This is a genomic window from Hyphomicrobium denitrificans 1NES1 (assembly GCF_000230975.2).
Classification (GTDB): Bacteria; Pseudomonadota; Alphaproteobacteria; order Rhizobiales; family Hyphomicrobiaceae; genus Hyphomicrobium_B; species Hyphomicrobium_B denitrificans_A.
Map to the genome: position 1 here is coordinate 575,248 of NC_021172.1, position 230,686 is coordinate 805,933.

A 230,686-nucleotide genomic window follows, 5' to 3' on the forward strand; every position below is an offset into this window, starting at 1 on the left:
GGCAGACGACTGGCGCCTACCGCAAGACATGGAGATAGCGCCGTGCCGCCAATTGCGTTGACTCTCGGGCCGGTGTTTTTCCATTGGCCGGCCGAACGGCTCAAGGATTTTTACTTCCGTATCGCTGACGAGGCTCCAGTCGACCGGGTCCATCTCGGCGAGGTCGTTTGCGGCAAGCGCATGCCGTTCTCGGACCCGGTCTGGCCGGACCTGATCGAACGGCTGGAGCGGGCGGGAAAGGAAGTCGTTCTCTCGACGCTTGCCACGCCAATGACGGCGCGGGAGCGGCGATCGATCGAAGATCTATGTGGCGATAGCCGCCTGGTAGAGATCAACGATGTTACCGCGTTGCCGTCGCGAACGGGTAAGCCGTTCGTGTCCGGTCCGTTCGTCAACGTCTATAACGGTGCAACGGCGCAGTTCCTCATTCGGCGCGGTGCGCAGACAATCTGTCCGCCTGTCGAACTCTCGCTGGCTCACATCGCCGCCATCGCGCGGACCTGCCCCGACACGGAATTCGAGATCTTTGCCTTCGGCCGGCTCCCCTTAGCGCTTTCGGGTCGTTGCTATCATGCGCGGCTGCACGGATTGCATAAGGACTCTTGCCAGTTCACCTGCGAGCAGGATCCGGATGGTCTTGTCGTCGATACGCTTGACGACCAATCCTTTCTGGCCATGAACGGCGTGCAGACGATGTCCGCGCAGGTTCAGGCCGTTATGCTGCCACCGGCGGAGTTTGCCGCTCAGAGTGTACGCCGGCTCCGGCTTTCTCCGCATACCTGCGACATGGTCCAAGTGGCACGGATCTACAGGTCGCTTCTAGAGGGGAATGAGGAGCCGGAACGTGCTCGCGTCCTGCTGTCGAACCTCGACCTGCCGGGCGCTCTGGTGGACGGCTATGCGCGCGGGCGTGCGGGAGCAGAACCGGTCGCATCGCCATGAATGCTCAGATCGTTAGAATGGCGTGGCAAGATTTTCGCCTGCGCGCGGCCGCAAGAATATGGCCGATCAGAATAGAGAATAGTGTGGGCGTGGCGACGGCATCACCGATGCTTTTCCAACCGCCTTTTGGCTATGCGAGGCCTATGAATTCGAAATCACGTATTTCACGCTCGCCGTATCATCGGGATGTTTTCAGGAGATTGCGATGAAGGCGGACTCGAACAAACGAGAGCAGGACTGGAACCCGCGATCCGATCTGGTTCTTTCCAACCAGATCAAGGCTTATGACACGATGCGCCGCCGCTGCCCGGTCGCATACAGCGACTATCTGGGTTGGTCGTTGTTCCGGCATGAGGACGTGGTGCGGGTCTTGAACGACCATCATACGTTCAGCAACGTTGTCTCCAGACATCTGTCGGTGCCAAGCGGCATGGACCCGCCTCAGCATACCGCATACAGACGATTGATCGAGCGTCATTTCGAGCCCATGCGAGTCCAAGCCTTCGAACCGCGGTGCCGTGCGATCTCAGCGGATCTCGTGTCCCGCTTGGAACGGGATGCTGAGATTGATCTGGTGACGCAGCTTGCCCGGCTTTTCGCCGTGCGAATTCAGTGTGCATTCCTTGGCTGGCCGGAGGAGTTGCACGATCCGTTGCTTCGGTGGGTGCGCAAGAACCACGAGGCTACACTTGCCAGAAACGTCGAGGCCATGGCGGCGGTCGCGCTCGAGTTCGATGGTTACATCAGCGAATTGCTCGATGCGCGGCGGCGAGCCGGCGCGGCTGCGCCGGACGACATCACTACGGATCTGCTCCGGGAAAAGATCGATGGGAGGCCATTGAGCCATGAGGAGATCGTGAGCATCCTGCGCAACTGGACTGTCGGTGAACTGGGCACCATCACCGCATGCGTCGGTATCTTGGCTCACTATCTAGCGGAACGCCCGCAGATCCAGCAGCAGCTGCGGCTGAATTTGCATCAGCTTCCGGCCGCCATCGATGAGATATTACGAATACATGCTCCACTCATCTCCAACCGGCGGGTAGCGATCAGCCCCATCGAAATAGGCGGACGCAAGATTGCGGCCGGCGAGCGCATTACGCTGATGTGGGCATCGGCAAATCGCGACGAAGCCGTCTTCGGCGATCCCGACGAATTTCGCCTCGATCGCGATCCTGCGCAAAATCTCCTTTATGGCCGTGGCATCCATGTCTGTCCGGGCGCGCTTCTCGCCCGGCTGGAATTGCGCGTCATCATGGAGGAGTTGCTGAAACAGACCCGGCAGATCGCGTTCGTGGCCGACCGGCCACCGACACTAGCAGTTTATCCAGCGGGCGGCTTTGCGACGCTGCCAATGCGAATATCGTAGTTTCGAGCCGAGATCGGACTTCCGATGCATCGTCATGGTCATAACTTTTATTTTGGAGCCGAACCCTTAGGCCAAGCCGACCGTGTCGTTGCCACCATCGTTTTACGTCTCGGTCCACTATGAAGAACTCGGATTAGGTCGATAGACATGGAACACAACGATTGGCGGACTATTCGCTCGACGCCTTTATTCAGTTCTCTGTCGCAGGACGTGACTGAGAGCATCGTCAGTAGCCAGGGCGTGCGCACGTACGAGAAGGGCACGTTGCTCTTTCAGCAGGACTCGCCCTCGGACTCATTCTTCGTAATTCTTGACGGCTGGGTGAAACTGTTCCGGATCACGCCGAATGGAACGGAAGCCATTGTCGGGGTGCTCCGGCGGGGAGAATCATTCGGTGAGGCAGCAATTTTTATGGGTCGTCAGTATCCCGTTGCCGCAGAAATCGTGACGACGTCGCGACTTCTCAAGGTTGATGGCGAAAGTTTCCGGCGCCGTATCTGTGTTGAACCGGAGTTGGCGTTGGCGATCCTTGCGTCACTCTCGCAGCATTTGAAATTCTTGGTTGGGCATATTGAACAGATCAAGGTTCTCGATGCCTCTCAGCGGGTCGCGGACTTTCTCATCGGGCTCTGCAACCAGGCGCAAGGGTCGTCGGTGATAATCCTGCCGTACGAGAAAGCGCTGATTGCGAAGCGGCTTGGTATGACACCTGAAAGCCTATCCCGCGCATTGGCCAAACTTCGGCCGCTCGGTATCTCGGTGCACCAGGAAAATGTGACGATTGCGGATGTAGCAGTTCTTCGCAAGCATGTGGCGATGGGACGTAATAGTGCTGCGCACACTTAACGATCATTCTTGAAAGGTCAGGCGGATGCCCATCGATACACCCGTGCTTGCGGCCATCAGAGCAACCGCCGGTATACCCGTTGATACGGTCCTTGCTGAGACTGCCGCGGCCCTTCGCTCCTTGGGCATGAATGTTCGCGGAATTCTGCAGGAAGAGTACGGCGGCTCTGATGATATGAAGCCCGTCACGCGGTTGCGCGACGTTGCCGACGGCACACTGATCCAGATCTCGCAGGATCTGGGTCGCAACGCCCGTGGCTGCCGCCTCGATCCTGGGGCGCTGGCGGAGGCGGCGCGTCGACTCGAGAATATCGTCGCGGGTGGTGCGGACCTTCTCATCCTCAACCGCTTCGGTAGATCAGAGGCAGAAGGGACAGGTCTGCGCCCCATCATCGAAGGAGCGATTCTTGCCGGCATACCGGTTCTCATCGCTGTCCGCGACGAATATGCCGCCGCGTGGGACGCCTTTCATGCAGGAATGGCGGTATGGCTCCCGGCCGATACGAAGATGGTCCTTGACTGGTGTTGCACAAGCTTAGCGCAGCCACCTGCCGACTCCTCTCCGGTGGAGTCCGGACTGGCCATTCGGTGATCGGTCTCGGGGGTCAGCCTGATTTACTGTTCACCGCCTGAGTAGTGAGAGTCTCTATCTCCCGGAGTACATCAGCGGCCTGGTCGGCCTGGTCGGCAATTTCATCGAACAACAATGCCATCTCCTTAAAGACGGAGAGATCGCTCTCGTTTTCGGTGATTTCATCGATATCGGCGAGATACGAAAGCTGATCTGCGATGAGGTTTCTTCTATGCCGCGCCTCTCTCAATCCATTCCGTAACTGCCGCCGGTTCTCGAGAGCCGAGAATCTGTCGAGCGCTTGGTCCAGTTTTGTCCGGCACTCGCAGTCCAGTTCAGCGGACGACAGCACGCGATGCAGCCGTAACGAGAGATCGACATGGCGGGGAGATTTGACGGTCTTGGTCAATTTGCCATTCTCCTTCATGGAAGTCGCATCCGCCGGCGTACGTGAAGCCGGAAGGCCATGAACGCGTGTTGAAAATAACATAAAACAAAGAAATCGGATTGTTTCAGCGCAAGCTCGATCGACCTTCTTCGGTAAGAGGACCGAGCTTGGCTACAATGTTTCGCCGGCGTTACCAAATCCAGAAGAGCAGCACCCAACCGGCATTGGCGGGTATCATCGCTGTGCAAAATGCCACCAAGGAAAGAGCCCTACGCCCCGTGATTTCCGTGTAGAGGCGCGTGATTTTCCAGCAAAGCGTCGCGGCCCACAACGTCGCCAGTGCCAGCACGGCGACCCGCGCTTGGCCGACGAAGGGCAGCGTGATGCCATCGGAACGGAGTTGGCTCACGGTCAGAGCCGACAGGCCGAGGAAGACGCCGGCGCCGGCAAGGGGAATTAGCGCCTGGGCCATGTGGTGAAACCTAGCCAGACTCCAGCTACCCAAGCAACGTGTGGCTAGGCCCAGCATCAGCGTTATGATTACGCCGCAGACGACCGCAGCCGCGAGCATATACGCAACCAGCAACATTCCGTCGAGCAATGTCAGCACGTCGTTCTTCAACGGGTAGTTAGTCAGCACCCACCAAGGCGCCGTCGTCTCCAACGGCCATGACATGCCCGTCGCAATTAAGTTTTGCGCCGCCCATTGCTTGGCGGCGATGAGCAACGGGCTGGACGACCATTGGAATGCACCGATGACCAGACCGAGCAGGCCGAAGACGATAAGTACCGTCTCCCACGGCTTCGCCGTCTGCCCCGCGACATGCACGATCTCATAGTTCGGCGAGCGGCGCGCCAGGCGGATGGCGCCACGAAAGCCGCTGCACCGGCCGCACATATGGCAGGCAGATGCGCCACGCATAGTCTTGAGCGGCACGAGCGGAGCGCAATTCACCGGACCGGGTTTGGCGCCGGTCAATTGGGAATTTCTCCACTCTTCCGGATCGACGCGGAAGTGCAGGGGCGCGAGCTTCGCCAGTAGCGCGAATACGCCGCTGACCGGACACAAATAGCGGCACCATACGCGCTTGTTGCGGCCGTACAGATAGCCGACGACCGCGGCGGCAACTGTCGATCCGCCGAGAATCAGAAGGGTCGGGCGCGGATATTGATAGACACTCACCATTTGTCCGTAAGCCGTGGTGCTGGCAAAAGCGATTGTGGGCCAACCCGCCCATGTCATCCAGCGCGGCGTCGCCCTGCCTCTGCCGATCGTGCTGGCGAATTCGGTAATGGTGCCCTCGGGACAGAGCAGGCCGCACCACATGCGCCCGACCAGCGCGGTGCCCAAAATCACGAACGGCCACCAGATGCCCCAGAAAATAAATTGAGCGAGGCGTGTAAAATCGGTCCATAGGTAGGCCGTATTGTCCGGCAATGGCAGCAGCACGGGAACGATCAGGAGCACAGCGTAAACTGCGACTACCGTCCATTGAATTGCCCGGATTGTTCGCTGGTGGCGCTGGAGCCAATCTCCGATCCTGGCCCAGATATCGAACCGCTCCTCGACCAGAATTGACGGGTGCTTCCTATCCGGCAGGGTGCAGATCGTCATTGTGTGTCCTCAGCTGCGCGCGTGCGCGCCAGAGGATGTTGTGCGCTCGCCGTGCCCGTTGTCGGCTTGCGGGGAGCGCAGCGATTAGTGCCCAAGCGCGGCATCACTGGTTGGATGGTTCCCGAGCGATGAGTGTGGCGGGCGGAGTGTCCGGATGGAAATCGTCGAAAAAGCGATATTCGCCAGGATCAAGCCGACGAATGACGATGAACGATGTCGTGCCGGCCCCCAGAACTTTCTCTCTGCGCAACTCCGTGCTCTCGAATTCTACCGGGCTCGTGCCCTCATTGTGCAGAATTAGTTTAAAGCGGCGGTTAGCCGGCACCTCCACGCTTGGCGGTTCGATTTTGCCATCCGCAAACTTGATGACGAAGACCGGGTCGTCGTCTGCGAACGACGACACGGCCGAAAAGAGTACGACAAACAGAAAAGATGTCAGCCGGACCGGAAACGACATGCTGCTACAGGCCTCATATACTGATCGCTCATCGCGTCGTCGAACCTCAGTTCCGGACGCAGTAGACGGGATCGCCAGTCTGGCTGACGTTCTACTTAATAAGCTCCCTTTTTGCCGGTTCCGGCGTATGTGAACTCGTAGTCGACACTGAAGGGCGCCGCCCATGGACCGACCCCGGTTTCCTTATCGACATGGCGCCCGAAATGATCGGCGCTTGCGGAACCTAGCGACGTTATCTTGAAGGTCAGTTTGTATTTGCCTACGCCCATCATCTTGACGTTGTCGCCGTAATGCGGGCCGTCGCTCGCCACCATCGGCATGAAGACCCCGGCAGTGCGCTCGCCGCCATCGAGTTTCACGAGCGTATATTCGATCTTGAGATTCGGTATCCAATCCCCTTCAGCGAAGCCGTTTGCGTTGTTCGCGATAGCATGAATATCCGCTTCCAGGTGAATGTCGGAGTCGGCGGCTGGGCGCATAATGTGCTCCGGCTCCATCTCGATCGGCTGAAGATAGACGGCGGCGACCTCCATACCGTTCAACTTATGGGGAGCACCTATCGGGTATTCCGCGGCAAATGCTGAGGTGCTCAAACCCAGCAACGCGATTGTGAGGGTGAGGATCGAACGTCGTGCCATTTTGGCTCCAATCTTGTCTGCGGTCACACTGAATAGGGTGCCAATCCTCGACCTGTGGCTAGGGGATGGTCCGGTATTCATTACTAATCTAGTAAAGTTATTTTTCATCCTCCTTGACATAAAGCAAGTGCCACCGGTTTCTGCCTTCTGCAGGCGCGCCGCTTTAAGACGTTGTTTTTCGATGCGACATTGCCTCTACAGACAGCGAAGCGTCCGTTATCGTCAGACGGCTTTGCTGTGCGTTCGCGGCGAACGTTCAAGGTATGAGTCGAAGGCCGCGGCTACCACACGGACGAGAAAGCGATGCTTGCTCTGGACCCGGAGGATGTTGCCGTCCATCTCCGCCAAGCCCTCGTCGAACGCCCGCGACAGCCTCTCGTTTCCATCGGTCAACTCGGCATGGTCGAGGCCGTATCGTGCGCAGATCTCGGTGAGATTCGCCTCAAAGTCGCACATCAGCCGTTCAATAATCGCCGCGCGGCCGCGGTCTTCGGTCGTCAGGCGATAACCTCGAGCTGTGGCGAGTCGGCCGGCTGAGATGCGTGTAGAATAGTTTCCAATCACAGCTTCGTTCTGTACATATCCGCTTTTCGTCTTTCCGATTGCCGAAGCGCCGAAGCCGATGAGCGCCTCACAATTATCCGACGTATAGCCCTGGAAATTTCGTCGCAATCGGCGGGCTGCCTGGGCCACTCCAAGCTCGTCGTTGGGTAGGGCGAAGCAGTCGAGGCCGATCTGCCTATATCCGGCTGCGACCAACGCATCGGCGATTGCAACAGTCTGCTCAACCCTTGTTGCGCTGTCAGGAAGAACCTTCGCGTCGATCAGACGTTGATGTTTCTTGACGTCCGGCACGTGCGCGTAACCGAATACCGCCAGACGATCCGGCTTCATGGTGAGCGCTGTGGTGACCGTCTCGACGCAGGACTGTACGGTCTGGTTGGGTAATCCGTATATCAAATCGAAGTTGATGCGTTTTATACCAACGCGGCGTAGCGCAGCCACGGTCTCGGCCGTACATTCGAGGCTCTGAATGCGATTGATGCTTTGCTGCACCTTCCAATCGAAGGTCTGGACGCCGAGGCTGGCGCGATTGATCCCGCTTCCGCGCATAGCTGCCAGCATTTCGCGCGTGATCGTACGCGGATCGATTTCGATCGCCAGCTCCGCATCGTCCACAATGTCAAACCGGTCGCGCAGCAGATGCACGAGCGCGATGAACTGCGCGGGCTTCATGATCGTTGGTGTGCCGCCGCCGAAATGTACGTGCTTGACCGGCTGGCGACGCCCTATCCGGGACGCGACCATTTCGATCTCCCGGCGCAATACATCGAGATAGCTCGCGATCGGCTCGTCCCTGGCGCTGATCGTGGTGTTACAGCCGCAATACCAGCACATCGAGCGGCAGAAGGGGACGTGAAGATAGAGCGAGACCGGCTCGCCGGGAGAAAGCGTCGAAAGCCAGCCTGCATAGACATTCTCATCGACGGCCGCGGAGAAGAGCGGGGCAGTCGGATAGCTGGTGTAGCGAGGCAGGCGGGCTTCGCCGTAGGCACTAAGGAGTGTCGATTGCAAAACCCTTCTCCTGAATTTGACGAAACCGGACGAATTCTACCCCGATCTCTCCGGGCCTCTTTGCGGTAGGCCAATGGCTGGAGACGCCCAGGGACGTTTGTCGTTTGCCCGGGGGAGACGCAGTCTCAAGGTCTTGGTCTGCAGAGGGCGATTACTCGATGGTGACGTCGACCAGCGCCTCCAAGCGGGAAACGGGAAAGGCTATCTATTTATCGATTTCAGATATTCGTTCAGGGAGATACAGGCCATTAAGATTCCGCCGCACATAAATGAAATAATTGCGCTTCCCGCAAGGAATAGAAGCAAGAATGCGCCCAAAAAAGAAAGTAGGATTTCCATTTGATCTCTCTCTTCAATAGGAAGCTCGATTGGCTTCCATTTAGCCATGGTATTTATTCCATGCTGCGACAATATTACCTGCGCCATTATGGCGTCATTTCGCCGAAGCATCAAACAATCGCTTGCGCACCATCTTGAATGCTTCAAAGAGTCCCCATTATGCGACAATTCGCGCGATAGCTGGCGAAACTCCTGTCATGCGGCATTTTGCGGTCGCCGGGTTAGATCTGGCCGACGAACATGGCCGTTGCAATGACGATCGACAGCAGAGCCGCAACCACGGCGCCCGATTTCGTCATTGCGCCTTGCCGATACATGAAGATGATGAAGACCAGGAGCACGGGCGTGAGGGTGACAAGCCCAACCTGAGCCTCGTTCATGGCAAAGATCCCGATGCAGTAAGCGCATGCGATGCCAGCACAGATCCGGCTGTGTAGATCGCGAAGATCGCGCCACAGAGCACGACAAGATAGAGCAAGAACAGGACGCGCCAGCCGCTCGGTGCAAATCGTAATCCGAGAAAATGCCGCAGGATGGTCGAGGCTTTTACGCCCGCAACCACCAACACGATCGCGACCTGCGCTATGACCGGTATGGCGCTGTCCTGCACTGCGCCAGCCCACATCGCAATCAGGGTGAGTGCCGCGAGAGCGATCCACACTTTTATCAAAGTTGCCATGATCAGTGCACCAGATAGATGATCGGGTAGATCATGACCCAGACCATGTCGAGCATGTGCCAGAAAGCAGCACCGGTCTCCAGGTTCTCAATGCTGTCGGCAAAAGACACGATGCCAAAAATCGTCAGCCCAAGCACGATGTGGACTGCGTGAAATCCGGTAATCAGAAAGTACAGCTGGAAGAATGTGTTTGTCTCGATGTCGAACCCGGCTGCAAAGAGCTGACCGTACTCGACGCCCTTGATTGCCAGAAATACAGCGCCAAGCAACATCCCTAAGGCCAGCAGAAGCCGCGCGTCGTGCCCCTCTCGTCTGCGCCAGATTGCCGCCGCCACCAGAAAGCCGCTGGTGACAAGCACGAGCGTATTCAATCCGCCGAGCAGACGATGCAGATGAATCTGTGATGCGGCAAAAGTTGCCGGGTCCAGCACGCGCGCCACGGAAAACCCGAGCAACAGTGCACCAAACACAGCTAGCTCGCCCAGAATCAAAATCCAGATCATCGGATTTCCGGGCAGGCCCGAGAGCGGTCCCCAATCCGCCGTCTGAGTTTGCGAAACTCGCTTCTCCGATTCTCGATATGTATGCGCCAATGTCATTGCAATCCTATTCGGCTGTCTCGGGGAGATAATATGAATATAAAATATTCCTTTTGTTGTCCGAGCGCAAAGAGTGGATCGGCCTGCCTTTGGTAATAGCCCCGCGAATGACCCGCCATGTGAGGTCGCGGGCGCGGCGATATGGAAAGGTTGGAGGCGAAGGGCAATGAGTGAGAGATTCACTAAGGCGGCCGCCCGTAATATCTTTTACGGGGGGTCTATTTTTTTCTTCGTCATTTTTGTCGGGCTGACGGCGCAAACGGATCATTACATCCGTACGACAAGCGCAAGCGACAGCGGGCTAACCGATAGCGTCCGGCGCGGGAAGCATGTGTGGGAAAAGAACTCCTGCATCAATTGTCACACCCTGCTCGGCGAAGGCGCCTATTTCGCTCCCGAGCTCGGCAACGTCTGGGTCCGCTATGGCGGCCTTGAGGATCCGAAGAGCGCTCGCGAAGGCCTCACTGCCTGGCTGCACTCGCAACCAAGCGGCGTCGAAGGCCGCCGGCAGATGCCGGATTTTCACCTGAGCGATCAGGAGACCAATGACTTGATCGATTTTCTGGAATTCACCAGCCACGTGAAAACGCAGGGCTGGCCGCCAAAGGCTTCCGGCTGAGGAGACACGAACAATGAAATATCCAACCCAACGGGTCGCTTTGGCCTACTTCACTTGCGCTATGATACTGTTCGGCGTGCAGATCATCGTCGGAACGCTGGCCGGCACCGTCTACGTGTTCCCGAATTTCCTGTCCGAGACGCTGCCCTTCAACGTCCTGCGCATGATCCACACCAACGCGCTGATCGTGTGGCTCCTGATGGGCTTTTTCGGCTGCGGCTATTATCTCGTGCCGGAAGAAGCCGAACGGGACATCGAAAGTCCATTTCTCGCCTACGTACAGCTTGGTCTTCTGATGTTCGGCGCACTGGCGGCAGTCATAGGGTACGTCTTCGGCATTCATGGGGGCCGCGAGTTCCTTGAGCAGCCGCTCTGGATCAAGGCCGCGATCGTCGTGGTTGCGTTGATCTATCTCTACAATATCTCAATGACGATCCTGAAAGGCCGAAAGACCGCTATCGGCAACGTGCTGTTGCTCGGCATGTGGGGCATTGCGGTGTTCTGGCTGTTCGCTTTCTACAATCCGGGCAACATCGCGCTGGATAAGGTCTACTGGTGGTACGTCGTCCATCTCTGGGTCGAGGGCGTATGGGAGCTGGTGATGGCATCCGTGCTCGCCTTCCTCATGATCAAGATGACCGGCGTCGACCGCGAGGTGATCGAAAAATGGCTCTATGCCATCGTCGGCCTCGCGCTGTTCTCGGGTGTGCTTGGCACCGGACACCATTATTACTGGATCGGCGCGCCGGGATATTGGCAGTGGATCGGCAGCATCTTCTCGACCTTTGAGGTCGCGCCGTTCTTCGCCATGGTGATCTTCGCCTTTACCACGGTGTGGAAGGGTCGTCGCGACCATCCCAACAAGGCGGCGATGCTGTGGTCGCTCGGTTGCACAGTGGGTGCGTTCTTCGGAGCCGGTGTGTGGGGCTTCATGCACACACTGTCCTTTGTCAACTATTACAGCCACGGAACTCAGGTCACGGCAGCGCACGGCCATCTCGCCTTCTTCGGCGCTTACGTGATGTTGAACTTGGCGATGATCACATACGCCATGCCCTATCTGCGCAAGCGGAAGCCTTACAACCAGGTGCTCAATATGTGGAGCTTCTGGATCATGACTTCCGCCATGGCGTTCATGACCTTCACGCTGACCTTTGCGGGTGTCGTGCAGGTTCATCTGCAGCGTGTATTGGGCATGAGCTACATGGAAGTTCAAGATCAGCTTGCGCTGTTTTACTGGATGCGCCTCGGCTCCGGCGTATTCGTCCTGATCTCATGCCTGCTGTTCCTTTACTCGATCTTCGGACCGGTAAAGGAAGAACAGCTTGCTCACATCGACATGTCGCTGCAGCCGGCAAACTAGCGGCATAGGCGACTGCTACGAAGGATGATCGCATGTTGAAGAGCGTCAGTATCGCCGCGAAACAACCGGATTTGCCCTTCTACGCACCGGTTGGCTCGGAATGCGAGATCTTCGAGCACGCGTATCGCAACCGCCTGCCGGTCCTGCTGAAGGGACCGACAGGCTGCGGCAAGACCCGCTTCGTCTCCTATATGGCGGCGCAGCTTGGCCGGCCGCTCTACACGGTCTCGTGCCACGATGATCTTACTGCCGCGGATCTCACCGGTCGCTATCTGCTTAAAGGCGGCGACACGGTTTGGGTGGACGGCCCGCTGACAAGGGCCGTCCGCGAAGGAGCGATCTGCTATCTCGACGAGGTGGTGGAGGCGCGTAAGGACGTGACCGTGGTCCTGCATCCGGTCACCGACGACCGGCGCACACTGCCGCTCGAGCGCACTGGCGAATTGCTGCAAGCGCCGCCGGAGTTCATGCTGGTCGCGTCCTACAATCCGGGCTACCAGAACGTGCTCAAGACGCTGAAGCCGAGCACGCGGCAACGGTTCCTCGCCATGGAGTTCGGCTTTCCGACCCTCAACACAGAAGCCAGCATCGTCGCCCATGAAAGCGGCCTGCCGCATGAGCGCTGCCTGCCGCTCGTTCGCGTCGCGCAGGCTCTGCGCGGGTTGAAGGGGCAGGATATCGAGGAAGGCGCGTCGACCCGCCTCGTCGTCTACTGTGCGACACTGATCCGTGACGGCGTCGACTACGACACCGCACTGCGAGTGGCCCTGATCGAGCCGTTGTCCGACGATCCGGAGATCGTCAATGGATTGAAGCGCGTCGCCCAGATCGCGCTTGGATAATTGCCATGCCGCTGTTTGAGCCGGAAGAAGCGTTTGGGCAATACTGGCATCGCCTTGTCGGTTCGTCGCGCTCCTATCGGGGCCATCCCGATGCCGCCGTCGCGCTCGATCCTCTTCGCGTCCGGCTCGGGCTGCTGTTCCGGGCAAGCGGCGGCGACGGCGCTATTCGCATTGTTGGCAGCGCGGCGACGGCGTCGGGTCATCGGCTCAATCTGAAGCAGGCGCTCGGTCTTGGTACCGAGATGCTGGAGCAGCCGACCCTCGATGCCGGCGCGCTGCGTCTGCCGGGCAGCGTCGACCTCTTTGCCGACGTGAAGGACAATGAGGCGCTTTACGAGTGGCTGGCCATCTGGTTAGCTCATGCAATTCCGCCAGAACATGACGCCGATCCGCTGCGGAATGATCTCCATTGCCTGCGCGCCGCCGCGCGGACGACGCAAGTTACACTCGCCGCCTGGCCCGGTCTCAGGCCGGTCTATGACCGCCTCCGCCGCGCCACCTTGAGCGAACGGCCCCGTCGCAACCTGCCGGGCTTCGAAAGGCAAATCGAGACAGCCATCGCTCATTTGTTGAACGAGACCGTGCCGGCATCCGATCCGATCTTCGATGCGATCGTCGGTCATGGCGAACTCGATCGGAATCTCACTGCACCGCGTGGCTATCACACTTTCTTGCCCGTGCCACTCTGGGGCGACATCAAGGTGGATGCGGCAAGCGCAAGCGGCGAGGATGTGGACGAGCCCGGCGGCGATTCGATCGCCGTCGATGCGAAGCGGCGCACCGGCGTGCGCAAATCCACCGACCGCAGCGACCGCGGCGATCCCTTGATGCTGCATCGTTTCGAGACGATCTTCAGCATTGCCGAGATGATCAACGTCAACCGCGACGTTGACGACGATGATGACGAAGGCGCGCGGCAGGCGCTTGAGGATACGCCGGAACTGACCATCGGATCGAATAAGAAACGGCCGTCGGCGAGACTCGGGATCGACCTCGACCTAGCTCCGCGTGAGGCGGACGCCACATCTCTTGTCGCCGACCATACCTATCCGGAATGGGACTGGAAACGGCAGGCTTATCGGCCCGATTACTGCCGCGTGATTGCCGGACGCGCGTCGGAGGATGGTGAAGAGTGGTTGGCGGATTTGGTGACGCAGCGGAACATCCGCCATGTCCGCCGTCAGTTCGAAGCCTTGCGGCCGCGCCGCCAGACCTTGCATGCTGAACCCGATGGCGACGAACTCGATCTGTCGATGCTGATCCGCTCGATTGCGGATCGCCAGGCTGGGGAATCCGGCAGCGACCGCATCTTTACCGATGTACGACCCGCAGCGCGCGATCTGTCGGTTGCGGTGCTGATGGACGTGTCGCTGTCGACCGATGCGTGGCTGCAGGAGCGGCGGGTGCTGGATGTCGAGAAAGGTGCTCTGCTCGCCTTCACGCATGGTCTCACGGCCTGCGGCGACGAGCATGCCATCTACACTTTCACCTCTCGTCGGCGCAGCAACGTCACCGTGACTACCCTCAAAGGATACGACGAAACCCTCGATCAGCGCGTTGCGCGCAGGATCGCTGCGCTCAAACCGGGGCAGTACACCCGGATTGGTGCCGCTGTCCGCCATGTCGCAAGCGAACTCGTCAAGCGCCCACAGCGGCATCGTCTTCTGCTGCTTCTCACCGACGGCAAGCCGAACGATGTCGATCATTACGAAGGACGTTACGGCATCGAGGATACGCGGATGGCAATCCGCGAGGCACGCAAGACGGGGCTGCGCGTCTTCGGCATTACGATTGATGAGAATGCGAGGGACTATTTCCCACATATTTTCGGGCGCGGCGCCTTCGCCATCGTGCGCGATATCGCTCGCCTACCCGCGGCGCTGCCTGCGATCTATCGCCAGCTCACGACATAATCGCGATCGGCTCGGTTCCATCGCGTTTCACAGATCGCTTTGTCGCCCATGCATGATTTTGGTCAACGTGGCGGTTTTTTCGCAGCAGTAGCTTTGAGATCGAATTTGAACTGCTTCGGAAAGCTGGGGGGAATATGCGCTTTTCGTGGTTTGTCGTTGCCGTATGCGCAGCCGCTGCAATGTTGTTTGCGGGTTCGGTCTCCGCGCAACGCCGATCTCACGCCAGGGGGGACTCGCGCGAGGCGCTAACGCTCAGCCCCGCTGAGGCGGCGGAAATGCTCTCTGGCATGAGGACGTACCTCGAAACGGTCCAAGGTATTGTCTCGGCGTTGGCGGAGAACAAGGTCGCACGCGTGCCAGAGATCGCCGCCAGGTCGGGTGCCAAGCTGCTCGGTAGCATGAACCCGATCACGGGGCTCAAAGCGCCGATTGGCTTCACGATGATGAGCCTCGATACGCACGACAAGTTCGACAAGCTTGCCGAGAAAGCGCGCCGCGGCACGTCGCGTACCGAGGTTCTGACTGATTTGCAGGATATCCTGGGCAATTGCACCGGCTGCCACGCGGCCTACAGGCTGGCGCGTTGAGTGGCGGACACGCATGACCGAGATTTATCTTTTTCGTTCCGAAAAAAGGCGCAGCGCCGTCTGCCGATTTCCTGCCATGCGCGTGCAACGGCGCTGCTGCAGGTGTCAATCACGAAATCTCTCGAGTTCGTGAATTTTCGCGTTGGCTCCGTAATGATCTCGAATGGTTTGCCGCACGGGGAATGGAATCTCCCGATGGCTAACGATTCCTACTGTGTTGATGTCCTCATGCTTCGAGCGGGGCCGCGGTAGGGGTATTTCCGTATGCCTGCCTCGGGGAAGCGCGCGCCTCTTTCATCAACTTGGAAGTCGGGGTGCCGTCTTCTCGCTGCCATGGCACTTTCTCCATAATGAAACGTTAGGTTAGGAACAACTTGGCAGGCGCATGGCGCTGCGCCGGTCATTTGCTTTGCGGGGCCTGTAGGCTTCCTCATGCCGGTCTTGCTAACTTGCTAAATACGTCGTTGGCGCAATTGCCCAGTCGCCGCTGGAGTCAGAGGTAAAACAGGTGAAGCCGGTTCAATGCCCTGAAACATTATTGATGTGCACTCAGTTTCGATAGAATTTTTCAATGGACATTGATGTTGTTGGATAGCGCTAATTCGGTTAGCCTTCGGCTTGGCCGGTTGGAGGCATTCAAATGCAGATCAGTCGCCGCGGCTTTGTTAAGCTGACTGCCGCAACCCTCGCGGCATCGACCGTGGATGCCTTGGGCTTTTTTGCTTCGGGAGAAGCTCTGGCGGCATCCGTCCGTCCGTTCAAATTGGCTGCTGCAACAGAGACGAGGAATACCTGCACCTACTGCTCGGTTGCCTGTGGCATCCTCATTTACAGCATGGGCGATCGCGCCAAGAACGCGCGCTCCAACATCATCCACATCGAGGGCGATCCCGATCATCCCGTCAATCGCGGCACGCTCTGTCCGAAAGGCTCGGCGCTCCTCGATGTCGTGCACGCTCCGACGCGCCTGCAAGTTCCGAAGTATCGCGCGCCGGGGGGCACCGAATTCAAGGAAGTCACCTGGGATTGGGCGCTCGATCGGATCGCGCGCTTGATGAAAGACGACCGCGACAAGAATTTCATCGCGAAAAATGCTCAAGGCACGACGGTCAACCGATGGATTACGACCGGTATGCTGGCGGCCTCCGCCTCGTCGAGCGAAACGTCGTACCTGACATGGAAGGTGGCCCGTTCATTCGGGATGCTGGTCTTCGATAACCAAGCACGTGTCTGACACGGACCGACGGTGGCCAGTCTGGCTCCAACATTCGGTCGCGGTGCAATGACCAACACTTGGCAGGATATCAAGAATGCCAATCTGGTCATCGTCATGGGCGGAAACGCCGCTGAAGCGCATCCGTGCGGCTTCAAGTGGGTCGTCGAAGCGAAGATCGAAAACGGCGCCAAGCTCGTCGTCGTCGATCCGCGCTTTACACGCACGGCGTCCGTTGCCGACTATTACGCGCCGATCCGGCCGGGCACCGACATCGCCTTCCTCTTGGGCGTCATTCGATATCTGCTCGAAAAGGACAAGATCCAGCACGAGTACGTGCGCGCCTATTCGAACGCCGGCTTGATCGTCAAAGACGGTTTCGGCTTCGAGGACGGCCTTTTCAGCGGCTACGATCACGAGAAAGGCGACTACGACAAATCGAGCTGGGACTACGAGCTCGACGAGCAGGGCTTCGCCAAGGTCGACGATACGTGGCAACACCCGCGTTGCGTCATGAGTCTTCTGCGCGCCCACGTTGCGCGTTACACGCCCGAGATGGTGTCGCGCATCTGCGGCACGCCGCAGGATAAGTATCTGAACATCTGCGAGATGATTGCGGACACGTCGGCGCCCGACAAGGCGATGACGAGCCTGTTTGCGCTGGGCTGGACGCAGCATTCGGTCGGCTCGCAGAATATCCGCGCGATGGCGATGGTGCAGCTTCTGCTCGGCAATATCGGCGTTGCCGGCGGAGGCATGAACGCGCTGCGCGGACATTCGAACATTCAAGGCCTGACCGACGTCGGACTGCTGTCCAATCTCATGCCCGGCTACATGACGCTGCCGGCAGACCACGAGGTCACATTCGACGACTATATGAAAACGCGGCAGTTCAAGCCGCTGCGTCCGGGCCAGACGAGCTATTGGCAGAACTACCGCAAGTTTTTCGTCAGCTTCCAGAAGTCGATGTTCGGTGATGCCGCAAAGGCGGAAAACAACTGGGCTTACGATTGGCTGCCGAAGCTCGATATTCCGCTCTACGACATCATCAAAGCTTTCGAGATGATGAACCAAGGCGAGATGAACGGCTACATCTGCCAAGGGTTCAATCCGCAGCAGGCATTCCCCGACCGCGGCAAGATCCGCCGCGGTCTCTCGAAGCTCAAGTTCCTCGTCACGATGGATCCGCTCGATACGGAAACGTCGCGCTTCTGGGAAAATTTCGGGCCGCAAAACCCTGCCGATTCAGCGACCATCCAGACGGAAGTCTTGCAGCTGCCGACGACCTGCTTCGCAGAAGAAGACGGCTCTCTCGTCAACTCGGCGCGCTGGCTGCAATGGCATTGGAAGGCAGCCGAGCCGCCGGGCCAGGCCAAGTCCGATATCTGGATCATGTCGCAGCTCTTCCATCGGATACGAGAACTCTATCGCAAGGAAGGCGGCGCATTCCCGGATCCGATCCTCAATCTAACGTGGAACTACACGGACCCGACGGAGCCGGCGTCCGCCGAACTTGCGAAAGACATGAACGGCCGCGCGCGCGTCGATATCAAGGACGCATCCGGCGCCGTTGTGCTGAAGGCCGGCCAGTTGCTCGATACTTTCGCGCAGCTTCGCGACGACGGCACGACGGACTCGGGCTGCTGGATCTTTACCGGGTGTTACACCGAGAAGGGCAACCAGATGGCGCGGCGCGACGCGTCCGATCCGCGCGAGCAGGGCATTGCGCCGAACTGGGCATGGGCGTGGCCGGCGAACCGGCGCATTCTCTACAACCGCGCCAGCGCCGACCTCGCCGGCAATCCCTGGAACCCGCAGAAACCGGTCATTCAGTGGGATAGCACCAAGTGGGTCGGCATCGACGTTCCCGACTACGGACCGACCGTCAAGCCGTCCGAGTCCGTCGGCCCCTTCATCATGAACGCCGAGGGTACGGCTCGATTGTTCGCACGCGATCAAATGGTCGAAGGGCCGTTCCCCGAGCACTATGAACCGCTCGAGTCTCCGGTGTCGAACATCTTGCATCCAAAGGTCAGCGCGAATCCTGCTGCACGCGTATTCGCCGACGATCGCAAGGCGTTTGGATCTCCATCCGAGTTCCCCTACGTCGCGACCACGTATCGACTGACGGAACACTTCCACTTCTGGACGAAGCACGCCTTGATCAATGCAATCCTGCAGCCGGAGGAGTTCATCGAGATCGGCGAAGTGCTGGCGCAGGAAAAAGGCATTGCGCAGGGAAGCTGGGTTCGCGTCGCTTCAAAACGCGGCCATGTTGTCTGCAAGGCCTACGTCACAAAGCGGATCAAGCCGCTCAGCGTCGACGGCAAATCGACTCATGTGATCGGCGTGCCGCTACATTGGGGCTTCACCGGACAGGCCAGGAAAGGCTACGGCGCCAACACGCTGACGCCATCCGTCGGTGATGCGAATTCGCAAACGCCGGAATTCAAGGCGTTCCTCGTGAACGTCGAGAGCGTCAATGGGCCCGAGGTTTGACGGAGCCGCCGATGGCAGACCTTCAGTCACAAAACTACATTCGGCGATCGGCTTCGACGCTCACGCCTCCGTCCGTCCGCAACCATGAAGACGAGGTCGCAAAGCTGATCGACGTCACACGCTGCATCGGCTGCAAAGCGTGCCAAGCAGCGTGCATGGAGTGGAATGACCTTAGAGCACCTGTTGGAACCTTCGAGGGGACCTACGACAACCCGCTGGATCTGGACCCGCACACGTGGACGCTCATGCGTTTCACGGAATACGAGAACGAGCAGGGCAACCTCGAGTGGCTGATCCGCAAGGACGGCTGCATGCACTGCGAGGATCCAGGTTGCCTGAAGGCCTGTCCGGCGCCGGGCGCGATCGTCCAATATGCCAATGGCATCGTCGACTTCATCAGCGAGAACTGCATCGGTTGCGGTTATTGCGTGAAGGGGTGCCCGTTCGATATTCCGCGCATCAGCCCCGTCGATCACAAAGCATACAAATGCACGCTCTGCTCGGACCGTGTCGCCGTTGGGCTGGAGCCCGCATGCGTGAAAGCATGCCCTACCGGCGCAATCCTGTTCGGCTCCAAGAAGGACATGACCGATTGGGCGGGCGAACGCATCGTCGATCTCAAATCGCGCGGCTTCGAGAACGCTGGCCTCTACGATCCGCCCGGCGTTGACGGCACGCACGTCATGTACGTGCTTCATCACGCCGACAAGCCTTCGATCTATGCAGGGCTGCCGGAAAACCCGAAGATCAGCGCAACTGTCGAATTCTGGAAGGGCCTCATTAAGCCTGTAGCGCTCGCGGGAATTGCCGCATCGGCTGTTGTCGGCTTCCTCCATTGGGTCATCACAGGGCCGAATGAGGTTCAGCCCGAGGACGAGAAGGAAGCCGAGCGTGTTCTTGCTGCCGAGCGTGAAAAGCGCGGGAGCGAAAACCCCTATATTGGCGGAGGACCGGCATGACGCGACCGAAAGGCACGCTCATACGAAACCCGACGCTGATCCGGATCAACCACTGGATCACGGCCGCCTGCTTCGTATTACTGATGCTGTCCGGCTTATCGATGTTCGACCCGCTACTCTTCTGGCTGTCGAACCTGTTCGGCGGCGGACAGTGGACACGTGCAGTTCACCCCTGGATTGGCATCGTACTCGTCGTGAGCTACGCGGGGATGGTCGTCCAATTCTGGCGCGACAATCTTTGGACGAAGGATGATAGCGCGTGGATACGTGCGATCGATCGTGTCCTTGCCAACAAGGAAGAGGAGGCGGTCCCGGAAGTCGCGCGCTTCAACGCCGGCCAGAAGTTCGTCTTCTGGTCAATGGCTCTGCTGATCCCGATTCTGCTCTTCACGGGTCTCCTGGCATGGGAAGTTTACTTTGGAACTGCCAGCTCCATTGAAACGCAACGCGCGGCGCTCTTGATCCATTCGCTTGCAGCCATCGCGGCGATTATCATCTGGATTATCCATGTGTATGCGGCAATCTGGGTTCGCGGTTCGATGCGCGCGATGACCCAAGGATACGTCACGCCGGGTTGGGCATGGCGGCACCATCGCAAGTGGTTCCGGTCGCTTGCCGCCACCGGTTCGTCCGGTCCGCGACCACACGTTGACAGTAGCGAAACACGCAAATGAGAGCACGCCGGTGAGACAGGGCGGATCACCGCCAACAGGCAAGTGGGTGGGCAGCCCGCTCGGTGGCGTCCAGGCGCCCGAACCGATTTGCCTGCCCGATCCCAAAACCAGGTTTATTGCCACCGCATCTCGATTGGACGCCCTCTCCGAGGGACATCAGATGGCGGAGTGGCTAAAGTTCATGGCAGCTCTGGCGCGGGCTCAACACGCCGCTGCGCTGTCTGTTGCCCTTTCCCATCCGTTAGACGAGCAGCAGCTCGAGGAATCTGTCGCCTCCCGGCAGCCGCCGCTCGCGCCTGAGCTTCATGAGAGAGATCCGTCATGGCGACAAGGTTTGATGGTTCTGCTCGACGGCTTGGATCATAGTCCGATGCCGGAGGGCTCAGCGGCCTCCATCGACGAGTTGCGCTTAAGCAGTGCGGACGCGATCGAGGGCCTTGCACACGATTTCCTATGCGGCAGCATAGACTCCAATGACGCCGTTAGGGCTCTTTACGTCGCGGCTGCGCTGCAGGTTTATTTCACGCTTGCGGCAGCGTCGTTGCGCGCGCCGCTATTAAGATTGTTGCCAGACCGCGGGACGTGCCCGTGCTGCGGTTCTACTCCAGTCTCGGGCCTCATTACGGCGTCGGGTCGAACACCGGGCACGCGGTATCTCTACTGCTCGCTTTGCTCGACAGCGTGGAATCATGTCCGCGCTGTATGCATCACGTGCGAAGGCACCGGAGCACTCTCGTTGAGGAGCATCGAAGGCGATTCTGGCGCGATCAAAGCGGAAGTGTGCGACGATTGTCACACCTATGCGAAGATGCTGTACCAGGCCAAAGACATGTGCATCGATCCGTTTGCGGACGATCTTGCGACGCTCGGCCTCGACATGATGGTCGCGGAAGCGGGCTGGTCGCGCCATGCCCCCAATCCGCTGTTGCTTGTCGATAACCTCAGAAGTTGAGCGCAGCCGCTAACAGCCCGCAGACAATTCCAATCGCGACGACGGCGGCAACGACGAACAGCAGGACCTGCGGCCGAAACGACCGTGCAACCATCGCAAGCGACGGGAGGCTGACGGGCGGCAGCGTCATCAGCAACGCTCCCGCAGGGCCAGCACCGATGCCGAGTAAAAGCATGGCTTGAATGATCGGCACTTCACCAGTAGTCGGAATGACGAAGAGCGTGCCCGCGACGGCAAAGGCCACGATCCACCAAATTTCGTTACCGATATCGGCGCCGATCGTTGGAAAAAGCCATGCTCTCGCTGCGCCGAGTAGGAGCACGATAACGATATATTCCGGGATCAGGCGGATGGACATCCGAACGAAGATCTCAATCCAGCGCAGAAACGGGTTCGATGCGGAGTCCGAGACTCCTGAATTTGTAACGAACTTCGAAAGCTCCGCATTGGCCTCGGCGGCCTCCTTGGGCGTGACCATCAGGTTCACCAGATAGCCGAGGCCGAATACCATCAAGACGCCAAGCACGATACGCAGCGTCGCCCAATTCCATCCGAGAACGAAACCCATGAACACGAGTGTTGCGGGATTAAGGATCGTATTGCCAAGCCAGAATGCGATTGCGGCGCCGGGAGAAGCCTGCCGCGCTCTCAATCCGACGACTACAGGCGCTGCGCAGCAGGTGCACATCATGCTCGGGATCGACAACGCACCGGCCGCCACCACACTTCCAAAGCCCGTCTTGCCGAGCACGCGCGCCACCCAATCGGCGGGAAGCAGAGCCTGAATCGCGGACCCCAAAAGGAGGCCGAGAACCATCGCCTGCCAGATCGCTTTTCCATAAGCCAGCGCGTAGCCGAGCGCGGCATCCCATGACGGCGCGGGCGGTGACGCGGCCGTTCCCATCAGGATAGAATTGCCGATGGAGTGTTCGGCCGCCGCGACGAACGCCCGATTGTAATAGGGGAGCCATTTCACGTAGAACAAGCCGGCAGTTGCCAACACGAGGAAAACGGCCACCTTGAGTGCAGTGTTGTCAGCTTGTTGGCGTATGGCATTCATCGTTTTCTTCGAGCCTTGTGCTGCCGGAACATCGGTAGCTTAATACCAATAATGTTGAGTTGTCTCGGATTCCGAGGCTCGCCATTCGTTACGAAAAAGGCGCCCCATGTCTGCACCAATTGTCCGCTTAACCGATCTGGCCCACGGTGGGGGATGCGGATGCAAACTTGCGCCGTCTGTACTGCAGGAGCTTCTTTCAGGGCAATCGTCTGCATGGCTCTATAGTCAACTGCTCGTTGGCGTCGAGACGGGAGACGACGCGGCCGTCTGGCAGATCGACGACGAGCATTGCATCATCGCGACAACGGATTTTTTTATGCCGATGGTCGATGATCCGCGCGACTTCGGCAGGATTGCCGCTGCCAACGCGATTTCGGACGTCTATGCGATGGGTGGAAAGCCGCTGCTGGCGCTTGCCATCCTCGGCATGCCGCTCGACAAGCTGCCCGTCGAGGCGGTGCGAGAGATTCTGCAAGGCGGGTCATCGATTTGTGCAGAGGCAGGGATTCCTATTGCAGGCGGCCACTCGATCGATACGCCCGAACCGATCTACGGTCTGGCGGTCATTGGACTGACGAAACCCGGTAATGTCCGTAGGAATTCAGGCGCGCGGCCTGGAGACACACTCATCCTTACCAAGGGGATCGGCATTGGTATCTATTCCGCGGCGTTCAAGAAACGCGCGCTGCCGGGTGATGCCTACGCAGAGATGATGGCGTCGACGACTCTTCTAAATCGCATCGGCCAAAAGCTGGCCGAAAATGAAGACGTCCATGCGATGACGGATGTCACAGGCTTTGGGTTGCTCGGCCATGCGCTCGAAATGGCACGGGCGAGCCGTCTGACGCTCGATATCGCCTATGCTCGCGTCCCGTTTCTGACGAAAGCCGAAAGTCTGGTTAATGCCGGCTATAAGACGGGGGCCTCGGCACGCAACTGGGCGAGCTACGGCGGCGAGGTGACATTGCCGCCGGATATTCCGGATTGGAAAAAATCACTGCTCACGGATCCGCAAACCTCAGGCGGTCTGCTCATCGCCTGTGCTTCCGAACGAGCCGAAACGCTCCGTACTCAAATTGAATCGGATGGGTATCCGAGCGCTCGCATCATCGGGTCGGCATCCGAGGGGTCGCCACAGGTTCAGATATCGTGACGGCCATCATCGCTTTCTTGAAATGACTGGCGGAGGAGAATGGGAGTCGAACCCACCTAGGGCAGGCTCGCTGCCCCACTCGGATTTGAAGTCCGAACGCCCCACCGGGGACGATTCACCTCCTGACGTCTGCGCCGACGAATGCACGAGGGCGCCGAACAAGTCCAGACGATGCTTATTTAGCGTGCGCATGTCTCCTTTGCGAAGCGTGACGCCGTGCCGGTCGAAGAATTCCAGAATCTGGATCGCGACCTTACGTCCATTGGAGAGACGATCGCGTAGGTCGGCGGCGGTGAAGAAACCCGCCTCTGATTTGCGACTGATGTCGATGGCCGTCGCCAGCATTTCCTGAACCGTCCCGCGCAAAAAGAAATGATCGTGCGCAATTTCATCCACCCAGCCGGCGCGTCCTGCGAGCTTGAACAGCCGCCGGACGTCGTGTTCGCTGTGATCAATTACCTCGGCAATATCGCGGACGCGAGGCGGCCGGAAGCGCTCGTCACCTCCGAGCAGCGGCGCAATCGACTGCCATGTCGCTTCGTCCGCTGTGCTGAGCCTAGCCTGATGCGACGACAGCCTGACGAATGCACCATCGAGGGCAATGTCGCCGCTTTCAGCGGCTTTCTGGAGGGCGACAGCAAAACTCGGTTTCGAGAGCCGAGGCTGCAGCATTAAACGAAGCTGCTCGCGCCCGATGCCTTGCCGGTCTGGATTGTCGGCGTGAAACGCGCCGAGCGCGTTTTTCAGATCCGTTGCAAAGGTCTGCCAAGTCTTGAGCGACACCGCAATCGCGGACTCATCCGTCCCGAACGTTACGATCGCGAGCTCATCCTTGATCTGCTCAACGCTTTTCTCGGACAGCGCCCGATCTCGCGCGAAGCTTGAGACATCGACTGCAAAAGGCGGCGCGGCCAGTAGTGCCGAAAAGGCTTTTGTCGCGTCATCGAGCGTCATTGCAGCACGTTGGGCTTGCCGTTCCGGCGTTCGCCTTTTTCGCGCTGGAGGACGAAGATCTATGAACTTGCCGCCGCCGATCGTCCGCCGACCCGACACGTCGCGAATAACAAAGCGATCAGGTACGGCGGCAGCAATCGGCTCGTCGAGCACAAGCTGGACATCCGTCGTGGCGCCCGGCGGAATGGGCTTGTCGCCGAGCAACGCGATATGCGCACCGATCTCCGCCGCTCCGTGATGGAGGCGGATAGGAAACCACTGACTGATCGGCTTCTCCTCTCGCTGCAGAATGCGCAGCACTGCATCGATGCGATCGGTCGGCGCATGCAGCTCGGGATCGAGCACGACATCGCCGCGGTGGATCGCGTCTTTCGAGATTTCGGGGCCGGTAAGATTCAGCGCACACCTGTCGCCAGCTTTCCCAAACTCTGCCGGTTGGTTCTGTGCGTGTATGGAGCGCACACGCGCGATCAATCCCGATGGGCTCAGGCGGACATGATTACCGACCTCGATCCTGCCCGAAAGCACGGTGCCCGTGACGACAACGCCGATGCCTTGGAGCGTGAAGGCCCGGTCGACAGCAAGCCGAAAGCGTCCGTCGGCCGGGTGCTGTCCGATCTTGGCAGCAGCGTCGACGAGGCGTTCGCGAAGCGCATCGATTCCGTCGCCCGTTATGGCTGAAACGGCCACCACATCTGCTGTCTCGAGAGTGGTCCCAACGGTCAGCGCTTTGATGTCGGCCGCGACCTTCGAAAGGCAATCGGCTGTCGTCAGGTCTTTTTTGGTAATGACAACGATACCGCGGGCGATCCCGAGGAGATCGATGATCGAAAGATGCTCGAGCGTCTGAGGCTTGATGCCGTCGTCGGCTGCGACCGTCAACATTGCGAAGTCGATGCCGCTGGCCCCAGCCACCATCGTGTGAACGAAACGCTCATGGCCCGGAACATCGATGAAGCCGAGCGTTAGTCCCTGCGACGTCGGCAGGTAGGCAAAGCCCAGATCGATCGTAATTCCGCGCGCCTTCTCTTCCTTGAGGCGGTCGCCTTCGACTCCCGTCAGGGCTTTGACGAGTGCCGTCTTTCCATGGTCGATATGTCCGGCGGTGCCGATGATCATGATGGGCTAGGCTCTGCCCCAAAATGTTCTTTCGTTCAGGCTAATGCGCTACGATCGAGCAAAGACAAAGCTGAAAGAAATCCGGCTTCATCGGTCAAACACCTGAAATCCAGGATGAGGCTATTATCTTCTATTCTGCCGACGATTGGCCGATCGAGGGCGCGCATTGCCGCCGCAAGCTTTTCAAGCGCTTGCCCACCGCCGTGCTTCACATGAATGCGAATGCCGGCACTCGGTAGCGTCGCGAGAGGCAACGCGCCCGATCCGATCTGACTCTGACAGTCGCAAATCTCGACGGCAAAGGCTGCGCCGACACAGTCCGTTGTCCTGGCCAGAATGCGCTCAACCTGATCGCGGATATCCGCCTGCGTTCGCGCCAGCAGCTTGAGCGTTGGAAGCCGCTCGGCGAGGCGCTCTGGGTTTCGATACAACTTCAGAGTGGCCTCGATTGCCGCCAGCCGAATCTTGTCGACGCGGAGCGCGCGCTTCATCGGATTGCGGTTGATCGCTTGGATCAAGCTGCGCTTGCCGACGATGAACCCCGCCTGAGGTCCACCGAGCAGCTTGTCTCCGGAGAAAGTTACAAGGCCCGCGTGTGCAACCGCGTCTCGAACCGTAGGTTCCTTTTCGAGCCCAAAGCGTGTCAGGTCCAGAAGTGTGCCCGATCCGAGATCGTGCATCAGCGGGACGTTCGCATCCGCCGCGATCGCTGCAAGATCTCCCGCGCTCACTTCGGCGGTAAATCCCATGATGCAGTAGTTGGACGTATGGACCTTCAGAATGACGCCTGTTTCGGGCTTCAGTGCTCTCTCATAGTCGCTGGCGTGGGTACGATTGGTCGTCCCGACCTCGACCAGCCGTGCTCCGGCGCGCATCATGATGTCGGGCATTCGGAAGGCGCCGCCGATCTCGATCAATTCGCCTCGGGATACGATCGCATCGCGCCCTCCGGCGAGCGTATTGAGCGCCAAAAGAACCGCGGCTGCGTTGTTGTTGACGACGGTCGCGTCCTCCGCTCCGGTGAGGTCGCACAGAATCGACCTCACGTGATCGTCGCGTTCGCCGCGTTTGCCGCTCGTTAAATCGAACTCAAGCGCGACGGCGTTGCGCATGGCCTCCGTTGCGGCGGTGATAGCTTCCTCTGCAAGCAAGGCCCGACCGAGATTGGTGTGCAGGACGGTTCCCGTTAAGTTGAAAAGCGTCCGGAGGCTCGATCGGTCTTCCTCGCTGAGCTTGGCGAGGGCTTGCTGCGCGAGATGCTCCGTTGTGTGTGCGGATAAGATGCCCGATTTCAACGCGATGCGCGCGTCCTTGAGCGCCGTCCGTATGGCGCTCACCGCCGCGTTGCGGCCGAATCGCTCTACAAGCATTGCGGCCGTATTCGTCTTGAGGACCGCGTCGACCGACGGCAAATTGCGGAGCCCGGGTTCTATTCGGCGTTCCAAAACGGCCTCGAAACAAAATCGCCGGGCGGCGCACCGCCTTTGCGTCCCGGCCGGCAGAACTGCCACAAGAATACACCCCGCCTGGAATGCGACAAGGCCGGCCCTTAGTCAGGGCTTGTGGCCATTCCCCGGGGCTGGACGGCCGCGTGAAGATGGCCCCGAACCGGCGTTTTCTTCCGTTTCTTTTGCACTGGAGCCGAATGTACACCGGGTGAAACATTATTTTGGGCGTTTACCGCGACGTAGCCTACCAGACGGCGGCCGAATCTTGGCTGTCGGAATGAGGTCTCAGTGCGTTTGACTTCGGTTAAGTGGGGCCGCTTCAAAAACAGCTAAATATACAAAAGTATGCGATCGCTTCGCTCAAGCGTCGGGGGCTGCTGGTTTTCTGCGCTGAGTTTCCGCAGAATACCTGCCAGCTAGTTTCGGCCAGTGGATCGCTTTGGCGAGGGCAAGCGGATTGCGGCGCGGCTTTGATTCCGAGGGCGCCGGGTGATGGCCTCGCAGGCTTGTCAGTTGATTTCAACCGATCAGTTCGGTTGCGTGAGAAGCAGCCAGTCTAATCCTCGACATGTGGGGGGGACATATGACCGATCAAGAGCGCGCCGAGCAGATCGTGCGGGAGGTATTTCTCCACGACCTCAAGGGAGAAATCGGTACGCTGGCGCGCATTGGCGTGCCGCTCGCTGATCGGCAGGATATCATCAGGCGACTTGCGCAAGAGTTCGGACTTATACGCAAAGATGAGCGATCTAAGTCCGCGGTTTAAGTGCCTATTCGATGTCTTGACCGGTGCAGCAGCGATATCTGGTGCATCGATAGAGTTTACCGCTAGGATGTCGTCTCTTTTCGGCGCTCGGATCGTGCCATGCGCCGAGAGCACAGGAGGCGTACTCGCGTCGCTAAACCTGTCTGCCCGGGGAGGTCGTCGATCGTGACGCTGGATCTATGACTGCCGCTGCGATCTGTACCAATAATCGGGTGAAAGAAGCGACGTTCTCTCATTCGAACTGGTTTCATGAAAGAGGGCGTAGATGACGGCCGAAGTTCGTAACCTCATTCCTACCCGAGCGGTGTCCGGACTCGCGGATTTGTCTCCCGCATACTTCGGCTTGGTGATGGCCACAGGCATCGTGTCTTTGGCCGGCTTCATGATGGGATATGCGCGTCTCGCATACGGATTGTTTTATTTAAACCTAGCGCAGTACGTTGTGTTGAGTGTCCTCTTTGGTGCGCGCGCGCTCGTATATCCTCGTCGGTTTTTCGGCGATATGATCGGGCACTTGACCGGACCGGGATATTTCACCGCGGTAGCCGGTACCGGGATTCTCGCCAGCCAATTCATACTGCTTCGCGAAGATGCGTCTGTCGGCGGTGCGCTATGGCTATTAGCCGTCGTTCTCTGGATCGGTCTGACATACACAATCTTCACGGCCTTCACGGTGAAGGTTGAGAAACCCACGCTCGATAAGGGCATTAGTGGCGGCTGGCTGCTCGCTGTCGTCGCGACGCAGGCTCTCTCGGTCTCAAGTGCGCTGCTTGCGTCGCGGATCGGTCAGCCTTATCGCCTAGAGCTTAATCTCATGGCGCTCTCCATGTGGCTCTGGGGCGGCATGCTGTACATCTGGATGATATCGCTGATTTTCTATCGCTACACGTTCTTTCGTTTTTCGCCTGACGATCTCGCGCCGCCGTACTGGATCAACATGGGAGCAATGGCGATTTCCACGCTGGCCGGGTCATTGCTCATTCTCAATGCGCCGCATGCGCCATATCTGATGTCGTTGCTGCCGTTTCTAAAAGGCTTCACGGTGTTCTACTGGGCCACTGGGACGTGGTGGATTCCCATGCTCATATTGCTGGGCATCTGGCGCTACGTCTACAAACGGTTTCCGTTTGAATACGATCCATTATATTGGGGCGTCGTGTTTCCGCTCGGCATGTACGCCGCGTGCACCTGGCAGATGGATCGGGCGATGGAATTTGGCTTTCTTGCCGCGCTTCCCCGCAGCTTCTTTTACGTCTCCCTCGCTGCCTGGGTGATCACTTTCGTCGGAATGCTACGCAGTCTGTGGCGGGTTCTCATTTCCCCGCCGGCGTAGAAGCAAACGTGGTCGTCGGCTTGCCTGCCATCAGGTTGGCGGTGTTTGGTCTGCCGCAAAGATGCTCCCTTGATCCGGCCTAGAATGCGCCGCTCCTCGGCTCGGAAGAAAACGGATTTTGCAATCATCGCTTCTTCACGCGTACGGCGAAGCCGCCATAGGTCGAGCATGACATGTCGTACCTGCCCAGCGGCGCCATCATGTGCCAAGGAGCCTGTGGCGCATGCCTTTCGCGTCTTCTTTCTGTTCGCCGCCGTCGATGCGATCATAGCGGTCGGGCTCTGGTTACCTAAGCTTCTCGATATCGCTACGGGGGACGTCGCCGGAGTACCCTTGGCGGTTTGGCATCGCGACGAGCTACTCTTTGGCATGATGCCGGCGGTTCTTGCCGGTTTCGTGCTGACCGCTTTGCCACGCTGGACGCGGCGGCCTCCGGTAACCCCGACTACGCTAATGGCGCTTGCTGTTCTTTGGGTCGCCGGGCGCGTGGCGCACGCCCTGCCAGGAGAGAGCTTGCACGCGCAAGCGTGGGCTCCAGGAGTCGCGGCGGTGTTCGTAATGACCCTGGCGCTCGTGACTGCGCGCCAAGTGTTAGCGAGCCGCGCTTGGCGAGAATCGAAGATCGTGCTGCTCCTCGCTGGCTTTGCCGTAGCGGCCGGTTTCGCCTCACTGCATCCGGGGGGCGCCACGAAGGAGACGGCAATGCGCCTTGGCCTTGCGTCTGTCCTCGGTCTCGTTGTCGTGCTCGGCGGGCGCATCGCACCGGCGCTGACGGCCGCTTGGCTGAAGGCGCGGGGCGAATCGCCACCAGATCCGCGCCGGAGATGGATCGAGACGACTGCCGCTCTAGCTGTCGCGGCTGCTCTCTGTGCCTGGGTGATTGCACCCAAGGCCGGTGTCACGGCCGTGGCCTCAGCGTGCGCTTTCATCGTTCAAACGGAACGTCTGGCTCGTTGGCAGGGATGGCGGGTCTCGGACTCAGCATCCATACTCGCTCTGCATGCTGCGTACGGCTGGATTCCCGTCGGCTTCGCGCTCCATGCCGCTGCCATCGTCTGGCCGTCGTTCGTAAGCGAGGCTGCAGCGGTTCATGCTTGGGCGCTCGGCGCTATCGGACTCATGAGCATTGCTGTCATGGCAAGCATGATCAGACGGCATTCCCACACACCGTTCGTGTTCTCCGCATTGACGTCGGCATCGCTTTTTTGTGCGGCTATTGCCGTGCCCGCGCGCACCGTAGCGGAGGTGGCCTCGAATGGGCGCACGTTCTGGCTGCTTCTTTCAGCGACAAGCTGGATCGCTGCCTTTCTCCTATTCCTTCTTGCCTTCAGAGACCCGTTACTGCGACGCGCGACTTGGCGTGAGGTGTGATCTACTTGAATGTAATCAGGAGCATGGTCACCGCCACGGTATCCCAAGGCTGGATGTGATATGTTGGCTCGTTAGCCGGATCGAGGCGCAACCGGCTCCAAGTTCTTTGTTCAGTGCCGTGCTGGAGAAGCGCGTCTGGGTTGCTTCGCTCACACCATGAAGAACGGTGTGATGCGGCTCCTAGCGCCGATACCGTCCTATGTTCTTGGAAGCCGCTGTATTGAATGCGGAGACCTCGAGGGTACGTTGAGGTCTCCGCGACACACTCCTACATTACTGTTTAGGAGGTCCCTCGTGCATAATCGCGTCATTCTTCGGGCCATCTACATTGAGAAACCCGACGAGCCCGTGATCCAAGCGTGAGAGAGCATGATCGACCAGGACATAGCGACCTCCTCTGTCGAGCTTGAAGTCAACGATCGTAGCGCCGCCCGGCGGGACCGAGACGGTCTGCACGCCTGTCAGCGGCGGCGACGTGACACTGCCGAGCGCATAGACGTGATCGAATATCTCACCGATGACGTGGAAGGATGACGTGAAATTGGGTCCGCCTACGCCAAAGAAAATGCGTACCGTCTCGCCAACGTTGGCATAGAGGGGGTGCGTTCGGGTGAGAGCTCCGACAGAACCGTTGAAGAGAAAATATTCCGGTTTCTCGCTAATAAGCTTCTCATAGTCCATTTCCTGCTCGCCGGACGTGCCAAACGGTTTGACCGTGTAGATCTCGCCCTGCATGACGTAGAACTCGCGGTCCACCTGTGGCAGACCGCCTTCCGGCTCAACCAGCAGAAGTCCATACATGCCATTGGTGATGTGGTTGGGCACACTGGGCGTGGCGCAGTGATAGACGAAAATGCCAGGTACAAGGGCCTTGAAGGTGACGACGGTCTCGGCTCCGGGGTCGGTCTGCGTGTACGCGGCGGCGCCACCGGGCCCGGTCGCGCCGTGAAAATCCACGGAGTGGATCATCAGGCTATCCTTTGCATTTTTCAGATGCAGTTCGACAGTGTCGCCGACGCGCACACGCAGGAAGGGACCAGGCACCTTGCCGTTGAAGGTCCAGTAAGTATACGTCGTCTTGTCATCCAGTTGCCCTTTGAGTTCGACGGTTTCGAGGTCGATGCGCACTGTTTTCGCCTGACGCGCTCCGATGGGCCCTGGCAGATCCGCGGGGTCTCGCGTGATGTCGGCCGCCGTAGACGGCATCTCGGCACGGTTGCCCGGCACGACCTGCAACACGCCCTGCATGCCCGCCTGGCGGTGTCCGGGGAGCGAGCAGTAGTAGTCGAACTGGCCAACCTTGCTTGCGATGAATGAGAAAGTGGAGCTGGCGTTCTTTCCACTGACGATGGCCGAACGTGCGGCATACTGGTCGATAACAGCGTCGTGCTGGGCGCCCTCGCCGTTAATGAGGTTGATCTGAACTGTTTCACCCTCGTGCACCACCAGCTTCGGGTTGACCTGGCGATCGATGTCGCCGCCGACGCCGATATAAACCATGCGGCCTTCAGCGATGCCGGTGCGCAAGGTAAATACGACCGGAGCGTGCGAACTCATCGACGATTCCGATTTGTCGCTTTCGGAGGGTTTTGACTGTTGGCTTGCAGCCGGCGCATCGGCAGCTGCCGCGGTCGGCGGCGTCGCGTGCTGATGCTGTTGCGCATGTGCGGCGGGCACCCAGATTAGCCCGCTTACCATGAAGGCAATAGCCGCCCCATAGCGGTGGAACACCATGATCTCCTCCTTATGTTCGCACGTTCAAATCGACCGCGAACTCTGCTGTTGATGTCATCGCAGTGCGCACGGCATGTAGCCCAACAGGATGATCGATCTGCTTGCGGATCTTTTCGCTCCGGGCTCTCTCTGGTCCCAAAGCACGCTCTCCGGGGGGAGATCTTTGTCCTTAGACAAAAGAGACAAATCGCCCGGCAAAATCTTCAGGATGCAATGTCGCGCCCCCGTAGATCTTGACCTTCGACGGATTCCCAGAATTCCAAACATGCCGGCCAGATGTGGCCAAGGCCATTTTTTGGGACTCTTCATCGCGTGAATTTAGACGGGCGCCGTTAAGACTGATGGTTTGGCGGAAGCGGATCTTCGTCGCTATCGCCTTTCCCGACTCCCAGACCCACGCCGCCACCCAATGTCATTGCGCTTCCGAGCCCCATGCCCGCGTCTCTTTGGTTGCCACCCTTTTGAGGGTCTTCTTTTCCGCGCTCGCCCTTGCCAACGCCGGCAGGACGCGACGGCCGCGTTGGTCCTTGCATCGGGATTTCTAGATCAGGTGGAAGCGGAGCGAGAAGGGTGTCTCCGCGGTCGGCCTGAAACGTGACACCAGAATGGTATCGTCTGGGCTGGCCTTGGAAACGCGTCAACTTGCGAGGTTCAACCGCCTGGGCCGGTGCTATCTGATGCCGGCGATCCACGCACCCGAACTCTGCGGCGCCTATCGTTTTGAGGGCAAATTAGGTTGCTTCAATTGGCATTTGCGAGCGCATGTCGGTCAACGATCTTTCTGATTTCCGGCCGGCATGATCCGCAATTGGTTCCCGCCTGCGTAGCCTCGCCGACGGTCGCGACCGTGCAGCAGCCGCGCGCGACGGCGGCAGCAATTTCGTTGACGCCAATGCCAAAACAGGCGCAGACGATCGCGCCCCTGTCGGCAGCGCCTGGGCCCGGGCGGCCTGCGAGGACGGCATTGCGCTTGCCGGTAGCGATTGTGGTTGTGGCGAGTTGGGAGATCGCCCATTCGCGCGACACGGCGACAGGCTCGGGCGCCAGGAACAGAATTCCGCAGAGCCGTCCGTTATCGTAGCACGCGAATCGCATGCGTCCGGTCTGCAGATCTCGGTAGAAGATGAAATCTCTCGCCTTGCCGAGCAGGCCGCTTGCGAATGCGCTGCAATCGGCAGGCTCAGCGGCAAGCGCTATTTCCAAACGCCAGCCGCCGTCGCATTTCGCGATGGCCCAATACTCGGCGGCAATGTGCTTGGGTCTTTCGCGCAGAACGGCAAACCCGTATGTCGCGGCATGAAATCTCTCGATGCGGGCGGGCACGTTCTTCGATGCGGGTTGTCCGGATATGGGGTCGGTCATGCCGGGGACGAGACGGTCGACACGCGCGCAAGATGCAAACTGGTCGTTCCAATGCATCGGAACGAAGATCGATCCCGGCTGCTGGCGGGGGGTGACGAGGGCGCGCACCAGGATGGCATCGAGGCCGGTGGAGATGCGGACGAGATCGGCGTCGGTGATGCGAAAGCGCTTGGCGTCTTCGAGGTGTATTTCGACGAACGGCTCAGCGTAGTGCTGTGACAAACGCTGGCTTTTTCCGGTACGCGTCATGGTATGCCAGTGGTCGCGCACGCGGCCGGTGTTGAGCGTGAGCGGGAAGTCGGACGTTGTTCTTTCTTCGGCGGTAAGCCTGACGGGCACGAAGCGCGCCCTGCGGTCCTGGGTGTAGAAGCCGCCCTCGGCGAACATGCGCGCCGTTCCAGGCGAGTTTACCCGGCACGGCCATTGAAATGGTTCAAGCTCCTCATAGGCACGGGAATCGAGATTCGCGTAGGCGCCGATGTCGAAACTGCGAGTGCCGATATTCTCGAACGCCGATAGTGCCGCATGTTCCGCGAAGATGTCCGCTGGCGCGCTGTATGCGAACGCTTCAGCGTGTCCCATACGCTTGGCGACTTCCGTGACGATCCACCAATCGGGCCGAGCGCTACCCGGCGCGCGCAAGAAACTGCGCTGGCGCGAGATTCGCCGTTCCGAGTTCGTAACCGTTCCACTCTTCTCCCCCCAGGCGAGAGCCGGCAGGAGCACATGTGCAAGCTTGGCGGTGTCGGTGTCGGCCGTCACGTCCGACACGACGACGAACGGACACGAGGCGATGGCTTGCCTGACGTTTTCCGCCTCTGGCATCGAAACGACCGGGTTGGTCGCCATGATCCACAGCGCCTTGATGCGCCCATCGCCCACGGCGCGGAACATGTCGACGGCTTTCAAGCCGGGCTTCGTCGCAATGGTGGGTGCGCGCCAGAAGCGATGTACGCAGTCGCGATCGTTGGCGTCCTCGATCGTCATGTGAGCCGCGAGCATGTTCGCGAGGCCGCCGACTTCGCGTCCGCCCATCGCGTTCGGCTGCCCCGTGACCGAGAACGGACCCATGCCGGGCTTGCCTACGCGTCCCGTTGCCAGGTGGCAGTTGATGATGGCGTTGACCTTGTCGGTGCCGGAGGACGACTGATTGACGCCCTGGCTGTAGACGGTCACGGTTCGCTCCGTGACCGCGAACAGGTCATAAAACTCTTCGAGTTGGCTATGCGGAACCCCGATGCGTCGTATCAGGGCATCCCGGTCGAGGGCTTGCGCTGCGGCGAGTGCCTGCTCAAACCCGGTCGCGTAACGCGCAATATAGTCCGCATCAATGGTGCTGTTGCTTGCAAGATGGCGCAACAGGCCGAGAAAAAGTGCAACGTCTCCATCGGGTCGAATCGAAAGATGTATGTCTGCAATGTCGGCGCTGGTCGTGCGGCGCGGATCGATCAAGGCGACTTTCAGCTCCGGACGCTTTTCCTTGGCGACCACAATGCGCTGGTAGAGAACCGGGTGGCACCAGGCGAGATTTGAGCCAACGAGAACGACGAGATCGGCGAGTTCGAGGTCCTCATAACAGCCGGGTACAGTGTCGGAGCCAAAGGCGCGGCGATGCCCGGCGACGGACGAGGCCATACACAGACGGGAATTGGTGTCGATGTTGGCCGAACCGATGAAGCCCTTCATCAGCTTATTGGCGACATAATAATCCTCGGTCAGAAGCTGGCCCGATACATAGAACGCGACCGCGTCCGGTCCGTACCGGCGGATGGTTTCGCTGAAGCGTGCGGCCACGAGATCGAGGGCCGTTTCCCAATCGGCGCGCGCACCGCCGACCTCCGGATAGAGTAATCGGCCATCGAGGCCGATGGTTTCGGCAAGGGCGGAGCCCTTTGAGCAGAGCCGCCCATAGTTGGCGGGATGCTCGGTGTCGCCGTTGATGCTCACGCCGCCGTCGCTCGCGACATCGGCAACGATGCCACAGCCGACGCCGCAGTACGGGCAGGTCGTCTTGACCGAGCGCGGCACGATCATGGTCAAGCGGCTTCGACGGCGATATTCGACGCGATGAACACGATGCCGTTTTCTGATTTGACGGGTACGGTGCGGACGCAACCTTCGTCCGCGCCTTGAGCTTTGCCGCTCTCCAGGGAGATCACCCAGTTATGGAGCGGGCAAGTGACCGAAGCGCCGTGCACGATGCCCTGGCTCAAGGGACCGCCCTTATGCGGACAGCGATCGTCGATGGCGAACAGGCGACCGTCCCCCGTACGAAAGACAGCGACGCGCCCCGCTGCGGTCTCGACACATCGCGCGCCGCGCAGAGGGATATCAGTGATGTGTCCGATGGCAATCCACTGCATGGTTTTACTCCGCAGCCTGGGGAAGACCGACCGTGGCGAGGGGACGAAACTCGTGTTTGTGTAATCCAGAGACGCGTTCGGACCACGGATCGACTTGCGCGAACTTCTGCGAGTAGACGAAGCGGTCGAAGAAGGCGCGGCGGCGCTCCTCATCGGCAAGTATTTGCTTTCGGATCTCGTCGGTCCCGACGCGCTTGGCCCATTTGTAGATGCGCTCGAGGTATCGCGCCTGCTCGCGGTACATCTGTGTCAGCGCGACGATGACTTCGAGTGCCTCGTCCTCGGTCTTCACCAGACCCAAGACTTCGGTGCCCCGGATGTCGAGGCCGGCAGCCCCCGCGAAATGGATTTCAAATCCGCTGTCGACGCACACGACACCGACGTCCTTGCAGGTTGCCTCGGCGCAATTACGCGGACATCCCGACACGGCCATCTTCACCTTGGCTGGCGTCCAAGAGCCCCACATGAATTTTTCGATGCGGATGCCGAGCGCGGTCGAATCCTGCGTTCCGAAGCGACACCATTCGCTTCCGACACAGGTTTTGACGGTACGCAGACCCTTGGCATAGGCATGGCCGGAGACGAACCCCGCTTTGCCGAGATCTGCCCACACCGCAGGCAGATCTTCCTTGCGCACGCCCAGCATGTCGATCCGTTGGCCACCTGTGACTTTGACGGTCGGGATCTGGAATTTGTCCACCACATCGGCGATGGCCCGCAGCTCTTTCGCGCTCGTCACTCCTCCCCACATGCGCGGCACCACGGAGTAGGTGCCATCCTTCTGAATGTTGGCGTGCACACGCTCGTTGATGAAGCGAGACTGGTAATCATCGGTGTATTCGCCCGGCCAGTCGCAGACCAGATAGTAGTTGAGAGCAGGGCGGCACTTGGCGCAGCCGCACGAGGTCTTCCATTCGAGCTCTTGCATGACAGCGTAAACGCTCTTGAGGCCCTTGGCTTTGATCAGCCGGCGCACGTCGTCATGGCCGAGGGAAGTGCAAGAGCACATCGGCTGCACGGCGGCTGGGGCGTAGGAATCGCCGAGCGTCAGCTTCAGCACCTGTTCGACAAGGCCGGTGCACGAGCCGCACGATGCGGACGCCTTGGTGTGGGCGCGCACATCATCGAGCGAGGTCAGTTTCTTGCTTTGAATGGCGGCGACGATCTTGCCCTTGCACACGCCGTTGCAGCCGCAGATCTCTGCGTCATCGGGCAATGCTGCAACGGCCGCCATAGGGTCCAACGGGGAACCGCCTTGGTAGGCCTGTCCGAAAATGAGCGTGTCGCGCATATCGGAGATGTCGATCGCTTTCTTCTTCAGTTCATTGAACCACGCGCCATCCGCGGTCTCGCCGTAGAGCACCGTGCCGACAATGCGGTTTTCCTTAAGAACAAGGCGCTTGTAGACGCCTGCCGCGGCGTCGCGCAGTACGATTTCCTGCCGATCCTCGCCGTCCGCGAAATCGCCGAGCGAGAATACATCAATCCCGGTGACCTTGAGCTTGGTCGGGGTGTCGTTGTGGACGAATCCCGGCCCGTCTTCGCCGGCAAGCCTGGCGGCGGCGATGCGCGCCATTTCGTAAAGGGGTGCCACGAGGCCGTAGACATGTCCGCCGACTTCCGCGCATTCACCGAGCGCCAAGATGTCCGGGTCGGATGTCTGCATCCGATCGTCAACGAGGATGCCTCGGTTGGTGGCAAGCCCCGCCTCAGCTGCGAGCCAAGCATTGGGTTTGATCCCGGCGGCCATCACCACGAGCGTTGCCGGGATCACGCGACCGTCTGCGAGAGCTACTCCTTCGACTTTACGGTCTCCTAGAATGGCCTTGGTCGAAGCTTTCGTGATGACCTTGATGCCGCGCTGCTCCAATTCCTGCTGCAGCATATAGCCGGCGGCTGGATCGAGCTGGCGTTCCATCAGCGTCGGCATGAGGTGCAGCACGGTCACATCCATGCCGCGCTCTTTAAGGCCTGCGGCCGCTTCCAGCCCCAGGAGACCGCCGCCGATCACCACTGCCGTGGATCGAGATTGGGCGGCGAGTAGCATGGCGTTGACGTCGTCGAGATCACGATACGAGAGGACGCCTGCGAGGTTGTTGCCGGGGACCGGCAGGATAAACGGCACCGATCCGGTTGCGATGACGAGTTTGTCGTAGTCCGCCATCACGCCTTTGTCCGATGTCACGGTTTTGGCGACGCGGTCTATGCCGACGATCTTGTGCCCCTTGTACAGGGTGATCCCGTTCTTGATGTACCAGCCGTCGCCGTGAATGATGATCTGCTCATAGTCTTTCTCGCCGGACAGCACCGGAGACAACATGATGCGATCGTAGTTGACGCGCGGCTCGGCGTTGAAAATCGTGACCTCGTAGCGGTCCGGAGCATTTTCGAGCAGATGCTCGAGCATGCGCCCTGGCGCCATGCCGTTACCGATGATGACGAGTTTCTCGGTCATTTGCTTGACCCCTTCCAGTTATTCGGCGGCGATGACTGATGTGTTGGCGCGATCCTTCGAGACTGACGCTGGCGCGCCGCGCATGCGGCGGACAGCAACGTCCATCCAGAACAACAGGCCGACAGAGATTGCGAACAGCAGCATGAAGCAGCTTGACCAAAGTCCCGTGAGGTCGTTCAGCGCGCCGAAGGCGATGGGAAGAGCGAATCCACCGAGGCCGCCGATCATTCCGACCACGCCGCCGACGGCGCCGACGCTGCCGGGATAGTAGGAGGCGATGTGCTTGAAGACGGCAGCCTTGCCGAGGCTCATGAAAAAGCCGAGTACAAAGGCGGCGACGACGAAGGTTCCGATACCGATCTCGAAGTGAGAGGAAATATCTCCGTTGATACCGCGCATGACGTAGCTGGTCGGCGGCAGCGACAGGATGAGTGTAGCAACCGCCGAGACGCCGAGGCTCCAATACATCACCGTGCGGGCACCGATGCGATCTGAGAGCATGCCGCCGTAGGCGCGGAAAATGCTGGCCGGGATCGAATAAAGGGCGCCGACAAGGCCTGCAGTTTCAATGTTGAAGCCGTAGACGCCGATGAGGTAGCGCGGCAGCCAGAGTGCGAGGGCGACAAACGCACCAAATACGAAGAAGTAGTAGGATGCGAAGCGCCAAACCCGCGCGTCGCGCAAGGGAGAAAGTTCCAGCATGAACGATTTGGCCGCAATGCCCGTCCTGCGACGCTCGATAATGACCGGATCGTCAACGGTCGAGATGTAAAAGATCGTCGCCATCAGGATCAGGGCTGCGGCCCAAACGAGCGCCACCGCCTGCCAGCCCCAGGCAAGCAGTACAAAGGGCGCGGCGAATTTCGTCACCGCCGCCCCGACGTTGCCGACGCCGAAAATGCCGAGCGCCGTGCCCTGACGGCCCTGAGGAAAGAAGCGAGAGACATAGGCGACGCCGACTGCGAAGGACCCGCCCGCCAGACCGACACCAAGCGCCGCAAGAAGGATTTGCGGATACGTGTGGGCAAATGCGAGCAGGATGGTCGCGAGGCTCGTCGCGAGCATCATGATGGTGAAGACGAGGCGGCCGCCGAAGCGATCGGTCCAGATGCCGAGGAAGATGCGCGAGAGCGATCCGGTCAGGATGGGCGTGCCGACAAGCAGCCCAAACTCGGTTTCGGACAATGCCAGCTCTTGCTTGATCCGCACGCCGACTATCGAAAAAATCGTCCACACCGCGAAGCATACGGTGAAGGCGAGCGTCGACGCCCAGAGTGCGCGGCTTTCGGCGCTCGCCAATCCAAGATCCGCGTGATCGTCACCCGTCATCGATCCATCTCCCGCTCCGCGTGCAGAAACAAAAAAAGCCGCCAGTCAAACCTCTGCACGGATGCGCAGAGGCTTGAACGGCGGCTTTGCCTGATGAGCGCCCGTCGTTGGGCGCCGACTAGTCCCGAGCTTCGTGCTGCCTGCTTCGGCGCTGCAGCATTGCTTAGGTCAAACCTGTCATGAGAATGGATACCCGTGTCGTCCGGGCCTCAGCAAGGCCAAAGAATGGACAATCTGCGCACCCGACGGCACAAAGTTTGTGCACTGCAACCGGCTGACGATTATCGTTTTTGCGCCTCGATGTAGGCGTCGAGACGGTCGGGATCGAACAGCGCGCCGTCGAAGAAGCCGTCAGGCCCGAGGGTCAGACTCGCGCCCATCGAACCTACGGGAGTTGGCGTTGTCAGCGCGCCTTCCACCTTGGCATTCGCGGATGGGAACGCGACGCCGAGGGCCATCAGGGCACTCCGATAGATGTCGGGCCGATAGGTCTCGCGGGCAATCGCTGCATTTTCGGGTGTGTGCTCGACCTGCCCCCACCGCACCATTTGCGAATAGAACCACAGCGCGTGGCTCTTCCAGGGGAACATGGCGGCTTGCGCGAACGGAACAAAAAAATCTTCAACGCGTCTGATTTCGCCACCGCCGACATCAAGCATGCCGGAGAGGCCGTGCATTATCCAGTCGGCCGAACGATCGACGAAAGCTCGCGCGCTCAACATATCTGCAAGCTCGCGATGGTTCTGCGGCGAGGCACACCACTGCGCCGAGCGGCACAAGGAACGCAGCAGTGCGGCCAGCGCATCCGGATCTCGCTCGGCCCACTGCGCCGCTACACCCAGGACCTTTTCAGGGCTCGCTCTCCATAGTGCCGCCTTAACCGTCACGATATGGCCGAGTGCCGCCTTTGCTGCCGCGGTGTTCCACGGCTCGCCCACGCAATAGCCGTCGATCGTGCCGGCTGCAAGCGCATCCGCCATGAGCGGGGGCGGGACAAAAACGATTTCGATGTCGTTCTCGAGGTCTATACCGCAGGCGGCGAGCCAATAGCGCAGTTCATAGTTGTGGCTGGAGAACGGGTGAACGACAGCGAAACGAATCGCTCCATCGCCTGCCTTGCGTTCGGCAATCGTTGCGCGCAGCGCCTTGCCCGCAGTTGCGGGGTTGAGATCCGACTTCGCGTCGTGGGCAAGCATTCGCTCCCACAATGCAACTGAAACCGTGATGGCGTTTCCGCCGAGGCCGAGCGCGATGGGTGCGATCGTCTTGGCCGCGAACGGGGTGAGGCCGAGATTGGCCGCGATCGGCATGGGCGCCAGCATGTGCGCCACCTGGAAATGGCCGACGGCCATGCGGTCGCGGATGTTGGCCCAGGAAGTCTCACGCACGAGGGTCAGATCGACGCCTTCGCCGGCCGCGAAGCCTTTCTCTTTGGCGGCAACGAGGACGGCGCTGTCGAGCAGGGGCATGAAACCAGCGACAATCTCGAATGGTCTGCGGTCTGTCATTTGTCCTCCGGCGGAGCCAGCAGACCGGCGGCCATGATCAGGCCTTCGGCTATCTCGGAAATCTTGCGGTTCTGGTTCATGGCCGTCTTGCGCAACAAGGCGTAGGCTTCTGCCTCCGTCAGGCCGCGCGTTTTCATGATGATGCCCTTGGCACGATCGACCAGTTTCCTGCTCTCGAGCTGGGAGCGCGCCTCTTCCAATTCGTGGGCCATGCGTGCGAATGCGTTGAAGCGGCTGATCGCCATATCGAGAATCGGCTTTACGCGCTCGCGTTTCAAGCCGTCGACGACATATGCGGAAACGCCGGCCTCGACCGCGGCTTCGATCGCGGAATGATCTGAGCGATCGACGAACATGGCGATTGGCCGGTTCACGGCGCGCGAGAGCTGAAACATGCTCTCGAGCACGTCGCGGTTAGGGTTCTCGAGGTCGATGACGATGACATCGGGCGAGACGTCGGCGATACGGCGCGCAATTCCAACCACGTCGTGAACGATCGTGAGGTTGGTATAGCCGGCGTCGCGCAACCCATCCTCGATGACCACGGCTCTAAGCCGGTTCTCATCGATAATCAGGATTGAAAGTGTTGGCTCAGGTCCGGGCATGCCCCCTCGCTCTCTCTGAGGCGGCGGAGCCATTAACACAAAAGATCACGATCTAACAAATGTCGATCTCACGAGCTGGGATCGGCATGCTCTGCCAATTGCCGTTAACCCGCACATCTAGCTCAGCGAAATTGCTGTCGGCTTCATGCCGAGAGGGATGGCGCCGCCATTATCGGCCGGGGCCCCCACCTATCCGTGCGCGTCATGCCTCGGCGCGAGCGCCGGCCGAAGGATTTTTCTCATCGGGCGAGTAGACCGTTATGCCGGACATTGGGTCGACCCAGGCGAGATGGCTTCGCACTTCCTTCACGCCGGCGATATTCTCGGCGGCGACGACGGCAGCCTCGTCCTGACGGAACGCCGTAAACGATCCCCAGAGGTCGACCACGCCGTCCTTTACTGTGACATCGACGAGCTCGTTTGCAGCCCAGGGCAGCTTGCCGAACTCCGCGAGAATATTATTGCGGATTTCGATATCGGTTTCGCTCACTCTCGCGTCGCGCAGCAGGCCCGCCAATGCCCGAATGACATTCGCGCGGCTGACGATCCCGACTACTGCATCGCCTCTCATGACGGGAAGTCGCTTGATCCTGCTCTTCTCCATCAGGTGGATGATCTCGGAAACGTCAGTGTCTTCGGTGATCGTAATAGGATCTGCCGTCATCACCTCGGAGACCTTGCGGCCATGAGCACGAATATATTCTTGTGCGAGCTTTTCCGGACCTGTGAAGAGCTGTCGCCATAACGGCCGTTTAATCTCCGTGCCCGTTTCTACGCGGCGCAGACAATCGCCTTCGGTGATCACGCCCACCAGCTTGCCGCTTGCGTTGACGACAGGCAGGCCGCTGATATGGCGTTCGAGCATTACCTGCAGCACTTCAGAAAGCGGGCACTCGGGTGTTGTCGAGACCACGCCGGTCGTCATGATATCGCTGGCTCTCATAGCAGGTCTCCAGAGAATTCAATTTGTCTTGGACGCACTGTTGCCATTGCCAGCCGCATCGAGAAACGCTCTCGCGGCTTTCCAGCCGGTGCTTGCAATGCTCGAAAATTCGGCAGCGTAGTCGCCCGCCATCTGCTGCCAGAACTTCGCGTAAAGATCGCAGATGTCGCTTGGGTTACGGCATGCTGCGAATTGTTGCGGGAAAGTACTGTCTTTGGCGAGACGCTCGCCAACGAATTTCACCCAACTTTTGGCGACTTCGTCTCCAGCTTGGCAGACTGCAGCGTTCCACGCTTCGGCGCAGGTCGCTGCGGGCGACCAGATGCTTGTCAACGAGGCGACGCCTGGATCCGGCACCCGCGAGTTGCAATGGCTTCCATTTCTGCTTGGATAATCGAGCATCGTTCGAACTCCTGAAAGACTTTTAAAATTCTCCCTCCGCGAAATGCACGCGCCTTGATGAGGATCAATCTGCAATATGACGAGTGTTCAGCGTTGAAAAACATACGTTCCCGGTGCCTCTGCAAGCGCCGCCGGCATATCTTCCGGCGTGCCCATTGGGGGCGGGTCAACCCACTCCGACGATTTCTCAGCAAGCCATTCCGACCATGCGGTCCACCAAGAGCCCTCGAACTTGGACGCTGTTTTCTGCCATTCATCAGGGTCGACGAAGGGACCGTCGGCGGCCTTTGTCGCCATGCGATAGCTGCGGCCGGGGAGTCCCGGCGGCGAGACGATGCCGGCGTTATGGCCGCCGCTCGTTAGCACGAAAGTTACGGCCGTATCGGTCAGAATATTGAATTTATAAACTGAGCGCCAGGGCGCGACGTGATCCGTCTCCGTTCCGACCGCAAAAATCGGAACCCGCATATCAGTCAACGTCACCGTTCTTCCGTCGACCTTGAAACGACCTTCCGCGAGATCGTTGTTCAGAAACAGAGATCGCAGATATTCGGAATGCATACGATAGGGCATGCGCGTTGCGTCGGCATTCCACGCTAGGAGATCGTAAACAGGTTTGCGCTTGCCAAGCAGATAGTCGTTGATGACGTGGGACCAGATCAGATCGTTGGACCGAAGAAGCTGGAATGCACCCGCCATCTGTACGCTGTCGAGAAAGCCTTGCTCGGCCATCATGTCTTCGAGAAGTGCGACCTGGCTTTCGTCGATGAAGAGGGTTAGTTCGCCGGCCTCCCTGAAATCTGCCTGAGCCGCGAGGAACGTCAGAGTCTGGATACGATCATCGTCGGCGAGGGCCATGGCGCTTGCTGCGGTCGCCAGCAGCGTCCCGCCAAGACAATAGCCAGTTGCGTGAATTTTTTTGCCACCCGTAATTTTTCCGACGGCGTCGATCGCTGCCATTACGCCAAGGCGGCGGTAATCGTCGAAGCTCGTCTCGCGGTCACTGGCGTCAGGATTGTGCCAGGAGATGATGAATACGGTGAACCCTTGCTCGGTCAGATACTTGACCAGTGAGTTCTGGGGTCTGAGATCGAGAATATAGTACTTCATGATCCAGGCAGGAACGATGAGAACGGGCTCGCTGTGAACCTTTGCGGTGCGCGGCTCGTATTGAATGAGCTCGATGAGATGGTTGCGGAAGACGACCTTTCCCGGCGTCACCGCCACAGTCTCTCCGACCGTGAATTGTTCGGCGCCTTCCGGAGCGTCCCCCTCCTGGAACCGTGTCAAATCGTCGATGAAATTCCAAAAACCATGTATGAGATTGAACCCAAACTCTGCAGTCGTTTGCGCCAGCACGTCGGGGTTCGTCATCACGAAGTTTGTCGGCGCGAAGACATCGAGAGCCTGCCGGATCATGAAATCGACGCGCCGTGCATTTTGTCGGTCGACGCCGCGCACTGCTGTTGCCGCTTGGTGCCACCATTTCTCTGTCAGCAGGAAGGCTTGTGCGAAAATATTGAAAGGATAATCCTTCCACCGTTCCGATGCGAACCTCCTATCGTGTGATTGGGGATCTACAGCGGGCGCGGTTCTGGCGTTGTCGAAGGTTGCCGCTTGTGCGAAATGCCAAAGGTGTAGCCAATTGTGGAATGCCTTCGCGAGCAGCTCAAGCTGCAGGCCGGGCGAGCCGGCCAGGTGAATTCCCCAATCGAAGAAAGCGTTGGCGCAGGCGGCGGGTGAAAGCCCTGTGGTCGTACGAGCGACAAGATAGTTGAGGCGCCGGTCGAGATCCGAAAGTCTCGACGATTCCAAATCGGACAATGCTAACGGAACAGCATTAAGTGTCGGCGTCGGGGCGCCGCGCCCTTTTTCGACGAGACCCAGAAGCAGCGGCGGGGGATCTGGATATATTGGCTCATCCAACACGTGGCCTCCAATTTCCTTGCCGGGATAAAGGCGACCATTTCATTTTCCGCTAACCCGCCATTGATGCAACTCAACGCAGTATGCGGCTTTTTAGCTTGACCGGGATCAGTTTGTCGTCGGTCTGAAAAGATGATGAAATAATTTGGAAAAAGGCGTTGCGAGGATGCCTAATGACCGTTCGTAATTTGAATTATCTGACGGCGCCGCGCTCGGTTGCGCTCATAGGCGCGAGTGCGCGTCCGGGCTCAGTCGGCTCGACCGTCATGCACAACTTGCTGACGGGTGGGTTTGCCGGAACCGTCCAACTCGTCAACCCGAAGTATCGAGAGATCGACGGCCGACCTTGTGCCGCCTCCGTCGCCGAGCTTCAGGAAACGCCGGAGATGGCGGTGATCGCAACACCATCACAGACGGTTCCTGGCTTGATCGGAGAACTGGGTCGTAAGGGCACGCGAGCGGCCATTGTGCTGACGGCAGGTCTCGGCCCTCTCACGAAGGAGATGCTTGGCGCCTCGCAGCCGTATTGCCTGCGTATCCTCGGGCCGAACTGCATCGGCTTCATGGCACCGCCGATCGGCCTCAATGCCAGCTTCGCATCTCGCGCGCCGCTTTCAGGCGATCTAGCATTCGTATCGCAATCCGGCGCGCTCATTACCGCAGTCGTCGATTGGGCGGCCGGACGCGGCATCGGATTTTCGCAGGTCGTATCACTTGGAGAAATGGCCGACGTCGATCTCGGCGATATGCTTGATCATCTCGCTACCGACAGATCAACGCGTGCCATTCTGCTCTATGTCGAGGCCGTTACGCACGCCCGCAAGTTTTTGTCGGCCGCTCGCAGGGCTGCGCGGTTGAAGCCCGTCATCGTCGTCAAAAGCGGGCGCCATGCTGGAGGCGCGCATGCTGCGCTATCTCATACCGGAGCACTGGCGGGATCGGACGCAGCCTATAATGCCGCTTTCCGGCGCTCCGGCCTGTTGCGAGTGAAGACGCTCGACGATCTCTTCGCGGCCGCGGAGACTCTTGCACGCGTCCCGCGGCTCGGCGGCGAAAGGCTCGCCATCCTGACGAACGGCGGCGGCGCGGGCGTTCTCGCATCCGATGAGTTGCAGGACTTCGACGGAAAGCTGGCTGTCTTCGAATCCGGAACGCTTGGCTCGCTCGACCGGGTGCTGCCCTCGACTTGGTCTCGCGGAAATCCGGTCGACATCATTGGTGACGCCGATACAGCGCGTTATGCGAACGCGCTGCACGTTCTGCTCGGCGATGAGCAGTCCGATGCCGTGCTTGTGCTCCACTGTCCGACCGCGACGGTCTCTGCGACGGACGCGGCGAAAGCCGTCGTCGATACAATTGCGAAGACGAGTGACGGAGTGAGGAGCAATCCGGTGCTCACCTGCTGGCTGGGCGGCGCGGCGGTCAAGGATGCGCGGGAGATTTTTGCGCAAAACAAAATTCCGACATTCGAGACGACCTCGGAGGCTGTTACCGGCTTCATGCAACTTGTCGGGTATGCGCGCGCGCAGGCCGAGTTGATGGAGGTGCCACCCAGCGTCGCCACCGAGCGAATCTATGACGCCGCATCCGTAGCACGCGATATCGAGAAAATTCTCGCATCCGGCCGCAGCGTGGCGTCGGCGCCCGAAACCAAATCCATCCTTGCGGCTTACGGTATTCTGGTCAACCGCGCCGTCTTCGCCCGCGACGCGGCAGACGTCCGGACGATCGCCAGCAATATCTTAAGCAGCTCGGGAGCGTGCGCCGTCAAGATCGCGTCTCCGGACATTTCACACAAGTCGGATGTCGGCGGTGTACGGCTGGGCTTGGAAAGCCCGGAGTCCGCCGCTCGCGCAGCCGATGAAATGATAAACCGTATCCAGAGCATGCATCCAGATGCGCGGATCGACGGTTTTACCGTAGAGCCGATGATCGGCAGGCCGCATGCGGTTGAAATCATAGTCGGGATGAACGTCGATCAGACGTTCGGGCCGATGATGCTTTTCGGAGCCGGTGGCGTGGCAGTCGAGATCATGCGCGATACTGCGTTGGCGTTGCCGCCGCTCGACACGCTTCTTGCACGCCAGATGATCGCCGAAACACGCGTCGCGCGGCTTCTCGGCGGATACCGCGATCGCCCAGCTGCGAAACTCGACGATCTCGTCGAAGTCCTCGTGCGCGCCAGCGACCTCGTCATCGCTCATCCCGAAATTCGTGAATTGGATATCAATCCTCTGCTCGTCGACGAAAATGGTGTTATCGCCATCGACGCCCGCATGAAGCTCGCGAGTGAGGCGGCGAGTCCAAGAATGCCTCTCGCTATCCGGCCGTATCCTTCCCATCTTCAGCAGATCGCACAGATCGCGGGCGGCGGCGAGATGACGGTGCGGCCGGTCCGTCCGGACGACGAGCCAAAGTATGTGCGCTTCTTCGCCGCCATTTCTCCCCGAGACATCCGTTTGCGCTTCTTTGCCGGTCGCTGTTCGTTTCCTCATACGTTCATCGCCCACCTGACACAGATCGACTACGCCAGGGAAATGGCCTTTGTTGCAATCGATAACCCAACGGGAGAGCTGCTCGGCGTGTCTCGCCTCGTCTTGGATCCCGATCTCACGCACGGCGAATTTGGCATTCTTGTGCGCTCGGATATGCAGGGCCGGGGCATCGGCTGGCAGCTCATGGAGGTTCTTCTTAAATATGCGCAAAGCGAAGGCGTGGAGGAGGTCGAGGGTATCGTTCACGCCGAAAATAAAAACATGCTCGATATGGCGCGCCAACTCGGTTTTGCTTCCAGGGACGTGGAAGGCGATGCCGCTCTTCGGGAGGTCGTATGGCGCCCGGCCAATATGGCAAGAAAGCCGACTGTGGATGGCGTGGACGTCGGTTCTACGTCGCGGGGTATTTGACGGGCTCGGCGCTGGTCTCTCGAAGGGAGTTGGCCGGGCATCACGTTCATCGCATCGCCAAAGGTTTCAACGCTTCGGCGGCTGCAAGGTAGATTACGGTAATACCCGCGATTGCCGCCAGAATCGGCATCGGCGGTGGGACAAATCCGGCAAATCGGCCGATCGGCGTTAACGCCACCAATAAAGCGACCGCTAATGCACCCAATGACGTCCACACGAGAATCCGGTTCGGACGGCCGGTCCATGCCCGCTGCGCTGTTCTGATAACAAAAATTACCAGAACCTGCGTCGCGATCGACTCGATAAACCACGCGGTGCGAAATACGTCGATATCCGCTTTGAAGCCGAGCTCCAGAAGGGCGAACGTCGCGAGATCGAACAGCGACGATAGCGGTCCCATGACGAGCGTGAATCCCAGTACCGAGTTGATATTCCATGCCTGTGGGCGGGCGAGCGCGGCTTCGTCCGCGGAGTCGAATGGAATACCGATTTCCGAAAAATCATAGAGAAGATTGTTGAGAAGAATCTGTAGGGGCGTCAGCGGCAAAAAAGGTAGAGCGAGAGAAGCGAGCGCCATCGACAGCATATTGCCGAAGTTCGAGCTTGTGCCCATGCGAACGTATTTCATGATGTTTGCGTAGGTCCGCCGGCCTTCGAAGACTCCATCGGCGAGCACGCCGAGATCGGGCGCGAGGAGAATGATGTCGGCTGCTTCGCGCGCAACGTCGGTTCCCCCCTCGACGGATAATCCGACGTCGGCAGCATGAATGGCCGTGGCATCGTTGATTCCATCACCGAGGAAGCCGACAGTATTGCCGCTCAAGCGCAACGCCCGCACTATCCGCCCCTTCTGTTCGGGCGAGATGCGGACGAAGAGATCGGTCGCCGCCGCCCGATCCGCCAAAGCCCTATCGGTCAGACTATCGATCTCGCTGCCTGTGAGAATGCCGTGTGCCGGGATGCCCAGCATCTCGACCAGATGCGAGACGACGGGCGCGGCATCGCCGGAAATGATTTTCACGCTTATGCCGGCGTTGACGAGACGCGCCACAGCATTGCGTGCGCTTGCCTTCGGAGGATCGAGGAAAGCCGCGCATCCTATGAACGTCAGAGCCGCCTCGTCCTCGGGTCCTATTCTCGAGCAATCGGTGCGCATTGCGCGCTGGGCGACTCCAAGCAGCCGCAAGCCCTCGCGGTTTTTGTCTTCGAAAAGCTTGAGAATGTTTTGGCGCATTACATTGTCAAGCGGGACGATGCTTCCGTCGGACCGTTCCACATCCGTGCAGAGACTCAGAAGCGCTTCCGGCGCACCTTTCGTGATCATCTGGCGTGCGTCGCCTCGTGCGACCAAGACTGACGCACGGCGGCGCTCGAAGTCGAAGGGCGCATCGTCGACGCGGTTCCAACCACCGATCGATGTGGGCGCAACTGTAAGGATCGCATCGTCAAGGTTGCTGCGCATTCCGCTCGCGAAGCGGCTGTTGAGCCGAACGAGTTCCGCAGCGCGTTCGCTTTCGCGGCCGTCTGCATCGAAATTGCCGACGTGTGCGATCTTTGCTTCAGTCAGCGTTCCTGTCTTGTCGGTGCACAAGACGTTCATGGCGCCGAGATCGTGGATGGCAGAGAGGCGCTTGACGATGACCCGGCGTTCCGACATCCGGACGGCGCCGCGTGCGAGCGTCACCGTCATGATCATCGGCAGCAATTCCGGTGTCAGGCCTACCGCTAGCGCGACGGCAAACATGAAACTTTCAAGCGAAAGCCCATGCCTTACGAGCTGTGTTAGAAGAACGAAGAGTACCAAAAAGGCCGTCAGTCGAAGAATCAGGACGCCGAGCCGGTGCAAACCGCGCTCGAAGCTCGTCGGCATTTCTCTCGTCTGAACGGAGGCTGCAATTGCACCGAAGCTCGTCTTCCCGCCGACGCGATCGACCATCATCACGGCTTCTCCGCCGACGATCGTGGTACCGGCAAACAGCGCATTGCTAGCGTCCGCAATCGACGGCGATTTTGACATCTCCGGCGACTTTTCTACCGGGTAAGGCTCGCCCGTCAGGATTGCTTCGTTGGCGAGCGCGCCACGGCTTGCGAGCACGATGCCATCAGCTGGAACAAGATCGCCGCCGCGTAATTCAACAACGTCGCCACGCACGACGTCCCTGACGGGTAATTCGACAGGAACCCCGTTGCGGCGCACAGTTGCGGTGATCGCGATCGAACGCTGTAGCGCGGCAATTGCGGATTCGGCTTTGTGTTCTTGGGAGACATCGAGCACGATCGACAGCGCAACGATCAGGGCAATGACGACGAAGCTTTGCCAATCTCCCGTCGCGCCGGAAATTGCGGCAGAAATTAGTAGAATGGCGACCAATGGCTCGGCGACGCGACGCGCTATCTTTGCTATGAGACTTTGATGGCGGCGCGTATCGATGATGTTCGGACCATCGCGCGCGAGCCGCTCTGCCGCCTCAGCCGACGTCAATCCCTCGCGGCGGCTTGCCAGCGCGCGCGTCGCTTCGTCGATTGAGACAAGCCAGAACGGCTGCGGTCCCTCAGATCGTGCGCTCCGAAGCGAGGAGCCGGCGTGGGGCGTCATATACTCAACCATGCATGAAGCATCTCAGCCATGGGTCTGCTAAAGTGCGTGTATCGTGTTAGTTGCCCAACCAAATACGTCAAACGAACGAAAAAGGGCCGGACTATGCTGCAGACGATCCTCGAATCCGCAGTCGCGGCAATACTGGCCATCGATGATAGCGGCCGAATAAAGATCGCAAATCCTGCTGCCGAACGCATGTTCGGCTACACATCAGACGAAATGCTCGGCCGCAATGTCAGCATGTTGATGCCGGAACCGTATCGCACGCAGCATGACCGATATATGGAACGCTATCTACGTACGGGGGAGAAGCGGATCATAGGTATCGGCCGGGAGGCTGAAGGCCAGCGCAAGGATGGAACTATTTTTCCAATTCACCTTGCCGTCGGTGAGTTTGAGATGTCTGATGAACGGTTCTTTTCGGGGATTATCACAGACCTTAGCGCGCATGCCCGTCTGCAGGCGGAGATTGACCGCCAGTCGCTGTTGTTTCAGGCCGTCTTTGATTATGTACCCGAAACGCTCGTCATCTCAGCACCCGAGGGCCAGATCGTTCTGATCAATCCGGCTGCTACGCGCATGTTCGGCTATAGCGCAAGCGAAGCTACCGGACTTGACTGGACAGCGCTTTTCGACGTCCCGCCCGACAAGAAGCAACTGGAAAAAGACTTGGCTGGGCAACAGGCAGGCGATGGCGGGAGCGTTGCAATCTCCACGGTTCTGCGCCGCAAGGATGGGCGCAAGTTTCCCGCACAGGGGCATATTGCGGTCATTACCGGTGCTGACCAGACGCAGATGGCAGTCGTCAGTCTTTTCCGAGATATGACCGAGGAGTTGAAGCGGAGAGAAAGTTCTCTGAGGCTTCAAAAACTCGAGGCTGTTGGGCAACTAACAGGCGGCATAGCCCATGACTTCAATAATCTGTTGACGATCATTTCCGGAAATCTCGAGCTTCTAGAAGGATCGATCTCGAATGCCGAGGACCGTGAGCTTCTTTCTCGCGCAACGAGGGCCGCTGATTCCGGCGCGCGGCTTACCCGGAGACTGCTGACGTTCGCGCGGCGCAGGCAATTGGCTCCGGAGGTGATCAATCTGAACGAGCAGGTCCGAAGCATGACCGAGCTTCTTCACCGTACGCTTGGGGATACGATCGACCTGCAAACGAGTTTCGCTCGGGATCTTTGGCTGACACGCGCGGATGCGGGCGAAGTCGAAGCCGCGGTCATCAATCTGGCGATCAACGCGCGTGATGCGATGCCAAATGGCGGTAAGCTCTCTATCCGAACCAACAATGCAATGCTGGAAAGCGATGAGGTGGGGTTTGAAGGGCCGCTCGTAGCGGGCGATTACGTGCAGATATCGGTTTCCGACAATGGCATCGGAATGAATAGAGCAGTGCTTACCCGCGTCTTCGAGCCATTCTTCACGACTAAGCCGCCCGGACGCGGAACAGGATTGGGGCTCAGCACTATCTATGGTTTCATCAAGCAATCTGGCGGGAACATCACGATTTACAGTGAACCGGGCGTTGGTACGACGGTAAACCTCTATTTCCCGCGCTGCCCCGATTATTCCGGCGCGGCGGCTTCGGTGGCGGACGCGTCGAAGGAGGAAAGAGGGAGTGGTGAGCGTATCCTAGTCGTCGAAGACAATGGCGACGTGCGCGCATTGACGGTGCAGCGCCTGCACCGCCTCGGCTATGAGGTTGTCGAGTTTGCCACGGGCGCGGCGGCGCGAGATGCGCTCAAGGGTGGGCTGGAGGTCGATCTGGTATTTAGCGATATTATGATGCCTGGGGGATTGACGGGGGTCGATCTTGGAAAATGGATCGGTGAATGCCGTTCGGCGCTGCCGGTGATTCTGACGACTGGATTTGCGGACGAGGCAACCGACATTGCGGCCGTCGCCGACGTATGGCCCATCTTACGCAAGCCCTATACGCAGCGGGATCTTGCGGAAGTCGTGCGCAAAACACTTGAAAAGCGCAAGGTTTGACCTTCGCTCGCGGTCAAGCAATGTCCGGCCCGGCTTTCGGGTCGCGATGGCGGCGCCGCTATTGATACGCATCAAGGTCGCCCCATTTTCAGGGAGTATCCGATGTCTGCACAGTGGCGGATATCCCTGTGTCTGTTCAAAGTAAGCGAATGGAGGCTGTGATGTCAGTTCGAAACACGTTGCCCCGGCTTTGGCGAGACGACCGCCATCCTCTGAGTTCATTGCGCGATGAAATGGACGAGCTCTTCGAAAGCTGGACTAAGGATTTCGGCTTTCCGCAGATGCCGTGGGCGCAGGAGGCCCAGTGGGTGACAGAGATAAGCCCGCGTATGAACGTCTCTGAAACCGATAAGGAATTGCAGATCACGGCCGAATTGCCGGGCGTTGATCAGAAGGATATCGAGATCACGCTCACCGGCGGCGATCTCCTTATCAAGGGCGAGAAAAAGTCCGAGACCGACGAGAAGAAGGACGAGCGCAGCCGCTCCTATCACCGCGTCGAGCGATCCTTCGGCTCGTTCCAAAGACGGCTTTCGCTGCCCTATGACGTTGATCCCGACAAGGTTCAGGCGTCGTTCAAGGATGGCATCCTCACCCTGACGCTACCGAAGCCACCCGAGGTGCAGAAGGCCGCCAAGAAAATTGAGATCAAGGGCGAGAAGCAGATCGAGGCAAAAAAAGCTGCGTGAGCGCATCGCTCCTGCGTGCCGATAGGGGACGCCGAGCCGCCTTTGGCGTCCTCAATCGCGGCTCAGCTTAGCCTTTCTTGCGCCTCACATCGCATGCGAAAATATAACCGATACTGCGGATAGACTTAATTTTTGCCGATGCGCCTGGACCCGAGTCAATTTTACGGCGGAGTCTACTCACCAAGGCGTCAATCGAGCGGTCAAGCGGCGAGTAGTCGTGGCCCTTTAACAGGTCCATGATCTCATCGCGTGTGAGCGCGCGATGCGGGCGCCGAACAAATATCTCTAGAAGGTTAAACTCCGCCGTCGTCAGCTCGCGCAGGGCGCCTTTTTCATCCTTCATCTCTCGGCTTGTCAAATCCATTGTCCAGCCTGCGAACTCGTAAACTTCGTGCGCTGGGGAAGGAGTGGCCAAGGCCGCCCTGTTGCTTCCTTCGTGTCGTCTCAAGACGGAGCGAACGCGGGCAAGAACCTCCCGCAAGTTAAAGGGCTTCGAGATGTAATCGTCGGCTCCGATCTCAAGACCGACGATACGGTCGACGGTATCGCCCTTGCCTGAGACCATGACGATGGGAACATCGTGCCGCGCACGTATTTCGCGTGCGAGACAGAGTCCATCTTCCTGGCCAAGAGATAGGTCGAGCGTGACGAGGCTCACCGTATCGTGCTCGAGAGCGGCACGCGTCGCCGCTCCATCCGCGGCTTCTGCGACGGTATACCCTTCTCGTTCGAAGCACGTCCTCAACAGACGCCGGATTTCGGGTTCGTCGTCAACGACAAGTATTTTCGTTGTCACGTCAGCTCTCCGAGGCCTGGCGCGGTGGAGTTTCGAATTACAAATTGTTACAATTATTCACTGTTCGCGCATACCCGCGCGATCCTTGGCCGCTTCTATGCCGACCGATCGATGAAGCCTTTCGGCAGAGCCAAGGAGAGCGGATATGTTGGGCGCAACGGGTGTTCATGATGTTGTTCCGTACAATCCTTATGCGGGGCTGTCGAGCGAGGAGAGACCTTGCGCCCGGCAGCGCGATGGGTTTGAGAATGCCACATTCCGGAAGATCGGAGCCAAAGAATACGTTTTCTGTGACGGCGACCCGAGGACGCACATTTTCTACGTTGAGCAAGGGGTCATTGCGCTGTCGAAAATTCTGGGGGATGGCCGCCGGCAAGTCATCGACTTCGCATACCCGGGGGATTACATCGGCCTTGGCCTCCTCAAAGAGTACATTTTCGATGCTCAAGCGACCTGCCTCGCTAAGGTTAAGTGCATCCCGGCGTCGGCACTGGAACAGGCGGCTGCGTCCGATCCAGACCTCGCATTGAAGCTTTACAAGGCGGTATCGGCGGAGCTTACAACCGCTCGAAATCTCCTTGTCTGTGTCGGCCAAGGCACCGCAATGGAGCGGATCGCCATGTTTCTGGTCAGGCTGCGCAATCGCGCAGCGATCTCCGGCGCCAACGACGGCGTTTTCAGTCTGCTGATGCGCCGCTCCGACATCGCAGATCTTCTGGGTCTGACGATCGAGACGGTCAGCCGAACGCTGACGAAGTTGCGCGGTATGCATGTCATCGACATCGTCAATGCGACTGAGATCCATGTTCTTGACGAGGACAAGCTGGAGCAGCTGGCCGCTTGAGCGTTAAGGATCGTGAACGATCTTTTACTTAATGCTTATCGCAGGTGCCTTTTCCGACGCCGACCAACGACAGCGTTTCCACGCGGGGGCAGTATTGCTCCCGCCCGGGATCGCTGAAGTTACATGCCATCGAAGCGTTTCCATTCCGGAGCCCGGCGCACGTGTTTCGCAAGCTTTCAAGAATTTTTGCCGATACGCACTCGATACGAGGCCTTACGATACATGAGGAACCTTGCTTCACTTCCATATCTTTATTTTCTGGGACGCGTGCTTCGGCTTATTCGATTTCCAGTCTGTTGATCTGCCGCAAGTGCAAGTGTGCCGTCCTATAATTAGTTGAGTATCTCAAATCGCGAGACGAGCGCGATGGTGCGAGCATGAAGCACGACACCGATTACCAAGAAGCCGAACGAAGACAGTTTGTCGGAAAACAGATCGAGGCGCGCGGCGTGCGCGACCAGCTCGTGCTCTATGCCATGCGGAAGGTTCGGCGCGAACTGTTCGTGCCGAAGGAACTCCGAGCCGAAGCTTATGAGGATAGCCCTCTTCCCATCGGATCGGGCCAGACGATTTCACAACCCTATATCGTAGCGTTCATGATCGAGGCCCTGGCGCTCCAGGGTGGAGAGAAGGTACTGGAGATCGGTGCCGGCTCAGGATACGCGGCGGCCGTTCTTTCACAGATCGCAGGCGATGTTTTCACCGTCGAGCGCGTTGGCGAGCTTGCGCGACGAGCGGCTGCGAACCTGAAAAAGGCAGGTTGCGAGAGGGTCCACGTTCGTCACGCGGATGGTACCGAGGGTTGGGCGGAAGAAGCGCCGTTCGATGCGATACTCGTATCGGCTGGCGCCCCTGACGTGCCAACGTCGCTGATGCGCCAATTGAGGGTAGGCGGGCGCATGGTCATTCCGATTGGAAGGAACCCGCGCGCACAAGAGCTCATTCGCATCACGCGTGCTGCAGAGGACGACTTCCAGCGCGAGGATATTGCAGATGTCCGTTTCGTGCCGTTGATCGGCAAGGAGGGCTGGGAAAGCGAAGACGACGGATGGCAGGCACACCCTCCGCGCGTCATTCAGACGAGACCAGCGATGAGTGTCTCACTGCCGGGGCTCATCGCAAAAAAAGCGCATGTGTTCCCGGATTTGAAGAATGTCGATCTCGAATCGCTGGAACGGCGGATCGGAGCGGCGCGCGTTGTGCTCATCGGCGAGGCGACCCACGGCACGTCAGAATTCTACAGAATGCGAGCGCGTATTACACGGCGACTGATCGAGTCCAAGGGTTTCAATATCGTTGCCGCGGAGGCGGACTGGCCCGATGCTGCGCGCATCGATCACTATATCCGTCATCGCGATGTGCCGCGATCCGAATGGACGGCATTTGCGCGCTTCCCGACCTGGATGTGGCGAAATCAGGAAACCCGGACGTTCGTCGACTGGCTGCATAAACGCAATGCGACGTTGGAATATGAAAAGCGCACCGCGTTCTACGGATTGGATCTTTACAGTCTTTACAACTCTGTGCGTGTCGTCATCAGCTACCTGGAATCGGTCGACCCGGACCTCGCTGAAGTGGCACGTCAGCGTTACGGATGTCTGATGCCGTGGGAAGCGGATCCGGCAGCCTACGGTCACGCGGCTTTGACAGGCGCTTATCGTAAATGCGAGCAGGATGTCGCGCATTTGCTGGTCGAACTTCTGCAAAAGCAGCAAGCGTATTTAACTGGCGACGGTGATCGTTTTTTCGATGCTGCGCAGAATGCGCGTCTCGTCGCGAATGCCGAGCGTTACTATCGCGTGATGTATTACGGATCCCGCGCGTCCTGGAATTTGCGCGACAGCCACATGTTCGAGACTCTAAAACATGTGCTCCATTTCCATGGGCCCGACGCGAAGGTGATCGTCTGGGCACACAACTCCCATGTCGGAGATGCATCCGCGACGGAAATGAGTCGGCGCGGCGAATACAACATCGGGCAGCTTTGCCGGCAATATTTCGATCCCGAATGCTATTCCATTGGCTTCGGAACAAACGACGGGACCGTTGCGGCCGCCTCGGCATGGGATGGTCCGATGCAGGTCATGAACATCCGCCCCGCACATCCACAGAGCTACGAACGACTTTTTCACCTCACGAACGCACCGGCATTGATGCTGCCACTCAAAGGAAGGACTCAGGAGGATCTCGTCGGAAGATTGATGAAGCCGCTGCTCGAACGCGCGATCGGCGTGATCTACCGCCCCGAGAGCGAGCTTGCCAGTCATTACTTCGAAGCGAAGCTGCCGCTGCAATTCGATGAATACATCTGGATCGACCGGACCTCGGCCATACATCCGCTGGAAGTTCTGGAGGTCGAGGGAATGCCCGAAACATATCCGTTCGGAGTCTAAGATGCAGTATCAGACAATATTGTTGAGCCTCAATGACGAGCCGCGCGTGCCGAATCTCGTCAGTGCGGCGCTGTCACTCATGGGCGATAACGCGCACATCATCGGTCTTTACGCAATGCCGGCAGTGGTCCCTCCGCAGGAGATCATTGGCGCGGGAGACAGGTCGTGGCTGGATGAGCAACTGCGCGCGTTCGAGGAGCAGGCAGGGCGTGTAAAGAATAAATTTGAAGGTTTGTTCAAAGACCGTCCGGCAACCCATGAATGGCGCTTCGATAACTCGAGCTTCGATGCAACCGTTGCGGATTCGGTCATTGAGCACGGCCGTGCGGCAGATCTGATTGTTACGAGCCGGGCATCGAGAAACGGATGGATCGATGATGTTGCCGAACGGGCTGCCATCGAGAGCGGGCGTCCGGTTATCGTTCTACCGGAAGAAGGCGACTTGCTATCGATTGGCACGGAAATCACCATCGCCTGGAAAAGTTCGAAAGAGGCGGCACGCGCTGTTTTCGATGCTTTGCCATTGCTGCGCAAAGCGCGACACGTGCGCCTTCTGACCGTTGTCGAAGATGGCATCGATGCTGATCGTGCTTCCAGAGCCCAGCTCGTGGCCTCGCTCTCGAGGCACGGCGTCGAGGCCGAGATCGAATCCATCCCGAAGATCGGGTTGTCCCCCGGAGATGCCCTTCTGGATTACGCTAAGCGCCGAAATCAGAACCTGCTTGTCATGGGGCTCTACGGGCATTCCCGATTCCGGGAATTCTTTTTAGGCGGGGCATCGCGCGACGTGCTTAGCGACGTGTCCGTTCCAGTATTGCTATCGCACTAGGAGCTGGACACCGCAGACGGAGGTGACATTGAAACACTATCGAAACAGGCGGGTGTGCTATGGAGTCGCGATGGCCACCGGGTTTATGCTATCGCTTTCAGCTTACGCGCAGGAGCCAGGCGATGCGCAGACAGGTTACGCCTTCGCACAGCGAAATTGCGCAGAGTGTCATGCTGTCAGGCGCGGTCAAACAGAATCTCCAAATCAGGATGCGCCGAGCTTCGAGAGCGTCGCCAAGACGCGTGGTATGACGGGACGGGCACTCGTTGTCTGGTTACAGACCTCGCATCCCACGATGCCGAATTTTCTCATTCCAGAAAAGGATCGTGACGACGTCGTCGCATATATCCTGAGTCTGAAGCCCGTGCCGGCGCAATGAGGGAGTGGTATACGAGATATCCGGGCTCTCCTGCATTCAACCGGACTCACGGTTTGTTTGGTGTGGCCTGTTTGAGACTGTCGAGATAGGCCAGAATCGCGCCGATCTCGTCGGGCTGGAACACAAATTCCGGCATGTCCGGATGCCCGGAAACGATGCCCTCGCCTAACGCTTCGGCGAGATCTTCCACGGGATACCGCTTGACGATATCACGAAATGGCGGCGCTTGCGGGTGATGGCTCTTATCGGTCATTTCAATTGCATGGCATCGCATGCACTTTTTCTGAAGGATTGCTTTGCCGCGATCGATATCGCTGGACTGGGCGCAAAGGCCGGTGGCTGAGAGGCTTAGTGCGGAGAAGATGCACGCAGTCAATAGCGGCGGCCAGGCAAAAGAAGGCATTCCGCTGCTTCCTCGCATAAGCTTGCTAACTCCGGAGCGGGCAATAAAGGCTCTGGCCGATATGTAGTCGTTGACAGGTATCAACGCCCAGGAAAAACATTACCGCATAATCTCAGCAATCATCTCGATCAACGTCGTAACTATGGATTGAGCCGTTCGGATCGGATGATAAAAGTGGCCTGTCAAAGATCTGGAAGCCTTGGAGGCTGCTTTGAAAAGTGAGCTGCTGCAGCCCGTTGACGAAGGCGGCGGATTGAAGCTCAAGGCAAGAGGGGCCTGGACAGCGGATCACGCATCTGAACTCGACGATATCGTGCAAGGATTCGTGGGCACGCGATCTTTCAGGATAGATGCGACGGGTATCGAAGCGCTCGATACATTCGGTGCTCGGACGCTCGATCGGCTGGTACGCAGCTCTGCAATAGAGGCCCATGACGTTTCTCTACTCGGCCTGCCGCAGCGCTATGGCGATTTATTCGATCGCGTAAGGCAAGCTGCCGACAAACCATATGAGGCCGCTGGAGCTGGTTGGCGGCTAAGTGCTGGCATAAGCGTCATCTGGCAAAACATTGTCCGCATGGGCGTTGGCTTTTTAGACTTCCTGGCGATGCTGGGAGAGATAGGCAACGCCGCATTCCGCGTGTCTCTCAATCCGCGGAGCTTCCGCTTTACGTCGGCCGTCAACCAGCTTGATCGTGTTGGTTGGCAGGCCGTTCCGATCATTCTTCTGATCACATTTCTGATCGGCTGCATTATCGCGCAGCAGGGCTTCTTCCATTTCCGCAAGTTCGGTGCGGATGAATATGTCGTCGACATGGTCGGCATACTCATCCTGCGCGAGATTGGCGTCCTGATCGTGGCGATCATGGTCGCCGGCCGATCCGGAAGCGCCTACACCGCCGAGCTTGGGTCGATGAAGATGCGCGAGGAAATTGACGCATTGCGAACCATGGGCCTCGATCCTGTCGAAATCCTCGTGCTTCCCCGCGTCGTGGCATTGATCGTTGCTCTGCCGATACTCGATTTTCTAGGCTCCATGGCCGCGCTCTACGGCAGCGGACTTACCGCTTGGCTTTACGGGCATATGAGCCCCGAGATATTCATCGCCCGCCTGAAAGACGCGATCTCGATTACCCATTTCAAGGTCGGCATCATCAAGGCGCCGTTCATGGCGCTGGCGATCGGAGCGGTGGCGTGCGCCGAAGGCTTTGCCGTCAAGGGCAGCGCGGAATCTCTCGGACGCCAAACTACGTCGTCCGTCGTCAAATCGATATTTCTTGTGATCGTGTTGGACGGATTGTTCGCCATTTTCTTTGCGTCGATCGGGATGTGAGGTCATGGGGGAGTTCGGCAATCCAATCATTCGCGTGCGAGACCTTGTCGTCGGCTTTAATGAAGTCACCGTCCTCAATCACGTTTCCCTGGATCTCTTTCGCGGAGAGATCCTGGGGCTTGTCGGGGGTTCAGGAAGCGGCAAGTCGGTACTACTGCGGACGATCATCGGCCTGCTGCAGAAGAGGCAGGGTTCGATCGAGATCCTCGGCAACGACATCGACGGCATGAGCTACGAAGAAAGGCGCGGAATCGAGCGACGCTGCGGCGTTCTCTTCCAGCACGGAGCGCTATTCTCCTCCCTTACGGTTTTAGAGAATGTCCAGTTTCCGATGCGCGAATACTTGAGCATCTCGCAGAAATTCATGGACGACGTCGCTCTTGCGAAGCTCGATATGGTTGGCCTCAATGCCGGGGACGCGGAGAAGTATCCTTCAGAACTTTCCGGAGGCATGACCAAGCGCGCGGCTCTTGCCCGCGCACTGGCGCTCGATCCGGAGATTGTTTTTCTCGACGAACCAACGTCCGGCCTCGATCCCATTTCCGCAAGTGAGTTTGACGCATTGATCCGCACGCTACAACAAACCCTCGGCCTGACGGTCTTCATGGTGACGCACGATCTGGCAAGCCTGGCCAATATCTGTGATCGCATTGCCGCGCTCGTAAACGGCAGAATTGTCGCCACGGGGCCGCTTGAAGCGATGAAGTCATCGACAGATCCTTGGGTGCGAACGTACTTCAGCGGAAGAAGAGCGCAGCGTGTTTCTGCAGGCGACGCGAGTCAGCACGGGTGAGCATGGCTATGGAAAATAGAGCTCGTTATATTCTCGTTGGTCTCTTTACGCTCGCCGTTATCGCCGCTGGCTTCGCTTTCACCTATTGGCTCAATACTGCGGGCGCTCTTCAGCAACGATCGTACTATCGAATTCGCTACCAGAATTCCGTGGCGGGGCTGCTCGTTGGCTCTGCTGTGCAGTTCAACGGCGTCCGCGTCGGGGAGGTAACGGCTCTCGACCTCAGTCCGGATAATCCTAAGGACGTTGTCGTCACGGTGGCGATCACGCCGTCGACACCGGTGCGTGCCGATACCAAAGCCGGAATTGCCTTTCAGGGCTTGATGGGTGCGCCTGCGGTTGCGCTTGCTGGTGGATCGGGTGCGCCGCTGTCCTCAGAAACGTCCTCTGCGGATATGCCTGTTCTGGTGGCAGAACCGAATGCTGGAGAAACGATGACGGAGGCCGCGCTCGCCGCGCTGCACCGGGTCGATGCCGTTGTCTCGGAAAACGCCGCGCCGCTGAAGAGCACGATGGCCAATCTCAGCAAGTTCACAGATGCGCTGGCGCGCAATTCCGATCGCGTTGATGGTATTCTCGCAGGCATCGAGCGTATGACCGGCGGCGCGTCGAAGGCGCAGAATGCCGCCTTTGATCTGGCGGCTGCGCGCACGTTCCCGAAATTCGAGAAGCCTGCCGTGGGGCTACTGATCGTACAATATCCGATAGCTGCCGCAATGCTCGGGCAGGATAAGATCCTGATCCGGGATGCGGGCGGGCTCAAGCCCTTTATTCCAGAGGCGAAGTGGAGCGACATGCTGCTGGAGGAGGTGCAATCGAGCTTTGTACGGAGTTTCGAGAACGCTGGCTTTCTGGGGCAGGTCTCACGGCCGGTCGAAGGTGCGACGCCAGATTTTCAGCTCGTAACGGATATTCGCAATTTTCAAATTCTTGCAGGGACGCCGGCAACTGCGGATGTCGAGTTCTCGACCAAGGTTCTTAATAGCGAAGGCCATGTCGCCGGCGCACGTCTTTTCCACGCCAATAGCCCGCTACATTCCGAGGATGCTGTGGGCGCAGCCAGCGCGCTCAATGCGGCGTTTGGGTCGATGCTGCCCGATCTTGTGGTCTGGACATCGACAACCATTGGCAACGTCGCTTCAACGCCGCACTAACCGATCAAAGCAGAACCGCCTAACCATGCGGGTTCGCTAGTCCTCAGAGACCGGCCGGGAGCTTGGCGGCCATCATCTTTCGGCGATCATACTTGCGTCCGTCGGCGATGAACGTGCCGTCGCCGACTGCATGCAGCATGCGCTTCTCCTTCCGCATGGCATCGATGTGAGCGGCGATGCCCTCAAGCACTACAATGTCGTGCCGGGGAATGAGATCAATGACCTTGCACTCGATGTTGGCGAGGCATTCTGCAAGCAAAGGCGCGTTGACGGCCTTCCCAGCGACGGCCGTGAATCCAAATTTCGCGAACTTGTCGGTATCGGCTCCCGAGCACGTTCCGATACCGACCACCCGATCGAGCATGTCAACGGTGGGAATGGCAATCACGCACTCCTTGGTCCTTCGCAGAGCGGCGAAGGAATAGTTCCAACTGCCAGTAGTAAGCGCGAATATCGGGGTAAAACCCAGCACCATTGTCCACGAGATGGTCATGATGTTGCTCTTGCCTGCGTCGCAGGTGGTTACAAGAACCACCGGCCCTGGTTCAATCAGGGTGAAGGCGCGGCTTAATTTCATCTCTCGCATGCAAGCACTTCTCCAGACTGCGCTTAAAGCTCGTCTCCAAGTAAGGTCTTGGCGCTGCTGTGTGGGTAATTCGCGCGCTGTATGAGCCGATCAAGCCTCAATGATAACCTTTAAGGCCTGCGTCTCGGACGCTCGGCTGAACGTGTCGTAGGCATCGAGAATTCTATCGAGCTTGAACCGGTGCGTGATGAGCTTTGTCGGATCGATTTTGTGTGCCGCTACCGTCTTCAGCAGCATCGGTGTAGTGACGGTGTCGACGAGGCGCGTCGTTATGGTGATGTTCTGACTCCAGAGGCGCTCGAGGTGCAGATCGACTTTGGTCCCGTGGACGCCGACATTCGCAATCGTTCCTCCCGGTGCAATTATATCCTCGCAGACCAGAAACGAAGCAGGTACGCCGACGGCCTCTACGGCCGTATCAACGCCGCGTCCGCCGGTCAATTTCATCACGGCTTCCACAGCCTTGCTTCCCGCGCCATTGATCGTCTTTGTGGCGCCGAAGCGTTTTGCGGCTTCAAGCCGGTTATCGTCGAGATCAATCATGATAATTTCGGCCGGCGAATAGAATTGCGCCGTCAGCAGTGCTGCAAGGCCGATCGGCCCGGCGCCGACAATTGCGATCGTACTGCCCGGCACAACCTTACCGTTGAGAACTCCGCACTCGAAGCCGGTTGGAAGGATATCGCTGAGCATCACGAGGGCTTCCTCGTCCACCTCTTCCGGTATGCGATAGAGGCTCGTATCGGCATGTGGAATGCGAACGTATTCGGCTTGTGTCCCGTCGATCTGGTTGCCAAGAATCCAGCCGCCCGTTGAGCAGTGCGAGTACATGCCCCGCCGACAATATTCGCAGCGGCCACACGCGGAGATGCAAGAGATAAGAACGTGGTCGCCGGTTCGAAACGCCGCAACACCTGCTCCGACTTTCTCGACAACGCCAGTTCCCTCATGGCCCAGGATTCGTCCGGGACTGCACGTTGGAACATCGCCCTTCAAGATGTGCAGATCGGTACCGCATATCGTCGTCTTGGAAATTTTCACGATAGCATCGCCTGGATCCTTCACGTCCGGTACGGGTCGGTCTTCGACGGCTTTCTCGCCAGGGCCTTTGTAGACAAGTGCTTTCATTGTGCGTCTCGCTTCGATGCCAAGGGGAAAATGCTTTACCGCTTACGATTTACAATCGCGGGCCTCCGCACCCTTGACCTGGATCAGTCATTTAGGCGGGGCTAAATGTGGAAACCGCAGACCAGCTTTGCGCAAGCAGGAGGCGATTTATAAGTAGTGAACTATCGTCGGTCCGGCGCGTCTGATATGCCGGCAGCGATACGCGTCGGCCCTATAATCACTTCGGCCGTCGCGAGACGACGATAGAGATCACGGCGTCGTTTCAGAGGCCACCAGTCGTAGAGAAACGTTTCGATCGGCTTCCAGTTCGCAACCCAGCCGACAAGAAGCAAGCTTTCTGCAATCGTGCTGGCAAGTGGACCGGCGCCGAGTCGCGAACGCACAATCTGGCTCGACATGAAGCAGGCAATGAGGATCGGCAGGCCAATTGCGGCGTAACGGCGCCCTATCCTGAAAAGCTCGTTAAGTTCGTGCTGTTGGGCCTCGGCGCGTTGCTGAAAATAATTGAGAAGCGCCGTTCTTAGGTCGCGCTCCTCTGCCTTCCTGGTTTCAGGTTCGGGAAGATGAATGGCTATTGCAAGCTTCTCATGTATTGGGAGTTCGCGCGCCCACCCCACGATATACTCCGCAGCATCGTCATCCAGATCCCTTTCCGGAAATGGCGAAGGATCGAGAGAATTGAAGAGTTGGGAAAGCTCCTTCACGCGCACTTCGATGATCGGGCGAGGTGAGGAGTTGGGAGGCATATCGACCGTTGACCGTTGCCCGCGTTAGCTGTGCCCCGGATCAGCTTCATTTATCTTAGGGCGCCTCTGTCGCTTGCGGACGAGGTCCTGCAATTGGCGGCGGGCGGCGGCAAATGCGTCGGAGATTGCGACGTGGAGATCCTCATGCCGGCCGGTTTCGGCCGGGTCGCGCGTGATTGCGATGTCCTCGGCGCCTGGGATCGAGAGAACGAGCCGGACACTGTAGCTGTCGCCTTTGTTATGGCGATGCTGTTCCTTGCCGATGACGACGCGAGCCGCAGTCAGACGCCCACAGAACTGTTCAAGCTTATCGAGTTCCTCGCGGACACGATACTCAATAGCGCCGCTATGCTCGATGTGCTCGAAGCTAATTTGGATTGGTGTCTGCATGTCTTACTAACCTTACTTCTTCTGAATGGACTGAAGATAGGTCTTGAGTTCAATGACGGCGCGCCGGGAATAGGCGGCACCGCTCTTGCCGCCGTGAGCCTCGTTGCTGAAGATCAAGCTCCAAATCGGCATGGCACGCGTTCCGTGTTCGGAAATGTCGCCACCAAATCGGATAATGTCGGCAACACGTGCGGCGTCGAACTTGCCATTCGCCCTCTTGCTGAGGGTCGTCAGATCTGCGGGTTTCACCTTGAGCGTGCTGGCCTTGGGTCCATTGCCGGTGCCATCGTTGCCGTGGCATTGGGCGCAATGCTCAATGAACAAGTCTTTGCCTGACGGCACATCGGCAGCACCGAGCGGCTTGGCATTTGCCGATGTCGGAGAGATCGGTACGACGGTGAGCGTGCAAACAACAAGCGCAAAAGCGGCGCAGCAGCTTTGCACGGAACGCGATCGGTTTATGACTACCATCTGAGCAACCGGCGGCTATGTTGGCTAGTAGAAATTGAAGAGCAACTAACGACGCGAGCATTGACAAGCATCAATAAAAATGGGGCGCGCGGCCGGTCGCTTTGCGTTCGATGATATTGCACGGCTTCCGAACTTGTTCCAGGTCAACGCACGCGCTCGTTCCATCCTTAACGCTAACTCAGACTGAGGTGGGCTGCTGCTTTCTATTCTCGTTTGGGGCTGGGCGCTTGCATAGTTTCCCGGTGCTGCGAGAGCAGCAAGAGATGTCTCTTGAACCTATTAGGCAGAGTAGGCGATGTGCCATGCAGCCTGAGCAAAATACAGAAAAAGAGATCGTCGCCACCGAGCGGCTGCCGTCTCAACAACAGCAACTCGTGCCTAGGGTCGAGAAGCTGCCGAAGTCGACTTCGGTTCGCCGCTTCCTTCGTTGGCGTCCGGTTCTTGTAGCGCTTGTGGGTATCGCCGCTTCTGTCGGAGCTGCGTACTGGTGGACGCACCGGACGCCGCCACTTCCTGCCGCAATCGTAATGGGCAACGGGCGGATCGAAGCCGACCCGATCGACATAGCGACGAAATTGCCGGGACGGGTTCTTGAGCTACGCGTTGACGAAGGCGCCAGGGTGACGGCCGGTCAGGTCCTAGCTGTCATGGATACGCGCGACCTTGAGGCTTCATTGAAGAAGGCGGAGGCACAGGCAGAGCAGGCAAATAAGGTCATCAACGAGGCAAACGCTCTTTTGAATCAGCAGCATTCGCAGCTCGTGCTCGCGCAGCAGCAAATGGATCGGGCCAGCTCATTGTTCAAAAGCGGATGGATCACGAAAGAGGTCTTTGATCAGCGGCAGCAAGCTCTCAATGCGGCGCAGGCCGGCGAGATAGCGGCTCGGGCGCGCGTAACAGAAGCGGTGCACGCTCTGGACGCGGCCAATCACGATTCGGAACTTCTCCGGGTCAACATCGCTGATAACACCCTGGTTGCGCCCCGTAATGGCCGGATCGCCTATCGGATTGCCAATACGGGTGAGGTTCTGGCTGCAGGCGGCAAGGTCTTCACCATGCTCGATTTCGGTTACGTCTACATGGACATTTATCTTCCGACGCTCGACGCAGGCCGGGTCAGAATTGGAGATGACGCCCGCATCGTGCTCGACGCCTATCCAGATCATCCCATTCCCGCGAACGTGACCTTCATTGCCGATCAGGCCCAGTTTACGCCGAAGATGGTTGAGACGCAGACCGAACGCGATAAGCTGATGTTTCGTGTGCGTGTGCGGATCGATCCGGCCCGCTCGATGGCACACGCCGACTACGTCCGAAGTGGATTGCCGGGCGCGGCGTATGTCCTGACAGATGTCAACATAAAGTGGCCGGAGCGTCTGCAGGCGAGGTCGTGACGATGGCGGGCGAAGCACTTGTCGCTCGTCTCGAAAACGTTACTCATACCTATGCGAGCGTTTTTGCGCTCGATGACCTGACTGTCGATATTCCGAGTGGAAGGATGGTCGGCCTTATCGGGCCCGACGGTGTCGGCAAGTCGACGCTCCTCGCCTTAGTCTCGGGTGCGCGCCAAATTCAATCAGGCCGCGTAACCGTTCTAGGTGCGGATATGTCCAAGGCCGTGGATCGAGTGGCGGTCTGTCCGCGCATTGCATACATGCCGCAGGGCTTGGGCAAAAATCTTTATCCCGATCTCAGCGTGCGCGAAAACATCGAGTTTTTCGGCCGATTGTTCGGCCAAAATCGGATAAAGCGCGATGCGCGCATCTCTCACTTACTAGAGAGTACAGAGCTTTTATCGTTCGCTGATCGACCGGCACAAAAGCTTTCGGGCGGCATGCGTCAGAAGCTGGGTCTTTGCTGCTCGCTCATCCACGATCCGGATCTCTTGATCCTCGATGAACCCACGACGGGCGTCGATCCGCTTTCGCGGCGGCAGTTTTGGAGGCTCATCCAGCGTATGCGCAGCCGACGCGTGGGCATGAGTGTCATCGTTGCAACCGCATACATGGAAGAGGCGGAACAGTTCGACTGGCTCATCGCAATGAACGCCGGGAAGATTCTCGCCATGGGAACGCCCGCCGATATCAAGAACGAGACGGGCGCAGAGACGATCGAAAACGCCTTCATTCGTCTTCTTCCTCCAGGGCTGAGAGCTGGGCACCGCACGCTCAAGATTCCGCCGCTCATCGAATCGGTCGATGGCCCAGTGATCGTTGCACGCGGTCTTACACGAAGGTTTGGCGACTTCACCGCCGTCGATCACGTAAGCTTCGACATCCGGCGCGGAGAGATTTTTGGGTTTGTCGGCTCGAATGGATGCGGCAAATCTACGACGATGAAGATGCTGACCGGCCTCTTGCCCTCGACGGAGGGCTCCGCGACGCTATTCGGCCACCCGATAAACGCGGGCGATATGAGCTTGCGCGCGCGTGTCGGTTATATGTCGCAATCGTTCTCGCTCTATAGCGAATTGACTGTGCGGCAGAACCTCGACCTGCACGCGCGGTTGTTCCATTTGCCTCCTAACTCCATGAAGAGCCGTATCGACTATCTCGTTTGGCGGTTCGGCCTTTCGGACTATATCGACAAGCTTGCTGAAGATATTCCGCTCGGCATCCGACAGCGACTGTCGCTGGCCGTTGCGGTCGTGCACGAGCCCGAGCTTCTGATTCTCGATGAACCCACGTCTGGGGTCGATCCGATCGCACGCGACGGCTTTTGGGAATTGCTCATCGAGCTCTCTCGCAAGAACGGTGTGACGATCTTCGTCTCCACGCATTTTATGAGCGAAGCGGCGCGCTGTGATCGTATATCCCTCATGGATGCTGGCCGCGTTTTGGCGACAGATACCCCGGATAACCTGATCAGGGCGCGCGATGCGACCAGTCTCGAAGAGGCGTTTATATCGTATACTGAGGAGGCGGTCGGCTCTCGGTCACGGCCGCCCGGTGACGAGACGCCATTCGACACAGCATACGAGACGGCGCGTTCGACAGAGACGGCGAACGCATCTTCGATTCTTTCTCTGCGTCGCATGCTCGCCTACACGATCCGGGAATCGCTCGAGCTGTCGCGTGATCCGATCCGCCTGAGCTTCGCACTGCTCGGGACTGCATTTTTAATGCTCATTTTCGGCTTCGGCATAACGACGGATGTCAACTCGCTATCCTTCGCGGCGCTCGACCGCGACAACAGCTTCGAAAGTCGCGCCTATCTGAGCGAGCTTCAAGGTTCCCCCTATTTCATCGAGCAGCCTCCGCTCGCAAATACTTCCGAACTGCAGAGTCGGCTGAAGAGTGGCAAGGTTTCGGCAACGATAGAAATTCCTCCCGGCTTCGGCCGCGACATCCGACGCGGGCGGCCAACGGAGGTTGGGGTTTGGATCGATGGCGCGATGCCCTTCAGGGCCGAAACCATTCACGGTTACTTACAGGGCGCGCACCGGCAGTTTCTATCCGATCCCGCCATTCGTGGCCATGTGGGCCTGTCAGGCACGACCACGGCTGCGAATATCGAGATTCGCTTTCGCTACAATCAGGACTTTGACAGCATCTACGCAATGGTACCCTCGACAATGGCCATGCAGCTCGCGCTGATTCCCGCAATTTTAATGGCACTCGCCATCGTGCGCGAGAAGGAGCTTGGCTCGATCACCAACCTCTATGTGACACCCGTGACGCGGCTTGAATTTCTACTCGGCAAGCAGGCTCCCTACATCGTCGTGGCGATGCTCAATTTTGTTATGCTGTTCCTGATGGCCACTTTCATTTTCAAGGTACCGCTCAAGGGAAGCTTTCTCACCCTGTTGGTCGGATCGCTCGTCTACGTCACGGCAACGACCGGCTATGGAATGATGATTTCCTCGTTCACGCGAACGCAGATCGCGGCGTTATTCGGCACGGCCATTCTGACGGTTCTGCCTGCGACGATGTTTTCCGGCATGATGACGCCCGTTTCATCGATCACAGGTTTCGGAGCGATCATGGGCCGAATGTTTCCGATGACCTACTTCGTTCCGATCAGCGTAGGGACCTTTACGAAGGGACTCGGATTCGCCGATCTCACGAGATACATCGGAGCGCTCGCGCTTTTCGTCCCGACCCTCACGGCTATCAGCCTGCTCCTTCTCCGCAAACAAGAGAAGTGACCGAACGTGCGCAAGCTCTCAAACATATTTTGGCTTGGTACAAAGGAGTTGCGCAGCTTCTTCCGCGATTGGGTCCTGCTCGGGCTCGTTATTTACTCCTTCTCGATTGCGGTTATAGCACAGGCGCAGAGTAACTCGCAGGAGCTGCACAATGCTTCGATCGCGATCGTCGATGAGGATCATTCGGAGCTCTCGCGACGTATCACAGGCGCTTTCCTGCCGCCTTATTTCAGATCACCACAGCACGTCGAGGAGCGGGACGTCGACCGGTTGATGAATACCGGTCAATATACGTTCGTCGTGGACATTCCTCCGCGTTTCGAAGCCGATGTTCTTGGCCGTCGCAATCCCGCGCTGCAAGCCAACGTGGATGCGACAGCCATGGTACAGGCCGGGATCGGCTCGAGCTACGCCGAGCAGATTATCGCGTCCGAGATCAATAAGTTTGTTTCCCGCACCGAGAACCTCCCGCCATCGCCGGTGACGCTCTCCGTTCGGATTGCTTTCAATCCCAACATCACGACTGCTTGGTTCACGTCCGTAATGGGCATCATCAATTCCGTCACCATGCTCGCCATCATTCTAGCTGGTGCGGCTGTCGTACGCGAGCGTGAGCACGGTACGATGGACCACCTTCTGGTTATGCCGCTGACACCATTCGAGATCGCGATGTCGAAGATTTGGGCCAACGCGCTCGTGATCGCTGCCGCAGTTGGGTTTTCTCTGACGTTCGTCGTACAACGCCTGCTTGACATTCCAATTGCCGGGTCCGTGCCGCTCTTCATGTGCGGCGTCATTATCTATCTTTTCTTTTCGACGGCGGTCGGAATTTTTCTGGCAACGATTGCTCGCACGATGCCGCAACTCGGCCTGCTCTACATTCTGACCGCCGTGCCTCTTAACATGCTATCGGGCGCCAATACGCCTCTCGAAAGCATGCCGCCGTTTCTACGCACGATCATGCAGGCGTCGCCGTCGACGCATTTTGTATCGTTCGCGCAGGCGATTCTCTATCGCGGTGCCGGCCTCGACGTAGTCTGGCCCAGGTTCGTTGCCGTGGCCGCAATCGGCGGGCTTTTCCTGTTCCTGGCGCTGCTTCGCTTCCGGAGCGTTACGTCCTCAGCAAGCTGAGGGAACGTTACCGCTCATGGTGCCGCGCAATGGCAATGCTGCTTTAACGATCTGGGTGTTAGCGCTTGCTGAACCGAACTCTTATTTACAATGTGTCGCTGACGTACGATGGGCGCCCATTTGTATTCAGGGGATGGAATATGCGTGCGATGATCTTAGAGAGGCCTGGTCATCCTTTGAAACTTGTCGAGCTGCCTGACCCGCAGCCCGGCTACGGAGAGGTACGCGTCAAGGTTACGGCATGTGGTGTTTGCCGGACTGATCTTCACGTCATAGATGGTGAGCTACCAGACGCACGCCTTCCCATCATTCCTGGCCATGAAATCGTCGGTAGAATAGACGCGGTCGGGGAGGGCGTGGATGGTTTCAATGTCGGCCAACGGGTTGGTATTCCCTGGCTGGCAAAAACTTGCGGCAAATGTTCGTTCTGCCTGCAGGGGCGCGAAAATCTGTGCGATGTGCCCGAGTTTACCGGCTACACTCGTAACGGTGGGTACGCTTCTCACGCTGTTGCAGACGCGCAGTTCGTCTTTGTCCTTCCCGATGAGGGAGACGATGTTGCGAGCGCACCGCTGCTTTGTGCGGGGCTGATCGGCTGGCGATCCTTGTGCATCGCTGGCAACGGGAAGCGCATCGGCCTCTATGGCTTCGGAGCGGCAGCCCATATCATCGCGCAAGTTGCACGATGGCAGAACAGAGTTGTGTTCGCATTTACGCGAAGTTCCGATACAGCAAGTCAGGATTTTGCGCGCAGGCTTGGTGCCTGTTGGGCCGGAAGCTCAGACGAGCAGCCGCCCGAGTTTCTTGATTGTGCAATAATCTATGCGCCTGTGGGCGCCCTTGTTCCCGCAGCGCTCAGAGCGGTGCGCAAGGGCGGTCGTGTCGTTTGCGCAGGAATCCATATGAGCGATATTCCAGGATTTCCATATGATCTTCTATGGGGGGAGCGGCAACTCGCGTCTGTCGCCAATCTGACAAGAGCCGACGGACTTGAGTTCTTCGAAGTCGCAAGAAAAGCGCGGATCGTTACTGAGACCGTGACCTATCCACTGGCACACGCGAACGAAGCACTTTCGGACCTGCGCGCAGGAAGGCTTCAGGGGGCTGCAGTGCTTGTTCCTTAAGTTGCAATCGACGCATAACAAAAGGCCGCACCAAAAGTGCGGCCTTCGTATTTATCGATTATAAGAATTCGCCCTCACGCTCCGAGATCGAGAGCCGTTCGACGTTGCCACTGACGGCGGAACGGCTCGGGATGTCAGGCGATCCGGATCGCGAAGATCTTGCGAATTCTCTCTTCGGTTTTCCAGGTGCCGACGAAACCGGCGTCGATCTGGAAGCTGTCGCCGGCCGAGAACTGCGCCGTCTTGCCGGTGCCGTCCTCCGTCAGCGTCACCTTGCCTTCGAACAGGTGGATCAGTTCGTCGGCCTTGTAGGTGACGTGGTAGGTCCCCGGCATCGCTTCCCAGAAGCCGGTGAGGAATTTTCCGTCGGCCGTCTTGTTCTCGATCCAGGTTTTCATGGACGGTGTGCCGGCGACCGGCTTCCAGCCGTCGAGGTCGGCGGTGATGGGTGTCGATTTGGGAGCGGTGTATTTTCCGAATGCGGTGATGGTCATCGTCTGATCCTCATTCTTTGATGCGTTTGTCTCTGCGATCGGGAGCGGAGGAGCGCTAGACGCGCCACTCCAGATCCGGGTTTTCATTCGGGTTATAGGCCGTGCCCCAGGCGCGCTGTTCGCGCTTGTAGGGCTTCTGGTGCTGCGGATCGGGGTCTTCGATCTCGCGCGCCAGGCGGTGGCCATCGAAGGTGGCATCCGCGATGATGCGCGGGGACTCGGCATCGCCAATGACGAAGACATTGCTGATGCCGTTTGCCGCCCATTCGTCCTTTCTGGCCTTCAGCTCACGATAGAGGCTGTCCTCGGACCGGCGTGACGTGACGAGGATCACCGTATCGCACTCATGCCATTCGTGGCTGGAGTTCTCGTTGCGCGGCAGCTGGCCTGCACCCTTGTAGGACCGCTTGTAGCCCTCGCCCCAGATGTTGAAGAGCTCGACACGGCCCTTCTCGACGCGGGAGCAGCCCATTTCGCCCAGAACCTTGATGCCGAGCTCGTGGATGAGACGCTGCATGTTCGCACCCTCGAGGGTGTACTCCATGTAGGCGCCGAGCCCGCCCACCGTGGCCACCGTCACGTCGTGGCCTGCGCGTGCGAACTTTTCCGCAAGACTCGGGGCCATGTAGTAGGGATCGTAGTTGATGATCATCACCCGTTTGCCGACGGCCTTTTTACCCTCGAACACCTGCTCGGGAGTCAGGACATGAGGCAGGCTCGCGTCCGCCCCGGGGATCGGCTCATGGGTGCGATGATTGACGCCCGTCGTGCTCCACTTGGCGCCCGTGGCGATGACGACGCGCGAGGCGCCATACTGCAGGACGTCATCCGCCGTCATCGGCTTCTGCTTGAGCGCGATCTGGCAATCGGGGTTCTTTTTGATGAGCTTTTCAAGCTGGGTCTGGCGATAGTCGCGATGGAAGCTCCACTCGCCCAAGCCCGGCAGCGTCGCCACGTCGTTGACGTAGCCGCCGGTCTTTTCGCGCGTGTCGACCAGGTGAACGGTATAGCCGCGCTCCATCAGGACGCGGGCGCATTCCGAACCCGCAGGACCGGCGCCGACGATCAGCACGTCGTGCTCGGACTTGGCGGGCTCGAACTTCTCCGGATGCCAGCCGCGGCGGTATTCCTCGCCCGCCGTTGCGTTCTGCGTGCAGATGAACGGCACGCCGCCCATTTCCCAACGCGAGATGCAGACGTTGCAGCCGATGCAGGTGCGGATGTCGTCGATGCGGCCCTCGTCGATCTTGCGCGGCAGCCACGGATCGGCGATCGACGGACGGGCGGCGCCGATGATGTCGATGATGCCCGCCTTGACGACCTGCAGCATCTTTTCGGGATCGTAGTAGCGGCCGACGCCGACGACGGGCTTGCTCGTTGCCTGCTTGATGTGGCGGATCCAGTCGTTCTCGTGCGCAATCGGATAAAAGCGCGAGGGGCCCGCGTCTTCGCCCCACTCGGCGATGTCGCCGATGTTGACGTCCCAGAGATCGAGATAGGGCGAGGCCAGCTCGATGAAGCGCAAGCCATCCTCGGTGAGCTCGACACCCTTGGTTCCGTACAGCGTGTCGGTCGCACAGCGCGTGACGAGCGCGACGTCGTCGTTGACGGCGCGGCGGATCTTCTCGAGCGTCTCGACCCAGAAGCGGGCGCGGTTCTCGAAGCTGCCGCCGTATTTGTCGGTGCGCCGGTTGTAATAAGGGTTGAGCCACTGCATCGGGCCATAGGCGTGCGCGCCGTAGACGTTCACCAGGTCGAAGCCGGTGTCGCGGGCACGCAGCGCCGCGTCGACGTACTGCTGCTGCAAGCGGTGCAACTCGTCCGTGTCGGCTTCGTGATTGTAGGTGAAGCCCGGGCAACCGGGAACGGTCGCGAACTCCGAGTTATACTGGCTGGGTCCGCGGGAGATCGTCCGCGATTCAATGCCGGGCGCGTGCGGGCCGCCGTAAAAGAGCTCGCAGCCGGCGAGCGATCCGTGGCTGTGCACGTGGTCGACCATGGCGCGCAGGTTGCGCATGTCGCCCTGGTCCCAGATGCGCGCCGTAATACGCAGCGTGTCGTCGCATTCCGGATGGATCGAGCATTGTTCCGTATTCACCGCACCCCAGCCGCCCTCGGCCTTGATGCCGCGATGCGCCATGTTCATGCCGGGTGAGTTCGTGCCCGCCCCGTTACAGTGCGGCACCTGGTAAAAGCGGTTGCGTATCGTCTTGGAGCCGAGCTTCAGGGGCGTGAAGAGGATATCGAAGCGTGGGTCTCTGGCCATTTCTTATGACTCCTTGGTTCTCCCGAGAACCAAGGATTGGCTATGGCGCGACGCCTTTCGTCTATTGCCACGACCGATTACTCCATAGGGGGTAGAATCGTGCTGCACGTGCGAAGCGTGGAACTTCCATGATGCGAATTGCGCATTCTTGCCTATCGAGCGCCAAGCGCAGTCAGACCGATTGCACTAGGAAGACACCGGATCATTTATGATCAGATCATGGAATCCTTCGAGCACCCCTCGGGCTTTGGCGCTGTCTCCCGCAATGACTGTGATGAAGCCTTCCAGCGCCAATAATTCTCCACTGGCGGAATAGACGCCTCGTCCCTGCTCCCAAATCCACTTCACGTGTCCGGATCGATCGATGATCCGGTAGACAAGCTGGAAGTTGCGTTTCAGCATTACCTGTTTATGCACATGGTTCCATGCGTAGTCGCGGTCGTCCGGAAACATGATCTGCTGGAAATACAAGTTGGGGTCGTTCACCAAGTGGTAGGGTTCATAGCCGGTGACTTCAAGGCAGCCATCACTCGCGAATTCGAAACTCCAGTTGCGATCGCTTTTGCAGCGATATACCATGCCCGGAATGCTGTTGAGCAGGGTGCTGAGAGAGCGCCGCACCGCGCGTAGCCGCGCTTCGATCTCCTTCTGATGGTTGATGTCCGTCAATGTTCCGATGACGCTACGTTCCGGGTCATTGACGCCTTTGACGCGCATCTCGAGCCAGCGCGATGTATGGTTGCGCGCGATCATGCGCATTTCCATTCGGCAGTTGTCGCGATTGCCGCGTAGCAAGCCGCTGATCTGCGCATCGACCAGAGGTCGGTCTTCCGGATGAACGAAGGTGCCGAAGGGCTGGTTCACGCTGTCCGCGATGGTGTAGTCCAGCAGGTGTTCCCAAGATGAGCTGAGGACGGAAATATTGCCGTTGGAATCGGTCTTGAAGACGATCTGCTCCATATGCTCGATAATTTGTCGGTAATCGACCGGCGCGGCGCTGTCCTTCGTCGGTGATTGGACGGAAGATCCGGCCGATGGGATCGAACGGTCGTGAGTGGTTGTCAGATCGGGCGAGGGAATTGCTTGAGGCGCGTCCTGTTTGACTTTAATCAATACAGACGTTGCCGGTTCCGGCTCATGATTGGCTAATTCGCTTTGCTCATCGCGCCGCACAATTGGGGAGAGCACAAGTACGATAACGCCAACGAGTATTGCGGCCGCCCCAAGGCCGAACAGGGCGAACGCTTGTGTGGTGCTGAAAATGAGCATCGTCATGACCACGACCAGTCGGATGATCACCGAGATAGCGCGCTCTATCGTACAACCTCGCCTCGGTGATTGCTGCAACCATTTTGCTTATATCTCTCGGATGCGCAAAGTATTACGGCGCTACCCGCTCTATTTCGGAACTGCTGCGTTCCTCACGAGCGCCGCGTTCGCAGCTCTTCTGATCTTCACGAGCTCCTTCTTCTTATCAAACTATAATGCCGCCGTACGCACCGCCGTTGGCAAACTCCATCTAGCCCAGCTTTCATGGGTCGGGCAGGCATCAGAAGATAAGGTGAGCCGAAGTACGGATGTGGTTGCGGAGCCGTCACCTGATCTAGCCATCTTCAACGATCAGATGATCCTGCGGAATTCGGGTGTCAGCCTCGACTCTCTGAAGGATGGCAATCAACTCAAGAGCAAAAGCGCATCCCGCGACGCACTCGCCTTGCTGCAGCAGGCTGAAAAGAACCTCGAGCGAAATCTGGAGGCGAAACGTGTTCAAGTCGCGCTTCTCCAAATTATAAGCTTTTGTTTCCTTCTCTTTTGCCTTGCACGCTTGAGCATCAACGCACGACGGGTTCTTATCGATGGCGTCGACCGGATCGTGGGATCGGTATCTGTCTGCGAGAGCCAATCGCAATCTTTTCCAGCGCGCGATGAAATAGCACGACTTGAGCAGAGCATCAGCGGAGTTCTTACGCAGATCGCCAATTCCAGCACGGTCGCCGAGTCCCGCGCCTCTCTGGTACGCATGGGGCGCATACAGGATTATTTATCCAACGCCATAGGCTTAATGTTGCGCCATTCCTTCGGCGATTGGATGTTGCGGAAGTTCCTCTACGCTTTGGAGCGCGCTCTCGATCTTGAGAATACGGCTATCTTATTTTCGGAGGATGCGTCTGCGTTACATTCCGGACGATGCCTTTTCTCGAACCGAGAGCCCGTTCCACTGACAAAGGAGTTCTACGCGGAGTTATCCGCAGCCGGAGCCGGGACGATCGTTGAAGCGCAGTCGGATATTCCAGACGCCCGCAGGGCTGGTATCGGATTTGTGGACGCAACAGGGGAGATGAGTGTGCTTCTGGTAGAGTTTCCAGGAGACAGATCGCTTGAAGCGCTGGAGACCAAGACGCTGCGGATAACGGCAAGCCTGCTTTCTATGGCTGCAAAACTTGACGGCCATGACCAGGAAGCTCGACGCATTGCCGTGCTGGAAGAGCGCGCGGCCATCGCGCGGGAGCTCCATGACTCGCTCGCGCAATCCTTATCCTTCATGAAGATTCAGCTCGCGCGCCTTCAATCCTATCAAAACAATACCAGCGTAGAGTCCAAGAAGCAGATGAAGACTATTACGAGCGATCTACGTCATGGCTTGGACAACGCCTACAGGGAACTGCGCGAGTTGCTTGCCACCTTCCGAGTTCATATGGACGTCCGAGGTCTCGATTTTGCAATCGAGTCTGCAATCGAGGAATTCAGCCAGAGGTCCGGGCTGCCGATTTCCTTGGACAACAGACTAGTTGGCGCGCCTCTCACGGTGAATGAGGAATTTCACGTTCTGCATGTCGTGCGCGAGGCGCTGAGCAACATTCTCCATCATGCACGTGCCAACAATGTTTGGATTACGATGGCGCTTCGGCGAAATGGAGCGGTGGCCGTAACCATAGATGATGATGGGGTCGGGTACCGTCCGGCGGAAATCAAGGAATCCTCCCACCACGGCCAAACGATCATGAAGGAGCGCGCTTTCAGTCTCGGCGGAACGATTGACATCGCTCCCAGGCGAAACGGCGGCACACGCGTGAAACTGACGTTCACGCCGAAGAAATTGCAATACCAATGAAATACTAGGTGTCGATCATGATCAAAGTTGTCCTCATTGACGATCATCCTTTGTTTCGCAAAGGCGTTCGGCAAATGATCTCGCAAGACCCGAGTTTCAAAGTTGTCGGAGAAGCCGCATCCGGTCAGCAAGGCTTGGAACTCGCGCAAGCATTAAACCCCGACATCGTGCTGATCGACATCAACATGAAGGGCATGAGCGGGATTGATACTCTCCGCCGTTTGAAGGCAACGGATCTCCAGGCGAGATATATCATTCTGACTGTGTCGAATTCTGAGGATGATCTGATTGAGGCCCTACGCGCGGGCGCCGATGGCTATCTGCTCAAGGATATGGAACCAGAAGACTTGTGCACAAACCTCCTCAAGGCGTGGAGTGGAGCTACTGTTCTGCAAGATACGCTGACAGAGGTCCTTAGAAGCGCGTTGCTCTCGCCGGTGGGCGTGGGAAGTACAGGAGAGGAAACGCTGACACCTCGGGAGCGCGAGATCCTTGAATGCTTGGCAGACGGACTGAACAACAAGACGATCGCGCGCAAACTTGGTATCAGCGACGCTACCGTAAAGGTTCATGTCAAAAATGTTCTACGTAAGCTGAACCTCGCGAGCCGGCTTGAGGCTGCAGTCTGGAAACATAAATCCAAGCAGCCTAACCGAAGTCCGAGCAAAATCGATCAGGGGCTTCATTGACTACAGCTCGCCGTCCGGTAGACGAAGAGGTACAACCGACTCCTGATGTTGCATCTGCGGCAATTAGGAGCCTCATTCAGGGTGTCATCGCGGCCAAAGGGCGAATGATCAGCGTCCTGTCACTCGACATGATAGCCGCGACCTCGGATGTTTTGGCAGCATAAGAAGGGTACACAACTCACAGGGAGAAGCAGGACGACGTTCCCCGTCCTTTCCCGGTACATTTTGCGTCAACGACGCAATATCCGCGCTCATCTCAATACGCACAAACTGAATCTTAGAAATTGATCAGACCGCCGACACTGACGAGGTCGAGCCCTTGGAGGTCTGTCAACGCTGTCGTACCCGAGACGTCCGCACCGTAGTGCTGAACCTTCAGATAGACCGTCATCGCTGCCGCGTCGATTTCCTGTGCTATGCCACCACCGTAGCGGGAGAACTTGCTTCCGGTAGCACCAAGCTGCAGCGCCGCGGGCCCAAGCTGATCATCGTATTCAGCGTAATCGCCATAGATCACTGTCGCGCCGAGCGAGTTCCATTTTTTGCGAATGCCTGATTTGACGTACCAATGGTGGCTGTTCGGCGCGACACTTCCGTTTGTCAAAAGCGCATCGTTGTTGTCTTCGTGGCCGTAAGCGGCATGAACGAAAAGCCCCGTAGGCTCGTGTTCGATGTATCCGCCGGCCTGGAAGAACTGCGAATCTTTCGACACCATGACGACGGTGCCGCTGATCCCCTTATCGGTATTTTCGGAGTAGCCAGCACCGAGCAGAACCTTGAATTCGTTCCAGCGGCCGGCGTAGCGCGCGGCAATCTGCCAATCGTCGTCCTCACCCCAGCTTGCCGAAAACGACAAGCCGCCGAACACGGGCGAATCGTAGCGCACGGAATTCATCACCAGGCCATCGCAGTCACCGCCCAGCGGGACGTTTTGAGCATAGCAATAGCCAAGCTGGCCCCATGTCATGCCGGGCACAAGCACGCCGTTCCGGCGAATGCCAAACTGCGGGAAACCGGCAAGGAACGTGTAGTTGTCAATGATCTGCGTGCCCGATTGATCCGTAAGCATAGCGGCGCTCTTGGATGCAGGGGCCTGTCGCCCGACGCCGACTCTGCCGAGGTCCTTGCTCTGAACATACCAGAATGACATCTGGACATTGATGCCCTGGTTGAAGTCGGGCGAGGACTGATTGATAGCTGCGCCGGTCGTGGCGTTACGCCCAAACGGATTGTCGGCAAGGTTCTGTAGGCGGAGTGTATAGCCCGCTGTCCAACCGGGTGCGAATTGCGCTTCGCCCGTGAACTTCACATGCGTCGCCTGGGTCGGGCCGAGTCCGTGGAGATAGGCATTGCTCTCGGCACCATCGTCCCACCATGTCAACTCTTGGGCGACGTAACCCGATATCGCCAACGAGACCTTGCGATTGCCTTTGCGCGCTGTTGTGGCTTCAAGCTCGGCGACGCGCTCCTGGAGATCGCTGCAGCAGCCGTCCCCTAGATCCGCGGCATGCGATATGCTGGGCAAGCTCACCAACGCGCCGATTGCCAGCGCTACACGAAGATAATTGTTTGCTCGTTTCAAGGGTCACTCTGCTGCTTTGAGTTTCTGCGCTTCAATGATTGGTCCGATTTCGGTGTGGCACAATCCGCAATTCGTACCTTGAGTGTCTCTCCAATCGTTGCGACCGTGCGGTAACCTGCGCTGCGCAGCCGCTGTTATTTCCGTGATGCCGCCGTCGGTGATCTTGAAATGCGCTGCTGCGCCACGACGCCGCGTCGCAAAGCTTGCGCTGCGTGGAGGGCGCTCGAGGGCCTGACGCGTTGACGGAGACGAAGACTTTGCCGATTACTTCAAGGTCGACGAGATGATCGAGCCGGCCGATGAAGAGCATTGCACCGCCGTCCAGCTTTGTCGGCAAACGTAGCTCTGCAAGATCGGCTGTCATCATGCGCCGCGAACCAATCAGCACGATCCCGCGTTCAGCCGCTTTGCTATTTGCGGCAACGATGCGCTGATAAAGAAACCGGATGACACCATGCGAGATTCGAGTCAACACGCGCGGTCAAATCCGAGAGAGCCACAAGATCCTCGTAGCAGACAGGCACCGTTCGGTGCTGGACGGGCGCTTGTCCCCGCAATCGAAGGCGTTGTGCACAACCCTGAGTTGGGTAATGTTTGCTGAGCCGATGAAGCCCTTTGTTCGCGTCACGATGAACGTTTCCGACGCCGCGCCTGCGAGGTACTTGGCCCGCGCAGGCTGCGTCTACGATGCTTGCAAGACCTGGGTGCAGGCTCGTTCGGCCGAACTGATCGTGTTCACCAGAAGCATTGTCACGGTCATCGGGCCGACACCGCCAGGCACTGGTGTAATCATCGAGGCCCTCCGACGCACGGCCTCGAAATCGCAATCGCCGACAAGCTGCCCGTTTGCGAGACGATTGATGCCGACGTCGATGACGACAGCGCCCGATTTCACCATTGGTCCCGTTATGAGATTTGGGCATCCGGCGGCGACAACCAGAATGTCGGCAAGGATGGTGAATTGAGCGAGGTCTCGCGTCCTGGCGTGGCAAACCGATACCGTCGCTTCGCGCTGCATAAGCATAAGCGCCATGGGTTTGCCGACGATGTTGCTGGCGCCGACCACAACCGCATTCCGTCCCGCGATTTCGACTCCTGAATTGTCGAGAAGCAGCATGACTCCGTAAGGCGTGCACGGAGGAAAAACCGTGCCGCCAACGACCAGTCCCCCGACGTTATAGAGATGAAAGCCGTCGACGTCCTTTTCCTGGTCTATCGCTCCGAGGACTTCTTTGAGATCAAAGTGCTTGGGGAGCGGCAATTGCACGAGAATCCCGTGGATTCGCGGATCGGCACTTAGCTCTCTGATTTTGTCGATCAGAACACTCTGCTTTTCATCTCGGGAGAATAAGAATTTGTGCGATCGAATCCCCACATCGGCACAAGCCTGGATCTTTTTACGCACGTAAACGGCGGACGCAGGATCATCCCCAACCATAAGGACAGCGAGTCCCGGCGACACACCGTATCGAGCCTTCAGATCGTCTACGCGGGCGCGGCAGTCCAACCGCACTTTCGCAGCCACGGATTTTCCATCGATAATCGTTGCAGTCATCGGGTGCTCACTTAAAATTGTGTCGATCGTTTTGCTCATGCGCGGCGCGCGACGGTGGGGTTTAACAAGCGGACTAGAACAGACCCTCGATTTTGCCTTCGGCGTCGAGACGGATCTGTTCGGCTGATGGGGCCTTTGGCAATCCCGGCATGGTCATGATCTCGCCGGTCACGACGACGATGAACTCGGCGCCGGCCGAGAGGCGTAATTCGCGGATCGGCACGACGTGGCCGGTCGGCGCGCCGCGCTTCCCCGGGTCGGTCGAGAACGAGTACTGGGTCTTGGCCATGCACACCGGGAAATGGCCGAAGCCGCCGGCTTCGAAGTCCTTGAACTGCGTCTCGACGCTGGCGTCGCAGGCGATGTCGGCGGCGCGATAGATTTCCTGGGCGATGGTTTTCACCTTGTCGCGCAGCTTCATCTCGACCGGGTAGAGCGGCTTGAAGCTCGCCTTGCCCTCGTCGATGACCTTGACGACGTGGTGGGCGAGGGCTTCCGTGCCCTTGCCGCCGTCGGACCAGTGCGTGCACGAGAACGCCCGCGTGCCCATGCTTTCCGCCGCCTTCTGAACCTCGGCGATTTCGGCATCGGTGTCGGCGATGAACTTGTTCACCGCGACGACCGCCGGGACGCCGAACTTGTTGACGTTCTCGATGTGGCGCTTGAGGTTCTCGCAGCCCTTGATGACGGCTTCGACGTTCTCGGCCTTCAGGTTGTCCTTGGCGACGCCGCCGTGCATCTTGAGCGCGCGGACGGTCGCGACGATGACGACGACCGACGGGGCGATGCCGGCCTTGCGGCACTTGATGTCGAAGAACTTCTCGGCGCCGAGGTCGGCGCCGAATCCGGCTTCGGTCACCACGTAATCGGCGAGCTTCAGGGCCGTCGTCGTGGCCAGCACCGAGTTGCAGCCGTGCGCGATGTTGGCGAACGGACCGCCGTGAATGAAGACAGGGTTGTTTTCGAGCGTCTGCACGAGGTTCGGCTGCAGCGCGTCCTTCAGGAGCACCGTCATGGCGCCGTCGGCCTTGAGGTCGCGGGCGCGGATCGGCTTCTTGTCGCGCGTGTAGGCGACGATGATGTTGCCGAGACGCTCTTCGAGGTCCTTCAGGTTCTTGGCGAGGCAGAAGACGGCCATCACCTCGGAGGCGACGGTGATGTCGAAGCCGCTCTCGCGCGGGTAGCCGTTGGCGACGCCGCCGAGCGAATTGACGATCTGGCGCAGCGCGCGGTCGTTGACGTCGAGGACGCGCTTCCAGGCGACGCGGCGTTGGTCGATGCCAAGGGCGTTGCCCCAGTAGATGTGGTTGTCGATCATCGCGGCGAGCAGATTGTTGGCGGCGGTGATGGCGTGGAAGTCGCCGGTGAAATGCAGGTTGATGTCTTCCATCGGCACGACCTGGGCGTAACCGCCGCCGGCGGCGCCGCCCTTCATGCCGAAGCACGGCCCGAGCGAGGGTTCGCGCAGCGCCATGATCGCCTTCTTGCCGATGCGATTGAGGCCGTCGCCGAGACCGACCGTCGTCGTCGTCTTGCCCTCACCCGCAGGCGTCGGGCTGATCGCCGTCACCAGGATCAGATTGCCGTCGCTGAAAGACTGAATGTTATCGAGGTAGTCGAAGGAGACTTTGGCTTTGGTCCATCCGTAGGGAACGAGAGCGTCAGCCGGGATTCCAATTTTTGCAGCGATGTCGGTGATCGGCTTTAGTTTTGCACGACGTGCAATTTCGATGTCGGATCCTTGAGACATGCTGCTCGCTCCGCGGTTTCAGTTTATAGGCCGCGTTTCGTATAACGAAAAAAAAATTCTAGTAAAGCAACGTTGTCGACCGGGCGGCGATGCGGACTTATGTTGCGCCGCAGTCGGATGAGTTCCGGAGTGTGCGCATGGCGTTGAGTGAGCCTTCAAACTCGCAGTCAGGCAATGCGTGTGTAGCGAAATGCTCTTGTTTTCGGCGTATCTGTTATCGATCGAGTTATGTTGGCCTCTCTCTATAAGGCGAGGCTTATCATGATGAGTGCGCAAACCACTCAGGCAACAAGTTTTCTTTGATATAAATAAAACTAATTGACGAGCAAATATTCCAGCTTACCGCCGGCATCGATCACGGCTCGCACGATTGAGCCCATGTCGTGACGCGTGATCGAATCGTTTCAAATGCGCGGCACCGAACGCTCACCCGCCTGGTGAGAGATGCAATGGCGAAGAGATCCGCGAGAAGCTTTCAAATGCCATCGGCCATTGCCTTGCCGAGTCAAATCGTTCCGCTCTTATTGGCGACAGAGGCGCGTCCACGAAGCCACGCGACGTCTTGAGGACGAAGAAGCCGTCGACTTTCTGATCAACGCGCCTGACTATATGAAGCCGATGCGCTGAGCTCTGCCTCTCCTAAAAGGTCGCCTGGCTCATCGCGATAGCTATGCGTGGCTTCGTGGACGCGACCTTGCCATTGCTGCTCGATTTGCTGGCGGCGCGTACTTAATCGGAAGCTCCTGATAAAGGAATTGATGCTTTGAGTAGCGACACGCTGGCCGGGCTCGCAGCGACGGCGACGGAGTAATAGTAGAGTTTGCTGGCGAGATTGCCGGGCAGGATTTCGATTTTTCCGAACCACGGGCTCGCCGGATTGCTGCTCGCCCAGTAGTAGATTGGCAAATCCACGCAGAAGGCGTCGACTTTGCCTTCCGCCAAGCAGTCGTGGATGCGGCCTTGATCCGAATAGGCGACAAGGTTGGCGAGAAAAATTCTCCCACCGGGCTTGTCCCTGTTAGCAGACCAGCGAACGCCGGCCGCCTCCAAGACTTCGAATGCACCGGGATCATTGATGACACCGAGAACCTTCCCATCGAGATCCTCGAGTTTGCGGATTCGCGTATCGCCGGCGCGCCGAGCCAGAACGAATGGCAGGTAGGTATAGGTTTCTGAATACGCAACTTCGCGGTATGACGCGTTTGGAGGCAACGCGCTCCAGATGACGTCGACGGGCTGCTCGCGCTGTTTGGTGCCGACATGAAGCAATCCCGTCACGCATCCCACGGATACTCGACGAATGCGCACGTCACGCCGATCGACTGTGCATAGGCGCGTGCATAGTCGACATCCAGACCCATGAGGTCTTCGCGGGGGTGGCGGCGGAACGATAATCCCACAAACCCAGGTTCAATTCCGACCCGCAGAACTCCTCGCCTTTTGATTTCTTCAAGGCGGTCTCTCATCGGCGCAAGATTCCATCTTCGCGCAGCCTGGAGCAGCGGTTCGTGGGCGTCTTCGGCATTCACAGTCGCGGATGCGATATCCTCCAATTCCTGGACAGCCCAGCCGAGCCGCGCGCGTAAGCGGCGACCGGTGGTTCTTTGCATATCGACGAGTTCATCGATGACTTTGTTATTATCTGCGACGTCTCCGAGATTGACTGCCATCTCACTGATTGTCGTCGAAACGCGGCCGAGCGAGTCATTACTGGTCTTTCGAACCGCTGCAACGGCATCGCGAAACCGTTGCGCCGCGTTGTCAATCTGACTTTCCACATCACCGAAGTTCAGCAGAACCTCAGCTTCCTTTGCATGTCCCATGGTCGTTTCTGCGAGTCTGCCGACCTCGTTCGCCACGACGGCAAATCCCCGACCGGCTTCGCCTGCACGGGCTGCCTCGATGCGCGCGTTTATTGAGAGGATCTTGATCTGATGACCGATCTCGACGATCGCGGCCAGAATTTTCTTGGTATCTTCGGATTTATTGGAGATGAGTTCCATCAACGCGCTGAAGTCGCGATCGAGCTCATCGGACATGTTCTTGAGAGCGTCGCGGGTCTCAGTCTGGATATTCGTTGCGTTTGCGCTGCAGGTCTCCAAACCCTTGTTGGCGGCCTTCAGCGCCTCAGCAAGGCTATCCGTCCGGTGGGTTGTTTCTTCGAGAAGTCGATTTTGGTTTTCGGCAGCGTCCAGGGATTGGGCCGTAAGGTGCCCGCATTGAGAAGCGGCTTCGTGTACGATCACAATCGGAGACGTGAAGGGTTCGCGTGGCGTGGAGCGCCTGCTGGTCATTGTTGCCTCGCTGAATGCGTCGCCGAATGCGCGATGGCAATTTCAAACGGTGTCCATCATCGGCCGAGATACGGACAAACCACGTAGGTAAAAATGGCCGGAGAACGTCCCCGGCCAAGTTGATGAGCTCGTGGGTCAAACTGGAGGAAGCCATTTGGACCGCGGCTACGGTACGTGCCTCGTTCACTAAGAGGAACTATTTTTTACATACAATAATATCGATTTATACATCGCATAAGTGCGGACCGGTTGCCGTTCTTGGGGAGTTAGAGCCGAACTCGCGGTTTGAAGAACGCTATAAGGAGTATTGGTGCAGCGTGGTTTCTGAGCAGACGTCAGGGTGTTGCGTCGGCTGGTGATGGAGCCCGGCAAGGGGATTCAAAGCGGTAGCCAGCGATCAGGACAATGGTCTTCGGGCAAAGCGGCGACGGTGCGTGGGGATACCTTTTGTCGTCGGCTGTAAAGCTGACGCAGTAACGATCGCCATCGTGCGCGGGGTAGACCTCAGCGGAAGATTGGAAAGGTGCAATCAGGAGGATGACTTGCGCGCATTACGCGTCGCTACCTCCGCTTTATGACACAACTCTTTTCTGCCAATCGTGCGGGCGACGTACAGCAAGTACGTGAAAATAACAGGCATGATGGTGACTGCTATCAGAAATGAGACGTCATGCTTGAATGTTGCCATGGGACCTTCTCTCACACCGTCAGATAAGCAATGAGCTAATAAAATAATTCAGAATCTTGAGGGAGCTCAAACTAAGATCTCGAACACGGGCATAGCATCATCCTAGATTCCCTCGCGCCGCTGCAATAACCTTTGAGATATTATTGCAGCGCGTCCCGAACAATGCGTCGCATAACATTAGGGGTGGTTCAGCGGCTGTAGCAGTCTTAACCTACGATCTGGTCTTTGGCGCTTGATCACTTGCGGCTGTATGCACCTATTGTCGCTAGCCGGGGCGATGATGACATCAAGCTCCGATTGGATCGGAAACCGTCCCCATCGCGACTTGCTGCGCGGGCCCGCTCTCGCGTCGCAGGAGGGAGCACATGCAAAATCGGAACCCCTTGAATTGGATGCTGTCGGAAGCGATCGATACGCTTGCTCGCGCCGAGCGTCTGCATCGGCAGTTTTTCCAGCTGCGCTCTGGCGGTGGTATGGGAGAGCCATCATGGCAACCGCCAATAGACGTGCTCGAAACCGCGCGCGAGGTGCTGGTATTCGTTGCTTTGCCCGGTGTCGATCCTGCACAGATCACTGCAGTCATTGAGGGCGATGCGCTTGTAGTCGCGGGACGGCGCACACTTCCTCCGGAACTACGGGACGCGGTCATTCATCATCTCGAGTTACCGCAGGGTCGTTTCGAGCGGCGCGTTCCGTTGCCGCCAGGGCGCTATTCCCTTCGCCAGCACGTTGAGAATGGCTGCTTGGTTTTCAACCTCGCAAAGATGGCTTGAGGAGAAGCATATGGCACTTTCGGGAGATCCCAGCGAAGCCGGTCACGGCAACGCGGTAGCTCCGAAGATCGGTGATCAGAACGCTGCGCTTCCGTCCGACGCTCTGATTTTGCTTCCGGCTAGAAAGTCCGTTCTCTTTCCGGGGCTCATCCTACCGCTCATGATCGGTCGGGAGAAATCGATAGCCGCCGTTCAGCAGGCGGTGCGCGAGCAACGCCAGGTTGGCGTCGTCCTACAGCGCGACGCAGCGGCCGACGATCCTGGTCCGGACGGTGTTTATCGTATAGGCACGGTTGCCAACATCGTTCGTTACATCACGATGCCCGATGGTACCCATCACGTCATCTTGCAAGGCGTGCAGCGTATCCGGATACTCGACTTCATTCCGGGCACACCGTTTCCCGTTGCAAGGGTTGCGCATATTCCTGAAACGGAAACACGCTCGCCAGAGATCGAAGCGCGTTTCCGCAACCTGCAGAGCCAGGCTCTCGAGGCCATGCAATTGCTGCCTCAGGCACCTCAGGAATTGATTGCCGCCATCCAGGATGCGACTTCGGCCGGCGCACTCGCCGATCTTGCGGCTGGCTACATGGACATTCCTGCAGAGCAGAAACAGGAGATCCTTGAAACGGTTGATCTCATCACCCGTATCGACCGCGTATCGCGCCTTCTCGGCGAGCGCATCGAGGTCATGCGCCTCACTCAAGAAATCGGCAGGCAAACCAAGGCCGCGTTGGATGAGCGGCAACGCGAAGCTGTCCTGCGCGAACAGATGGCGGCGATCCAACGTCAGTTGGGAGAAGGTGACGGCAAGACAGAGGAGGTGAGGGAACTCAGCGAGTCCATCGCTAAGGCCAACATGCCCCGTGACGTGGAGGAGCAGGCGCGCAAAGAGCTTAAACGCTACGAGCGTATGCCCGATGCCGCAGCCGAAACGGGGATGATACGCACATATCTCGACTGGTTGACCGAGCTTCCTTGGCAATTGCCGGAGGAGAAGCCGATTGATATCTCCGGAGCGCGACGCATTCTCGATGAGGACCACTTCGGCCTCGATAAGATCAAGCGCCGCGTTCTTGAATATCTTGCCGTGCGTAAACTGGCACCGGAAGGCAAAGCGCCGATCCTATGCTTCGTGGGCCCGCCGGGCGTCGGCAAGACATCGCTCGGACAATCGATTGCTCGCGCGATGGGGCGCCCCTTCGTTCGCGTCAGCCTTGGTGGTGTCCACGACGAAGCAGAGATACGCGGTCATCGACGAACTTACATCGGCGCTCTGCCGGGCAACATCATTCAAGCCATCCGTAAGGCCGGCACACGCAATTGCGTGATGATGCTCGACGAGATTGACAAGATGGGCCGCGGCATTCAAGGCGATCCTGCCGCCGCCATGCTGGAAGTGCTCGATCCTGAGCAAAATAACACCTTCCGCGACAACTACCTCGGCGCGCCTTTCGATCTGAGCCGTGTCGTATTCATCGCGACGGCGAATATGCTGGACACAATCCCCGGACCGCTGCGCGATCGCATGGAGGTCATCAGCCTCAGTGGATACACTGAAAGCGAGAAACTTGAAATTGCGCGGCGTTATCTGGTGCGCAGACAATTCGAGGCGAACGGGCTAACGGCCGAACAGGCGGATATCGACGACGAGGCATTGCGTGCGATCATTCGCGGCTACACTCGGGAAGCCGGGGTTCGCAATCTCGAGCGGGAAATTGGCCAGGCGTTGCGAACGGCCGCCGTGCGCATTGCAGATCACAGTACGGAGCATGTCCACATCGGTGTGAACGATCTTGTGGGTGCGCTGGGTCCGCCGCGCTTTGAAAATGAGGTTGCCATGCGCACCAGTGTGCCTGGAGTTGCGACGGGCCTTGCATGGACGCCGGTCGGGGGCGACATTCTTTTCATTGAAGCGACGCGCGCGCCAGGCAAAGGCAGCTTCATTCTTACGGGACAGCTCGGCGACGTGATGCGCGAAAGCGCACAAGCCGCCATGACACTCGTGAAGAGCAGGGCCTCGTCCCTCGATATTGATCCGAAGATATTTGAAACGAGCGACATTCACGTTCATGTGCCGGCAGGTGCAACGCCGAAAGACGGACCAAGCGCGGGGGTCGCGATGTTTACTGCGCTAGTTTCACTTTTGACGGATAGGACGGTCAGAAGCGATACTGCAATGACCGGCGAAATTTCGCTCCGTGGGTTGGTTTTGCCGGTAGGCGGTATCAAGGAAAAGGTGGTTGCGGCGGCCGCTGCGGGTATCACCCGTGTGGTCCTGCCGGCACGCAACCGGCGCGATTTCGAAGACATTCCGGAAGATGCCCGTAACCGGTTGGAGTTCCTCTGGGCCGAGCGGGTCGACGATGTTATCGCAGCGGCGCTGGAAGAAAAACGTGCGAGGACGAGCCAAGCTGTGGGCTGACGTTTGTCCAAGTAGCTAACGCTCAGCAGGCAACGATCTGCCTAAAGAGTATTTTCAAGTCTTCTGCGGGCAAAGCCCACGCTGCATCGACGCGGGCCTTGCCGCACCGGCTGATAAGGCTAAAGCCGCTGCAGCGATCGCAACTTTGGATATGATCTTCATTGTAAGCTTTTTTACGGGTAAGGACCCAGAAGTCCAGCTTCGTCAGCGGGGCTCCTGGGATCTCGCGGCGAGCGACTAAGCGAGGATGATGATGTCGACCACTTCGTAGGTGTCGGGGTCGATGATCGCGATACGGTCGTCGTCCAGGAGGATGTAGTCATAGTCGCGATACGCTGGAACAATCTCGATCACTTCACTGGGCACCGGGTACAAATGTACCGAATGCGGTATCCGAACGCCAACGTTGACGGCGATGTTGAGATCGTGCGCAGGTTCGACGCGGTGGTTGGTGAAGACCGAACGAACACGCGTCTTTTGTTCCGTCGTCACGCTCGCGATCGAGCCTCGGCCGCCGGATCTGCCTTCTGTGCCCTCGCTGGCACCGGTTGAAGCGCCGCGTTCATTACGGTTCTTAAGATCACGTTCGTTGGTCGCATTGCGGCCGGAACGATCTCTGCCGCTCTCATCCTTTGCGTTGTGTTCAGAACTCTTCTTGCCACGCTCCGCGCGTTCGCGATTTTTGCTGTCGCGATCAAGATGCTCCGATCGCTTGTCTAACTTATCGGAGCTGTCTTTTTGATGCCCTGGCGAATAGTCGCGCGCCGAACCTTCTGACTTCATATGACCGGGTGACGACTCTTTAGCCGAACTGCTACCCTTCTGATGTCCAGGCGCAAAGTCGGACGCGGAAGATCCTGACGTTCCTTCGCTTGCGCCCGACGATCCACCGCCAGAACGTTCGTGAGATGGGCCACCGGACTTCAACTCGGAGGAACCTGAGCCAGAGGAGCTTGCTCCTGGGCTCGACATTCCCGTTCCGCCGCCGTTCTTGCCCATGTCACCTGCCCCTTGTGCAAATGCCACGGGGGCACCGAGCAATAAGGTGGCAACTGCAATCGAATATCTTAACATCTGCTTCTCCTACGTCGAATTCACTTCCCGAGTGTTTGAGATACAGAACGGAAAATTCTTCCCTCGGTTCCGTCAACCGTCGCAAACCGAGTAATCATAGTGCGGATCTATCGGACGTTCATGAGAATGCCGCGCAGCATTTATCGACATCGCAAAACGTGCGCGTGCTTCCAGCATGCTTCTGAATGGGCAGACTTAACTTGCTACAAACTGCGGTACAGTCAGCTTGTAATTTTCAGGCTGTTCTGAAACGGAAGATCGCGTTTGGAACGGCGAGTAGGCGCCTCTTCATCCTCTTGTCCGTCGCCGTTTTGTACGTTGAAATAGTGGGAGCCCTTGGCTTTTCACACCAAGGGCTCCTGGACCCTACTTTTTCAATCTCTCGAATTTTGGATCTTGATTGTCCAACCAAGGTCACTCAGAAGGGATTTCGGCTACTTTATTTCAGAGAGTTGTGAAATAGGGTCCGATGCTGTGCCCAGTTGAGCGCGGCTCGGTTGAAGGAAACCTGCGGGTTCCGTCATGGCTCCGTTCCGAGAGACATGAGGCTCGGGAAGAAGCCAAGCCGTCACGCCCGGGCCAAGTTTCTGCAAACTCACGATCTTACCGTTCCGGAATTGCACGCTGTCGCGGTGAAATGGACCATCCACTTGGACAAACGTTACCATTTCGGTCTCGCCGACATCTGCCATGGTCTGCACGCTGTCGGGTATGCGCGCCAGCTTCAATTCTGCGTCGCACGCGAGGCAAATCGCGATTGATTGGTCGCCGGGACTTATAAAACCCACGCTACCGCTCAGAAATCTATTGCTCACATACTCTTCGCCGTGGCGGGCAGGTCTGCTTTGATACATTTCAAGGGAATAATCGCACATGACCGAACTCCATCAGTTTGGCTGACGGAGGCGCCTCGCAGGCAGGCATTCATCGTTCCTCATCTGGGAAGGGCCGGAAACCGAGAGTTGCTCACCAGTCGGAGCGCAGCAATGCTGCCCACGTACGTCTCCCACAAACTCACATCAACTTCAGACATGCTAACAATTGACACGTGAGCTATGTTCCGGGTCAGGCATGACAAATGTGCATGTCGGAGCCCCAAGTTTGCAAATTTCAGCATGTCGACGCACATGAGGAGCGCGATAAGGTCCACGCACAGGAATGCTCGCTGCGTCACGCGTGGATACAGCGATTCATGTGATCGAGAAAAAGGCTTATCTATCTTGCTGCCGGGGAAAGCCGCGCGGCAAGTGCCGCGCGGCTTCGCGAGTCAAGCCGGCGGCAGTTGGAAGTAGTAGTGCCCGAACAATATCACGGCGACACCGAGCGCGAGAGCGAGGTATGGCAATAAGCCTGCGCGGCGCTCGCCAAGGTCCTGACTCTTAAGGTCAAGGTCCATGAGCATGTGGTCCGGAAACTTGCCTTTGTCCTGGATGTAGTGACGGAAGAAGAACACCGGCAGGATCAGCAGCCCAAAACCAATGCCGTACCAAAGCGAGTTCGGATTGCCCCAGACCTTCGCGCCGGCGCCCATAAGCAACAGATTGAAGAAGCCGAGGAGGACGTTGAAAGCGACGAGCCAGTTCGGCGTGCGGTAAGGCCTTGGAATGTTCGGGCTGTCGATGCGATGGATCCAGACGGACTGCAGATTGAGGAAGATGAAAATCATGTAGCCGACGTTAGAGATCGCGAGAATGAAGTAGTAGGCGTTCGTATCGGATGAGGCGAACGATAGTAGTCCAAGGTTGAAGATCAGGTCCGTCCACATGGCCCTGGTGGGCGCGCCGTGCTCATTCACGTGGCTGAGGTATTTCGGAAGCCATCCATCGACGCCGCCTTGGTAGAGCGTCCGGGAGGAGCCTGCCATCGCCATCATGATGGCAAGGATGAGGGCCAGGACCATCATCATCTCAAGAAGATGCGTGACGAAGGTAGAGCCGGCGCCCACCATTTGGCCCATGGCGGCAGCGACACCCGTTCCATCCACGATGCCAGGAGCCGTCATTCCCTCTAAGCCGAGATAGCCCTGGAACGTGGCAGCGACGAGAGAATAGAGCACCACGCAAAGGAGACCGGCGCGCACGATCGACTTTTTCGTATCGACGGCCGGATTCTTGAACTCACGCGTGTAGCAGACGGCCGTTTCGAATGCGTATGTCGACCAACCGGCGATGAACAGTGCACCAAGAAACTGAGTCCAGCCGCCGTTGCTCCAGTTGCCGACGGGCGGCACAAGGGGAACGAAGTTATTTGCGTGCACACTGCCGTTGAAGAAGGGCACAAGTCCGACGATCAGCATCGGCACGATGACCAGGAGCCCAATCCACATTTGCACGCGTGCCGTTCCGAGAATGCCACGGTGCTGAATGGCGAAGGCCATCAACATCAGGGCCGCGCCGATGAAGAAGGTCGAGCCGATTTCGACGTTGACAAAGCCGAAGAATGAAAAGTTGACGAGCGTGAGGCTGCGAAGGAGCGGCGTGTGCACTTGGGTTACGGCGGCAATGGCCAGCTTGGCCGCTTCTTCTGCGGACTTGCCGTCGATGACTGCTGCATTGGCCGCGGAGTGCAGCCATGCCACGACCTCCGGTGAGTTTGCCGTGAACGTGGGAATGGGCGCGATGGCGTTCAGGATATAGCCCGCCGCAATGGTGCACCCGAGCGATAGAACCGGCGTCCAGGCATACCAGTTACACCACACCGACAAGGGCGCGATAAGCTTACTGTAGCGCAGCCACGCGGCGGCACCGTAAACGGCCGCGCCGCCCGACTTATTCGCGAATAGGCCTGCGATCTCCGCGTAGCTGTAGGCCTGGAAAAAGCCCATCAGAACCGAAATGGCCCATACGAGAAACGCGAGCTTGCCCGCGGCCGCGCCCATGCCTCCGATCGAAATCATAACGAGAGCGGGAACGCCGCTCGCAATCCAGAACGCTCCTCTCCAGTCGATGGCTCGATGGAGGCCTGCTTCTTGGTGCGGGGCGGGGGCAAAAACCTCCGCTCTCGTCTCACTGACCATTGTCATCAATGCTCCTCCCTACGGAACAGGGCCCATTTCAGGCTTGGAAATTATGAGGAGCGATGAATTCATATAATTGCATACAACGCAAGCATTTTGCATTGTGTGCATTATAAACTTTTGTATTATGTGCAAAGCAGCATCTTCGATTTTGTGAACGAGGCCAGTCGTTGCACAAAAATTGCGCTGACTCCGGAGTCGTAATAGGCTCAGAAAAAACACGGGAAGTTAGCCAAACATGAGCAAAGAGAAGGGGCTGCGTAAAATTCGCCGGCCCGCAGCGCGCAAGCCTGCGCCGGACGCGGCGGACAACAGGGATTTCGCAAATCTTCCCCTTGAGAGTCGCATCGGGGCGGTCATCAAGCGTCGCCGTTCGGAAGCTAATCTGACACTCGCCGACCTGAGCGCGGGGGCGGGGTTGTCGAGCGCCATGCTGAGCCGCATCGAAAACGGCATGGCGATGGCTAGTCTCGATGCGCTGGAACGCTTATGCGCGGCCGTTGGCATCGGTCTGGGCGACCTTTTCAAGGAGACCGATACCCAGCGGGGAAGCGCTCAACTCGTCAAGCGAGCAGAGCAGATGGAAGTCGTGCGTGTCGGAACGAAATACGGTCACACGTATCGGCTGCTTGCCTACGATCGTGGGCCCCGCAAGCTTTTCGAGCCCTTCTTCATCGAAATGGATAAGAAAAGCGAATCCTATCCGCGATTTTCCCATCCTGGCACGGAATTCATTTACATGCTTCAAGGCCGGATGGAGTATCGCTTCGGAGATAAAACGTATCTCGTCGAACCGGGCGATGCCTTCACCTTTTCCGGCGACGTCGTGCATGGCCCGGAAAAGCTTCTCGATGACCGGATAAGATTTCTGGCGATTATTTTCTATAATTCTTGAGATCGCGCACAAAAAGGCCGGAGGCTTGTAAGCCTCCGGCAAGTGGAGGTAACCGCGGAGTGGTTACCTCGCTCCTGGGATCCATGATGTGCCGGCCAGCGGAACGCGAGCCATTGCAGAAGCTTCCAACGTGAGAGCCACGAGGTCTTCGGGCTCGAGATTGTGCAAGTGGTTCTTGCCGCAGGCGCGCGCGAGTGTCTGCGCTTCAAGCGTCAAGACTTTGAGGTAGTTTGCGAGGCGGTGGCCAGCGAGCACCGGATCGAGACGCCGGGTAAGTTCCGGCGTCTGTGTGGTGATGCCCGCCGGATCTTTGCCCTCGTGCCAATCGTCATAACATCCGGCCCGAGTACCAAGCTTCTCGTATTCCTTTTCCCACTTCGGATCGTTGTCGCCGAGCGCGACAAGTGCGGCGGTTCCGATGGCCACTGCATCCGCACCCAGAGCCAGAGCCTTGGCGACGTCAGCGCCGCTCCTGATGCCGCCTGAGACGATCAACTGTACCTTGCGATGCATGCCGAGATCCTGGAGCGCTTGCACGGCCGGAGGGATCGCCGACAACAGCGGAATGCCAACGTGCTCGATAAAGACTTCCTGCGTCGCCGCCGTGCCGCCCTGCATGCCGTCGAGAACGATGACATCGGCACCGGCTTTGACGGCAAGGTTGACATCGAAGTATGGGCGGCTCGCACCGATCTTCAAATAAATCGGTTTTTCCCAGTCGGTGATTTCGCGCAACTCTTGGATCTTGATTTCCAAATCGTCCGCGCCCGTCCAGTCCGGGTGCCGGCATGCCGATCGCTGGTCGATCCCCTTGGGAAGCTGGCGCATCTCGGCAACGCGATCGGAGATCTTTTGACCGAGCAGCATGCCGCCGCCGCCGGGCTTGGCGCCTTGGCCGATCACGATCTCGATGGCGTCAGCTTTGCGGAGATCGTCCGGGTTCATGCCGTATCGCGATGGAAGATATTGATAGACGAGATATTTCGATTGCCCGCGTTCTTCGGGCGTCATGCCACCGTCGCCCGTCGTGGTCGAGGTCCCGGCCGACGATGCACCGCGCCCAAGCGCTTCTTTGGTGTTGGCCGACAACGAGCCGAAGCTCATCCCTGCAATGGTGATTGGTATAGAAAGCTTCAGCGGTTTCTTTGCGAAGCGCGAACCAAGCACGACTTCCGTACCGCACTTCTCACGGTATCCCTCGAGCGGATAGCGCGACATGGATGCACCGAGAAGGAGCAGATCGTCGAAGCAGGGAACTTTGCGTTTCGATCCGCCACCGCGGATATCGTAGATGCCCGTCGTGGCAGCGCGCCGGATTTCCGAAAGCGTATACTCATCGAAGGTTGCCGACGGACGCGGAGCGGTCGTTGGCCAGGATCTCTCATGCTGAGTCATCAGTACGCTCCCGCGTTGTCGATATTGAAATTGTAGAGCTTGCGTGCGGAGCCATAACGGCGGAAATCCGAGACATCGACCTTGAATGCCTCGCCGGACGCTTTGAGCAACTCATGGAGTTCGGCTTTGTGCTCGTCACGCATTTGCTTTTCGATGCAATCGGCACCGAGGCTTGCAACGGGGCCGCGGACGTAGATGTGCGCTTCGTAAAGCGAATCTCCGAGCGCATCTCCTGCTTCGCCGAATACGACGAGCCGTCCGTTCTGGCCCATGAACGCGGAAAGATGGCCGATATCGCCTTTGACGACGATGTCGATGCCCTTCATCGAAATCCCGCAGCGTGCCGACGCATTGCCGTCGACGATCAATCGTCCGCCGCGTCCCGTTGCGCCGGCGCTCTGGCTGGCATCGCCTTTGACATGGATGAACCCTGACATCATGTTTTCGCCGACGCCTTGTCCGGCGCTCCCTTCGACGATGATCGTGGCCTGCTTGTTCATGCCGCCGCAGTAATAGCCGGCATTGCCTTGGATACTGATGGTGATGTCCGCATCGACGCCTGCGGCGATCGAGTGCTCTCCACCCGGATTGGAGACGGTCCAGAGCGTCTCGTTAGTATCGGGCGTGAGACGATGAAGTGCTGCATTGAGTTCGCGGACGGGTGTTTTTGAAAGATCGATATTCGGCATTAGGTGCGCTCCCAGAAGTAAACTGTCGCCGGCTTCGGTTCCCAAACCTTGGCGGAAGATATGCCGGGAAGCCCTGCGAGGCTTTTGTACTCGGAGGCGAAGGCGACGTACTGATCGGTCTCGGCCATCACCGCCGGCTTGCAGGCGATCGGATCGCGAAGAACACCAAATCCTTTTTCCGTCCCGACAACGAACGTAAAGAAACCATCGAGGTCATTGAGGCTCGACTTGAGTGCGCCTTCCAGCGATTGCCCGCTCCGCATCTGCTTCGTCAGATATCCGGCGGCGACCTCGCTGTCGTTCTGAGTTTTGATTTTGATGCCTTCGCGCTCAAGCATCCGGCGCAGGCTCGCGTGATTTGAAAGGGAGCCGTTGTGCACGAGGCACTGGTCTGCGCCGGTCGAGAACGGGTGTGCGCCATCCGTGCTCACCGCGGATTCTGTCGCCATCCGCGTGTGCGTGATGCCGTGGGTGCCGGACATCCCGCCAATTCCGAATAGCGCCGCAACGTCATCGGGGTCCCCGACTTCCTTGAAGATCTCGAGCCGTTGACCTTCGCTGACGATGTCGACTTCGGGTAAGTTCGCCTCAAGCCAGGCTTTTGCCTTGGGGATCTGCTCCGAAGCAAGTGTCAAGACGGCATGCGAATAGTGAGTGGCAACCGGTGCTTTCGGAGCGACGGCATCGCGCAATCGCTTTGCTGCCGTCTCGATATCGTAAGCGGGTGTCGGCCCGGCGATAGTCAGCTTCGTTTTGCCATCCTGGCCAGCGCTGTAGATTGCGAAACCCGCAGAATCCGGACCACGGCTGCATAAAGTCGCCGTCATTTTGCTCAGAAGCGCCCCGAGCTGAGGCTCAAGTTTCGGATCTTTGATGAATAGTCCGGCGATGCCACACATAATTTTCTCTCCTGCTGTATTTCAAATCCTCAAAAGAAGCTGAGGTAGCGTTGGGTTTCCCAATCGGAGACATGACGGTGGTAGTCCAGCCATTCGTCACGCTTGAGGGAAACGAACTCGTCGATGAAGTCATTGCCGAGCGTTGACCGGAAGAGATCGCTTTGTTCGAGCTCGTCGATAGCCTCGCTGAGCGACTGAGGAAGAATTTCGATTTTTCTTTCTCTGATTTCGGGCGGTGTCAGCGCGTAGAAGTTGATATTCTGGGGCGGGCCCGGATTGATTTTGCGATCGATGCCATCGAGGCCGGCCGCAATAAGAGCAGCTTGCGCGAGATAGGGATTCATCCCGGAATCGCCGACACGCAACTCGACGCGTCCATAAGGAATGCGCACCATTGCGGTGCGGTTGTTGTTGCCGTAGGCGACGAAAACAGGAGCCCACGTCGTTCCCGATGCCGTGCGGCCGACAACCAGCCGCTTGTAGGAATTGACCGATGGCGCAAGCAACGCGGTCAAGGGACCGGCATGAGTGAGGATTCCGCCGGTGAAGTGGTAGGCCAGCTGAGACAGACCCATGCCGGTCTTGTCTGAGGCATCATGGAAGAGATTCTTGCCATTCCCGTCGGCAATCGAACAATGAATGTGCATGCCATTGCCCGTCATCGAACTCTTGGGCTTCGGCATGAATGAGCAGATCGCGCCGAGCTCGTGAGCAATTTCGGCAGCCGCCATCTTGAACAGAATGATCTGGTCTGCCGAGGTTAGCGCGTCCGCATATTTGAAATTGATCTCGTACTGGCCATTGGCGTCTTCGTGGTCGATCTGATAAACATCGATGCCAAGCGTTTGCAGGCACTCGGTGACGCGTTCCAGAAAAGTGCGCACACGTGACAGACCACGAAAATCGTATGCGGGTTTCTGCAGGCTGTCGGTATCGTCGAAGGGCGCAATTGATCCATCAGCTCTACGCTGAAGCAGCGAAAATTCGGGCTCGATGCCGGTCATCAACGACCAGCCGCGCTCCGATAGGCGAGCAATCTGCGCTTTCAGGATGTTGCGCGTATCGATGAGATGCGGTTTGCCGTTGACCATTCCCGTGCCCATCATGCGAGCGTATCCCGGAGCCCAGGGCACGAGCGTCAAGGTCGAAAGATCGCCGACGACCATGTACTCGGGCTCATGCGGCGCGAGACGCATGCCGAAGACGCCGCCACCCGCAAATCCGACGCCGTCCGTCAGAATGTCCTCGAAATGCTCGACGGGGACAGCCTTGCTCTTCGCCACTCCATAGATGTCGACGAATTGAGCCAGCACATAACGGATGTGGTTTTTTGCCAGGAATTGCTTCGCTCCCGCGACGTCGAGGTTTGCGGGTGTTGCGTATTGGTTTGGTGCACGGCGCAAGGCCCAGTGGTCCGTTTGCAGCATTCCATGTTCCTCCCGCGGCGTCCTGAACGTGAGGCCGCTTCTCTTATTGTCGCCTTCTCCATACAAAACTATTGCATACAGTGCAATAAACTTGTAGCACATGAAATACGAGACTTTAGAGGAATGCCCATGATCTCAAACGGAGGATCCTCGCGGAGCCCAACCGCCTGGGAGCTTGCTGCGGGTAAACGTGATCCTGCCCATGCTCTCGCGTACAAGCCCTATTGGTGGGAGGCGCTACCTGATGAGCCGGCAAATCTTGAAAAGACTGTTCCGCGCAAATGCGATGTTGCGATCGTCGGATCGGGGTTCACCGGACTCTCCGCGGCGTTGACACTTCTCCGCAACGGACGCCAGACGGTTGTTTTTGAGCGCGATCGGGTGGGATACGGAGCAAGTACGCGCAACGGTGGTCAGATCGGCAGCGGCAATCAGAAATTCCGTGTCAAAAAGCTGATTGCTTTGCGCGGCAGGAAAAAAGCCGAAGACATGCTGCGCGAGGGAACGCGCATGCTGGACTACATCGCAACGTTGATCGCGGATGAAGGGATCGACTGCCATTTCCGCCGCTGCGGCCGCTTCCGCGCTGCCATCCGTCCCGAGCACTACGAGGCGATGGCCCGAGACATGGACGACCTGAAAGAAGTCGCCGGCGTCGAGAGCTTCATGGTTCCGAAATCGGAGCAGGCTTCCGAAATCGGCAGCGACGTGTTCTTCGGCGGCTCGGTCCTTCCGAGCGACGCCTCATTACACCCCGGTCTCTACCATGCAGGCTTGCTCCAAAGGGTCGAAAGCGCGGGCGGTTTGGTTCTCGACCACAATCCCGTCACCTCCGTTTCCGCGAAAAACGGAGGGTTCGTCGTTTCGACCGGTCGCGGAAGTACGTTTGCGCGGAACGTGATCATTGCCACGAACGGCTACACGGACGGTCTTGTTCCGGAGCTTGGCCGTCGTATCGTCTCGATCGGTTCCGCAATCGTTGCCACCGACGAGCTCCCCGAGACCGTCTTCAATAAATTGCTGCCGAAAAACCGCGTCTACGGCAACACCAACCGCGTCTTCTACTATTTCCGCGGCGCGCCCGATGCGCGTCGCATCCTTTGGGGCGGACGCATCGGAAGATTGGTGCGAAGCGCTTCGGCGGCAGCGTTCGCACACCTGGCGCGCGATATGATTTCGGTATTTCCGGAGCTGAAGGATGTAGCCGTCACGTATGCTTGGGACGGCAAGATCGGTTACACGTTTGATGAGGTCCCGCATCTCGGCTGCGCCGTATCGGGCGTGCATTACGCTCTCGGCTATTGCGGCACGGGTGTTTCTCGCGCCACCTATTTCGGCAATAAAATCGCTTTGCAGGTCCTGGCGAAATCCGACGGCCGCACGTCTTTCGACGATCTGACGTTTCCGACATTTCCGGTCCACCCGCTTGCCAAGCGCGCCGTTCCAGCGGTCGAGACCTGGTATCGCATTCGTGACGCAGCAAATATTTGAGAGGATGGAAATCTGAAATGGCCAAGAGCAGTGCGACGAAGCGCATCAACATTTCTTCCGGCGGCGCTTACGAATCCGTCTTCGGATATTCGCGCGCCGTGCGTGTGGGAAAGGACGTGCATGTTTCGGGAACATGCGCGCCTGCGAGCCACGAGAAGAGCGACGCCTATGCGCAAGCACGCGCTGCATTGGAAATCATTGAGAAAGCGTTGGGCGAAGCCGGAGCAACGGTCGCCGACGTCGTTCGCACCGTCGTCTACCTTCGTGACGTCAATGATGCCGAGGCGGTCGCCAAGGCGCACTTGGAGACATTCGACAAGATCCGGCCCGCCAGCACGCTCATACAAGTTACGTCCATGCTGAGGCCGTGGCAAAAGGTGGAGATCGAAGCTTATGCCAGCCTAGTCTCCTCGGAGAATGCGAAATAAGGCACGCGAAGCCCTTTAAAAACTCGAACGTAACGTGAATTCTTTTGCGCGCTTACGTCCATCGGGCGTCTGCGTCAGCTCTCCACTTGTTGCCCGATGCTGCTTCAGGGGCGGATCGCGCAGAATCCTGGACTGGCCGGAAGCGAGCGTCTGGTTTTGCTGTCCGGCGAGTTCGGCGAAGCTCTGCGGCGGGATTTCACCCAGAAACGGTTTCCGATTCACGAGCAGTTTCATCAAGAACTTTTTGCGATGCGCTGAGTGTCGGCCTCTCCGCGGTCCCCACGAGGACTGGGACGGAGTTCGGCTCGACAACGCGAAAGAGCACCCCAGTGTCGTCATTTGAGGTTATTTCTGCGTCAGCATGCCACGATGAAGATAGGACGCAGAAGAATTTGCGACGATAGCAATGATAGCTCTTTTCGCCATAGGGATTGAATTAGGGTGTCTCACACGATCAGAACTCGTCGGATTGAGCGGGATCAAATGATCCGGTCTGTGAGCTTTGTTATTCCTCACCGACACGGAGTCCTGCGAGGATCTCATGCCAAGTTGGTTATCTGACAGTCTGATCCGGCGGATCCTATTCGGTATCGCGCTATCCGGGATCGCGCTGGGCGGACTCGCGTGGCTGTTCGGCCGGCCCTTTTGGGCACAGAGTATCTGGGCCTTCGCGACTTTCCCGGTTATCGCCGGACTGGCAGTGTCGATTGTTCGCGACCTTGCAGTCGGCCGTTTCGGAGTCGACGCAATCGCCCTTCTTTCCATGAGTGGCGCGCTGCTTCTTGGCGAGAACCTTGCCGGGATCGTGGTCGCGATCATGTATGCGGGCGGCAATCTGCTTGAAGACTATGCCGTCGGTCGGGCGGAACGAGACCTGAAGACGCTCATCGATCGTGCCCCGCGGATTGCACATCGATACTCAGGTCGGCAAGTCCAAGACGTCGCGGTTGATGAAATCACCGTTGGCGATCGGCTTTTGGTGCGAGCGGGTGAAGTTCTTCCGGTCGATGGAATTCTCGCGTCGGAATTCGGCGCAATTGATGAGGCTGCTGTTACGGGCGAACCTTTGCCCGTTGTCCGGCAGCGTAACGCACCTCTTCGCAGCGGTTCGGTCAACGCCGGCGAGACGTTCGACATGACAGCAACCACGGTTGCTGGTGAGAGTACGTATGCCGGAATCGTTCGAATGGTCACCGCGGCGCAAACTGCAAAGGCGCCCTTTATCCGTGTGGCGGATCGCTTTGCGCTGGCATTGGTGCCCACTACGCTCATACTTGCCGGCGGCGCCTGGCTGTTTTCGGGAGATGCGGTTCGCGCGCTCGCCGTGCTCGTGGCCTCCACGCCTTGTCCTCTTATTCTTGCGGCGCCTGTTGCCTTCGTGGCGGGCGTCTCGCGCGCTGCGAGAGACGGCATACTGATCAAGGGCAGTTCCGCGCTTGAATCATTGGCGCGCACGCACACAGTCATGTTTGATAAAACCGGAACGTTGACTGTTGGCGGCGCCCGACTCGTGGCTATCGAGACGGCGCCGCATTTTTCCTCCGATGATATCCTGCACTTCGCCGGATCGTTGGAGCAGGCATCCCATAATGTTGTGGCGGGTGCCATCGTAACGGCCGCTCGTGCTCGCGGCATTGCCCTCGTAGGGCCTGAGAATGTCCGTGAAGCGATGGGCTCCGGCATTGAAGGGCGTGTTGCCGGAAAATTGGTGAAAGCGGGTTCTGACAAGTTTGTCTTCGGACACGCTAAGCTTCAGCCTTGGGCTGTCCGGGTTCTGCGAAGGGCATCCTGGCGTTCCGCTTTAAGCGTTTTCGTTTCCGTTGATGAGCAACCTATCGGGGCCCTGCTTCTTGCCGACGAGCTTCGCCGTGAAACGCCGAGAGCCATTCAGGCACTTAGGATGTCTGGAATTAAGCGCATTGTGATGGTGACGGGAGATCGGGCGGATGCGGCTGAGACAATCGGTGCGGCATTGGATATCGATGCGGTACTTGCCGACCGAGTGCCTTCCGATAAGGTCGAGGCCGTAGCGGTAGAGCGGCGTTTGCATCCGACCATTATGGTCGGTGATGGCATCAACGATGCGCCGGCCCTGGCGGCGGCTGACGTCGGCGTAGCGATGGGCGCGAGGGGTGCCAGCGCTTCGTCGGAAGCGGCCGACGTCGTCATCTTGGTGGATCGCCTTGATAGAGTTGCGGACGCGGTAACCATTGCCCGGAGGGCATATGGCATAGCCTTGCAGAGTATCTTTATCGGATTGGGGCTTTCCGGTATCGCAATGGTTGCCGCCGCCTTCGGATTGCTATCGCCTGTCGCAGGCGCGGTATCGCAGGAATTGATCGATGTGGCGGTGATTCTGAATGCCCTACGGGCACTTTCTCGGGACCGCCGCATGGGCAAGAGCGCTCTTCCGCGATCGGCGATACGTGAGCTCGAACAAGATCACGAAGTCCTCAATGAAGCTTTGAACAGGTTACGGGAAATCGCCGACAATCTCGACGACGTACCGAAAGACATTGCGACGAGCCTCGTCAGCGAGGCACATCAAATTGTCACAAAGCGAGTCGTGGAGCACGAGCGTGAAGATGAGATGGTTGTCTACCCTCGCCTCAATCGCTCGCTGGGCAGCAATCCCGCTCTTGCGGCCATGAGCCGGGCGCATCGAGAAATTTTGCATCTCTCGCGACTCCTATCCCGGCTGACAGATGACATGACAGTCGAAAACGTCGACCGGTACTTTATTCGCGATGCCCAGCGAATTATCGAATCGATCGAAGCGCTCGTCCGGATGCATAACGCGCAGGAGGAAGATATCTACGAACACGCGTCGATCTGAAAATAGCTTCAATGCTGGCGATTTCGATCACTTGGAATCGCTCAGCGAGATCGCCGTCGCGTGGCATAGCGATGGAATTCGGGCTCATATCGATAGCCATTACGATGAGTTGGTATGAGCTGGCACCAGCGCCATTCGGGCGCTGAATAGGCTACGCCGTCGATACGATCGACGGCTCCAGCGCGTCTACCGCGTCGTGAAGAGATCTTCGGCTGCTTTGATCGAGACCCAACGCCTCAAACGTTCGCTCAAGATATCCGAGAAAAACCTTCCAATCGCTGGCGTTGATCGGAAGATGCGCGTGAGCGCTCACCATATCTCGCCCAGCATATCGCGTCGGCCCCCCGAGCTCGGAGCAAAGGTACTGAATGAGAAGTTTCTCTTCTTGTCGTATGCCGACCATGCTTCGATCGGACCAGAAGCGGCCAACCTGGGGATCGGCTTGCATTCGACCAAGGAGATCGCGAGCCAATGCCGTGATCGTCGCTCGTCCTCCAATCCGCAAATAAAGCGAGTTTGGCGCTGGGCGCCGGATATCCAAAGCCTTGAGACGGGAGGCCAGGGTCGATGGATTCATCTGCAGGAGGTTTGCAGCACCGCCTTTGCCGGACACGCGCCATTTTGCAGCTTCTAGTGCGGCAATGAGATTATTGCGTTCGAAAGCCAGAACCTCCTCGGCGGTGACATAATCTCCGTCAATCGTTTCGGCCGGCGTACGGGGGAGGGCCGCCGCCCTTGGCTTCGGACTTGGTGGCAGGACTGCATCCAAATCTGACGCGTTACCAAGGATAATTACGCGTTCGAGCACGTTGCGCAGCTCGCGGATATTGCCTGGCCAATCGTAAGCACGAAGCTGCCGCACTTGCTGCTTTGAAAGACGCGGCGGCTTGCGCCGCAGGCGGCCCGCAATCTCGACGAGAAAATGATCCGACAGCAATCCGATGTCGTCGGCTCGCTCTCGCAGGGGAGGCACCTCGATCGGGAATGTGCTGAGCCTGTAATAGAGATCAGGCCGAAATCTTCCGGAAGCGGCATCCGCAGCCAAGCAGCGATTCGTTGCTGCAATCACTCGGACATCAACCTGCCGGGTTTGATCGTCGCCAACGCGCTCGAACGACATTTGCTGGAGTGCGCGGAGCAGCTTTCCCTGTAGCTCAGGCGGAATCTCTCCAACTTCGTCGAGAAACAGTGTTCCTTGATGCGCGGTTTCGAGACGCCCTTTCCGGTCACGTGTCGCGCCGCTGAAGGCTCCTCTTACGTGCCCAAAAAATTCGCTTTCGAATAGGTCTCTCGGAACGGCTGCGCAATTCACCACCACAAGGGGTTGGCGTGCACGTCGGCTGTGCTCATGGATTCGTCTGGCGATGAGTTCTTTGCCAACACCGGACTCTCCGAGGACGAGTACGGTGGCATCGGTCATCGCAACCGCGTCTGCGCGCGCCACACACTGCAGAAGGGTTCGGCTTTGACCGATAATCGAGGAACCTGCATCGATCATTTACGAAAATTCGCAAGCAGTTATGATTTTTCACGATACCGCTGTTGCGAGTTTTCGTAAATGCATCGCCGTGAATCAGGAAGCGCAGCAGTAAGTACATCATAATACAGAAGATTTTCTGCCTGCACGGCCATGGCACGCGAAATGCTCTGGGCACTTGCGCGAAGTGAGGCCCAAGGGAGAGATACGTGCATGCTCAAAACATCGATTTTTTTATCAGCGCTTTTTCTGACTGCGCAAAGCGCCAGCGCGGCCGAGATCGGTTCTAATCTTCAGCCGCTCTCCTTCGGCAAGGATCAAACGATCGTCGATATCAGCAAGGCTGTTTGGGGCCCGCTCAAGGTTGATGGGCTACCGGAGGGAGGAGAGATTGCCGTGCTCCGGGGCGATCTTTCCAAGGGTGACGCCGAAGTGCTTCTGCGGTTTCCGCCCGGTTATAGGGTTCCCAATCATAGCCATACATCGGATGAACTTTATCTCTGGCTGAGCGGTTCATTCACCCTCATCGCGCACGATGGGACGAAGACGGTTTTCAACGGACCAGCGTATATCAGCTTTCCCGGCAACGCTCCGCCACATGGCCTCGAATGTGGAGCGGCCGCACCGTGTGTGCTCTATCTCAAGTATTCCCGACCATTCGACATCCAATATTTTCCGGAACCGCCGCCGAAAAGATAGTCCATGAGGACGAGCTTCTCGATGGAAGAGGAAGGGAAGGCAAATGGGGATAAGGAGCGCGACCAATCGCGTCGGGGTGTTCGCCGTGTGCGCAATGGCGTTCACGCAGACCACGGCGCAGGGTACTGGCTTGACCCATGTCCTGCAGCCCGGCAGCTACCAAGTCGAAGTAATTGCCGAAGACCCCGCGACTGGGCGACAGCGAACGGTCCGACGCGTAGAGCGATGTCTCGAAGCGTCGGCGATCGTCAACCATGAAATCTTTGCCATATTGAGCGACATACCTGCATCGGCGTGCCCCAAATATGAGGTTTGTGCCGGCGAGACGCGCACCGGCTTTATCGCGCAATGCGCACCTGCCAATCCATCTACTGCCGTCGGCATGTTTGCTCTCGAGAGCTCCGCCTTCCGCGGCCGAATCGAGGTCAAGGACGCAACTGGCAAAGTGACGAACGTCGAAATCCAATATGGCCTGCGGACTGGGGCATGCAATGCGCCAGCGTCGTCGCCGCAATGAATGGACATGGGCGTTGCTTAGCGACTATCTTTCCCGAGTGCATGCACCACGCAGGCAGCGACATGTGCCGGCTCGCCACGAGCGGATGTTTCAATCCATCCTGTGGGCTCGCGCTTATGCGTGGCCTGCAGCCGGACGACGTCGGCTGTCGCATCGGAGACATCATTGCATCTCGCCTCCACACGCTTAAGGAGCATTGCGGTCGGCGCGTCGAGCCAAATGCCTGTGAACGATACTCCGGCATTGCGCGCGCAGCTTGCGATCCGATTGCGGTCCGCTTCACGGTCGAATACGGCTTCCGCAAGCACCGCGTGGCCGGACGTCAGAATCGCCGCCGCTTCGTCGGCCTGGGTAGCATAGACCTTCTCCGTGATTTCGCTGCGATAGGCTTCGGTCGGCAATCGCGTTTCGGCGGAGACATGGAAAAGGCGCTTGCGAATACGATCGCTGGCGAGCACGCAGGCGCCCGGCGCTTCGCCTACGCGATCGGCTATCATCGCGGCGATTGTCGATTTGCCCGTGCCGCTTAGGCCACCGATGGCGACGAGCCGGGCGGGCCGCGGCGCAAGCAGCGACTGTGCTAACTCAAGATACTCTTTTGCTTGTGTGGCGATGCCTTCACCCATCGGTCCAAGGGTCTGACTTTGGGTCGCCAGAACATGCGCGCGGATCGAAGATCTCACCGCCATGAAGAACGGCAAGAGAGCGATACCGTCGGCCTCGTCCGCCTCATCGAAATAGCGGTTGAAGACGAGATTAGCGGCCGACCTCTCCCCACAATGCCAGAGGTCCATCAGGAGAAATGCGAGGTCATAAAGTACATCGATTGTCGCTATGGCATCGTCGAATTCGATGCAATCAAATAGCGTCGGAGCATTGTCCACGAGGCAGATATTACCCAGATGGAGGTCGCCGTGGCAGTGGCGCACCTTGCCTGCCATCGCGCGGGAATCGAGAAGATCGCGACGGCGGTCGAGAGCCGCGCTCAATGCTCTGTTCAGTGAGGCTAGGCTTGCACTTGGGAAAATGTCTGTCGTCGCGAAGGCCGCGGCGTTGATGGCGAGCACATTGGCCATAATTGCAGCGCCGGTGTTTTTCCGGTTTGCCACTGCAGCGGCGTGAAAACGCGCAATGGAGCGCGCCGTCGCCGTTAGAAGCGTCGGCGTCAGCATTCCTCTCTTCGCAAGCCGGTCGAACAACGTGCTCTCGTCAAAGCGCAACATCTCCACGACCGCGTCGATGAGACGGCCCTCTCCATCGAGCGCGAGCGATCCGTCAGGCTCGGCCGTGATACGGCGGACGCCGAGATAGATCGCCGGTGCGGTTCGCCGGTTAAGCTCCACCTCGCGGCGGCATGCTGCGAGACGCCGATCTGCGGTCGAGAAATCGACGTATGGCAGCTTTACAGCGCGCTTCAGCTTAAATGCACGAGGCCCGATCAGCAGGATGATGGAGATATGCGTCTTGATGATTGTAACATCCGATGGCGCTAAACCATGCGTTCTTGGGTCCTTTAGCAGATTGATCGTAGCGGCCTGATTATCCTCGAGCGGCATATGCGTCTGCTTCCTTACCGTTCGCGGCGCAGTGCGGTTTCGACTGCACGACCTTTGTACGCTATCATGACGGCTTGCATAATGAAGCGCTCGACCTGTGCGCAAAGCATAAACTTGGTGTGTCGCGCATGATATCTGATAAGCTGCGCGAGCTTTAGTAACGCGGTACAGGGCGACGAGCGACAAACGGGGGAGGGAAGCATCGTATGCTGGGGCATGCGTTGGCTAATCCAAAATAGGCCGCTTCCTTCGAGAAAAAAGAAGTATTAGGCTGCGCGCAACCTGATCGGCATACGACGATGCGCCGGTCCTCTGGTGCCAAAAATCAAATAACGTCTGCGCTTTTCGCGTAGGCGTTATTTGTTTTGCGGCTAGTTAGAGACCACGGCGTGTTACCGCATTGCCAAGCCAATTGGTATGTTGCCTATCTTAGCGCAGTAACCGTGACAATTGCGTTGCGGCGTGCTCATCCTCAAACTTCACCATTCAACAATACGGAATTCGACATGCCTCCATATCGTTCACGCACTACGACACACGGTCGGAATATGGCAGGTGCGCGAGGCCTATGGCGCGCGACCGGCATGAAGGATGAGGATTTTGGCAAGCCGATCATCGCGGTGGTGAACTCGTTCACGCAATTCGTTCCCGGCCATGTGCATCTCAAAGACCTAGGTCAGCTCGTTGCTCGCGAGATTGAGCGTGCCGGTGGCGTTGCGAAAGAATTCAATACCATTGCGGTCGACGATGGCATCGCGATGGGTCATGACGGCATGCTTTATTCTCTTCCCTCTCGGGAGTTGATTGCGGACAGCGTCGAGTACATGGTCAATGCACATTGCGCCGATGCAATGGTGTGCATTTCCAACTGCGATAAGATCACGCCCGGCATGCTGATGGCGTGCCTTCGCGTCAATATTCCTACCGTCTTCGTTTCCGGTGGCCCGATGGAAGCCGGCAAAGTCGTGCTGGGCGGTAAGCAGCACGCGCTGGACTTGGTCGACGCCATGGTTGCTGCTGCCGATGACAGCGTAACGAATGAAGACGTCAAAGTTATCGAACGATCCGCTTGTCCCACGTGTGGCTCCTGCTCGGGGATGTTCACGGCCAACTCGATGAATTGCCTCACTGAGGCGTTGGGGCTTGCATTACCCGGCAACGGCTCGATGCTTGCAACGCATGCAGATCGAAAGCGGCTCTTCGTCGAAGCCGGGCACCTCATCGTGGATCTGGCGCGTCGCTATTACGAACAAAACGATGCTAGCGCTCTGCCGCGGTCGATCGTCAGCTTTGCGGCTTTCGAGAATGCGATGACGCTTGATATCGCGATGGGCGGATCGACGAATACGGTCCTCCATCTTCTCGCTGCGGCTCACGAAGCCGAGGTGTCTTTCACCATGAAGGACATCGATCGTTTATCGCGCCGCGTGCCGTGCCTTTGCAAAGTCGCGCCGGCGAAAGCTGATGTTCACATGGAGGACGTGCATCGCGCTGGCGGCATCATGGCCATACTTGGGGAATTGAACAGAGCCGGGCTGATCGATGCCGGGCTTCCTACTGTCCATTCGGCTACTCTCGGTGAGGCTTTGGGACGTTGGGACGTGAAGCAGACCAGCAGCGAGGCAACACATAGATTCTATAGCGCTGGGCCGGGAGGCGTTCCGTCGCAAGTCGCGTTCAGTCAGGATCGTCGATATGCCTCACTCGATCTCGATCGCGACGCAGGAGCGATTCGCGATAAGGCACATGCGTTTTCTCAGGATGGCGGATTGGCCGTTCTTTATGGAAACCTCGCCGAAGACGGCTGCATCGTGAAGACCGCCGGCGTGGACGACTGCCTGTTGACGTTCTCCGGTCGAGCACGCGTTTTCGATAGTCAGGACGCGGCGGTTGCGGGCATTCTCGGTGGAGACATTAAACCAGGAGATGTCGTCGTCATTCGCTATGAAGGACCTTGCGGTGGCCCGGGTATGCAAGAAATGCTCTATCCGACCAGCTATCTAAAATCGAAGGGGCTCGGCAAGTCGTGTGCGCTTGTCACCGATGGTCGCTTCTCGGGCGGGTCTTCGGGACTTTCGATCGGGCATGTGTCTCCGGAAGCCGCTGAGGGTGGGACAATCGCGCTTATCAGAGATGGAGATGTGATCGATTTTGACATTCCCAATAGAAAGATTCATCTTCGGATCGGTGACGAAGAACTCAGAGAGCGTCGCGCGAAGCAATCGGCTATTGGGTGGCAGCCGGCAGTACCGAGAAAGCGGCAGGTTTCGAAAGCACTCCGTGCATACGCGGCGATGACGACGAGTGCCGCAAAGGGCGCGGTGCGGGTCCCTTGACGAGAGTGGGTATGGCAGTTGGGGCGCCGACCAAATTCAGTTCTATTCCGGCTAAGGTCATTCCGGCACCAAATGTTGCTGCAGGTAGGCGCCCATGCTCGGTCATGTTCAGCGGCCATTCGTGCCGAATGAGTTGGAGCCGGAGTTCAGCATAGTGAGCGACAAAGAATACAAAGAAGGATTGTCAATCCTGCAGCGATGCTGACCCGTAAGTCCAAGTTTAATGAAACACCGTGTTGGGTGCTTGTGATCGGGGAGGAGGCTGTTTTCTATTGAGATGCAACCGCCTTGCCGCTGGTGCCGGCGAATTTGATTTCGTCCGTGTCGATGGCCTCTACCTCTACGGCGTTGTCCCGGCTGTTGGCATACGTAAAGCGGAAATTAGGGTTCGTTGCGATGGAAAATCCGGTCTCAGCTTTAAACACGAGATCGTTGCCCCGCATTACTGTTATGTTTTTGATAAAGCGGGCAGGGATATAGCCGTGGGTTAGCTGATCCATCTGCATGCCGTTGTTGTTGGGATGCTTGATCATGAACTGGCCCTCGCGCAGCGGCGTCGTCTCTAGCGCGGGATCGAAACTCTTCACCACCATCTTGCCGAGGTCGGCGGTGTCTGCGTCGGTATCTTTGGGAGCGGGTGCCGAACATCCCCCCGATGCCTTGACGAAGGCTTTTGTCATGTGGAGCACGCCATCGGATGTTTCGACGACAGCGTGCACATAGGTATACATGTCGATGCGAACGCGCGTCGACATCCTGCGCTCGCCACCGCCGTCACCGGAGGCCGGCCCGAACGAAATGTTGGCGGCGACAGGTGCCGGATTCCTGTCGATGATCAACGCCATGGACTTGAGCTGGCCCTTGACGGTTGGTGGCACGCGAATGGTGATCGGGACCACTGCTGCGTCCTCGGCCCGCTCCGGCGCATCGAGAATAACTATGCCGTCATTTTCCTTGATTGGGCGCGATCCATACATTTCCTGCTGGATCGATGGCCAAGGATCGTCGTCGGCCCGCGCTCCGGCCGGGCATAAGGCGACGCTGGCGATCAGCACAGCCGTTGCCGTCAGAGCGACCGCCTTCGCTCGCCCTGCCCGGATATTCGACGAAGATATGTGCATCTGAAATCTCCCCAAAAATGAATTATTGCCGCTCATTCCCATTCAAGCTCGGCGAATGCCGCGGTCACGTTGCGGACGTGATACTGATCGAAAAGCTCCCATTTCCCTCGCTCGGAGAAACCCGCGGACTTGGTTGCGTCTTGGATGGTTTTTCCTTCCTTGATCAGTTTGCGGACATCGGCGGCGACGACCGACCAGTACCTCTGCTCATCATGCATCGCTTCCGGCAGCTGCATCGCATGCGGTCCGTGACCTGGGATGACGCGGGCTGCTTTGCGTTGTTCAAGTTGTTCAATGAGCGCCAACCAGCCGCGAATGGAGCCGTCGAGCGTCGGAATGGCACCGGAGAACAGCAAATCGGCAAGGAAGACCGTATCGGTGGCGGAATCGGTGACGATCAGGTCGTTGTCGGTGTGGGCCGTCTTCTGCGCCTCCAAGAGCAGCGTGCGGCCGCCGAGGTCGAGACTTAAGCGATCCTGCACACTGACGGTCGGCAGAATGATCTCGCAACCGTCGAAAGCCTCGGGGCCAAGCATCTCCTTGTTGGCGGCCAAGTACTGTGATGCCCGCGCTGAAAGCCCGCGTGCAAGTTTATGGTGGCCGACGAATTGCGGGTTGTCCTCCTTGAACGCGGCATTGCCAAAGACATGGTCGGGATGCATGTGGCTGTTGATGACATAGCGGATCGGCTTGTCCGTTACCGCCTTGATAGCAGATCGCAGTTCGCGCCCGACCTTGGCGCTTCCGAGCGTGTCGATGACCGCGACGGCGTCCGAACCGATGACAAAGCTCGCATTTGCCATATCTCCTTTGTTTTCCGGAGACTGAAGTTCATATCGTCCTTGGTGGACGAAAACCCCGGAAGCAACCTCAGTGAAGGACATCGGAGTCTCGGCCCGCGCCGTGATCTTGGAAAGAAATGGCGCGACAGCGAAAGCCAGCGCAGAGGTGAGAAGGCAACGCCTATCCAGCCCGCACCGTCGCAACGCGTCCGTAACCACATGGGTTTCGTCCGTATTCGCGGCGATGACGGCACTCAATTGCTCCATCGTGCACATCGTGGAGGCTTCCTTCTAGTTGGTAGGCTTTCGCGTCAAAAAGTTATCGAACGATAGTCTCCAATACTTGCCGATAGGCAGGTTTGATGAGGCCTGGCTCCTTCAGCGCCCATGCGACGATGCTGGCCCCCTGCAACGTGCTCAACAACATCACCGCGGTGCGCGCGGCCGAAGGTTCCGCTTTGAGTTCCTTTTTGCGAATACCCTCGGCAATGATCGCCTGCAACCAATCAAGATGGAGTTGAAAGAATTTGTTGACACGTTTTTGCATCGAGACTGGCAGTTCGCTCGCGTCCGCGGCCAGTGCTCCACAGAGGGGCATCATGCCGTCACGCAAACTCGATGCGAAAAAGTCTCCATAACCGGCGAGCTTTGCGGCCGCATCGATGGGTTTGTCGGCTAGCGCATCAAGGTCTTCCCTGAACCGCTCGAGATAGGTGTCGATGACCGCCACGCCCAAGTCTTCTTTGGTAGGGAAATGATGGTGGATGCTCGCCTTGCGGATGCCGACGCGCTCAGACAGGTCCGCGTAGCTGAACGCCGCGTATCCATGAGTCCGCAGAAAAGTCTCGGCCTCTCGCAGCAATAATGTCTTGGTGTCTGTTGTTGGCATTGTGTTCTACCTACTAAATGGTAGGTATTGTGTCAACGGGTCTAGGTCGGCAAACCCGAGGCTAGGTATAAAGTGACCGCTTTAATGCACGTTCTTTTGGCGACGCGATCTGCGGCAAGGAATCGGATATGGGATTTGGCTGATGCTGCGACGTTTTCCGAGATCAGTAAGGCATGAGTTCCGTCCAGACCAGTGCTTTCAGGTTTTATTGAGGATTTTGTTGAGGACATGGAGGAGCTAGCATGGCGAGCGCAGTGAATTTCGAAATTACCAAGATCTTCGACTACGCAAGAAGATTGCTCATTATAATCCTACTAGGGAGTGCCGTTGGATTTACTCCAGCAATCGCCCAGGAAGATGATCAGCAGATCGGTCCCGAGGACGCCGGCAAAGCAGAATCCAAGACGCCCGATATCAAGAACGGCCTGATCATTGCGCGCGCTTTATGTTCAACCTGCCACCTCATCGGAGAACCGCCGAATTCGTCGGTGTCGGCCGATGTACCAAGCTTTCCAAGTATCGCCAGTCGTCCAGGCCAATCAATGGAGCGGCTATCGAGTTGGCTGATTGAACCCCATCCGCCAATGCCGAACGTACATCTGACACGTAAAGAAATTCGCGATCTCTCAGGGTACATACTTTCGCTTCGCAGCACTCAGTAAGCTCGCCGCGAAGCGGCCTCAATGTCGGCCTGCTTGATTTAGCTGGCACCTTGCAGGAGTTGGTGGCAAACCGCCGCCAGCGCCGTGGGTAACGGTTCGATCCGGCGCGTCTACGCTTCAGGGAACAGAGCTAAATCGGCGACGCCGACGAATCGGCCAGCACACCTTTCTGCCAAAAAATTAATGGGTCCTGAGGCTAAACCTGAAAGGCTCTAAGGCGGCGTTGGGCCAGCGACGGCAGGTCCTGAGGCAGGCCAGACATAACCGCCGCCGATTACGATCTGGTGGGATGTCAGGGTGGTTTCAATCGTCCCTTCCGCGGGCGTAGCGCCGGTGCGCCAACGTGTGAATTGCCGCCATAGATCGCCCGGCATTTCAGTCAACCCTGAGAACGGCTCGACGAACCACCGCGGCAACCAATCGGATTTCAGATCCTTCAGCGACCACGATTTGCCGCCCGTCAGGGCTGCTTCAATGGCGGACCAGACGAACTTGTATTCCACGTAATAAGAACCGCGTCCGACGCGCAGTTCCAGACCTGCAAGAACTTGAAATGCGGGCCCAGCGTACTGATACTCGTTCGTCCGCTTCTCAGGAGGCTCGCCGGCAAACCACGTTTCCACATGTGGTACGGCGACCCCGAACCCAAGTCCCAGGTAGGGTCGTATCTTTGGAGTGAGTGGAGACAGGCGTACGAGTCCCGATAATATAAGGACGTTATGGCCGTGGGTGAATTCCAGACGATTGAGCAGATCTGTCAGGTGCAGCGGGGAGGGTGCGGGTTTGCCTTTGAGCGTGCCGGTCGTCTCCACGTCCTCAACGGTGCCATTCTTGATCTTGCGTCCGTGTGCACCTTTGCCAAGCCGAGAAATGGCCTTGTTGTGCATGAAGTCGACCATCATTCCCACCGAGCCGGCCCAGCGGATCACACGGGCGCCTCCGTCGATGGGGAAGTAGAATGTGTCACCATCCCAGCCCATCTTCTTGAGCGTCAGGTCCGTGCCGTTGGGCCGCTTGAGATGGAGATCGCTGCGATAATAGTAAGGAGCGCTGAGATATGCGCTCGCGACGGTTTCGTTCGCGTTGGGCCATGATGACGCGATGGGTGGTAAGGCGACGTTTCCCGCAGAACCTTCTTCATGATCGCCAGTCACGGACGATGACAGCACGGTCGCGCTTAGCATGACGATGGTGGCCGCTGCTGCCATCTTGTCTAGCATTACCCATAAGAAGCGCGGTGTGGCGTGATAAGAATTCTCATTTTCGGCCGTGATCGACGATATCATGCCTGCTGATCTCTGTTGTGAAATCCCACCCCGGTTTTGGCGCGTGCGTTTCGCAGAGAGCAGACCCGCCGGCGCCGACGTAAAGCCAGAGTTTGAAGCCACGTCAACTGCTTTGGGCTGATCGCATTGTGGCCCAATTCAGTTCAGCCTCGATCGGCATCGCTCGCATGGACTTTTCAGGAAGGTTGACGGCGCGGTGGCGCAATGCGCGACTCATTCCGCTCAGCGGCGAACCTCCGAGCGTTGTTGACCAGCTTCGGCCCGCTCCCTCAGGCGACCTCGCCATTCCGGGTCGTATTTCGGGATGCTCGCGAGCGACTTTTGTTTCTATACGGGACCGTGCGCACTTGCATTGAAGCAGATCAATGCGTCTCGTGTCGATTACCTAATGCTGTGTTTCACAACTCCGCAAGCGGCAGACTCGCCGTGCCGCGACACGGCTTATCGGATTGCATGCTTATGTCGTTTGACATCCGATAAGCGCAATTGCTGGCGCAGCCAGTGTTACATTCGCGACCGCTTCTTCGATGTCGGTAAAGGTCGACGCTCAGAAAAGCAAGGCAAGGAACCCGTGCAATGATCAACCGCAGACTGCGATACATCGTTCGTGATCAGCAGCCTCTCTTAATGCAAGCCGCTGACACCGTACAAAATGCGTGCGAGGCCATGCGTGTCAAGCACGTCGGCTCCGTTCTCGTGGTAGATGAGCATCAACGGCTACTTGGCATCTTTACCGGGCGCGACGCGGTAAAGTTGCTCGCCAAAGGTAAAGGCGGACGCACCGCGCTTGCGAACGCGATGACACCCAACCCGGTTACCCTCATCCCTGAACAGCAGGCTATCGATGCGTTACGTGCCATGAGCGATGGCGGCTTTCGTCACGTCCCTGTCGTTGAGAAGGGTCGCATCGTGGGCATCGTCTCACGTGCCGACTTCAAGAGCGAAGAACTCGACCGACTGGAGGAAGAGGAAGCCCTTGCCGAACGCATCTGGTAGATGGGAAAAGCGCCTGAGCGTTCGGTATCCAGATGCTCCTGGTGGGCAGTGCTGCGGGCGAGATTACTCAGGGGAGCGGGGTACATGGCAGCCTTGCCTTAAGGCTTTAGACCCATGCGAAATCCACCCCAGTGCCGGCCGCGAATGACAATCGGCGCCGAGATATCCTTCATCAAAGCATGCTGACCGCCGCCCATGTCGCGGCGGTAAGTTTGTAGCAAGAAGGGCTGCGTGTTGCGTCCAGCGCGAAGTCCGGTGCGGTCGTTAAAGATCCTGCGGTTGCGCGAGTTCGCGGCATTCCAGGATGGATCGGAACCCTGCGGCTTCGAGTACGCAAGATTGTGAGTCGGCAGATAGCCATTGCGATCGACGGCCGCACAAAATGCAATCCGGCTCGAACTCGCCAAAACCTGTTCCTGAATCGCGGGGAGAACTCGATCCGTGTAGCCCGTGAAGCGCGTCGTTACTTGCTGCGGGTTTGTGCCCGGAATTGGTTTATATTGCTCGTCGAAGAGAGCATCCTGCGTGATCTCGCCTCGTTCCAGGCCTCGCTCAAAGACCGCTTTTATTTCGGCCGCAGCGTTTTGGCAGGTTAAGATGAGGGCGCTGTCTTTCGTCTCGAACCCTGCCTGGGCGATGAACAACATCAGGTCTTCGCTGATGGTTAGAATGTTTTCAGACCGCTTCCGTGTCTTGCCAAGTTGAGTGTCGGCGGTTCCAACAACCTTTACGAGATCGCTGACCCGCTCGCCGACCTGTTGAGAATTCGTGGCGTTGCTGTGGACGGGATCGCCCAAGTCCTCGATACCGCTGGTCAATTGTTGGACACTACTGACCAGAGACTGGATTTGCTGCGTCGAGCCCTTTGCAGTGTTTGAAGCCTCAATGGCCGATTGCGCCCACTCGGAATTGTGACGCGCGACTGCGAGCATTTGATCGAGTGTTCCTTGCAATTCTTGGAGGTTTGTCCTGTTCTCAAGAGAGAATTTGCGAACCTGATTTGCGAGAGCTTTGATCGACTGGGCAATCACCGCAAAGCCGCGACCCGCGTCACTGGCCCGCGCTGCCTCCACTCCGGCGTTGATCGCGATCATCTGGGTTTCCATCGAGATCGATTCGATCGCAGCGCTTGCCTCTTGCACTTTGGCAATTGTGTTGCGTGCTTGTTCGGCGGAGCGCGTGATGCCAATAATGCCCTCGCCGAGTGCCTGCATATTATCTATAGCCGTCGCGAGAGTGTCGGATACCTGCTCCGAACTCTTACTGAGGACGAGCCGCGTCTGATCGGCTGAAGCCCTGAGATCGCCCACCGCTGTCCTGATCCGGTTATTGGTCTCAGTGCTGCGATCAACCGAGTCGACGACGTTTTCGAGCGTCTGGCGAAGGTGGTTGTTAAGACCGGCGAGGTCTTCGACAATCCCCGCGATATCAGCAATCTCGAGTCCGAGACGCCCCGCCCTATCGCCGATCTCACTTGCACGGGGCACCGCGGCGGTGCTCGCATCCTGGGGATTGGGTGTGAACTGGGCCACAATATTTGCGGGGTCGAATTGAGACACCGGCAAAGTCCTTTCGCTGCAGGTTGAAGGCCTGGGCTGGCCACAACGCAACGGCCCGCGCGTCTTATATCGGATCACGAGGCGCGCACAATGGGCTGATTCGCAACCCGGATGCGTTGGTTACGCTAGCGTTTTTGCGACGGGTTGCGTATTGGCACAAAGGGCAATTCGGGACTTAGCCGAGTCGGCACCGATCGATGGGGGACCCATGATCGACCCGGCAGATCCGGTCGGTGAAGTTTCCCGCCATCAAGACGCTCGGCAGCTGCTGCCTATTGTTTGCTTGAGTTCGAATCTTACCGGTGAAATTTTCGTCAAGCCCGGCGTAATAGAAAGTTGCTTTGGGCACCTTGATAAATCGACCGCCGCATCCTCGACAGATGTCAGTCACGCCAGTAGTTGTTCGCGGCGGCGACAGTTTGAAAGTGGATGGCGATCACCTGCGAGGCAGCAATCAGCTGGGCGCTGTCGTGATCGTATGCTGGGCGCAACTTGTCACGAATTTCGGCCGATGGCTGGGTGGCCTTGACGCCGACTCGGGCGAGCTTTGTGGCCAGCTCAAAACCCTCTTGCGGTGTTGCTGTCTTGAGTGACGGGAGCCAAGTATCGGCCATGATGATCTCCTCGTAATGAGCAGCTTCGCGAAATCAGCCTACCAGCTTACCTCTAGCATGGACAATGCATTCTCGTTCTTGAAGAAGGATTAAACGCCACAACACTCTCGGCGCCCACCAGACGTCTCAATAGCTGAATGTTATTGTTCGGGACACATCAAGCGGCCACGTAACCGGCGCATCAGCGTGTTTTTTAGATGCTAATGCGGCTCTGAAAGTTGCAAATCGAGCTGCGCATCGTCATCGGATGAGAACTTGGAAACGGAGACGCCGACGAGCCGAACTCCTGTCGTGACCGGATAAATGGATCGCACCAAGGCGAGACTGATCTCGTGAAGAAGGTCATGCGCTGTGACAGGCCGGGAAGCGGTCCGACTGCGAGTCACAATGCGAAAATCGGCAAATTTGATTTTCACGGTGACCGTCGCGCCGAAGCTCTGGTTCTTCTCGCACCAAGCCCAGACGTCGTCGGCCATTTCGAGCACGCCCGCCTCGATTTCAGCCGGGAGTAAGCGATCTTCGGAGAATGTCGTTTCACTTCCGGATGATTTGCGCGGCCGGTTTGGCTCCACCGGCCGATCATCTTCACCGCGCGCGATGGCATAATACCACGCACCTGATCTGCCGAAATGCTGTTGAAGGAATTCAAGCGATTGCGCCCGAAGATCGGCGCCTGTCTGAATGCCAAGGGCATTCATTTTCTCGGCCGTCACGGGGCCCACGCCGTGAAACTGTTTTACCGGTAAGCCTTCGATAAACTCGGCCCCGCGCTGGGGCGGTATCACAAATTGACCGTTGGGCTTACGCACGTCGGACGCGAGCTTGGCGAGAAACTTGTTATAGGACACACCTGCCGAAGCGGTAAGTCCTGTTTCCGCGAGAATACGCGCACGGATTTCTGCAGCGGTATCGGATGCAGTCGGGAGACCGCGCAGATTCTCAGTCACGTCGAGATAGGCTTCATCGAGGGAGAGCGGTTCGATGAGGGGCGTATACCGAGCGAAAATTGCGCGGATTTGTTGCGAGACGGCGCGATAAATCTCGAACCGAGGTGGCACGAAGACAAGGCTGGGGCATTGCCGAAGAGCTTTTGTCGACGGCATGGCTGAGCGTACTCCGAACGCCCGCGCCTCGTAGCTGGCCGCGGCGACGACACCGCGCTTTGCTCCATAGCCGACGGCGATGGCCTTGCCGCGCAGCTCCGGATTATCGCGTTGCTCCACGGACGCATAGAAGGCGTCCATGTCGACATGGATGATTTTGCGGGTAGAGACTTCAGCCATACTGAAGCCTAGCACTCTGACGCTTGAATTTCGATGCAGACCGTAGACGCAAATGAGCCGACCGCAAACGCGAGCGTCGTGTCATCTATAGGCGCTGCGCTGCAAGGCCGGCTTCGCGAAGCGTGAAATGCATGGGCCGGCAGTTAATCCCTCTCAGCAAACCGGTCACGATATACTATGGCTTCGCAGAGGCTATCGGAGCGCATTCGGCGCGCGCAATCTCTCGGCGGCGAACTGTACAAACTCTCGAACGCGCGGACTGTCCGAACGGGTCGGCCGATACACAAGATGAACGGGAATGGCGGTATCCTCGAAGCGCTCTAGAATCCGTTTCAAGAGACCAGCATCGAGCGCGCTCCGGGCTTGATAGGAGAGCACGCGCGTTATCCCGACGCCGGCCACTGCAGCCTCGACGGCAGCCTCGGCGCTATTGACCGAAAGCCGCGAGCGGACTTTCACGGCCTTGCGGCCAAAGCATTTGCTTTTAAAGATCCAGCGTGATCCTCCCGGCATCTCGTCGAACGTCACGCAATCCCGCTCCGCTATTTCCATGATGGACGTCGGGAGGCCGCATCGAGTGAGGTAATCTGGAGAGGCACAAACAACGAGTCTCAGCGTCCCGACGCGCATCGCCATCAATCCGGAGTCCGGCAACTCGCCAATGCGGATCGCGACATCGATCTCTTCCTCCATGAGATCTACGATCCGGTCCATGAGTAACAGCCGCGTGTTGATCCGAGGATAGCCGCCGAGGAACTCAGCAATCACCGGGAGCACATGCAGACGGCCGAAACTGACGGGTGCAGTGATTGCGATTTCTCCAGAAAGATCGGCTGCCTGCCCCGCTATCCGGCTTTCCGCGCGTTCGAGTTCCTCCAGCACTTGCCTGCACGTCTTCAAGTATTCTCGCCCCGCATCCGTCAGCATCATGCGTCGGGTCGTACGGTCGATAAGTGTGCAAGCCACGTGTGTCTCGAGCTGAGACAGAATCCGGCTGACGTTGGTCAAAGGCTCGCCAAGCTGGCGCGCTGCGGCGGACAGACTACCTGCCTCGGCCACCGCAACGAAGACGTTCATGGCCCGAAACCGATCCATGTCATCCTTCCAATAAATAGAAATATCATTGCCGAACATTCTATCTAGCGGAGAAGGGCTGATCGCGCCAGCTTCGGGCCTGGAAACGAAGATACCAATCAGGGGCCTCTGCGATGGCAGCAAAACTTTATGATCTTGAACTTTCGGGTAACTGCTACAAGGTGCGTTTGCTTTGCGCGCTTCTGGACGTCCCGCTCGAAATTATCCCCGTGGATTTTCTGTCCGGTGCGCATAAGAAAGCGCCGCTGATTGACCTTAATCCCTTCGGCGAGATCCCGATTTTCCAGGACGGCGATCTCGTGCTGCGCGACAGCCAGGCGATCCTCGTCTACGTCGCGCGCAAATGGGGTGGTGAGAGCTGGCTGCCAACCGATCCCGCGGGCCTGGCGCAAGTAAGCCAGTGGCTCATGATGGCCGAGAACGAAATCGCCCGCGGTCCCAACGATGCACGGCTGCACGATAAGTTCGGTTACAAACTCGATATTGAGCGAGCGCGCAACAATGCCGCGCGTGTTTTCGGTTTATTAGAAAAGCGTTTGGCGAAAGCGCATTGGCTGGCGCTTGACCGGCCGACGATTGCCGACATTGCCTGCATGCCCTATGTCGCGCTCGGCCACGAAGGGGGTGTACCGCCCGACGGATTTCCAGCGGTCACTTCATGGGTTGGCCGGGTCAAGGCGCTACCCGGTTTCATCGGCATGCCCGCGATTTGACCAGACTTTGGACGCTGCTTGCGTTTTGGAGCGAAAATGAACACTTGCCGATACGCTTCCGACGTCGCGTTTACCGCTGCAGTCAAGGCTGAGCAGGAGCGCGATGGCTCGCGTGCGCAATACGAGCGGATGGAGAAGAGCAAGGGTTGGGCAACAACCGTAACGCCGGACCTGGCGGCCACGCTCGTGGCCGCGCGCTCGTTCTATCTCGGCACAGCTAACGCAGAAGGGCAGCCCTACATCCAGCATCGTGGGGGGGCGGCGGGGTTCTTGAAGGTTCTTGACGAGCGCACCCTCGCGTTTGCCGATCTCGCCGGCAACCGGCAGTACATCACAGCTGGAAACCTGTCCGAAAATCCGCGCGCATTCATCTTCCTTATGGACTACGCGCGGCGCCGGCGCACGAAGATCTGGGGGCGCGCCCGGATTGTCGAAAATGACGAAGACCTGTTGTCGCGCCTTCGCCCATCACAAAGTAATGCTGTCGCCGAGCGGGCGATCCTATTCGAAATCGAGGCCTGGGATCGCAACTGCCCGCAGCACATTCCGCAGCTTATCGCCGTCGAGGACGTCGAAGCTGCTCTCGGTCAGCTCCAGAAACGAATTCTACAGCTCGAAAGCGAGCTTGAACTTACCCCCTCCGAACTTTGAAATCCGACTTTCAGTCGGTCGGCCGCGCGACGGGTTGTTACCGCAACTGTGCTTCTCTCTCTCGGTGGCGCGGCTGATGATCTTTACGCTGAAATAAATTATCGCCATACGATACTACCTTTGGGCAACATACTACCATTTGGCAACCACGGCGCGTGCTATTTTAACCGCAAATAAGCCGATCCGCTTTATCTAAGCGCTCGCGGTTCCAGGAATCCTTTAAAAATCAATATCTTTTGGAATTGCGTATCGCTGTCTAGGAGAGGAGGCAGTTTTCATGGCCAACGCCGGCAAGGTCGAACATCAATTGATAGCCAAGACGCCGCTAACCCTGCTGGCGCTCACGCGTCATCAGGTCGAGCCGCACGAGGAGTCTTGGTTCGCCCGCTGCCGCGCCGACTATCTGCGCAGTTTTCCGCTGACGCTGCTGGAACTGGTCAGGCTGCTGATGCTGTTGAGCTTGGTCGGCCCGCTTACTGACATCTCTTTCTCCCTCACCGCGCTCGTTGGTTGGTCGCTCGTCTGCTCGCTCCAAGCGATTGTGCGACGTAAGGAAGCCTCTCCCTGCTTTGATGAAAAGCGGGCGCTCCACAATCGCGCCGGAGTGATCAAGCTCCGCGCGATCTGGTGGATGGCCATGCTCGGCTGGGCGATCGTGATCGCACCCTCCCAGAACGTCGACACCTTGGTGGCGCTGGGCTTCGCGATGATGGCGATCGACGGTCTCGTCACCATGTCGCTGCCTCATCTGGCGCTTGCCGCCAGCGCCGGCGGAGGTCTGTCACTGACCGTTGCGCTGTTCCTGCGTAACGGGTGGGACGCGGCGCCGCTCGCCACGATAGCACTGGTCATGACATCGTTCATGCATTGGTCGATCTATAATCTCTACTATATGTTTGCCACACGTCGCATCCGCACCCGGCGGCTCAGAGAATCCCACGAGACGATCCAACTCGTCCTCAACCAGTACGACGACGAAGGCAGCGACTGGCTCTACGAACTTGACGGCGACTTGCGTGTCCGCAACCCTTCGCCTCGGTTCTGCAACGCCTGCGGAATAGAGGCTGGAGAACTCGAAGGCCGCTCGCTGATCGACATTCTCGGCACAGCATCCGAAGTTTCATGTCTGCGAGAGCTTCTCGAAATCGGCCAACCACTTCGCAACGTGGTGATTCCGGTCCGGGTCGACGGCGCTGAACGCTGGTGGTCGCTCAACGGCCGGCAGGTGGAAGGACTGCGCGGCGAGAAGCCCGGCTGGCGCGGCTTCATCGCCGATATAAGCGTGGCCAAGCAGGCCGAGGCCAAGGTCACCTTCATGGCCCATTATGACCTCCTAACCAAGCTGCCCAACCGCACCCTGCTCAACTCCACGCTTGATCGTGCCTTCACCCGCATGTCGCGTGAAGATATCGTCGGCCTACTCTACGTCGATCTCGATCACTTCAAGGCAATCAACGATGGTCAGGGTCACGCCATGGGCGACAAGGTGCTGGCCGAGGTCGCGCATCGGCTGGAGAACGTTGTACGTCCGCGCGACATGGTCGCCCGGATCGGCGGCGACGAGTTCATCGTGCTGATGCCGCACCTAGAATCTACTGACGCCGGCCTCACCGTCGCCGAGCGCGTGCTGGAGGTGATCGGCAATTCGCTGGAGATCGATGGGCAGATCATGCCGATCGGCGCGAGCATCGGCGTGGCTTTCGCGCCGCACGATGCCAATACCGGCGACGAACTGCTGCGCGCCGCCGACCTAGCCATGTACAACGTCAAGTCGCGGGGCCGCCGGGGCATCTCAATCTTCGATCTCGAAATGCAGACCCAGATGCTCGAACGCCGTACACTGGAGATCGACTTGCGCGCCGCCATCGTGCGGCAGGAATTGGAACTCCACTATCAGCCTCTCCTGCATATCGAAACCGGCGAGATCGCCGGCTACGAGGCATTGTTGCGCTGGAACCATCCGATCCGCGGACTGGTGCAGCCCGATACCTTCATCTCGATCGCCGAGGAAACCGGCGTGATCGTCGAGATCGGCAATTGGGTGATCCGAACCGCGCTGGCCGAAGCGGCGAACTGGCCCGAGGATCTGACCGTGGCGGTTAACCTTTCGCCCACGCAGATCAAGGACGACAATCTGCTGGCGACGGTGGTGAATGCCCTGGCCGCGACCGGCGTCGCGCCCGGACGGTTGGAGATGGAGATTACCGAGAACCTGCTGATGCAGGAATCGGAGGAGGTGCTGGCGGTGTTGCACAAGCTGCGCGACATTGGGGTAAAAATCGCACTCGACGATTTTGGCACGGGCTATTCCTCGCTGAACTATCTGCGCAGTTTCCCCTTCGACAAGATCAAGATCGACCGTTGCTTCGTCAGCGAGTTGGCCGAGAATGAGGACTGCAAGGCGATCGTTCGCTCGGTGATCGGCTTGGCCAACGAGCTGCACATGACGACTACGGCGGAAGGCGTGGAAGCGGTCGAGCAGCTCGCCGCGCTACGCGCCCAGGGCTGCGACCAGGCGCAAGGATTCCTCTTCAGCAAGGCCGTCCCGGTATCGGAACTTCACTTCACCAAGCCGAAACGGGAAGCCAAAAGAGCTTAATGCCGCATTCGGCGGAAATATGTTTCTACAACTCCTTCCCCGTCGGCGTGGAAATTATCCACCCTACGAAGATGCTCTCGGTGTGCTCTAAACTAGAGGCGCCGTTTGCTGGTAACCGCGCAAAGCAACTCTGAATTACAAGGCACGGCAGCAATACCGATTGACGCAAAAAAGTGGAGTGTTGCTAATTTTTAGCATGACAACGCCTTTATGGGACGCATGTCACTGGCTCCTTGCGTGCGGAGCGAAGCGGCAAGGCGCTCGACGCCCGTCGTAATTTGCTTTTCGGTTAGAGATGAATATCCGAACATGAGATGGCGTTCTGCATATGTCGTTCTGCCGGGGCTAACGGCTGCCTTTGGCGACAGGTCATAGACCCCGACGCCGTATTCCAACGCCTTAGACACGATCACCGGAGCTACAGGCAAATGTGCGGGAATACGCCATGCGAGATGCATTCCCCCTTCTGCTCCAATTGCACGCCCTTGGCCGAAGTTGCAATTCAACGCTCTCAAGAGTGCGTCTCTCTTGCCGAGGTAGTGCTGCCTGATTGTGCGCAGGTGGCGCGCATAACCACCAGTATTCATAAAGTCTGCAAGGACAGCCTGTTCCAACCATGGTTGGCCGTTGTTCATAAGCGCCTTGTAGTGCCGCGCGGCCGGCAACATAGCGGGGGGCACTACGACGTAACCAATGCGAAGTCCGGCGCCGAGACATTTTGAAAACGTACCAACATAAAATACGCGATTTGCCCTATCGAGCGCCTTCAATGCGGCCAAGGGAGAACCCACGTACCGGAAGTCGCTGTCGTAGTCGTCCTCTACAACATATGAGTTCGTCTTCACGGCCCACGCCAATAACTCGAGCCTTCGATCCAAAGGTAAGGTGCAGCCCATTGGGTACTGATGAGATGGCGTCACGTAAGCAAGTGCGTTGGTGACATCGGGAAGTTGCGCAACGTCGAGGCCCTTTTCGTCTACCCGAATTTGGTGGAGATGCGCACCGAATGATTCAAAGAGGTAAGAAGCGCCCGCGTATCCGGGCGACTCTACGATCGCGTCGGTTCCAGCGGATAACAGCATTCGGCATACGAGATTGAGGCCTTCCTGACACCCGCCGGTAATGATGATTTGTTCTGCCTCGGCGATGATGCCACGCGCAGGACGCAGATGATCGGCAATAGCCTGCCGCAACTCAATGAAGCCCGTTGGATCCCTGTACTCGGTCAATGCGGAACCCGCGCTCAACAGGCGCTTAGTCGTTAGACGCGTCCATGTTCGTAGCGGAAACGAGCGAGCGTCAGGGCGGCCGACCCAGAAATCAATCATGGATCGCTTCAATCTCGCGTTGACCAAATTGTGCGATCTGAGCTTGAGAAGGTCGGGCCGGAACTGATCCGAAACTATAGGCTGTTCCGTGTGCTCAAAACCAGTCCGCAAAGCGTGCAAGGCTTGTTCGGGTATTTCCCGCGAAACAAACGTACCGAGCGACTTTGCCGTTTCAACATAACCCTCATCTGCGAGCCGTGCGAATGCGAGCGTGATCGTAATCCGAGAGACTTGCAATTGCTGGCATAGATGACGGCTGCTTGGAAGGCGCTGCCCCGAGCGCAACTGCCCTGCGAGAATCATGCTCCGTATTTGTTCGAATACTTGAGTCTGAAGATTGAGTGTAGAATGTCGATTGACCGCAAGCGGCAGCTGCACGTCGCCCTCCAAACGGACCTATGGAAATCGCCCAGGCAGGCTGCAATTTATAGCCAGCGAACGCAAGCGCATAGGTCCATTGGAGGCGCTGTCTATATGGCCAGGTTCAGCGTGCTGGGCGGTTGCAGTTCGATAAATCGAAACGTGCTGGGTCCACGTGGGCAATTTTCTCCGTGGACTTACTAAAATATCTCGGACCGGAGCTACTGATCCGATCAACTTTACGTCAGCATGTGGTTACCGCTTGTCCGGGCCATCAGGGGCGTCCTGCGCGTCACAAGCACTGGCCCGGCGGTTGGTGAGAGCCCCGCCTTGATGGGGTTAGAATAACAACGATAATTGGAGGAAGTAATGCGCAAACTGATGTTTGCCGCAAGCATCGCTGCTGTGACTCTTGTGTCGCCAGCGCTTGCGAATGAAGACGTGACCAAGAACCAAGCCGATCCCAACAACTGGGCTTCGCAATCGGGCGATTACAGCGCCACGCGTTACTCGACGCTTGACCAGATCAACACGTCGAACGTTGCCGATCTCAAAGTGGCCTGGACCTTTTCTACGGGCGTGCTGCGCGGACATGAAGGTTCGCCGCTCGTGATCGGCGATGTAATGTATCTTCACACGCCGTTCCCCAACATCGTGTTTGCTCTGAACCTCGCCGACGAGCAGAAGATCATCTGGAAATATGAACCGAAGCAAGACCCGTCGGTCATTCCGGTAATGTGTTGCGATACGGTCAACCGCGGTCTCGCCTACGCGGATGGCAAGATCATTCTGCAGCAGGCCGATACTAACGTCGTTGCTCTCGATGCCAAGACAGGAAAGGAACTCTGGAAGGTTGCCAACGGCGATCCCAAACGTGGCGAAACGGCGACCAACACCGTTCTGATCGTGAAGGACAAAGTCATCACGGCCATCTCCGGTGCGGAGTTCGGTGTACGCGGCTACGTGACGGCCTACGACCTGAACAGCGGAAAGAAGGTATGGCGCGCCTATAACATCGGCCCGGACAAGGAAATCTTGTTCAACCCTGAGAAAACAACATCTCTTGGAAAGCCGGTTGGCAAGGATTCCTCCTTGAAGACCTGGAATGGCGATCAGTGGAAGATCGGCGGTGGTACGCTTTGGGGTGGCTGGTCATACGATCCGGAGGCCGATCTCTTCTACTACGGCTCGGCAAACCCCTCGACCTGGAACCCTGCGCAGCGTGCGGGGCTGGATGGCAAGCCGATCGATCAGAAATGGACGATGTCGATCATCGCGCGCAACCCTGATACCGGTGTCGCGAGATGGGCATACCAGATGACACCGTTCGACGAGTGGGACTATGACGGCGTCAACGAAAACATTCTCGTCGATCTCGACATCAAGGGACAGAAGACGCCTGCGCTCGTGCACTTCGACCGCAACGGCTTCGCATACACGCTCAACCGCAAGGATGGCGAGCTTCTCGTAGCTGAAAAATTCGATCCGGCCGTAAACTGGGCAACCGGCATCGATATGGACAAGTCCAGCAAGGACTATGGCCGCCCGATCCGCGTCGCCAAGTACTCGACATTCAGGGATGGCAAGGGCCAGGACGTCAATACGAAGGGCATCTGCCCTGCAGCTCTCGGCTCCAAGGACATGCAGCCGGCTTCGTTCTCGAAGCTGACCGGCTTGTTCTACGTTCCGACGAACCACGTGTGCATGGACTACGAACCCTTCAAGGTTTCGTACACCTCCGGCCAGCCCTACGTCGGTGCGACGCTCTCCATGTATCCGGCTCCGGACAGCCACGGCGGCATGGGTAACTTCATCGCCTGGGACGGTGCACAGGGCAAGATCGTCTGGTCGAAGCCTGAGCAGTTCTCGGTCTGGTCGGGCGCTCTGACGACAGCTGGCGGCGTTGTCTTCTACGGCACGCTCGAAGGCTATTTCAAAGCCGTCGACCAGAAGGATGGCAAGGAACTGTTCAAGTTCAAGACGCCGTCGGGCATCATCAGCAATGCGATGACCTACACGCATGGTGGCAAACAGTACATTGGCGTCATGTCAGGCGTCGGCGGTTGGGCCGGTATCGGTCTCGCTGCTGGCTTGACGAACCCGACCGATGGTCTGGGTGCTGTTGGCGGCTACGCCGGCTTGAAGCAGTACACCAACCTTGGTGGCACGCTCACCGTCTTCTCGCTGCCCTAGCGCTTTTTCCAATAGTGAAGGTCTGCGAGAACTTTGGCCGGCACGGTAACGCACCGTGCCGGCTATTCAGCAGCTCCACCGCTTTCTTTGCGACAGTGTGTGAAGGTAGAATGGTGGAAAGAGTACCTCAGCGTTCAATACTCGTTCGACGGTCCCAATCAGAATTTGACGCCGACCTTGAGGCCGCCCGAAGATCTCCTTGGGAAGGAGCAGGTGCGAGCCGTCGATCACGTTACCCGGAAGCTGCGTCCTTATGCGTTTCGGGACTGCGAGGCGTTTGAAGCTACGGCGGCAAAGGCGAGAGCTGAGCGCCAGTTGCAGTTCTTGCGCATGACTGCCGAAGCGACCGGAGCGGCTTTTATTCTTGCGTTCGTGCCGCTGCCGTCGCGTACGCACCAGAGAATTCTGGCGGCGCCTCACGAAGCGTTGGCGGTGATCGTTACCGCGAGTTCCTGCCGGGTCGATCTACGGGTCGAAGACATCCGCGCCGCCACGGGACTGTCGCAGGCGGAGGCGCAGCTTGCCAAAGCCCTTGTCAGGGGCACGACCACCAATGAGTATGCGCAAGCGACCGGCCTCTCGCCCAATACCGTGAGGCGTCACCTGGCAGCGGCCTTTCTGAAAACCGAGACGAATAAGCAATCAGAACTGATTTCATTGCTTATTCGGGCGGTGGGGGTCGTTTCGGCAAACTAGACCAGACCGTAGCCCCGTCCATTTCGGCGCGTCGCGGTGACGATCGCCGCGCTGGCTGTGTGGAGTACAAGCAGCCCGTGGCCCGACCTGCTGGTGGCTGGCATCATGGCAGGTGTCTTCTTTACGTCGTCTTCACAAATCCTGCCCCAGCATTGTGTGAGCGCGAGGCGGAACGCGAATTTGCCTAAATCGCCACATCCTTATTGCCCGCTCGGCCAACCTATGGCAGCCTAAACTGTGATGCGGCACCGATTTTACCAGCGCTGGTTCGTTTTCCTGGGCATGCTTGCCATGTTCAGCGCGCTGCTGTCGATGCCGTTGACCGCAGCCTACGCTTTCGCGATGGCGGGCACGGCCTCGGCGACCGCCCATATGACGATGTCGGCACAGGACGCCGAGATGCCTTGCCACAAGGTGAAGAAGTCCTGTCCGGATTGCCCGCAGAAGGTTTGCCCGGAGATGGGAAGCTGCCTGGTGAAGTGCTTCCAGCCGTTGCCAACTCCGGTATCCGAAGCCACCCTCCACGACGACGTCATCACCGATCGCGTGGCGCCCGCGACTTCCGCGGTGCCAGCGAGTTCACTGATTCCGCCACTCCTTCGACCTCCAAGTCTCTGACCCGCGCCCTTTGGGCGTGAGCAATCGCTGCGGCCTACGCCGCGGCTTGCGGGTGCGCGCGCGCCATAGTGGCGGTGCGTAGGTTTGAGACATCAGGAGATATCCAGCATGCAACGTCATTCATTGCGCGCGATTGCCGTCGGCGTCGCGTGGCTCGTGGGCATGGCTAGTTCGGCTTTCGCCGATGCCAAAGACTACGAGTTCCAACTACTCGATAAAGAAGTCAAAAAAGGCGAGGCTGTCATTGCGGTCAAACTTGTAAACAAACCGTCGGGCCGCGCCGTACCAGACGCGGTGATCTTTGCCAAACGCATCGACATGGGACCCGAGGGCATGGAGATGATGGCATCGCCCATCGAAGCCGTGTCATCAACCGAGCCCGGCGTCTACCGATTCAAGACCGAGCTGACGATGGAGGGTCGTTGGCAGCTCTCGCTCGGCGCCAAGGTGCAGGGCGAGACTGGGACGGTTGAAAACAAGCTCATCATCAGAGCCACCCGATGAACTCGGTCCTCAAGGGGGTGGTGACCGCCGCAGCGATCATTGCTGCGGCGGGAGCCGGAGTTTGGGCGGGGCAATCAGGCCTGGTGAAGCTGCCGCTGTCTCCCGCGGCGACGAAAATCGGACATGGTGTCGAGGCGACCGGGCCGGTGATCTACTACCGTGATCCCGATGGGAAGCCGTTTTATTCGTTGGCGCCGCGCAACACCGACGGCGGAGCATCCTACGTCGCCGTCCACGCCAGCGAGGACGTGTCGTTCGAGCCGAAGCCCAAGACGCAAGAAGCAGCGGCGGCCCCGGCCGGCGAAAGGAAGATCAAGTACTACCGCAACCCGATGGGGCTGTCCGACACCTCGCCAGTGCCGAAGAAGGACTCCATGGGCATGGACTACATCGCCGTCTATGAGGGCCAAGACAGCGATGACGCCTCGGTGAAGGTTTCTCCCGGCAAAATCCAGCGCACCGGAGTAGAGACCGTCGCCGTCACCAAGCGGCGCCTGACGCGCACTGTCCGTGCTCCGGGCGTAGTTGCGCTCGATGAACGGCGCATCGCGGTCGTGGCCCCGAAGTTCGACGGCTACGTGGTCAAGGTCGGCGACGTTACCACGGGTACCCATGTAAAGGCCGGCGACGTGCTGGCGACGGTGTTCGGGCAAGCGGTGCTCGATCAAGCCGCGCGTTTGCTCGTCGAGGAGAGCTCGGGCTGGACTCGCAATAACGATGCCGCGTTTCCTCCAGGCTTCAAAGGGTCTTCGGGCGTGGTCGGCGCCACGCGTCGTCTGCAAAACCTTGGTGTGCCCGAGGAATTCATGGACCAGGTGAAGAGCTCGCGCCGCGTTCCGGACACCTTCACCATCCGCGCGCCCATCAGCGGCGATGTTTTGGAACGCAATTGGAGCGATGGGCAAGGCTTTAAGACAGGCGATGTCGGCTTCCGCATCGCCGACCACTCCGTGGTGTGGATGATGGCGGACGTCGCCGAAGGTGACATCGATGCCGTCAAACCGGGCCAAGCTGTTGCGGTCACGATGCGCGCCCATCCTGGCCGCATTTTCAAGGGCACCGTGGCGGTGATCTATCCGCACCTGACGAAGGAGACGCGGACGGCGCAGGTGCGCATCGAGATGCCCAACCCCGACCGTGCGCTGCTGCCCGACATGTATGGAGAGGTTGAAATCGCCACCAGTAGCGACGCGCCGGCGCTTATCGTGCCGTCCAGCGCCGTCATCGACAGCGGCAACCGCCAAGTCGTGCTTCGCGATCTTGGCGATGGCCGCTACCAGCCGCGCGACGTGAAGATGGGGCACCGGGGCGATGGTGTCGTCGAACTCCTCAGCGGCGTTTCCGAAGGGGACCGTGTCGTCGTCAACGGCAACTTCCTCATCGACGCAGAAAGCAATCTCCAATCCGCACTGAAGAGCTTCCAGACTCCTTCAACCACAGAGGTCAACCAATGATCGCCCGCCTGATCGACTGGTCGGCTCGGAACCTGATGCTGGTGTTCATCACCACGGCGTTCGCCGTTGTGGCGGGAATCTGGGCGGTGAGGACACTGCCGCTCGACGCCATCCCCGACCTCTCGGACACTCAGGTCATCGTGTATACCGAGTACCCGGGGCAAGCGCCGCAGGTGGTCGAGGACCAGGTCACCTATCCCCTCACCACCTCGATGCTGACCGTACCGCGTTCCAAAGTCGTGCGGGGATTCTCGTTCTTTGGCGTCTCGTTCGTCTACGTGATCTTCGAGGACGGCACCGATATTTATTGGGCACGTTCGCGCGTGCTCGAATACCTGAACGCCGCCGCCAAGCGCTTGCCTGCCGGCGTCACGCCCACGCTTGGCCCCGATGCCAGCGGCGTGGGTTGGGTTTATCAGTACGCGTTGCAATCCAAGGAGAAGTCGCTCGCGGACCTGCGGTCGATGCAGGATTGGGAGGTACGCTTTGGGCTTTCCAAGGCCGAAGGCGTGGCCGAGGTCGCAAGCGTCGGCGGTTTCGTCAAGCAATACAGCGTGACAGTGGACCCGAGCCGCCTCAGGAGCTTCAATATCCCGCTCGATAAGATCCGCGACGCCATCCGCAACAGCAATATTGATGTCGGCGGGCGGACGTTGGAGCTGGCCGAGCACGAGTTCATGGTGCGCGGTCGAGGCTACCTCAGGGGCGTGCAGGACATTGAGAACATCGTGGTCAAGGCCGAGGGGGGGACGCCGGTCCTGCTCAAGGACGTCGCGAGCGTGGAAATCGTCGGCGACGAACGGCGCGGCATCGCCGAACTCAATGGCGAGGGCGAGGTGGCGAGCGGCATCGCGCTGCAGCGCTCCGGCGCTAATGCGCTCACCGTCATCGACAACGTCAAGGGACGGCTGAAGGAGATTGCGCAGTCATTGCCGGCCGGAACGCAGGTGGTGCCGGTCTACGACCGCTCCGAACTCATTCACCGTGCTATCGAAACGCTGAAGCATACGCTGTTTGAAGAAAGCTTGGTGGTCGCGGTGGTGTGCATCATCTTCCTTCTGCACGTCCGCAGCGCGCTGGTCGCCATCCTGATGCTGCCGGTCGGCATCCTCATGGCCTTTTTCGCCATGAGGTCGCTCGGCATCGGCTCCAACATCATGAGCCTCGGCGGCATCGCCATCGCCATCGGCGCCATGATCGACGCGGCGATCGTCATGATTGAGAACGCCCACAAGCACCTGGAGCGCGCGCCCAAGGGCAAGCCGCGCATCGAGATCCTGGTTGAAGCCGCAGCCGAGGTTGGGCCGGCGCTGTTCTTCTCGCTCCTGATCATCACTGTGTCGTTCCTGCCAATCTTCAGCCTCGAGGCGCAGGAGGGCAGGCTGTTTGGGCCTCTCGCCTTCACCAAGACCTTTGCTATGGCTTCGGCCGCGCTGCTCTCGGTGACGCTGGTCCCGGCGCTGATGGTCATCTTTGTGCGTGGACGGATCATCCCCGAAGGCAAGAATCCCATTAACCGCGCGCTCATCGCCATCTATCGGCCGGTGATCAAGGGCGTGCTCAGGGCCAAAGCGCTCACCATCGTCCTTGCCGCCGTGGCCCTCGCGGTGTCGGTCTGGCCGGTGACCAAGGTCGGTAGCGAGTTCATGCCCAATCTCAATGAGGGCACGCTGCTGTTCATGCCAACGACGCTGCCGGGGCTCTCGATCACCAAATCGGCCGAGCTGCTGCAGATGCAGGACCGCATCATCAAGTCGTTTCCGGAGGTCGCGTCGGTCTACGGCAAGGCGGGTCGCGCGCAAACGGCGACCGATCCTGCGCCGACCGAGATGTTCGAGACCATCGTCAATCTTAAGCCGAAGGAGGAATGGCGCCCCGGCGTAACGACCGACAGCCTGATCGCCGAGATGGACAAGGCGCTGCAGTTCCCCGGCGTCTCCAATGCCTGGACGATGCCGATCAAGGCCCGCATCGACATGCTGTCGACCGGCATCCGCACGCCTGTCGGCATCAAGGTGATCGGCAAGGACCTCGCCGAGATGGATGGCGTCGCCCGCCAGGTCGAAACCGTTCTCAAATCCGTTCCGGGCACCTCCAGCGCGTATGCCGAGCGCGTGCTGGGCGGCTACTACCTCGAAGTGATTCCCAACCGCGAACGGCTGGCGCGCTACGGGTTGATGGTTGCAGATGTGCAGGACGTAGTCTCCACGGCGCTCGGTGCCGAACCTGTCACCACCACGGTGGAAGGCCGCGAACGGTATACCGTCGCCATCCGCTACCCGCGCGACTTGCGCTCCGATCCGCAGGCCATCGCCAAGGACGTGGTGGTCTCGCTTCCCGGCGGCGGCACGGTTCCCTTGGGCGAAGTTGCCGACATCAAGCTCACCCAGGGCCCGACCACCATCCGCACTGAAAACGCCAAGCTCGCCACCTATGTCTACGTCGACATCCGCGACCGCGACCTAGGCGGTTACATCGCCGATGCCAAGAAGGCGGTGGAGGCGCAGGTGAAGCTTCCGACGGGGACCTACCTCGTTTGGAGCGGCCAGTTCGAATATATGGAACGCGCCGAGGCACGCCTGCAGATGGTCGTGCCGGTGACGCTGATGATCATCTTCCTGCTGCTCTACCTCAACTTTCAGCGCTTCACCGAAACCCTCATCGTCATGCTGTCACTGCCGTTCGCACTGGTCGGCGGCTTCTGGCTGATGTGGTGGCTGGGGTTCAACCTCTCCGTCGCGGTGGCGGTTGGATTCATCGCGTTGGCGGGCGTCGCCGCGGAGACCGGTGTGGTGATGCTGATCTATCTCGACAACGCCAAGCGCGAGATTCAGGCCGAATGCTTGCGTGAGCGCAGGCCATTTACCCGCGACGACCTTCACCACGCCATCATGGTGGGCGCGGTGGAGCGCGTCCGGCCGAAAATGATGACGGTTGTGGCGATCATGGCCGGTTTGCTGCCCATCATGTGGAGCACCGGCACCGGGTCGGAAGTGATGCAACGCATCGCGGTGCCGATGATCGGTGGCATGATTTCATCAACACTCCTGACTCTAATGGTCATCCCGGCGATCTACGGCCTAGTGAAAGGCTGGCGCCTGCCGACCAAGACGCAGGCGCAAGCATCGTTCGTGGCCCCTAGCTGACAAATGAGCTACGGCTGCCCATCAACGCAGAGCGGACGTGCTTCCACTGCGTGTTTTGCCATTGGAAGCCATATATGAGCACAAGGATGAGCCTTTCGCCGTGTCGAGCACCACGAGAGCCAAGCCACTTATTCGTCGACCGCAAATTGATGAAATGGGAGGGAATTTCTCCTGATTTACGCAGAAAAGCGTTAGTCTGCAGATGCTCTTCCTCCGCAAGCAATTTCTACTTGGTATAAAATTCTATCGGGGAAGCTTAGTTCGGCCTTTCGAGACGACGAGAGAGCTAGCCAATCATGTCAACTCCGGAGCCTGTTCGCCGCGACCGCAACGCTGACATATCCTTAAGTCACCAAACCCAGGTCGACATCGGAGAACTCGAACTGACAATTCTCATGCCTTGTCTGGATGAAGCCAAGACCGTCCGGATTTGCATCGCAAAGGCACAGCGATTTCTCGAAAGTCGCGGCGTTGCGGGTGAGGTGCTGATCGCAGACAACGGGAGCACTGACGGGTCAATTGAACTGGCCCGATCATCCGGGGCCCAGCTCATTTCGGTGGCTAAGAAAGGGTACGGCGCCGCATTGGCTGCAGGGATAGAGGCTGCACACGGCAAGTTCGTCATAATGGGCGATGCCGACGACAGCTATGACTTCACCGATTTGGATCGTTTTCTGGGAAGGCTACGCGACGGCTACGATCTTGTGATGGGCGATCGCTTCCGAGGCGGCATAGAACGAGGTGCAATGCCTCCACTGCACTACTATTTGGGCAACCCAATTCTCAGCTTTATCGGACGATTGTTTTTCCGGATCCCGATCCACGACTTTCACTGCGGGCTGAGAGGCTTCCGACGAAGTGCAATAAGAGAGCTGCAGCTTCAAACGACAGGCATGGAATTCGCCTCGGAGATGATCGTCCGTTCGGCTCTAAAGGAACTACGGATAGCGGAGGTGCCGACGACGTTAAAGCTCGACGGGCGGGGGCGCGCTTCGCACCTTAAAACGTGGCGGGACGGGTGGCGGCACCTGAAGTTTCTGCTTATGTACAGCCCAAGGTGGCTGTTCTTCTATCCCGGGATCGCAATCACATCGCTCGGGGCTCTTCTAAGTACGATGTTGATTTGGGGGCCTGTCAGCATCGGTGGCGTCGTCGTGCTGGACCTGAATACCTTTCTTGCTGGATGCCTCCTCACCGTTATAGGCGTGCAGCTCATCACGTTTGGCGCGTTGGCACGATACTATGCTGCTATCACCGGCATGCTTCCGAGCGGCCGTCATGGCGCTCGAATCCTTAGGTGGTGCAGGACCGACCGCTTTCTACAAATCGCCGCCATGCTGATCTTTCTAGGGGTGGTAATTTTTGGGATCTGCTTCGTCGCTTGGGCGCGCGTCGATTTTGGAAACCTCAGCGACTCAAGAATTCCGCGCTTTGTTGCTGCTGGACTTAGTCTGACAATCATCGGCATCCAAACAGGATTTGCCGGTTTTCTCTTCGGTATCTTTGATATACCTCGGAAGGGCAAGTCGTGACGGGTAAATTCGAGAACCTGCAGACTTCCAAGGTTCCCTTCGAATCTATACGGAAGCTCGTAGCGTTCTTGGCAGTCGGCGGCACTTTTGCCATCGCTTATTCGCTTCTTTGCACGTTACTGGTGAAAGCGCTTCCCGGCCACTCGCTGATAATCAGCATAGGTGTTCACGCCTTTTTGATTCCCTTCGCTTTTTTTGCGCAACGTGTCGTCACCTTCGCCAGCTCGGGGGTAATGCCGCAGGAGTTCTTCCGTTACGCCGGACTCCAAATCGCGTCCATCTCGCTCAGCGCTTTCTTGCTGTCGCGGCTCGTTGGTCAGAATGACATTATAAATCTCTTCGTCTTTCTTTCCATTTCAGCGATTTCAGCGATAGTAAGTTTTGCGGTCTGCAGTTTTTATATTTTTCGCACTCGCGATCCAGATCCAACGTCAAGCTTAAGAAGCGCTGCGACAGATGGCATTCGATCGAGAGTGGGCAATAGCCAACCGATTAGTCCCGTGATCGCGGTCATGCTGTTCGCTGCGGTGTTGCTCATTCCGGCCATCGAAAATGGCTTCCCATTCGTCTTTAGCGACACGGGTGTTTATCTTCGGGCAGCGGTCGAGCGATTTATTCCGTGGGAACGATCTGTATTTTACAGCATTTTTGGTATTATTTTTCACCTTCAGGTGTCGCCATGGCCCGTCATCGCGGCTCAGGCGCTGATTGTGGCAGTTCTGATTCGTATCTTCGCAATCAAAATTCTCTCCGTTCGCTCTGAAGCAGCTCTCATCATTACGGCGATGTTGCTGTCTTTCGCTTCATCCCTGCCGTGGTTCGCGGGAGAGCTTATGCCTGACATTTTTACGGGGGCGCTCTTCATGGCGAGTCTAATTATTGGCTTCGCTTGGGATCGATTAGCCAACTGGGAGCGAGCATTTGCTTTTGCAGTCGTTAGCGGCAGCGTTGCCTTTCACTATGGGAATGTTCTGATCGCATTGGGTGCCCTTCTCGTATTCGCCGTATTGTGGGTCGTTGGCTGGCAGCCGATAGGAAGGGTCGGAGCGCGAATTAGAGCCCTGGCCGCGGCCATCTCGCTCGGGACACTGGTGGTCGTCAGTACGAATTCGTTGATGCTGGGAACGGTGGCGGTTTCCCCAGCCTCATCGATATTCATGCTAGCCAAGCTCCTTCGTGACGGTCCCGCGTTCGCGATCTTGGAGCAAAATTGTCCTGCTTCCGGATGGGCTTTGTGCACAGAATTAGGCGATCTCGAAAATTACCGCGATCGAGAGAAGCGCGAGACGTCATTGCCATCGATTGCCGATTATTTTTTGTGGGGTGGTCCACTAGAACGATTAGGCTGGTGGAAGACTTTCGAGCCCGAGGCAGCATTGGTGGTCAGAAAAGCTCTCCTCGTCTCGCCGCTATCGTTACTTAAGGAGTCAGCAAAAGACTTTTTCAGGCAGCTCATGCGCTTTTCGATTGGAGATGCTTTATTGCCCTATGGTGATGGCGGAGAACCTGTCGACTCCATACGAGCAGTTTTTGGAAAAGAAGCAGTTAGTGAGTATCTAGCTTCCTCGCAAGCGCGTCAGGAATTGCCACTCAAAGCAATCAATATTCTTCAAACAAGTCTCGTGCTTGGTTCTTTATGCTTTCTTGCATGCGGGTGCATTTATACGCGCCAACGGGATTCGACTGTCTTGCACCTCACGCTCGCGCTTTGCGGCTTCGTACTCGTGAACGCCGCCGTAACGGCGACCTTCTCGAGCGTGCACGATCGTTACCAGAGTAGAGTTATATGGCTTATTCCCATGCTCGCTTCGTTGGTTGTCGCACGATGGCTGAAGCCGACGGCAATGCCCGAACGCTCACTCGGGCACACCGATCGCAGTTTCAAGGGGTGAGCACTCAAAGGCACGAATGCGCCATGATAGCAGTCGCAGCTCTGGTCCTGCTAAGCCGCGCCTACCTTTACCGATGCATCGTAAGCGCTGCCCGAGATAACAGCATAGCGCCAACCACTATTGCTTGCGCATCTCATCTCTATGGCGTGATCCGCTGAATCTTTCGTATCTCGCTCCGAGACGAGTTGGAATTCGCACGCAACATCTTCGGTGTGTGCTGATTCAACGAGCGATGCACCGCAGCCGCATTTGGAATCTCTCTAAAACGCGCAAGCATCATGCATCCAAATATTCTTGACTTTTTCTTGAAATAATTGTCCTCAAAAGGAGCTGGGGGATTTTTGAGGGACGTCGCTGTGAACGATAGAAATGAACGGTCTCGCGTAAAGTCGAATGCGCGCGCGTGTGCGCTTTTGTTGGGCATCTCGTCGGTCGGTATTGCCGCCGCAGCCGTCGAAGCGGCCGCCCAAGAAAACAAAGCAATGGAGCTTCCGCCGGTTTCTGTTCAGGTGAGCGACAAAGCTAAGGGCAACAACGGAAAGAAAACCAAAACCGCCAAGAAGGGGTCTGGCAAAGCGACGGCAAGTAGAGCAAAGCTATCGGGCGAAAACGCTTCAGTGGCGGCTGCAGCTTCAGCGGCGCCGACAAGCGACGTGCCTGGGATTCCGCAACCTGATGCACAAGGCGATATCGGCTATAGAGCGACCAAATCCAGCAGTTCAACGAAGACCGATACGCCGCTGAGAAACGTACCTCAATCGGTCTCCGTTGTTACGGACAAGCAGATCAGGGATCAGGCGAGCCAGAGCATCGGCGACGTCATCAAATACGTGCCTGGCATTGAAGTTCACCATGGCGAAGGCAATCGTGATCAGGTTTCCATTCGCGGGCAAGTCGCCTCTACTGCCGACTTCTTCGTGAATGGCGTGCGTGACGATGCGCAAATCTTCCGCGATCTCTATAACACTGAGCGCCTCGAGATCTTAAAAGGCCCGGCGGCCCTTGCCTTCGGACGTGGCGGTGCCGGAGGCATCGTCAATCGGATCACCAAGCAGGCGGATTGGGACACGCATAATGAAGCAACAGTGGAATTCGGGAGTTTCGATCATAGGAGAGTCACGACCGATTTCGATAAGGCGATTAGCCCTGGGTTCGCGGCTCGCGTTACCTCAATGTACGAGGATAGCGGCTCATACCGCGATCATGTCGATCTTGAACGATGGGGCGTAAATCCGACTTTCGCTTTCAAACCGTGGAAGCGCACAACCGTCATCCTCGACTATGAACACTTCGAGGATCATCGCACCGCAGACCGGGGTATCCCTTCTGAACGCCCGGCGGGCTTTCTGGGAACGGTTGGGCCGTCTCCGGCCTCGGCATCAACTTTTTTTGGAAATCCAGACGATAGCTTCGTCAATGCTGTCGTAGACCGTACATCTGCAACGGTCGAGCACACAACGGACTTCGGCCTCAAGATCCGAAACGTCACGCAGTACGCCAACTACAACAAGATATACCAAAATATCTATCCGGGCGGTGCGTATGACCCGACGACGGGCCTCGTGCCGCTGCTCGCCTACAACAACATCAACAACAGGGAAAACCTCTTCAACCAAACGGACTTCATCCACAAGTTTTCTGACGGGTGGACGCGTCATACGTTGTTGGCGGGCGCGGAATTTGGATTGCAGCACTCCTTCAATTTCCGGCACAGCGGGCAGTTCGATATCTCGAACATTAATGGCCAGTGTGCCGCCTTCGGCCCTGGAAACAGTCTGCCGAATGGCACCTGCTTCGTCTCGTTCACGAACCCTACAATTTATTCGCCGCCGGTTTCCTTCGCGACGCCGACGACGCATAACCGCGTCACGGCAAATGCCGAGTCGTTCTATGTTCAAGATCAGTGGGAGATCGGCCGGTATCTGGAGATCGTCGGCGGCGTTCGCCATGACACCTTCGGCACTTCGGTGACAAACCTGTCGCCCGGTTCCCCTTCATCTGGCACTTTCAGTCAAGACGACAGCTTTTACTCACCCCGCGCCGGCATCATCGTGAAGCCGACAGACAGTCTGTCGCTCTACGTCAGTTATTCCGTTACGAACTTGCCCGCCTCGGGGGATCAGTTTGGAAGTGTCACGAACGCGACCAAGGATCTCGCGCCCGAAAGATACGTGAATAAGGAAGTCGGTCTGAAGTGGGATATCACGCCGGTACTGGCGTTCACGACGGCCTTCTACGAGGTCGATCGGACAAACATTCGCTTTGCCCAACAGGATGGCACCTTCATTCAGACCGGCAAGTCGGAAGTCGATGGTGTGGAAGTCACGCTTACAGGCTACGTCACGGATCGTTGGCAGGTGGCGGCAGGCTACGGTCACCAAACCGGTGAACTCACGAGCGCTACCTCTGCCACGTTACCAGCCGGAACGCCGCTTCCGTTGTTGCCGAGCGATACGATTTCACTCTGGAACCGGTATCAAGTTACCCGCGATTGGGCGGCGGGAGTTGGTGTCGTGCACCACACCGACGTTTACGCGTCGCTTCAGCCGGAAACCAATCTCGTCAAGCTACTGGCATACACCACTGTGGACGCGGCGCTTTACTATCAAATCAACGATCACGTGCGCGCCCAGTTCAACGCGATCAATATCTTCAACGAGAATTACATCGCCTCTGCTGGTAGCAACGACAACCTGATTCCCGGCGCGACGAGAACGTTCTATGTATCGTTGACCTCGTCGTTCTGAACGGGCGCTACGCGTGAAAGAAAGACCCTTGGGCCTCGTGGGCCATGGGTCTTTCGGTACGCGTGATGATTGGGTCTCGCCCTGGTGGGTCTCAGCTGCGTAATAACGTGGATGAGATGGGCGGGCTGCGTTCCAGGCGGTTGAGCTTCCAGATCACCAATACATCATCGGGGGCGAGAGTTTGCAAAGCGCGGTAGAAGAAGGACGTCTGAACTAACATTCCACCTGGGCCACTCGGTGGGGGCTGATCATTGCGCTACGCGAGCTGTCAAGCTGGTGCAATGAGCGGAACGACTTCGCTCGGCCTCTTGAGCTATTGGCTCATTTAACCTCAAATTTTAACTATCTCATACAAAAGATTGAGCAAATACTGGACACGGGCTTTCTTAAGGCATTCATTTGCTTAAAGCATTCATTCGAATTCAAATTAATTGTCTTGGGAGCCTGAAATGACCGGTGAAGCGTCCAAAGCCCCCTCGGAAGATCAATGCGATGTAGCCCTTAAGAGAACGCGACGGAATGTTATGGCCATGGCGGGTATCGCCGCGGGCGCACTTGTTGCTTCCAGCCTTGCAGCAGGAAAGGCCGCAGCGTCTGGCGGAAAACGCAGCTTCTCTTTGTGGGACTGCGATGAAGGCGTAGCTTGCTTTCTCATCGGCACGAAAATTCTCACTGCAGGTGGCGAGAGAGCGGTCGAGGATCTTCATGTAGGGGATAGACTTCCGACCGCATCCGGTCGCATGCGTGAGATTAAGAAAATTGCGTCCTGGGTTGTTGAGCGAGAACTCGATCGAAACTGGCCTGACGACGTTGCTCCCATAAAAGTGTGTCGCTCGGCGATCGCACCAAATTTTCCTCAACGAGACCTTTATTTGTCGCCCTTACATGCCCTCTACATCGACGGCATTCTCATAGCGGCGCGTAAGCTGGTGAATGGCAGGTCTATTATCCGTTGCACGGACTATGACGCACACACGCTGACCTACTTCAATGTAGAACTTGAAGACCATCAAGTGATCTGGGCCGAAGGCTTGCCGGTTGAATCTCGGCTTGTTGGCTCAATGGCGGCTTGCGCTCCGCTATGGGATAGCGGTAGGCGTGCCGAGTTGGCATCAAGGTTCAGAAGTGCGGTCTCGCCTTGGTTCGATAAACGCGATGTCTACGATAAAGTTCGCGATCGTCTTGAGGCAAGATCGGAAGCCAATTTAGGCGGCTATGGCTGCGCCGGCTGACCAGACAGCTCCGCGAGGGTTGAGGGAAACGCTGTCAACTGCCGCGCAATTTTTCCTCTGTTGGTGATTTTTATGTGCCGCTATCCTAGCGGCACTCGTACATTACTTACTTGTCGGAGCCTTCAACTGATAACTGTTGTGGCAGGCGACGCATTTCTGCAAAACTTCGGAAAGCTGACCAAGAGTATGCTTGGTCGTGCCGATAGTTTCGGCATCGTCCGCGATGGCGTCGAACTGGCCATGCACGCTGAAAGCGAGCTTTTTGAACTCCAGCGGTAGTTTGCCAACCATTGCAAGCGGCACGTCTTGAGACCTGGCCATTCCCATCGTACGGGCTGCTTTAGCGACACCCTTCATATCGTCTTTGGATAATGCATCCGACATGAGCTGAAGACTTTCAACAAATGCACGCATCTCCCTGAGTACCAAATTCCGCTCACCAGGCTCCAGGAGGACTGCAATACGTCCGTCTTCGGCTTTCTGCGTCGATCCGACAACAACGAATTTGTAGGCCATCGCCGCAATGATGAGCAGCAACACAACGATAGCTGCCAGGTAAACTCGGTTCTTCGCTGTGCCCATCATGGCCTCTCTGGTCCAAATACAGGATTGATTTTGTCCGTCGTCAGGATTTTCGGGACAGTTGAGGTTTTGATCTAAGAGAGTTTTTGACTCATCTAGTTGGCATGTTAGCGCCGATTCAACCGGACCTCCAACAGCCAGTCACCAGAGTCAGCCCGCAGCAGGAGAAGTCCTGTCAGATCACCGACGAATTGCAGGAGACTTTTGCGCCCACAGAAGCGGCCGCGGTGCGAACGCGAGTTGTGCCTTTGCCCGGGTGTTCGACGCTCCGGTCAGGCGCGTATGATAATAGACGGCCTCCTCCCCGATGGTCTTTAGCGCATCCTCGACGCTCATCCGCGGTGGTTCCTCAGCATCAACCCATCGAGCGAAGGCGGGAAGCCATTGGGCGACAGGCAGGGGGTTATCGTCCACGATGTTGTACACGCCGGGTTCGTCGGTCAGCGCCGAGACCGTTGCGGCGACAGCATCGTCGATATGGACGAATGACCAGACGCCGTTTCCCGCTCCGATGACAGCCGACTCGCGGTTTCGCACCATATCCGCAATGGCTCCGTCGGGTCGGTACCACGTACCTGGACCATAGAAGAAGCCGTAGCGCAGCACGACACCATCGAGCGATGACGTTGCTAGAACCTGATCTTCATATTCAGCGGTTGCGCGCGCGCTGTTGCCGATATTGTTCGGCGCATCGACCCGAAGCTTGGCAGTCTCGTCGGCGAGCTGTCCATCGGCAGCGTCGAGATAGAAACCGCGCGATTGGATGATGTAGCGTCCTACACCGGCTGCTTTGGCTGCCGAAAGTAAATTGGCGCCGCCGTCGCGGCGGAGGCGGGTATCATTGGGCAACCATTTGATGATCTCTACGGGGTTGGCAGGAAGCGAGGTCAGCTGGTCGATGACCACATCCGGTTTGGCCTTTTCGATCGCTTGCAAGACGGACTTGGCATCGAAAGCATCGGCATAGGAGACCTCGACCCCCAACTCGCGCAGGCGGTCAACGCTTTTGCCTGCGCGAGTCATGCCGATGACCTGATCGCCGCGCGTGCACAATGCCCGCGCGAGCGGCAATCCGATAGCTCCTGTCGCGCCGGCGATGAATACGCGCATGATCAGCTCCTTGCGAAACACCCACTCGTTGGGGCCTGTGTCATTTAATAGGGGTAGTCAGCGCCTTGTCGTCGGTATCGACGACGAAGACGGCGAGTAGTTTTGCCGGCTCGGTCTTGCTTGCGTTGCGGCTAATAGAATGCGTTGCCCCGGGGGGTTCAGACCAACTCTCACCTGCCTTGTAGACGCGGCTTGCGCCATCGTTGACCTTCGACTCGATGCTTCCGGAAATGACGTAGGCGTAGATGAAGCCCGACTTTGCGTGGGTATGCGGGGGCGAGGCGCCACCCGGCGCGTAATCCACGACGAAGGCGATCAGCGACTTGCCGGGAATGTTGGGTATCGCCTGCTCGAAATTCTTAGTGACGTGGTCGCCGCCGTCATGCGCCAAGGCTGGCGTAGCAGCGGCGATGGCAACGGCGGCGAATGCAGCGCCGAGTACAGTTCGCACCCTCATTGTCGTGCTCCTTTTCCGTATCCTTGTTGTCGACAAATGCGCTCTGTCTGGGCCGGAAAAAAGCACCAAGAACGCATAAAAATCGTGTACCACGATGATATGGCCAAGCAGTTCCAATTGAAAATAGACCGCTCCGCGAAGATGCCACTAACCGAGCAGATCCGAAACGGTATCGGCGCGGCGATTGAGAGCGGCGTGCTCGCCCCGGGTGTGCGTCTGCCATCTTGGCAAGACCTCGCGTCGCAACTCGGGGTCGCGCGTGGGACCGTGCGCACAGCCTACGAAAAGTTGTCCGCGGCGCAGCTCATTGTCGCGTCGTGGGCGACCGGAACCCAGGTTGCGGAGCGGCCTCGCGCAGTCATCCGGAAGGAACAGCCGCCCGACACCGGCTCGTTCATGGAAATGTACCTGCAGATGATCCAGGGGCCGGCCATGTTCCAGATGGGGGTTCCCGCAGCAGACATATTTCCAGCCACGCTGTTCGCACGCATCCGCGCCCATGCCGTGCGCGCCGAAGCAGGCGCAGCACCGATCTATCCGGACCCTCGCGGTGAGCCTGCATTACGGTGGGAAATCGCAGCTTATCTTGCCATCGCGCGTGGCATCGAATGCTCTCCCTCGCAGGTCATCATCACCGGCGGGTACAGCAGCGGCCTCGGACTGGCGCTCCGTGGGCTCGGCCTCGAGGGTCAAAAAGCCTGGTCAGAGGATCCTGGCTTCCCGTTCGCTCGTCGCGGCCTGGAACTCGCAAGATTACGCGTAGCACCCATACCGGTCGACGCCAACGGTATCGAAGTCGACTATGGGCTGCGCCACTTCCCGGATGCAAAACTGGTTGTCGTGACTCCCGGACAGCAGGCGCCGCTCGGAGTTACTCTATCGCTCGAGCGGCGATTGCGTCTGCTTGAGTGGGCAGCTCTAGAAAGCGTTTGGGTGATTGAGGACGACTATCTAAGCGAGCTGCAGCTCGAGGGTCGGGCCGCGCCGGCGCTCGCCTCACTTGATCGCGGTGAGCGCGTCATCCACATCGGCTCCTTCAGCAAGACCATCAGTCCTGCATTGCGCCTCGGTTTCCTCGTGGCACCCGTCTCGCTCATGTCACGCTTCGCAGAGGTTGCTGCGTGCCTTGCGCCGCCACCCGGGCCGTCCGTGCAGCTTGCGACGGCCGAATTCATGCGCGAAGGCCACTATCTCCGCTATCTTCGGCGCGCCAAACGTGCCTACTCCACTCAGCGTGACGCACTGCTCGAGCGTCTTCAGCTGAAGGTCGAAGCTCTAAGCATTACAACAGCGGGTTTGGCAGCGCTGTTGAGATTGCCCGATGGTGCGCCCGACACCTCCATCGCCAAAAACGCCCTCACGTTTGGAATGGCGCCTGCCCCACTGTCTGTCTGGTATGTACAGCCGGCTTCCGCACGGTCGGGGCTTCTGCTCGGCATTGGTACCGCGCCAAAGACGCACCTGGATCGATGGTGCGACCGTCTTTCCGACATCATCGAGCGGTTCAAATGAAAGTCTTGTACGAATTGTGTCACGCAAGAGCTGGTCGGTAGCGCCCATGTGTCCGGCCTTTCTGCTCGGCGCGAACACTGATGGCCTTCATGCTATCCGCAAGATCAGCTCCCCTCACATCGCGATGACGATGTAGCGTCGAGGCAGCTAGCCCGCGAGGTTCGCGGGCAAAGCGCCGGCCTTTTCGATTTCGATTGTCACGTGCGAGAGCTTGTGCAGATGCGCCAGCTTTTGCCGGTAGTGAGACGGCGGCTTCGGCTCGCTGGAAGCGATCGCGACAATGGCGCCGTGGTGACCCGGCCCCAGTTGCCAGACGTGCAGATCGGTAATGTTGTCTGCATCGCATTCGACGGCAGCGCGGATTTCATTGGGTAACTTTTGGCTGACTGGGACGTAGTCGAGCAGCACCCCACCCGCATCCCTGATCAATCCCCAAGACCAATTTGCGATTACGAGAGCGCCCACAATGCCCATCGCGGGATCTAGCCAAATCCAACCGTAGAAGCCGCCCAGCGTTAGCGCCATGATGGCCAGAACCGAGGTCAGCGCATCGGCCAGGACATGGACGTATGCCGCACGAAGATTGTTGTCGGTGCCCGCGACCTTCGGATGAACGTGACCATCATGGGCGTACTCATGGTGATCGTGATGATGGTGATGGCCGCCATGATCGTGGTGATGTTCGTGATCGTCCTTAAGAAGCCACGCGCAAGCGATGTTCACCGCAAGTCCCAGGAACGCGACAGCAATGGCTTCTTGAAAGTAGATTGGCACAGGGCTTCGCAGCCGCGCTAGGCTTTCCCAAGCGATGAGCAGCGCGATCAATGCCAAGACGATTGCGCTCGCGAAACCGGCGAGGTCGCCCATTTTTCCGGTCCCGAACGTGAAGCGCGGGTTATCCGCATTGCGGCGTGCGTAGAAGTACGCGAGCGCCGCGATTGTCATCGCCACGGCGTGCGTCGCCATGTGCCAGCCGTCAGCAACGAGTGCCATTGATCCGAAGACGGCGCCAGCGATGATCTCTCCGATCATCATGGTCACGGTCAACGCAATCACGAGTCGTGTTCGACGCTCGTTGCGTTCGTGATTTTCGCCGAGGAAGACGTGGGAGTGGCCGGTCGGCCCGGCCGTTTGTTCATGTACGCCACTCATTTGAGATAGGTCCTTATGACTTCGATCAGCTCTTCGGCGCCCTCCGTACGGGCTCGGGCATCATGTGCGGTAACGACGTGCTCGCGAATGTGATCCTCGATCAGTTCAGTCGTCAGGCCTGTGATCGCGCCACGTATCGATGCGACGAGGTTCAACACTTCCGCACAAGGCCGTTCCGCTTCGAGTGCTCGCTCGACGGCTTCCAACTGGCCCTTAAGCCGCCGGACGCGAGATTGGAGTTTGGCTTTCTGCTTGACTGTATGGCTCATAATATAGGGGTCTACCCTATATTTGGCGAATTAACCAGCTCATCCTGCGCCGCTGCTGTTCTTGCGGAGGACGAGGGATCGCGAGCTAGTTTTGTATCCTGAGCTACACGCGATCTGGTTCGGACGAGTCAGTGGGCTCCAATGAGCGGTATATCCATGTTCGCGAGAACTTGCCTGGTCGTATTGCCTACCAACCACTCTATGAATTGGTTGTGCCGGTAAGCTCCCATGACCAGCAAATCTGCTCCGTATGCGTGCACTTTGTGTAGAAGTTGGCTTCCCAACGATTCGCTTCGGTCGCGTCTCACGTGTCTGATTTGAATTTGTGCCTGATCAACCGCAATTATCTCGGAGAAAAACTCAATAGGTGTCCCATCCTCCTCGACGGTTAGGACAATGATATCTTTAGCCTCCCGAAGCCATGGCGAAGCGCCTGATACTGCCTTACGGCAGGCTTGGGTGCCGTTCCAGGCAACGACGATGCGCTCGCCGAATGTAGTTCCAGCAAGAAGTCTCCATTCGGACGGGACGAGGATAAATGGAAGTCCCGTTTCGTAAATTGCGGCGTGAAGCGCGTCGACGCCGTCGACATTCTTTGCGCGCGCTAGGACCAGGATGTCGAAGTCTCTTGCTTCATTGATCAGCGTCGCTTGTTCGGCGCCGACCATTTCTTTCCACTTCAACGGTATTTGGGGGACTGGATGTGGGTGGGATTTCTGCCAACGTTCGAAAGCGCGATGAGTGTTCGCGGCTCGTTCTTGAGCTGATCCTTCATAAAGTTCTCGAAGCTCTTGGTACGAAATCTCCTCGCTTGGGGCGATTAGAGCGTGCGGATCTACGATCACGTGAAGTGCTTCTATTGTAGCATCTTGCAGTGCTCGAGCGGCAGCTTCTGCCGCATCAAGGCATGCAGGCGCGGTCGCCGCCTCGGCGAGAACCGCCAGAATACGGGTGGTCATGAACGCCTCTCTCGAACTTCTGCTCAGAACTCGGGCGCGAAGATGTGCCAACGGGCAAGCGAAGCAAGTTTTGGCCTCGCCATGAATGACCACCTGTTTGTGGCATGGGGGTCAGCCGCGCGCTTGGGGTCATGTCAAAAGTTTTCATAGCTTGCCTCGCGCATGCAGCGTCGCTGAAGTTGCGGACGCTGACGTCGACGCCACGAATGCCAACTCTACCATCACGCAGTATCGGCATGCGCGGTTGGTTCTGTCGGACAATTCTCGTCCGCTGACGCGATTGCTTCGCCAGCTCACAAAGAGCGGATCAGCGCCATCGCAGCCATTAGCGCTAGTACGGAAAATACCACCGACCCGAGAGCATAGCCAAGAGCGGAAAGGTGCTGGCCTCGCTCTATGAGCACACCTGCATCCAACGAAAAAGTTGAGAATGTCGTGAAGCCTCCGAGGATCCCTGTGGCGAGAAACAATCTCAGGTCCTGAGGAGCATTGCTTTTGAAAGCCCACCACCCTGCCACAAGGCCCATAGCGAATGATCCGACAATGTTAATTGTCAGAATACCAAATGGAAAATCAGAGCCTGACAGCCGAGTTATCCAGGTATTCAGAAAGTGGCGGCCGGCGCCGCCCACTCCGGAACCTACAAACACGATCAATAATGTGCGCATCTTACTCCTCATTCGCTTATGCTTCGGCGAAAAAGGACAGAAAAAAAGCCCTACCCGCGCGAAAGCGCTCGGTAGGAGCCATCAGCCTTATGGCGGTTATCGGGGGACTCCATCCCCATCGCGCGACGAAACATGACTGAATGTTCCCGTCGACACAAGTGTGGCGACTTGACGTGCAATCTTTCGTTTCAGGGCGATCGCTTGGTCATTTCGTCATACATCCTTGCTGGTATCCGATTGGTGCCTGTTCAGGTGGTGCGCAGACTTCTCAATCGGTCACGGGTGGCAAGCAGACCTAGAATGGTCAGCGCTGCAAAAATAGCGCCGGCGAGGAAAGTCCCCTCAGGCCCAGCTACATCCCAGAGTGCTCCGGCAATTAAGCTGGCGGCGAGTAGCGCCAGACCAGTGACGAGATTGAACATGCCGAACGCTGTGCCGCGCAACTCTGACGGCGCAGTATCGGCGACAAGCGTTGAGAGAAGGCCCTGGGTCAGACCCATATGAAGGCCCCAGAGCACGACACCTGCGCCAACACCGAGAATGCCGGAGGCGAGGGCCAGCACCAGATCGGCGACGAGGAGCAGAGCCAAACCGATAATCAGAATCATCATCCGGTCCATTCGATCGGACAGGATTCCCGCCGGATAGGCGGATAGTGAATAGGCGAGGCTCATGATCACCAGCACGATCGGCACGAGTGCGAGCGGCAGGCCAATCGACTGGGCACGCAGGATCAGGAAGGCTTCACTGAATCGGGCGAGCGTGAACATTGTTGCGATCGCCACTACCCACCAATAGCGCGCACCAAGGCGGCCGAGTTCAGCGTGATGAAGCGGCATGCGGATGCTGCGGACGTCGTGTGGCCGCTCCGGCTCCTTGACGGCAACCAACAGGACGATCACGGACAAGAAGGCCGGAATGACTGCGATCCAGAACACCATCCGGAAATGGTTCGCCATCAGCCACATCAGGGCGATGGCGAGAAGCGGACCGAGAAAAGCGCCGACAGTGTCGAGCGATTGACGCAGGCCGAAGCTCGCGCCGCGCAATTCGGGCGGAGCAATGTCGGCAACTAGAGCGTCACGTGGGGCGCCTCGGATGCCCTTTCCAACCCGATCGATGAAGCGGGCGGCGACGAGCCCCTCAAGCGAAGAGGCGAGTGGAAAGATCGGTTTGGTGAAGGCCGCGAGGCCATAGCCGAGGACAGCAAGAAGCTTGCGCTTTCCGAGCCAATCGCTGAGAGCACCGGAAAAGACTTTGGTGATGGAGGCAGTAGCCTCGGCGATACCCTCTATGACGCCGACGGCCAGCGTCGAGGTTCCGAGCGCTGTCACCATGTAGACGGGAAGAAGTGCATAGATCATCTCCGAGGAGATATCCATCAACATCGAGACAAAACCGAGTGCCCAAATGCCCGCTGGAATACCTCGGCGCGTTTCGGAAAATGCCGGTGTCTCCGACGCGGCTGCGCTCTCTCCCGCCTGATTGCTAATCTCATTGGTTCTTGTCACGTCGAAGACCTGTCGAACGTCGCAACGGAAAGTGATTTAAAAATTTTCTTACACTCAAACCTGACGACGGCGACCGATCAAATGCCGTCATAGTATCAGGTTGAAGTTGAAAGCACGCTTCAAACTGAAGTTTCGGCCGAGCAGGCAGGCGGTCGCTGCTCGACGGCTACTCGCGACTGCAGACGTCGCCTAGATTTCCCGCCCGACGCTGTCTGGTCTTCGATCTATGTCTGCTCTCGTATAACCACTTGTCGGCACCGCATGGCGATTACGATATCCGCATGGAATGCAGACAAGCGTTGAGTCACACCACTGGTGTCAAGTCGATCGTGGGGCGACTTCCGCACGTGGGATCGCGCCATAGGCGAACTCTTGCTGTCCGATAAAGCTTCCATCCCGAATTTGTCCTTCGACGGCACTCGCCAAGCGTCACCAAGCCAATTTGTCCGAGGGATGCGTGTAAGACCGCTTGTAAAACCAATTGAGCAGTTGACTATTTGATTTTATTTATTTTTTAAAATTGTGGCTGTGCTGGCAGTTCTGCAGCGAACGAGTCTCTGGTTTGATTTTCCATGTTTCGCCCCCGAAGAACACGGAAAACATACAAAAATACACGGAATTGGCGCGATAAGTCGCCCGGGCACCTGATAAACTTGGGTTTTCCAGTTTTTCCGATGGATTCAAAACACGGAAACGTGGGCGTTGAAATACGGATGCCGGCGTGCGCCTTGGCCGTGCCTGCGTGTCTTGCGGCAGCAGGAGGTATGGCACTTGCCGCGGGAGGCTCCGTCGTCGGCGCCATAAAGACCATAGGGTCTCGTTTTTATCGATGAACGTATGGAGGTCGGCAACTTCCTGCACCCCATCGTGCAGGCAGGAGGCATGGTCGGACACTGCCGAGTCCGGCCGAAGCGAAGCCTTCGAGGAAGCTGCCGCCCTGCGCAACCGAGAGTGCGCCACCGACGACGGCATGGGTGACGGTCGAGATCGCCTGACCGGCGGCTTCGCCGGTGCCGACATCGCCGGACGGCTTCTACGTGCGCACCGCCTTCGCCGCAACCGCTGGCGGTCTCGCCTCAGAGATCACAGGAGGTAAGTTCTCTAACGGCGCCATCACCGCCTCATTCGCTCATCTCTTTAATGATGAGAATTTGAGTGCAAAGTTATGGAGCGATGTTGCTTCAGGAGTTCAAAAAGCGGGCGCTCAAATAGGTAATTTCGTTCAATCGCTGTACGGATCAGTAATTCCCGGATATTCTGCCGCCGAGCGTGCCCTCAACGGGTGTACTGCGGGCCAATGGGGATTAGTTGGCTTTTCTTAGACAATGCGGAGGAGCGTGCCGAAGTTGACCGGCAGAGAACTGCCGCTCACAATGCATTTATAGATAGCTGCAACGGCCTCAGCCGAGCGATGGCCCGCGTCCAACTGAGTACAGAATGGCGAAAGTCTCTCGGTGATGAGTCCACGCCGGACAGTCGCAAATCTATTGGCGACTTTGCCTGCTTTACGCACTGCAAGCTCGGGGCTGAGAGCACGATAGTCAGGCAGCGACTTATGGCAATGGGTCGAAGTCTGTACGCCTCAAATTGACAGGCTGAGAAAGCAAACCGATCATCTAAGCATGAATTTTAATTCGTCGGCATCGAGCAAGCCCCAGTCTGCTAATGTTAAATTATAAGAAGCGTAACCGGCGACGGTCTGGCGCCGGCTACGCTGCTATAGTTAGAAAGCCACTGTTACGCCGGCATTGAAGGATCGGCCTTGACCGGGGACGGGCGAGATAAGTCCAACCCGTCCGTCGGCATTGTAGTCAGCCCAGTCCACACCGCCGAGCGGCGGGTAATAGAGCTTATCGAGTAGATTGCTGATACCGAAGTCGAACCGTACGTTCTCCCACTGATAGCTGGACCGCAGGTCAACCAAGGCATAACCGGGCGTCGTCGGTTCGTTACGGAGATCGTTGATCTCCGTCTTGGCATTAACGAGCGTCAACTGCACCGCATTCGACCAGTTGCCGAGCTGGTGGTTCAGGGTCAGCTGCGCATTGAGCGGCATCATATGATAGAGCGTGTCGCCACTATCGAGGTTTTCGCCGTTAACGTATCCGACCAACGCAGAGAGTCCGAACAGACCGAACTCGTGGCTATCCCAGAGCTCGACACTACCTGATACGTTCACGCCATAGAGCTGCGCATCGTGGTTGGCGAAGCGCAGGGTGACGAACTCCGATGACGGCATCACCATGCCCATGCCACCCATGCTCATTCCCCCTTGGGTCTTTAAGTAGTCCGCATCGATGTAATCTTCGACGTAAGTATAGTAGGGCGTGACCTTCACATCCCACAGGCGCCGTTGCCGGTCATGCCACCCCGTGGTGAAGCTCACGGTGTTAGCGACCTCCGGCTTCAAATCGAGATTTCCGACATAGCCGTTGGCGTCGCCATACCAGCCGATCATGTCTGCGGCCATGTCGCCCGTGCTCCAGGCGTAACGCTCGTAGAGATTGGGAGAGCGCGTCTTTCGCGCGTAGCCAATCTCATAGGTCTCGTTCGCAGTCGGCTCGTAGCGTGCAAGTGCCGTCACGTCGAAGTTCGCATCGGTACGTTGATGGCCGCGCGCATTGAAGGCCGCGGCGTCTGCGGCATACATCGCGCTATAACCTTTCACGTCGCCCGTATCCATCCAGACCATGTCATTGCGAAAGCCGATAAGAGTACTCCACGCGGGAGCCCATTGGTGTTCCCACTCAACGAATGTGCCAAGACGTTCACGCGTTCCGTGGTTGATGTCGATGAAGGTATCCGGCCCCATCATCGGCGCCATCCCCGCAACGGGCGGCCACCAGTCGTTGAGTGTTTCGCGGTGAAATTCGTTTCCCATTCTCAGAACGTCCGCAGTCGTGAGCGGAATTTCCGTTTTGATCGAATAGCCGAGATCCGTTCCGTCGACGTCCATCGGCATTCTGCCGGATTTGTCGGCCAGCATGTCCATGCGGTGCTCGGTCGTATGATAGAATGCCCGGACGTCTAGCGTTCCCCAATCGAAATGCGTGAGATAGCGCGCGTTGAACAGCCACGCTTCGTTCTGCACCATATCCATGCGTTGGTTGACGTACCCCTGATACGGGATCTCCGCATAAACTCCCTGGAACGTGAAGAGGTCACCGCCATTTTTTGCGGCAAAGGTGAGCGCGTGGTTTTGCGCCTCGTAAAGCGTGGAGCGGACAATCGGACCATCGTCTCCGCGCGCATAGTCGTTTGCCTTCGTCCAGGCGCCGGAATAGCCGAGGCTTACGTTTTGCGTTGCGGCTTCCGCATGGGCCGCCGTGCTGACGCCATCACCGTTGCTCCGGTAGAATGCTGAGAGGCTCCCCGAAGTTCTGACGCCGTCGCCGATGTTTGCAAAATGGGGCGGCATGGATTCAACGACGACCGTACCGCCAAGACTATCGCCGCCATTGCTGACCGGTGTGACGCCGGCAATGACGTCGGCGATGGCCACCTGCGAGGGGTCGATGTAGGACAATGGAGGGTTCATGTGGTTTGTGCACGCCGACGTCACGACCATGCCGTTGAGCAGGATCTTCACGCGGTCGTCGTTGAGCCCGTTGATTGCCGGCAAGCCGGAGAGTCCACCGGACGAAAAGATGCTGATGCCGGGCGCTTTCGTGAGAAGTTGTGCGGTGTCGCTGGTGCCCGGCAATTGAGACTGGATTGCCTCTCCCGAAAGACGAGTTGTAGTGAGGGGAATGGCCAAGCCTTTCGAGCCAATCCCGGCAACTTCGGTAGCTGCAGGCGGCTGGCCCGAAAACGATTGCTGCCGTGCCGATTGTGGTGAGGTGGCCGTGGCTTGGATTGCGACCGGTCTGGTCTGATGTTTCTTGGTCTTGGTCGCAGAATGGCTGTGCGTCTTCTGCTGAACGACGACCTCCGGCAGCGGAGTTCCCTCTTCCTGCCCATGAGCTCCTCTGCTCAAGGCATATGACGCAACGATGGTACCTGCGGCCGCGCAGAGCAGCCTTGCTCGTCGAGTGACGTACATAATGCATTTCCCCAATTGGCAGCGGCAGCCTCCCGATCGTGCCGGGGCCGCAAGCCAAATTTCAAAATTCCAGATGTGAATTGGATGTCGCGATGAAGATCAGGCGATCGCCGTGCGCGCGGGTGGGGGACCGCGGCTGCGGGCGTTGATAATGAACCTAATGGCGAGCAGCGTACTTTCGCTCTCACGGATACGTTGGCCAGAAACTTCAATCGGCCGGACGATCGGTGCCGTCGCAGTTACGGCGAGCTGGAACGCCGCGAGACCCTTGCAGAAGGGGCAGCTCGGAGCATCTTTGACCGGTTTGGAACTGTGCGATTGTCCGGCATGGCAAATATCATCGGAAAAACTGCCGGAATCCGCGGCAGCCAGCATTTGCCGGAATTCAGAAACAAGGTGGTTCGATAGAAGGGAGGCGTAGAATATTACGCCCAGCAGCGTGAGTGCTGCCGAGATCGTCCTGCGGTTTGCTCTTGTCTTTCGCGCCACCGCGACGCTCCCGTATGGTCATTCGGCTGTTTCGTTTGCGCGCCGATCTCCGCAAACACCACTACTTTCTAGGGCTGCGCATGATCGTATTGCATTCTCGAATGTTCATATGCTTTCCCCTTATCGGAATTGCTCCCCCGATCGATTCCGATTTTTATTTGACCGCCACTGTTCCGGCTTTGTCGAAAATCAAAGAGCTGTTGGTGGAGCGTGCCGGGACTTTTTGCATGTCGCGTAAAGCGCAGATGCCAAGGCTAAAGCGGCTCATCGCTCTCAAAGCCCGAGGCTTTGTAGGATGACGGCCGCCAACGTGCTCGGGAGCTGCGGAAATAGCGCCGTGGCGGCCGCGACGATTACGAGAAGGGCGACCGTGACAGACTGGAGGAGCTGTTGCAATCGGGCGCGTCGTTCAGCCTTGGGGTCGCATTCTTGCAGCGGAAGGAGACCGCGTCCGCGGGCGCATGCATCTTGCGCATCTGCGATGCTCCTGATCACCCGCGACGTGAGGATGCCGCCAGCGCCGCCGGCGCTGAGGCTTAACACCAGGAGGCTGAGCGGATCGTAGGCGGTCGACTGCGATATGTCGTCGGAGAGACGACCATAAACAAGGCCGGTCAAAAACAGCGCGTACGCTGCGAACACCAGCGCCATCGCGCGCCCTTTGGAGGCCGATTCGGGGGACGCAATCAGCCGGCTCCGATGGAGGGTGAAATATTGAAGGTAGGGGACAACGATGATGTTGGTAATCGGAACCAGCATGAAGAACGCCGCGTAGGGCGAGCGGATCTTGGCATTGCTGAAGAAATTGATGTTGCGGATGGCGCGAAAGAAAAAATAGACGATGCAGCCGATGAGCGCAAAGACGCTGGCGCTCGCCGTCAGCGTGATGGGGAGCGCAAGCCCGAACGGCAATATGTCAGGGTTCCAGTCATTCTTCTGAAAGTACTCGAGCACGGGTTTCCCGACCACCGAGACGGCGATCAATCCGTTGAGGATTGGAGATGAGGAGCGAAGGGATTTGAAACGCGCGTGTCGTTGCGCAATCTCTTTGCCGATCAGGAACGGTCGTGCCGTCAAGATCATAGCGAGGACCCCGAAGCCGAGGAGGAAGACCGGCAGGTAGCGGACAAAGATGACTGCCACGAAGCTCCCTCCTTTGCGAACGTGGTTCCGTCGCCCAATGTGCAGTCGTCAATGCGATCGCGGCGACGTGTTGCACGTCGTCGTCGGCATTGGTGTCTTGATCGCGATGTCGCGGACGGTATTCCATTGCGCAACATCGCCGGCGAGCTTGCCATGAACGAGAAGGAAGGCCGTGAGGTCGAGGAGCTTGCGGTCCGCGGCCGTCAGCATGAAGTCGGTCGGAATGTTCTGCAGCCGCTTGCTCAGATGTCGGGAGAGCGAGCTGGTGCCGTCGTCGATGCCGTTCTCGGCAAGAAGCGCGGTGAGTTCTGGCCGATTCTGCAGTCGGTCGCTGTAGGTTGACGCAAAGTCAGGGTTGACGACATCGCGTAAGCCGAGGCGGATGATGAGCGGCCGCATGGCGAGCGCCCCCGACTCGAACGAGTTTTTCCAGGATGTCTTGCTCGAAGGCTCGCAGGCGCCTGTGCGATGAGTCAGTTCCTGAGACCAATTCAGCGAAAGTTGATCCGTCACCGTGTCTGAACTCTCGATAAACTTCCAACCCAAATCCTGCAGCAACGCCACGGCTCCGAAGATCGATTCGGCGGCGTGATGAAAGACGGTGCCTTCCCAGGCATAGCGATCTTCGATGCCGGTCTGCTGGAACTTCGTGCCATTGGCATCGATGCGATCGACACTCGCATCGATGGCGATAATGGTGACGGTCGAACGTTTGGCATCGGGATCGAGATCGGCTCGAAGCTCGGTCAATAGCGTCACCAATCCGGAGTTGTCGGCGAGCGCACCGTCGGCGAGGAAGATCTGACTTCCCTGAAACAAAATCTTCGAACCGCAGTGCTTGAGGGGGAGATTCGGGTAGGCCATCGGGAATGCCGAGGAGGCGTAGACTGCATCGGCCAGGCGGACGCTCGACGGATCGATGCGGTTGAATGCGAGGTCATTCTCGCTCGCGAGCGTCTGCGGCGCGGCCAGCTTCCCCCACCAGCCCGTAGGCTGAAAGAAGGTGGTGTCGATGTAGCTTCGCGACAGCACGAAACGCACATGGTTGGCGACATCGAAGGCGTTGATGTAGAGGGCGGGACTGGCCGGCAGTTGCGTGAGGGTCGCGCCACTGAAGAGGGTCGCGTCGTAGTCATCCCGTGCCAGGACACCGCGATTGTAATCGGTTGTCAGAGACCGCGCCCATGCGAGTGGGTTGAGCCCCGCTGCGCCGTACCATTGCCGCTTGCGGTACTCGATCGCCATATCGTCGAGATAGGTCGTCCAATCCCTGGCGCCGGCGTCGGCAGCTTTGAGTTTTTCGGAGTTGAGGGTGAAATAGGCGGCGGCCAGCGAGCCACCCGATACGGATGATATGGCTGCGACCTGGTCGAGCAGACTGCGCGCCTTGCCGTCCGCGGGACCAAGCAGCAAATCCGGACCGGCGCGACGAATTTCGCGAAGCACCGCCGCCGACAGATAGGCGGCGCGACTGCCGCCACCCGAGGCGGCGATGGCAACGATCGTGGCAGGGAGGTCGGTTTTGACGAATGGCTTCGGGTCATCGAGGTCGATGTCGCCCCGGAGGCAGCGACCAACGGGAACACCGGTGTGGACTGGTCCAAAATAGGCCCGCGCGGCGCCGACAATGACCAGTCCGACCGCGACGGCGGCAAGATAGGATCTCAGCCTCATCCCCGACCTGCCTTTTGTGCGTTGAATGCCACCCGTGAAATTATCCCTGAACCCGTGCAGTCATACACGCCAATGCCGAAACCCGGGATGGCAAACATGCAACATTCCCGCCCCTCGCGATCCGGAGCCACCCGTTGGTTGGAAGATGTCTACAGATCGGGGCGGGCGGAGACGACGGACATGCCGCTGGGTATCGGCACGAATGCGCAGAACTTGCGCTGCAAGCAGGGGATGTAACGTGACATCATCAATGTCACGACCTTCGTTGCCTTGGGTGGATGGTGGGTCAGCCCCTCCCGCGCCCCCTCGGACAGCAGCGAAGGGGTGGTCGAACGGCTCGAAGGCGCCGGCGGCGCCGCCTCCCGCGCCCCCTCCCGCCTCCGAGAAAAGCCTCGGCCCTCGCCAGCGTGGAAGTCAGGGCTTTCCAGAGCCGGAAGATAACGCGTCAACGCCCGGAGCTGCGGCAGGAAATCGGCCTTGTGAAAGTCGTTGTCGCTACTTTCGATCATCGTGCTTGGCCGACTCGCGGAATCAAGAACCGGTAAATCCTTGACCTACCGGTGGACTGCTTCTGCGGCTTGGAGAAAATGGAACGTGCGGCGCAGACGTCGACACTAACGCGTCCTTTTCATCGGAAGTCCAGCCAGTTTTTTGCTGCAGAAATCGGAATTTCGCACAAACGCCGGGATCTATTCGCGCGATGATTGGCGTTGCGCGTATTTGTAATGCGGGCGCCGGGAACGCGCGCGTTTGGTAATTGTTGATTCTCAGAATTGTTCTCTGAATGGCGCACGCAGGAAGCATGGTCATTCTACCTACGCTTGGTAAGCGGGGGTCTCTCTGAATCCTGCTTCTAGTTGCTACGACCGTTGCTGCGGGGCGCGTCCGTCCGCCAAAATGATGGAGTTGGTTATGTGCGATTATTCTCTTGAAATGTATCAAAGCCGACCAGCCCGCGAGGGTGAGGAATATGTCAGCAGCAGATTTCCGAGCAGTAGCGTCGGCTTCATCAGCCCAGGCGATTCCGCTGTCGCGATCTGCATGGCATGCGACACCAAATTGAAACTGTCGCACATACCCGAAGGCGTGCAGGCCATGGCAAACGTTGGCGAGACCGAAGAGGCCACGTTCGTCCAAGGCGAAGGCTCGCTCCACCGCGACTGCGTGCGATTCAAGAACGGCAGGGTCTTCACCCTGCAGTTGCTCGGTCCAGGCGTGACAGCCTGGCTTGTACCCGAGATCCGCTGCTCTTCCGCAACGCCGGCTCATGGAACGCCCGAAACAGCACTTAACCTAATGCGATAAGTTGCGATCGACGGCAGCGGAGGAGTGCCGTCCTTTTTCGGTCTTATTCACGCCTGGCTTGGATACGGCGTTGCGGCGGTGATCGTATTGCAACTTCTCTGGGCGTTGAGCGGAGAACGCCAGGTGGGACTTATGCGCTTTTATCCGTCGGGTAAATCCGATCGCGGCTGACTGTGTCGAGAATTGTAAAGTCAGCTGTCGATCGCTTTGTCCTTTGGCTGGGGGCTTGGTTGGGCCAAGCCCTTCCCGCCCGCGCTTGAAACTTTCGATTACGCGGCGCTCACCTGCATGGGGCCGTCAGATCAGCTTCTCCTCAAAAGTAGATTATAGAGCCAGGCGAAAACTCCGAAATGAACGAATCCTTCAACGAGACCCCAGAAGGCGCCGACAGCAATTCCCACGCTCGAAACGGAATACCCATAGAATCCGTAAAATTGCTGGAGCAAGTCCGTAAAGGGTTTGAAACCAGGCACGCCGAGAAGTGAGCAGACTGTCGCCAAGCCAACACAAACTGCCCCGTAGATTCCGCCTGCAAGTGCAAATCGAAGGACGTCGAGGTTTTGCATGTGCGAATCTCCTTCGTTTAACTCCTATTATTCATAGCAGCCCTCGAGGCTTGCGAGCGTGCCCCTCTAGGCGGCCGGTGGATTGTAAGACGGTGATATGGTCGGTAGCGCTTGGCGAACTTGGCGACATTTGAATCATTGGTATCAGCAGATCAGAAGGCCAAGGGTGGTCGTTCTTTAAATGTTGCTTGAAGCTCTGAATTTCATCCCACAGGCATTAAAGATCGTCTCACGAGCTGCGCCGTCGAGTTTTTGAACTTCGACATCGGTACGGACCATTGTTAGGTGGGCTATTTGCGTACTCAGCCTCTTGACCAAATGCGACGGCACTTTGCCATTGAGCCAAGTTGAATAGGTTGCATCTGTAAATTCTGATGCTTTTGCGCCGTCCTTATCGTTGAAAAAATCAATTAGCGCCCGCGCGGTGATGCAATTGGATTCGATCAACGCGTTGGAAACAATAGTGTCAGACTGCCCATTTGCCAAACGGTTACGCGTGCCGAGTAGCTGCCGCACCATATAGACAAAATGTTCTTTGAAGAAATCCTTGCGGGATGACACGGTCATTCAGACACCCCCTCTCTTACGCCGCCAGCAAGTCTTCCTTATCGAAGCCGCTCTGAACAATCCGCATTGCGGCCGGATCAAAGCTACGCGCGAGAGCAAAGGCTTCCGCGGGCGTTCCCGAAAGCCACGTTTCGAACTCGTCTTCTTTCGACGGCAGCACCAGCATGCGTTCGTGATTGATGCTGTCCGTCAAAACGTTTGGCGTCGTGGTCATAAAAGAATAGACGTCCACCTCGACGTTCGGCCCGTCATTCTTTACCGGACCTTTCAAAGCGGACGCCCGCATGCCGTTAGTCTAAGTGCACAGATTATAATTTTATGCTTTTGTCTCCGCCGCCCACCGCATGTATCGGCTCGTTGCCGCACCCCTGCGTTCGCGTCTTAATATCCGATGCAATCGTAGTAGCGATTCCACCAGTACGCGCTGCCGGTTACGAGCGCGCGTTGATAAATCCACGCGCAATTATTGCCATAGTAATATGGATAGCCATACCAACCATAATAATAGCGCCGATTCCAACGGCCGTGACGCCGGAAATTACGCCCCCTGAAGACTTGGCGTCCGCGAAAATTGCGATTGGTAAACCTGTGAACGCTGGCGCCCCGACCTCGGAAACTTCGCATTCCAACACTCGGACGGCCGACGCTCCGCGCAAAGCTGTGACCGCCGGCACTATGTCCGGGACTGCGGGCGTCAGCCTCGGCGAAAGCACCTGCCACAGCCAGTAAGACGACGATACCCACGGCGACGATTTTGCTCTTTAGCTTCATGTTACCCAGCTCACTCTATCACGCATCCATCGATGGTTGAGCAGATAGGTCTGCCACCTCCCAGGACATTGAGACATGTCAATGGAGGGCACCGTATTTTTCATCATGGTGCGGTGGATGGCATCCGATTGCGATCGGGTATCCGTAAAGATCAGTTTCCAGCAGAGGGGATCGTCTCAACGGCACAAAAGTGCGGTTGTGATCTAATCGTTACGGCTTCCCACGGTCACAGAGGGCTTATGCGCTTAATGCTCGGCAGCCAAGCTCATCGCGTCGTTACACAAAGCACGATTTCGGTACTGATTTGCCGGTAAAAAGGCGACCACAATGAGAGAAAGGTGACAGGCGTGTCGATCGACGAAGATCTGCGCACGCGGCTCATTTCTGAGCTATCGCATCACACTGACTCGGATGCGTCCAAGTCAGATCTCCCTTGGTGGAGCAATCGAGGTGTCAGCTATAAATTTCATAGTCCGCTCTAGTTCAAAGTTTCGCAAGCCTTTCGGCCCGCGTGTTAGAGTAGTGCAGACCGCTCCAAGCGGTTGATTGGCAAGTGGCTCTTAGCAAGATCCCGGCAGATACTTCCAGAAATAATCGTACCTGCGGCCTACATCTGACTTTGCTACATTTGCCATAATATTTCCGATGACGTGCTCCACTGTCTGGCCAACCTCTTCGTCGCACACGGACCGCCTGAGCACGTTTGCTCCGACAACGGCCCAGAATTTATTGCGATCAGCGTGCGTGAGTGGCTCGGCCGGATCGGCGTCGAGACGCTCTACATCGAACCGGGAAGCCCTTGGGGGAATGGCTATTGCGAAAGGCTGAACTCGAAGTTCCGCGACGAGCTTCTCAATGGCGAGATCTTCACGACGCTGCAAACTCCAGAATATCGTAGTCGGGATGTCCCAACCCAGTGCCTTCAGTCCGGGCTTCGAATGCGCGTTCGTCAATACCGCTTTGCGTTCCAGACAGCCCCCTCTCATCATTAAAGAGACGAGCGAATGAGGCGGTGATGGCGCCGTTAGAGAACTTGCCTCCTGTGATCTCTGCGGCGAGGCCACCCGCGGTTGCGGCGAAGGCGGTGCGGACGTAGAAGCCGTCCGGGCCGTTGCCGGCGAGATCGGCACCGGCGAAGCCGCCGACGCTGCCAAGTCCCGCCAATGCGCTCACTGGATCGATTCGAGGTATTTCTTCAATTCGACTACGGCACGCCGCGAGTACATCGTTCGCACCTTGACTTGGATCCAGTCATTTGGGCGGGATTAATGTGGAAGCGCGGACCGCGCGGGAAGGCTCTGAACGACGGGGCTCCGCCTCCACGCGCAAGGAGGGTGTTTTGGACAATCCGGTTGAAGACGCTCCCTCCTTCCACTTTCAGGGCCTCAGCGAGGATGAGGCTGGCAAGAGGCTGAAGGCGGAAGGCTTCAACGAGCTTCCGCGCCAGGGGCATCGGACTCCGCTCGGCATCGTGCTGGAGGTTCTGCGCGAGCCGATGCTGGTGCTGCTGCTCGCTGGTGGTGCGATTTATCTCCTGCTCGGTGATTTGCAAGAGGCTCTCATCCTACTCGCCTTCGCGAGTATGTCGGTGGTGATCACGGTGGTCCAGGAAACGCGCACCGAACATGTCCTGGAGGCGCTGCGCGATCTGACCAGCCCGCGAGCGCTGGTGATCCGGGACGGCGCTCACCGCCGCATTCCGGGCCGGGAGGTGGTGCGTGGCGACATCGTCGTTCTCGCCGAGGGAGACCGTGTTCCGGCCGACGCCACAGTTCTGCAATGCCAGGACATGCAAGCCGACGAGTCGTTGCTGACGGGCGAGTCTGTGCCCGTTCGCAAGGCGATTCTGACAGGCAAGCCACCGTCGAGTATCAGGCCGGGAGGCGATGACCTTCCTTATGTCTATTCCGGCTCGCTGATCGTGCGCGGCAGCGGTGTTGTCGAGGTCTTTGCTATTGGACTGAAGAGCGAAATAGGAAAGATCGGCCAATCGCTAAGCGTTCTCGAGATGGAACCGCCGCGCCTACGCACTCAGACCGCGCGTCTCGTGCGCCTCTCCGCTATCGGCGGCGGGCTAGTCAGTCTTGCCGCCCTGGTGCTCTACGGCATGCTGCGCGGCGGCTGGCTCGAAGCCGTGCTCGCCGCCATCACTATCGGCATGTCCATGCTGCCCGAAGAGTTCCCGGTGGTGCTGACCGTATTCATGGCCATGGGCGCGTGGCGGATTTCGCGCGCCCGCGTGCTGACGCGCCGTGCTGCGGCCATTGAGACGCTGGGCTCGGCGACGGTGCTGTGCACCGATAAGACTGGCACCTTGACCGAGAACCGGATGTCGATCGCCGAGCTGTGGCCGAGAAGCGGTGACACGTTTTCCCGGAACGAAGCGTCGAACCCAATCCTGCCGGCGGACGCGCAGGCGCTGGCTTTGTACGGCCTTCTTGCCAGCGCGCCTGAACCCTTCGATCCGATGGAGAAAGCATTCCATGACTTCGCTAGAGAGCGGATCGTGGATGGTTCCATAACAGCGAAGACGGGTTGGTCGCTTGCACGCAGCTATGGACTGCGGCCCGATCTACTTGCCGTCACCCAGGCCTGGCGAGCGGACGCACGCAAGGCCGCGTTCACCGTCGCGGCCAAGGGCGCTCCGGAAACCATCGCCGATCTCTGCCGTCTTGGCGATGCGCATTACTCTACTGTCAGGCAAACTGTTGATGCGATGGCGGCGAATGGGCTGCGCGTCCTGGGTATCGCAAAAGCAACCCATGAGGGCGAGCAGTTTCCGGAGACTCCGCGAGGCTTCGCCTTCTCATTTCTGGGGCTTGTCGGCCTCGCCGATCCCCTGCGGACGAGCGTGCCGCAGGCCGTGAGCGACTGCCGCTCCGCCGGCATCCGCGTCGTCATGATCACCGGCGACTATCCGGCGACGGCCCGAGCGATCGCGCATCGAGCCGGTCTCGACGGTGACGGTGCTGTACTGAGCGGCGAGATGATAGAGAATCTCGCCGACTGTGACCTGCAGGATAGGGCACGGACGGCGACCATCTTCGCTCGCATCATGCCGGAACAGAAGCTGCGCATTGTTCAAGCGCTGAAGGCCGACGACGAAATCGTCGCGATGACCGGCGACGGCGTCAACGACGCACCTTCGCTCAAGGCGGCTCATATCGGCATCGCCATGGGCGGCCGCGGTACGGATGTTGCGCGTGAAGCCTCTGCGATCGTATTGCTCGACGACGACTTCGGTTCAATCGTTACTGCTATCCGGCTTGGGCGGCGCATTTACGACAACCTGCGCAAGGCGATGGGCTTCATCTTCGCCGTGCACGTGCCCATCGCCGGGCTCGCGCTCCTGCCGCTGATCTTCGGCCTGCCTATCATCTTTAGCCCGATCCACATCGCCTTCCTAGAGATGGTCATCGATCCGGTCTGCACGCTGGTCTTTGAGGCCGAAGCCGAGGAGGAGGACGTCATGCGCCGGCCGCCCCGACCGCCGGCGGAACCATTGTTTTCCTGGCCGCTCGTTGTTTGGAGTATTCTGCAGGGCTCGCTGGTGTTGGTATTAGTCAGCGCGATCTTTATCGTCGCGTCGGTGCGTGGCATGCCCGCCGACGAAGTGCGTGCACTGACCTTCTTCTCGCTGGTCCTCTGTATCGGGAGTCTGATCTTGATCAACAGATCCTTCAGCACGTCTCTCGTCACGGCGATCCGACGCCCGAACCTCATGCTTGGATGGATCCTCTTCGCAGTCGCCACCGTTCTTGGTCTCAGCCTGTCGGTACCGGCTGTGCGAGAGCTGTTCAGTTTCGGCCCGCTGCACTGGGACGATCTCAGTCTGACACTGGGTGTTGCTGTAAGCATTCTTCTCGTGCTTGAACTCGCCAAGAGATTCTGGCGCGACCTGCTGCGGTTCTGATCTGCTCGGCTTGTCAGGAACCATAGCAGAAACGTACCCAACGAAATGCACGCCATTTACGAATATTCGCGCTGCTTTGTCAGAAATGTCCGCGACGAGGCATTGTTACGCTCATCAGGCAGCGCGTTTCCAACCGGTTATCATGGCCCCGCGCAAGGTTTTCGCCGTGTTCGATACTGGCAAAAATCACGCCGCCGACGTGGAGCGCCACCAGGGTTAAAGCTATGTTGCTCGTGGTCGCATGGAGCTGTGCTGGGCAAGAGAACGACAGATACCAGCGCGCAAATCTTCGCGATTGTCGGACCGAACTGGCACGGACGGGATTCCCGGTCTGTGTGTCAAGCGATACGACAGCCCGACTGCTTTCGGATGGATGGACGGTCGCACGCAGACGATTGGCGGCCAATCCGGCCATGCCGCGTGACCACAAAAACCTAGACAATCATGTTTGGTCAAATCTTCTAGGGTTCGTGGCGTGCCCCGTTTCTCCAAATGGCTTGGTGCCGCCGCATCCGCAAAAGATTGGTTGCGGAGTAGTTCTTCAGATATTGCGGTGCATAGAAAAATTTGTGCTTGAGTTCTATTTGGGAGAATGATGCGGATATGCTTCCGTAGTGCCCATAAAACTCAGCGCACCGTTCGTTGTGCAGACGCTCGTCGCTCGGCGACGTGAAGAGGTTGATGTCAGTCGTTGCGGACGGCTTGCCAGACTTTTTCATCCCAGAGGCGGATACCGCCCGTGATGCCGGCATCGTTGGAAGCAATACGGACGTGGTCGGGTAAATTATCGATATCGACATCGGCAGAGTTTCCGCCACCGAGATACAAGAGGTCGTAATGAAGTAAGGAATAGACGATATCGATCGTACGGAGCACGCGGCGATTCCATTTCTCGAGGCCATGTGCGCGACGGGCCTCGGCGCCAATGTAGTCGTTATAGGTCTCGTCCTTGTGTATCGGATGATGGGCGAGTTCGAGGTGGGGCGCCAGCATACCGTTGTCGAACACCGCGCTGCCGATGCCCGTACCGAGCGTCAGGACGACTTCGAGCCCACGCCCCGCGACGATCCCCAGGCCCTGCACGTCCGCGTCGTTGAGGAGACGTGCCGGCTTGCCGAAGCGGCGCGATAAGGCCTTCTCCAATGGATAGTCGCGCCAAGTTTGGACATCGAAATGCGGCGCCGTCAGAATTTTGCCGCTGCGGACCACTCCCGGAAAGCCGATGGAGATGCGCTCGCTGGGAGGAAGCGGTGCGGTCAGTTCGGCGATCGCGTTCAACAGAATTTCAGGATGGCACGGATAAGGCGTCGCGACGCGAACCCTCTTGACGAGCATCCGACCAGCCTCATCTAGAACCGATGCCTTGAGCCCCGTGCCGCCGACATCGATCGCCAACGTGTTTGGGCCGGTTCCGGTCGCTTTTTCCTTGCCGCTGACGTCACTCATATTTCATTTGCACCCTCAATGGCCGCTTGGTCTGTGAAGACGCACAGCATACCGACTGGTCTGAGACGCGCCGCCGGTAGGCTGTCGTCGCCTCGGCAAAGCCGCTTCAAGATCGCGCGCTTCTCCCGTCCTTCAACCAGGAAGGCAACATTCTGACTGCTCTCGAGAGCCGGATAGGTGAGGGTAATGCGTGTCTCTGATTTGACACCAACGACGGCGGCAACCCAATGGGTCTGCTCCACGAGTACAGCCGTCCCCGGAAACAACGAAGCTGTATGGCCGTCCGGCCCCAGACCGAGAAGCGTGACGTCGAAGAGTGGTCGAGCCGGATCGAGGCGTTCCGCACCGTAGAAGGATTTGAGTTGGCGCTCATAAGCGGACGCTGCCGATTCGGGGGTGATGCCTTCGGTCGGAATGGGATGGACGTTGACGGCAGGGATCGGCACCCGCGAAAGCAACGCCTCCCGTACCATGCGGTAGTTACTTCGTGCATCATCGTGAGGCACAAATCGCTCATCGCCCCAGAACCAGTGCGTTCGAGACCACGGGAAGGTATCGCGATAGGGTGGTCCCGCGAGACGTTCATAGAGTCGCCGTGGCGTCGAACCTCCGGACAAGTTGATGGCGAAGATTGCGTGTTTTGCAGTCGCCATTTCGAGCAGCCAGTCCGCAACACGATGCGATAACGCCTCCGCATTTGCGAGAGTTTCCAACTTCGCTTCAAACGGATTGATCAAGGGCGCCCCCTCGTGTCCGGCGAACAATTCGCATTGGGGATGGCTGCCACTTCGCCGGCACGAACTTCATCGACAAGATGTCCGAATTCCACCAACAAGATCGACGGAGCGACTTTAATCGCCCTTTGTCGCTTTACGCCGGTCAGGGATGCTATGCCGGATACGGCATTTCGCCGAGTACTTCTGGCGACGCGTTCGCCTGACGAGACTCTGGAAGTTTTATGCATCACGCGCTCCTTCGAGGCAGGCGTCGCGGCATACCTGTCACGCACGTCTTGTGCTGACCCGAGCCAGAACAAATTTTTGCACTGCTTTGGCGAAGCCTTCGTTCTCATTACTCTCGGTGACGGCGCTCGCCTGTGCTTTCACTTCGTCGCTGGAATTGCCCATTGCGATGGACGCGCCGGTTTTGCGGAACATCAAAACGTCATTCGGCATGTCCCCGATTGAGACGATCTGGGCGGGTGGGGTGTTGAGAAATTTGGATAAGGTGTCCACCACTGTTCCCTTGTTGGCCAGTGGGTGGGTAACATCGAGATAGTACGGCTGCGAGCGCTCTGCGCTCGCTCTCTCGCCCAGCGTGCGCTGTGCCAGCTTCTCGCATTCGGCGACGCGGTCCAGATCGTTCGAGACTCCAACGACTTTCACAGTGTGGGCTAAGTGCACGTTAGTGAACGATTCCACCACCGTGGCGTCGAACTTGACCGTCCACGCCTCGCGTGCCACGTGCGGTGCGTTCGGATCGCGGACCAACCACTCGTTTTCCGTGTAGACCCATGCGTCGAGCCTTTGGTCGAGAATAAGTGTAACAGCCTGCTTCGCTGTCGCCGGATCGAGCGTGTGGCTCTTGATCACTGAGAGATCAGGATTGACAAAGACGCCGCCGTTGAAGCCAGCGACCGGCGTCTGCAATGCCAATGGCGCGATCAACATCGCCATGCCGCGCGGCGGCCTACCACTGGTTACGGCAAATGCGATACCGGCATCGTGCAGTTCGCGGACAGCTGCCTTTGCCGCGTCGGTCAACACCTTCTCGCGGGTAACGAGCGTGCCATCGACGTCCGCCAGCAGAAGGCGGATGGCTCGATCCCTGCTCATGGCTTAGCGCACTCTGAACCCAGGCCGACCGGCCGCCACGCACGACCTCCGTCACGCCGCAATAATTCGTCGGCGGCCATTGGGCCGTCGCTACCGGAATCGTAATTCGGAAAATCAGCCTTCTTTGCTGCCCAGGCATCAAGCACCGGCTGCACAATGCGCCAGCCGTGTTCCACCATGTCGTCACGCATGAAGAGAGTCGGATCGCCGATCATCACATCGTAGAGCAGCGTCTCATAGCCGACGTTCGGCTCCTTCGGAAACCAGTCGTTATAGTGGAAGTCCATCTTGACGGCGGCGAGGTCTACGACCGGCCCGCGCCGCTTGACCTCGAACTGCAAGGATATGCCTTCGTCTGGCGCGATACGCAGCACCAGCCAGTTGGGTCGCAGGGCATCAACCGGCGTGTATTGGAACGCGGTGTAGGGCGCTTGCTTAAAGCAGATTGCAATTTCAGTTTTTCGGTTCGACAAGTGCTTGCCGGTTCGGACGTAAAACGGCACTCCGGCCCAACGCCAGTTATCGACTTCGAGCTTCATGGCGACATAAGTTTCGACGTTCGAGTCCGTCGCCACGTGTGGCTCTTGTCGATAGGATTTGACCTTCTTGTCCAGTACGTTTCCGGCTCCGTATTGGCCCCGCGCAGCGCAAGCTGGTTCGACGGCAGGCATTGCGGCAAGCACATCGGCCTTCTTCGAGCGGATTGCGCGGGCATCGAAACCCGTGGGGGGCTCCATGGCCACCATCGAGAGCAATGAGAACACGTGATTGGGAATCATGTCGCGCAGGGCGCCAGTCACCTCGTAGAATGCGCCGCGCTGCTCGACGCCCACCGTTTCCGCCGCGGTGATCTGTACATGGTCGATCCGATCGCGATTCCAAATCGGTTCAAACAGCCCGTTGCCGAAACGGAATGCCATGATACTCTGGACGGTGTCCTTACCCAGGAAGTGATCGATGCGAAAAATTTGATCTTCGTGCAATGTGCGCAGGATTTGCGTGTTCAACGCGCCTGCCGAGTCCAGGCTATGCCCGAATGGCTTCTCGACGACCACGCGACGCCAGAACCGCTGCTTCCCATCTTGATTCTCATTTTGATTGGTGAGTTTCGCCTCGCCGAGGTGGTCCACAACGGTACCGAAGAGACGATCGGCAACTGCGAGGTAGAAGATGGCGTTGCCATTGGTTCCATGCTCCTTTTCGGCATCTTGAAGAGAACCACGAAGCGCTTCGTACAATTCGGGCTTGGTCAGATCGCCCTGGATATACGACATTTTCTCCGCAAGCCGCTGCCACGCAGCCTCGTCGATGTGATCGATATCAAAATCGGTCACAGGATTTCCGACATAGCTTTTCAGAGTATCGTAAAGGTAATCGCGCCAACTTTCCGAAGTTTCCGGTGTCCGCGCCACGCCGATCAGCGCGAATTTCTCCGGCAACGCCCTAGTGCGCGAGAGATTGTAAAGCGCGGGAATCACTAGGCGTTTGGTGAGGTCACCGGAAGCGCCAAAGATCACCATGACGCAAGGATCTGTCGGCTTGGGTTTCCGAGCCGGTGGGCATTGAATGAGCTGCGCAGCATGGTGCGTTCGGACCGGAGCTTTGACGGACATCGATCTACTCCGCTGGGTTTTGTGATGCCGCGCGTCCCTGCAATTTCTTTGTCCTTGTTTCGGGGGCAATGGGCTCGCTGCCCTCGATGTGGCCACCAAAGCCGAAGCGCATCGCCGAAAGGATCTTTTCCCCGAAGGTATGATCCTGCCGCGACCGGAAGCGGGCATAAAGCGCCGTCGAGAGCACCTCTGCCGGGACCGCTTCCTCAATCGCGGCCTCTACGGTCCATCGGCCCTCGCCGGAATCCTGGACGAAGCCGGAGAAATTCTGCAGCTGCGCGTCCTTCGCTAACGCCGCGGCGCTGAGATCGAGCAGCCAGGATGATATGACGCTGCCGCGCCGCCAGACCTCCGCGATGTCCGGCATGTTGAGAACGAAGCGCTCATCGTCGGGTAGGTCCTTCGAGTCCTTGTTGTGCAGAATGTCGAAGCCCTCGGCGTAGGCTTGCATCAATCCGTACTCGATGCCGTTGTGCACCATCTTGACGAAGTGTCCAGCTCCAGATGGACCCGCATGAATATAGCCACGCTCCGCACGCGGATCTCCTTTCGCTCGGCCCGGTGTGCGCGTGATGTCGCCCAAACCTGGAGCAAGCGCTGCGAAGATTGGGTCGAGATGATCGATAACCTCCTTCGGACCACCGATCATCATGCAATAGCCGCGTTCGATACCCCACACACCGCCAGATGTGCCGCAATCAACATAGCGGATGCTCTTCTCGGCCAATTTCTTCGCGCGCCGAATGTCGTCTTTATAAAAGGAGTTGCCGCCATCGATAATAATGTCGTTCGGTTCCAGCAGGCCGCCGAGGCGTTCGACAGTCTCCTCGGTTATTCGGCCGGCGGGTAACATAACCCAGACGGCGCGTGGCCGCTCCTTGAGCGTCTCGCCCAAATCCTCAAGTGATTGAACCACTGTGGCGCCCTCCTTAGCCAGCGCCACGCGCGGTTTTTCGTCGGCATCGAACACAACACAGTGGTGACTCGCCTTCATCAACCGACGAGAGATGTTGCCACCCATGCGGCCCAGACCGACCACGCCGATTTCCATTTGCGTCACTCCTTACAAAATATCGCTACTCCAGCGCTTCATCGATGGCGCGAGCCAGCTCAACAAGGCCTGCATCGACGTCCTTGACGTGAACGCGCAGTGCACGCCGGTTCCGTTCGACAAGCACATCGAGATCGCCACGCGCTTGGGCCGCCTTCACGATACCGAAGCTGTAGGAATGACCGGGAACGTCGATGTCGGACGGGTCATCGCAGGTGACCTGCAGAAATACACCGGAATTCGGCCCGCCCTTGTAGGCTTGTCCGGTTGAATGCTGGAAGCGAGGTCCGAAGCCGAGGGAGGTGGCTGCGTGCGTCTTGTCGCGGATGCGCGTGCGCATGGCAGTCATTGCTCGCGTGTGTATCTCATCGCGCTGGATGTAAGGTAGCAGAGCCACATAGTCGCCAGCCTTCATGCGCCCGAAATGGCTTTTCAAATATCCCGCCAGTGTGTTGTGTCGACCGAGTTCTGCGGCGTTGCGCGGATCGGCGTAGAGGGCGACGCCATTTTCACGAAATACCGGTTCTTCCTTCGGCAGGCTGTGCGATTTCTCGTAGACTTCAGTTAGCGCGCTCGACTTGACTTTGCTCGCCTCGACGTCCGGCTGATCGAATGGGTCGATGCCGATGATCTTGCCAGCAACGGCGGTGGCGATCTCCCAACGGAAGAATTCCTGTCCGATGTGCCAGATATCCTTGACGTGGATTTTTGCAATCGGATGGCCGGCCTTCTCAAGTGCCGCCACAGCATCCTGTTGTGATTGAGCCGCTCGCCCATCCAGTTCCAGATATGCAAAGAAGCGGTCACTGCCGTAATGATCCGGTGTGTTCGGCGGTTCATCGGCCAGTGGAATGAGGCCGCAACCGTGCTTGCCTGTGCTTTCCGCCAGAAGCTGTTCCAGCCACGCCCCCAAATCGGCGATTTCCGGTGAAGCAATGATTGTCACCTTGTTGCGGCCGAAGCTCGTTGCCGCAATGCCGAGCGCGATGCCGAGTTTTACACCGGAATTCTCGGAAGGCGGCACGTCAGAGCCGCAGGCGCGTTCCATGAACAGCGCCGTCTCAAGAAGCCGTTTGACATCGAGCCCCATCGCCGCCGCCGGCACCAGACCGAACTTCGACAATACGGAGTAGCGGCCACCGATTGAGGGCACGCCGTAGAAGATATGGGCAAAGCCGAGTTGCTTAGCGCGACGCTCCAGCGACGATCCGGGGTCGGTTACGGCGACGAATTGATCGCCGGCCTTATGCTTGCCGCGTACAACGCCGACGCGTTCGAAAAAATAGTCCATGAAAATGTTTGGCTCTAGCGTGCTGCCAGATTTTGAGGAGACAATGAAGAGCGTCTTGCCGAGGTCGATTGCGCGCTCAATCGCTTTGATCTGCGCGGGATCTGTGCTGTCCAGCATGTGAAAATGCGGCCAGCCTGTCTGCTGGCCGAACGTCTCGCTCAAGACTTCCGGACCCAAGCTCGAGCCGCCCATGCCAAGTAGAACGACGTCGGTGAAATCGCGCTGCTTTACATCGGCCGCGAAGCCTTGCAATAGGCCGACACCGGCGAGCTCGTGGCCAACGATATCTAGCCAGCCGAGCCACTTATCCTCGTCTGCCCCCGTCCAGAGTGATTTGTCGCCAGCCCAAAAGCGCCGAATGAATCCATTCTTGCGCCAGACCTCGAGTTCATTTTCGTAAGCCGACTTCATTTCCGGGAATCCCGGAACGATTTCCAGATCCGCACGTTTGCCGTCGGTCAGCGCATGGCGGTTGCGCGCGATGGCGCCAAACAATTTGTCAAACGCCTCCGCGAACAATTGCACGCCATCGGTGACCAACTCATCCGTGACGTCCTTTAACGAAATGCCGTGCTTTTCTAGCGCCGCGAGCACCGCACGTGCGCCCGATACGTCTTGTTCTATGGCGTCGGGTGTCGCTTGGCCGTGGTCTCGGAACGCATCTATCGTTGCCGGCGGCATGGTGTTCACGGTATCTCGACCGACGAGACCTTCCACATACATTGTGTCCTTGTAGGCAGGATTCTTCGTGCTGGTTGAAGCCCAGAGCAGCCGTTGTGTCTTGGCGCCGGCAGCCGCGAGACGTTCCCAACGTGGACCAGAGAATAGTGCTTTGTATTGAACGTAGGCGAGTTTCGCGTTGGCGATCGCAGCCTTGCCGTGCAATTCGTCCGCGACTTCTTTGTCACCAAGCTTATCAAGCTGCTTATCGACTGCGGTGTCGATGCGGCTGACGAAGAAGCTCGCGACACTGCCGACCTTGGTAATGTCACCGTCAGATTTCTTAAGATCTTCGAGCCCGGAGATATAGGCTTCAACGACTTGCTCGTAGACGTTCACGGAAAAGAGCAACGTGATGTTGATGTTCAGTCCGCGGCCGATCAACTGGCGGATTGCCGGTATGCCGGCTGGCGTCGCCGGGACCTTCACCATCAGGTTCGGACGATCCACTGCCGTACATAGCCGCAGCGCTTCCCTCACCGTGGCTTCCGTATCGTTGGCCAGATAGGGCGAACATTCGAGGCTGACGTAGCCGTCGCGGCCGTGCGTGTTGTCGTAAACTGGACGCAGGACATCAGCGGCCGCCCGAATGTCGGCAAATGCAAGATGTTCATAGATCGCGGAGATGCTGTGATCAGCCTGCACTTGAAAGTGCTTCAACGCATCGGTGTATTCATTGGTCTCGGCTATAGCTTTCTCGAAGATTGACGGATTTGACGTAACACCCTTCAAGCCATCGCGTTCGACGAGTGTGCGAAGTTCGCCTTTATCGATAAGGCTGCGCTTTATGTAATCCAGCCAAAGTGACTGGCCGAGCGCTTCAAGCTGTTTCAGCGGATTCATGCGGCCTTCTCCTTAGCCAATCCGAGCTGTTGTCTCGCCGCGGTAAGCACCGCCTCCCGCGTGAAGCCGAATTTCTTCATTAGATCTTTGATCGGCGCGGAGGCGCCAAAGGTATGCATGCCGATCCTCGCACCGCCCGGGCCGACATAACGATCCCAACCGATCACCGATCCAGCCTCGACGGACACGCGCGCTTTGATTTCGGGCGGCAGCACGCTGTCGCGATAAGCCTGATCCTGCTGTTCGAACAATTCCCACGACGGCATGCTGACAAGACGAGCCGCGACACCCTCTTTGTTCAGTGCCTCGTAGGCGTCAGCGCAAAGCGCAACTTCGCTGCCGGTGCCGATCAGGATCACTGCCGGTTTCCCGCGTTTGGCATCCGCCATGACGTAGGCGCCGCGAGCAACGCCGGCGGCAGAGGCGTAGATCGTGCGGTCGAAGGTGGTGAGAGGCTGCCGGGTTAGTATGAGGCATGCCGGCTGATGCTTCAGCCCGACGACGACCCGCCAAGCCTCGACAACTTCGTTGGCGTCGGCCGGTCGGAGCGTAATGAGATCCGGAATGCTTCGCAGCGCGACGAGTTGCTCGACCGGTTGGTGCGTCGGACCATCTTCGCCGAGACCAATTGAATCGTGCGTGAAGATATAAATGACTGGCAGTTCCATCAGCGCGCCGAGGCGGATGGGCGCCTTCATGTAATCCGAAAAGTTGAGAAAGCTCGAGCCGTACGCACGGATATTGGACAGTGCGAGCCCGTTTAGAATCGTTCCCATCGCGTGTTCGCGAATTCCGAAATGCAGATTGCGACCGCCGTACTTGCCGGCCTCGAAGTCTCCAGCGGCTTCGATTGTAAGGCGCGTCTTGGTCGAAGGTGAAAGATCGGCTGAGCCGCCGATAAGTGAGGGACAATGCCGCGCGATGGCGTTCTGGACCTTGCTGGAGGAATCGCGCGTCGCGAGACCTTTCGGGTCAGCAGCGAAGCTTGGCAGATTGGCGTCCCATCCGTCGGGGAGTTCGCGCTTCTGCAACCGCTCGATTTCTCTGCTGAGCTTGGGGTATTTGGATTTGTAGGCCTTAATAAGTTCCGACCAGCCCTTTTGTAGACGCCGTCCGCGTTCGCCGATGCTGGCGTTGAAGTGCTGACGCACACCATCGGGGACGAGAAACTCGGCATCTTCCGGCCAGCCATAGGCGCGCTTCGCCAGACGAATTTCTTCCACACCAAGTGGCTCGCCATGTGCCGCGTTGGTATCCTGCTTATGGGGTGCGCCATAGCCGATATGGCTGTCGACGATGATCAAGGTCGGAACGTCGTGTGAGCGCCGGAAGGTTTCGATCGCGTCTGCGATCCGCTCGGTGTCGTTGGCATCACCGACGCGATGCACGTTCCAGCCATAGGCAAGGAAGCGCGCCGCAACGTCGTCGCTGAAGGCAAGATCCGTATGGCCTTCGATCGTGACGCGATTGCTGTCGTAAATCCAGCAGAGGTTCCCGAGCATGAGGTGGCCTGCGATCGAGGCAGCTTCGCTCGTGACGCCTTCCATCATGTCGCCGTCACCGCAGAAGGCATAAACGTCGTAGTTGAACACCTCGAAGTCAGGCTTATTGAAGTGCTTCGCCAGCCAACGCTCTGCGATCGCCATGCCGACGCTCATCCCACAGCCCTGACCCAAAGGCCCGGTCGTCGCCTCGATACCCGTTGTGCGACGATACTCAGGATGTCCGGGACATTTACTGTCTAACTGGCGGAAGCGTTTGATGTCGCCGATGGTAACCGCGAGCTCGCCGGAACGTACCTGCTCGCCATTATTGGGATTCTTGACGCCGGTGAGATGCAGCATCGAATAGAGCAGCATCGACGCATGTCCATTGGACAGCACGAAGCGGTCGCGATTTGGCCAAGACGCGTCATCCGGATCAAAGCGCAGAAAGCGTTGCCATAATGTGTAAATGACGGGCGCCAAGGCCATAGGGGTGCCGGGGTGGCCGGATTCGGCCTGCTGCACCGCATCCATCGACAATGTACGGATGGTGTTGATGCACCGTTCGTCGATAGATCGATCGCCAGATGTTGGCCGCGTATTCCTATCTGTGCCGCTACTCATGACTACGACCCGCGTTTTTAAAATCCCGGCGGTCTAGTCGGCTGGCTCGTCGCCTTCTTCGTAATGGTGAAAAGCAGTCGGCCTGATATCTCTCCGTCGATCTCGAGAGTCAGTTGGCGCTGATGTTGTGCAAATACCAGCGTCAGGGAAAGTGAATAAGGATTAAGGTTGTCCGTTTGCAGGGCCATCTTTTCGCAGCGCCGCTATGAAAAACGGACACGCGGCAAATTCGTTCCCATCTTACAAGTTACAGGCGCCGAAGCCAGCCTTCGGTTGCACTGTCGTTTGGATCATAATCCTATGCGGAATCGTCGCTGCTAGACTGAGAGACCGGACAATTTCACCGTCGATATTGTCTGAAAGGGCCTCGCGAATGGTATTCAAGGTTCAAGTCGGGCCAGCACTCATCGCGATCCATCAGGGACAGACGGTATTGGTCACCGATCCTGACGGGCAGGTGAAATTGCCAAGCAAACACGGAATGTATTTCCGTGACACCAGGGTCATCAGCGCTTGGGCGATTTACGCGAACGGAGAACCGTGGGACCTGCTGAACGGCGGCGCCATCTCCGCTCATGCGGCGCGCATCTACCAGACGAACCACGCCTTCATGAGCGAGGATGGGGCGATCCCGGCACGCTCGCTGGGCTTGCTGATAGGCCGCCACGTTGAAGGAGGGATGCACGAGGATATCGACGTCACGAACAACGGCCGAACGGTAGTTCGCTTCAATCTTGAAATTGTAATCCGCGCCGATTTTGCCGACATCTTCGAGGTCAAGAGCGATGCGATCGTGCGACGGGGTTGCATCACGACATCGTGGTCCGGCAAACGGCAGATGCTTCGCGTGACCTATCGCAACAAGGACTTCTGCCGGGAGGTCGTTGTCCATGCGGGGAAAGGCGACGGTGGTCCGGCGTTGAGTGCGAATGGGCGGCTCAGCTTCGAGATCGCATTGAAGGCCGGGGAGACTTGGCATCGCTGTCTGATTTATGAACTTGCGGATGGCAAGAAACGCGTTCAAGCGCCGGGGAAGTGCATAGATTCCAGCGCAATGACGCGCCACGCCGGAGAGATCAGCAAATGGCAGCGAACCGTTCTGAAAATTACGACCAGCAACGAGGAGTTCTATCGCTGCTACAATCAGGGCGTCCTCGACATGGCTGCGCTTCGGCTGCTGCTGAAGGGAACCGACCGCATGGTGTTTGTTCCCGCCGCCGGGCTGCCCTGGTTCGTGGCTCTCTTCGGTCGTGATACGCTGATCGCGTCGTTGCAGACAATGATCGTCTACCCGGAATTCGCTGCCGGTGCGCTGGAGGTGCTGGGCCAGTATCAGGCGACGGAGCACGACGACTACAGAGACGCCGAACCGGGGAAGATACTGCACGAGCTTCGATACGGCGAGCTGGCGCATTTCAAATTGATCCCGCATACGCCGTACTACGGCACCGCGGATGCGACGCCGTTGTATCTGGTAGCGCTTCACGCAGCGTGGCGAGCCACGGGCGACCGTGAGCTGATCGAGCGGCAACTGCCCAATGCCGAGGCCTGCCTGACTTGGATCGAGAAGTACGGCGATCGCGACGGCGACGGGTTTCAAGAATACCAAACTCGCTCGGAGGCTGGCTATGAGAACATGTCTTGGAAGGATTCTGGAGATGCGGTGATGTATCCTGATGGGACGCCGGTATCCGGACCAAAGGCATTGTGTGAATTGCAAGGTTATGTCTACGACGCCTGGCTACGTATGGCCGAGATTTACGATGAACTCGGCAACAAACGGCGCGCCAACGCCCTGCGCATAAAGGCGGCGGAGCTATTCAAGAAGTTCAACGACGCATTCTGGGACGAGGGCTCGGGCTTCTATGCCTATGCGCTGGACGGCCAAAAGAAGAAGGTAATGTCGGTGGCGTCCAATGTCGGACAGTGTTTGTGGTCCGGCATAATTGAGCCGAGACGCGCCGGGATCGTCATAAAGCGTCTGATGCGGAAAGATATGTGGAGTGGCTGGGGCATACGCACGCTCTCGGCGGATCATCCCTCATTTAATCCGTATAACTATCAGACCGGAGCTGTATGGCCGCATGACAACTCGCTTATTGCATTAGGCATGCGTCGCTATGGGTTTGCATCGGAGGCGGCGATGGTGGCGCGCGATATCAGCGGAGCGGCGAGGCATTTTCTGTTGAACCAGTTGCCGGAGTTGTATGCTGGGCTGCAGCGCGACGGCGCGAGCTTTCCCGTGCAATATCTCGGCGCCAACGTGCCGCAAGCGTGGGCAGCGGGGGCCCCATTCATGCTTCTCCAGGCGATGCTGGGGCTGCAGCAGGATGCGCCGCGTGGCAAATTGTACGTCGATCCCGCGCTTCCTGACTGGTTACCCGATGTGACGCTGATCGATCTGCGGCTGGGGCGGGCGCGCTTTGATATCCGCTTCTGGCGAGACGGTAAGGAAACGTTATTCAAGGTGACGAAGGGGAAGCGAAACGCTGTTGAGCGGATGAGACATCGCGATGTCTGGAAGCGTGACCAGTAGGTAAGAAGCACACCCGGCGACGCGAAAATGACTGCTTGGTTGTTTCGCGACGTGACACCGCACAATAATCGTCGAGAAAACGCCGATGCAACCGGACGGCTCCATCATCGCTGATCTTCCAATCACGCCGCGGCGAATCGCAGATTACGCTCTCATTGGCGATTGCGAGACCGCCGCGCTCGTCGGCTGTGATGGGTCGATCGACTGGCTCTGCTGGCCCCGGTTTGACTCGGGCGCCTGCTTTGCAGCCCTCCTCGGTGGCCCAGAGCACGGACGATGGTTCATCGCGCCGAAGGACAGGGCGCCTCGGATTACGCGGCGCTACATCGACGGCTCGCTCATTCTTGTCACGACCTTCGAGACCAAAAGCGGGATCGTCGAACTCGTGGATTTCATGCCGCCGCACGATGGCAGCGCCGATCTCGTTCGTCTTGTTCGCGGCGTACGCGGCCATGTCGATCTACGCACCGAGTTCATTCTGCGGTTCGATTACGGTTCGATCGTGCCGTGGGTGGAGCGTCTTGACGGCGAAGGTTTGCGCGCAATTGCCGGACCCGAGATGGCGGTGCTGCGGACGTCGGTTTCGTTACACGGCCAGGATTTCACGACGGTTGGTGAGTTCGCCGTTGGTGCTGGCGACGTCGTGCCGTTCGTCTTGAGCTATGGTCCATCGCAGCTGCAGCCACCAAAAGGAGTCGATCCCGAGCGCGCACTGCAAGAGACCGAAGCGTTTTGGCGTGCTTGGTCTGATCGCTGTGCCACCGCCGGCAATTGGAGCGAACCGGTCAAGCGATCGCTGACGGTGCTGAAGGGGCTGACCTATGCGCCCACCGGCGGCATCGTCGCCGCGCCGACGACTTCGCTGCCTGAGCAAGCGGGCGGCGTGCGCAACTGGGATTACCGTTATTGCTGGCTAAGAGATGCGACCTTCACGCTGCTCGCGCTTGGGACTGCCGGTTACTACGAAGAGGCACGCGACTGGCGCGATTGGCTCTTGCGTGCGGTCGCCGGGCGCCCGGATAAACTACAAATCATGTATGGTCTTGGCGGCGAACGGCGTTTGCCCGAATGGGAAGTTCCTTGGCTTTCGGGATTTGACGGCGCGCGTCCGGTCCGTATCGGCAATGCCGCCGCAACGCAGCTTCAACTCGACGTCTACGGCGAGATCGCTGATGCGATGTTCCAAGCTCACCAGCATGGCCTGCCGCCGGTCGATCGCTGGTCGGCGATCCGGCGCGGTTTCCTCGATCATCTCGAAACCGCCTGGCGCAAACCCGACGAGGGGATTTGGGAGGTGCGCGGGCCGCCACAACACCTCACGCATTCCAAGGTTATGGCCTGGGTTGCATTCGATCGGGCGGTGAGGTGGGTCGACCAACTCGGCGTGGTGGCCCCAATTGATCACTGGTGCGAGGTTCGGGATGCGATCCATGCTGACGTCTGCCGCAATGGTTTCAACAGCAAACTGGATACCTTCGTGCAGGCCTACGGATCGGAGATACTCGATGCCAGCCTTTTACTTCTGCCGATCGTCGGCTTTTTGCCTCCGTCCGATCCACGGATTTTGGGCACGCTCCGCGCTATTGAGCGCCGACTCCTCGTGGATGGACTTGTCTTCCGCTACAAGACCGGGGAAACGGAAGACGGATTGCCGCCCGGCGAGAACGCATTCCTCGCCTGCAGCTTCTGGTTCGTCGACAACCTAATTTTGCAGGGCCGTATCGCCGAGGCGCAGTCAATGTTCGAGCGGCTACTCGCGCTTCGCAACGATGTCGGTCTACTTGCGGAAGAATATGATCCCCGAACCGGACGTCTTATGGGAAACTTTCCGCAGGCATTCAGCCACGTCTCTCTCGTGAATACGGCCTACAACCTCACCCGCTACAAGGGTCCCTCGGAAGAACGTGCTGATCAGAAGGCCGCCGAGGACTAGATCTTATGATCGAGAGCCAATGATGCGAATGCCTCAGTCGCCGATCAGGGCCGGTCGGAAAAAGCCGCCACTTCCGCTTAAGACCGATGATGTTGCAGACGTCGACCCCCCGAGAAGCTAATTACCTCGTTGAGATCGAAGGCGTGTCCTTCCCTTGGCGCTGGCTCGCAAGGAGCGGCGCTGACACGTGATAATTGATCAGGCCCCGAGGAAGCGAGACTGTCCCGATGGCATCTGGCAAGATGAGGTGATACGCCGTTTTGAGGCTGGCCGCCTTGAGGGTGCGACGCCTGCTAAATAGAACGGGTCTTTTTGCGCGAAATCCTTGTTCCGGCATGATCATTGGCTGTTTAATGCCGCAAGCATGCCTATATGCAAGAGATGTTCCGGTCCTTCGCCATTTTGTCGGCTGCGTTATGGCTCATCGCGCCCAATGCGTGGGGCGCATCCGTGCCGAACCAAGCCGCGATGATTTTCCTCCCGCCCGGCGCCGCTTATTGCCGAGATTTTCTCCGACTTGAGCCCATGCAAAAGTACGACAGTGGGACACTGCCCGTCCGAGAAGGTGAGGCCGAGGACTACTTTACCTACCGAGGCATCGAAGAATGGGTGCGAGGGTTCGTCACTGCCGCTAACATTATGGGCGCAAAGAACAACGGATCGAGTGACGCAACGAAGGGGAAAGATCTCTACGAGCTGATGCCGCAATTATTTGAATATTGCCGATCTCATCGAAACGACATCTTCTCCAACGCGGTGCTGCAGCTTTTGTCCGGTCCGCATACATCAGCAAACCGCTGAAGCCAAGCGCCGCGCGCCTTCGGGGATCTGGCTGTCGCCCAAACGACGCCGCGATCCGAAACCGCAAACTATATGGGCAGGACTTTGCAAGGGCTGAAAGCAGCGCCGAAGCTCGCCTGCAATTTCGAGAATCTGATGGCGATCAGTCCCGGGCCGATCGTGAAATTCGTTATTCGGCCAGAATTTCCTTACACGGCGACTTGAAAATCGGAGGTTATGCCGGAAGTTTAAGCAGATTAAAGACACGTCCTCGGGCGCGACGGAACATCTGAATGGACTGGATCACATCGCGGTCCAAGCCGCACTTATCCAAACGCTGAACGCCCACTGGACATATGGTTTCGGGTTCGCGCCGTGGTGCCGACGTTGCATTCCAGATAAGGCACCAACACTCGCAGAAGCCTTTGCGTCAGCAGAACTCGCAACCGAGGGCGAAGGAGCACTCTGACATCAAAGTTCAACTCGGGATTTACTGCACTGGTGGGCAGAGTCGCTGCAAACCCGAACTTGCAAAGTTATCCGATTTTATCGCTGCGCTGGCGATGCAAAAGCGCTGCTCTTTGGGTTCAGATCGAATGCCGGACACTAAGGAGGTGGTCTGCAGACACCGAATACCATTGAAAGACCGAGCAAGAGACATCGAGGCGCCGCGGGCGAGGTGCAACAGTAAACGGACGCAGGCCGATATGCTCCTTTTGGATCGATCATGGATTTTCCGCATGCGTTCTATAAAAAAAGCCCGCGTGGAACCTCGCGGGCCTTAAGGAGGAAATATGGACGAGTCATACTCCCATGAACCGACCTTGGATGCCATGAGGCTAAAGTCCATGCTCAATGTCATTTGATGCCAGTGCCATGCCGCAGTTCGTCGCGTGCATGGCATGCCATGCACAGACGCTCGACAAGATGATCTTGGCTTGGACCGCAAAAGGCAACTTCCAAGCCCTTCGCTCCGACGACACTAGGCGGCAGGCATTTGTGTTCTTGCGTCACTAGAATTCAAGCATGCTTGCCTGTCTCACCTCTGGAAGCATCCTGATTCCTGCGAGTACCCGATCGGGGATACTGTCGTCGACCGCGATCAAGGAAATCGCCGATCCGCCTTGATGATCTCGTCCCAACGCCAACGTGGCGATGTTGATGCCCGCGTCGCCTAACAAGCTTGCGAAGCGACCCACTAAACCTGGCTTGTCCTCGTTCAATGCGTAGATCATCGTCGACGAGAATTCAGCGTCGGTTTTAATGCCGTTGATTGAGACAACCCGAGGCTTGCCGTCGTGGAAGACCGTTCCAGCTATGAAGAATTTCTCGTCCTTCGTCTGGACGATAAGCGTGATCAAAGACTCATAGTCGCCTTCGGCGGCTCGGATTGTCTCGTCGATTACGACGCCGCGCTCACTGGCGACGGACGGTGCAGATACGACGTTGATGTCAGACAGCGCGGGACGGAGCACCCCGGCGATCGCTGCAGCCGTAAGCGCCTTTGTCTTGAGGTCGACGAGCGCACCTTCATAAATGATCGACACCTTGTTGATGTTGGACGCGGCGAGCTGTCCGGCAAACGATCCCAGACGTTCCGCCAATGCGATGAACGGCTTAAGCTTCGGCGCTTCCTCGGCAGTGATCGAGGGAAAGTTTACCGCGTTAGTGATGGCGCCACGCGTGAGAAAATCCGACATTTGCTCGGCAATTTGCAATGCCACATTCTCTTGCGCCTCTTTCGTCGATGCGCCGAGATGCGGGGTGCAGACGACGTTTGGATGGCCAAAGAGCGGGTTTTCAGTGGCGGGCTCAGTCGCGAAGACATCGAGTGCCGCGCCTGCCACGCGGCCGGAGTCCAGCGCGCTTCGCAGGGCCTTTTCATCGATGAGGCCGCCGCGGGCGCAATTTATGATATGGACGCCGCTTTTTGTCTTGGCGATATTTTCGGCAGACAGGATGTTCTTGGTCTGAGGCGTTAGCGGCGTATGGAGTGAAACGAAATCGGCCAGCGCCAGGAGATTGTCGAGATCGACCTTTTCGATTCCCAATTGTGCGGCCCGTTCCGGCGATAAAAACGGATCGTATGCGATCACGTGCATGCGCAGGCCTATGGCTCGTTCGGCGACGATGGAGCCGATATTCCCGCAGCCGATCAATCCAATCACCTTCCCCGTGATCTCCATGCCCAGAAAGCGGTTTTTCTCCCATTTGCCGGCTTGCGTAGACATATCCGCGGCCGGGATCTGCCGCGCGAGGGCAAACATCATCGCAATCGCGTGTTCCGCAGTCGTGATGGAGTTGCCGAATGGCGTATTCATCACGATTACGCCCCGCGCCGTTGCGGCCGGAAGGTTGACATTGTCGACTCCGATACCGGCACGGCCAATGACCTTCAAATTGGTCGCAAGTTCCAGCAATTGGGGCGTTACTTTCGTCGCGGATCGGATCGCAAGCCCGTCGTAGCCGCCGATGATCGCCGCGAGCTTATCCTTGTCTTTTCCAAGGTTAGGTTGAAAATCAACCTCGACGCCGCGTATCTTGAAGATTGCAAGTGCGGCTTGAGACAGAGCGTCGGAGACGAGAACGCGAGGCGACATCAGCATATGCTCCCGTTTTCTAAGAATTTGAGGACTTGACTAGCCGGGGCGATTGAGCGGACATCAAGGTCCGCTCGCATCTGGATGGACACTAAAGATCAGTTGGCACTGGCGAGATCGCGCTTGGTCTTTGCGTAAGCGTAGTCAAGCCATCGCGTCAGCACTTCAAGATCGGCGGCTTCGACGGTTGCCCCGCACCAGATGCGCAATCCTGGCGGCGCATCCCGATAGGCACCGATGTCGAACGCAACGCGCTCCTGCTCCAGAACGCTCGCTAGCGCCTTTGCAAAACGTGCTTGGTCGTCCGGTCCCCACGCCGCGATTTGCGGATCAACGATCTTCAGGCATACGCTTGTATTGGATCTCGTTTCGGGGGCTTTGGCGAGAAAATCAACCCAGGGCGTTCGTTTGACCCAGTCTTCAAGAACCTTGGCGTTCGAGTTTGCTCTGGCTATTAGGCGGTCGAGTCCTCCGACCGACTTCGCCCATTGAAGAGCGTCAAGATAATCTTCAACGCAGAGCATGGATGGCGTATTGATTGTCTCGCCGGAAAAAATCCCTTCGATCAGTTTTCCATTTTTGACTAGGCGAAAAATTTTCGGTAGGGGCCAGGGGGGAACATAGGTTTGAAGACGCTCGACGGCGCGCGGTCCCAGCACGATCATTCCATGCGCGGCTTCGCCGCCAAGCACCTTCTGCCATGAGAACGTCATGACATCGAGTTTTTCCCAGTCCAGCCTCTGGGCAAAAGCCGCCGACGTGGCATCGCAAATCGTTAGCCCCTTGCGATCGGCGGCGATCCAATCTGAATTTGGAACCCGCACTCCGGACGTCGTGCCGTTCCAAGTGAAGACAACGTCGTTATCGAAGTTTACCGCGGCGAGATCGGCGATATCTCCATAGTCCGCTCTCAGCGTGCGCGCCCCTTCGATCTTGAGCTCTTTGACGACGTCGGATACCCAGCCTTCACCGAACGACTCCCAGGCGAGTATGTCTACGCCTCGCGCGCCGAGAAGCGACCAAAGAGCCATCTCGAGAGCACCGGTGTCTGACGCTGGGACGATGCCCAACTGATGGAGTGCGGGAATGCCCAATATTTCGCGGGTTTCGTCGATGGCGCGTTTCAAACGCGCCTTAGGCTCTTTGGCGCGGTGAGACCGTCCAACCAATGCAGTCTTCAGCGCTTCAAAGCTCCAACCGGGATGCTTGCTGCACGGACCGGAGGAAAAGCAGGCGTTCGCCGGCCAGAGGCCGGGCGGTTCTTCGGTAATCATGTCATCCACCCTCTCAGATGGGCGCCTCTCGTTGGGGAGAGGTGTCCCGACGCCCTAGTGGCGGAATGGCGTTAGTTCGTCAATTCATCGAAAGTTGCAGAATATGCGCGGATGCTGCCTTGAACCATTTGAATAGCGAACCCTTTTCAGGTCATCCGCAAATGGTGACGGCAAACGACCGACCACCACCGAATTGAGAGAATTGACGTCCCGGCTGGGACGCTTACTGCACAGGCCAGAAAAAAGGTGAGGCGTTTGCCGGCCCCACGTTGGGAACGGGTGTCCCACCGCCGAAACTATATGAATAGCGACGGGACAAGACCTAAGTTGGAGCGGTGACTGGGAGACGATGGCGTAAGTCGAAGCGCGAACCTAGTCCTTCGTCGGGCTTGTGCGGGAATTCGGAGTGCTTAGTGAACGTTGCACAATGTGCCTTTCGTAATTGGTAGAGTCATTCCGGCAACATCGCTGTGCTGCATCCCGTGGGAGGACAGTCGGAAACCCCATGAAAATTCTTTTGGTTGAGGATCATCCGATAATCGTCTCGGGTTGCCAACTAGTCTTTGCACAACACCCCAACATTGTATTTCGTGATGCGGCTACGCTTGCCACGGCTCGGCAGGAGTTGAGAAAGCACCAACCTGACGTGACGATTGTCGATATCAATCTTCCCGACGGTTCTGGGCTCGATTTCGTCCGTGAGCTGACTGAATCAAACATCGCCTCTAAAGTAATCGTCTTTTCGATGCTAGACGAGCCATGCGTGGTAAAAAAGGCCTTGAACTATGGCGCCAGGGGATTCGTCAGCAAGTTTGATAAACCCGACACCCTCTTAGATGCCGTGGGTGCCGTCAGTCGCGGAGAAACATGGCTGTCCGACGAAGTTTTGCAAAAGGTATTCATGGGGACAGCTCCAAGATCGGACACACCGAGGCTGACGACGCGTCAGAAAAACGTGCTGAAATGTCTAGGCGAGGGTCGGTATATGTCCGAGATTGCGGGCGAACTAAATATATCGTCGAATGTTGTCTACGCCGAATGCGCTGCGGTCAGGAAAAAGCTCAAAGCACGCACAAATGCAGAAATGGTCGCCATCGCGATGAAACTTCAACTCAACTGACAGACGCTATCAGATCCGTTTTCCGCCGGAGCGCGTGGGTCTTGAGAACGACTAACCACCAGAGTTCCGGTACCCCACACAGCCCATAATCCCGAACCACGACGGCAACAGCCACAAGCGGACGCGCACTTCTCACGACCGTCGTCGCAGATCAGAGAAGGGAGGCATTTGGGCACTGCGCGCCGCGCGCCAGGCGCACAACACGACCGTGGCGCTCTTGATCCTTCTCGCGCGAGCAATATTCTTACAATTCGGTGACCGAGTTCTGACCCTCGGCTGCGATCGTCATCGTAGAGTGTGATGCTGCTCTTGCGGCATTTGCATAACATGGGAGAGGGATTGATGGTGCTGTGTGGGTGCTGCCTGAACACTGTGGGATTGGGCAAGGCGCGGACGCGACGAGAGGTTCTGGGCGCGATGGGCGCGACCACTGTCGCCGGGGTGGTTTTTGCGGCAGGGATTGCGCCAGCAGGCGCCGCAACTGCCGAGGTGGACATCGGCGGCGGCGTCAAGCAAATTGCGGCGCTCGTTAAGCGAAACCCTATTCCAGAGCTTGCTGCCGTAACTTCTTTCGAGCTCCGCGGAAGTGATATGCCCTGGTCGAAGGAACTCGCTGCGGTGAAGGAGGGCCAGCAGATCACCTTTTTGCTCGCCGGGCGCTGGTATCTGTCGCGCGAGGCCGACATGTGGGTCGAGCCAGGCGTTGCGTTTCACGCTCGGTCTGGAAAGGGCTCTCTGTACAATCCGATGACGAATACCGGAACCATGCGCGCCGATCGTGATGGTCCGCTCGCCATTGCCCGCTCCGTTGGCGAATGGGCCTCGCCCAATGGTGACCTCGCGACGCCGGCCGATCTCTACGTCAAGGCGGATGGGCGGATCGAAGGTGTGGCGCTTATCTGGAAGGGAGATGCGTGGGCTGGCCTTGCGAAGCTCGCGGCTAGTGGCGATGCGCCGTCGCTCATCAACGACGAGATCGCGCGGCTCGCCTCTAATCCCGTCCTGCCTTCGGGCTGGGAAAGCATCTTCCTCTTCGGAAATGGCAGCGGCACCTTCCGAATGTCGTCTGAAGGCGAAATGCTCTGCTCCACGCACAAAACGGTGGGGATTGTACAACGTCCTGTCGCGCTGGAATTGGCTCCTGGCGCTAAGCTTGAATGGAGCTGGCTCGTCGACGAGCTGCCGAGTCCTTCCGCCGAGGACGGGATCGGCACGCACGATTACCTCTCCATCGCCGTCGAATTCGACGACGGGCAGGATCTGACCTACATGTGGAGCGCTGGCCTCACCTCGGGCCATGTTTTTCGCTGCCCGCTGCCACTTTGGACAAAGCGCGAAACGCATATGGTGGTGAGGAGCGGGCGCGATGAACTTGGTCAGTGGCTGTCGGAGGCGCGGCCGGTTTATAGCGACTACAAGGCGCATATTGGTGGGGAAGCGCGCAATATCGTCGGCGTCTGGCTTATCGCCAACAGCACCTTCCTGAGACGCTTCGGGAAGTGCCGGTATAAGGACATCGTGGTTTCGAGCAGCGGAACTAGACATAGGGTGCTGTGAAATGCTCCCCTGAGACCATACCTTTGGCCTGATTGCTCGAAAGCGGACACGATGCGCAAATAGCTAAGAGACTCGTGCAGATCAGGCAGTCGATGGCCAGTTTTAGGGATGAGACCTTCGAGCAAGACCGTCGGCGGCACCTACGCATCGCCGCACACTTGCTGCTTGTCATACCACTTCTGATCATTGTCGCCATGGCGCTCAGAACGGTCGATGCGGAACGCGCCGCGCAGGATGCGCGCGCATCCGCGGCGTCCGAGAATCGCGGGTCTGCGATCGGCCGGTATCTTGCGACCGCTATGGCCAATGCAACCGCGATCGGCGACGCACTCGTATCTCGAGTGCTCAGCGATGGCACGAACGAAGCAAGTGCACTGCGCCGTCTGGTATCGGACGGCGCGATCGTCTTTGCCGTTCTCTTACGCAATGGCAGGCGCGTTTTTCCTCCGGAAGAACCCGCTGCCGCGCTTGTGCAAGAAGTCGAGAAGCTGGACCGATTTAATACTGCACTATCCGTCGCGGCATCACGGGCGCAAAAAGACAGTAACGGTACGGCATGGTCGTTTATCGACGACATGCCAGTGCTCCTCTCCTGCCGCGTAGAGCAGACACAAACGCTCTGTCTAGCGCTGTCTTTCGAATCCATCATGCAGTTGCTGGTAGAGAGAGCCGCGAGCAAGACCTACCCTTGGGACGTGCCTTTTGAAGTTGTCGATCCATGGTCGCGGTCAAGGTGGCGCTCGCAATCGGATGGTTGGGCGCTCTCCAAGGCCGCAGTCGTCGATCTTGCAGCCCCAATGGATGGCTGGAAAATCCGTGTGGCGCTTCCGCCGTATCCCGCGTACCATTATATGGTCCTCGCCATTTCGATCCTCACACCGGTCATCATTGGCTGGGGCATGGCCTTCTGGGGCCTCATGCGCCGGCAAGCCGATCAAGCCGACGAGGCGTGCCGCCGCGCGGAGAACGCCGCGTGCCTCTCGCACGATCTGCGTACGCCTTTGTCCAACTTCCTCCTCTACGTCGATCTTATTTCCCGTAACGCGCGGGATGATGCCAAGGTCTCTCGCTACTGCGCCGTTCTGGAAGAAGAGATTGCGCGCCTTCAGGCCATCGTCGGGGAAGCGGTGCAACGCGCTCGTGGTACGCCCATTGCGATCACGCCGGATAAGGCTAGTCCCGATGCCGTGATACAATCGCTTGTCGTCCGTTACGAACCACTGATGAAGGAGGCCGGCTGTCGCGTTGAATTCGAAGGAAATGCAGGCGAAGTCGTCACGACTGACCGTTCCACACTTGAACGCATCGTCGTGAACCTTCTTGACAATGCTAGGAAGCACGCGGCGGGATCGCTTATCACCATCGCGACTGCGGAAGATGCCGGAACGCTCCTGTTGCGCGTGAGCGATGAGGGAGCAAAGGGAAGAGCAAACCACCAGGGCGGTGGCGCCCCCGGCTTCGGGATCGGCCTCAAAATCATCGATAAGCTCGTAAAGTCGAGTGGCGGGACATTCAACGCAATCATCGACGCGGGTGGTTCTCGCTTTTCGGTCACGCTGCCGATGCAAGAGAGATGAGCTGATGGCAGTAAACCGAAGGGGGCGCGAGGAAACTAAAAGTGTTCTGTTGGCAGAGGATGATGCAAACCTCCGGCGGGGCATTGCCGATTTGCTTTCCATGGAGGGCTTCACGTGCTTTGCCGCATCCGACGGCGAGGTGGCGTTGACACTTCTCCGCGCGCGTGCGCCGCACATCGCCATCATCGATGTCATGATGCCAAAACTTGACGGCCTCACCGTCTGTCGGAGGATTCGCGAACAAGACCCCGTGCTGCCGATTTTAATCCTCTCGGCTCGTGATTCGGAGATCGATCGTGTCGTCGGTCTGGAATATGGCGCCGATGATTACCTCTCGAAGCCATTCGGCCCGCGCGAGCTTCTCGCGCGCATAAGGTCGCTTTTGAGGCGCGCGGCGCTTTGCAGGACGCAGCCCCCTGCTGACACACGTTTTACCCTCGGCGACATTGAGGTGGTGACCGGGGAGCTTCGCGCTTATCGCGGAGCGAACCGCTTCGATCTCACCGCGCGCGACGTCATGTTGCTCAAGGTTCTTTACGATCGCAAAGGGCGGGTAGTCTCTCGTGACGATCTCTTTGACCTATGCTGGGGCCGCGATCACATGCCCAATAGCCGTGCGCTCGATCAGTACGTCTCGGCGCTCAGAAAGAAGATCGAGATAGATCCGAGCAACCCGCAGATCATCAAGACGGTACACGGATTTGGTTACCGGTTCGATGTGTAGAGTAACATCCAGTTATGAGTCATTGCCATTTCACTTAACTCTGAGAGATGCCTGCCGTTAATATCCTTACACATTTCTTGAAACCTCGACAGCAGCGCCTGACTTCTTTCCGATCCTGCTGGGCTACCATCGTGTTGTCGCCAACGGAGAGGAAGAAACAATGACATCTATGCGCGTCGCGAGCCTCAGCTTGTGTGCGGCCCTACTTTCTGCCGTCCTCGCCTCCGCCACCCCAACGGCATTCGCGGGCGAAACCGTCGTCGACGAGGCGGGCGTCCTCAATCCGTAGGAATTTTCAATAGATTCCGTCATGCGGCGAATCGAAGAGAAACGCGCGACCAACTGGGATTGCCTGGCGGGATACGAAGCAGCGAAAGCAGGTCTACACGCTTACGCCGAGCGCATCTTCACCTATTGCGCCAAAATCGGCGTCGTCGGAGCATTCCCATGGATAGCGTGGATTGAAGAGAACGGCTATCGACACCCCTCCAACCCCGTCGCCGCGGCCGAGTGGGACAAGCGCGCCGCCGATATGGGTTACTCCGTGGGAGAATTCAACTACGGATTAGATCTTTTGCGAGGACATGGCGTCGAGCGCGATACCGTTCTTGGTCGGCGCTATGTCAATCGGGCTGCGAAGCACGGCGATCAGACCGCCAAGGAACTCATTAAGAACGGCTACGACCCGGATTTCGTAACACCGGACGCCAACGAGCAGCGCTACGGAAAGCCGATGTATTGAATTGCTACCTAAGCCTCTGCTCGCTCTGGCCCGCAAACTATGCTCATACGGAACTTGGCCTTCTTCAGAGAAGGCGTCACCCGCAAGGTGGAGAGCAAATGAACAGATAAGTCCGTGGCGGTTTTCATGCCGTAAGAACTGCCGCGGCGTAATCGCTGTCAAATGATTTGGCCAAAGTGGTTGCCCAAGCGTGTCCCCACGAAATTGCGCAATCGCATAGAGCAGTCGATGAGGCCGGGCATCCTTTCTGGCTTCTCAATTATTGCAGCGATGTCCACTCTGCAGAGAGATTGTGTGACAACGATGTCTCGCTCGATCTGTAGGCGCCTCGCGCGACAGGGAAGCTCGCTTCCAGTCCTCAGACACTGCCAAGGAAGCGCTTGTTCCGGATCTTTGGTCTTCGCTCTTTCTCGTTGTCCCCGCGGTATCAACAACCTTTGCTTCCGTCGAGCGTATGCTCGGACAATTGCCGCCAGAGGATCATTATCTCTGGCAATAATCCGCACACTTCGTAATTTTTATCGCGTGACCTACAATGCCGACTCCGACGAGCTCCTCCGCGCCTTCAATGGCATGCGCGCCTACTGGGCAAGCGCGGAGATCGACGCGCCGAAAGGCGTGTCGTTCTCGGACGATTTCCGCGGCAAGACCATACCCACCAAGACCCGGTGGCGGGCAGACATCGTCATCAGCCGCAACCTGGCGCGGGCCGATGCAAGCGTTTCGTAGCATTGTTGATGCTGCGAGGAGAGTGCAAAATCAAGCCGGACGGCATTTGCAGGCCGCGTCGCGAGAGAACCCAACCAGCACAACCACGGTTGCCCGAAAAAAATCTCTGGAGGATGCGATGAAGCTTTCACGCCGATATGCAGGCTTGCGTAGATCTTTGTACAACCTGTCCCGCCCAGATGCTTCAATGAAGCGATGAACCATTGTCTGGAGCCGTAGCGTGCAAAAGGCAGCATAAGCCGCAAGCGCGTATCTAATCTCCACCGAATAGCGTGGCCGCACGCAGTGAAGCCTTATCTGACCGCAATTTTGGGTCAGCGCCGTTGGTATTGGGGTAACGCTAGCTTGTCGGTAATGTCACGGCCGAAAGTCAGCCGCGCCAAGCCCGGGATCGCCGTGGCTCTGATAACAAGATTGCGAAACAACAAACCTGGGGCCGTCTTCGGCGCGAGTGCCGCGCTGAATCTCGAGGCGGCCCGTTGCTTCGTTTCGATGTAGGGTCGCAGAAGGTTCTCATATTGCAGAAAGGCCTCATCGTGCGAGGCGCCGGGGCGGCCGAGTTCGCCTGCCAGAACATAAGCCGCGGTCATGGCAAGGGCTGATCCTTGACCGGCCATCAGCGAAACAGAGAACGCGGCATCGCCGACAAGGCCGATGCGACCGTTAGACCAGTGGGGCATGTGGATCTGACTGACGCGATCGAAATAAAGATCGTCCGCGCCTTCCAGCTCATCGAGAATGCGCGACATTTCCCATCCTGCGCCCCTGTAGCTCTGGCGCAGGATGGCCTTTTGTTCTTCTGCGTTCCCTGGCGCATCGGAGGGCAAGGTAGGGTCGGCGAACACAAAAAGAAAAAGGGTGCGGTCGTCACGGAGCGCAACGCGTCCGAGCATGCGTCGTGGCTCGTTGTGCATGATGTAGACGTCTTCGTCGCGCGGTCGGTATTCCGAAGCTTCAAAGGCCGCGACAGTATAGCCGAGCGATCTTTCGAACTGGCTCTGCGGGCCGAAGGCAAGTTTGCGAACCTTGGAATGCAAGCCGTCAGCACCGATGACAAGGTCGAAGGTACGCGGCCCCGCGTGCTCGAACGTGACTTCGACCCCATCCTCGTCCTCACAGAGTCCTTTGATGCTATCGCCGAAGAGAATTTCCGTGGTGGACCGTGCGCGTTCAAGCAGGAGATAGGCGAGATCGCTACGGCGGATGGTGACGAAACGACCTCCGGCCACCTCCCGGAACACACTTGTGCCGAACCCTGCTAAGCGCCGGCCCGCATCGTCGACGACACGAAGCTCCTGCACATGGTAGCCGAGGCGCTCGATGTCGTCTGACACTCCCATTCGTTCGGCGATATCGTAACCGAGGCCCCAGAAATCGATTACATAGCCGCCAGTGCGGAAAGAGGGGGCGTGTTCAATGACGGTCGGTTCGAACCCAGACTTGTGCAGCCAGTAGGCTAGTGTCGGACCGGCTATGCCGGCACCCGAAATGAGGACGGTCTTCGCCTGAAAACACGTCATTGCTTCGACCGGGAGTGGATCAGGTTCGTCACGGGAACCAAATGGCGTCGGTAAGCCTCTGCCAGCATATCGATCAATGCCGCTAAGTTTGAATCATGGATTCCGAACATGTATAAACCGCCGCACTGAGCATGAATCAGCCCGCGCTCCTCCAAGCGGTTTAACACTGCGTCCGCCGTTGCCTCAGATACATAGATGCGATTTGCCATTGTGGCCGCGGTCCACGCTTGCGACGGAGCGTCGTGCAGCAACATCAGCGCTTCCAGATGGATGACCGAATCGATATGCGTAACGATGAATTCTCCGACTTCAGCGGAGACGAAACCGTCGTTCATGTAGTGACCGTTCGAGGGTCTGGCGCAGGCGCATCGCCCCACCGGCTAACTCGTCGTGTTGGTGCCGCACTCAGCACTTTTATCTTCTGTTTTTGGCGCGACTGATGGTCATCGCGAAGCGATCGCGGTGCCACACGAGCGTCGTGAAAACCTGCTGGCCGAAAATTGCAACCACTCTCCTTGCCTGCCCCGTATAGTCAATGAAAATCAGATCCTTCTTCAACGTGAAGCACCTCATAGTTCCTTGCTTGCGTCAGGAGAAATTGGTCTGGTCAACTGGATGTCGGCAGGTTGTGACGTCATGCGCGTCGGGGTCGGGTAGGCCCCACCATCGCAGATTTCCGCCGGTAATGGTTGAGCCGCGCCTAGCAGTGCGCCATCAGGTGTCGGAACTAGAACGGTCAGGACTGCGCCCGCTAGGTAGATCATCATGATTGCATAGAACAGGATGTGATTCGCACTCTCTGACTTCGGCGACGGCCGTCGCGGCAGCTTGATGCGTCGCGACACGGATTTGAGCGAAGCCTTGCGAATATGCGACCGGCAGAACGATGATTTCATCCCCATCCCCTGTTGCTTCGGCGCAAAGCGACATGATGAATCACCCTGAATTGGCTGTTTGCCTTCTCGGCGTTCGTTGAAAAGTGATCTAGCATCCAAAGGACGGCAGCTCACACCCTTAAGGGATTGGGTGTGGCTGGTTTATTCTCCGAAATAAGCGTGGCTGCTTCGCGCCCAGTCCTGCAAGTACGTAGAACTCCGTAGTCCCCGCGAAGCAACGCCGTTGCAAGCTAGGAGGACACATGCCGATCAGATCTCTAGGGGCGCGATTTCTTATCGGATTGGTCTACCTGGCGGCCTATTTCGTCTTGGATTATCTGAGCTTTGTGCGGCCTTTTCACAATTTAGGGATTACGCCCTGGAATCCGTCGCCTGGTCTGAGCCTAGCTCTTGGCTATCTTGGCGGCCTATTCTTCGCACCGTTTCTGCTCGTCGCTCCTGCGCTGTCCGAGATTGCCTTGAGGGGCGGCGCCACCAGTTTTGCCGTTGCTCTGGCCGCATCGCTTTCGACCGGAGGTAGTTATCTCGCTGCGGGACTCGGTCTGCGACTGCTGCCGTTCAATCCAAAACTCGATAGCTTGCGTGATGTGTTGATACTGATTGCAGCAGCACTTGCTGCGGCGACAGCCGCGGCGGTCACATATGCTGTTCTACTGGGGTTTGTCGGTGCGGTTGCATGGTTTGAACTTAGGGAAGTTGCCTGGCACGGTTTTGTCGGCAATCTCATCGGCACGTTAGTTACTGCGCCGCTCGTTCTCTTGGCTGTCGTGCAACGACAACCGGTGAAGCTGGACCTCGTCAACATTCTTCAGCTTTCCGCCATTCTAGCCGCTCTGACCATTGTCTTTGGCTATCGGGAAGCTACCGCATTCCAATTATTCTATCTGCTCTTTCTTCCTCTGCTCTGGGTGGCGCTGAGCCACGGGACTTTAGGCGCAGTTATCGCGCTGGTCGTCATTCAGATAGGCCTTATCGTCGGAGCTGAAATCAGGTTCGGTTCCGACCCTGGCCTCAACGCGTTGCAGGTTCTGATGATAGCGCTGGCGATTACAGGGCTGATCGTGGGCGCTATCGTTTCGGAACGCGCTATCGCTGCCGTGCGGCTGCGCGAGCAGCAGGCGGCCCTGAGTCGTGCCTTTCGGCTCCGCTCAGCAGGCGAGATCGCAGCCACCATCGCACACGAGATTAATCAGCCGCTGACAGCGGTATCGGCCTATTCGGGCATTGCCGTCGACGCGACGGAGAAGAAGAATTGGGAACTCGCCGCCAGCACGATTCGTAAGGTGAAGAGCGAATGCGATAGGGCCAATGACGTATTGCGAAGCATCAGGGACGTGCTGAGCCAAGGCGCTCTATACAAGACCGAGGTCGATATCGGTGCACTACTATCACAGCTGTCCGATGTCGTCAGAGACGATTTGGAGAAGAAGAACGTTTATCTGCATATCGATGTCGCGTCGGGTGTCACATCCGTGCTCGCCGATGCCGTACAGCTCCAACAAGCAGTCCATAATTTGATAGTCAACAGTGCCGAAGCCATCTTCGGCAGCGGTGTAGGTGACCGCATCGATGTCGCTGCGCGACTTGGCCCGGGCAACACCCTAGTACTAGAGGTTCGCGACAATGGGCCGGGATTTCCGCCAGGAGTCGACACCGTCGCACTTGCGCCGTTCGTCACGACGAAACTAGAAGGTTCCGGCCTTGGCTTGGTCGTTGCGCGCTCTATCGCAGAAGGGCATGGTGGCGGCTTCGCGATCCACTCGAATGATCGTGGCACGGCCATTCAACTGACATTGCCGGTGGTAAAGGATAAACATGGCACTGACAGTTTCACTGATTGACGACGATCCCTCGGTATTGGATGCGGTGTCGCTATTGCTTCGCACACAAGGGGTTACAACGGTATGTTTTTCTTGCGCGCAAGACTTTCTCGCAGCTACACCCGATCCAGGGTGCATCGTTAGCGACGTTCGCATGCCGGAGGTCTCAGGACTTGATTTGTTGCGTCAGCTCTCAGTCGCTGGTGATCCACGGCCGCTGATCTTGCTGACAGGTCACGGCGATGTTGCCATGGCAGTCGAAGCGGTTAAGCTCGGAGCCTTCGATTTCATCGAGAAGCCGTTCGATAACGTCAATCTTGTTACAGTCGTGAAGGACGCGCTTGAAGCTGCAGTAGCGACCCATCGGGATCGCACGGAGCTTACGGAGTTGCGGGAGCGCTTCCAAGGCCTGTCTGAACGCCAGCGCGATACCATGCAGCTCCTGGTCCGCGGCTTCGCCAATAAAGAAATCGGCCGGCAGCTCGGCATCAGCCCACGCACCGTGGAAATTCACCGGACCTTGGTGATGAATAAGATGGGTGCCAAGACGCTTGCCGAACTCGTTCGTAAAGCAATGGCCCTGGGTGTCGGATGAGCTTGATGGGACTGCGAATGCAGTGGTCATCGCGCCGCTTGGCGTTGCGATTCGAGTTTGCCAACTAAATCGCCGTTGCGGCGCATTTTTCGCGCGATCACTTCCCGGATATCGCAGGCTGGACTTTCGGGGTTGATTTGGACTTCGTATGATGCTTGTTGCCTTACAGTGTTCAACAAGCTTCGCCAGGGCAGTGCGGGCCAGCAATTTGCGCACTTATTTACAATACGGAGCGGCGCTTCTGGTCGCCGCTGTATTAATAGCGATTGCCGTGATGCCGTCGGCCTCGTTTCTGGTCGGCGATTGGCGGCGCGATATGGAGGTTCGCTCCAAGCTAATCTTTAACTCGATTCAAGATCAAGTCGCACGGCAGTTGGCAAATGGAAATGATGCCGCGCTCGCTCGATTTTTCGAACGCCTGACCGGCGATGAGAAACTCCTAGCGCTCGGCTTCTGCGATTCAAACAGCGAGCTTCGCGATGTGACGAAATTCATGCCCGCAGCAATAACGTGCGAGAAGCTGGCGCGTGCTGAGACGCCGAGCTTCTCGACGTTGACGAGCGGTGGACGCAATATCTTCGTGGCGTCGTTTCCGATTTCCGTGAAAGACACGAGCGGTCACGTCGTGATCTTGCATGATCTTTCCTACATCGAGCAACGCTCCGCACAAGCACGGTACTACTGGGCGCTTGCTGTTGCTGCGATCGCGATCGGGCTCGGCATTCTGGGCACGTTCCTCATTTCAAACCTTATCCGGCGCTGGCGCAATCTGGTGCGCGAGTCGATCAAAGAAGCGCGGATGGGCACGCTTGCGGACGCCTCAGGTGAAGCGATCTCGGTCCTCGGGCCGGAACTCCGTGGGCTGCTGCGAGAGTTGCGGTCGGAACAGACGGCGGGTTCGGCCATCCAAGTCGATTGGTCTCCGGAAACTCTTCATCTGTTGCTTGAAAAGGAATTGCCGGAAACGGAAGTCATCGTCGTCTCCAACCGCGAGCCCTACATCCACAACCGCATTAACGGCGAGACCGTGCTGCAGATTCCGGCGAGCGGCCTCGTTGCGGCTCTGGAACCCGTTATGCGGGCGTGCGGCGGAACGTGGATCGCGCACGGCAGCGGCTCGGCCGACCGCGAAACCGTCGATGCCAACGACAGAGTCGCAGTGCCGCCTGCTGCTCCAGCTTACGCTCTGCGGCGGGTCTGGCTCTCGGAGGAGGAACAGAACGGCTACTACTATGGCTTTGCGAACGAGGGACTATGGCCGCTCTGCCATATTTCGTTTGTGAGGCCGACGTTTCGGGAGGGCGACTGGCGAACCTATGAAAACGTCAACGCGCGTTTCGCGGACGCCATTGCAGAAGAATCGAAGGGACGGGACCCGATCGTTCTCGTCCAGGATTATCATTTCGCACTTCTGCCGAGGCTCCTGCGCAAGCGGCTGCCGCGCGCGACCATCCTGATGTTCTGGCACATTCCGTGGCCGAACGCCGAGACGTTCAGTATTTGTCCGTGGAAGGAAGACATCATCGACGGCCTGCTCGGAAGCGATGTTTTAGGATTCCATACGCAATTCCACTGCAACAATTTCATGGAAACCGTCGATCGCTTCATCGAGAGCCGCATCGATCGCGAGCGGGCGTCCGTCACGCTTGGCGGACATGAGACTATTGTGCGGCCCTATCCTATTTCCATTGAATGGCCGCCGGCTGCACTCGCGTCGCAGAAGCCTGTTGCAGAGTGCCGTAAGGCGGTGCGCGAGCGCTTCGACATTGGCCAGGACGCGATGCTTGGTGTCGGGGTCGAGCGGTTCGACTATACGAAAGGCGTTCTCGACCGGTTGCGCGGCGTCGATGAGCTGTTGACGCGTCATTCCGAATGGAAGAACCGCTTTGTTTTCATTCAAGCGGCGGCGCCAACGCGGAGCAAGCTCGAGACGTACCAGGGGCTACAGGAAGAAGCTCTGGCTCTCGCCGCAGAGATCAACGAGAAGCATGGCGGTAAACCGATCAGGCTGGTTATCCGTCACCATGAGCCCGATGAAGTGTTCGAACTCTTCCGCGCCTCTGACGTCTGCGTCGTCAGCAGCCTGCATGACGGCATGAATCTCGTTGCCAAGGAATTCGTCGCGGCGCGGGACGACGAGCAGGGTGTTCTCATTCTCTCGCATTTCGCGGGAGCCTCACGCGAACTAGCGGAAGCTTTGATCGTTAACCCTTATGACCCGCACGGCTTTGGTGAAGCCATGAACGAAGCGCTGACGATGCCGCGCGACGAACAACGTGCGCGGATGCGGCTCATGCGGGCGTTGGTGCGTGAGCGCAATGTCTACAGGTGGGCCGGACAGATGCTACTCGACGCGAGCCAGCTTAGGCGGCGTCAGCGCGTATTGGACCTGATTGATCGGCGAGGAGCTGCTTTGACGGCTGCACGGCGTTAGAGCGATGGCGAGTGCCCGCGCAGATCACCGCCAAACCCTGGACCACGAATATCGAGCGCCAACCAATGTCCTTCATCGTGGCCGACGGGATTCGGATTGTCAGAATGTTCGCGCCAAACGGATTTCGGACAATCAAGCGGCACCCCACCGCTGGATCATTGACGCGCGGACAACCTGGTGGCTGCTTATTGTTCGCGGCCAAAGCCATGCGAGCCTGTCTCGCGGGCCTTCTAGACATGGCGCTCCGCGAATACAAGCAATGCATGGCGCACGACGAGGAGATAGCCATTCCCGACGGCTTGCCGCAAGAGCTCCTCGGCCTGCTACGCCACGGTCGCGACCTCGCGCTCGACCGCGCCAGTGTCGTCCACGAGGCCATCGCAGTCACGTCAACCGCCTGCCCATCGACAAGGTGCCGGAGAAGTACCACCGCTTCCACAAAGACCGCAAGGAAACCCACACCGCGCGTGTTTGAAGCGCTGTAGTGCGCATTCCCCCCACCCCCCAAGCGAGACGACAGCCGAGCGCAGCCCGCCCCAGAAACAGCGAGCGCGAAGCGCGACCATGTTTCGTCGGCGGGTTTGTCGGAGCCCCTGGAGCGAAGCGGAACCCGAAGGGCGAGACGAGGAGCATCGGACGCGCGGGATTTCGTGTGTTCGTTAGCCCCACTGGACTAACGCGACGCACCGCGCGTCCGATGCCCCGCAGTCGGGGGGGCGCCCGGCTATGCCGGCCGACCTCGTGCCGACAGCCGAGCCCGCGATCGCGGCTCCACCTGCGCGAAAGCAAGCGCTCTGTTTGGCCAGCACTGGAGAGCACACCAAACGCGGGCGAGTGCCGCCAGTTCCGTCGTTAGTGTGGTGCTACGCAAGCTTGCACACACTCGACGGAATGGCGGCACGAGGTCGGGCGGCAGCCCGACAAAGGGGGTGGGGGGAAATGCGTTGAATTGCAGTGCCTTTTGTTTCGCGTGCCCTCTGCAGCGCCCTACAAACGCGCGTAGGGGTGTGTGTAGGGGTGCAAAGCCTATCGGACGCGTTCGATACCGCGTATCGCGACGTGTCCGATAGGGGAGAAGGTAGAGTCGGTTCCTCGTGCCTTGGATGTTCGTCTGACGGATCAGGACGCGAGATCGGCGATGATATTGGTGAGGTCGATTTCGTCACCACCGAAGCTTGCGATCATCGCTTGAAGCACCGCATCCGGCTCAAGTTTGTCGAGATCGAGCGGGTGTCCGGCTTGGTGGGCGAGTAGCGTCAGGAAGGTGAGTTGGGTTCGGCCGTTGCCCTCCCGGAAGGGATGGATCGCGTTGAGCTCGGCGAGGAAGTGAGCGGCAGCAGCTGCAAACTCACTTGTGCCGAGGCCGCAAAGGTAGCGCTGCTGCTTTAATCCGGCAAAGACACGAGTCATCTCCGCGGCGATGTTTTCCGGATAGCAAAACACGCTCTGGCCCTTGGCAATCCGAACGGTCCGGTATTTTCCAGCCCACGGAAAGACGTCCTGAAAGAGGTGAAAGTGGATCGCGCGGTAGTGCGTGGCTGAGAAACGGCCGTTGGGTAAAGGCTCTTCGGATCGCGCGAAGGTCATCGCCGTCTCGAAGCGTTCGAGCGCCTCCTTAGAGGTGAGACCCGCTTTATTCTTGAGAACAGAGCTGCCTGAATGGCAGTAGGGATCGCGTTCTGCCTCGTACATGAGCGAGGCTTATTTCTTCCCGAACTTCTGGGCAAGCTCGGAGCGACGCTTCGCTGGGTTCATGCCTTCAGTTCGGGCAAGCTCTTTGTGCATGGCTTGCGTGAGCGTGATTCCTTCCACGGAGCTTATGCTACTGAAGGCGCCCCGGCCGAGCGTGAATTGGCCCGTGCGCGCATCGCGCTTAAGGCTGCCGCTAGATTTCTTGCTGCACTGGGAGACCGTCTTTGCCATGGACGGAATATAGCACGCGGGGCGTTGATCTGCACGTGGCACTTGCACGCGAATGAGGCGAAAGTAGCAAAATAGCCGTGTCGCAGAATATCTGTTTTGCGACACGCAAAGCTCATATTGTCAAGCAGGCCACCTTCATTTGACAGATATGGGTGAATGTACTCCTGAAATGCAACGCGCCGCCGCTCTGTTGAGACACTTTGTAACCCGTTTCGTTTGATCGGTTCAGGCTGTGCCCTTTTTGTTGTTTTTCGTTGTGGGAATTCCAGTGCCCGTAGACCCCCGCGAAAAACTTTTTGAAATCTTTCTCTGATTGCCCCCGCCGATCGTACGGCCGTCACGTCTGGCGGGCTCGGCCGTCTGACTCTTCGCCGGCTGAGACGAATGAGAAATGTCTCGGGAGCCCAGATGGGCCGCATCGAGAGCGATAATCTCGAATGGGATGCGCTCGTCGATAATCACTCGGCGCAAGAAGAGCTCCATGGCCTCGGACATGTTGAGGCCGATCCCTTTTGCCATAGGGTAGGCGCAAAGGTGATAGTACTTCCCTCCTCCCCTACCCAGTCAGCCGCGCCTTCAATTCCTTCCTTGATGCATTTGAGTTTTGTATTTCGCTTTAAGCGTCCCTATTTTTTAGGTCTGTAAATATAGATATGGATATAAATACTATTATAGTGTCGCGTTGTTTTACGTATCGCGTAACGTTTCTTTACAAGAGGCGTCGCAATTATTTACGAGGGCGTCGGGAATCGCGACGGCGTGTAAGGACTTTTGACAGGGCGTAAAGCTTCGCGACAGGGTGTCCAAAATCTTTACAGGGTGGCGTAGAGCGCGGCTGGTACCTTGGATCTGCGTTTCAGCGAGATGCCGGAGATCAGAAATGGGCACCGGGGAATTATCAGTCATTGGGTCGGCTAGCACATATTTGATGGACAGCGTTGCTCGCCGAGCGCAGCCTGCCTCCGGTCATCGTCCAGAATAGTTACCCCGCAATCGCCGTGCCGCTACGTATGCAGCACCTCACCGACGGCCGTCGCGTGGCCGGCACTGAGGGGGCAATCAGCCTCAAATAAAGCAATGCACGACACGCGGGATTCCGCACTGCTTGCGTAACACCCCCCAGGCTATACTCGAGGCGGAGGCGAATCACGTGGCAGACCCCAACGCGATAACAGCGGCACAACGGCAGACGATTCTGATTACGCATGCAAATGCGGAAGACAATGACGTCGCGCGCTGGCTGGCGGCACGGCTGGTGATGGCGGGCTATCACACGTGGGTCGATCTGCGGTCATTGAAGGGCGGCCAAGATTTCTGGGACGAGATCGAAAACGAACTCCGGCATCGTGTCATCAAGCAGATCGTTCTGATCTCGCCCCACATTCGCAAACCTGGTGTCAAGAAAGAACTCGCGCTCGGCGACGCTATCGGCCGTCAGCTAAACGATCCGGATTTCATGATCCCGATCCGTATCGCGCCAGTTCCCCACTCGGAATTTCCGCCCGAACTCCTGCGGCGCAATGCCATCGAAGCTCAGCCCAGCTGGTCAGCTTGCCTCCCGCTTCTGCTTGAGACCTTGCAGGATGCCGGCGTGCCTCGATCGACCTCCGGCCGCGGCGATCTCGTCGCCAACATTGTTGCCGCGCAGGAAGCTGCCCGGCGGGCTATTGTCCGGTCGCCAGAGAAACTCGTGTCGAATTGGTTCGATCTTGCACCTGGCAGGCCCAATCTCAGGATGTTTGGAAGCAAAGGCACGCCGGGCCAGTTGGACGCTTGGCTGGACACTGTGCGGCTACCCTTCATTCGCCACAGCGGGCTCGTGGCCACATTCTGCGATCCTGCAACCTTTGCAGCAGCGGGCAGCCGCGGCCCCACGCTGGTTGACCGGTTCAATCTTCCTTTCGACAGCCTAGTTCGGGGCCGCGATGATACGCCCTTCGTCAATCGCGCAGACGCCCGCCGCAACGTCACCAATCTTGTCCGCCAGCACTGGGATCTGGCGCTCGAACGACGGGGCCTCAAAATATTCGAGTTCGCCGCCGGCAAGACGGGTTGGTACTTTCCTGACGGCCTGATCGACGGCTCCGTCACCGCCGACCTCGGCGATGGGTTGCGCGTCGACCGCATCCTCAGCGGCAAGTTCAAGGAGCGGCGTTGGCATCTCTGTCTTGTCGCCCGAACGCGGCTGTGGCCAGATCCGCTGTCCGCGTCCATGCCAACATCGCTCTCTCCGAGGACGGCAAGGTCCTCGCAGGCGAGGCCACGCACGGGCTGCGCCGCCGACTGACGCGCTCCTGGTGGAACAACAAGTGGCGCGATCTGCTCCTCGCTGGCATGCATTGGCTTGCAGAAGGACAGCCGGTGCTATCGATGGCTGCTGGGGCCGAGATGTTCGGCGTCTCAACCTTGCCCCGTCGAGCGGAAATTCCCGTCTCCTTTCAGGCAAGCGAAGGACGTGACGCGGAGGAAGATGCGGCAGGAGAGATCCTTCTGTCATCCGAACTCGACGACGAGGTGGGCGAGGAGTTGTCCACTCCCGACGAGGAGCAGAACGACGCATGACACTCGAGGCAATCCACCTGCCGGAACCGTTGCTCGCATTTGCACACGGCCAGTCGCTAGAAGGGCCCAAGGATGGGCTGTTCCTGTTCGGCCCGGTCGAGGATGCGAGTGGCCGCAATCAGGTCCGTATCGGTATCATCGGAACGCCGGAGGGCGTTGGGCTTGCGCGGCTCTGGCTTAGGCGCCTGTCGGGCTTCATCCTCGGCAAGACCGACAAGAGCGGCAATCCGGTATCATGGGCACCCTCGTGGCCCGGCTTCGCCGAGTGTTTCGGGGTCTCCCTTCCACTGCAAGGTACCGCCGAGCTAAAGCTCGATCGCGTCGCCGTCGAGGCCGCGATCAAGAAGGGGAATCGCGCCGATGCCGTTAGGTCGACGGTGATCATGTTCGCAGCCGCCATTCGCAATCATGTCCGCACCGAGGAGCGGCAACCCGACCTGTGGTTAGTCGTGGTGCCCGATGTTGTCTTCCGGTACGGCCGACCGCAGGTCGGCCTCCCGCCCAAGGCAGAGCGCACACGATCGACGATCATCTCGGCCAAGGCTGCGAAACGGGCGCTCATCGGCGGCGACCTGTTTCCCGAGATCGTCGACGAAGCAGAGACCTATCTTTTTTCGAGCAATTTCCATCACCAGCTCAAGGCTGAACTGCTGCAGGACAAGATAGCACTCCAACTCGCCCTCGAGAGCACGCTGGAGGATCGGGCGATCACCAACGCCAAGGCAGAGCGCCGTCGTGGGCTGCTGGACGAGGCAACCGTCGCCTGGAACTTCGCCACGACGCTGTACTTTAAGATGGACGCCAAGCCGTGGGCCCTGGCCGAGGTGCGACCCGGCGTTTGCTACGTTGGCTTGGTTTTCAAGAAGAACCCCTCTCCAACTGCCGCAGGCGAGACATGCTGCGCAGCGCAGATGTTCCTAAATTCGGGCGACGGTCTCGTGTTCCGCGGTGCCCTCGGACCCTGGTACTCCGATAAGACGCGCGAGTATCACCTCTCGCTGAAGGCGGCCAAGTCTCTCATGATCTCCGTGGTCAACGGCTACAAGGCCAAACACGGACGCTACCCCGTTCAGTTGTTCATCCATGGCAGGCACACGTTCAACGTCGATGAGTGGCGTGGCTTCGCCTCCGCCGTCACTGATGAGACCCAGTTAATCGGCGTGCGCATCCAGAGCCAGGATGACATGCGCCTATTCCGCCCGCAGGCATCCACCCCTGTCCTGCGCGGGACGGCTATTCTCGTGACCAAGCGCACGGGGCTCCTGTGGACCCTCGGGTATGTCCCGCGCCTTGCTAGCTACCAGGGCTTCGAAACACCCAAGCCGCTATCCGTCGAGGTCACGCATGGTGATGTCGATCTGAAGCAGGTGCTCGCTGACGTACTTGCCTTGACCAAGCTCAACTATAACGCCTGCGATTTTGCGAGCGGATTGCCCGTGACGCTGAAGTTCGCCGATCGTGTCGGCGAAATTCTCATGGCCTCCCCTCGGACCGTCTCGGCACCACCTCTTCCTTTCCGCTTCTATATTTGATGAGCGGGTCTTTTCGTAGAGCCGATGGGAATCGCACCTGTGTCGCTGAGTTTGGATGTCTGCTTGTTGGCAGTATCCGGACGACGCGTCGATCGACTTCTGAGCCTACCAAGCATCCGTGTCCCACTTCCGGTTTCTCCGCGTCACATCTTTGACTCTCAGGACAAGGACAATTGACTCCCCTTCGGCTCGGGAGGTGATCCTTACGCATTCTGCGGGGCTAGTTCTTCGGAATCGCATGAGCGTCCTCCCCCGTAAAGCCGACACGCGCTCTTAGTCGCCGAACACGAGCGCCTTCGTGACTTCAACGGTGTCGCGCCATTTCTGTGTCGAACGGAGGTAGCCGGTCTCCGGCTGGAGCTCGACAAGGCCCACCTCGCGCAGGCGCTTGATCATCCCGTGGATGGACTGGCGAGAGAAACCGAGGCTCTGGCCGAGCTGCTCCTTGGAGGCGAAGCACCAGCCAGGCACGGGGCTGTGCGTGCTCGAAAGCTTATGGACGCTGTCGGCCAGGCAGTATTCGTGGATCGAGATGCCGAGCTTCTTGCGTGCGGAGTGCAGGATCAGCGTGTAGCGGGCCTCTTCGGTCTGTAGACGCTTGCGCTTCTGCTGCGCGGCCTGGCGGCCTTCCTCGATCCTCTGTGCCTGAGAACCTAAATTGACGCGATTGAAAGCCATAGCGCTTGCCCGCATTATAGCGCGGCTAGAGCGCGTCAGTGGGTTATCAACAGTAGATGAAGGAATGCCCTACTGCTGGGGTTGGTCGGGAGAGACATCAGCGCGCGGAGCTCCGAGCTGCAGCTGCTGCATGATCTTCTGTAGGCCCTGGATGAGGACGTTGGTTTCCTTCGCGCGTTCGCCCATGGTCTTGATCTGCTCATCCTTGACGGCCATCTGGCCGGTGAGGAGCCCGATCATTTGATCCTTCTCCTTGATGCGCTCATCCTTCTCCTCGAGGCGCCTTTCAAGCTGCTCGACAACCGCTGCGTGGTCGCGCGCTAAATCTGGCGACAGGTCGCGACCTGTCGCGACGTGTCGCGGCTCGTCGTCGCCGTTACGACCTGCGTCTTCTATGGGAGGCTGGCTGTCGTTGGTTGGCGCGTCCTGTCGCGACAAGTCGGGACTTGTCGCGCCAAGGCGCGACCCGTCGCGCTCGCCAACTCGGCAATCTGGGCGATGTGCCGTGCGACGGACTCAGGGGTGATTTTGTACTGAACGCCAAACGGCGTTTCCTGTCGCAGGCAATCAAGCTCGCCGTTCTTGCAGTAGCGCTGGATGCTGCGGAGAGTGCGGGGGTACTCATTGCCGACGATTTGCTCAAGGCCAGCGAGGCGCATTCACCGACGGCGCGGGAGAGCTGCATCAACTGGTTCAACCAAACGATTCACAGTCGCTTTGACAACCCAAAAAAGCGTAAGATCATTGTTGTCGCCCAGCGGCTGCATGCCGAAGATCTGCCCGGACACCTCATTGCAAAAGGGGGCTGGGAAGAATTGATCCTGCCGGCCATCCACTCCGAAAAGAAAATATACGACATTGTTTCTGGAGGGTGGAGGGTGTGGCTCGGCCCGGGGCACATTCTTCAGCGTTCTCGGCACGACAAGGAGGATCTTGAGCAGCTCAAAAAGGATATGGGCGAGCATGATTTTGAAGCCCAGTATAATCAGTGTCCGCTGCCGCCAGGCGGTTACATTTTTAAAAGCGCCTGGGTGAAACGCTATCAAAAAGCTCCGGGCCCGGCCAAGGTTGAGGCGATCATTCAAAGCTGGGATACGGCCTATCAAGGCGATGAGACCAATTCCTACACGGTCTGCACGACCTGGGCGAAGTGCCATGATGATTATTATCTGCTCGACGTCTGGCGCGATCGCCTCAACTTCGTGGACCTTGTCAATCAGGTCTACGCCCTCAAAGAAAAATGGAATGCCAAGCTGGTCATCGTCGAGAAGAAAGCCAGCGGCATCAGCCTTCTCGAGGTCATCAACCAAAACGGCAATCAGAAGTGGCTGCTGTCACGCGAGCCAGAAAAGGGAAGGTCGAGCGTGCGCAGCAGCAGACGGTGAAGTTTGAGCAGGGCCTTGTCTGGCTACCTGCCGAAGCGCCCTGGCTGGCGACTTTTGAGGCCGAGATCTTCCAGTTCGCTCAGTGCAAGTTCGATGATCAGGTTGACTCGACCGTTCAATTTCTGAGCTCCACGGATTTTCCACTCTTTCATACCCGACTTCGGTCCCTGGGTTGACGGTCTGAAGAGTACATCGATTGAAAAACGTGCGCGCGTATATCTCGACGACGGGCCGCAACCGATTTTGGATCGGGAACTGCCGGCGGATGTCTCGCTCCACACGACCGCACTTGCCGGCGGACCACATCGGCTGACGATCGTGGCGCGCGGTGAGAGTGGAGGCGAAGGCGTCAAGGAAGTTCCGTTTGTCGTTCACAACGGGCCCGGGATCATCATCTCGGGGCTGCGGCCGCATTCCACACGGCGCGGCAATATCCGCTTCACAGTCGACGCTTTCAGCGCTGATGATCCGTTTGATCCACGCCGTGCCTAGGCGCGCTCGTCAATTCCGGTTTGGGTGATGTCCCTGTTCGTGGTCGCCTGGGCCGTCTGGTACGCAGCTCGCATGCTGGATGTGCCGGCCGAGTTCGCGCATACGCCGACCTACAGCAGCCAGACCATAGGATCTCCGCGTTGATCGCAAGCTCATCGAAGATCACCGAATTCGGATTTGGCCGCGAATTTGTTCAATCAGATTCCGGGCGAGAAAGGCGATCTCAACCCAGGCGTGCCCACCTCATCAAAAAACGTCGCGTGCGCCGCATCCGTGCGTGCACCCACAATCGCGTCGACATGGGCGTTGTCACAAAAATATGTATTTCAAATATATCTTATGTGTACGATGTTCAGTGGCACGTCGCGCAATAGCGCGAAACTAATCAAGGGGGCGATTTCGACTGACGGGGCATACGTCGCATAAGGAGAATGAGATGCGAATATCCACCGTAAGCTGCGCACTGGCCTTACTGGCCTACGCCACGACGCCAGCTCTCGCCAACGAGAGCGTGACAGAGGCCGTTAAGAATCCAAAAAACTGGGCGATGCAGCAAGGCGACTACGCCAACCATCGCTATTCCACACTCGATCAGATCAACACGTCGAATGTCGGAAAAATGCAGACGGCATGGAGCTTTTCAACCGGCGTTCTCAGAGGTCACGAAGGATCGCCGCTCGTCATCGGCAACATGATGTACCTGACGACGCCATTCCCCAACGTCGTCTTTGCACTCGACCTCGATAAGAACCAACAGATCGTCTGGAAATATACGCCAAAGCAGGATCCTTCCGTTATTCCCGTCATGTGCTGTGATACAGTGAACCGTGGCGTGCAGTATGCGGACGGCAAGATCTTCCTCTATCAAGCGGACACGACGCTCGTCGCCCTCGATGCCAAGACAGGCAAGGAAATTTGGAAAGCCGTCAACGGTGATCCAAAGAAGGGCGAAACTGGTACGAGCGCGCCGCTCATCGTCAAGGACAAAGTGATTGTCGGCATTTCCGGTGCCGAGTTTGGTATCCGCGGGCGCCTGACGGCCTACAACATCTCGGACGGCAAGCTCGCCTGGACCGCCTACTCGACCGGTCCGGATCATGACATGCTTGTTGATCCGGAAAAGACGATGTCGCTCGGGAAGCCGATCGGCAAGGACAGCTCGCTGAAGACCTGGAACGGGGACCAGTGGCGGATTGGCGGCGGCTCGACCTGGGGCTGGTATTCGTACGATCCCGAGCTAAACCTGATCTATTACGGGACGGCAAATCCCGGAACCTGGAACTCGGTGCAGCGCGCGGGGCCGGACGGCAAGCCCATCGATCAGAAGTGGACGATGACGATCTTTGCCCGCGATCCTGACACGGGCGTGGCAAAGTGGGTATATCAGATGACGCCGTTCGACCAGTGGGACTACGATGGCGTCAACGAGATGATCCTCGTGGATGGCCTCGACATCAAAGGTCAGAAGCATAATGCGCTCGTTCACTTCGATCGCAGCGGCATTGCCTACACACTGGACCGCAAGACGGGCATCCCGCTGGTGGCGGAGAAGTTCGATCCGGTCGTCAACTGGACGACGGGTATCGATCTTGATCCGCAGAGTGCGACATATGGGCGGCCGAAGGTGGTTGACGCCAAATCGCCATTCCACAATGGCCAGGACGTGAACTCCAAGGACATCTGTCCAGCGGCCCTCGGCAGCAAAGACGAACAACCCGCTTCGTATTCGCCATTAACGGGCCTCTTCTACGTGCCGACCAACCATGTGTGCATGGACTATGAGCCATTCAAAGTCTCGTATACGGCGGGACAGCCCTACGTCGGCGCAACATTGTCGATGTATCCGCCGAAGGGTGAAGAAGGCCACATGGGCAACTTCATTGCCTGGGACGCGAGCAAGGGCAAGATTGTCTGGTCGAAGCCCGAGAGGTTCTCGGTGTGGTCGGGCGCGCTCACGACGGCCGGCGGCATCGCCTGCTACGGCACGCTCGAAGGTTACTTCAAGTGCGTCGATCAGAAAGACGGCAAGGAATTGTACAAGTACAAGACGTCATCGGGCGTCATCGGCAACGTCTTCACCTACGAGCATAACGGCAAGCAGTACATCGGCGTCTTCTCGGGCGTCGGTGGTTGGGCCGGCATCGGCCTTGCGGCCGGGCTAACCAATCCAACAGACGGATTAGGTACGGTCGGCGGCTACTCAGCCTTAAGCAACTACACGGCTCTTGGCGGTTCGTTGACCGTCTGGTCGTTGCCATGACACTGAGTTGAAGGGATGGCGCGGATTAACGTGATCCGCGCCACTTTCGTGCGGCGGGGAAGTGACCACTTCCTTCTAGCAACGCAGAGAATCGAGCGTGCACTGGATTCCCATACCGGCTTGCTGCGGAAAGCAGTACCTGATCCTGGGGGTTGAGCTGCCGCACCATACCAGGATTGTGCGTTTTTGCGTGAGATGAGTTGCTTTCCGATGGAGCGGCAGCTGGGCCAGCATCGGTTTGCTGCCGGATTGAACAATCCGATGGATAAATCTTGGTACGGCCGGCGGTTAATCAGTCCTCAGCAAATACACGGTGTTCGGCGGTTTGCCATCCGGACGCTGTCGTAGTGGTAAGAAATTGGCGCAGATCGAAAGCTCTACACCAATTTTTTCAACTGCAAGCGATTTAGGAAAACATTGTGTCGTGGGGATTGCTTAGTAGCCCGCGAATTCTTCCGTCCGAATGTTGTCTTCGTTCACGTTCAGCCGGATGAGTAACTCGCGCATCGCCTTGACCATGCCTTCGGGGCCGGCCAGATAATAGATTGGCCGGTTCAGATCCGGGACGTATTTCATCACCATTGCTTCGTCGACGCGGCCGCGTTCGCCATGCCAGTCATCCGGCGCCGACTCGGACGCGACCGGCACGTAGGTGATGCGCCGATGTTTCGATGCGAGTTGTTCGAATTCCGCCTTGAACGGAAAATCTTCGAACGTACGGCAAGCATGCAGTAAGGTGATCTCATGCGCGGTCCGGTCATGAAGGGATTGGGCGATCATGCTCCGGACCGGCGTCACGCCGATACCGCCGATTAAAAACGCCGCCGGCGTCGCTTGCGTCTTATGCAAGGTAAAGTCGCCGTACGGTCCGTCCAGGGCCACTCCCGCGCCAACGGGCAAGTTCTTCAGGCATCTTTTGTATGCGGTATTGCGCATGCGTGTCGCAACCACCAAATTCGGCTCGAACGGCGCGTGCACCAGCGAAAAACCACGCGTATCGCCTTCGGTATCCGTCTCCGCCGGATTGATCAGCGTGAAATCCGCAAATTGTCCTGCCCGGAATTCGAAATTCTCCGGCTTCTCAAATGAGAAAGCCATGGTATCGCGAGCGATAGTTTCCTTTTTGAGCAGTTTCACATTGGATTTCATGGGCAACCTCATTTCTATACAGTTTTAACAGGGGCTTATTCAAATATGAGAATTTAAGCCGCTAATCGCAATATATTGAGCATGGGAATTCGGATATGCGTGACCGAAGTGATTTGCACTGGTACTGTTTCAGATAAAATCGGCCAGGAACAACTTCCATCAAAGAAGTTACGTCATGATGAGACAATCATTTCCCACAGCTCATTCGAAACTGAAACGCGCCTACGAGCCCGAAGGCGAACGATGGCACCCGTATTCTTGTCGACCGTCTATGGCCGCGCGGCGTCAGCAAGGCGGAGGCCGGGATCGATGAATGGATGAAGGAAATCGCCCCAAGTACCGAGTTGCGCAACTGGTTCGGCTATGAGCCGACACACTGGAATGAGTTCCAGCGTCGAAGTCGAGACTAGCGGCAGCTGGGCTTGGGGTCGTGCATCACACCAACTCCTACGCGTCGCTCCAACCGGCAACCAATCGCGTGAAGCTGCCGGAATTTACCACAGTCGACGCCGCGCTCTATTGCCAAATCAATGATTACGTCCGAGCGCAGTTCAACGTCACCAATCTCTTCAACGAGAACTACATCGTCTCTGCAGACAGCAATGATAATCTGCTGCCTGGCGCAACGAGGACCTTCTTAGTCTCGCTGACTTTATCCTTTTAGAATCGAGCCGCGCAGCTACGTGTGTGCGCACCTCGTTTGTTACTCGAAGGAAGAAGTTGCACGTAGTTTGCATGGGCTGGGAGGCAATCGATGACAAAGCACGGCGATTAAATCGTTGCCGCAGCAGAGAAGACCCGCCGCTGCTGCCGTGGCCTGGAGCTTGATCCGCTACGTCGATGTCATCTTGCGCCGCTATCATGAAGTCACGGGCGAGCACGGAATATTGCACGAGACCGGGGAGACGTTCCTAGAACTGGCGGAACGTCGGATGCAGGAGACAGAATCCGAAGGGCAATAAGTGCGACGCGATAGCCGGGTCTGGCTATTAAAATTTCGGGGATCGGCGCCTTACCTTCTAAAACAAGACGGCAGCGACCCTCAAGAGCGTGCCTCGCAGGCGATGAAGACGTGCCGCGGACCGAGGTTTCTCTCGGAGGCGGGAGATCAACTTCGCGAAGGCCTTTCCTCGTCATCGAGAATAGCCGCGGCGCGACGTACGATACCAAGCATTAAGCCCGACTCAAATGCACGCAGTAGTACGCCCTCGCAAAAACGTTCCTGTCGGATGACAGCAGTGAGCAGGCGCAAAAGTTATTCGGGCGTCGCTTGGGCGAGCTTCGACGGATCATGGCACAGCGACTGTGCTTCGTCCGCGTGCGCCCAGCCTGCCCATCTGAACCCTGTCAGAACGCAGCCATTATCATAGGCGGATTCAACGAAATCTTCGGCGATGTCGCTGTAGACCACATACGGCATGATGAACTCCCCGGACTCGGTATTCCGACCAGAGGTAATGGCGCCAGCGTGGAAGTCAGGGCTTTCCAGAGCTGGAAGATAACGCGTCAACGCCCGGAGTTGCGGCAGGAAATCGGCCTTGTGAAAGACGTTGTCGCTGTTTTCGATCATCGTGCTTGGCCGACTCGCGGAATCAAGAACCAGTAAATCCTTGACCTACTGGTGGACTGCTTCTGCGGCTCGGAGAAAATGGAACGTGCGGCGCAGACGTCGACACTAACGCGTCCTTTTCATCAGAAGTCCAGCCAGTTTTTCGCTGCAGAAATCGGAATTTCGCACAAATGCCGGGATCTATTCGCGCGTCACCTAAAGAGGTTGCGCGTTTTTCGATCAGCGCTTCAGTTGTTCCGTCGTGACACCGCCTGCCGCGCAGGCGAGAAGCGTGTCCACGTCAGGTAACAGTTGGAGAATCCGGGTTGTCACGTCGGATATTGTCGACCTTGTTCTGATCGGTTGAGTTTATCATTCTTACTCTCTCCCTGTTCTTATGTGTCACTGCTTGAGGCGGTTCGCAGGGAAGGAGATGACGGCCTGCCGGCCACATCTTTATGATGGAGCCCTATTCGGCACGCTCATCGACTGGTCCGCGCTATGTAGCTATGTATACGTCACCCTGCGCCGCCACCATGCATTCGGCCACCTCGGTATTCTGCGCGACACCGGGGAGGCGTTTCTGGAACTGGCAGAACGGCGGATGTGGGAGAAAGACTCCGCAAAATAACCTCGGGCATCCTAAGTCCTGAACGTGATCGCGCAAGCAAGGCAAAACGGGCGCTGAAGCTACGCCTTACGCGGCCCTGCGCCCCACGATTGCAGTATACACTTTCCGCTTCTCGACGACCGCCTTGGTCAAGTCGTACATCGATTGTAGGTTCATCCAGAATTCTGCCGAGCCGCCGAAATAGCGCGCCAACCGGATTGCCGTATCTGCCGTCATGCCGCGCCGCTCTGCGATCAGCTCCGTCAGCCGATTAGCGGGAACGCCGATTTCCTTGGCAAGCGACCGCGCACTCATGTTGAGCGGCTTTAGGAACTCTTCGTCCAACATTTCGCCTGGATGCGTCGAAACACGCTTCATGTCGAGCAGGCTCGGTGCCGGATGGGATTTCTTCGTCATCGCCTTTCTCCTCAGTGGTAATCCGTAATCTCAACTTCGCTCGGCCCCGCTTCCGTCCAACGGAAGCAAACTCGCCATTGGTCGTTGATACGGATCGAGTGCTGGCCGTCTCTGTCACCAGCCAATGCCTCCAAATGATTGCCAGGAGGAACAGCCAGTTCGCTCAACGCCGTTGTGCTCGCAAGCTGGTCGAGTTTGCGCTTCGCCACCGAGCTGACGTTTTGCCAACCCTCCTTAGTCTTTCCCGTAGCGAAGAATTCAGCCGTCGCTTTCGAGGCGAAATCGATTATCATGCCGTAATATATAATACGGATCACGTATCGTCAACAGACAGTCGACCCTTACCATCCGGAAGGCGATGCGCCAGACTTCCCGTCCCGAGGTGGCAAACAGGGGCGATGCAGGGACCCACGCCGGGTTCAGATCGGCGTGCGTTTTCCTTACCATGGAAGGCTGCAGTCTCGCGATATTGGTGAACACCCGAGCCTATGCGCAGGCCAAGATATAGCTGGGCTAGGGAGTGTTCGGCGGACCGCGCTAGCAAGGGCGATCGGCGCGGCCAGGATCGGCGCGCTAATTTTTTGAAGTCTGCGGCGGATCAAGCGACGGAATTGGGAGTATGCTTCCCGCACGCATGCACTGACCAAACACGGCATGAAGCCTTGGTGCTTATCGAACATGAGCACAACAATGTTTCGTGGCCATTATTGACGGTTGCGCTCAAATAAGTCGGCCCAGCCTCCTACGCGCCACAACGGCACCGGCAACTCGCTTGCGAACGTCATCACTGCTAATGCCGGTAATAACGTTCTCGACGGTGGGGCGGGCACCGATACCGCGAGCTACGCGACAGCGATGTCGGGCGTGATGGTGTCGTTGGGCTTGACAGGTGCGCAGGCGACGGGTGGATCGGGTACCGACACGCTCTTGAACTTCGAGAACCTGACGGGCAGCGCCTATAACGACACGCTGACCGGGTCGGCGGGAGTCAGCAACGTCTTGACCGGCGGTGCCGGCAACGACACCTACTACGTCCAAGACACCGGTGACATTGTCACTGAGGCGGCCAATGGAGGCACCGACAGTGTGTTCTCTTCCGTAACCTACACTCTCGCTGCTAACGTCGAAAACCTGACGCTGACGGGAACAGCGAATATCAACGGCACCGGCAACGCGCTCAACAATATCTTGACTGGCAACTCCGGCACCAACGCGTTGGCGGGTGGCGCAGGCAACGATACCTACATCATCCAGAACACGACCGATGTGGTGAGCGAGGCCTCGAGTGCCGGAACCGATACCGTTCTCTCATCGGTGACCTACACGCTCGGGTCCAATGTTGAGAACCTGACGTTGACGGGGGCGGCGGCGATCAATGCAACGGGTAACGCGCTCGCCAATACCTTGAATGGTGGTTCCGGTATCGATACCATGATCGGCCACGGCGGCAATGATACCTACTATGTCGACAACGCCGCCGACGTCGTGACCGAAGGCTACCAGGGTGGCAGCGACACGGTTTACGCGAGCGTCAGCTATACGCTGGCGGCCGGCCAGGAAATCGAATTCCTACGGGGCAATGCCGGCTCGACTGGCCTGACGCTCACCGGCAATGAGTTCAACAACACGATCATCGGCAATACCGGCGCGGACACCCTCAATGGCGGTCTCGGCAATGACACCTTGACGGGCGGCTCGGGCGCCGACTCCTTCGTCTTCAACACGGCGCTCAATGCTTCGACCAACGTCGACACGATCACTGACTTCACGCGTGGCTCGGATAAGATCAAGCTCGACAATGCGATCTTCACGGCTCTCGGGACAACGCAGAACATCGCGTTGCCGGCTTCCGCCTTCTACATCGGCACCGCCGCGCATGATTCAGACGATCACATTATTTACAATTCGACGACGGGAGACCTGATGTACGATCCTGACGGCACCGGATCCGCTCCAGCTGTCCTGTTTGCCCATTTGTCTCCCGGGCTGACGACGTTGGCGGCAAGCGATTTTACGATCGTTTGACATTTGTCATTCGAGCGAGGGTTCCAGCGGATTCTCGCTCAAATGTTCCAACGAGAACTCCTTGCTGTTTACCTACGCCGAAATCATAGCTGCTTGAAAACAAGTGAGGCCTCGTAACCATGAGGCCTACCGCAGAATGTTTGGGAGCTAATGTGGTGGGCCGAGTCACTACAAACCGGAGCTTGCGAATTGAGCAATCCAAGCAGCTCAGCGTCGGTTTGACGTTGATTCACTCTTAAGCCAAGGCGCCGTTAGCCGCGCGTCTAAGCCGGCTCCGCAGAGAAAGCTGCCGAGGACGGGATGGGGCATAGTGCATCACACACGGGCGATCGTCCCAATAGCTGACATCGGCATCAAGACAATCGGCGACGCAAGAGCGCCGCCGACGGCGTCCGGTCTTAGGGGCATGGCGTCAGAGGATCAGATATCGATCTTCTCGGCGATCTCAATCGCGTTGTCGACCTCGATGCCGAGATATCTGACTGTGCTTTCAATCTTGGAATGCCCAAGCAAGAGTTGGACAGCCCGAAGGTTTCCAGTCCGCCGGTAGATGAGCACCGCCTTTGTCCGGCGCAGCAAGTGCGTGCCGAACTTCGCTGGGTCCAGGCCGATGCTGGCGATCCACTCCAGCACCAAACGCGTACTGCCGCGTTGTAAGCCCGCCTCTGTCGCCACGACCAGCGACGAGGAACTGGCCCGGCTTGCGTCCGGTCAAGCGCAGATACTCGTCGATGGCCTGGCGTGTCTGATCGGTCAGCTCAAACCGTACCGGCCTGCCGGTTTTCTTCTGCCGGATGGTTGCGCGGTCCATCGAGTATCCACTCGGCGCAACATCATCGACGCGGACGGCAACTACGTCACAGCCGCGAAGCTTGCTGTCGATCGCTAGGTTGAAGAGCGCGAGATCTCTCTTCTTCCCTCGATTTGCAGCTTGGTCCGGATCGACCAGACGTGGCTAGGCCGCAGGGGCGGCTTCACGCCGACGAGCTTGCCTTATTCCAAGGTACTCGGGTCACTGTCTTTCGGGCATGTTCCTGTTCCATGATTTGTCTCCTTTTTAGAGAGACAAACGAACATGCTCCGCGGCAGCACCTACGCCCGACGGCCGGATTCGGGCTAAAACTTCCGTAGCTTGGTTAGCGGCAGACGCTTTTGACCCATAGCAGACGTCGACGGTCAACGAGCGTTGGCAGCGTCGCGCCAGTGTGCAACGAACTCGCTGAGCTCGCCATCGGCGATATCGGAGACGGCGAAATAATCGAAATCGCGTCCACGCCAACGGATCACGGAATAACCATCGCGCGTTTCCGCAACCGACGGCGAAGATGTCGCATTTGTTCGGCCGCTGGGTACAGCAACGACGCTGATGACGTGGGCGCGGCGACGATAAACCAGGACCGGAACGGCCTTTCCGTCCAGAATTTCGACGCGCCCTCCCGCCAGCGGAAATCCTGAAGATGCGAGATCGACCACCTGCGGCGAGAGTGCAAGCTTGCTATCAAACCAGGGTTTTACCGTATGCCGATCGCTTGATGCGACGTCGTAGGGTGTCGCCGCCAGCAAGGCACGCCGGTGATCGGCGACGATTGCTGCCACATCATTGGAGACCGGATCCTGACGCAGGATACCATACATACCAGCCCCCGCGACGAAAGCCGCCAGCGCCGCAGCCGCGGCCAACCGCCCCCAACCATCACGCCTTTGAAATGATGAGCGAAGCGGAACGATGACCGCGCCCGGAGGATCCGCAATTTGCGCAATACGACTCTTCAGATCATCCGAGGCGCGCTCCGTTGCGATTTGTGACTGTAGCGCGCTCTGCAGCTGCTTCAATCGATCGTATTCGGCTTTGAGTGTGGCGTCGCTTGCCAGACGCCGCTCTACGTCCAGCGCCGAGGCCGCATCAAGTTCATTATCGATATAAGCATTCAGCAGAAGAAGCGATTCCTCCCGCGAGGACCATGCCGTTGGTTTGATCATGCGACACCCGCCTTTCCGGTGCCTGCCATTCCGATGCGCTGAATGAGAAGGTTGCGGGCACGCGCAAGACGCGACATCACTGTTCCAATGGGGATCGAAAGAACTTTCGCGACTTCCTGATAGCTAAGGCCCTCGATCTCTCTGAGCACCAAGACCTCGCGATAAGCGACAGGCAATGCCGCGATGGCATGATGGATGTGCTCGGCATCCGCTTTCTCGATCAACATGGCTTCCGGCGAGGATTTCGGTCCGACCATTTCCAAGCTTGCCCGTTCGAACGTTCCTTCGTCATCGGTCGTTATCATGGCCTTGGGTCGGTTCTTCGCCATCCAGGTAAAGGCCGTGTTGCGGACAATGGCGAGAAACCACGCACGCGGAGCATCATCGCCGACGGATGAAATCGCGCGGAAGGCACGTATGCAGGCGTCCTGCAGAACATCTTCGGCATCGGCGCAATTGCCCGTAAGCCAACGCGCCAAAGCGAGCGCGTCGTCAACGTGCGGCAGCACCACTTCTGCAAATCGTTGCTTGTCGTCCATGCCGCCTCACGCAGGCATTACTTGAACAGAATGATTGATGCGAGCTAACGCGCCCGTTCCTTCAGGTATTCGATGACGTCCGCACGATCCTTTGCCGCATCGAGATGAAAGAACATTTTCGAACCGGGAACGAGCTTCTGCGGGTCGGTCAACCACTTGTCGAGTGTCTCCTCGGTCCACGTCAAGCCCGAATTCTTCAAGGCGGGAGAGTAGTTGTAGTCCAGAACTGAGCCGGCCTTCCTGCCGAACACCCCGCGATGTTTCGGTCCGAGATCGTTCGTGTCCAGCGAATGACAGTCCTGGCAGCTCTGATAGACCTCTTCACCGTGCGATACGTCAGCCGCCAGTGCGCGACCGGAAACAACCAGGCCAAGCGCCGCGACAGCGACGCATTTCAATATCTGCATCATGTCGAAAAACCCTCAGTCAGCCAATGACGTGTCGGTTATGGCCAGCGGCAAATTATTCCTCTTGAACGCGACGCTGGTGATGCCGAGCACGCTGCGAAGTTTGTCAGCCGGCACCCGGAGTGGCCCGGGGGAAGGCGCTGTACCGGGCTCCGGCTGTGGGAAGGCCGTGGATCGTGCGGTATGAAACGTCACGTTCCCTTCGACCTTCTGCATGAGCTGATGAATGTGGCCGTTGAGGACGGTCACCGATCCGAAACGCTTCAGGTAGCTTAGCGCTACGGCAGCATCGTCCGTCCCCCATCCCCAGCTCGGATAGACCGACCATAGCGGGATATGCGCGAAGACGACGATCGGCGTCGAAGACTTCAGCGGTCGCAAATCATCCTCGAGCCATTCAAGCTGCTCGTGTCCGAGGTATCCCAATCCGAACTGCTTCAAATCGACGATGTTGTTGAGCCCGACGAAGTGCACGCCATTGGCATCGAAGCTGTACCAGCCGCCGCCTTTCGTGTGTTTGCCATAGCGTTCGAGATAAGCTTTCTCGGTCGCAGGGTCGGTAATGTCATGCTCGCCCGGAACATAGTGCACGTTGAGACGCGTGCCGCTGATGATCTGGTTCGCGTCATCGAATTCTGCGGGCTTTGCGCTGTGCGTAATATCGCCGGTGTGTAACAGGAAGGCTGGTTTTGTCGGCAGTGCATCGATTCGGCCGACAGCTTCTTTCAGTGTGTCTATCGCGTGAGGATTGGCCGGCTTGTCGAATCCGACATGGCTGTCGGAAATTTGCATGAAGGTGAAGCCGCTCGTTGCCGCCGCAGCCGCTTGCGCATCATCGAGCAACGAAAGCGACTTGGGGACCCCGCCGGCCACTGTCCAAAGGACACCCGTGCCTGCCCAAAGCATGCATTCCAGTGCATGCCGTCGATTGAGCTTGGGATCATTAGCGCTATCGTCCATGAGAGAATTCCCTTCTGTAAGTCGTGACATCGTCATTCGAAGGGCAAGACTCAGGGGTTCGGCGCTTTATTCCGCCGTCAGCGAAAAAATTTGGTCATTGCCTCGCGCGCCCAGCAATTACGGCAGTAAGGCTCCGCACCGGCGAGTCTAGTCAGATTGTTGGACCCAATTGAAAAAGGAAAACCCATGTCCCGGTATCTCAAGCTTTGTGCTGCTTGTGTCGAATATCGAACACGCACGCAGCAGTCGGCGTTGACGAAAATTTCCAGGTCAGTTTGAAGATCTGCTGAAATTTTTGTCACGGTGAACCTGGAGCCGAACATATCATCTAGATATGTGATTGCGAGCGCTATGACGCAGTCCGCTGCTGGCCTTAAGCGCCATTAGGCTAATGGCGGCATTCAGACAATCGCGAGAAAGCTCGAACGACTGAAGGTCGATCGGTGGTCGATGCCGATAGCAGTCTTTCTTCACAGTAGTTTAGGCGGGTTTCTTCCTCACGCCGTTCGTGTCGGTTATTAAGTGAGCGGACTACGGAGCGTGGCGTGGTGACTAAGGCACAGAGGATACTCTGGCTGCCCTAGCTTCGAGTTGACTGTAACGACTCCCGCCAAGCCAACGTAAAGCCCCTCGTAATCATTACGGGAGCTTCCAAATGCGTGTTTTTACAATTCTCTTGGGTGCATTTTTCGCGTTGTCCGTCGGTGCGTCCTCGTCGTTCGCGTTCGAAACCAAGCCATTTAATACAAAAGCCTTTGAAGATGCGCAGTCGCGGGGAAAACCAATTTTGGTCGACGTGTTTGCACCATGGTGCCCGTATTGTAAGGCCCAGCATCGGGTCCTTGATCATCTGAAATCGAATCCCGCATACGATGAAATCGAAGTTTTTCAAATCGACTTTGATCATCAGCCGGACGCGCTGAGAGCGTTGAAAGCGACCAAACAAAGCACGTTGATAGCCTTCAGGGGGGACAAAGAGACGGGCAGGGCGGTTGGCATCACCGACACGCAGCAGATTGAAGATCTTTTACGATCGACACGGAACTAGGCCATGCTACTGGCCATCATTGCCGGCTTGCTTTCATCGTTGTCACCGTGCGTCCTCCCTTTGCTGCCGATTGTATTCGGATCTGCGTTTAGCGAGCATCGCTATGGTCCTGCCGCGCTTGCGGCCGGGCTTGCGATTTCCTTCACCACGATCGGTATGTTCGTCGCAACCGTCGGATTTTCACTCGGATTGACAGAAGGATTGTTTCGCATGCTCGCTGCAGCCCTTCTCGCCATCTTTGGAATGGTATTAATAGTTCCGCGACTTCATGTGGGATTTTCTGTACTGGCCAGCCCCATCAGCGCCTGGACGGAGAGTCGCTTCGGCGGGATTGATAGTTCTGGCTTGGGTGGACAGTTCCTGTTGGGCCTACTACTGGGGGCTGTTTGGAGCCCCTGCATTGGACCGACGCTGGGAGCGGCATCGGTCTTAGCTTCGCAAGGCAAGAATTTTACCGAGGTGGCGCTGACGATGGGTGCCTTCGGATTGGGAGCGGCGTTGCCTCTTCTCGCAGTAGGCATTCTTTCGCGCGAGAAGCTAGCAAGCATGCGGGGGAGGCTCGCCAACGCCGGAACGAATGGCAAGCTCGTGCTTGGTGGGCTACTCCTGGTTTCTGCATCGCTCGTTTTGACAGGACTCGATAAAGTCGTCGAAACCAAGCTGCTTGAACTATCGCCGACGTGGCTGACGCAGATTACGACGTCCGTATAGCCGTGAGCACCGTCCCACTCCAACCAATTTGGCCAGTTTTTCGAGCGCGCTCTTGGCTGCTCGCCGCTCGCCATATCCGAATGAGAAGAGAGAACTAAACCGATGAACCAACGAGGAATTGCAATTGCAGCTGCAGGCGTTATGCCATTCGTGTTGCACGCGGGCAGTGCGCTTGCGCAAGTACAGGAATCTGGCCGCTTCCTGAGCTTAGACCTGGCGATGGATGCGGCGAACGAGGCGGTCCGCGTATGCCGAGAAAAAGGTTGGCCCGTCAGCGTCTCTATCGTTGACGCTACCGGTAAAATCAAACTGCAGGCCACGGGCGATTTCAGCGCCAGTCACACGAAGGATGCGAGCTTTCGCAAAGCCTATACGACAGTGGCATATGCGTCACTTTTCCATTTCACCAAGCTCAGCGAATGGGTTGCGGCGCTGAAAACTAATCCGTTCGCGTCCACCTACGCGACGCTGCCCAACATCTTTTTGCTTCCGGGCGCAGTAGCCATCAAGGACGGTGATGAAGTTATTGCTGCGATCGGAGTCGGCGGAGCCCCCGGAGGCGATAAGGATGAAATGTGCGCGGAGGCTGGCTTGGCGAAAATCAAAGATCGCCTCACAAAGTGAAACGAAGGCGAACATACAAGTGCAGCCTTATGAAGGCGACCGTCTCACCTTGCTGCCATTGTTTCGGTTGGCAGACGAGTCGGAGGTTCATATCCTCAGCTATTATGAAATCGGACACGTCCTTGTGGCGCGCAGTGAAGGGTCAATCGTCGGGTTGCTCCAGATTTCGGAAGAGCAGCAGGAAGCTGAGATCGTCAGCTTGGCGGTTATTCCAGAACGCCAACGGCAAGGTATTGGAACGTTGCTTATCGACGAGGCGACTGACTATTGTCGCCTAAACTCCAATCGTCGGCTTACCGTCTGCACAGGGGCCTGGGAGACGGATAACGTCACGTTCTACATGAGGAGAGGGTTTCGCATTTTTAATGTGGCGCGGGATTTCTTTACTCGTGAAAAGGGGTACGAGTTGGCAAACCGCGATCAAGTCCAATTAGAGAAGTGTTGTAGTGAAGCAAACATTCAAAGCTCAGACGCTCTCGTTCGAACTGGTTAACTTTCGGCCTTTAACTCACTTGGTACCGGATGCAAAAATCCCATTTGTCGACATTGCACCCGATATGCGAGGCCCCAGCGGTAGCCCGTCGAGGACGTCTGCCTAGCCGAGGAGAGCAGACGTCAGCAGGACATTGCTAATTGGCGGCGACTACTCAAAGAGGACTTTGAGAAGGTCTGCTGCCGAGCGTTCCGGAGCGCCATCCCCCAACCGCTTCGACTTGATGGTTCGATTGATTAATTCGTACGGGACGGTTGCTGCCATCCAAATCAGACTGACCTTTCTCGTCCGTTTGGATCTACCTAAGGAAACCGCTCCCAACCACCGCAATGAATGCGATGCCCTAAAGAACGACTTTTAAGCCATCATCCTTTGGCAGGAGTTGAACTGTCTGGGTCTGGCGAGACCCATTTTGGAGGTGGACCGCTAGGGAAGATCCATTCGCGACCCGTTTTCTCCTTCAGCTTCTCAAGTTGCACGTGAAGTCGACGGAACATCAACTCGTCAAGAAATACAACGAGAGGCTCCCATTCGAGCGCGCCCCCTACATGAAAGCCCATATTGAAATTGACTCCGACGTCGAACTTCCCACCTTCGAAACCGATCTCTAAGCTTCCGGTTATCGAGTCGTGGGCATCGTTGTGAGCGTAGCGTTTATTGCGAAGTTCAACGATGTTGTAATGCACGGGGCGAAGCTCGGCCGGTAACGCGCTGCCCGCCGGCTCCAGAAGCGATCTTGCCGCCAGCATCCGGTCTGCCCTACGCTCTGCTTCGGCCAGCCCCGACGCTGGCCAATGACGGCCGGATTCTAACTTAGTGCCTGGTATCGTGACGTGGGGCAGACCACAGTGCCCCTTGTTTGCCAATCTGTTGATTGTTACGCGAGCGTTTTCTAAAAGTTAAGCTGCCATCGCCGGTTAAGCCCTATATCTTCTTTTCCATGGTACGTCAGACTTTCTCGACCTATTGCGCCTTGTGCATATCGCGTTGCGGGTGCTTAGCGACCGTTGAGGATGGCAAGCTTGTTCGGGTCAGTGCTGATCACGATCATCCCACCGGCCGCGCAATTTGCGTCAAGGCAAAGACGGCCCCGCAGCTTGTGACCCACCCTGACCGACTGACGCGGCCGCTTCTTCGCACCCGGCCGAAAGGTGATCCAGACCCTGGCTGGCGTCCTATCGACTGGAACGAAGCTTTGTCGCTCGCCGGTGAACGCTTAAGAGCTGCCGGACCAGAGAGTACGGCTTTCGCCGTAACGACACCTAGTGGCACAGCGGTCGCTGATAGTTTCGATTGGATACTTCGGCTCGTGCATATTTGGGGTAGCCCAAATCTCGTTTTTGCCACCGAGAACTGCAACTGGCACCGAGATTTCAGCCCCTCTCTCACCTGGGGCAGAAGCTTCGGCATGCCAGATTATGCTCGAACGAAAACGATACTACTTTGGGGAAGCAATCCCGCCGCGACCTGGCTCGCGCACGCCGAACGGATTCGCGCGGCACAAAGGCGTGGAGCGAATCTTATTGTCGTTGATCCGCGTCGAAGCGGGTTGGCCTCTCATGCTGACATTTGGCTGGCTGTGAAGCCCGGCTCGGACGCTGCGCTGGCGCTTGGCCTCATTCACCTCATGCTAACAAAAGGCGGGGTGGACCTTGATTTCCTACGTCTGCACTCCGACGCATTTTCTCCTTGTCCGGACGGGGAGTGTTCCGTTCTTGAGCGCCTCACCGAACACGCTGCCCAGTGGCCGCCTGGGCGCGTCGCATCGGTGACCGGCGTGTCAGAGGAATTGCTTTACCGTACTGCCACTATGATCGCCGAAGCAAAACCAGTTTCTCTTTATACTTGGGCTGGCACCTGCCAGCAGCAGCAGGCAACCGTCACTGCCCGATGCATTAGTCTGTTCTATGCGCTCACCGGCAGTCTTGGGCAACCCGGCGGAAATCGCTGGTTTGCCAAACCACGGTTGAACGATATTGCTGCATTTGACCAGGTCGCGCCTCACCTCCGCGATAGAACTCTAGGAATCAAAGAGCGCCCGCTCGGGCCGCCGTCTCGGGGTTGGATAACCACGCGCGATCTTTTCCGCACCATCGTCTCCGAGCAACCTTATCCAATTCGAGCCTTAGTAGCCTTTGGCGGCAATTTTATCGTTTCGAAACCCGCCACACAGTACGCTGAGGCCGCTCTCGCGAAATTGGATTTTTTCATTCAAAGCGAGTTGTTCGAGACGCCGTCTGCTCGTTGGGCTGATCTGTTGCTTCCCGCCGCCTCATGCTGGGAACGCCAAGGGTTACAGGCCGGATTTTTCGTGGACGAAGCGGCAGAAGCTCACGTTCAGCTGCGTCGGGCACTTGTACGCCCGCCCGGAGACGCGCGATCCGACACTGCGATCGTTTTTGATCTTGCCCGTGTGCTCGGGCTTTCTGAGGACTTCTTCAACGGAGATCAGGAAGCCGGTCTCGCCCACATCCTCGCCCCAAGCGGGCTAAGCGTTGAGGCGCTGCGCTCTCACGAAAGAGGACTTACAGCTACAAACCTTGACGTTAAAGGCCAGCTCCCAGTGATCACATTATGGTCAAAAGCTTTGGCTCGCTTGGGTGAAGACGCACTGCCTATATGGGAGCCGCCCGCAAGCCCGCCAGAATTTCCGTTTCTTCTCACGTCTGGAAAGACCGTTCCCTACTGCCACAGCCAGTTTCATCAGATCGAGACATTGCGAAAGCTAGAGCCAGAGCCCGTGGCCGAACTCGCCCCGGATGTGGCGGCGGCTCGGAAGGTCAGACCTGGTGATACTATTGTCATTCGCACTGCGGTTGGCGAAGTGTACTTCCGTGCCACGATAAATTCCGGACTTTCCGCCGGAACGATTTGGGCTCACTACGGCTGGTGGCGTGCAGATCAAAACATCAACTACAATGCAGTTATGGATGGAGAATGCTTCGACGTTGTATCCGGCAGCAACGCGCTTAGAGGAATCGCCTGCGATTTGACAAAACGCGAGCTTCTTGCCACGTAACCATGGGCGTGAGCGAGCCTAGAAAGCTGTTCACTGGCGGCGGAAGGCATCCTGGCACCGTCACGTCGACGGGGACGACGGCAGATACCGGTCCGATGCAAGCGTAGCTTCCAGCAAAAACACCGCCCGTGCACGCACAGGCGCCGACGGCCACCTGGTCAACGGAAGCAAGAGCGAGGGGACTCTCTCGCTATCCGGAATTCGTCTGCTCTATTCAGTTTTTTCAGCGCACGGCCTAAATGCGTACGAAATATTCGGCCTCAGCCAGAGTTTCGGATCCGTCGAGCAGAGGTTATTCCGATTGCACCCTGCCATAGTTTGTGCAGAAATTTGCGGCGGAGGCCGCTGTCCCGGTCCATCGCGACTAACGCGCGCTCTAGCGAAGACGAACCTCCAGACACACTATTACCAACATTCGCCAACCATCTATCATCACGAGCTTCGCCGATAGATGAGGACGTTGGAGCGACAGACGGCTTCTTCACAACGGCGCGATGCGCGGTTCCACATTCCATATCAACATTCATACTCAACGGAACATCCTTTGCTTACAGCTAATAAGTAATAAGTCGCCGTTTAGCGAAATTGCGTGCTGAAAGACAAGTGATGTGAATAACACGGTAGAAATACAGTGACGCTCTCAGCGCCGCAGCCCGTGAGGATCATCGCTCAGCGTCTGTCGAATTATAGGCGTAGATACCTCACACATGTCGTTGCTAGTCACTGTAAGCCTTGGCGTGACGCAACAAACCAAGAGCGGCTCGATGGCGAGAACGGATTTTTACTGACGCCCAGCATCGACCATTTGTTTGATCGGAAAATTTATTGGCTTGAAGATAGTGGCCGGCTCATCATTTCTCCTGTCGCTCATAGGCCGTCTCTTCAACGGAGGAGATCGAAGCCTCCGAGACGGTAAATGTTGGAAACTTCACCTCAGGGCAAAAGCGATTCCGTGAGTTTCATCGTAACTCTGCGCTTCTGCAGTCAATACTATAGACGGCAGACAGGCAGCATCAACTGACGCGAGTGATTCGAACTTGCTGTAGCTATTGGTAGAAAACACAAACAACATTCGTGAATTGACAGTGTGCCGCTTTATCCGTGGCTGTGTGAGAACTCCGGCGTGAAGGTCACTCGGTGAAGCTGACGTGTTCACCGTCCTGACCTCAGCCGCGAACCGCTGCGATCAGCGGCTAAACGCCCATGATCGAGATCATCCGCTTGATGTTGTAGGCCAGGACGCAGAGGCTCATCTCGGCTTTCATGCGCTCAAGTCCTCTTGTCAGGAAGTGCGTGTAGCCCATCCACGCTTTGATTGTGCCGAACGTGTGCTCGACTGTTCTCCGGCGAACCGTCATGGCGTTGCCCGCATCGAGCCGCCTCTGCATCTCCTCGATGACGCCCTCATGTTCCCAGCGATTCACGCGGCACGCCTCGGCGCGAGAGGGGAGGAGTAGCGTTCGTATCAATTCTAACGGCTGAATGACGTCATCAGGTCAGCACTCCGGACCTATGCATTCAATGCAGCGCTAACCCCTTTTTATCAAAAAGATCTGTGCTTCGACGGCTGACCGCCCGGATCGTGATGCCCCGAAACCGCTTCATTCGCCCAGACGTTCGAGCTGGCCAAGCACAGTTCAAGGAACAAAAAGCCCGAGCATGAGTTCGAGCGGCAAATGAGCACCTACTGGCAAAAGAGTATTTGGGATGAAAAGCGTGAAGGGAGTGTCTCGTAACACGCGCCTGCAGATTATGCTAACCAACGATGAACTTGTCGCAATCGACGACTGGCGGTGTCGGCATCGCATGCAGACTCGCAGCTCCTGAACTTTTAGCCAGGACGAAACTCCCGTGAAGCCGATGCGATCGTAGGATTATGGGCTGCTGAACTTCATCGAAGGAAGAGACAGAATGCTAAGGTTGTCTTCTTTTCGGCCATATCACCTCCGTCGGCAGTCGAACCCATTCTTCCGGTCCCGTTTTGACCGCCTTGGACATACGCTGCGAAGTCTCAGATGCAAACAAAAAACCAAATCCGAGGATTTCAGCATCACTAGGAGCCTCGAGGCCTCAACGCATCCTGCGCTATTTTTGCTTGCGAACACCCCTTGCTGTCGAAGATGCTGCCGGATTCGCCGCAGCACGGGCCAACCGCTCTGCTCTGAGGCGCGCTGTTTGCGCACGGGTCGCAGCTAATTTGGCCTTGATCTCATCAAGCGCCTCCTGCGCATCCGCCGCGCGCGTCTGCTTCTTTTCTGCAGCTTTCACTCTTGCAAGTTCGCTGTCATGGGTCGCCTGAAGCTGATCGATGAACGCCCGATGCTTCGCACTCTTCGGATAATCCCACATTTGATTCACGTAGGCAGTATAAGCGTAGTAACAAGGGTCCCTGTCGGCACAAGTTGATTGATCTATCAGACATTCAGCGGATTTATGGGCACAATCATGGACTACGATATACCTTCGGCTTTGGTGTTGCCGGCTTGGGCAACCGTAATGAGAGCGAGAAGACGATGATTCACTGGAAGCCAGTCGGAGAGTACGTAGAACCCAATTGGGTGAAACATGGAACGGACCTGCCGCCCATCCTTTTCTGGCGCTCTGTGAAAGGAGCAGTGCTCGGCTTTTTGCGGGACGGCGAGCTGTTCGACGCGAAGTGGATTTACGTCTGCGACGCCAACAAAGTATCGCACTTCTCAGCCGTTAATGTCCCGGGTGACACCGTTGTAGAATTAGCGGCGCATCGCGCGGAAAGCTGAGCAGAGCCTGCCGGCACAATCACATCACGGCCACTCGCACATAAATATCTATAGCTAAATCATCGATTAGCGCGCATGCTGACACCATCATCGGCAGGCAGCCCGGGCGCTGATGGCTGAGAGACAGACGCTCCCGCCTGAAGGAGGAGAAGCAATGGACTCTCGTCCGCCATTCAATCCAGATCAATTCGCGCTGTGCTATCGCGCGTATACCGCTGCTTTACTGGACGTCCAGAAGCAAAACGGCGGAACACCAAACGCACCATTGTCCGAAGGAATCCGGTTCATGGTCGCGCTGCGCATCATTGAAGCGTCAGCGAGCGGAGAGCGCGATCTTTCCAGGCTAAGGCGATTTGCACTGAGTGGTTGACGCATCACTAGATGCTCGGTTCGCTTCGTCCTTGACCATCAACGGTCAGCCGCCATTCGTAGCTATCGCGGTGTGTCCACCGCTTATCGCAATGCTCGCAGCCGCAGGATTCCATCAATAAAAGGTGCATTTTTGTGGGGCGGATAATCTAAGAGACGACTATTGGGTCGCGTCCTCGTCACGGACGCGTCTTCGGCTGTTTGCTGGACGATGTTGCGGCTTCTCTCGCGAGTCTTTCCGCCCGAAGGCGTTGCGTTTTGGCCTGAACGGCAAGTCTTTCTGCTTCGTGATCCTTCATCGCTTGCTGTGCCTCTTGAGCCCTACGCAGCTTCGTCGCTGCGATAGCTCTTTTATCCCTTACGACCATGGCACAATGACTCCAAACTCAAAGTTCAACATAGCAAAAAGCCTCGCGCTGTTCCGCACGAGGCTTCAAGAGAAAGAGCTCTGCCAGTACATCCGTGGTCAAGGCTCGATCTCATTTTATTGCGCGTCCTTTAGACGGGGCGTAGGTTTTGTGCGGAGGATTTTCCAGTCCGGCGATCTGCCACGACCTCGAAAGATACTTTCTCACCTTCGTTAAGATTGCTCAGACCTGCGCGTTCAACAGCGCTGATATGAACAAAAACGTCCTGGGTGCCATCCTCCGGCTGGATAAATCCAAAGCCTTTTTGACTGTTGAACCACTTCACGGTGCCTGTTTGCATTGGGTATTTCCTTAAAAGCATTTAGTCGGCGCACGTTATGCGCGCTGGTTATTTGTCGAGATTGTTGGAAGGTCATCAGTCAGCCGCATTTTCGCGGGGAGGCCAAGTCATTCTGGCGAAGCTCGATCTTCGCTAAATAGTGATGATAATACGTTCGTGCAAGCCATTCGTTAGAAATAAAAAGAGTAGATGGGCTCCTTGCACTCCACAACGATCGAAATCTCCACCCGCGAATAGGTCAGCCTACGACGAAGAACGATGGTGTTTTGGAAGCGCATTTGCGTCGGGCGTCGACCGCGCAACATGGTACCCACAGGATATGAGATCGGCGATCGCAATAGTCCCGTCGATCATGAATGCGCAGAAAGCTGCTTCAGTCATCTCTATTTCGTAGGCACGGGACCAATGATGGGCAGGGCCAAAGGTTGAAGTTAGAGGCAAGTTGATACCGCGTTTATCGACCGAGAAGCCCAACAGACCGGGATTTCCGCAGACAAAGACGTAGACGATCGAGAGCAAACTGGCCTCCTCTCATGGAACCGGATCCTACGCCTTATATTGTCCAGGACCTCCAGTGGGGACGAAATGCAACGTTACGCCGAGCTTACTTCCTCGCTGCCCTTTTCCAGACTGAGGACTTCCTGCGTGTCGTCATCATCGTCCTCAACGTTGATAAGAACGTCTGGTGGCGAAAACGGCTCATCATCTTTCACGGGTTGATCTTGTTCGACCCCTTCGTCTTCGGGTGAAGGCGCTGGGATTGCTTCAAGACGATAAACTTTACCCTTCTTTGGGCGTACGGCCATCTCGAACTCATACCGATCCACGGTTGAGACATCGCAAGGTGTTTGGCAGTAGGGGCATGCAGGGGAAACTTGATTAAGGTCGTAAAATCGGTGTCCACATATCTCGTTTGTACACGTATGTTTTGTTCCGCGCGGAGACGCAGGAAATTCCAGAGCAGCTATTAGGGGCACACAGTATCCTCTCAGCGTAAAGTCGTGTGGTTCTCGTGTACGCGCGATGCGCACTACGGGATTGTTGGTGTCAGTCGAGAAGCATGGGATAAGTGAGACTCGCCGACGATTGCCGGACGGCGATGCCATTCCGATCATCGACGAACAACGGCAGCTGCCTGGAACAGGCCAAGGCTCTGCCGAATGCCACGGCATGGGCCTTAAGACGGAAACACAACAAGCATAGATTACTTTGTCCGCGGAGTACCGACCACGAAGCCCCATGGGGCTTCGTGACGAGAATGTAATCACTTTTCATGAACACGTTCCTTTTGTGCCGAATCGACGGCGTAATGCAGAGCGCAAAATCAGCTATGAATTGCTTGCGATTTATTCAGAAGCTGCATCGCCTTTTTTCAGCGGCCAATGTGCGCCAATTGATGTTTTTTGGGCGCGACGGCTTCGAAGCAGCTCAA

The 230,686-nt window shown here is 57.9% G+C and carries 194 protein-coding genes, 1 tRNA gene, 6 pseudogenes and 1 riboswitch (1 of these 202 cut by a window edge); of the genes and pseudogenes, 95 read left to right on the forward strand and 106 right to left on the reverse strand.

What is annotated here, in order from left to right:
- From ubiU to HYPDE_RS02725, 5 genes are all read left to right on the forward strand, one after another.
- Window positions 1-38 carry the final stretch of a ubiquinone anaerobic biosynthesis protein UbiU gene (gene ubiU, locus HYPDE_RS02705; RefSeq protein ID WP_015596803.1) on the forward strand. It extends 946 nt beyond the left edge of the window, so 38 of the gene's 984 nt are visible here — the last part of the coding sequence; its start codon lies beyond the left edge, outside the window; it ends in the stop codon at window positions 36-38.
- Between the two features lie 4 nt (window positions 39-42).
- Complete coding sequence (ubiV, locus tag HYPDE_RS02710) at window positions 43-942, forward strand: ubiquinone anaerobic biosynthesis protein UbiV (protein ID WP_015596804.1); 900 nt, start codon at window positions 43-45, stop codon at window positions 940-942.
- A 205-nt stretch (window positions 943-1,147) separates the two neighbouring features.
- Window positions 1,148-2,311 carry a cytochrome P450 gene (locus HYPDE_RS02715; protein ID WP_015596805.1) on the forward strand — a complete coding sequence of 388 codons (1,164 nt, stop codon included), beginning with the start codon at window positions 1,148-1,150 and terminating at the stop codon, window positions 2,309-2,311.
- A gap of 147 nt (window positions 2,312-2,458) precedes the next feature.
- Window positions 2,459-3,157 (forward strand): Crp/Fnr family transcriptional regulator, encoded by a 699-nt coding sequence (locus HYPDE_RS02720; protein WP_015596806.1) that lies wholly within the window; start codon window positions 2,459-2,461, stop codon window positions 3,155-3,157.
- 25 nt (window positions 3,158-3,182) lie between these two features.
- The gene (locus HYPDE_RS02725; protein ID WP_015596807.1) at window positions 3,183-3,749 is read left to right on the forward strand and encodes a DUF2478 domain-containing protein; all 567 of its coding nucleotides are present in this window, start codon (window positions 3,183-3,185) and stop codon (window positions 3,747-3,749) included.
- A 13-nt stretch (window positions 3,750-3,762) separates the two neighbouring features.
- On the opposite strand, the gene HYPDE_RS02730 is transcribed toward HYPDE_RS02725, so the two are convergent.
- From HYPDE_RS02730 to HYPDE_RS02765, 8 genes are all read right to left on the reverse strand, one after another.
- Window positions 3,763-4,137, reverse strand: coding sequence for a hypothetical protein (locus HYPDE_RS02730; protein WP_144061156.1), 375 nt, complete (start codon window positions 4,135-4,137; stop codon window positions 3,763-3,765).
- Between the two features lie 169 nt (window positions 4,138-4,306).
- A complete protein-coding gene (locus HYPDE_RS02735) occupies window positions 4,307-5,731 on the reverse strand; it encodes a 4Fe-4S binding protein (protein WP_015596809.1) in 1,425 nt (474 codons plus the stop codon).
- Window positions 5,732-5,834: 103 nt separating this feature from the next.
- Entirely contained in the window at window positions 5,835-6,188 is a 354-nt protein-coding gene (locus HYPDE_RS02740) for a cupredoxin domain-containing protein (RefSeq protein ID WP_015596810.1), read from the reverse strand.
- Between the two features lie 95 nt (window positions 6,189-6,283).
- Window positions 6,284-6,826, reverse strand: coding sequence for an iron transporter (locus tag HYPDE_RS02745; RefSeq protein WP_015596811.1), 543 nt, complete (start codon window positions 6,824-6,826; stop codon window positions 6,284-6,286).
- 222 nt (window positions 6,827-7,048) lie between these two features.
- Window positions 7,049-8,401: an oxygen-independent coproporphyrinogen III oxidase gene (hemN, locus tag HYPDE_RS02750; RefSeq protein WP_015596812.1), complete on the reverse strand. Its 1,353-nt coding sequence runs from the start codon at window positions 8,399-8,401 to the stop codon at window positions 7,049-7,051.
- Between the two features lie 560 nt (window positions 8,402-8,961).
- Window positions 8,962-9,120, reverse strand: coding sequence for a hypothetical protein (locus HYPDE_RS19270; RefSeq protein WP_015596814.1), 159 nt, complete (start codon window positions 9,118-9,120; stop codon window positions 8,962-8,964).
- Window positions 9,117-9,419 (reverse strand): cytochrome C oxidase subunit IV family protein, encoded by a 303-nt coding sequence (locus tag HYPDE_RS02760; RefSeq protein WP_041319855.1) that lies wholly within the window; start codon window positions 9,417-9,419, stop codon window positions 9,117-9,119. The genes HYPDE_RS19270 and HYPDE_RS02760 overlap by 4 nt, the downstream gene beginning before the upstream one ends.
- Before the next feature lie 2 nt (window positions 9,420-9,421).
- Window positions 9,422-10,018: a cytochrome c oxidase subunit 3 gene (locus HYPDE_RS02765; RefSeq protein WP_015596816.1), complete on the reverse strand. Its 597-nt coding sequence runs from the start codon at window positions 10,016-10,018 to the stop codon at window positions 9,422-9,424.
- Window positions 10,019-10,184: 166 nt separating this feature from the next.
- On the opposite strand from HYPDE_RS02765, the gene HYPDE_RS02770 reads away from it, so the two are divergent.
- From HYPDE_RS02770 to fdhE, 9 genes are all read left to right on the forward strand, one after another.
- Window positions 10,185-10,637, forward strand: a complete 453-nt coding sequence (locus HYPDE_RS02770; protein WP_015596817.1) for a c-type cytochrome — start codon at window positions 10,185-10,187, stop codon at window positions 10,635-10,637.
- Between the two features lie 13 nt (window positions 10,638-10,650).
- Window positions 10,651-12,000: a cbb3-type cytochrome c oxidase subunit I gene (locus tag HYPDE_RS02775; RefSeq protein ID WP_015596818.1), complete on the forward strand. Its 1,350-nt coding sequence runs from the start codon at window positions 10,651-10,653 to the stop codon at window positions 11,998-12,000.
- A gap of 32 nt (window positions 12,001-12,032) precedes the next feature.
- Entirely contained in the window at window positions 12,033-12,842 is an 810-nt protein-coding gene (locus tag HYPDE_RS02780) for a CbbQ/NirQ/NorQ/GpvN family protein (protein WP_015596819.1), read from the forward strand.
- 5 nt (window positions 12,843-12,847) lie between these two features.
- Window positions 12,848-14,755 (forward strand): nitric oxide reductase activation protein NorD, encoded by a 1,908-nt coding sequence (locus tag HYPDE_RS02785; RefSeq protein WP_015596820.1) that lies wholly within the window; start codon window positions 12,848-12,850, stop codon window positions 14,753-14,755.
- Window positions 14,756-15,042: 287 nt separating this feature from the next.
- Window positions 15,043-15,342 carry a hypothetical protein gene (locus HYPDE_RS02790; RefSeq protein WP_244437759.1) on the forward strand — a complete coding sequence of 100 codons (300 nt, stop codon included), beginning with the start codon at window positions 15,043-15,045 and terminating at the stop codon, window positions 15,340-15,342.
- 640 nt (window positions 15,343-15,982) lie between these two features.
- Window positions 15,983-19,054: a formate dehydrogenase-N subunit alpha gene (fdnG, locus tag HYPDE_RS02805; RefSeq protein WP_144061157.1), complete on the forward strand. Its 3,072-nt coding sequence runs from the start codon at window positions 15,983-15,985 to the stop codon at window positions 19,052-19,054.
- Between the two features lie 11 nt (window positions 19,055-19,065).
- Complete coding sequence (gene fdxH / locus HYPDE_RS02810) at window positions 19,066-20,013, forward strand: formate dehydrogenase subunit beta (protein WP_041319859.1); 948 nt, start codon at window positions 19,066-19,068, stop codon at window positions 20,011-20,013.
- Window positions 20,010-20,687 carry a formate dehydrogenase subunit gamma gene (locus HYPDE_RS02815; RefSeq protein WP_015596826.1) on the forward strand — a complete coding sequence of 226 codons (678 nt, stop codon included), beginning with the start codon at window positions 20,010-20,012 and terminating at the stop codon, window positions 20,685-20,687. Before fdxH ends, HYPDE_RS02815 begins: the two co-directional genes overlap by 4 nt.
- A 46-nt stretch (window positions 20,688-20,733) precedes the next feature.
- Window positions 20,734-21,639 (forward strand): formate dehydrogenase accessory protein FdhE, encoded by a 906-nt coding sequence (gene fdhE, locus HYPDE_RS02820; protein ID WP_015596827.1) that lies wholly within the window; start codon window positions 20,734-20,736, stop codon window positions 21,637-21,639.
- Here the strand turns inward: fdhE and HYPDE_RS02825 are convergent.
- Window positions 21,629-22,699 carry a permease gene (locus HYPDE_RS02825; RefSeq protein ID WP_015596828.1) on the reverse strand — a complete coding sequence of 357 codons (1,071 nt, stop codon included), beginning with the start codon at window positions 22,697-22,699 and terminating at the stop codon, window positions 21,629-21,631. The two genes, fdhE and HYPDE_RS02825, sit on opposite strands and share 11 nt — an antisense overlap.
- Before the next feature lie 106 nt (window positions 22,700-22,805).
- Between HYPDE_RS02825 and selD the strand changes: the two genes are divergently transcribed.
- Window positions 22,806-23,852, forward strand: coding sequence for a selenide, water dikinase SelD (selD, locus tag HYPDE_RS02830; protein ID WP_015596829.1), 1,047 nt, complete (start codon window positions 22,806-22,808; stop codon window positions 23,850-23,852).
- Between the two features lie 27 nt (window positions 23,853-23,879).
- Here selD and HYPDE_RS19245 read toward each other — a convergent pair.
- The 3 genes and pseudogenes from HYPDE_RS19245 to selA form a co-directional block, all read right to left on the reverse strand.
- Window positions 23,880-23,975, reverse strand: a tRNA-Sec gene (locus tag HYPDE_RS19245).
- A 69-nt stretch (window positions 23,976-24,044) separates the two neighbouring features.
- Window positions 24,045-25,925, reverse strand: a pseudogene (gene selB, locus HYPDE_RS02835) (selenocysteine-specific translation elongation factor); the annotation flags it as partial.
- 35 nt (window positions 25,926-25,960) lie between these two features.
- Complete coding sequence (gene selA / locus HYPDE_RS02840) at window positions 25,961-27,295, reverse strand: L-seryl-tRNA(Sec) selenium transferase (protein WP_244437760.1); 1,335 nt, start codon at window positions 27,293-27,295, stop codon at window positions 25,961-25,963.
- Window positions 27,296-27,956: 661 nt separating this feature from the next.
- Here selA and HYPDE_RS02845 point away from each other — a divergent pair.
- From HYPDE_RS02845 to HYPDE_RS02855, 3 genes are all read left to right on the forward strand, one after another.
- Window positions 27,957-28,139 (forward strand): hypothetical protein, encoded by a 183-nt coding sequence (locus HYPDE_RS02845; RefSeq protein WP_144061158.1) that lies wholly within the window; start codon window positions 27,957-27,959, stop codon window positions 28,137-28,139.
- 265 nt (window positions 28,140-28,404) lie between these two features.
- Window positions 28,405-29,472 carry a tellurite resistance/C4-dicarboxylate transporter family protein gene (locus HYPDE_RS02850; RefSeq protein ID WP_015596834.1) on the forward strand — a complete coding sequence of 356 codons (1,068 nt, stop codon included), beginning with the start codon at window positions 28,405-28,407 and terminating at the stop codon, window positions 29,470-29,472.
- A 216-nt stretch (window positions 29,473-29,688) separates the two neighbouring features.
- Window positions 29,689-30,843: an NnrS family protein gene (locus HYPDE_RS02855; protein WP_015596836.1), complete on the forward strand. Its 1,155-nt coding sequence runs from the start codon at window positions 29,689-29,691 to the stop codon at window positions 30,841-30,843.
- Window positions 30,844-31,116: 273 nt separating this feature from the next.
- Here the strand turns inward: HYPDE_RS02855 and nirK are convergent, their stop codons facing one another.
- The 10 genes from nirK to HYPDE_RS02910 form a co-directional block, all read right to left on the reverse strand.
- Window positions 31,117-32,577, reverse strand: coding sequence for a copper-containing nitrite reductase (nirK, locus tag HYPDE_RS02860; RefSeq protein ID WP_015596837.1), 1,461 nt, complete (start codon window positions 32,575-32,577; stop codon window positions 31,117-31,119).
- Window positions 32,578-33,318: 741 nt separating this feature from the next.
- Window positions 33,319-35,967, reverse strand: coding sequence for a nitrate reductase (locus HYPDE_RS02870; RefSeq protein ID WP_187290874.1), 2,649 nt, complete (start codon window positions 35,965-35,967; stop codon window positions 33,319-33,321).
- 8 nt (window positions 35,968-35,975) lie between these two features.
- Window positions 35,976-36,302 carry a nitrite reductase small subunit NirD gene (nirD, locus tag HYPDE_RS02875; protein WP_015596840.1) on the reverse strand — a complete coding sequence of 109 codons (327 nt, stop codon included), beginning with the start codon at window positions 36,300-36,302 and terminating at the stop codon, window positions 35,976-35,978.
- Window positions 36,303-36,306: 4 nt separating this feature from the next.
- Entirely contained in the window at window positions 36,307-38,757 is a 2,451-nt protein-coding gene (gene nirB / locus HYPDE_RS02880; protein ID WP_015596841.1) for a nitrite reductase large subunit NirB, read from the reverse strand.
- 18 nt (window positions 38,758-38,775) lie between these two features.
- The gene (locus HYPDE_RS02885; protein ID WP_015596842.1) at window positions 38,776-40,086 is read right to left on the reverse strand and encodes an MFS transporter; all 1,311 of its coding nucleotides are present in this window, start codon (window positions 40,084-40,086) and stop codon (window positions 38,776-38,778) included.
- 281 nt (window positions 40,087-40,367) lie between these two features.
- Window positions 40,368-41,594 (reverse strand): CmpA/NrtA family ABC transporter substrate-binding protein, encoded by a 1,227-nt coding sequence (locus HYPDE_RS02890; protein ID WP_015596843.1) that lies wholly within the window; start codon window positions 41,592-41,594, stop codon window positions 40,368-40,370.
- Window positions 41,591-42,199 carry an ANTAR domain-containing response regulator gene (locus HYPDE_RS02895; protein WP_015596844.1) on the reverse strand — a complete coding sequence of 203 codons (609 nt, stop codon included), beginning with the start codon at window positions 42,197-42,199 and terminating at the stop codon, window positions 41,591-41,593. The genes HYPDE_RS02890 and HYPDE_RS02895 overlap by 4 nt, the downstream gene beginning before the upstream one ends.
- A 202-nt stretch (window positions 42,200-42,401) precedes the next feature.
- Entirely contained in the window at window positions 42,402-43,142 is a 741-nt protein-coding gene (locus HYPDE_RS02900; RefSeq protein ID WP_015596845.1) for a CBS domain-containing protein, read from the reverse strand.
- A gap of 18 nt (window positions 43,143-43,160) precedes the next feature.
- Window positions 43,161-43,544, reverse strand: a complete 384-nt coding sequence (locus tag HYPDE_RS02905; protein ID WP_015596846.1) for a phasin family protein — start codon at window positions 43,542-43,544, stop codon at window positions 43,161-43,163.
- A gap of 87 nt (window positions 43,545-43,631) precedes the next feature.
- The gene (locus tag HYPDE_RS02910; RefSeq protein ID WP_432263859.1) at window positions 43,632-45,473 is read right to left on the reverse strand and encodes a PHA/PHB synthase family protein; all 1,842 of its coding nucleotides are present in this window, start codon (window positions 45,471-45,473) and stop codon (window positions 43,632-43,634) included.
- A 170-nt stretch (window positions 45,474-45,643) separates the two neighbouring features.
- Between HYPDE_RS02910 and HYPDE_RS02915 the strand changes: the two genes are divergently transcribed.
- Window positions 45,644-48,376, forward strand: a complete 2,733-nt coding sequence (locus tag HYPDE_RS02915; RefSeq protein WP_015596848.1) for a bifunctional acetate--CoA ligase family protein/GNAT family N-acetyltransferase — start codon at window positions 45,644-45,646, stop codon at window positions 48,374-48,376.
- 46 nt (window positions 48,377-48,422) lie between these two features.
- Here the strand turns inward: HYPDE_RS02915 and mgtA are convergent, their stop codons facing one another.
- Window positions 48,423-50,972, reverse strand: a complete 2,550-nt coding sequence (gene mgtA / locus HYPDE_RS02920; RefSeq protein ID WP_015596849.1) for a magnesium-translocating P-type ATPase — start codon at window positions 50,970-50,972, stop codon at window positions 48,423-48,425.
- Between the two features lie 105 nt (window positions 50,973-51,077).
- Here mgtA and HYPDE_RS02925 point away from each other — a divergent pair, with 105 nt between their 5' ends.
- Window positions 51,078-52,970: a PAS domain S-box protein gene (locus tag HYPDE_RS02925; protein ID WP_015596850.1), complete on the forward strand. Its 1,893-nt coding sequence runs from the start codon at window positions 51,078-51,080 to the stop codon at window positions 52,968-52,970.
- Between the two features lie 161 nt (window positions 52,971-53,131).
- The gene (locus HYPDE_RS02930) at window positions 53,132-53,659 is read left to right on the forward strand and encodes an Hsp20/alpha crystallin family protein (RefSeq protein ID WP_041320777.1); all 528 of its coding nucleotides are present in this window, start codon (window positions 53,132-53,134) and stop codon (window positions 53,657-53,659) included.
- A gap of 67 nt (window positions 53,660-53,726) precedes the next feature.
- On the opposite strand, the gene HYPDE_RS02935 is transcribed toward HYPDE_RS02930, so the two are convergent.
- Window positions 53,727-54,455, reverse strand: coding sequence for a response regulator (locus tag HYPDE_RS02935; protein ID WP_015596852.1), 729 nt, complete (start codon window positions 54,453-54,455; stop codon window positions 53,727-53,729).
- Window positions 54,456-54,600: 145 nt separating this feature from the next.
- On the opposite strand from HYPDE_RS02935, the gene HYPDE_RS02940 reads away from it, so the two are divergent.
- The 4 genes from HYPDE_RS02940 (at window position 54,601) to HYPDE_RS02955 (ending at window position 58,900) form a co-directional block, all read left to right on the forward strand.
- Window positions 54,601-55,299 carry a Crp/Fnr family transcriptional regulator gene (locus HYPDE_RS02940; protein WP_015596853.1) on the forward strand — a complete coding sequence of 233 codons (699 nt, stop codon included), beginning with the start codon at window positions 54,601-54,603 and terminating at the stop codon, window positions 55,297-55,299.
- Between the two features lie 377 nt (window positions 55,300-55,676).
- A complete protein-coding gene (locus HYPDE_RS02945; RefSeq protein WP_015596854.1) occupies window positions 55,677-57,692 on the forward strand; it encodes a protein-L-isoaspartate(D-aspartate) O-methyltransferase in 2,016 nt (671 codons plus the stop codon).
- A gap of 1 nt (window position 57,693) precedes the next feature.
- Window positions 57,694-58,521, forward strand: coding sequence for a universal stress protein (locus tag HYPDE_RS18385; RefSeq protein ID WP_051111953.1), 828 nt, complete (start codon window positions 57,694-57,696; stop codon window positions 58,519-58,521).
- Window positions 58,522-58,591: 70 nt separating this feature from the next.
- Window positions 58,592-58,900: a c-type cytochrome gene (locus HYPDE_RS02955; RefSeq protein ID WP_015596856.1), complete on the forward strand. Its 309-nt coding sequence runs from the start codon at window positions 58,592-58,594 to the stop codon at window positions 58,898-58,900.
- Between the two features lie 46 nt (window positions 58,901-58,946).
- Here HYPDE_RS02955 and HYPDE_RS02960 read toward each other — a convergent pair whose 3' ends face one another.
- Entirely contained in the window at window positions 58,947-59,321 is a 375-nt protein-coding gene (locus tag HYPDE_RS02960) for a c-type cytochrome (RefSeq protein ID WP_015596857.1), read from the reverse strand.
- A 193-nt stretch (window positions 59,322-59,514) separates the two neighbouring features.
- On the opposite strand from HYPDE_RS02960, the gene HYPDE_RS02965 reads away from it, so the two are divergent.
- Genes HYPDE_RS02965 through HYPDE_RS02975 form a run of 3 tightly spaced genes read left to right on the forward strand, consistent with a single transcriptional unit; the run spans window position 59,515 to window position 62,583 of the window.
- Window positions 59,515-60,636 carry an ABC transporter permease gene (locus tag HYPDE_RS02965; protein ID WP_015596858.1) on the forward strand — a complete coding sequence of 374 codons (1,122 nt, stop codon included), beginning with the start codon at window positions 59,515-59,517 and terminating at the stop codon, window positions 60,634-60,636.
- Window positions 60,637-60,640: 4 nt separating this feature from the next.
- Window positions 60,641-61,429 carry an ABC transporter ATP-binding protein gene (locus tag HYPDE_RS02970; RefSeq protein WP_015596859.1) on the forward strand — a complete coding sequence of 263 codons (789 nt, stop codon included), beginning with the start codon at window positions 60,641-60,643 and terminating at the stop codon, window positions 61,427-61,429.
- An 8-nt stretch (window positions 61,430-61,437) separates the two neighbouring features.
- Entirely contained in the window at window positions 61,438-62,583 is a 1,146-nt protein-coding gene (locus HYPDE_RS02975; protein ID WP_015596860.1) for an ABC-type transport auxiliary lipoprotein family protein, read from the forward strand.
- A 43-nt stretch (window positions 62,584-62,626) separates the two neighbouring features.
- On the opposite strand, the gene HYPDE_RS02980 is transcribed toward HYPDE_RS02975, so the two are convergent.
- The 5 genes from HYPDE_RS02980 to HYPDE_RS18390 form a co-directional block, all read right to left on the reverse strand.
- Window positions 62,627-63,169, reverse strand: coding sequence for a flavin reductase family protein (locus HYPDE_RS02980; RefSeq protein ID WP_015596861.1), 543 nt, complete (start codon window positions 63,167-63,169; stop codon window positions 62,627-62,629).
- A 90-nt stretch (window positions 63,170-63,259) separates the two neighbouring features.
- Window positions 63,260-64,297 (reverse strand): zinc-dependent alcohol dehydrogenase family protein, encoded by a 1,038-nt coding sequence (locus HYPDE_RS02985; RefSeq protein ID WP_015596862.1) that lies wholly within the window; start codon window positions 64,295-64,297, stop codon window positions 63,260-63,262.
- Between the two features lie 161 nt (window positions 64,298-64,458).
- A complete protein-coding gene (locus tag HYPDE_RS02990) occupies window positions 64,459-65,001 on the reverse strand; it encodes a hypothetical protein (RefSeq protein WP_244437762.1) in 543 nt (180 codons plus the stop codon).
- 66 nt (window positions 65,002-65,067) lie between these two features.
- Complete coding sequence (locus HYPDE_RS02995) at window positions 65,068-65,433, reverse strand: HPF/RaiA family ribosome-associated protein (protein ID WP_015596864.1); 366 nt, start codon at window positions 65,431-65,433, stop codon at window positions 65,068-65,070.
- Window positions 65,434-65,445: 12 nt separating this feature from the next.
- Entirely contained in the window at window positions 65,446-65,877 is a 432-nt protein-coding gene (locus tag HYPDE_RS18390) for a c-type cytochrome (protein ID WP_244437763.1), read from the reverse strand.
- Between the two features lie 329 nt (window positions 65,878-66,206).
- On the opposite strand from HYPDE_RS18390, the gene HYPDE_RS03005 reads away from it, so the two are divergent.
- The 4 genes from HYPDE_RS03005 (at window position 66,207) to HYPDE_RS03020 (ending at window position 72,306) form a co-directional block, all read left to right on the forward strand.
- Window positions 66,207-67,298 carry an HlyD family secretion protein gene (locus tag HYPDE_RS03005; RefSeq protein WP_015596866.1) on the forward strand — a complete coding sequence of 364 codons (1,092 nt, stop codon included), beginning with the start codon at window positions 66,207-66,209 and terminating at the stop codon, window positions 67,296-67,298.
- 2 nt (window positions 67,299-67,300) lie between these two features.
- Window positions 67,301-70,051 carry a ribosome-associated ATPase/putative transporter RbbA gene (rbbA, locus tag HYPDE_RS03010; RefSeq protein WP_244437819.1) on the forward strand — a complete coding sequence of 917 codons (2,751 nt, stop codon included), beginning with the start codon at window positions 67,301-67,303 and terminating at the stop codon, window positions 70,049-70,051.
- A gap of 6 nt (window positions 70,052-70,057) precedes the next feature.
- Window positions 70,058-71,182, forward strand: coding sequence for an ABC transporter permease (locus HYPDE_RS03015; RefSeq protein WP_015596868.1), 1,125 nt, complete (start codon window positions 70,058-70,060; stop codon window positions 71,180-71,182).
- A 140-nt stretch (window positions 71,183-71,322) separates the two neighbouring features.
- The gene (locus HYPDE_RS03020; RefSeq protein ID WP_015596869.1) at window positions 71,323-72,306 is read left to right on the forward strand and encodes a zinc-dependent alcohol dehydrogenase family protein; all 984 of its coding nucleotides are present in this window, start codon (window positions 71,323-71,325) and stop codon (window positions 72,304-72,306) included.
- Between the two features lie 134 nt (window positions 72,307-72,440).
- Here the strand turns inward: HYPDE_RS03020 and HYPDE_RS03025 are convergent, their stop codons facing one another.
- The 3 genes from HYPDE_RS03025 to HYPDE_RS03035 all read right to left on the reverse strand — a co-directional run bounded on the left by HYPDE_RS03025 (window position 72,441) and on the right by HYPDE_RS03035 (window position 76,341).
- The gene (locus HYPDE_RS03025) at window positions 72,441-72,800 is read right to left on the reverse strand and encodes a cupin domain-containing protein (protein ID WP_041319870.1); all 360 of its coding nucleotides are present in this window, start codon (window positions 72,798-72,800) and stop codon (window positions 72,441-72,443) included.
- Window positions 72,801-72,855: 55 nt separating this feature from the next.
- Window positions 72,856-75,066 (reverse strand): FAD-dependent oxidoreductase, encoded by a 2,211-nt coding sequence (locus HYPDE_RS03030; protein ID WP_015596871.1) that lies wholly within the window; start codon window positions 75,064-75,066, stop codon window positions 72,856-72,858.
- Window positions 75,067-75,252: 186 nt separating this feature from the next.
- Complete coding sequence (locus HYPDE_RS03035; RefSeq protein WP_244437764.1) at window positions 75,253-76,341, reverse strand: PAS domain-containing protein; 1,089 nt, start codon at window positions 76,339-76,341, stop codon at window positions 75,253-75,255.
- On the opposite strand from HYPDE_RS03035, the gene HYPDE_RS03040 reads away from it, so the two are divergent.
- Window positions 76,340-78,178, forward strand: coding sequence for a histidine kinase (locus HYPDE_RS03040; protein WP_244437765.1), 1,839 nt, complete (start codon window positions 76,340-76,342; stop codon window positions 78,176-78,178). The genes HYPDE_RS03035 and HYPDE_RS03040 overlap by 2 nt on opposite strands.
- Window positions 78,179-78,195: 17 nt before the next feature.
- A complete protein-coding gene (gene narL, locus HYPDE_RS03045; RefSeq protein ID WP_041320781.1) occupies window positions 78,196-78,867 on the forward strand; it encodes a two-component system response regulator NarL in 672 nt (223 codons plus the stop codon).
- A gap of 277 nt (window positions 78,868-79,144) precedes the next feature.
- Here the strand turns inward: narL and HYPDE_RS03050 are convergent, their stop codons facing one another.
- From HYPDE_RS03050 to HYPDE_RS18405, 5 genes are all read right to left on the reverse strand, one after another.
- Complete coding sequence (locus tag HYPDE_RS03050; protein ID WP_015596876.1) at window positions 79,145-80,449, reverse strand: porin; 1,305 nt, start codon at window positions 80,447-80,449, stop codon at window positions 79,145-79,147.
- Between the two features lie 682 nt (window positions 80,450-81,131).
- The gene (folD, locus tag HYPDE_RS03060) at window positions 81,132-82,004 is read right to left on the reverse strand and encodes a bifunctional methylenetetrahydrofolate dehydrogenase/methenyltetrahydrofolate cyclohydrolase FolD (RefSeq protein WP_041319878.1); all 873 of its coding nucleotides are present in this window, start codon (window positions 82,002-82,004) and stop codon (window positions 81,132-81,134) included.
- A 73-nt stretch (window positions 82,005-82,077) separates the two neighbouring features.
- The gene (locus tag HYPDE_RS03065) at window positions 82,078-83,754 is read right to left on the reverse strand and encodes a formate--tetrahydrofolate ligase (RefSeq protein WP_015596879.1); all 1,677 of its coding nucleotides are present in this window, start codon (window positions 83,752-83,754) and stop codon (window positions 82,078-82,080) included.
- 729 nt (window positions 83,755-84,483) lie between these two features.
- Window positions 84,484-85,032, reverse strand: a complete 549-nt coding sequence (locus HYPDE_RS18400) for a substrate-binding periplasmic protein (RefSeq protein ID WP_187290857.1) — start codon at window positions 85,030-85,032, stop codon at window positions 84,484-84,486.
- Window positions 85,029-86,048 (reverse strand): methyl-accepting chemotaxis protein, encoded by a 1,020-nt coding sequence (locus HYPDE_RS18405; protein ID WP_051111955.1) that lies wholly within the window; start codon window positions 86,046-86,048, stop codon window positions 85,029-85,031. The genes HYPDE_RS18400 and HYPDE_RS18405 overlap by 4 nt, the downstream gene beginning before the upstream one ends.
- A gap of 1,053 nt (window positions 86,049-87,101) precedes the next feature.
- Between HYPDE_RS18405 and HYPDE_RS03075 the strand changes: the two genes are divergently transcribed.
- Both HYPDE_RS03075 and lon read left to right on the forward strand, forming a co-directional pair.
- Complete coding sequence (locus HYPDE_RS03075; protein WP_041319880.1) at window positions 87,102-87,509, forward strand: Hsp20/alpha crystallin family protein; 408 nt, start codon at window positions 87,102-87,104, stop codon at window positions 87,507-87,509.
- A 10-nt stretch (window positions 87,510-87,519) separates the two neighbouring features.
- The gene (lon, locus tag HYPDE_RS03080) at window positions 87,520-89,934 is read left to right on the forward strand and encodes an endopeptidase La (protein ID WP_015596882.1); all 2,415 of its coding nucleotides are present in this window, start codon (window positions 87,520-87,522) and stop codon (window positions 89,932-89,934) included.
- Window positions 89,935-90,171: 237 nt separating this feature from the next.
- Here lon and HYPDE_RS03085 read toward each other — a convergent pair whose 3' ends face one another.
- From HYPDE_RS03085 to HYPDE_RS03100, 3 genes are all read right to left on the reverse strand, one after another.
- A complete protein-coding gene (locus tag HYPDE_RS03085) occupies window positions 90,172-90,717 on the reverse strand; it encodes a DUF1236 domain-containing protein (protein WP_244437766.1) in 546 nt (181 codons plus the stop codon).
- A 725-nt stretch (window positions 90,718-91,442) separates the two neighbouring features.
- Window positions 91,443-91,883, reverse strand: a complete 441-nt coding sequence (locus HYPDE_RS19005) for a hypothetical protein (protein ID WP_144061162.1) — start codon at window positions 91,881-91,883, stop codon at window positions 91,443-91,445.
- A gap of 392 nt (window positions 91,884-92,275) precedes the next feature.
- Window positions 92,276-94,024 carry an APC family permease gene (locus HYPDE_RS03100; RefSeq protein WP_015596887.1) on the reverse strand — a complete coding sequence of 583 codons (1,749 nt, stop codon included), beginning with the start codon at window positions 94,022-94,024 and terminating at the stop codon, window positions 92,276-92,278.
- A 238-nt stretch (window positions 94,025-94,262) separates the two neighbouring features.
- Here HYPDE_RS03100 and HYPDE_RS03105 point away from each other — a divergent pair, with 238 nt between their 5' ends.
- Window positions 94,263-94,919, forward strand: coding sequence for a helix-turn-helix domain-containing protein (locus HYPDE_RS03105; protein ID WP_015596888.1), 657 nt, complete (start codon window positions 94,263-94,265; stop codon window positions 94,917-94,919).
- 63 nt (window positions 94,920-94,982) lie between these two features.
- On the opposite strand, the gene HYPDE_RS03110 is transcribed toward HYPDE_RS03105, so the two are convergent.
- From HYPDE_RS03110 to glnT, 4 genes are read right to left on the reverse strand one after another with little or no spacing between them, the layout of a single operon-like run.
- Complete coding sequence (locus HYPDE_RS03110; RefSeq protein WP_015596889.1) at window positions 94,983-96,314, reverse strand: FMN-binding glutamate synthase family protein; 1,332 nt, start codon at window positions 96,312-96,314, stop codon at window positions 94,983-94,985.
- The gene (locus HYPDE_RS03115; RefSeq protein WP_015596890.1) at window positions 96,314-97,003 is read right to left on the reverse strand and encodes a protein glxC; all 690 of its coding nucleotides are present in this window, start codon (window positions 97,001-97,003) and stop codon (window positions 96,314-96,316) included. Before HYPDE_RS03115 ends, HYPDE_RS03110 begins: the two co-directional genes overlap by 1 nt.
- The gene (locus HYPDE_RS03120; RefSeq protein ID WP_015596891.1) at window positions 97,003-97,902 is read right to left on the reverse strand and encodes a class II glutamine amidotransferase; all 900 of its coding nucleotides are present in this window, start codon (window positions 97,900-97,902) and stop codon (window positions 97,003-97,005) included. Before HYPDE_RS03120 ends, HYPDE_RS03115 begins: the two co-directional genes overlap by 1 nt.
- A gap of 29 nt (window positions 97,903-97,931) precedes the next feature.
- On the reverse strand, window positions 97,932-99,329 hold the full coding sequence (gene glnT, locus HYPDE_RS03125; RefSeq protein WP_015596892.1) for a type III glutamate--ammonia ligase: 1,398 nt from the start codon (window positions 99,327-99,329) through the stop codon (window positions 97,932-97,934).
- A 129-nt stretch (window positions 99,330-99,458) separates the two neighbouring features.
- Here glnT and HYPDE_RS03130 point away from each other — a divergent pair, with 129 nt between their 5' ends.
- Window positions 99,459-100,820, forward strand: coding sequence for an NAD(P)/FAD-dependent oxidoreductase (locus HYPDE_RS03130; RefSeq protein ID WP_144061163.1), 1,362 nt, complete (start codon window positions 99,459-99,461; stop codon window positions 100,818-100,820).
- A gap of 17 nt (window positions 100,821-100,837) precedes the next feature.
- Window positions 100,838-101,248 (forward strand): RidA family protein, encoded by a 411-nt coding sequence (locus HYPDE_RS03135; RefSeq protein ID WP_015596894.1) that lies wholly within the window; start codon window positions 100,838-100,840, stop codon window positions 101,246-101,248.
- Between the two features lie 15 nt (window positions 101,249-101,263).
- Here HYPDE_RS03135 and HYPDE_RS19275 read toward each other — a convergent pair whose 3' ends face one another.
- Window positions 101,264-101,482, reverse strand: a complete 219-nt coding sequence (locus HYPDE_RS19275) for a hypothetical protein (protein ID WP_187290858.1) — start codon at window positions 101,480-101,482, stop codon at window positions 101,264-101,266.
- Window positions 101,483-101,789: 307 nt separating this feature from the next.
- Here HYPDE_RS19275 and HYPDE_RS03140 point away from each other — a divergent pair, with 307 nt between their 5' ends.
- Window positions 101,790-104,084 carry a heavy metal translocating P-type ATPase gene (locus HYPDE_RS03140; RefSeq protein ID WP_041320784.1) on the forward strand — a complete coding sequence of 765 codons (2,295 nt, stop codon included), beginning with the start codon at window positions 101,790-101,792 and terminating at the stop codon, window positions 104,082-104,084.
- 151 nt (window positions 104,085-104,235) lie between these two features.
- Here the strand turns inward: HYPDE_RS03140 and HYPDE_RS03145 are convergent, their stop codons facing one another.
- A complete protein-coding gene (locus HYPDE_RS03145) occupies window positions 104,236-105,582 on the reverse strand; it encodes a sigma 54-interacting transcriptional regulator (protein ID WP_015596897.1) in 1,347 nt (448 codons plus the stop codon).
- Window positions 105,583-105,774: 192 nt separating this feature from the next.
- On the opposite strand from HYPDE_RS03145, the gene HYPDE_RS03150 reads away from it, so the two are divergent.
- Complete coding sequence (locus HYPDE_RS03150; RefSeq protein ID WP_015596898.1) at window positions 105,775-106,260, forward strand: cupin domain-containing protein; 486 nt, start codon at window positions 105,775-105,777, stop codon at window positions 106,258-106,260.
- A gap of 43 nt (window positions 106,261-106,303) precedes the next feature.
- Entirely contained in the window at window positions 106,304-106,777 is a 474-nt protein-coding gene (locus tag HYPDE_RS03155; protein WP_041319886.1) for a hypothetical protein, read from the forward strand.
- Between the two features lie 17 nt (window positions 106,778-106,794).
- On the opposite strand, the gene HYPDE_RS03160 is transcribed toward HYPDE_RS03155, so the two are convergent.
- Window positions 106,795-108,333: an AAA family ATPase gene (locus HYPDE_RS03160; protein ID WP_015596900.1), complete on the reverse strand. Its 1,539-nt coding sequence runs from the start codon at window positions 108,331-108,333 to the stop codon at window positions 106,795-106,797.
- A gap of 506 nt (window positions 108,334-108,839) precedes the next feature.
- Here HYPDE_RS03160 and ilvD point away from each other — a divergent pair.
- A complete protein-coding gene (gene ilvD, locus HYPDE_RS03165; protein ID WP_015596901.1) occupies window positions 108,840-110,669 on the forward strand; it encodes a dihydroxy-acid dehydratase in 1,830 nt (609 codons plus the stop codon).
- A 269-nt stretch (window positions 110,670-110,938) separates the two neighbouring features.
- Here ilvD and HYPDE_RS03170 read toward each other — a convergent pair whose 3' ends face one another.
- The 3 genes from HYPDE_RS03170 to HYPDE_RS03180 all read right to left on the reverse strand — a co-directional run bounded on the left by HYPDE_RS03170 (window position 110,939) and on the right by HYPDE_RS03180 (window position 113,461).
- On the reverse strand, window positions 110,939-111,790 hold the full coding sequence (locus HYPDE_RS03170) for a quinoprotein dehydrogenase-associated SoxYZ-like carrier (protein WP_015596902.1): 852 nt from the start codon (window positions 111,788-111,790) through the stop codon (window positions 110,939-110,941).
- Between the two features lie 32 nt (window positions 111,791-111,822).
- On the reverse strand, window positions 111,823-112,674 hold the full coding sequence (locus tag HYPDE_RS03175) for a quinoprotein relay system zinc metallohydrolase 2 (RefSeq protein ID WP_244437767.1): 852 nt from the start codon (window positions 112,672-112,674) through the stop codon (window positions 111,823-111,825).
- A 217-nt stretch (window positions 112,675-112,891) separates the two neighbouring features.
- Window positions 112,892-113,461 carry a TetR/AcrR family transcriptional regulator gene (locus HYPDE_RS03180; protein ID WP_041319888.1) on the reverse strand — a complete coding sequence of 190 codons (570 nt, stop codon included), beginning with the start codon at window positions 113,459-113,461 and terminating at the stop codon, window positions 112,892-112,894.
- A 242-nt stretch (window positions 113,462-113,703) separates the two neighbouring features.
- On the opposite strand from HYPDE_RS03180, the gene HYPDE_RS03185 reads away from it, so the two are divergent.
- Window positions 113,704-114,123 (forward strand): hypothetical protein, encoded by a 420-nt coding sequence (locus HYPDE_RS03185; protein ID WP_015596905.1) that lies wholly within the window; start codon window positions 113,704-113,706, stop codon window positions 114,121-114,123.
- A gap of 212 nt (window positions 114,124-114,335) precedes the next feature.
- Here the strand turns inward: HYPDE_RS03185 and HYPDE_RS03190 are convergent, their stop codons facing one another.
- Window positions 114,336-115,409 carry a lipid A oxidase gene (locus HYPDE_RS03190; RefSeq protein ID WP_144061165.1) on the reverse strand — a complete coding sequence of 358 codons (1,074 nt, stop codon included), beginning with the start codon at window positions 115,407-115,409 and terminating at the stop codon, window positions 114,336-114,338.
- A gap of 576 nt (window positions 115,410-115,985) precedes the next feature.
- On the opposite strand from HYPDE_RS03190, the gene HYPDE_RS03200 reads away from it, so the two are divergent.
- Window positions 115,986-116,405 carry a CBS domain-containing protein gene (locus tag HYPDE_RS03200; protein WP_015596909.1) on the forward strand — a complete coding sequence of 140 codons (420 nt, stop codon included), beginning with the start codon at window positions 115,986-115,988 and terminating at the stop codon, window positions 116,403-116,405.
- A gap of 98 nt (window positions 116,406-116,503) precedes the next feature.
- On the opposite strand, the gene HYPDE_RS03205 is transcribed toward HYPDE_RS03200, so the two are convergent.
- From HYPDE_RS03205 to HYPDE_RS03220, 4 genes are all read right to left on the reverse strand, one after another.
- On the reverse strand, window positions 116,504-117,964 hold the full coding sequence (locus tag HYPDE_RS03205) for a methyl-accepting chemotaxis protein (protein ID WP_144061166.1): 1,461 nt from the start codon (window positions 117,962-117,964) through the stop codon (window positions 116,504-116,506).
- A 383-nt stretch (window positions 117,965-118,347) separates the two neighbouring features.
- The gene (locus HYPDE_RS03210; RefSeq protein WP_015596911.1) at window positions 118,348-118,578 is read right to left on the reverse strand and encodes a hexameric tyrosine-coordinated heme protein; all 231 of its coding nucleotides are present in this window, start codon (window positions 118,576-118,578) and stop codon (window positions 118,348-118,350) included.
- Window positions 118,579-118,778: 200 nt separating this feature from the next.
- On the reverse strand, window positions 118,779-119,861 hold the full coding sequence (gene dinB / locus HYPDE_RS03215; protein WP_015596912.1) for a DNA polymerase IV: 1,083 nt from the start codon (window positions 119,859-119,861) through the stop codon (window positions 118,779-118,781).
- A gap of 192 nt (window positions 119,862-120,053) precedes the next feature.
- Window positions 120,054-120,956 (reverse strand): LysR family transcriptional regulator, encoded by a 903-nt coding sequence (locus HYPDE_RS03220; protein ID WP_015596913.1) that lies wholly within the window; start codon window positions 120,954-120,956, stop codon window positions 120,054-120,056.
- A gap of 113 nt (window positions 120,957-121,069) precedes the next feature.
- Between HYPDE_RS03220 and HYPDE_RS03225 the strand changes: the two genes are divergently transcribed.
- The 3 genes from HYPDE_RS03225 (at window position 121,070) to HYPDE_RS18410 (ending at window position 124,919) form a co-directional block, all read left to right on the forward strand.
- Window positions 121,070-121,669: a glutathione S-transferase family protein gene (locus tag HYPDE_RS03225; protein ID WP_015596914.1), complete on the forward strand. Its 600-nt coding sequence runs from the start codon at window positions 121,070-121,072 to the stop codon at window positions 121,667-121,669.
- A gap of 36 nt (window positions 121,670-121,705) precedes the next feature.
- On the forward strand, window positions 121,706-122,320 hold the full coding sequence (locus HYPDE_RS03230; protein WP_015596915.1) for a pyridoxamine 5'-phosphate oxidase family protein: 615 nt from the start codon (window positions 121,706-121,708) through the stop codon (window positions 122,318-122,320).
- 277 nt (window positions 122,321-122,597) lie between these two features.
- Window positions 122,598-124,919 (forward strand): putative bifunctional diguanylate cyclase/phosphodiesterase, encoded by a 2,322-nt coding sequence (locus HYPDE_RS18410; RefSeq protein ID WP_015596916.1) that lies wholly within the window; start codon window positions 122,598-122,600, stop codon window positions 124,917-124,919.
- 191 nt (window positions 124,920-125,110) lie between these two features.
- On the opposite strand, the gene HYPDE_RS03240 is transcribed toward HYPDE_RS18410, so the two are convergent.
- Window positions 125,111-126,625 (reverse strand): PLP-dependent aminotransferase family protein, encoded by a 1,515-nt coding sequence (locus HYPDE_RS03240; RefSeq protein ID WP_144061167.1) that lies wholly within the window; start codon window positions 126,623-126,625, stop codon window positions 125,111-125,113.
- A gap of 351 nt (window positions 126,626-126,976) precedes the next feature.
- Between HYPDE_RS03240 and HYPDE_RS03245 the strand changes: the two genes are divergently transcribed.
- From HYPDE_RS03245 to HYPDE_RS18415, 10 genes are all read left to right on the forward strand, one after another.
- Entirely contained in the window at window positions 126,977-128,800 is a 1,824-nt protein-coding gene (locus HYPDE_RS03245) for a methanol/ethanol family PQQ-dependent dehydrogenase (RefSeq protein ID WP_015596918.1), read from the forward strand.
- A 99-nt stretch (window positions 128,801-128,899) separates the two neighbouring features.
- Window positions 128,900-129,496, forward strand: coding sequence for a helix-turn-helix transcriptional regulator (locus HYPDE_RS03250; protein ID WP_041319890.1), 597 nt, complete (start codon window positions 128,900-128,902; stop codon window positions 129,494-129,496).
- A gap of 240 nt (window positions 129,497-129,736) precedes the next feature.
- The gene (locus HYPDE_RS03255; protein ID WP_015596920.1) at window positions 129,737-130,114 is read left to right on the forward strand and encodes a hypothetical protein; all 378 of its coding nucleotides are present in this window, start codon (window positions 129,737-129,739) and stop codon (window positions 130,112-130,114) included.
- A 108-nt stretch (window positions 130,115-130,222) separates the two neighbouring features.
- Window positions 130,223-130,618, forward strand: coding sequence for a FixH family protein (locus tag HYPDE_RS03260; protein WP_015596921.1), 396 nt, complete (start codon window positions 130,223-130,225; stop codon window positions 130,616-130,618).
- On the forward strand, window positions 130,615-132,072 hold the full coding sequence (locus HYPDE_RS03265; RefSeq protein ID WP_015596922.1) for an efflux RND transporter periplasmic adaptor subunit: 1,458 nt from the start codon (window positions 130,615-130,617) through the stop codon (window positions 132,070-132,072). The genes HYPDE_RS03260 and HYPDE_RS03265 overlap by 4 nt, the downstream gene beginning before the upstream one ends.
- The gene (locus tag HYPDE_RS03270; RefSeq protein WP_015596923.1) at window positions 132,069-135,218 is read left to right on the forward strand and encodes an efflux RND transporter permease subunit; all 3,150 of its coding nucleotides are present in this window, start codon (window positions 132,069-132,071) and stop codon (window positions 135,216-135,218) included. Before HYPDE_RS03265 ends, HYPDE_RS03270 begins: the two co-directional genes overlap by 4 nt.
- A 296-nt stretch (window positions 135,219-135,514) precedes the next feature.
- Complete coding sequence (locus HYPDE_RS03275; protein WP_015596924.1) at window positions 135,515-136,750, forward strand: glycosyltransferase family 2 protein; 1,236 nt, start codon at window positions 135,515-135,517, stop codon at window positions 136,748-136,750.
- A complete protein-coding gene (locus HYPDE_RS03280) occupies window positions 136,747-138,642 on the forward strand; it encodes a hypothetical protein (RefSeq protein WP_015596925.1) in 1,896 nt (631 codons plus the stop codon). The genes HYPDE_RS03275 and HYPDE_RS03280 overlap by 4 nt, the downstream gene beginning before the upstream one ends.
- 356 nt (window positions 138,643-138,998) lie before the next feature.
- A complete protein-coding gene (locus tag HYPDE_RS03285) occupies window positions 138,999-141,389 on the forward strand; it encodes a TonB-dependent receptor (protein ID WP_144061168.1) in 2,391 nt (796 codons plus the stop codon).
- A 449-nt stretch (window positions 141,390-141,838) separates the two neighbouring features.
- Window positions 141,839-142,621: a Hint domain-containing protein gene (locus tag HYPDE_RS18415; protein ID WP_015596927.1), complete on the forward strand. Its 783-nt coding sequence runs from the start codon at window positions 141,839-141,841 to the stop codon at window positions 142,619-142,621.
- A gap of 102 nt (window positions 142,622-142,723) precedes the next feature.
- Here HYPDE_RS18415 and HYPDE_RS03295 read toward each other — a convergent pair whose 3' ends face one another.
- The 3 genes from HYPDE_RS03295 to HYPDE_RS03305 form a co-directional block, all read right to left on the reverse strand.
- Entirely contained in the window at window positions 142,724-143,206 is a 483-nt protein-coding gene (locus HYPDE_RS03295; protein ID WP_015596928.1) for a hypothetical protein, read from the reverse strand.
- A 177-nt stretch (window positions 143,207-143,383) separates the two neighbouring features.
- On the reverse strand, window positions 143,384-144,313 hold the full coding sequence (locus tag HYPDE_RS03300) for an NAD-dependent epimerase/dehydratase family protein (RefSeq protein ID WP_041320794.1): 930 nt from the start codon (window positions 144,311-144,313) through the stop codon (window positions 143,384-143,386).
- Window positions 144,314-144,353: 40 nt separating this feature from the next.
- A complete protein-coding gene (locus HYPDE_RS03305) occupies window positions 144,354-144,770 on the reverse strand; it encodes a cupin domain-containing protein (protein ID WP_015596930.1) in 417 nt (138 codons plus the stop codon).
- A gap of 99 nt (window positions 144,771-144,869) precedes the next feature.
- Here HYPDE_RS03305 and HYPDE_RS03310 point away from each other — a divergent pair, with 99 nt between their 5' ends.
- Entirely contained in the window at window positions 144,870-146,282 is a 1,413-nt protein-coding gene (locus HYPDE_RS03310) for a PLP-dependent aminotransferase family protein (protein WP_041320796.1), read from the forward strand.
- A 147-nt stretch (window positions 146,283-146,429) separates the two neighbouring features.
- Here the strand turns inward: HYPDE_RS03310 and dmeF are convergent, their stop codons facing one another.
- The 6 genes from dmeF to HYPDE_RS19015 form a co-directional block, all read right to left on the reverse strand.
- Window positions 146,430-147,434, reverse strand: coding sequence for a CDF family Co(II)/Ni(II) efflux transporter DmeF (gene dmeF / locus HYPDE_RS03315; protein ID WP_015596932.1), 1,005 nt, complete (start codon window positions 147,432-147,434; stop codon window positions 146,430-146,432).
- Window positions 147,431-147,703: a metal/formaldehyde-sensitive transcriptional repressor gene (locus HYPDE_RS03320; protein WP_015596933.1), complete on the reverse strand. Its 273-nt coding sequence runs from the start codon at window positions 147,701-147,703 to the stop codon at window positions 147,431-147,433. The genes dmeF and HYPDE_RS03320 overlap by 4 nt, the downstream gene beginning before the upstream one ends.
- 128 nt (window positions 147,704-147,831) lie before the next feature.
- Window positions 147,832-148,662: a universal stress protein gene (locus HYPDE_RS03325; RefSeq protein WP_015596934.1), complete on the reverse strand. Its 831-nt coding sequence runs from the start codon at window positions 148,660-148,662 to the stop codon at window positions 147,832-147,834.
- 293 nt (window positions 148,663-148,955) lie between these two features.
- Window positions 148,956-149,330, reverse strand: coding sequence for a fluoride efflux transporter CrcB (gene crcB, locus HYPDE_RS03330; protein ID WP_041320799.1), 375 nt, complete (start codon window positions 149,328-149,330; stop codon window positions 148,956-148,958).
- Window positions 149,331-149,395: 65 nt separating this feature from the next.
- Window positions 149,396-149,456, reverse strand: a riboswitch (Fluoride riboswitch).
- 122 nt (window positions 149,457-149,578) lie between these two features.
- Entirely contained in the window at window positions 149,579-150,823 is a 1,245-nt protein-coding gene (locus tag HYPDE_RS03335; RefSeq protein ID WP_041320800.1) for an MFS transporter, read from the reverse strand.
- A 525-nt stretch (window positions 150,824-151,348) separates the two neighbouring features.
- Window positions 151,349-151,735 carry a hypothetical protein gene (locus tag HYPDE_RS19015; RefSeq protein ID WP_144061169.1) on the reverse strand — a complete coding sequence of 129 codons (387 nt, stop codon included), beginning with the start codon at window positions 151,733-151,735 and terminating at the stop codon, window positions 151,349-151,351.
- A 116-nt stretch (window positions 151,736-151,851) separates the two neighbouring features.
- Between HYPDE_RS19015 and HYPDE_RS19020 the strand changes: the two genes are divergently transcribed.
- Entirely contained in the window at window positions 151,852-152,163 is a 312-nt protein-coding gene (locus HYPDE_RS19020; RefSeq protein WP_144061170.1) for a hypothetical protein, read from the forward strand.
- A 401-nt stretch (window positions 152,164-152,564) separates the two neighbouring features.
- Here the strand turns inward: HYPDE_RS19020 and HYPDE_RS03340 are convergent, their stop codons facing one another.
- The 5 genes from HYPDE_RS03340 to HYPDE_RS03365 form a co-directional block, all read right to left on the reverse strand.
- Window positions 152,565-154,817, reverse strand: a complete 2,253-nt coding sequence (locus HYPDE_RS03340) for a TonB-dependent receptor (protein WP_244437768.1) — start codon at window positions 154,815-154,817, stop codon at window positions 152,565-152,567.
- A 165-nt stretch (window positions 154,818-154,982) separates the two neighbouring features.
- Window positions 154,983-155,372, reverse strand: coding sequence for a DUF2946 family protein (locus tag HYPDE_RS03345; protein WP_015596941.1), 390 nt, complete (start codon window positions 155,370-155,372; stop codon window positions 154,983-154,985).
- A gap of 273 nt (window positions 155,373-155,645) precedes the next feature.
- On the reverse strand, window positions 155,646-156,515 hold the full coding sequence (locus tag HYPDE_RS03355) for a hypothetical protein (protein ID WP_015596942.1): 870 nt from the start codon (window positions 156,513-156,515) through the stop codon (window positions 155,646-155,648).
- A 48-nt stretch (window positions 156,516-156,563) separates the two neighbouring features.
- Window positions 156,564-158,189: a patatin-like phospholipase family protein gene (locus HYPDE_RS03360; protein WP_015596943.1), complete on the reverse strand. Its 1,626-nt coding sequence runs from the start codon at window positions 158,187-158,189 to the stop codon at window positions 156,564-156,566.
- A gap of 149 nt (window positions 158,190-158,338) precedes the next feature.
- On the reverse strand, window positions 158,339-158,698 hold the full coding sequence (locus HYPDE_RS03365) for a hypothetical protein (RefSeq protein ID WP_015596944.1): 360 nt from the start codon (window positions 158,696-158,698) through the stop codon (window positions 158,339-158,341).
- A gap of 403 nt (window positions 158,699-159,101) precedes the next feature.
- On the opposite strand from HYPDE_RS03365, the gene HYPDE_RS03370 reads away from it, so the two are divergent.
- Window positions 159,102-159,494, forward strand: a complete 393-nt coding sequence (locus HYPDE_RS03370; RefSeq protein ID WP_144061171.1) for a hypothetical protein — start codon at window positions 159,102-159,104, stop codon at window positions 159,492-159,494.
- Window positions 159,495-160,237: 743 nt separating this feature from the next.
- On the opposite strand, the gene HYPDE_RS03380 is transcribed toward HYPDE_RS03370, so the two are convergent.
- Both HYPDE_RS03380 and HYPDE_RS03385 read right to left on the reverse strand, forming a co-directional pair.
- Window positions 160,238-160,627: a hypothetical protein gene (locus HYPDE_RS03380; RefSeq protein WP_015596947.1), complete on the reverse strand. Its 390-nt coding sequence runs from the start codon at window positions 160,625-160,627 to the stop codon at window positions 160,238-160,240.
- Between the two features lie 16 nt (window positions 160,628-160,643).
- Complete coding sequence (locus HYPDE_RS03385) at window positions 160,644-160,841, reverse strand: hypothetical protein (protein ID WP_144061172.1); 198 nt, start codon at window positions 160,839-160,841, stop codon at window positions 160,644-160,646.
- A 589-nt stretch (window positions 160,842-161,430) separates the two neighbouring features.
- Here HYPDE_RS03385 and HYPDE_RS18630 point away from each other — a divergent pair.
- Both HYPDE_RS18630 and HYPDE_RS18635 read left to right on the forward strand, forming a co-directional pair.
- A complete protein-coding gene (locus HYPDE_RS18630; protein ID WP_081625074.1) occupies window positions 161,431-161,712 on the forward strand; it encodes a universal stress protein in 282 nt (93 codons plus the stop codon).
- 327 nt (window positions 161,713-162,039) lie between these two features.
- Window positions 162,040-162,276: pseudogene (locus tag HYPDE_RS18635) on the forward strand (integrase core domain-containing protein); the annotation flags it as partial.
- On the opposite strand, the gene HYPDE_RS19530 reads toward HYPDE_RS18635, so the two are convergent.
- Complete coding sequence (locus tag HYPDE_RS19530) at window positions 162,266-162,571, reverse strand: hypothetical protein (RefSeq protein WP_041319899.1); 306 nt, start codon at window positions 162,569-162,571, stop codon at window positions 162,266-162,268. The pseudogene HYPDE_RS18635 and the gene HYPDE_RS19530 overlap by 11 nt on opposite strands.
- Before the next feature lie 166 nt (window positions 162,572-162,737).
- On the opposite strand from HYPDE_RS19530, the gene HYPDE_RS03405 reads away from it, so the two are divergent.
- Entirely contained in the window at window positions 162,738-165,311 is a 2,574-nt protein-coding gene (locus HYPDE_RS03405; RefSeq protein WP_051112040.1) for a cation-translocating P-type ATPase, read from the forward strand.
- 684 nt (window positions 165,312-165,995) lie between these two features.
- Here HYPDE_RS03405 and HYPDE_RS03410 read toward each other — a convergent pair.
- From HYPDE_RS03410 to tkt, 7 genes are all read right to left on the reverse strand, one after another.
- The gene (locus HYPDE_RS03410) at window positions 165,996-166,757 is read right to left on the reverse strand and encodes an ROK family protein (RefSeq protein ID WP_015596955.1); all 762 of its coding nucleotides are present in this window, start codon (window positions 166,755-166,757) and stop codon (window positions 165,996-165,998) included.
- The gene (gene pgl, locus HYPDE_RS03415; protein ID WP_015596956.1) at window positions 166,754-167,494 is read right to left on the reverse strand and encodes a 6-phosphogluconolactonase; all 741 of its coding nucleotides are present in this window, start codon (window positions 167,492-167,494) and stop codon (window positions 166,754-166,756) included. The genes HYPDE_RS03410 and pgl overlap by 4 nt, the downstream gene beginning before the upstream one ends.
- Before the next feature lie 264 nt (window positions 167,495-167,758).
- The gene (locus HYPDE_RS03420; protein WP_015596958.1) at window positions 167,759-168,592 is read right to left on the reverse strand and encodes a Cof-type HAD-IIB family hydrolase; all 834 of its coding nucleotides are present in this window, start codon (window positions 168,590-168,592) and stop codon (window positions 167,759-167,761) included.
- Complete coding sequence (zwf, locus tag HYPDE_RS03425) at window positions 168,589-170,205, reverse strand: glucose-6-phosphate dehydrogenase (protein ID WP_015596959.1); 1,617 nt, start codon at window positions 170,203-170,205, stop codon at window positions 168,589-168,591. Before zwf ends, HYPDE_RS03420 begins: the two co-directional genes overlap by 4 nt.
- 4 nt (window positions 170,206-170,209) lie before the next feature.
- A complete protein-coding gene (gene gnd / locus HYPDE_RS03430) occupies window positions 170,210-171,256 on the reverse strand; it encodes a phosphogluconate dehydrogenase (NAD(+)-dependent, decarboxylating) (RefSeq protein WP_015596960.1) in 1,047 nt (348 codons plus the stop codon).
- 25 nt (window positions 171,257-171,281) lie between these two features.
- Window positions 171,282-174,110, reverse strand: coding sequence for a bifunctional transaldolase/phosoglucose isomerase (locus HYPDE_RS03435; RefSeq protein WP_015596961.1), 2,829 nt, complete (start codon window positions 174,108-174,110; stop codon window positions 171,282-171,284).
- The gene (gene tkt, locus HYPDE_RS03440; protein ID WP_041319903.1) at window positions 174,107-176,218 is read right to left on the reverse strand and encodes a transketolase; all 2,112 of its coding nucleotides are present in this window, start codon (window positions 176,216-176,218) and stop codon (window positions 174,107-174,109) included. Before tkt ends, HYPDE_RS03435 begins: the two co-directional genes overlap by 4 nt.
- 373 nt (window positions 176,219-176,591) lie before the next feature.
- On the opposite strand from tkt, the gene HYPDE_RS03445 reads away from it, so the two are divergent.
- The 3 genes from HYPDE_RS03445 (at window position 176,592) to HYPDE_RS03460 (ending at window position 181,488) form a co-directional block, all read left to right on the forward strand.
- On the forward strand, window positions 176,592-178,754 hold the full coding sequence (locus tag HYPDE_RS03445; protein ID WP_015596963.1) for an amylo-alpha-1,6-glucosidase: 2,163 nt from the start codon (window positions 176,592-176,594) through the stop codon (window positions 178,752-178,754).
- Window positions 178,755-178,839: 85 nt separating this feature from the next.
- Entirely contained in the window at window positions 178,840-180,687 is a 1,848-nt protein-coding gene (locus HYPDE_RS03450; RefSeq protein WP_015596964.1) for a glycoside hydrolase family 15 protein, read from the forward strand.
- 372 nt (window positions 180,688-181,059) lie between these two features.
- A complete protein-coding gene (locus HYPDE_RS03460) occupies window positions 181,060-181,488 on the forward strand; it encodes a hypothetical protein (protein ID WP_015596966.1) in 429 nt (142 codons plus the stop codon).
- 992 nt (window positions 181,489-182,480) lie between these two features.
- On the opposite strand, the gene serA is transcribed toward HYPDE_RS03460, so the two are convergent.
- Window positions 182,481-184,067 (reverse strand): phosphoglycerate dehydrogenase, encoded by a 1,587-nt coding sequence (gene serA / locus HYPDE_RS03465; protein ID WP_015596968.1) that lies wholly within the window; start codon window positions 184,065-184,067, stop codon window positions 182,481-182,483.
- Between the two features lie 98 nt (window positions 184,068-184,165).
- Window positions 184,166-185,341, reverse strand: coding sequence for a phosphoserine transaminase (locus HYPDE_RS03470; RefSeq protein ID WP_015596969.1), 1,176 nt, complete (start codon window positions 185,339-185,341; stop codon window positions 184,166-184,168).
- Between the two features lie 505 nt (window positions 185,342-185,846).
- Between HYPDE_RS03470 and HYPDE_RS03475 the strand changes: the two genes are divergently transcribed.
- The 7 genes from HYPDE_RS03475 (at window position 185,847) to HYPDE_RS03500 (ending at window position 191,790) form a co-directional block, all read left to right on the forward strand.
- Window positions 185,847-186,461, forward strand: coding sequence for a response regulator transcription factor (locus HYPDE_RS03475; protein ID WP_015596970.1), 615 nt, complete (start codon window positions 185,847-185,849; stop codon window positions 186,459-186,461).
- 417 nt (window positions 186,462-186,878) lie between these two features.
- Window positions 186,879-188,018: a DUF3047 domain-containing protein gene (locus HYPDE_RS03480; RefSeq protein WP_210162343.1), complete on the forward strand. Its 1,140-nt coding sequence runs from the start codon at window positions 186,879-186,881 to the stop codon at window positions 188,016-188,018.
- A gap of 92 nt (window positions 188,019-188,110) precedes the next feature.
- The gene (locus tag HYPDE_RS03485) at window positions 188,111-189,595 is read left to right on the forward strand and encodes a sensor histidine kinase (protein ID WP_144061173.1); all 1,485 of its coding nucleotides are present in this window, start codon (window positions 188,111-188,113) and stop codon (window positions 189,593-189,595) included.
- A 4-nt stretch (window positions 189,596-189,599) separates the two neighbouring features.
- Window positions 189,600-190,319, forward strand: coding sequence for a response regulator transcription factor (locus HYPDE_RS03490; RefSeq protein ID WP_051111958.1), 720 nt, complete (start codon window positions 189,600-189,602; stop codon window positions 190,317-190,319).
- Between the two features lie 160 nt (window positions 190,320-190,479).
- On the forward strand, window positions 190,480-190,608 hold the full coding sequence (locus tag HYPDE_RS19680) for a hypothetical protein (protein ID WP_280109727.1): 129 nt from the start codon (window positions 190,480-190,482) through the stop codon (window positions 190,606-190,608).
- Window positions 190,609-190,629: 21 nt separating this feature from the next.
- Window positions 190,630-191,061, forward strand: a complete 432-nt coding sequence (locus HYPDE_RS03495; protein ID WP_015596974.1) for a sel1 repeat family protein — start codon at window positions 190,630-190,632, stop codon at window positions 191,059-191,061.
- A 525-nt stretch (window positions 191,062-191,586) separates the two neighbouring features.
- The gene (locus HYPDE_RS03500; protein ID WP_015596976.1) at window positions 191,587-191,790 is read left to right on the forward strand and encodes a hypothetical protein; all 204 of its coding nucleotides are present in this window, start codon (window positions 191,587-191,589) and stop codon (window positions 191,788-191,790) included.
- Window positions 191,791-192,104: 314 nt separating this feature from the next.
- Here HYPDE_RS03500 and HYPDE_RS03505 read toward each other — a convergent pair whose 3' ends face one another.
- From HYPDE_RS03505 to HYPDE_RS03515, 3 genes are all read right to left on the reverse strand, one after another.
- Complete coding sequence (locus HYPDE_RS03505; RefSeq protein WP_015596977.1) at window positions 192,105-193,310, reverse strand: FAD-binding domain; 1,206 nt, start codon at window positions 193,308-193,310, stop codon at window positions 192,105-192,107.
- Window positions 193,307-193,645 carry a hypothetical protein gene (locus tag HYPDE_RS03510; RefSeq protein ID WP_015596978.1) on the reverse strand — a complete coding sequence of 113 codons (339 nt, stop codon included), beginning with the start codon at window positions 193,643-193,645 and terminating at the stop codon, window positions 193,307-193,309. The genes HYPDE_RS03505 and HYPDE_RS03510 overlap by 4 nt, the downstream gene beginning before the upstream one ends.
- Window positions 193,646-193,879: 234 nt before the next feature.
- On the reverse strand, window positions 193,880-194,206 hold the full coding sequence (locus HYPDE_RS03515; protein WP_015596979.1) for a hypothetical protein: 327 nt from the start codon (window positions 194,204-194,206) through the stop codon (window positions 193,880-193,882).
- Window positions 194,207-194,487: 281 nt separating this feature from the next.
- On the opposite strand from HYPDE_RS03515, the gene HYPDE_RS03520 reads away from it, so the two are divergent.
- The 4 genes from HYPDE_RS03520 (at window position 194,488) to HYPDE_RS03535 (ending at window position 199,540) form a co-directional block, all read left to right on the forward strand.
- Window positions 194,488-196,047 (forward strand): ATP-binding protein, encoded by a 1,560-nt coding sequence (locus HYPDE_RS03520; protein ID WP_015596980.1) that lies wholly within the window; start codon window positions 194,488-194,490, stop codon window positions 196,045-196,047.
- Window positions 196,022-196,621: a response regulator transcription factor gene (locus HYPDE_RS03525; RefSeq protein ID WP_041319908.1), complete on the forward strand. Its 600-nt coding sequence runs from the start codon at window positions 196,022-196,024 to the stop codon at window positions 196,619-196,621. The genes HYPDE_RS03520 and HYPDE_RS03525 overlap by 26 nt, the downstream gene beginning before the upstream one ends.
- Window positions 196,622-196,829: 208 nt before the next feature.
- The gene (locus tag HYPDE_RS03530) at window positions 196,830-199,055 is read left to right on the forward strand and encodes an alpha,alpha-trehalose-phosphate synthase (UDP-forming) (RefSeq protein ID WP_015596982.1); all 2,226 of its coding nucleotides are present in this window, start codon (window positions 196,830-196,832) and stop codon (window positions 199,053-199,055) included.
- Window positions 199,056-199,066: 11 nt separating this feature from the next.
- Window positions 199,067-199,540: a hypothetical protein gene (locus HYPDE_RS03535; RefSeq protein ID WP_015596983.1), complete on the forward strand. Its 474-nt coding sequence runs from the start codon at window positions 199,067-199,069 to the stop codon at window positions 199,538-199,540.
- Between the two features lie 634 nt (window positions 199,541-200,174).
- Here the strand turns inward: HYPDE_RS03535 and HYPDE_RS03540 are convergent.
- Window positions 200,175-200,747, reverse strand: a complete 573-nt coding sequence (locus HYPDE_RS03540) for a Fic/DOC family protein (RefSeq protein ID WP_015596985.1) — start codon at window positions 200,745-200,747, stop codon at window positions 200,175-200,177.
- 456 nt (window positions 200,748-201,203) lie between these two features.
- Window positions 201,204-201,497, reverse strand: a complete 294-nt coding sequence (locus HYPDE_RS19780; protein WP_015596987.1) for a type II toxin-antitoxin system RelB/DinJ family antitoxin — start codon at window positions 201,495-201,497, stop codon at window positions 201,204-201,206.
- 631 nt (window positions 201,498-202,128) lie between these two features.
- Between HYPDE_RS19780 and HYPDE_RS03555 the strand changes: the two genes are divergently transcribed.
- The 3 genes from HYPDE_RS03555 (at window position 202,129) to HYPDE_RS03565 (ending at window position 205,072) form a co-directional block, all read left to right on the forward strand.
- Complete coding sequence (locus HYPDE_RS03555) at window positions 202,129-203,265, forward strand: toll/interleukin-1 receptor domain-containing protein (RefSeq protein ID WP_015596988.1); 1,137 nt, start codon at window positions 202,129-202,131, stop codon at window positions 203,263-203,265.
- A 74-nt stretch (window positions 203,266-203,339) separates the two neighbouring features.
- Window positions 203,340-203,540 carry a hypothetical protein gene (locus HYPDE_RS03560; protein ID WP_144061175.1) on the forward strand — a complete coding sequence of 67 codons (201 nt, stop codon included), beginning with the start codon at window positions 203,340-203,342 and terminating at the stop codon, window positions 203,538-203,540.
- Window positions 203,537-205,072 (forward strand): argonaute/piwi family protein, encoded by a 1,536-nt coding sequence (locus tag HYPDE_RS03565; RefSeq protein ID WP_015596990.1) that lies wholly within the window; start codon window positions 203,537-203,539, stop codon window positions 205,070-205,072. The genes HYPDE_RS03560 and HYPDE_RS03565 overlap by 4 nt, the downstream gene beginning before the upstream one ends.
- Before the next feature lie 273 nt (window positions 205,073-205,345).
- Here the strand turns inward: HYPDE_RS03565 and HYPDE_RS03570 are convergent, their stop codons facing one another.
- Both HYPDE_RS03570 and HYPDE_RS03575 read right to left on the reverse strand, forming a co-directional pair.
- Window positions 205,346-205,750 carry a MarR family transcriptional regulator gene (locus HYPDE_RS03570; RefSeq protein ID WP_015596991.1) on the reverse strand — a complete coding sequence of 135 codons (405 nt, stop codon included), beginning with the start codon at window positions 205,748-205,750 and terminating at the stop codon, window positions 205,346-205,348.
- A gap of 69 nt (window positions 205,751-205,819) precedes the next feature.
- Complete coding sequence (locus HYPDE_RS03575) at window positions 205,820-206,188, reverse strand: hypothetical protein (protein WP_015596992.1); 369 nt, start codon at window positions 206,186-206,188, stop codon at window positions 205,820-205,822.
- Window positions 206,189-206,196: 8 nt separating this feature from the next.
- Between HYPDE_RS03575 and HYPDE_RS03580 the strand changes: the two genes are divergently transcribed.
- The gene (locus tag HYPDE_RS03580; protein ID WP_051111961.1) at window positions 206,197-207,135 is read left to right on the forward strand and encodes a hypothetical protein; all 939 of its coding nucleotides are present in this window, start codon (window positions 206,197-206,199) and stop codon (window positions 207,133-207,135) included.
- A 23-nt stretch (window positions 207,136-207,158) separates the two neighbouring features.
- On the opposite strand, the gene HYPDE_RS19685 is transcribed toward HYPDE_RS03580, so the two are convergent.
- A complete protein-coding gene (locus HYPDE_RS19685) occupies window positions 207,159-207,287 on the reverse strand; it encodes a hypothetical protein (protein ID WP_280109728.1) in 129 nt (42 codons plus the stop codon).
- A gap of 91 nt (window positions 207,288-207,378) precedes the next feature.
- Between HYPDE_RS19685 and HYPDE_RS19450 the strand changes: the two genes are divergently transcribed.
- Together HYPDE_RS19450 and HYPDE_RS03595 are read left to right on the forward strand one after the other, a co-directional pair.
- Window positions 207,379-207,627 carry a hypothetical protein gene (locus HYPDE_RS19450; RefSeq protein WP_015596993.1) on the forward strand — a complete coding sequence of 83 codons (249 nt, stop codon included), beginning with the start codon at window positions 207,379-207,381 and terminating at the stop codon, window positions 207,625-207,627.
- 436 nt (window positions 207,628-208,063) lie between these two features.
- A complete protein-coding gene (locus tag HYPDE_RS03595; protein WP_015596994.1) occupies window positions 208,064-209,887 on the forward strand; it encodes a methanol/ethanol family PQQ-dependent dehydrogenase in 1,824 nt (607 codons plus the stop codon).
- A 435-nt stretch (window positions 209,888-210,322) separates the two neighbouring features.
- Here HYPDE_RS03595 and HYPDE_RS03600 read toward each other — a convergent pair whose 3' ends face one another.
- On the reverse strand, window positions 210,323-211,036 hold the full coding sequence (locus HYPDE_RS03600) for an FAD-dependent oxidoreductase (RefSeq protein ID WP_015596995.1): 714 nt from the start codon (window positions 211,034-211,036) through the stop codon (window positions 210,323-210,325).
- A 175-nt stretch (window positions 211,037-211,211) separates the two neighbouring features.
- On the opposite strand from HYPDE_RS03600, the pseudogene HYPDE_RS18640 reads away from it, so the two are divergent.
- Window positions 211,212-211,443: pseudogene (locus HYPDE_RS18640) on the forward strand (DUF488 domain-containing protein); the annotation flags it as partial.
- Between the two features lie 23 nt (window positions 211,444-211,466).
- Complete coding sequence (locus HYPDE_RS03605; protein WP_015596996.1) at window positions 211,467-211,700, forward strand: TonB-dependent receptor; 234 nt, start codon at window positions 211,467-211,469, stop codon at window positions 211,698-211,700.
- Between the two features lie 444 nt (window positions 211,701-212,144).
- Here HYPDE_RS03605 and HYPDE_RS03610 read toward each other — a convergent pair.
- Window positions 212,145-212,606: pseudogene (locus HYPDE_RS03610) on the reverse strand (DUF6508 domain-containing protein).
- A 412-nt stretch (window positions 212,607-213,018) separates the two neighbouring features.
- On the opposite strand from HYPDE_RS03610, the gene HYPDE_RS19480 reads away from it, so the two are divergent.
- Window positions 213,019-213,216: a hypothetical protein gene (locus HYPDE_RS19480; protein WP_015597000.1), complete on the forward strand. Its 198-nt coding sequence runs from the start codon at window positions 213,019-213,021 to the stop codon at window positions 213,214-213,216.
- A gap of 66 nt (window positions 213,217-213,282) precedes the next feature.
- Here HYPDE_RS19480 and HYPDE_RS03620 read toward each other — a convergent pair whose 3' ends face one another.
- Window positions 213,283-213,612, reverse strand: coding sequence for a HigA family addiction module antitoxin (locus tag HYPDE_RS03620; RefSeq protein WP_015597001.1), 330 nt, complete (start codon window positions 213,610-213,612; stop codon window positions 213,283-213,285).
- Window positions 213,613-213,623: 11 nt separating this feature from the next.
- A complete protein-coding gene (locus HYPDE_RS03625) occupies window positions 213,624-213,905 on the reverse strand; it encodes a type II toxin-antitoxin system RelE/ParE family toxin (protein ID WP_015597002.1) in 282 nt (93 codons plus the stop codon).
- Window positions 213,906-214,326: 421 nt separating this feature from the next.
- Here HYPDE_RS03625 and HYPDE_RS03630 point away from each other — a divergent pair, with 421 nt between their 5' ends.
- Entirely contained in the window at window positions 214,327-215,637 is a 1,311-nt protein-coding gene (locus tag HYPDE_RS03630) for a calcium-binding protein (RefSeq protein ID WP_015597003.1), read from the forward strand.
- A gap of 420 nt (window positions 215,638-216,057) precedes the next feature.
- Here HYPDE_RS03630 and HYPDE_RS18645 read toward each other — a convergent pair.
- From HYPDE_RS18645 to HYPDE_RS03660, 5 genes and pseudogenes are all read right to left on the reverse strand, one after another.
- Window positions 216,058-216,680 (reverse strand): annotated as a pseudogene (locus tag HYPDE_RS18645) (tyrosine-type recombinase/integrase).
- A 133-nt stretch (window positions 216,681-216,813) separates the two neighbouring features.
- On the reverse strand, window positions 216,814-217,617 hold the full coding sequence (locus tag HYPDE_RS03645; protein ID WP_015597006.1) for an anti-sigma factor family protein: 804 nt from the start codon (window positions 217,615-217,617) through the stop codon (window positions 216,814-216,816).
- Window positions 217,614-218,156 carry a sigma-70 family RNA polymerase sigma factor gene (locus tag HYPDE_RS03650; protein WP_015597007.1) on the reverse strand — a complete coding sequence of 181 codons (543 nt, stop codon included), beginning with the start codon at window positions 218,154-218,156 and terminating at the stop codon, window positions 217,614-217,616. Before HYPDE_RS03650 ends, HYPDE_RS03645 begins: the two co-directional genes overlap by 4 nt.
- 44 nt (window positions 218,157-218,200) lie before the next feature.
- On the reverse strand, window positions 218,201-218,566 hold the full coding sequence (locus tag HYPDE_RS03655) for a c-type cytochrome (RefSeq protein WP_015597008.1): 366 nt from the start codon (window positions 218,564-218,566) through the stop codon (window positions 218,201-218,203).
- A 12-nt stretch (window positions 218,567-218,578) separates the two neighbouring features.
- Window positions 218,579-219,523 carry a metallophosphoesterase family protein gene (locus tag HYPDE_RS03660; protein ID WP_015597009.1) on the reverse strand — a complete coding sequence of 315 codons (945 nt, stop codon included), beginning with the start codon at window positions 219,521-219,523 and terminating at the stop codon, window positions 218,579-218,581.
- 655 nt (window positions 219,524-220,178) lie between these two features.
- Here HYPDE_RS03660 and HYPDE_RS03665 point away from each other — a divergent pair.
- The 4 genes from HYPDE_RS03665 (at window position 220,179) to HYPDE_RS03680 (ending at window position 222,399) form a co-directional block, all read left to right on the forward strand.
- Window positions 220,179-220,571, forward strand: a complete 393-nt coding sequence (locus HYPDE_RS03665) for a thioredoxin family protein (RefSeq protein WP_015597010.1) — start codon at window positions 220,179-220,181, stop codon at window positions 220,569-220,571.
- Window positions 220,572-220,574: 3 nt separating this feature from the next.
- Window positions 220,575-221,282: a cytochrome c biogenesis CcdA family protein gene (locus HYPDE_RS03670; RefSeq protein ID WP_015597011.1), complete on the forward strand. Its 708-nt coding sequence runs from the start codon at window positions 220,575-220,577 to the stop codon at window positions 221,280-221,282.
- A 102-nt stretch (window positions 221,283-221,384) separates the two neighbouring features.
- The gene (locus HYPDE_RS03675; RefSeq protein ID WP_041319920.1) at window positions 221,385-221,906 is read left to right on the forward strand and encodes a GlcG/HbpS family heme-binding protein; all 522 of its coding nucleotides are present in this window, start codon (window positions 221,385-221,387) and stop codon (window positions 221,904-221,906) included.
- Between the two features lie 19 nt (window positions 221,907-221,925).
- Entirely contained in the window at window positions 221,926-222,399 is a 474-nt protein-coding gene (locus tag HYPDE_RS03680; RefSeq protein ID WP_015597013.1) for a GNAT family N-acetyltransferase, read from the forward strand.
- 365 nt (window positions 222,400-222,764) lie between these two features.
- Here HYPDE_RS03680 and HYPDE_RS19030 read toward each other — a convergent pair whose 3' ends face one another.
- Window positions 222,765-223,148: a hypothetical protein gene (locus HYPDE_RS19030; protein ID WP_144061176.1), complete on the reverse strand. Its 384-nt coding sequence runs from the start codon at window positions 223,146-223,148 to the stop codon at window positions 222,765-222,767.
- Window positions 223,149-223,339: 191 nt separating this feature from the next.
- Here HYPDE_RS19030 and HYPDE_RS03685 point away from each other — a divergent pair, with 191 nt between their 5' ends.
- A complete protein-coding gene (locus HYPDE_RS03685; protein WP_041319922.1) occupies window positions 223,340-225,418 on the forward strand; it encodes a molybdopterin-dependent oxidoreductase in 2,079 nt (692 codons plus the stop codon).
- On the opposite strand, the gene HYPDE_RS18650 is transcribed toward HYPDE_RS03685, so the two are convergent.
- A complete protein-coding gene (locus HYPDE_RS18650; protein ID WP_015597015.1) occupies window positions 225,369-225,572 on the reverse strand; it encodes an NADH ubiquinone oxidoreductase 20 kDa subunit in 204 nt (67 codons plus the stop codon). The genes HYPDE_RS03685 and HYPDE_RS18650 overlap by 50 nt on opposite strands.
- A 501-nt stretch (window positions 225,573-226,073) precedes the next feature.
- Between HYPDE_RS18650 and HYPDE_RS19785 the strand changes: the two genes are divergently transcribed.
- Window positions 226,074-226,334, forward strand: a complete 261-nt coding sequence (locus HYPDE_RS19785) for an HNH endonuclease (protein WP_432263860.1) — start codon at window positions 226,074-226,076, stop codon at window positions 226,332-226,334.
- Window positions 226,335-226,611: 277 nt separating this feature from the next.
- On the opposite strand, the pseudogene HYPDE_RS03690 reads toward HYPDE_RS19785, so the two are convergent.
- Window positions 226,612-226,851 (reverse strand): annotated as a pseudogene (locus HYPDE_RS03690) (transposase); the annotation flags it as partial.
- 652 nt (window positions 226,852-227,503) lie between these two features.
- On the reverse strand, window positions 227,504-227,767 hold the full coding sequence (locus HYPDE_RS19485; RefSeq protein WP_015597017.1) for a hypothetical protein: 264 nt from the start codon (window positions 227,765-227,767) through the stop codon (window positions 227,504-227,506).
- Window positions 227,768-227,931: 164 nt separating this feature from the next.
- Between HYPDE_RS19485 and HYPDE_RS03700 the strand changes: the two genes are divergently transcribed.
- The gene (locus HYPDE_RS03700) at window positions 227,932-228,177 is read left to right on the forward strand and encodes a hypothetical protein (protein WP_041320811.1); all 246 of its coding nucleotides are present in this window, start codon (window positions 227,932-227,934) and stop codon (window positions 228,175-228,177) included.
- 867 nt (window positions 228,178-229,044) lie between these two features.
- On the opposite strand, the gene HYPDE_RS03710 is transcribed toward HYPDE_RS03700, so the two are convergent.
- Window positions 229,045-229,254, reverse strand: coding sequence for a cold-shock protein (locus HYPDE_RS03710; RefSeq protein ID WP_015597021.1), 210 nt, complete (start codon window positions 229,252-229,254; stop codon window positions 229,045-229,047).
- 593 nt (window positions 229,255-229,847) lie between these two features.
- Entirely contained in the window at window positions 229,848-230,495 is a 648-nt protein-coding gene (locus tag HYPDE_RS19280) for an FYDLN acid domain-containing protein (RefSeq protein ID WP_081625077.1), read from the reverse strand.
- Window positions 230,496-230,686: the final 191 nt, after the last annotated feature.

Coding starts and splice junctions, on each gene's coding strand:
- HYPDE_RS03625 (WP_015597002.1), bottom strand. CDS start 213,905: ATGATAATCGATTTCGCCTCGAAAGCGACGGCTGAATTCTTCGCTACG.
- HYPDE_RS03020 (WP_015596869.1), top strand. CDS start 71,323: ATGCGTGCGATGATCTTAGAGAGGCCTGGTCATCCTTTGAAACTTGTC.
- HYPDE_RS03035 (WP_244437764.1), bottom strand. CDS start 76,341: ATGACGATGCTCATTTTCAGCACCACACAAGCGTTCGCCCTGTTCGGC.
- HYPDE_RS03570 (WP_015596991.1), bottom strand. CDS start 205,750: ATGGCTTTCAATCGCGTCAATTTAGGTTCTCAGGCACAGAGGATCGAG.
- HYPDE_RS03200 (WP_015596909.1), top strand. CDS start 115,986: ATGATCAACCGCAGACTGCGATACATCGTTCGTGATCAGCAGCCTCTC.
- dmeF (WP_015596932.1), bottom strand. CDS start 147,434: ATGAGTGGCGTACATGAACAAACGGCCGGGCCGACCGGCCACTCCCAC.
- HYPDE_RS03085 (WP_244437766.1), bottom strand. CDS start 90,717: ATGAAGTCAGAAGGTTCGGCGCGCGACTATTCGCCAGGGCATCAAAAA.
- HYPDE_RS02945 (WP_015596854.1), top strand. CDS start 55,677: ATGAAGCACGACACCGATTACCAAGAAGCCGAACGAAGACAGTTTGTC.
- HYPDE_RS02745 (WP_015596811.1), bottom strand. CDS start 6,826: ATGGCACGACGTTCGATCCTCACCCTCACAATCGCGTTGCTGGGTTTG.
- HYPDE_RS02720 (WP_015596806.1), top strand. CDS start 2,459: ATGGAACACAACGATTGGCGGACTATTCGCTCGACGCCTTTATTCAGT.
- HYPDE_RS02825 (WP_015596828.1), bottom strand. CDS start 22,699: ATGAATGCCATACGCCAACAAGCTGACAACACTGCACTCAAGGTGGCC.
- HYPDE_RS18415 (WP_015596927.1), top strand. CDS start 141,839: ATGACCGGTGAAGCGTCCAAAGCCCCCTCGGAAGATCAATGCGATGTA.
- HYPDE_RS02715 (WP_015596805.1), top strand. CDS start 1,148: ATGAAGGCGGACTCGAACAAACGAGAGCAGGACTGGAACCCGCGATCC.
- HYPDE_RS19485 (WP_015597017.1), bottom strand. CDS start 227,767: ATGTGGGATTATCCGAAGAGTGCGAAGCATCGGGCGTTCATCGATCAG.
- crcB (WP_041320799.1), bottom strand. CDS start 149,330: ATGCGCACATTATTGATCGTGTTTGTAGGTTCCGGAGTGGGCGGCGCC.
- HYPDE_RS03005 (WP_015596866.1), top strand. CDS start 66,207: ATGCAGCCTGAGCAAAATACAGAAAAAGAGATCGTCGCCACCGAGCGG.
- HYPDE_RS03380 (WP_015596947.1), bottom strand. CDS start 160,627: ATGACCGTGTCATCCCGCAAGGATTTCTTCAAAGAACATTTTGTCTAT.
- HYPDE_RS03260 (WP_015596921.1), top strand. CDS start 130,223: ATGCAACGTCATTCATTGCGCGCGATTGCCGTCGGCGTCGCGTGGCTC.
- HYPDE_RS02985 (WP_015596862.1), bottom strand. CDS start 64,297: ATGAAAGCACTTGTCTACAAAGGCCCTGGCGAGAAAGCCGTCGAAGAC.
- HYPDE_RS03040 (WP_244437765.1), top strand. CDS start 76,340: ATGACCACGACCAGTCGGATGATCACCGAGATAGCGCGCTCTATCGTA.
- HYPDE_RS03135 (WP_015596894.1), top strand. CDS start 100,838: ATGGCCAAGAGCAGTGCGACGAAGCGCATCAACATTTCTTCCGGCGGC.
- HYPDE_RS03665 (WP_015597010.1), top strand. CDS start 220,179: ATGCGTGTTTTTACAATTCTCTTGGGTGCATTTTTCGCGTTGTCCGTC.
- HYPDE_RS03210 (WP_015596911.1), bottom strand. CDS start 118,578: ATGGCCGATACTTGGCTCCCGTCACTCAAGACAGCAACACCGCAAGAG.
- HYPDE_RS02770 (WP_015596817.1), top strand. CDS start 10,185: ATGAGTGAGAGATTCACTAAGGCGGCCGCCCGTAATATCTTTTACGGG.
- selD (WP_015596829.1), top strand. CDS start 22,806: ATGTCTGCACCAATTGTCCGCTTAACCGATCTGGCCCACGGTGGGGGA.
- HYPDE_RS03265 (WP_015596922.1), top strand. CDS start 130,615: ATGAACTCGGTCCTCAAGGGGGTGGTGACCGCCGCAGCGATCATTGCT.
- HYPDE_RS03300 (WP_041320794.1), bottom strand. CDS start 144,313: ATGCGCGTATTCATCGCCGGCGCGACAGGAGCTATCGGATTGCCGCTC.
- HYPDE_RS03385 (WP_144061172.1), bottom strand. CDS start 160,841: ATGACCACGACGCCAAACGTTTTGACGGACAGCATCAATCACGAACGC.
- rbbA (WP_244437819.1), top strand. CDS start 67,301: ATGGCGGGCGAAGCACTTGTCGCTCGTCTCGAAAACGTTACTCATACC.
- HYPDE_RS03490 (WP_051111958.1), top strand. CDS start 189,600: ATGGCAGTAAACCGAAGGGGGCGCGAGGAAACTAAAAGTGTTCTGTTG.
- HYPDE_RS03540 (WP_015596985.1), bottom strand. CDS start 200,747: ATGTACGAGGCAGAACGCGATCCCTACTGCCATTCAGGCAGCTCTGTT.
- HYPDE_RS02775 (WP_015596818.1), top strand. CDS start 10,651: ATGAAATATCCAACCCAACGGGTCGCTTTGGCCTACTTCACTTGCGCT.
- HYPDE_RS03170 (WP_015596902.1), bottom strand. CDS start 111,790: ATGCACATATCTTCGTCGAATATCCGGGCAGGGCGAGCGAAGGCGGTC.
- HYPDE_RS02890 (WP_015596843.1), bottom strand. CDS start 41,594: ATGACAGACCGCAGACCATTCGAGATTGTCGCTGGTTTCATGCCCCTG.
- HYPDE_RS03270 (WP_015596923.1), top strand. CDS start 132,069: ATGATCGCCCGCCTGATCGACTGGTCGGCTCGGAACCTGATGCTGGTG.
- selA (WP_244437760.1), bottom strand. CDS start 27,295: ATGCTTGTAGAGCGATTCGGCCGCAACGCGGCGGTGAGCGCCATACGG.
- HYPDE_RS02925 (WP_015596850.1), top strand. CDS start 51,078: ATGCTGCAGACGATCCTCGAATCCGCAGTCGCGGCAATACTGGCCATC.
- HYPDE_RS03510 (WP_015596978.1), bottom strand. CDS start 193,645: ATGAACGACGGTTTCGTCTCCGCTGAAGTCGGAGAATTCATCGTTACG.
- glnT (WP_015596892.1), bottom strand. CDS start 99,329: ATGCTGCAAACGGACCACTGGGCCTTGCGCCGTGCACCAAACCAATAC.
- HYPDE_RS19005 (WP_144061162.1), bottom strand. CDS start 91,883: ATGTGCGATTATTCCCTTGAAATGTATCAAAGCAGACCTGCCCGCCAC.
- HYPDE_RS18405 (WP_051111955.1), bottom strand. CDS start 86,048: ATGACCAGCAGGCGCTCCACGCCACGCGAACCCTTCACGTCTCCGATT.
- HYPDE_RS03075 (WP_041319880.1), top strand. CDS start 87,102: ATGCAAAATCGGAACCCCTTGAATTGGATGCTGTCGGAAGCGATCGAT.
- HYPDE_RS03480 (WP_210162343.1), top strand. CDS start 186,879: ATGGGCGCGACCACTGTCGCCGGGGTGGTTTTTGCGGCAGGGATTGCG.
- HYPDE_RS03295 (WP_015596928.1), bottom strand. CDS start 143,206: ATGATGGGCACAGCGAAGAACCGAGTTTACCTGGCAGCTATCGTTGTG.
- HYPDE_RS02955 (WP_015596856.1), top strand. CDS start 58,592: ATGGCCACCGGGTTTATGCTATCGCTTTCAGCTTACGCGCAGGAGCCA.
- HYPDE_RS03245 (WP_015596918.1), top strand. CDS start 126,977: ATGCGCAAACTGATGTTTGCCGCAAGCATCGCTGCTGTGACTCTTGTG.
- folD (WP_041319878.1), bottom strand. CDS start 82,004: ATGACTGCAACGATTATCGATGGAAAATCCGTGGCTGCGAAAGTGCGG.
- HYPDE_RS03105 (WP_015596888.1), top strand. CDS start 94,263: ATGAGCAAAGAGAAGGGGCTGCGTAAAATTCGCCGGCCCGCAGCGCGC.
- HYPDE_RS03190 (WP_144061165.1), bottom strand. CDS start 115,409: ATGATATCGTCGATCACGGCCGAAAATGAGAATTCTTATCACGCCACA.
- HYPDE_RS02905 (WP_015596846.1), bottom strand. CDS start 43,544: ATGCTCGATTATCCAAGCAGAAATGGAAGCCATTGCAACTCGCGGGTG.
- HYPDE_RS03450 (WP_015596964.1), top strand. CDS start 178,840: ATGCAACCGGACGGCTCCATCATCGCTGATCTTCCAATCACGCCGCGG.
- HYPDE_RS03275 (WP_015596924.1), top strand. CDS start 135,515: ATGTCAACTCCGGAGCCTGTTCGCCGCGACCGCAACGCTGACATATCC.
- HYPDE_RS03595 (WP_015596994.1), top strand. CDS start 208,064: ATGCGAATATCCACCGTAAGCTGCGCACTGGCCTTACTGGCCTACGCC.
- HYPDE_RS03185 (WP_015596905.1), top strand. CDS start 113,704: ATGGCGAGCGCAGTGAATTTCGAAATTACCAAGATCTTCGACTACGCA.
- zwf (WP_015596959.1), bottom strand. CDS start 170,205: ATGTCCGTCAAAGCTCCGGTCCGAACGCACCATGCTGCGCAGCTCATT.
- HYPDE_RS18630 (WP_081625074.1), top strand. CDS start 161,431: ATGGTTGAGCAGATAGGTCTGCCACCTCCCAGGACATTGAGACATGTC.
- HYPDE_RS03645 (WP_015597006.1), bottom strand. CDS start 217,617: ATGATCAAACCAACGGCATGGTCCTCGCGGGAGGAATCGCTTCTTCTG.
- HYPDE_RS03660 (WP_015597009.1), bottom strand. CDS start 219,523: ATGGACGATAGCGCTAATGATCCCAAGCTCAATCGACGGCATGCACTG.
- HYPDE_RS02900 (WP_015596845.1), bottom strand. CDS start 43,142: ATGAGAGCCAGCGATATCATGACGACCGGCGTGGTCTCGACAACACCC.
- HYPDE_RS02815 (WP_015596826.1), top strand. CDS start 20,010: ATGACGCGACCGAAAGGCACGCTCATACGAAACCCGACGCTGATCCGG.
- HYPDE_RS03475 (WP_015596970.1), top strand. CDS start 185,847: ATGAAAATTCTTTTGGTTGAGGATCATCCGATAATCGTCTCGGGTTGC.
- HYPDE_RS02975 (WP_015596860.1), top strand. CDS start 61,438: ATGGAAAATAGAGCTCGTTATATTCTCGTTGGTCTCTTTACGCTCGCC.
- HYPDE_RS03460 (WP_015596966.1), top strand. CDS start 181,060: ATGCAAGAGATGTTCCGGTCCTTCGCCATTTTGTCGGCTGCGTTATGG.
- dinB (WP_015596912.1), bottom strand. CDS start 119,861: ATGGCTGAAGTCTCTACCCGCAAAATCATCCATGTCGACATGGACGCC.
- HYPDE_RS03565 (WP_015596990.1), top strand. CDS start 203,537: ATGACACTCGAGGCAATCCACCTGCCGGAACCGTTGCTCGCATTTGCA.
- HYPDE_RS02885 (WP_015596842.1), bottom strand. CDS start 40,086: ATGACGGGTGACGATCACGCGGATCTTGGATTGGCGAGCGCCGAAAGC.
- HYPDE_RS19680 (WP_280109727.1), top strand. CDS start 190,480: ATGACATCTATGCGCGTCGCGAGCCTCAGCTTGTGTGCGGCCCTACTT.
- HYPDE_RS03655 (WP_015597008.1), bottom strand. CDS start 218,566: ATGATGCAGATATTGAAATGCGTCGCTGTCGCGGCGCTTGGCCTGGTT.
- nirB (WP_015596841.1), bottom strand. CDS start 38,757: ATGACCGAGAAACTCGTCATCATCGGTAACGGCATGGCGCCAGGGCGC.
- HYPDE_RS02970 (WP_015596859.1), top strand. CDS start 60,641: ATGGGGGAGTTCGGCAATCCAATCATTCGCGTGCGAGACCTTGTCGTC.
- HYPDE_RS03700 (WP_041320811.1), top strand. CDS start 227,932: ATGATTCACTGGAAGCCAGTCGGAGAGTACGTAGAACCCAATTGGGTG.
- HYPDE_RS02780 (WP_015596819.1), top strand. CDS start 12,033: ATGTTGAAGAGCGTCAGTATCGCCGCGAAACAACCGGATTTGCCCTTC.
- HYPDE_RS02740 (WP_015596810.1), bottom strand. CDS start 6,188: ATGTCGTTTCCGGTCCGGCTGACATCTTTTCTGTTTGTCGTACTCTTT.
- HYPDE_RS19280 (WP_081625077.1), bottom strand. CDS start 230,495: ATGGGGCTTCGTGGTCGGTACTCCGCGGACAAAGTAATCTATGCTTGT.
- HYPDE_RS03025 (WP_041319870.1), bottom strand. CDS start 72,800: ATGACCATCACCGCATTCGGAAAATACACCGCTCCCAAATCGACACCC.
- HYPDE_RS03505 (WP_015596977.1), bottom strand. CDS start 193,310: ATGACGTGTTTTCAGGCGAAGACCGTCCTCATTTCGGGTGCCGGCATA.
- HYPDE_RS03180 (WP_041319888.1), bottom strand. CDS start 113,461: ATGCCAACAACAGACACCAAGACATTATTGCTGCGAGAGGCCGAGACT.
- ilvD (WP_015596901.1), top strand. CDS start 108,840: ATGCCTCCATATCGTTCACGCACTACGACACACGGTCGGAATATGGCA.
- HYPDE_RS02850 (WP_015596834.1), top strand. CDS start 28,405: ATGACGGCCGAAGTTCGTAACCTCATTCCTACCCGAGCGGTGTCCGGA.
- HYPDE_RS03325 (WP_015596934.1), bottom strand. CDS start 148,662: ATGACCACCCGTATTCTGGCGGTTCTCGCCGAGGCGGCGACCGCGCCT.
- tkt (WP_041319903.1), bottom strand. CDS start 176,218: ATGAGTAGCGGCACAGATAGGAATACGCGGCCAACATCTGGCGATCGA.
- HYPDE_RS03065 (WP_015596879.1), bottom strand. CDS start 83,754: ATGTCTCAAGGATCCGACATCGAAATTGCACGTCGTGCAAAACTAAAG.
- HYPDE_RS18385 (WP_051111953.1), top strand. CDS start 57,694: ATGCAGTATCAGACAATATTGTTGAGCCTCAATGACGAGCCGCGCGTG.
- HYPDE_RS03145 (WP_015596897.1), bottom strand. CDS start 105,582: ATGATCGATGCAGGTTCCTCGATTATCGGTCAAAGCCGAACCCTTCTG.
- HYPDE_RS03685 (WP_041319922.1), top strand. CDS start 223,340: ATGGTACGTCAGACTTTCTCGACCTATTGCGCCTTGTGCATATCGCGT.
- HYPDE_RS03650 (WP_015597007.1), bottom strand. CDS start 218,156: ATGGACGACAAGCAACGATTTGCAGAAGTGGTGCTGCCGCACGTTGAC.
- HYPDE_RS03470 (WP_015596969.1), bottom strand. CDS start 185,341: ATGATTACCGAAGAACCGCCCGGCCTCTGGCCGGCGAACGCCTGCTTT.
- HYPDE_RS18410 (WP_015596916.1), top strand. CDS start 122,598: ATGGCCAACGCCGGCAAGGTCGAACATCAATTGATAGCCAAGACGCCG.
- HYPDE_RS02765 (WP_015596816.1), bottom strand. CDS start 10,018: ATGACATTGGCGCATACATATCGAGAATCGGAGAAGCGAGTTTCGCAA.
- HYPDE_RS03100 (WP_015596887.1), bottom strand. CDS start 94,024: ATGGTCAGTGAGACGAGAGCGGAGGTTTTTGCCCCCGCCCCGCACCAA.
- HYPDE_RS03670 (WP_015597011.1), top strand. CDS start 220,575: ATGCTACTGGCCATCATTGCCGGCTTGCTTTCATCGTTGTCACCGTGC.
- HYPDE_RS03030 (WP_015596871.1), bottom strand. CDS start 75,066: ATGGCCAGAGACCCACGCTTCGATATCCTCTTCACGCCCCTGAAGCTC.
- HYPDE_RS03485 (WP_144061173.1), top strand. CDS start 188,111: ATGGCCAGTTTTAGGGATGAGACCTTCGAGCAAGACCGTCGGCGGCAC.
- HYPDE_RS19685 (WP_280109728.1), bottom strand. CDS start 207,287: ATGAAAGAGTGGAAAATCCGTGGAGCTCAGAAATTGAACGGTCGAGTC.
- nirK (WP_015596837.1), bottom strand. CDS start 32,577: ATGGTGTTCCACCGCTATGGGGCGGCTATTGCCTTCATGGTAAGCGGG.
- HYPDE_RS02725 (WP_015596807.1), top strand. CDS start 3,183: ATGCCCATCGATACACCCGTGCTTGCGGCCATCAGAGCAACCGCCGGT.
- HYPDE_RS03155 (WP_041319886.1), top strand. CDS start 106,304: ATGGGGATAAGGAGCGCGACCAATCGCGTCGGGGTGTTCGCCGTGTGC.
- HYPDE_RS19270 (WP_015596814.1), bottom strand. CDS start 9,120: ATGAACGAGGCTCAGGTTGGGCTTGTCACCCTCACGCCCGTGCTCCTG.
- HYPDE_RS03515 (WP_015596979.1), bottom strand. CDS start 194,206: ATGAAATCATCGTTCTGCCGGTCGCATATTCGCAAGGCTTCGCTCAAA.
- HYPDE_RS03320 (WP_015596933.1), bottom strand. CDS start 147,703: ATGAGCCATACAGTCAAGCAGAAAGCCAAACTCCAATCTCGCGTCCGG.
- HYPDE_RS03110 (WP_015596889.1), bottom strand. CDS start 96,314: ATGACTCAGCATGAGAGATCCTGGCCAACGACCGCTCCGCGTCCGTCG.
- HYPDE_RS03370 (WP_144061171.1), top strand. CDS start 159,102: ATGTGCGATTATTCTCTTGAAATGTATCAAAGCCGACCAGCCCGCGAG.
- HYPDE_RS02995 (WP_015596864.1), bottom strand. CDS start 65,433: ATGCAGACACCAATCCAAATTAGCTTCGAGCACATCGAGCATAGCGGC.
- HYPDE_RS03710 (WP_015597021.1), bottom strand. CDS start 229,254: ATGCAAACAGGCACCGTGAAGTGGTTCAACAGTCAAAAAGGCTTTGGA.
- nirD (WP_015596840.1), bottom strand. CDS start 36,302: ATGCAGTGGATTGCCATCGGACACATCACTGATATCCCTCTGCGCGGC.
- HYPDE_RS02940 (WP_015596853.1), top strand. CDS start 54,601: ATGTTGGGCGCAACGGGTGTTCATGATGTTGTTCCGTACAATCCTTAT.
- HYPDE_RS02915 (WP_015596848.1), top strand. CDS start 45,644: ATGACCGTTCGTAATTTGAATTATCTGACGGCGCCGCGCTCGGTTGCG.
- serA (WP_015596968.1), bottom strand. CDS start 184,067: ATGTCGCCTCGCGTTCTCGTCTCCGACGCTCTGTCTCAAGCCGCACTT.
- HYPDE_RS02960 (WP_015596857.1), bottom strand. CDS start 59,321: ATGCGAGGAAGCAGCGGAATGCCTTCTTTTGCCTGGCCGCCGCTATTG.
- HYPDE_RS03620 (WP_015597001.1), bottom strand. CDS start 213,612: ATGACGAAGAAATCCCATCCGGCACCGAGCCTGCTCGACATGAAGCGT.
- HYPDE_RS03675 (WP_041319920.1), top strand. CDS start 221,385: ATGAACCAACGAGGAATTGCAATTGCAGCTGCAGGCGTTATGCCATTC.
- HYPDE_RS02845 (WP_144061158.1), top strand. CDS start 27,957: ATGACCGATCAAGAGCGCGCCGAGCAGATCGTGCGGGAGGTATTTCTC.
- HYPDE_RS03525 (WP_041319908.1), top strand. CDS start 196,022: ATGGCACTGACAGTTTCACTGATTGACGACGATCCCTCGGTATTGGAT.
- HYPDE_RS03255 (WP_015596920.1), top strand. CDS start 129,737: ATGCGGCACCGATTTTACCAGCGCTGGTTCGTTTTCCTGGGCATGCTT.
- HYPDE_RS03120 (WP_015596891.1), bottom strand. CDS start 97,902: ATGTGTGGCATCGCCGGACTATTCATCAAAGATCCGAAACTTGAGCCT.
- HYPDE_RS19275 (WP_187290858.1), bottom strand. CDS start 101,482: ATGAAACTGCTCGTGAATCGGAAACCGTTTCTGGGTGAAATCCCGCCG.
- HYPDE_RS03435 (WP_015596961.1), bottom strand. CDS start 174,110: ATGAATCCGCTGAAACAGCTTGAAGCGCTCGGCCAGTCACTTTGGCTG.
- gnd (WP_015596960.1), bottom strand. CDS start 171,256: ATGGAAATCGGCGTGGTCGGTCTGGGCCGCATGGGTGGCAACATCTCT.
- HYPDE_RS03420 (WP_015596958.1), bottom strand. CDS start 168,592: ATGAGCAGGGATCGAGCCATCCGCCTTCTGCTGGCGGACGTCGATGGC.
- HYPDE_RS03220 (WP_015596913.1), bottom strand. CDS start 120,956: ATGGATCGGTTTCGGGCCATGAACGTCTTCGTTGCGGTGGCCGAGGCA.
- HYPDE_RS02895 (WP_015596844.1), bottom strand. CDS start 42,199: ATGCCCGGACCTGAGCCAACACTTTCAATCCTGATTATCGATGAGAAC.
- HYPDE_RS03305 (WP_015596930.1), bottom strand. CDS start 144,770: ATGAGGGTGCGAACTGTACTCGGCGCTGCATTCGCCGCCGTTGCCATC.
- fdxH (WP_041319859.1), top strand. CDS start 19,066: ATGGCAGACCTTCAGTCACAAAACTACATTCGGCGATCGGCTTCGACG.
- HYPDE_RS02930 (WP_041320777.1), top strand. CDS start 53,132: ATGTCAGTTCGAAACACGTTGCCCCGGCTTTGGCGAGACGACCGCCAT.
- HYPDE_RS03365 (WP_015596944.1), bottom strand. CDS start 158,698: ATGATCGAAAGTAGCGACAACGACTTTCACAAGGCCGATTTCCTGCCG.
- HYPDE_RS03310 (WP_041320796.1), top strand. CDS start 144,870: ATGGCCAAGCAGTTCCAATTGAAAATAGACCGCTCCGCGAAGATGCCA.
- HYPDE_RS03175 (WP_244437767.1), bottom strand. CDS start 112,674: ATGTCCTTCACTGAGGTTGCTTCCGGGGTTTTCGTCCACCAAGGACGA.
- HYPDE_RS02760 (WP_041319855.1), bottom strand. CDS start 9,419: ATGGCAACTTTGATAAAAGTGTGGATCGCTCTCGCGGCACTCACCCTG.
- HYPDE_RS19480 (WP_015597000.1), top strand. CDS start 213,019: ATGACGGCCTGCCGGCCACATCTTTATGATGGAGCCCTATTCGGCACG.
- HYPDE_RS03360 (WP_015596943.1), bottom strand. CDS start 158,189: ATGAGGCTGAGATCCTATCTTGCCGCCGTCGCGGTCGGACTGGTCATT.
- HYPDE_RS02980 (WP_015596861.1), bottom strand. CDS start 63,169: ATGCGAGAGATGAAATTAAGCCGCGCCTTCACCCTGATTGAACCAGGG.
- HYPDE_RS03495 (WP_015596974.1), top strand. CDS start 190,630: ATGCGGCGAATCGAAGAGAAACGCGCGACCAACTGGGATTGCCTGGCG.
- HYPDE_RS03115 (WP_015596890.1), bottom strand. CDS start 97,003: ATGCCGAATATCGATCTTTCAAAAACACCCGTCCGCGAACTCAATGCA.
- HYPDE_RS19780 (WP_015596987.1), bottom strand. CDS start 201,497: ATGGCAAAAGGGATCGGCCTCAACATGTCCGAGGCCATGGAGCTCTTC.
- HYPDE_RS02785 (WP_015596820.1), top strand. CDS start 12,848: ATGCCGCTGTTTGAGCCGGAAGAAGCGTTTGGGCAATACTGGCATCGC.
- HYPDE_RS03230 (WP_015596915.1), top strand. CDS start 121,706: ATGAACACTTGCCGATACGCTTCCGACGTCGCGTTTACCGCTGCAGTC.
- HYPDE_RS03410 (WP_015596955.1), bottom strand. CDS start 166,757: ATGAGTGACGTCAGCGGCAAGGAAAAAGCGACCGGAACCGGCCCAAAC.
- HYPDE_RS19030 (WP_144061176.1), bottom strand. CDS start 223,148: ATGCTGGCGGCAAGATCGCTTCTGGAGCCGGCGGGCAGCGCGTTACCG.
- HYPDE_RS03140 (WP_041320784.1), top strand. CDS start 101,790: ATGCCAAGTTGGTTATCTGACAGTCTGATCCGGCGGATCCTATTCGGT.
- HYPDE_RS03150 (WP_015596898.1), top strand. CDS start 105,775: ATGCTCAAAACATCGATTTTTTTATCAGCGCTTTTTCTGACTGCGCAA.
- HYPDE_RS03225 (WP_015596914.1), top strand. CDS start 121,070: ATGGCAGCAAAACTTTATGATCTTGAACTTTCGGGTAACTGCTACAAG.
- mgtA (WP_015596849.1), bottom strand. CDS start 50,972: ATGACGCCCCACGCCGGCTCCTCGCTTCGGAGCGCACGATCTGAGGGA.
- HYPDE_RS03130 (WP_144061163.1), top strand. CDS start 99,459: ATGATCTCAAACGGAGGATCCTCGCGGAGCCCAACCGCCTGGGAGCTT.
- HYPDE_RS02735 (WP_015596809.1), bottom strand. CDS start 5,731: ATGACGATCTGCACCCTGCCGGATAGGAAGCACCCGTCAATTCTGGTC.
- HYPDE_RS03445 (WP_015596963.1), top strand. CDS start 176,592: ATGGTATTCAAGGTTCAAGTCGGGCCAGCACTCATCGCGATCCATCAG.
- HYPDE_RS03160 (WP_015596900.1), bottom strand. CDS start 108,333: ATGCCGCTCGAGGATAATCAGGCCGCTACGATCAATCTGCTAAAGGAC.
- narL (WP_041320781.1), top strand. CDS start 78,196: ATGATCAAAGTTGTCCTCATTGACGATCATCCTTTGTTTCGCAAAGGC.
- HYPDE_RS03600 (WP_015596995.1), bottom strand. CDS start 211,036: ATGAAATCCAATGTGAAACTGCTCAAAAAGGAAACTATCGCTCGCGAT.
- lon (WP_015596882.1), top strand. CDS start 87,520: ATGGCACTTTCGGGAGATCCCAGCGAAGCCGGTCACGGCAACGCGGTA.
- HYPDE_RS02790 (WP_244437759.1), top strand. CDS start 15,043: ATGAGGACGTACCTCGAAACGGTCCAAGGTATTGTCTCGGCGTTGGCG.